209 protein-coding genes, 4 tRNA genes, 1 pseudogene and 1 riboswitch (1 of these 215 only partly in view) are annotated in these 227205 nt (G+C 70.4%); of the genes and pseudogenes, 96 read left to right on the top strand and 118 right to left on the bottom strand.

Annotated features, from left to right (window positions below; all coding sequences use genetic code 11):
- Window positions 1-1236: the 5' portion of a glucuronate isomerase gene (gene uxaC / locus ACSDQ9_RS13210; protein WP_435147747.1), read on the bottom strand. Its footprint begins 174 nt before the window's first position; only the first 1236 of its 1410 coding nucleotides appear in the window; the start codon lies at window positions 1234-1236; its stop codon lies beyond the left edge, outside the window.
- A 77-nt stretch (window positions 1237-1313) separates the two neighbouring features.
- Between uxaC and ACSDQ9_RS13205 the strand changes: the two genes are divergently transcribed.
- Complete coding sequence (locus ACSDQ9_RS13205) at window positions 1314-2591, top strand: lactate racemase domain-containing protein (RefSeq protein WP_435147745.1); 1278 nt, start codon at window positions 1314-1316, stop codon at window positions 2589-2591.
- 24 nt (window positions 2592-2615) lie between these two features.
- Here the strand turns inward: ACSDQ9_RS13205 and ACSDQ9_RS13200 are convergent, their stop codons facing one another.
- The 4 genes from ACSDQ9_RS13200 to ACSDQ9_RS13185 all read right to left on the bottom strand — a co-directional run bounded on the left by ACSDQ9_RS13200 (window position 2616) and on the right by ACSDQ9_RS13185 (window position 7611).
- Complete coding sequence (locus tag ACSDQ9_RS13200) at window positions 2616-3638, bottom strand: LacI family DNA-binding transcriptional regulator (RefSeq protein WP_435147743.1); 1023 nt, start codon at window positions 3636-3638, stop codon at window positions 2616-2618.
- An 88-nt stretch (window positions 3639-3726) separates the two neighbouring features.
- Window positions 3727-4887 (bottom strand): MalY/PatB family protein, encoded by a 1161-nt coding sequence (locus ACSDQ9_RS13195; RefSeq protein ID WP_435147741.1) that lies wholly within the window; start codon window positions 4885-4887, stop codon window positions 3727-3729.
- Window positions 4884-5711, bottom strand: a complete 828-nt coding sequence (locus tag ACSDQ9_RS13190) for an acyl-CoA thioesterase (protein ID WP_435147740.1) — start codon at window positions 5709-5711, stop codon at window positions 4884-4886. The genes ACSDQ9_RS13195 and ACSDQ9_RS13190 overlap by 4 nt, the downstream gene beginning before the upstream one ends.
- Before the next feature lie 16 nt (window positions 5712-5727).
- Entirely contained in the window at window positions 5728-7611 is a 1884-nt protein-coding gene (locus ACSDQ9_RS13185; protein WP_435147738.1) for an AMP-dependent synthetase/ligase, read from the bottom strand.
- A 51-nt stretch (window positions 7612-7662) separates the two neighbouring features.
- On the opposite strand from ACSDQ9_RS13185, the gene ACSDQ9_RS13180 reads away from it, so the two are divergent.
- The gene (locus ACSDQ9_RS13180; RefSeq protein WP_435147736.1) at window positions 7663-8115 is read left to right on the top strand and encodes a MarR family winged helix-turn-helix transcriptional regulator; all 453 of its coding nucleotides are present in this window, start codon (window positions 7663-7665) and stop codon (window positions 8113-8115) included.
- A gap of 4 nt (window positions 8116-8119) precedes the next feature.
- Window positions 8120-10915 (top strand): FAD-binding and (Fe-S)-binding domain-containing protein, encoded by a 2796-nt coding sequence (locus tag ACSDQ9_RS13175; protein ID WP_435147734.1) that lies wholly within the window; start codon window positions 8120-8122, stop codon window positions 10913-10915.
- A 17-nt stretch (window positions 10916-10932) separates the two neighbouring features.
- On the opposite strand, the gene ACSDQ9_RS13170 is transcribed toward ACSDQ9_RS13175, so the two are convergent.
- Window positions 10933-11217, bottom strand: coding sequence for a DUF1905 domain-containing protein (locus ACSDQ9_RS13170; RefSeq protein WP_435147733.1), 285 nt, complete (start codon window positions 11215-11217; stop codon window positions 10933-10935).
- A gap of 5 nt (window positions 11218-11222) precedes the next feature.
- Window positions 11223-11723, bottom strand: coding sequence for an NUDIX hydrolase (locus tag ACSDQ9_RS13165; RefSeq protein ID WP_435147731.1), 501 nt, complete (start codon window positions 11721-11723; stop codon window positions 11223-11225).
- Window positions 11724-11764: 41 nt separating this feature from the next.
- On the opposite strand from ACSDQ9_RS13165, the gene ACSDQ9_RS13160 reads away from it, so the two are divergent.
- Window positions 11765-12310: an NYN domain-containing protein gene (locus tag ACSDQ9_RS13160; RefSeq protein WP_435147729.1), complete on the top strand. Its 546-nt coding sequence runs from the start codon at window positions 11765-11767 to the stop codon at window positions 12308-12310.
- Here the strand turns inward: ACSDQ9_RS13160 and ACSDQ9_RS13155 are convergent.
- The 7 genes from ACSDQ9_RS13155 to ACSDQ9_RS13125 form a co-directional block, all read right to left on the bottom strand.
- The gene (locus ACSDQ9_RS13155) at window positions 12303-13466 is read right to left on the bottom strand and encodes an exo-beta-N-acetylmuramidase NamZ family protein (protein ID WP_435147727.1); all 1164 of its coding nucleotides are present in this window, start codon (window positions 13464-13466) and stop codon (window positions 12303-12305) included. The two genes, ACSDQ9_RS13160 and ACSDQ9_RS13155, sit on opposite strands and share 8 nt — an antisense overlap.
- The gene (locus ACSDQ9_RS13150) at window positions 13463-14392 is read right to left on the bottom strand and encodes a hypothetical protein (RefSeq protein ID WP_435147725.1); all 930 of its coding nucleotides are present in this window, start codon (window positions 14390-14392) and stop codon (window positions 13463-13465) included. Before ACSDQ9_RS13150 ends, ACSDQ9_RS13155 begins: the two co-directional genes overlap by 4 nt.
- A gap of 26 nt (window positions 14393-14418) precedes the next feature.
- The gene (locus tag ACSDQ9_RS13145; RefSeq protein WP_435147723.1) at window positions 14419-15360 is read right to left on the bottom strand and encodes a hypothetical protein; all 942 of its coding nucleotides are present in this window, start codon (window positions 15358-15360) and stop codon (window positions 14419-14421) included.
- A gap of 30 nt (window positions 15361-15390) precedes the next feature.
- Window positions 15391-16593, bottom strand: coding sequence for a hypothetical protein (locus ACSDQ9_RS13140; protein ID WP_435147721.1), 1203 nt, complete (start codon window positions 16591-16593; stop codon window positions 15391-15393).
- Window positions 16593-17378, bottom strand: coding sequence for a hypothetical protein (locus ACSDQ9_RS13135; RefSeq protein ID WP_435147719.1), 786 nt, complete (start codon window positions 17376-17378; stop codon window positions 16593-16595). Before ACSDQ9_RS13135 ends, ACSDQ9_RS13140 begins: the two co-directional genes overlap by 1 nt.
- Window positions 17379-17499: 121 nt before the next feature.
- Entirely contained in the window at window positions 17500-19182 is a 1683-nt protein-coding gene (gene ettA, locus ACSDQ9_RS13130; protein ID WP_435147717.1) for an energy-dependent translational throttle protein EttA, read from the bottom strand.
- 136 nt (window positions 19183-19318) lie between these two features.
- A complete protein-coding gene (locus ACSDQ9_RS13125; RefSeq protein WP_435147715.1) occupies window positions 19319-19756 on the bottom strand; it encodes a single-stranded DNA-binding protein in 438 nt (145 codons plus the stop codon).
- Between the two features lie 149 nt (window positions 19757-19905).
- On the opposite strand from ACSDQ9_RS13125, the gene ACSDQ9_RS13120 reads away from it, so the two are divergent.
- Complete coding sequence (locus tag ACSDQ9_RS13120; RefSeq protein WP_435147713.1) at window positions 19906-20754, top strand: putative RNA methyltransferase; 849 nt, start codon at window positions 19906-19908, stop codon at window positions 20752-20754.
- Here ACSDQ9_RS13120 and ACSDQ9_RS13115 read toward each other — a convergent pair.
- The 4 genes from ACSDQ9_RS13115 to ACSDQ9_RS13100 are packed head-to-tail and all read right to left on the bottom strand — an operon-like array spanning window position 20705 to window position 26191.
- Window positions 20705-21373, bottom strand: coding sequence for a ThuA domain-containing protein (locus ACSDQ9_RS13115; protein ID WP_435147711.1), 669 nt, complete (start codon window positions 21371-21373; stop codon window positions 20705-20707). The two genes, ACSDQ9_RS13120 and ACSDQ9_RS13115, sit on opposite strands and share 50 nt — an antisense overlap.
- A 1-nt stretch (window position 21374) precedes the next feature.
- Window positions 21375-23009: a YfjP family GTPase gene (locus ACSDQ9_RS13110; RefSeq protein ID WP_435147888.1), complete on the bottom strand. Its 1635-nt coding sequence runs from the start codon at window positions 23007-23009 to the stop codon at window positions 21375-21377.
- Window positions 23006-24868: an ABC transporter gene (locus ACSDQ9_RS13105; protein ID WP_435147709.1), complete on the bottom strand. Its 1863-nt coding sequence runs from the start codon at window positions 24866-24868 to the stop codon at window positions 23006-23008. The genes ACSDQ9_RS13110 and ACSDQ9_RS13105 overlap by 4 nt, the downstream gene beginning before the upstream one ends.
- A gap of 24 nt (window positions 24869-24892) precedes the next feature.
- On the bottom strand, window positions 24893-26191 hold the full coding sequence (locus tag ACSDQ9_RS13100; RefSeq protein WP_435147707.1) for a PrsW family intramembrane metalloprotease: 1299 nt from the start codon (window positions 26189-26191) through the stop codon (window positions 24893-24895).
- Window positions 26192-26250: 59 nt separating this feature from the next.
- Here ACSDQ9_RS13100 and ACSDQ9_RS13095 point away from each other — a divergent pair.
- The 6 genes from ACSDQ9_RS13095 (at window position 26251) to ACSDQ9_RS13070 (ending at window position 29416) form a co-directional block, all read left to right on the top strand.
- Window positions 26251-26323: transfer RNA gene (locus ACSDQ9_RS13095), tRNA-Arg, on the top strand.
- Window positions 26324-26405: 82 nt separating this feature from the next.
- A complete protein-coding gene (gene orn / locus ACSDQ9_RS13090) occupies window positions 26406-27065 on the top strand; it encodes an oligoribonuclease (protein ID WP_435147886.1) in 660 nt (219 codons plus the stop codon).
- 86 nt (window positions 27066-27151) lie between these two features.
- Window positions 27152-27226 (top strand) — tRNA-His (locus tag ACSDQ9_RS13085).
- 190 nt (window positions 27227-27416) lie between these two features.
- Window positions 27417-28571: a DUF1727 domain-containing protein gene (locus ACSDQ9_RS13080; RefSeq protein ID WP_435147884.1), complete on the top strand. Its 1155-nt coding sequence runs from the start codon at window positions 27417-27419 to the stop codon at window positions 28569-28571.
- Complete coding sequence (locus ACSDQ9_RS13075; RefSeq protein ID WP_435147705.1) at window positions 28568-29299, top strand: type 1 glutamine amidotransferase; 732 nt, start codon at window positions 28568-28570, stop codon at window positions 29297-29299. Before ACSDQ9_RS13080 ends, ACSDQ9_RS13075 begins: the two co-directional genes overlap by 4 nt.
- Before the next feature lie 41 nt (window positions 29300-29340).
- Window positions 29341-29416 (top strand) — tRNA-Lys (locus ACSDQ9_RS13070).
- Between the two features lie 55 nt (window positions 29417-29471).
- Here the strand turns inward: ACSDQ9_RS13070 and ACSDQ9_RS13065 are convergent.
- Window positions 29472-29777: a DUF3618 domain-containing protein gene (locus tag ACSDQ9_RS13065; RefSeq protein WP_435147703.1), complete on the bottom strand. Its 306-nt coding sequence runs from the start codon at window positions 29775-29777 to the stop codon at window positions 29472-29474.
- Window positions 29778-29851: 74 nt separating this feature from the next.
- Between ACSDQ9_RS13065 and bcp the strand changes: the two genes are divergently transcribed.
- A complete protein-coding gene (bcp, locus tag ACSDQ9_RS13060; protein WP_435147701.1) occupies window positions 29852-30331 on the top strand; it encodes a thioredoxin-dependent thiol peroxidase in 480 nt (159 codons plus the stop codon).
- On the opposite strand, the gene ACSDQ9_RS13055 is transcribed toward bcp, so the two are convergent.
- Window positions 30332-30637 carry a DivIVA domain-containing protein gene (locus ACSDQ9_RS13055; RefSeq protein ID WP_435147699.1) on the bottom strand — a complete coding sequence of 102 codons (306 nt, stop codon included), beginning with the start codon at window positions 30635-30637 and terminating at the stop codon, window positions 30332-30334. It abuts the gene before it with no gap.
- A 37-nt stretch (window positions 30638-30674) separates the two neighbouring features.
- Here ACSDQ9_RS13055 and ACSDQ9_RS13050 point away from each other — a divergent pair.
- The 8 genes from ACSDQ9_RS13050 (at window position 30675) to ACSDQ9_RS13015 (ending at window position 39627) form a co-directional block, all read left to right on the top strand.
- Window positions 30675-30756 (top strand) — tRNA-Leu (locus ACSDQ9_RS13050).
- A 145-nt stretch (window positions 30757-30901) separates the two neighbouring features.
- The gene (locus ACSDQ9_RS13045; protein WP_435147698.1) at window positions 30902-31504 is read left to right on the top strand and encodes a CDP-archaeol synthase; all 603 of its coding nucleotides are present in this window, start codon (window positions 30902-30904) and stop codon (window positions 31502-31504) included.
- Window positions 31501-33909, top strand: coding sequence for a PEP/pyruvate-binding domain-containing protein (locus tag ACSDQ9_RS13040; protein WP_435147696.1), 2409 nt, complete (start codon window positions 31501-31503; stop codon window positions 33907-33909). Before ACSDQ9_RS13045 ends, ACSDQ9_RS13040 begins: the two co-directional genes overlap by 4 nt.
- Complete coding sequence (locus tag ACSDQ9_RS13035; RefSeq protein ID WP_435147694.1) at window positions 33906-34544, top strand: CDP-alcohol phosphatidyltransferase family protein; 639 nt, start codon at window positions 33906-33908, stop codon at window positions 34542-34544. Before ACSDQ9_RS13040 ends, ACSDQ9_RS13035 begins: the two co-directional genes overlap by 4 nt.
- Complete coding sequence (locus ACSDQ9_RS13030) at window positions 34541-35410, top strand: phosphatidylserine decarboxylase (protein WP_435147692.1); 870 nt, start codon at window positions 34541-34543, stop codon at window positions 35408-35410. Before ACSDQ9_RS13035 ends, ACSDQ9_RS13030 begins: the two co-directional genes overlap by 4 nt.
- Window positions 35403-36338, top strand: coding sequence for a UbiA prenyltransferase family protein (locus ACSDQ9_RS13025; RefSeq protein ID WP_435147691.1), 936 nt, complete (start codon window positions 35403-35405; stop codon window positions 36336-36338). Before ACSDQ9_RS13030 ends, ACSDQ9_RS13025 begins: the two co-directional genes overlap by 8 nt.
- Window positions 36338-38536, top strand: a complete 2199-nt coding sequence (locus ACSDQ9_RS13020; RefSeq protein WP_435147689.1) for a PEP-utilizing enzyme — start codon at window positions 36338-36340, stop codon at window positions 38534-38536. The genes ACSDQ9_RS13025 and ACSDQ9_RS13020 overlap by 1 nt, the downstream gene beginning before the upstream one ends.
- The gene (locus tag ACSDQ9_RS13015) at window positions 38533-39627 is read left to right on the top strand and encodes a hypothetical protein (protein ID WP_435147687.1); all 1095 of its coding nucleotides are present in this window, start codon (window positions 38533-38535) and stop codon (window positions 39625-39627) included. Before ACSDQ9_RS13020 ends, ACSDQ9_RS13015 begins: the two co-directional genes overlap by 4 nt.
- Window positions 39628-39634: 7 nt before the next feature.
- Here the strand turns inward: ACSDQ9_RS13015 and ACSDQ9_RS13010 are convergent, their stop codons facing one another.
- The 11 genes and pseudogenes from ACSDQ9_RS13010 to clpS form a co-directional block, all read right to left on the bottom strand.
- Entirely contained in the window at window positions 39635-40660 is a 1026-nt protein-coding gene (locus ACSDQ9_RS13010) for a lactonase family protein (RefSeq protein ID WP_435147685.1), read from the bottom strand.
- Between the two features lie 9 nt (window positions 40661-40669).
- Entirely contained in the window at window positions 40670-41977 is a 1308-nt protein-coding gene (locus ACSDQ9_RS13005) for a hypothetical protein (protein WP_435147683.1), read from the bottom strand.
- Window positions 41978-41987: 10 nt separating this feature from the next.
- On the bottom strand, window positions 41988-43424 hold the full coding sequence (locus tag ACSDQ9_RS13000; RefSeq protein WP_435147681.1) for a DNA polymerase IV: 1437 nt from the start codon (window positions 43422-43424) through the stop codon (window positions 41988-41990).
- Window position 43425: 1 nt separating this feature from the next.
- Window positions 43426-43920 (bottom strand): GNAT family N-acetyltransferase, encoded by a 495-nt coding sequence (locus tag ACSDQ9_RS12995; protein ID WP_435147882.1) that lies wholly within the window; start codon window positions 43918-43920, stop codon window positions 43426-43428.
- A gap of 30 nt (window positions 43921-43950) precedes the next feature.
- Window positions 43951-44439 (bottom strand): annotated as a pseudogene (locus ACSDQ9_RS12990) (dihydrofolate reductase); the annotation flags it as partial.
- Between the two features lie 37 nt (window positions 44440-44476).
- The gene (locus ACSDQ9_RS12985; RefSeq protein WP_435147679.1) at window positions 44477-45271 is read right to left on the bottom strand and encodes a thymidylate synthase; all 795 of its coding nucleotides are present in this window, start codon (window positions 45269-45271) and stop codon (window positions 44477-44479) included.
- Between the two features lie 3 nt (window positions 45272-45274).
- Window positions 45275-45892 (bottom strand): RdgB/HAM1 family non-canonical purine NTP pyrophosphatase, encoded by a 618-nt coding sequence (gene rdgB / locus ACSDQ9_RS12980; RefSeq protein ID WP_435147880.1) that lies wholly within the window; start codon window positions 45890-45892, stop codon window positions 45275-45277.
- Between the two features lie 56 nt (window positions 45893-45948).
- Window positions 45949-46683, bottom strand: a complete 735-nt coding sequence (gene rph, locus ACSDQ9_RS12975; protein WP_435147677.1) for a ribonuclease PH — start codon at window positions 46681-46683, stop codon at window positions 45949-45951.
- A gap of 206 nt (window positions 46684-46889) precedes the next feature.
- Window positions 46890-47690, bottom strand: coding sequence for a glutamate racemase (gene murI / locus ACSDQ9_RS12970; protein ID WP_435147675.1), 801 nt, complete (start codon window positions 47688-47690; stop codon window positions 46890-46892).
- A gap of 10 nt (window positions 47691-47700) precedes the next feature.
- On the bottom strand, window positions 47701-48297 hold the full coding sequence (locus ACSDQ9_RS12965; RefSeq protein ID WP_435147673.1) for a DUF2017 domain-containing protein: 597 nt from the start codon (window positions 48295-48297) through the stop codon (window positions 47701-47703).
- 1 nt (window position 48298) lies between these two features.
- Window positions 48299-48598: an ATP-dependent Clp protease adapter ClpS gene (gene clpS / locus ACSDQ9_RS12960; RefSeq protein WP_435147671.1), complete on the bottom strand. Its 300-nt coding sequence runs from the start codon at window positions 48596-48598 to the stop codon at window positions 48299-48301.
- 57 nt (window positions 48599-48655) lie between these two features.
- Between clpS and ACSDQ9_RS12955 the strand changes: the two genes are divergently transcribed.
- From ACSDQ9_RS12955 to ACSDQ9_RS12945, 3 genes are read left to right on the top strand one after another with little or no spacing between them, the layout of a single operon-like run.
- Complete coding sequence (locus tag ACSDQ9_RS12955) at window positions 48656-50017, top strand: nicotinate phosphoribosyltransferase (protein ID WP_435147669.1); 1362 nt, start codon at window positions 48656-48658, stop codon at window positions 50015-50017.
- Window positions 50014-50595 (top strand): isochorismatase family protein, encoded by a 582-nt coding sequence (locus ACSDQ9_RS12950; RefSeq protein WP_435147878.1) that lies wholly within the window; start codon window positions 50014-50016, stop codon window positions 50593-50595. The genes ACSDQ9_RS12955 and ACSDQ9_RS12950 overlap by 4 nt, the downstream gene beginning before the upstream one ends.
- A complete protein-coding gene (locus ACSDQ9_RS12945) occupies window positions 50570-51403 on the top strand; it encodes a carbon-nitrogen hydrolase family protein (protein WP_435147667.1) in 834 nt (277 codons plus the stop codon). The genes ACSDQ9_RS12950 and ACSDQ9_RS12945 overlap by 26 nt, the downstream gene beginning before the upstream one ends.
- A 31-nt stretch (window positions 51404-51434) precedes the next feature.
- Here ACSDQ9_RS12945 and ACSDQ9_RS12940 read toward each other — a convergent pair whose 3' ends face one another.
- Window positions 51435-52559: a hypothetical protein gene (locus ACSDQ9_RS12940; protein WP_435147665.1), complete on the bottom strand. Its 1125-nt coding sequence runs from the start codon at window positions 52557-52559 to the stop codon at window positions 51435-51437.
- 158 nt (window positions 52560-52717) lie between these two features.
- Here ACSDQ9_RS12940 and ACSDQ9_RS12935 point away from each other — a divergent pair, with 158 nt between their 5' ends.
- Window positions 52718-54031 carry an HNH endonuclease signature motif containing protein gene (locus ACSDQ9_RS12935; RefSeq protein ID WP_435147663.1) on the top strand — a complete coding sequence of 438 codons (1314 nt, stop codon included), beginning with the start codon at window positions 52718-52720 and terminating at the stop codon, window positions 54029-54031.
- Window positions 54032-54034: 3 nt separating this feature from the next.
- On the opposite strand, the gene ACSDQ9_RS12930 is transcribed toward ACSDQ9_RS12935, so the two are convergent.
- From ACSDQ9_RS12930 to ACSDQ9_RS12915, 4 genes are read right to left on the bottom strand one after another with little or no spacing between them, the layout of a single operon-like run.
- Window positions 54035-55342 carry an MFS transporter gene (locus ACSDQ9_RS12930; protein WP_435147661.1) on the bottom strand — a complete coding sequence of 436 codons (1308 nt, stop codon included), beginning with the start codon at window positions 55340-55342 and terminating at the stop codon, window positions 54035-54037.
- Window positions 55342-56517, bottom strand: a complete 1176-nt coding sequence (locus ACSDQ9_RS12925; RefSeq protein WP_435147659.1) for an aminotransferase class I/II-fold pyridoxal phosphate-dependent enzyme — start codon at window positions 56515-56517, stop codon at window positions 55342-55344. Before ACSDQ9_RS12925 ends, ACSDQ9_RS12930 begins: the two co-directional genes overlap by 1 nt.
- 26 nt (window positions 56518-56543) lie before the next feature.
- Window positions 56544-58700 (bottom strand): 4-alpha-glucanotransferase, encoded by a 2157-nt coding sequence (gene malQ / locus ACSDQ9_RS12920; protein WP_435147657.1) that lies wholly within the window; start codon window positions 58698-58700, stop codon window positions 56544-56546.
- Window positions 58701-58710: 10 nt separating this feature from the next.
- Window positions 58711-59544, bottom strand: coding sequence for an RDD family protein (locus tag ACSDQ9_RS12915; protein ID WP_435147655.1), 834 nt, complete (start codon window positions 59542-59544; stop codon window positions 58711-58713).
- 162 nt (window positions 59545-59706) lie between these two features.
- Between ACSDQ9_RS12915 and ACSDQ9_RS12910 the strand changes: the two genes are divergently transcribed.
- The 4 genes from ACSDQ9_RS12910 (at window position 59707) to ACSDQ9_RS12895 (ending at window position 65469) form a co-directional block, all read left to right on the top strand.
- Window positions 59707-60861, top strand: coding sequence for a serine/threonine-protein kinase (locus ACSDQ9_RS12910; protein ID WP_435147653.1), 1155 nt, complete (start codon window positions 59707-59709; stop codon window positions 60859-60861).
- A 185-nt stretch (window positions 60862-61046) separates the two neighbouring features.
- Window positions 61047-63716, top strand: coding sequence for a putative bifunctional diguanylate cyclase/phosphodiesterase (locus ACSDQ9_RS12905; protein ID WP_435147651.1), 2670 nt, complete (start codon window positions 61047-61049; stop codon window positions 63714-63716).
- A gap of 26 nt (window positions 63717-63742) precedes the next feature.
- Window positions 63743-65191 (top strand): glycosyltransferase family 2 protein, encoded by a 1449-nt coding sequence (locus tag ACSDQ9_RS12900; RefSeq protein WP_435147649.1) that lies wholly within the window; start codon window positions 63743-63745, stop codon window positions 65189-65191.
- Window positions 65188-65469, top strand: coding sequence for a hypothetical protein (locus ACSDQ9_RS12895; RefSeq protein WP_435147647.1), 282 nt, complete (start codon window positions 65188-65190; stop codon window positions 65467-65469). The genes ACSDQ9_RS12900 and ACSDQ9_RS12895 overlap by 4 nt, the downstream gene beginning before the upstream one ends.
- A 26-nt stretch (window positions 65470-65495) precedes the next feature.
- On the opposite strand, the gene ACSDQ9_RS12890 is transcribed toward ACSDQ9_RS12895, so the two are convergent.
- The gene (locus tag ACSDQ9_RS12890) at window positions 65496-66875 is read right to left on the bottom strand and encodes an MFS transporter (protein ID WP_435147645.1); all 1380 of its coding nucleotides are present in this window, start codon (window positions 66873-66875) and stop codon (window positions 65496-65498) included.
- 44 nt (window positions 66876-66919) lie between these two features.
- Between ACSDQ9_RS12890 and ACSDQ9_RS12885 the strand changes: the two genes are divergently transcribed.
- Window positions 66920-67186, top strand: a complete 267-nt coding sequence (locus ACSDQ9_RS12885) for a DUF3039 domain-containing protein (protein ID WP_435147643.1) — start codon at window positions 66920-66922, stop codon at window positions 67184-67186.
- On the opposite strand, the gene ACSDQ9_RS12880 is transcribed toward ACSDQ9_RS12885, so the two are convergent.
- The 4 genes from ACSDQ9_RS12880 to ACSDQ9_RS12865 are packed head-to-tail and all read right to left on the bottom strand — an operon-like array spanning window position 67152 to window position 70360.
- Complete coding sequence (locus ACSDQ9_RS12880) at window positions 67152-67631, bottom strand: type II 3-dehydroquinate dehydratase (RefSeq protein WP_435147641.1); 480 nt, start codon at window positions 67629-67631, stop codon at window positions 67152-67154. The genes ACSDQ9_RS12885 and ACSDQ9_RS12880 overlap by 35 nt on opposite strands.
- Window positions 67632-67635: 4 nt before the next feature.
- Window positions 67636-68703 (bottom strand): SIS domain-containing protein, encoded by a 1068-nt coding sequence (locus ACSDQ9_RS12875; protein WP_435147639.1) that lies wholly within the window; start codon window positions 68701-68703, stop codon window positions 67636-67638.
- 6 nt (window positions 68704-68709) lie between these two features.
- Window positions 68710-68913 (bottom strand): Trm112 family protein, encoded by a 204-nt coding sequence (locus tag ACSDQ9_RS12870; RefSeq protein WP_435147637.1) that lies wholly within the window; start codon window positions 68911-68913, stop codon window positions 68710-68712.
- A gap of 1 nt (window position 68914) precedes the next feature.
- Complete coding sequence (locus tag ACSDQ9_RS12865) at window positions 68915-70360, bottom strand: phosphohexomutase domain-containing protein (protein WP_435147635.1); 1446 nt, start codon at window positions 70358-70360, stop codon at window positions 68915-68917.
- Between the two features lie 77 nt (window positions 70361-70437).
- Between ACSDQ9_RS12865 and ACSDQ9_RS12860 the strand changes: the two genes are divergently transcribed.
- Together ACSDQ9_RS12860 and ACSDQ9_RS12855 are read left to right on the top strand one after the other, a co-directional pair.
- Window positions 70438-70818, top strand: coding sequence for a DUF3499 family protein (locus ACSDQ9_RS12860; protein ID WP_435147633.1), 381 nt, complete (start codon window positions 70438-70440; stop codon window positions 70816-70818).
- A gap of 34 nt (window positions 70819-70852) precedes the next feature.
- Entirely contained in the window at window positions 70853-71263 is a 411-nt protein-coding gene (locus ACSDQ9_RS12855) for a metallopeptidase family protein (RefSeq protein ID WP_435147631.1), read from the top strand.
- Window positions 71264-71280: 17 nt separating this feature from the next.
- Here the strand turns inward: ACSDQ9_RS12855 and ACSDQ9_RS12850 are convergent, their stop codons facing one another.
- The 5 genes from ACSDQ9_RS12850 to ACSDQ9_RS12830 all read right to left on the bottom strand — a co-directional run bounded on the left by ACSDQ9_RS12850 (window position 71281) and on the right by ACSDQ9_RS12830 (window position 77949).
- Window positions 71281-72528, bottom strand: a complete 1248-nt coding sequence (locus tag ACSDQ9_RS12850) for a DUF5719 family protein (RefSeq protein ID WP_435147629.1) — start codon at window positions 72526-72528, stop codon at window positions 71281-71283.
- On the bottom strand, window positions 72525-75443 hold the full coding sequence (locus tag ACSDQ9_RS12845; protein ID WP_435147627.1) for a glycosyltransferase: 2919 nt from the start codon (window positions 75441-75443) through the stop codon (window positions 72525-72527). The genes ACSDQ9_RS12850 and ACSDQ9_RS12845 overlap by 4 nt, the downstream gene beginning before the upstream one ends.
- 84 nt (window positions 75444-75527) lie before the next feature.
- Window positions 75528-75782 (bottom strand): WhiB family transcriptional regulator, encoded by a 255-nt coding sequence (locus ACSDQ9_RS12840; protein ID WP_435147625.1) that lies wholly within the window; start codon window positions 75780-75782, stop codon window positions 75528-75530.
- 162 nt (window positions 75783-75944) lie between these two features.
- Window positions 75945-76796 (bottom strand): hypothetical protein, encoded by an 852-nt coding sequence (locus ACSDQ9_RS12835; RefSeq protein ID WP_435147623.1) that lies wholly within the window; start codon window positions 76794-76796, stop codon window positions 75945-75947.
- Window positions 76797-76860: 64 nt separating this feature from the next.
- Complete coding sequence (locus ACSDQ9_RS12830) at window positions 76861-77949, bottom strand: mannose-1-phosphate guanylyltransferase (RefSeq protein WP_435147622.1); 1089 nt, start codon at window positions 77947-77949, stop codon at window positions 76861-76863.
- A gap of 59 nt (window positions 77950-78008) precedes the next feature.
- On the opposite strand from ACSDQ9_RS12830, the gene ACSDQ9_RS12825 reads away from it, so the two are divergent.
- A complete protein-coding gene (locus ACSDQ9_RS12825; RefSeq protein ID WP_435147620.1) occupies window positions 78009-78686 on the top strand; it encodes a TIGR03089 family protein in 678 nt (225 codons plus the stop codon).
- Window positions 78687-78788: 102 nt separating this feature from the next.
- On the opposite strand, the gene ACSDQ9_RS12820 is transcribed toward ACSDQ9_RS12825, so the two are convergent.
- A complete protein-coding gene (locus ACSDQ9_RS12820; protein ID WP_435147618.1) occupies window positions 78789-79820 on the bottom strand; it encodes a glycosyltransferase family 2 protein in 1032 nt (343 codons plus the stop codon).
- Between the two features lie 45 nt (window positions 79821-79865).
- Complete coding sequence (locus ACSDQ9_RS12815; RefSeq protein WP_435147617.1) at window positions 79866-81317, bottom strand: LCP family protein; 1452 nt, start codon at window positions 81315-81317, stop codon at window positions 79866-79868.
- A gap of 630 nt (window positions 81318-81947) precedes the next feature.
- On the opposite strand from ACSDQ9_RS12815, the gene ACSDQ9_RS12810 reads away from it, so the two are divergent.
- Genes ACSDQ9_RS12810 through ACSDQ9_RS12800 form a run of 3 tightly spaced genes read left to right on the top strand, consistent with a single transcriptional unit; the run spans window position 81948 to window position 86832 of the window.
- Window positions 81948-82814 carry an LCP family protein gene (locus ACSDQ9_RS12810; RefSeq protein WP_435147615.1) on the top strand — a complete coding sequence of 289 codons (867 nt, stop codon included), beginning with the start codon at window positions 81948-81950 and terminating at the stop codon, window positions 82812-82814.
- Window positions 82815-82857: 43 nt separating this feature from the next.
- A complete protein-coding gene (locus ACSDQ9_RS12805) occupies window positions 82858-85872 on the top strand; it encodes a glycoside hydrolase family 2 TIM barrel-domain containing protein (protein WP_435147613.1) in 3015 nt (1004 codons plus the stop codon).
- 3 nt (window positions 85873-85875) lie between these two features.
- The gene (locus ACSDQ9_RS12800; protein ID WP_435147612.1) at window positions 85876-86832 is read left to right on the top strand and encodes a PfkB family carbohydrate kinase; all 957 of its coding nucleotides are present in this window, start codon (window positions 85876-85878) and stop codon (window positions 86830-86832) included.
- Here the strand turns inward: ACSDQ9_RS12800 and purE are convergent.
- Window positions 86823-87338: a 5-(carboxyamino)imidazole ribonucleotide mutase gene (gene purE / locus ACSDQ9_RS12795; RefSeq protein ID WP_435147610.1), complete on the bottom strand. Its 516-nt coding sequence runs from the start codon at window positions 87336-87338 to the stop codon at window positions 86823-86825. The genes ACSDQ9_RS12800 and purE overlap by 10 nt on opposite strands.
- 7 nt (window positions 87339-87345) lie before the next feature.
- A complete protein-coding gene (locus tag ACSDQ9_RS12790; RefSeq protein WP_435147608.1) occupies window positions 87346-88530 on the bottom strand; it encodes a 5-(carboxyamino)imidazole ribonucleotide synthase in 1185 nt (394 codons plus the stop codon).
- Window positions 88531-88582: 52 nt separating this feature from the next.
- Here ACSDQ9_RS12790 and ACSDQ9_RS12785 point away from each other — a divergent pair, with 52 nt between their 5' ends.
- Entirely contained in the window at window positions 88583-89095 is a 513-nt protein-coding gene (locus ACSDQ9_RS12785) for a PH domain-containing protein (RefSeq protein ID WP_435147606.1), read from the top strand.
- Between the two features lie 30 nt (window positions 89096-89125).
- On the opposite strand, the gene ACSDQ9_RS12780 is transcribed toward ACSDQ9_RS12785, so the two are convergent.
- The gene (locus ACSDQ9_RS12780; RefSeq protein WP_435147605.1) at window positions 89126-89947 is read right to left on the bottom strand and encodes a biotin--[acetyl-CoA-carboxylase] ligase; all 822 of its coding nucleotides are present in this window, start codon (window positions 89945-89947) and stop codon (window positions 89126-89128) included.
- Between the two features lie 19 nt (window positions 89948-89966).
- Here ACSDQ9_RS12780 and ACSDQ9_RS12775 point away from each other — a divergent pair, with 19 nt between their 5' ends.
- Genes ACSDQ9_RS12775 through ACSDQ9_RS12765 form a run of 3 tightly spaced genes read left to right on the top strand, consistent with a single transcriptional unit; the run spans window position 89967 to window position 92105 of the window.
- Window positions 89967-91235 carry an acyl-CoA carboxylase subunit beta gene (locus ACSDQ9_RS12775; RefSeq protein ID WP_435147604.1) on the top strand — a complete coding sequence of 423 codons (1269 nt, stop codon included), beginning with the start codon at window positions 89967-89969 and terminating at the stop codon, window positions 91233-91235.
- A complete protein-coding gene (locus ACSDQ9_RS12770; RefSeq protein WP_435147602.1) occupies window positions 91232-91462 on the top strand; it encodes an acyl-CoA carboxylase epsilon subunit in 231 nt (76 codons plus the stop codon). The genes ACSDQ9_RS12775 and ACSDQ9_RS12770 overlap by 4 nt, the downstream gene beginning before the upstream one ends.
- Before the next feature lies 1 nt (window position 91463).
- Window positions 91464-92105 carry a Maf family protein gene (locus ACSDQ9_RS12765; RefSeq protein WP_435147600.1) on the top strand — a complete coding sequence of 214 codons (642 nt, stop codon included), beginning with the start codon at window positions 91464-91466 and terminating at the stop codon, window positions 92103-92105.
- On the opposite strand, the gene murQ is transcribed toward ACSDQ9_RS12765, so the two are convergent.
- Window positions 92091-93020: an N-acetylmuramic acid 6-phosphate etherase gene (gene murQ, locus ACSDQ9_RS12760; RefSeq protein ID WP_435147599.1), complete on the bottom strand. Its 930-nt coding sequence runs from the start codon at window positions 93018-93020 to the stop codon at window positions 92091-92093. The two genes, ACSDQ9_RS12765 and murQ, sit on opposite strands and share 15 nt — an antisense overlap.
- A 215-nt stretch (window positions 93021-93235) precedes the next feature.
- Here murQ and ACSDQ9_RS12755 point away from each other — a divergent pair, with 215 nt between their 5' ends.
- Window positions 93236-94708, top strand: a complete 1473-nt coding sequence (locus tag ACSDQ9_RS12755; RefSeq protein WP_435147597.1) for an MDR family MFS transporter — start codon at window positions 93236-93238, stop codon at window positions 94706-94708.
- Here the strand turns inward: ACSDQ9_RS12755 and ACSDQ9_RS12750 are convergent.
- Window positions 94632-95843: an anhydro-N-acetylmuramic acid kinase gene (locus ACSDQ9_RS12750; protein WP_435147595.1), complete on the bottom strand. Its 1212-nt coding sequence runs from the start codon at window positions 95841-95843 to the stop codon at window positions 94632-94634. The two genes, ACSDQ9_RS12755 and ACSDQ9_RS12750, sit on opposite strands and share 77 nt — an antisense overlap.
- The gene (locus ACSDQ9_RS12745; RefSeq protein WP_435147593.1) at window positions 95840-97330 is read right to left on the bottom strand and encodes a glycoside hydrolase family 3 protein; all 1491 of its coding nucleotides are present in this window, start codon (window positions 97328-97330) and stop codon (window positions 95840-95842) included. Before ACSDQ9_RS12745 ends, ACSDQ9_RS12750 begins: the two co-directional genes overlap by 4 nt.
- 117 nt (window positions 97331-97447) lie before the next feature.
- Between ACSDQ9_RS12745 and ACSDQ9_RS12740 the strand changes: the two genes are divergently transcribed.
- Window positions 97448-98617, top strand: coding sequence for a serine hydrolase domain-containing protein (locus ACSDQ9_RS12740; protein ID WP_435147591.1), 1170 nt, complete (start codon window positions 97448-97450; stop codon window positions 98615-98617).
- Between the two features lie 7 nt (window positions 98618-98624).
- Here the strand turns inward: ACSDQ9_RS12740 and ACSDQ9_RS12735 are convergent, their stop codons facing one another.
- The 3 genes from ACSDQ9_RS12735 to ACSDQ9_RS12725 all read right to left on the bottom strand — a co-directional run bounded on the left by ACSDQ9_RS12735 (window position 98625) and on the right by ACSDQ9_RS12725 (window position 101249).
- Entirely contained in the window at window positions 98625-99641 is a 1017-nt protein-coding gene (locus ACSDQ9_RS12735; RefSeq protein ID WP_435147590.1) for a DUF808 domain-containing protein, read from the bottom strand.
- Window positions 99642-99716: 75 nt separating this feature from the next.
- The gene (locus tag ACSDQ9_RS12730; protein ID WP_435147588.1) at window positions 99717-100172 is read right to left on the bottom strand and encodes a hypothetical protein; all 456 of its coding nucleotides are present in this window, start codon (window positions 100170-100172) and stop codon (window positions 99717-99719) included.
- 207 nt (window positions 100173-100379) lie between these two features.
- The gene (locus tag ACSDQ9_RS12725; RefSeq protein WP_435147586.1) at window positions 100380-101249 is read right to left on the bottom strand and encodes a DUF559 domain-containing protein; all 870 of its coding nucleotides are present in this window, start codon (window positions 101247-101249) and stop codon (window positions 100380-100382) included.
- Between the two features lie 225 nt (window positions 101250-101474).
- On the opposite strand from ACSDQ9_RS12725, the gene ACSDQ9_RS12720 reads away from it, so the two are divergent.
- From ACSDQ9_RS12720 to ACSDQ9_RS12690, 7 genes are all read left to right on the top strand, one after another.
- On the top strand, window positions 101475-102182 hold the full coding sequence (locus ACSDQ9_RS12720) for an SDR family oxidoreductase (protein ID WP_435147584.1): 708 nt from the start codon (window positions 101475-101477) through the stop codon (window positions 102180-102182).
- 121 nt (window positions 102183-102303) lie between these two features.
- Window positions 102304-103329: an ABC transporter permease gene (locus ACSDQ9_RS12715; RefSeq protein ID WP_435147583.1), complete on the top strand. Its 1026-nt coding sequence runs from the start codon at window positions 102304-102306 to the stop codon at window positions 103327-103329.
- Window positions 103326-104333, top strand: a complete 1008-nt coding sequence (locus tag ACSDQ9_RS12710; protein ID WP_435147581.1) for an ABC transporter permease — start codon at window positions 103326-103328, stop codon at window positions 104331-104333. The genes ACSDQ9_RS12715 and ACSDQ9_RS12710 overlap by 4 nt, the downstream gene beginning before the upstream one ends.
- A 118-nt stretch (window positions 104334-104451) precedes the next feature.
- Window positions 104452-106158, top strand: a complete 1707-nt coding sequence (locus ACSDQ9_RS12705; RefSeq protein WP_435147579.1) for an ABC transporter substrate-binding protein — start codon at window positions 104452-104454, stop codon at window positions 106156-106158.
- Window positions 106159-106202: 44 nt separating this feature from the next.
- Window positions 106203-107894 carry a dipeptide ABC transporter ATP-binding protein gene (locus tag ACSDQ9_RS12700; RefSeq protein ID WP_435147577.1) on the top strand — a complete coding sequence of 564 codons (1692 nt, stop codon included), beginning with the start codon at window positions 106203-106205 and terminating at the stop codon, window positions 107892-107894.
- Window positions 107895-107925: 31 nt separating this feature from the next.
- On the top strand, window positions 107926-109704 hold the full coding sequence (locus tag ACSDQ9_RS12695; RefSeq protein WP_435147575.1) for an acetyl/propionyl/methylcrotonyl-CoA carboxylase subunit alpha: 1779 nt from the start codon (window positions 107926-107928) through the stop codon (window positions 109702-109704).
- Between the two features lie 127 nt (window positions 109705-109831).
- Window positions 109832-110512 (top strand): hypothetical protein, encoded by a 681-nt coding sequence (locus ACSDQ9_RS12690; RefSeq protein WP_435147573.1) that lies wholly within the window; start codon window positions 109832-109834, stop codon window positions 110510-110512.
- Between the two features lie 17 nt (window positions 110513-110529).
- On the opposite strand, the gene ACSDQ9_RS12685 is transcribed toward ACSDQ9_RS12690, so the two are convergent.
- Window positions 110530-111969, bottom strand: a complete 1440-nt coding sequence (locus tag ACSDQ9_RS12685; RefSeq protein ID WP_435147571.1) for an NAD(P)H-quinone dehydrogenase — start codon at window positions 111967-111969, stop codon at window positions 110530-110532.
- Window positions 111970-112057: 88 nt separating this feature from the next.
- Between ACSDQ9_RS12685 and ACSDQ9_RS12680 the strand changes: the two genes are divergently transcribed.
- From ACSDQ9_RS12680 to ACSDQ9_RS12660, 5 genes are all read left to right on the top strand, one after another.
- Complete coding sequence (locus tag ACSDQ9_RS12680; protein ID WP_435147877.1) at window positions 112058-112876, top strand: purine-nucleoside phosphorylase; 819 nt, start codon at window positions 112058-112060, stop codon at window positions 112874-112876.
- Window positions 112877-112908: 32 nt separating this feature from the next.
- The gene (locus ACSDQ9_RS12675; protein ID WP_435147569.1) at window positions 112909-114561 is read left to right on the top strand and encodes a phospho-sugar mutase; all 1653 of its coding nucleotides are present in this window, start codon (window positions 112909-112911) and stop codon (window positions 114559-114561) included.
- 73 nt (window positions 114562-114634) lie between these two features.
- Window positions 114635-116467 (top strand): DUF2207 domain-containing protein, encoded by a 1833-nt coding sequence (locus ACSDQ9_RS12670; protein WP_435147567.1) that lies wholly within the window; start codon window positions 114635-114637, stop codon window positions 116465-116467.
- Window positions 116464-117048, top strand: a complete 585-nt coding sequence (locus ACSDQ9_RS12665) for a uridine kinase family protein (protein ID WP_435147565.1) — start codon at window positions 116464-116466, stop codon at window positions 117046-117048. Before ACSDQ9_RS12670 ends, ACSDQ9_RS12665 begins: the two co-directional genes overlap by 4 nt.
- On the top strand, window positions 117045-118019 hold the full coding sequence (locus ACSDQ9_RS12660) for a CPBP family intramembrane glutamic endopeptidase (protein ID WP_435147564.1): 975 nt from the start codon (window positions 117045-117047) through the stop codon (window positions 118017-118019). The genes ACSDQ9_RS12665 and ACSDQ9_RS12660 overlap by 4 nt, the downstream gene beginning before the upstream one ends.
- On the opposite strand, the gene metG is transcribed toward ACSDQ9_RS12660, so the two are convergent.
- Both metG and ACSDQ9_RS12650 read right to left on the bottom strand, forming a co-directional pair.
- On the bottom strand, window positions 117986-119770 hold the full coding sequence (gene metG, locus ACSDQ9_RS12655; RefSeq protein WP_435147562.1) for a methionine--tRNA ligase: 1785 nt from the start codon (window positions 119768-119770) through the stop codon (window positions 117986-117988). The two genes, ACSDQ9_RS12660 and metG, sit on opposite strands and share 34 nt — an antisense overlap.
- 227 nt (window positions 119771-119997) lie before the next feature.
- A complete protein-coding gene (locus tag ACSDQ9_RS12650; RefSeq protein WP_435147560.1) occupies window positions 119998-120948 on the bottom strand; it encodes an RNase H family protein in 951 nt (316 codons plus the stop codon).
- 135 nt (window positions 120949-121083) lie between these two features.
- On the opposite strand from ACSDQ9_RS12650, the gene ACSDQ9_RS12645 reads away from it, so the two are divergent.
- Complete coding sequence (locus ACSDQ9_RS12645; protein WP_435147559.1) at window positions 121084-121662, top strand: DUF2087 domain-containing protein; 579 nt, start codon at window positions 121084-121086, stop codon at window positions 121660-121662.
- Here ACSDQ9_RS12645 and ACSDQ9_RS12640 read toward each other — a convergent pair.
- The 12 genes from ACSDQ9_RS12640 to ACSDQ9_RS12585 all read right to left on the bottom strand — a co-directional run bounded on the left by ACSDQ9_RS12640 (window position 121634) and on the right by ACSDQ9_RS12585 (window position 134760).
- Window positions 121634-122425 (bottom strand): ABC transporter permease, encoded by a 792-nt coding sequence (locus ACSDQ9_RS12640; protein ID WP_435147557.1) that lies wholly within the window; start codon window positions 122423-122425, stop codon window positions 121634-121636. The genes ACSDQ9_RS12645 and ACSDQ9_RS12640 overlap by 29 nt on opposite strands.
- 1 nt (window position 122426) lies before the next feature.
- Window positions 122427-123254 (bottom strand): ABC transporter permease, encoded by an 828-nt coding sequence (locus ACSDQ9_RS12635; protein WP_435147555.1) that lies wholly within the window; start codon window positions 123252-123254, stop codon window positions 122427-122429.
- The gene (locus ACSDQ9_RS12630; RefSeq protein WP_435147553.1) at window positions 123247-124308 is read right to left on the bottom strand and encodes an ABC transporter ATP-binding protein; all 1062 of its coding nucleotides are present in this window, start codon (window positions 124306-124308) and stop codon (window positions 123247-123249) included. Before ACSDQ9_RS12630 ends, ACSDQ9_RS12635 begins: the two co-directional genes overlap by 8 nt.
- Before the next feature lie 36 nt (window positions 124309-124344).
- Window positions 124345-125490, bottom strand: a complete 1146-nt coding sequence (locus ACSDQ9_RS12625; protein ID WP_435147551.1) for an adenosine deaminase — start codon at window positions 125488-125490, stop codon at window positions 124345-124347.
- Window positions 125483-125899, bottom strand: coding sequence for a cytidine deaminase (locus ACSDQ9_RS12620; RefSeq protein ID WP_435147549.1), 417 nt, complete (start codon window positions 125897-125899; stop codon window positions 125483-125485). Before ACSDQ9_RS12620 ends, ACSDQ9_RS12625 begins: the two co-directional genes overlap by 8 nt.
- A 2-nt stretch (window positions 125900-125901) precedes the next feature.
- Window positions 125902-127296: an ABC transporter permease gene (locus ACSDQ9_RS12615; protein ID WP_435147547.1), complete on the bottom strand. Its 1395-nt coding sequence runs from the start codon at window positions 127294-127296 to the stop codon at window positions 125902-125904.
- Window positions 127296-128504 (bottom strand): ABC transporter permease, encoded by a 1209-nt coding sequence (locus tag ACSDQ9_RS12610; protein WP_435147545.1) that lies wholly within the window; start codon window positions 128502-128504, stop codon window positions 127296-127298. The genes ACSDQ9_RS12615 and ACSDQ9_RS12610 overlap by 1 nt, the downstream gene beginning before the upstream one ends.
- Entirely contained in the window at window positions 128501-130096 is a 1596-nt protein-coding gene (locus ACSDQ9_RS12605) for an ABC transporter ATP-binding protein (RefSeq protein ID WP_435147875.1), read from the bottom strand. Before ACSDQ9_RS12605 ends, ACSDQ9_RS12610 begins: the two co-directional genes overlap by 4 nt.
- Window positions 130097-130257: 161 nt before the next feature.
- Window positions 130258-131397: a BMP family lipoprotein gene (locus tag ACSDQ9_RS12600; RefSeq protein WP_435147543.1), complete on the bottom strand. Its 1140-nt coding sequence runs from the start codon at window positions 131395-131397 to the stop codon at window positions 130258-130260.
- 120 nt (window positions 131398-131517) lie between these two features.
- Entirely contained in the window at window positions 131518-132129 is a 612-nt protein-coding gene (locus ACSDQ9_RS12595) for an FUSC family protein (RefSeq protein ID WP_435147541.1), read from the bottom strand.
- Window positions 132129-133352, bottom strand: coding sequence for a phosphotransferase (locus ACSDQ9_RS12590; protein WP_435147539.1), 1224 nt, complete (start codon window positions 133350-133352; stop codon window positions 132129-132131). The genes ACSDQ9_RS12595 and ACSDQ9_RS12590 overlap by 1 nt, the downstream gene beginning before the upstream one ends.
- A complete protein-coding gene (locus ACSDQ9_RS12585; RefSeq protein ID WP_435147537.1) occupies window positions 133339-134760 on the bottom strand; it encodes a hemolysin family protein in 1422 nt (473 codons plus the stop codon). Before ACSDQ9_RS12585 ends, ACSDQ9_RS12590 begins: the two co-directional genes overlap by 14 nt.
- A gap of 188 nt (window positions 134761-134948) precedes the next feature.
- Between ACSDQ9_RS12585 and ACSDQ9_RS12580 the strand changes: the two genes are divergently transcribed.
- On the top strand, window positions 134949-136040 hold the full coding sequence (locus tag ACSDQ9_RS12580; protein WP_435147535.1) for a peptidoglycan-binding protein: 1092 nt from the start codon (window positions 134949-134951) through the stop codon (window positions 136038-136040).
- 33 nt (window positions 136041-136073) lie between these two features.
- On the opposite strand, the gene ACSDQ9_RS12575 is transcribed toward ACSDQ9_RS12580, so the two are convergent.
- Both ACSDQ9_RS12575 and ACSDQ9_RS12570 read right to left on the bottom strand, forming a co-directional pair.
- Entirely contained in the window at window positions 136074-138275 is a 2202-nt protein-coding gene (locus tag ACSDQ9_RS12575) for an NADP-dependent isocitrate dehydrogenase (RefSeq protein WP_435147533.1), read from the bottom strand.
- 114 nt (window positions 138276-138389) lie between these two features.
- Window positions 138390-139373 carry an aldo/keto reductase gene (locus ACSDQ9_RS12570; protein ID WP_435147532.1) on the bottom strand — a complete coding sequence of 328 codons (984 nt, stop codon included), beginning with the start codon at window positions 139371-139373 and terminating at the stop codon, window positions 138390-138392.
- Window positions 139374-139485: 112 nt separating this feature from the next.
- Between ACSDQ9_RS12570 and ACSDQ9_RS12565 the strand changes: the two genes are divergently transcribed.
- Window positions 139486-140727, top strand: coding sequence for an amidohydrolase family protein (locus ACSDQ9_RS12565; RefSeq protein ID WP_435147530.1), 1242 nt, complete (start codon window positions 139486-139488; stop codon window positions 140725-140727).
- Window positions 140728-140807: 80 nt separating this feature from the next.
- Window positions 140808-141188 (top strand): PAS domain-containing protein, encoded by a 381-nt coding sequence (locus ACSDQ9_RS12560; RefSeq protein WP_435147528.1) that lies wholly within the window; start codon window positions 140808-140810, stop codon window positions 141186-141188.
- 11 nt (window positions 141189-141199) lie between these two features.
- Here ACSDQ9_RS12560 and ACSDQ9_RS12555 read toward each other — a convergent pair whose 3' ends face one another.
- Window positions 141200-141760 carry a hypothetical protein gene (locus ACSDQ9_RS12555; RefSeq protein WP_435147527.1) on the bottom strand — a complete coding sequence of 187 codons (561 nt, stop codon included), beginning with the start codon at window positions 141758-141760 and terminating at the stop codon, window positions 141200-141202.
- Between the two features lie 39 nt (window positions 141761-141799).
- On the opposite strand from ACSDQ9_RS12555, the gene purU reads away from it, so the two are divergent.
- Window positions 141800-142657, top strand: a complete 858-nt coding sequence (gene purU / locus ACSDQ9_RS12550; RefSeq protein WP_435147525.1) for a formyltetrahydrofolate deformylase — start codon at window positions 141800-141802, stop codon at window positions 142655-142657.
- Window positions 142658-142866: 209 nt separating this feature from the next.
- Here the strand turns inward: purU and ACSDQ9_RS12545 are convergent, their stop codons facing one another.
- From ACSDQ9_RS12545 to ACSDQ9_RS12520, 6 genes are all read right to left on the bottom strand, one after another.
- Entirely contained in the window at window positions 142867-144123 is a 1257-nt protein-coding gene (locus ACSDQ9_RS12545) for a histidine phosphatase family protein (protein WP_435147524.1), read from the bottom strand.
- 158 nt (window positions 144124-144281) lie between these two features.
- Window positions 144282-145271 (bottom strand): malate dehydrogenase, encoded by a 990-nt coding sequence (locus tag ACSDQ9_RS12540; RefSeq protein ID WP_435147522.1) that lies wholly within the window; start codon window positions 145269-145271, stop codon window positions 144282-144284.
- A gap of 78 nt (window positions 145272-145349) precedes the next feature.
- Window positions 145350-145688, bottom strand: coding sequence for a DUF3017 domain-containing protein (locus tag ACSDQ9_RS12535; RefSeq protein ID WP_435147520.1), 339 nt, complete (start codon window positions 145686-145688; stop codon window positions 145350-145352).
- A 7-nt stretch (window positions 145689-145695) separates the two neighbouring features.
- The gene (gene purH, locus ACSDQ9_RS12530) at window positions 145696-147255 is read right to left on the bottom strand and encodes a bifunctional phosphoribosylaminoimidazolecarboxamide formyltransferase/IMP cyclohydrolase (RefSeq protein WP_435147519.1); all 1560 of its coding nucleotides are present in this window, start codon (window positions 147253-147255) and stop codon (window positions 145696-145698) included.
- Entirely contained in the window at window positions 147255-147908 is a 654-nt protein-coding gene (purN, locus tag ACSDQ9_RS12525; protein ID WP_435147517.1) for a phosphoribosylglycinamide formyltransferase, read from the bottom strand. The genes purH and purN overlap by 1 nt, the downstream gene beginning before the upstream one ends.
- 43 nt (window positions 147909-147951) lie before the next feature.
- Entirely contained in the window at window positions 147952-149223 is a 1272-nt protein-coding gene (locus ACSDQ9_RS12520) for a cell division protein PerM (protein ID WP_435147515.1), read from the bottom strand.
- A gap of 249 nt (window positions 149224-149472) precedes the next feature.
- On the opposite strand from ACSDQ9_RS12520, the gene ACSDQ9_RS12515 reads away from it, so the two are divergent.
- Complete coding sequence (locus ACSDQ9_RS12515; RefSeq protein ID WP_435147514.1) at window positions 149473-151122, top strand: hypothetical protein; 1650 nt, start codon at window positions 149473-149475, stop codon at window positions 151120-151122.
- 27 nt (window positions 151123-151149) lie between these two features.
- Here the strand turns inward: ACSDQ9_RS12515 and sucD are convergent, their stop codons facing one another.
- Complete coding sequence (sucD, locus tag ACSDQ9_RS12510; RefSeq protein WP_435147512.1) at window positions 151150-152040, bottom strand: succinate--CoA ligase subunit alpha; 891 nt, start codon at window positions 152038-152040, stop codon at window positions 151150-151152.
- 3 nt (window positions 152041-152043) lie between these two features.
- On the bottom strand, window positions 152044-153252 hold the full coding sequence (gene sucC, locus ACSDQ9_RS12505) for an ADP-forming succinate--CoA ligase subunit beta (RefSeq protein WP_435147510.1): 1209 nt from the start codon (window positions 153250-153252) through the stop codon (window positions 152044-152046).
- 340 nt (window positions 153253-153592) lie between these two features.
- Here sucC and ACSDQ9_RS12500 point away from each other — a divergent pair, with 340 nt between their 5' ends.
- Window positions 153593-154678 (top strand): M23 family metallopeptidase, encoded by a 1086-nt coding sequence (locus ACSDQ9_RS12500; RefSeq protein WP_435147508.1) that lies wholly within the window; start codon window positions 153593-153595, stop codon window positions 154676-154678.
- 39 nt (window positions 154679-154717) lie between these two features.
- Here ACSDQ9_RS12500 and ACSDQ9_RS12495 read toward each other — a convergent pair whose 3' ends face one another.
- Window positions 154718-157276: a UvrD-helicase domain-containing protein gene (locus ACSDQ9_RS12495; protein WP_435147506.1), complete on the bottom strand. Its 2559-nt coding sequence runs from the start codon at window positions 157274-157276 to the stop codon at window positions 154718-154720.
- 41 nt (window positions 157277-157317) lie between these two features.
- Here ACSDQ9_RS12495 and ACSDQ9_RS12490 point away from each other — a divergent pair, with 41 nt between their 5' ends.
- Together ACSDQ9_RS12490 and ACSDQ9_RS12485 are read left to right on the top strand one after the other, a co-directional pair.
- The gene (locus ACSDQ9_RS12490; RefSeq protein ID WP_435147504.1) at window positions 157318-158565 is read left to right on the top strand and encodes a phospholipase D-like domain-containing protein; all 1248 of its coding nucleotides are present in this window, start codon (window positions 157318-157320) and stop codon (window positions 158563-158565) included.
- Window positions 158566-158686: 121 nt separating this feature from the next.
- Window positions 158687-158956, top strand: a complete 270-nt coding sequence (locus ACSDQ9_RS12485) for a GlsB/YeaQ/YmgE family stress response membrane protein (RefSeq protein WP_435147502.1) — start codon at window positions 158687-158689, stop codon at window positions 158954-158956.
- A gap of 96 nt (window positions 158957-159052) precedes the next feature.
- Here the strand turns inward: ACSDQ9_RS12485 and ACSDQ9_RS12480 are convergent, their stop codons facing one another.
- Together ACSDQ9_RS12480 and ACSDQ9_RS12475 are read right to left on the bottom strand one after the other, a co-directional pair.
- On the bottom strand, window positions 159053-159688 hold the full coding sequence (locus ACSDQ9_RS12480; RefSeq protein ID WP_435147873.1) for a LuxR C-terminal-related transcriptional regulator: 636 nt from the start codon (window positions 159686-159688) through the stop codon (window positions 159053-159055).
- Window positions 159689-159804: 116 nt separating this feature from the next.
- Complete coding sequence (locus tag ACSDQ9_RS12475) at window positions 159805-161148, bottom strand: ATP-binding protein (protein WP_435147500.1); 1344 nt, start codon at window positions 161146-161148, stop codon at window positions 159805-159807.
- A 116-nt stretch (window positions 161149-161264) separates the two neighbouring features.
- On the opposite strand from ACSDQ9_RS12475, the gene ACSDQ9_RS12470 reads away from it, so the two are divergent.
- The 3 genes from ACSDQ9_RS12470 to ACSDQ9_RS12460 are packed head-to-tail and all read left to right on the top strand — an operon-like array spanning window position 161265 to window position 163271.
- Entirely contained in the window at window positions 161265-162677 is a 1413-nt protein-coding gene (locus ACSDQ9_RS12470; protein WP_435147498.1) for a PspC domain-containing protein, read from the top strand.
- The gene (locus ACSDQ9_RS12465; RefSeq protein WP_435147496.1) at window positions 162674-162877 is read left to right on the top strand and encodes a hypothetical protein; all 204 of its coding nucleotides are present in this window, start codon (window positions 162674-162676) and stop codon (window positions 162875-162877) included. Before ACSDQ9_RS12470 ends, ACSDQ9_RS12465 begins: the two co-directional genes overlap by 4 nt.
- Before the next feature lie 55 nt (window positions 162878-162932).
- Complete coding sequence (locus tag ACSDQ9_RS12460; RefSeq protein ID WP_435147494.1) at window positions 162933-163271, top strand: PspC domain-containing protein; 339 nt, start codon at window positions 162933-162935, stop codon at window positions 163269-163271.
- Here ACSDQ9_RS12460 and ACSDQ9_RS12455 read toward each other — a convergent pair.
- From ACSDQ9_RS12455 to ACSDQ9_RS12445, 3 genes are read right to left on the bottom strand one after another with little or no spacing between them, the layout of a single operon-like run.
- Window positions 163250-163942: a DedA family protein gene (locus tag ACSDQ9_RS12455; protein WP_435147492.1), complete on the bottom strand. Its 693-nt coding sequence runs from the start codon at window positions 163940-163942 to the stop codon at window positions 163250-163252. The two genes, ACSDQ9_RS12460 and ACSDQ9_RS12455, sit on opposite strands and share 22 nt — an antisense overlap.
- A gap of 46 nt (window positions 163943-163988) precedes the next feature.
- Complete coding sequence (guaA, locus tag ACSDQ9_RS12450; RefSeq protein ID WP_435147490.1) at window positions 163989-165584, bottom strand: glutamine-hydrolyzing GMP synthase; 1596 nt, start codon at window positions 165582-165584, stop codon at window positions 163989-163991.
- A gap of 45 nt (window positions 165585-165629) precedes the next feature.
- Window positions 165630-165992 carry a hypothetical protein gene (locus ACSDQ9_RS12445; RefSeq protein ID WP_435147488.1) on the bottom strand — a complete coding sequence of 121 codons (363 nt, stop codon included), beginning with the start codon at window positions 165990-165992 and terminating at the stop codon, window positions 165630-165632.
- Window positions 165993-166116: 124 nt separating this feature from the next.
- Between ACSDQ9_RS12445 and cysK the strand changes: the two genes are divergently transcribed.
- Together cysK and cysE are read left to right on the top strand one after the other, a co-directional pair.
- The gene (gene cysK, locus ACSDQ9_RS12440) at window positions 166117-167049 is read left to right on the top strand and encodes a cysteine synthase A (RefSeq protein WP_435147486.1); all 933 of its coding nucleotides are present in this window, start codon (window positions 166117-166119) and stop codon (window positions 167047-167049) included.
- On the top strand, window positions 167046-167675 hold the full coding sequence (gene cysE / locus ACSDQ9_RS12435; protein WP_435147485.1) for a serine O-acetyltransferase: 630 nt from the start codon (window positions 167046-167048) through the stop codon (window positions 167673-167675). Before cysK ends, cysE begins: the two co-directional genes overlap by 4 nt.
- A 160-nt stretch (window positions 167676-167835) precedes the next feature.
- Here the strand turns inward: cysE and ACSDQ9_RS12430 are convergent, their stop codons facing one another.
- The 5 genes from ACSDQ9_RS12430 to groES form a co-directional block, all read right to left on the bottom strand.
- Window positions 167836-168147: a chorismate mutase gene (locus ACSDQ9_RS12430; protein ID WP_435147483.1), complete on the bottom strand. Its 312-nt coding sequence runs from the start codon at window positions 168145-168147 to the stop codon at window positions 167836-167838.
- Window positions 168147-169250, bottom strand: a complete 1104-nt coding sequence (locus ACSDQ9_RS12425; RefSeq protein ID WP_435147481.1) for a GuaB3 family IMP dehydrogenase-related protein — start codon at window positions 169248-169250, stop codon at window positions 168147-168149. Before ACSDQ9_RS12425 ends, ACSDQ9_RS12430 begins: the two co-directional genes overlap by 1 nt.
- An 8-nt stretch (window positions 169251-169258) precedes the next feature.
- Window positions 169259-170770: an IMP dehydrogenase gene (gene guaB, locus ACSDQ9_RS12420; protein ID WP_435147871.1), complete on the bottom strand. Its 1512-nt coding sequence runs from the start codon at window positions 170768-170770 to the stop codon at window positions 169259-169261.
- 413 nt (window positions 170771-171183) lie between these two features.
- Window positions 171184-172785, bottom strand: a complete 1602-nt coding sequence (gene groL / locus ACSDQ9_RS12415) for a chaperonin GroEL (RefSeq protein ID WP_435147479.1) — start codon at window positions 172783-172785, stop codon at window positions 171184-171186.
- An 11-nt stretch (window positions 172786-172796) separates the two neighbouring features.
- Window positions 172797-173093 (bottom strand): co-chaperone GroES, encoded by a 297-nt coding sequence (groES, locus tag ACSDQ9_RS12410; protein ID WP_435147478.1) that lies wholly within the window; start codon window positions 173091-173093, stop codon window positions 172797-172799.
- A gap of 207 nt (window positions 173094-173300) precedes the next feature.
- Between groES and ACSDQ9_RS12405 the strand changes: the two genes are divergently transcribed.
- Genes ACSDQ9_RS12405 through ACSDQ9_RS12385 form a run of 5 tightly spaced genes read left to right on the top strand, consistent with a single transcriptional unit; the run spans window position 173301 to window position 176726 of the window.
- Window positions 173301-173894, top strand: a complete 594-nt coding sequence (locus tag ACSDQ9_RS12405; protein ID WP_435147477.1) for a hypothetical protein — start codon at window positions 173301-173303, stop codon at window positions 173892-173894.
- A 36-nt stretch (window positions 173895-173930) separates the two neighbouring features.
- Window positions 173931-174887, top strand: a complete 957-nt coding sequence (locus ACSDQ9_RS12400) for a YbaB/EbfC family nucleoid-associated protein (RefSeq protein ID WP_435147476.1) — start codon at window positions 173931-173933, stop codon at window positions 174885-174887.
- 2 nt (window positions 174888-174889) lie between these two features.
- Window positions 174890-175204 (top strand): hypothetical protein, encoded by a 315-nt coding sequence (locus ACSDQ9_RS12395; protein ID WP_435147475.1) that lies wholly within the window; start codon window positions 174890-174892, stop codon window positions 175202-175204.
- A complete protein-coding gene (locus tag ACSDQ9_RS12390) occupies window positions 175201-176238 on the top strand; it encodes a WXG100 family type VII secretion target (protein WP_435147474.1) in 1038 nt (345 codons plus the stop codon). The genes ACSDQ9_RS12395 and ACSDQ9_RS12390 overlap by 4 nt, the downstream gene beginning before the upstream one ends.
- Entirely contained in the window at window positions 176235-176726 is a 492-nt protein-coding gene (locus tag ACSDQ9_RS12385; protein ID WP_435147472.1) for a globin domain-containing protein, read from the top strand. Before ACSDQ9_RS12390 ends, ACSDQ9_RS12385 begins: the two co-directional genes overlap by 4 nt.
- On the opposite strand, the gene ACSDQ9_RS12380 is transcribed toward ACSDQ9_RS12385, so the two are convergent.
- The 4 genes from ACSDQ9_RS12380 to ACSDQ9_RS12365 form a co-directional block, all read right to left on the bottom strand.
- Complete coding sequence (locus ACSDQ9_RS12380) at window positions 176708-177394, bottom strand: energy-coupling factor ABC transporter ATP-binding protein (RefSeq protein ID WP_435147470.1); 687 nt, start codon at window positions 177392-177394, stop codon at window positions 176708-176710. The genes ACSDQ9_RS12385 and ACSDQ9_RS12380 overlap by 19 nt on opposite strands.
- Before the next feature lie 7 nt (window positions 177395-177401).
- Window positions 177402-177980: a biotin transporter BioY gene (locus ACSDQ9_RS12375; protein ID WP_435147469.1), complete on the bottom strand. Its 579-nt coding sequence runs from the start codon at window positions 177978-177980 to the stop codon at window positions 177402-177404.
- A gap of 193 nt (window positions 177981-178173) precedes the next feature.
- The gene (locus ACSDQ9_RS12370) at window positions 178174-178821 is read right to left on the bottom strand and encodes an energy-coupling factor transporter transmembrane component T family protein (RefSeq protein WP_435147467.1); all 648 of its coding nucleotides are present in this window, start codon (window positions 178819-178821) and stop codon (window positions 178174-178176) included.
- The gene (locus ACSDQ9_RS12365) at window positions 178821-179387 is read right to left on the bottom strand and encodes a TetR/AcrR family transcriptional regulator (protein WP_435147465.1); all 567 of its coding nucleotides are present in this window, start codon (window positions 179385-179387) and stop codon (window positions 178821-178823) included. Before ACSDQ9_RS12365 ends, ACSDQ9_RS12370 begins: the two co-directional genes overlap by 1 nt.
- A gap of 107 nt (window positions 179388-179494) precedes the next feature.
- On the opposite strand from ACSDQ9_RS12365, the gene ACSDQ9_RS12360 reads away from it, so the two are divergent.
- Window positions 179495-181426: a hypothetical protein gene (locus tag ACSDQ9_RS12360; protein ID WP_435147463.1), complete on the top strand. Its 1932-nt coding sequence runs from the start codon at window positions 179495-179497 to the stop codon at window positions 181424-181426.
- A 68-nt stretch (window positions 181427-181494) separates the two neighbouring features.
- Here the strand turns inward: ACSDQ9_RS12360 and ACSDQ9_RS12355 are convergent, their stop codons facing one another.
- Genes ACSDQ9_RS12355 through ACSDQ9_RS12325 form a run of 7 tightly spaced genes read right to left on the bottom strand, consistent with a single transcriptional unit; the run spans window position 181495 to window position 188900 of the window.
- Window positions 181495-182796: a THUMP-like domain-containing protein gene (locus ACSDQ9_RS12355; protein ID WP_435147461.1), complete on the bottom strand. Its 1302-nt coding sequence runs from the start codon at window positions 182794-182796 to the stop codon at window positions 181495-181497.
- Entirely contained in the window at window positions 182793-183284 is a 492-nt protein-coding gene (locus ACSDQ9_RS12350; RefSeq protein ID WP_435147460.1) for an NUDIX hydrolase, read from the bottom strand. The genes ACSDQ9_RS12355 and ACSDQ9_RS12350 overlap by 4 nt, the downstream gene beginning before the upstream one ends.
- Before the next feature lie 4 nt (window positions 183285-183288).
- Window positions 183289-184362: a tRNA (adenosine(37)-N6)-threonylcarbamoyltransferase complex transferase subunit TsaD gene (gene tsaD, locus ACSDQ9_RS12345; protein WP_435147459.1), complete on the bottom strand. Its 1074-nt coding sequence runs from the start codon at window positions 184360-184362 to the stop codon at window positions 183289-183291.
- A complete protein-coding gene (locus ACSDQ9_RS12340) occupies window positions 184359-184805 on the bottom strand; it encodes a GNAT family N-acetyltransferase (protein WP_435147457.1) in 447 nt (148 codons plus the stop codon). Before ACSDQ9_RS12340 ends, tsaD begins: the two co-directional genes overlap by 4 nt.
- Window positions 184802-185560, bottom strand: coding sequence for a tRNA (adenosine(37)-N6)-threonylcarbamoyltransferase complex dimerization subunit type 1 TsaB (gene tsaB, locus ACSDQ9_RS12335; protein ID WP_435147455.1), 759 nt, complete (start codon window positions 185558-185560; stop codon window positions 184802-184804). Before tsaB ends, ACSDQ9_RS12340 begins: the two co-directional genes overlap by 4 nt.
- Window positions 185557-186576: a tRNA (adenosine(37)-N6)-threonylcarbamoyltransferase complex ATPase subunit type 1 TsaE gene (gene tsaE / locus ACSDQ9_RS12330; protein ID WP_435147453.1), complete on the bottom strand. Its 1020-nt coding sequence runs from the start codon at window positions 186574-186576 to the stop codon at window positions 185557-185559. The genes tsaB and tsaE overlap by 4 nt, the downstream gene beginning before the upstream one ends.
- Before the next feature lie 29 nt (window positions 186577-186605).
- Window positions 186606-188900: a DEAD/DEAH box helicase gene (locus ACSDQ9_RS12325; protein ID WP_435147451.1), complete on the bottom strand. Its 2295-nt coding sequence runs from the start codon at window positions 188898-188900 to the stop codon at window positions 186606-186608.
- Window positions 188901-189296: 396 nt separating this feature from the next.
- Between ACSDQ9_RS12325 and ACSDQ9_RS12320 the strand changes: the two genes are divergently transcribed.
- On the top strand, window positions 189297-190445 hold the full coding sequence (locus ACSDQ9_RS12320; RefSeq protein WP_435147450.1) for a glycosyltransferase family 4 protein: 1149 nt from the start codon (window positions 189297-189299) through the stop codon (window positions 190443-190445).
- Between the two features lie 108 nt (window positions 190446-190553).
- Here ACSDQ9_RS12320 and ACSDQ9_RS12315 read toward each other — a convergent pair whose 3' ends face one another.
- The 4 genes from ACSDQ9_RS12315 to glmS form a co-directional block, all read right to left on the bottom strand.
- Window positions 190554-191918 (bottom strand): bifunctional ADP-dependent NAD(P)H-hydrate dehydratase/NAD(P)H-hydrate epimerase, encoded by a 1365-nt coding sequence (locus ACSDQ9_RS12315; protein WP_435147448.1) that lies wholly within the window; start codon window positions 191916-191918, stop codon window positions 190554-190556.
- Between the two features lie 2 nt (window positions 191919-191920).
- Window positions 191921-192274, bottom strand: coding sequence for a holo-ACP synthase (locus ACSDQ9_RS12310; RefSeq protein WP_435147446.1), 354 nt, complete (start codon window positions 192272-192274; stop codon window positions 191921-191923).
- 142 nt (window positions 192275-192416) lie between these two features.
- A complete protein-coding gene (locus ACSDQ9_RS12305) occupies window positions 192417-192797 on the bottom strand; it encodes a VOC family protein (RefSeq protein WP_435147445.1) in 381 nt (126 codons plus the stop codon).
- A gap of 81 nt (window positions 192798-192878) precedes the next feature.
- Window positions 192879-194723: a glutamine--fructose-6-phosphate transaminase (isomerizing) gene (gene glmS, locus ACSDQ9_RS12300; RefSeq protein ID WP_435147443.1), complete on the bottom strand. Its 1845-nt coding sequence runs from the start codon at window positions 194721-194723 to the stop codon at window positions 192879-192881.
- Between the two features lie 64 nt (window positions 194724-194787).
- Between glmS and coaA the strand changes: the two genes are divergently transcribed.
- Window positions 194788-195774, top strand: coding sequence for a type I pantothenate kinase (gene coaA, locus ACSDQ9_RS12295; RefSeq protein WP_435147441.1), 987 nt, complete (start codon window positions 194788-194790; stop codon window positions 195772-195774).
- Window positions 195775-195777: 3 nt separating this feature from the next.
- Here coaA and ACSDQ9_RS12290 read toward each other — a convergent pair whose 3' ends face one another.
- Window positions 195778-197019, bottom strand: a complete 1242-nt coding sequence (locus ACSDQ9_RS12290) for a multidrug effflux MFS transporter (RefSeq protein ID WP_435147440.1) — start codon at window positions 197017-197019, stop codon at window positions 195778-195780.
- A 143-nt stretch (window positions 197020-197162) separates the two neighbouring features.
- Window positions 197163-198512: a phosphoglucosamine mutase gene (glmM, locus tag ACSDQ9_RS12285; RefSeq protein ID WP_435147438.1), complete on the bottom strand. Its 1350-nt coding sequence runs from the start codon at window positions 198510-198512 to the stop codon at window positions 197163-197165.
- A gap of 138 nt (window positions 198513-198650) precedes the next feature.
- On the opposite strand from glmM, the gene ACSDQ9_RS12280 reads away from it, so the two are divergent.
- The gene (locus tag ACSDQ9_RS12280; RefSeq protein WP_435147436.1) at window positions 198651-199106 is read left to right on the top strand and encodes an acyl-CoA thioesterase; all 456 of its coding nucleotides are present in this window, start codon (window positions 198651-198653) and stop codon (window positions 199104-199106) included.
- On the opposite strand, the gene ACSDQ9_RS12275 is transcribed toward ACSDQ9_RS12280, so the two are convergent.
- The 3 genes from ACSDQ9_RS12275 to rplM form a co-directional block, all read right to left on the bottom strand.
- Window positions 199073-199681: an endonuclease domain-containing protein gene (locus ACSDQ9_RS12275; RefSeq protein WP_435147434.1), complete on the bottom strand. Its 609-nt coding sequence runs from the start codon at window positions 199679-199681 to the stop codon at window positions 199073-199075. The genes ACSDQ9_RS12280 and ACSDQ9_RS12275 overlap by 34 nt on opposite strands.
- A 711-nt stretch (window positions 199682-200392) precedes the next feature.
- Entirely contained in the window at window positions 200393-200926 is a 534-nt protein-coding gene (gene rpsI, locus ACSDQ9_RS12270) for a 30S ribosomal protein S9 (protein ID WP_435147432.1), read from the bottom strand.
- Between the two features lie 8 nt (window positions 200927-200934).
- Window positions 200935-201387: a 50S ribosomal protein L13 gene (rplM, locus tag ACSDQ9_RS12265; RefSeq protein WP_435147430.1), complete on the bottom strand. Its 453-nt coding sequence runs from the start codon at window positions 201385-201387 to the stop codon at window positions 200935-200937.
- A 213-nt stretch (window positions 201388-201600) separates the two neighbouring features.
- On the opposite strand from rplM, the gene ACSDQ9_RS12260 reads away from it, so the two are divergent.
- Window positions 201601-203100, top strand: coding sequence for a glycoside hydrolase family 125 protein (locus ACSDQ9_RS12260; protein WP_435147428.1), 1500 nt, complete (start codon window positions 201601-201603; stop codon window positions 203098-203100).
- Here the strand turns inward: ACSDQ9_RS12260 and ACSDQ9_RS12255 are convergent.
- Window positions 203079-204542, bottom strand: coding sequence for a serine hydrolase domain-containing protein (locus tag ACSDQ9_RS12255; RefSeq protein WP_435147426.1), 1464 nt, complete (start codon window positions 204540-204542; stop codon window positions 203079-203081). The two genes, ACSDQ9_RS12260 and ACSDQ9_RS12255, sit on opposite strands and share 22 nt — an antisense overlap.
- Before the next feature lie 61 nt (window positions 204543-204603).
- Here ACSDQ9_RS12255 and trmB point away from each other — a divergent pair, with 61 nt between their 5' ends.
- From trmB to ACSDQ9_RS12215, 8 genes are all read left to right on the top strand, one after another.
- Window positions 204604-205359: a tRNA (guanosine(46)-N7)-methyltransferase TrmB gene (gene trmB, locus ACSDQ9_RS12250; protein ID WP_435147424.1), complete on the top strand. Its 756-nt coding sequence runs from the start codon at window positions 204604-204606 to the stop codon at window positions 205357-205359.
- On the top strand, window positions 205356-206207 hold the full coding sequence (gene truA / locus ACSDQ9_RS12245; protein ID WP_435147422.1) for a tRNA pseudouridine(38-40) synthase TruA: 852 nt from the start codon (window positions 205356-205358) through the stop codon (window positions 206205-206207). The genes trmB and truA overlap by 4 nt, the downstream gene beginning before the upstream one ends.
- A gap of 13 nt (window positions 206208-206220) precedes the next feature.
- On the top strand, window positions 206221-206838 hold the full coding sequence (locus ACSDQ9_RS12240) for a class I SAM-dependent methyltransferase (RefSeq protein ID WP_435147420.1): 618 nt from the start codon (window positions 206221-206223) through the stop codon (window positions 206836-206838).
- Between the two features lie 54 nt (window positions 206839-206892).
- Window positions 206893-207038, top strand: a riboswitch (cobalamin riboswitch).
- 120 nt (window positions 207039-207158) lie between these two features.
- Window positions 207159-208379: an LPXTG cell wall anchor domain-containing protein gene (locus ACSDQ9_RS12235; protein ID WP_435147419.1), complete on the top strand. Its 1221-nt coding sequence runs from the start codon at window positions 207159-207161 to the stop codon at window positions 208377-208379.
- Window positions 208376-209389 carry a hypothetical protein gene (locus ACSDQ9_RS12230; RefSeq protein WP_435147417.1) on the top strand — a complete coding sequence of 338 codons (1014 nt, stop codon included), beginning with the start codon at window positions 208376-208378 and terminating at the stop codon, window positions 209387-209389. The genes ACSDQ9_RS12235 and ACSDQ9_RS12230 overlap by 4 nt, the downstream gene beginning before the upstream one ends.
- 13 nt (window positions 209390-209402) lie before the next feature.
- Entirely contained in the window at window positions 209403-210500 is a 1098-nt protein-coding gene (locus tag ACSDQ9_RS12225; protein ID WP_435147415.1) for a CbiQ family ECF transporter T component, read from the top strand.
- Window positions 210497-212119: an ABC transporter ATP-binding protein gene (locus ACSDQ9_RS12220; protein WP_435147413.1), complete on the top strand. Its 1623-nt coding sequence runs from the start codon at window positions 210497-210499 to the stop codon at window positions 212117-212119. The genes ACSDQ9_RS12225 and ACSDQ9_RS12220 overlap by 4 nt, the downstream gene beginning before the upstream one ends.
- Window positions 212112-212912 (top strand): ECF transporter S component family protein, encoded by an 801-nt coding sequence (locus tag ACSDQ9_RS12215; RefSeq protein WP_435147412.1) that lies wholly within the window; start codon window positions 212112-212114, stop codon window positions 212910-212912. Before ACSDQ9_RS12220 ends, ACSDQ9_RS12215 begins: the two co-directional genes overlap by 8 nt.
- 89 nt (window positions 212913-213001) lie before the next feature.
- Here the strand turns inward: ACSDQ9_RS12215 and ACSDQ9_RS12210 are convergent, their stop codons facing one another.
- On the bottom strand, window positions 213002-214453 hold the full coding sequence (locus tag ACSDQ9_RS12210) for a vWA domain-containing protein (protein WP_435147410.1): 1452 nt from the start codon (window positions 214451-214453) through the stop codon (window positions 213002-213004).
- A gap of 259 nt (window positions 214454-214712) precedes the next feature.
- Here ACSDQ9_RS12210 and ACSDQ9_RS12205 point away from each other — a divergent pair, with 259 nt between their 5' ends.
- The 9 genes from ACSDQ9_RS12205 (at window position 214713) to ACSDQ9_RS12165 (ending at window position 222502) form a co-directional block, all read left to right on the top strand.
- Window positions 214713-214898, top strand: coding sequence for a Flp family type IVb pilin (locus ACSDQ9_RS12205; RefSeq protein ID WP_435147408.1), 186 nt, complete (start codon window positions 214713-214715; stop codon window positions 214896-214898).
- Window positions 214899-215055: 157 nt separating this feature from the next.
- On the top strand, window positions 215056-215445 hold the full coding sequence (locus tag ACSDQ9_RS12200) for a TadE family protein (RefSeq protein ID WP_435147406.1): 390 nt from the start codon (window positions 215056-215058) through the stop codon (window positions 215443-215445).
- The gene (locus tag ACSDQ9_RS12195; RefSeq protein ID WP_435147404.1) at window positions 215433-216425 is read left to right on the top strand and encodes a TadE/TadG family type IV pilus assembly protein; all 993 of its coding nucleotides are present in this window, start codon (window positions 215433-215435) and stop codon (window positions 216423-216425) included. The genes ACSDQ9_RS12200 and ACSDQ9_RS12195 overlap by 13 nt, the downstream gene beginning before the upstream one ends.
- 19 nt (window positions 216426-216444) lie before the next feature.
- Entirely contained in the window at window positions 216445-217209 is a 765-nt protein-coding gene (gene cpaB, locus ACSDQ9_RS12190) for a Flp pilus assembly protein CpaB (RefSeq protein ID WP_435147402.1), read from the top strand.
- Window positions 217206-218357, top strand: coding sequence for an AAA family ATPase (locus ACSDQ9_RS12185; protein ID WP_435147400.1), 1152 nt, complete (start codon window positions 217206-217208; stop codon window positions 218355-218357). Before cpaB ends, ACSDQ9_RS12185 begins: the two co-directional genes overlap by 4 nt.
- Complete coding sequence (locus tag ACSDQ9_RS12180) at window positions 218354-220054, top strand: CpaF family protein (RefSeq protein WP_435147398.1); 1701 nt, start codon at window positions 218354-218356, stop codon at window positions 220052-220054. Before ACSDQ9_RS12185 ends, ACSDQ9_RS12180 begins: the two co-directional genes overlap by 4 nt.
- Window positions 220055-220078: 24 nt before the next feature.
- Window positions 220079-221023 carry a type II secretion system F family protein gene (locus ACSDQ9_RS12175; protein WP_435147396.1) on the top strand — a complete coding sequence of 315 codons (945 nt, stop codon included), beginning with the start codon at window positions 220079-220081 and terminating at the stop codon, window positions 221021-221023.
- A 7-nt stretch (window positions 221024-221030) separates the two neighbouring features.
- Window positions 221031-221909 (top strand): type II secretion system F family protein, encoded by an 879-nt coding sequence (locus ACSDQ9_RS12170; protein ID WP_435147394.1) that lies wholly within the window; start codon window positions 221031-221033, stop codon window positions 221907-221909.
- Window positions 221906-222502 (top strand): prepilin peptidase, encoded by a 597-nt coding sequence (locus ACSDQ9_RS12165; protein WP_435147392.1) that lies wholly within the window; start codon window positions 221906-221908, stop codon window positions 222500-222502. Before ACSDQ9_RS12170 ends, ACSDQ9_RS12165 begins: the two co-directional genes overlap by 4 nt.
- Before the next feature lie 183 nt (window positions 222503-222685).
- Here the strand turns inward: ACSDQ9_RS12165 and ACSDQ9_RS12160 are convergent, their stop codons facing one another.
- A complete protein-coding gene (locus ACSDQ9_RS12160) occupies window positions 222686-223297 on the bottom strand; it encodes a superoxide dismutase (protein WP_435147391.1) in 612 nt (203 codons plus the stop codon).
- 172 nt (window positions 223298-223469) lie between these two features.
- Between ACSDQ9_RS12160 and ACSDQ9_RS12155 the strand changes: the two genes are divergently transcribed.
- Window positions 223470-224267 (top strand): ABC transporter ATP-binding protein, encoded by a 798-nt coding sequence (locus tag ACSDQ9_RS12155; protein WP_435147869.1) that lies wholly within the window; start codon window positions 223470-223472, stop codon window positions 224265-224267.
- Window positions 224237-225838, top strand: a complete 1602-nt coding sequence (locus ACSDQ9_RS12150) for a hypothetical protein (protein WP_435147389.1) — start codon at window positions 224237-224239, stop codon at window positions 225836-225838. The genes ACSDQ9_RS12155 and ACSDQ9_RS12150 overlap by 31 nt, the downstream gene beginning before the upstream one ends.
- A 95-nt stretch (window positions 225839-225933) precedes the next feature.
- Here the strand turns inward: ACSDQ9_RS12150 and ACSDQ9_RS12145 are convergent, their stop codons facing one another.
- The gene (locus tag ACSDQ9_RS12145; RefSeq protein WP_435143774.1) at window positions 225934-227013 is read right to left on the bottom strand and encodes an IS30 family transposase; all 1080 of its coding nucleotides are present in this window, start codon (window positions 227011-227013) and stop codon (window positions 225934-225936) included.
- Window positions 227014-227205: the final 192 nt, after the last annotated feature.

Here is a 227205-nt window from a genome sequence, read left to right as displayed (position 1 = left end):
GAAGCCCGAGGTGCGCGAGAAGCCGGCCGTCTCGGTGGCCGCCTTCCGGAACCGGCGAATGGCGTCGGGGGCGTCGATGAACCACCACGGCACGCCCACGTACACCGACGGGTAGAACCCGGCCAGCGGAGCGAACTCGCGACTGAACACGGTCTCGTCGAGGGTGAACAGCACCAGGTTGAGGTTCTTCGAGGTGCCGTAGGCGTTGAGCAGCGGCTGCAGCGCGCGGGTGGCCTCGACGGCGATCGGGATGTCGCAGCCGACGTCGGCACCGTAGGTCTCGAAGGTCGGCTGGTGGTGGTTGCGGGCCACCCCCGGGTGCAGGGTCATGGTCAACCCGTCCTCGGACGCCATCCGGGCCTGCTCGGTGAGCATGTGGCGGCGCAGCACGGTGGCCTCGTCCTCGCCGATGCGCCCGGCACGGGCCAGCTGGAAGAGACGCTCGGCCTCGTCCGACGGCAAGATGATCGTGCCCAGGTCGGCGTGGCTGTGGTCGGTGGAGACGGCACCGTTGGCCTTGAAGAAGGCGCGGCGGTTCTCCATCGCCTCGACCCAGCCGGCGTAGCTCGAGATGTCGACGCCCGAGACGCGGGCCAGGTTGTCCGTGAGCTCGTTCCAGTCGGGCCGGAACGGCTCGAGGTACTTGTCGGGGCGGAAGGTGGGCACGACCCGGCGGGTGAACGACGCGTCGGCGGCAATCTTCTGGTGATGCACCAGGTCGTCGCAGGGGTCGTCGGTGGTGGCCATGAACTGGATGTCGAAGCTGTCCATCAGGGCGCGGGGCTTCGAGGAGTCACGGGCGATCCAGGCCGCGATGGTGTCGTAGATCTGGTCGGCGGTCTCGGCCGAGGGCACGACGTCGACGCCGAAGATGCTCACCAGCTCGTCCTCGAGCCAGTACTTCACGGGGGTGCCGCGGTAGTCGGTCCAGTGCTCGCACAGCGCCCGGAAGGCGGCTCGCGAGGCCGCCTCGTCGAGCTCGCCCTGGTTGACGCCCAGCGTCGACAGTTCGACACCGTTGGCGTGCATCATGCGATTCACGTAGTGGTCGGGGGTGATCAGCAGCGAGGTCGGGTCGCTGAACGGCACGTCGTCGGCGATCCAGACCGGGGGCACGTGGCCGTGCGGGCTGATGATCGGCAGGCCCTTCACCTGGTCGTAGAGCCGGCGCGCCACGTCGCGCGTCGTCGGCTCGGCAGGGAAGAGTCGATCGGGGTGGAGTTCGAGGGAGGCCATGACGTCCACTCTCGTCAACGAAGGCAACGCCTGCCAAGGGTTGCCAGAGTTTGCCGGTCGGGCGTTGACTTGCCCTCATGAGCACACAGCATCTCGACGTCGCCTGCGAGCTGATCGGCGGCCCGCACCAGCACGTGTCGGCCGAGCAGTTGGACGAGTTCGTCGCCCGCAAGCTGGCCGAGGTCGACCTCGACGGCAAGAACGTGGTGCTGGTGGTGCCCGACGGCACCCGCTCCATGCCCCTGCCCCAGGTGACCGCGACGCTGCACCGCCACCTGATCGACCGGGTCGCGTCGTTGACGGCCGTGATCGCGCTGGGCACCCACAGCTACATGGAACCGGACGAGATCGAGCGCATGTTCGGCGCCGACCCCGGTGGTCTCGACGAGCTCTACCCCGGCCTGCGCATCGTCAACCACGAATGGGCCGACCCCGACATGCTGGTGAACGTCGGCCGCATCGAGGGCGACCGGATCGCCGAGCTCTCGGAGGGCCGCCTCAACGTCGGCGCCGACATCCTCGTGAACCGTCACGTCGTCGAGGCCGACGTCAACCTCGTCGTCGGGCCCGTCTTCCCCCACGAGGTGGTCGGCATCTCGGGCGGCAACAAGTACTTCATCCCCGGCGTGGCCAGCCAGGAGTTCATCGACATGACCCACTGGGTGGGTGCGCTGATCAGCTCGGCCGAGATCATCGGGACGAGGGGCATCACCCCGGTGCGGGCCATGATCAACGAGGGGGCCCAGCTGATTCCCGGCGCCCGGCTCGCGCTGAAGTTGGTCGTCGAATCGGGCACCGGCGAGATCGAGGCGGCCGCCTTCGGCACCACCGAGGAGGCGTGGGCCGCGGCCGCCGACGTCGCCGCCCAGACGCACGTCACCTACGTGGACGAGCCCTTCCAACGGGTGGTCTCGTGCATGATGCCGCGCTACGAGGACATCTGGACGGCTGCCAAGGGCTTCTACAAGCTCGAGCCCGCGGTGGCCGACGGCGGCGAGGTGATCATCTACGCCCCGCACGTCACCGAGGTCTCCGAGACCCACCACGAGATCTACGAGATCGGCTACCACTGCCGCGACTTCTTCGTGAAGCAGTGGGACAAGTACTCCGACGTGCACTGGGGCGTGCTCGCCCACTCCACCCACCTGCGCGGAGCCGGCACCTACGACGCCGAGACCGGAGTCGAGACCTGCCGACTGAAGGTGACCCTGGCCACCCAGATTCCCCGCGAGGTGTGCGAGTCGATCAATCTGGGCTACCTCGACCCGAACGAGCTCGACCTCGAGGCCATGGCCGCCGAACCGGGCACCGTGGTCATCCAGAACGCCGGCGAGGTGCTGTACCGCCTCGCCTGATCGCGGCTCACGCCGCCGCCGGGCTCAGCCCGGTTCTGCGGTCGACTCGCGGACGATCAACTGGATCGGCAGCGTCTGGGGTTCCGGCCCCGGATTGGTGTTGCGCTGGATCATCGTGATCAGCAACGAGGTGGCCCGCTGCGCCAACTGGTTCAGCGGCGCGGCCACCGTCGTCAGGCTGGGGCTGACGAGGTCGCTGGCGAAGGTGTTGTCAAACCCGATCACCGACAGGTCACCGGGAACGCTCCAGCCGAGATCCTTCGCGCGTCGGATCACCCCGATGGCGGTGAGGTCGTTGTAGCAGACGGCGGCGGTCGCGCCGCTGTCGCGCAGCGTGTCGGTGATGCCGTAGCCGCCCTTCACCGTGGGCGACACCGGGCCGACCCGCTGGTCGATCAGGTCGAGCTCGAAACAGCCCTCGCGGAAGGCCCGGTAGCGCGAGCCGTTGGCCCACGACGCCTCGGGGCCGCTGACGTAGACCACCCGCCGGTGACCGAGTGAAGCCAGGTGCTCCAGGGCGCGCCTCATGGCGCGGGCGTTGTCGGCGACCACGCTCGGCAGACCGGTGACCACCCGGTTCATCACCACCGTGGGCACCTTGCGCGCCGCCGCCCGCAACCCGGTGTCGGAGATGCGCGACGAGGCCACCAGCAGGCCGTCGACCTGGGTCAGCGAGCGGTCGAACAAGGCCTGCTCGCGGCTCTGTGACTCCTGGGTGTCGGCCAACAGCAACTGGTAGCCCCGCGCCGTCGCCTCGGCCTCGGCCCCCCGAATGATCGAGAAGAAGAACGGGTTGGTGACGTCGGCCACCGCCAGCGCCAGCAGTTGCGTGCTGCGGTTCGAGGGAGCGCGGAAGACGGCCTCGGTGCGGTAGCCCATCGCCTGGGCGACGGCATGGATGTGGGCGGCGGTCTTGTCGGAGACTCGTCCGGGTCTCGAGAACGCACGCGACACCGTCGAGGGGTTCACGCCCGCGGCTGCGGCCACGTCGTAGATCGTCGGACGACGGCTCATCCGCCCCATCGGATCGAGAGCTTCGTCGCTCATCTCACTCACCCCCGCAGCCTTGCAGAGAACTCCTACCGAGGCAAGAGTTGGCAACTCCCCGGCCAGCCAGACCTCACTGCGCCGAAACTCACCGGTCAGCCAGTGCCGCGCCCATGCGTTCGATGATCTCGAGGACGATGGGTCGGCTGGTGCCGAAGTTCAGCCGCACCCGGCCTCGTCCGGCCTGACCGCAGGCGCCACCATCGGTGAGGGCGACCCGCGCATGCTCCAGGAAGAACTGCTGGGGGTTCTCGAGTCCCAACTCCTGGGTCTCGAGCCAGGCGAGGTAGGTGCCCTCGGAGGGCACGTGCGCGATCCCCGGCAACGTCGCGGCCACCGCGTCGGCCAGAGCTGTCCGGGTGCCGTCGAGGTAGTCGACCACCTCGTCCAACCAGGGCTGGCCCTGGTCGTAGGCGGCAATGCTCGCCACCACTCCGGGAGTGGCGGTGGCGTGGCTGCGTCCGAAGGCCAGCGGCTCCCACAGCCGGCGCAGATCGGGGTCGGTGACCACGAACTGGGCGCCCTTGAGACCGGGCAGATTCCAGGCCTTCGAGGCGGCCATCGAGGTGACGGTGTGCGCGGCGGTGACCGGCGACAGCGCGTGGTAGGGCACGTGGGTGGCGCCGGGCAGTACCAGCGGCGCATGGATCTCGTCGTTGTAGACCAACCCTTGGTGCGCCGCCACGATCTCGCTCAACCGGGTCAGTTCCTCGGCCGTGGCCACCTTGCCGACGGGGTTGTGCGGGTTGCACAGAATCAGCAGGTCACCGGTCTCGAAGACCGCCTCGAGGGCGTCGAAGTCGTACTCCCAGCCGGTCTCGGTGCGCAGCATCGGCACCTCGGCGAGTTCGCGATGGGCGGCACCGGGCATCGTCAGGAACGGCATGTAGGCCGGCGTCGGCAGGATCACCTTCGCGCCGTCGGCCAACAGCAGGTCCATGGCGATCTCGAGGCCCGAGAGCACGTCGGGCAGCGGGGTGACGTGGGCCGGGTCGAGCTGCCACCCGTAGCGCTGCACGTACTCCGCAGTGGCCCGGCGCAGGTCGTCGGCGAGCCCGTTGGGCAGGTAGCCGAAGTTGAAGCCGTCGACCATGCGGTGCAGGGCCTCGGCGATCGGCTCGGCCAGCCCGAAGTCGTGTTCCGCGACGAAGGCACCCAGCGTGCCGGGGAACCTCGTCCACTTGCCCGATCCCCGCGCCACCAGCGTCTCGGGGGTGAGGGCGTCGATGCGGTCGGCGAAGGTGCTCATGCCGACACCTTCTCACGGCCCAACCGGTCGGCCACGTGCGGGGGCAACGTTCTGGGACGACCCGCCCCGTCGGCGCAGACCAGTACCGTACGCGCCCGGGCCAGCACGCGATCGCCGGCCAACGGGTCGACCACCTCGGCGGCGAAGGTGCACGAGGTGGTACCCACCGCCACCGGCGCGACGTCGACCCGGTAGGGCTCCACCCGGTAGGGGATCTGACCCACGTAGTCCACGTCCTGGCGGGCCACCAGCCACAGCTGCGGGTCGTCGTCGGGCGCCGCATCGATGGGGTACGCCGCGATCCGCGCCTCCTGCACGTAGTCGAACAGGCGCACATTGTTGACGTGACCGAACCGGTCGACATCCGACCACCTCGGACGAAGCGTGTGCCCCACTCCCCTGCCCCCCAGGGGTGGCGCGGTCAGGTCGCGGAACGCATCCACCTCGATGCGGTGCTGGTCGAACCAGTGGCGCTCCTCGGCGGTGAGGCGGCGGGGACGCTGCTCCTCGAGATCGAACGGGCACAACACCGAGCGGGCACGCGCGCACACCCGATCGTCGTGACTGATGCGGTAGGCGACCTCGAAACGGGCGGCCCCGATCGCCGTGATGCCCAGGTCGACGACCACGGGCGAAGGCGACCACGCGATGGGTGACAGGTACTCGAGCTGGTGGCCGATCACCACCACCCCGGTCTCGAGCATCTGGGTGACCCCCGCCGCGTGCAGGAAGTCGACGCGGGCCTCCTGCAGGTACTCGGCGAACATGCCGTTGTTCACATGCGCCTGCGCGTCCATGTCGCCCCAGCGCAGCGGTACCTCCACCCTCACAGATTCGGCCTCACAGGTCCTCGGGCTCCTCGTCGTACAGTCCGTCGATCAGCGTGCGGTACTGCTCCGAGACGACATTGCGCCGCACCTTCATGTTGGGGGTCACGCCACCGTCGGTGACGGTGAACTCGGCGGGCAGCACAGCGAACTTCTTGACGGTCTCCCATCGTTCAAGGGTGGCGTTGGCCTGCTGCACCTGCTCGTCGAGGGCGGCGCGCAGGCCGTCCGAGGTCAGGAGCGCGGCCGGGTCGTCGCCGGCGTGACCGTTGCGCTCGGCCCAGGTGGCGGCAGCGGCCGGGTCGACGGTCAGCAGCGCCACCACGTACTTGCGGTTCTCGCCCAGGGCCACGGCCTGCGAGATCAGCGGGCTGGCGGCCGTCAGGGCCCCCTCGACCTTCTGCGGGGCGACGTACTTGCCGCCGGAGGTCTTGATCAGGTCCTTCTTGCGATCGGTGATCGACAGATACCCGTCGGCATCCACCTGCCCGATGTCGCCGGTGTGGTACCAGCCGTCGGCGTCGATGGCCTGGGCGGTCTCGTCGGCCTGGTCGTGGTACCCACGCATGATGATCGGCCCGCGCAGCAGCAGTTCACCGTCGTCGGCGATCCGCACCTCCATGCCGGGGGTGGCCGTGCCGACGGTGCCGAACCGCGGCGTGGCGGGGTCGTTCACGAAGGCGATGGCCGAGGTCTCGGTGGCGCCGTAGCCCTCGACCACGGTGATGCCGGCCGAGTAGAACCAGGCCTGCACCTTGGCCGACAGCTTCGCCGAACCCGACATGAAGAAGCGGATGCGGCCGCCCATCGTCTTCTTCAGCTTCGAGAAGACGAGTCGGTCGGCGATGGCGTACTTCAGCTTCAGGGCGGGCGGCAGCGGCTTGCCCGCCAACCGCAGGTCGCGGGTGTCACGGCCCACGGCGAACGCCCACTTCGAGATCTTGTCGACCGCCGAGCCGGGAGCGGCCTTGGTGAGCACGGCCGCGCGCACCTTCTCGAAGATGCGCGGCGCCCCGCACATGAACGTCGGCTGCACCTCGCCCAGACCCGCGACGATCCGGTCGAGCCGGCCGTCCACGGCCGAGGCGAAACCGCAGGTCAGCTGCACCGCCAGCAGGCACTTGCCGAAGACGTGGCTGAGCGGCAGCCACAGGTACTGCAGGTCGTCCTCACCGACGATGCCGGTGGCCTGCATCGAGACGCCCTCGTAGGCCCACGAGCGGTGGGTCAACTCGACCCCCTTGGGAGTGCCGGTGGTGCCCGAGGTGTAGATCAGCGTCGACAGAGCCTCGGGGGCGATGCCCGCGATGGTGCGTTCCACCAACCGTGAGTCGGCGGCCAAGGCATCGCGACCGCGGGCCCGCAGGTCGTCCAGCGTCAGCACGCGATCGTCACCGTCCTCGAGTGAGCGGTCGTCGTCGACGATGACGATGGTGCGCACGAGCGACGCGAGGTTGGTCTCGCCCTGGGCCGGGGCCTTGCGCAGCTTGTCGAGTTGGGCGGCGTTCTCGACGACCACGATGCTCGACTGGGAATGGGTGACGATGTGGGCGACGTCATCGACCTGCGTGTTCGGGTAGATGGTGGTGGTGGCTCCCCCGGCGCAGGCGATGGCGAGGTCGACGATGATCCACTCGATGCGGGTCGTCATCGCGATCGCGACCCGCCCCTCGGGCACCAGACCCACCGCCAGCAGCCCGGCGGCCAGTTCGTGGGCCCACGCCTGGGTCTGCGTCCAGGTCAGCGGACGCCACTCGTTGGGCCCCACGGCGCTGCGGTCAGGCACCAGGAAGGCCGTCTTCTGCGGCGTCTGGCGCGTGCGGTCGGCCAGCATGGTGCCCAGGTTCTGGGAGGCCTGCTCGAGCAGTCGCTCGCGGGTGTCCAGGGAGGTGGTCATGGGTGCAGCCTAATGGCGGGATGGCATCCGTGGCGGGTTAGCATCAGGGGCATGGTGGGAGAGGTTCGTTGGCTCGATGACGAGCAACAACGCGTCTGGCGACTCTGGTTGCACGGTTCCGCGCGGGTGAACGACCGGCTCGATGCGCAGTTGCGCAGCGTGGGCCTCGACCTGGGCGACTACGAGATCCTGGTCTCGCTGGTCGAGGGCGACGACCGGGAGCGACGCATGTCTGACCTGGCCGAGATGGTGCACCAGTCCCGGTCTCGCCTGACGCACGCCATCAAGCGCATGGAGGCGAACGGGTGGGTGGCGCGCAGGCCGGCCCCGGACGATCGCCGCGGGGTGATTGCCACCCTCACCGACGAGGGGTTCGCCCTGCTGGAGCGCGCCGCCCCCGGGCACGTGCAGGCCGTGCGCGAGATCCTGGTCGACCCGGTCGAGCCCGACGACTACGCCGCTCTGGGACGTGCGATGGCCGCCGTGCTGGCGGTGCCAGACTGAGCCAATGAGCCTCACCGAGACCGCTGGCGTCACCGAGCTCGCGTGTGTCGACACCTCCACCCTGACGCGGGCAATCTACACCACCGATGCCTCGCTCTACCGGGTGGAACCCGTGGGGGTGGCCTTCCCCCGCAGTCGCGACGAACTGGTCGAGGTCGTGCGCGCGGCGCTGGCGCAGGGTGTGCCCGTGACGGTGCGGGGGGCGGGCACCTCGTGCGCCGGCAACGCGGTCGGCCCCGGGCTGGTGGTCGACGTGGCGCGCCACCTCAACCGGATCGTGTCGATCGACGCCGAGGCGGCCCTCGCCGTGGTCGAGCCCGGAGTGGTGCAGGCCACCCTGCAGGCGGCGGCTCGTCCGCACGGTCTGCGGTTCGGGCCCGACCCATCGACCCACACCCGCTGCACCATCGGCGGCATGATCGGCAACAATGCCTGCGGCCCACGGGCGCTCGGTTACGGCCGCACCGCCGACAACGTCGTCGAGCTCGAGGTGCTCACCGGTACCGGTGAGATCGTCAGGGTGCGCTCCGGCGACCAGGCCCCGGAATCGGCCGTGCTCACCGAACTGCGGTCGACGGTCGCGGCCCATCTGGGCGTGATTCGCACCGAGTTCGGACGATTCGGACGCCAGGTCTCGGGATATTCGCTGGAACACCTGCTGCCCGAGAAGAAGTTCGACGTGGCGCGCTTCCTGGCCGGCACCGAGGGCACGCTGGCGGTGATCCTGTCGGCCACGGTCCGGTTGGTGCGCGATGCCCCACACTCGGCCGTCGTTGCCCTGGGGTACCCGTCGATGCCCGAGGCCGCCGACGCCGTGCCCGCGCTGCTGCCGCATCGTCCGGTGGCCGCCGAGGGCATGGACCGGCGCATCGTCGACGTCGTCGCCCGGACGAAGGGCCCCGGCGCGGTGCCGCACCTGCCGGCCGGCGACGGCTGGATCTTCGTGGAGCTGGTCGGCGAGGACGCCGCCGAGGTGCGTGGCCGGGCCGAGGCTCTGGTCGCCGACTCGGGTTGCCTGGACGGTTGGGTGGTCGACGACCCGGCGGCCGCCGATCGGTTGTGGAAGATTCGCGAGGACGGCGCCGGTCTGGCCGGGGTGAGCCTCGACAATCCCGCCTACCCCGGCTGGGAGGACGCCGCCGTGCTGCCGGAACGGTTGGGCGCCTACCTGCGCGAGTTCGACCAGTTGCTCGCGGAGTTCGACCTGCACGGCCTGCCCTACGGGCACTTCGGCGACGGCTGCGTGCACGTGCGCATCGACTTCCCGCTGGACCGCGACGGCGGTGCCGCCCACTACCGGGGGTTCGTCGAGCGGGCGGCGGCCCTGGTGGCCGCCCACGGCGGATCGATGTCGGGCGAGCACGGCGACGGCCGGGCCCGGTCGGCGCTGCTGCCCGCGATGTACTCCCCCGAGGCGATCGCCCTGTTCGGCCGGGTGAAGCGGGTCTTCGACCCCGATGGTCTGCTCAACCCGGGGGTGCTGGTCGACCCGGCACCCGTCGACGCCGACGTGCGCGTCGCCGCCACCGTGCGCTCACCGCTGCGGCTGGCCGACCCCGACTTCGTCCGCGAGGTGCACCAGTGCTCCGGGGTCGGCAAGTGTGTCACCGCCACCCTGGGCGCCGGCGCGGTGATGTGCCCGAGCTACCAGGCCACCCGGAACGAGAAGGACTCCACCCGGGGCCGGGCCCGGGTGCTGCAGGAGATGGTCAACGGCTCCCTGATCGCCGGTGGTTGGCGTTCACCCGAGGTGCACGAGGCGCTCGACCTGTGCCTGTCGTGCAAGGGCTGCGGCCGCGACTGCCCCACCGGCATCGACATGGCCGCCTACAAGTCGCTGGTGCTGCACGAGTCGTACCGCGGACGACTGCGCCCGCTCTCGCACTACACGCTGGGGCAGCTGCCCAGGTGGCTGTCGCTGGTGCACCTGGTGCCCGGGGTGGCCTCGATCGCCAACGCCGCGCTGGGGCTGCCGGGCGTCGGCGCCCTCGCCAAGCGGGTGGCCGGGGTCGACGGTCGTCGTCCGCTGCCGAGGTTCGGGCCGCGGTCGCAGCGTCGCGCGGCGGTGCGGGCGCGGCGTGGCGGCACTCCGGGCCGGCACGGGCGGATCGCGGTGTGGGTGGACTCGTTCACCGACGCCTTCGAGGGCACGCAGGTGGCGGCGCTGATGGCGGTGCTGGAGCGGGCCGGCTACTCCCCCGAGGTGATCGGCGACCGCGCCTGCTGCGGGCTGACCTGGATCACGACCGGCCAATTGGACGGTGCCCGCGCCCAGCTGCGGACCGCTCTCGACGTGCTCGCCCCCATCGCCGAGTCGGGCGTGCCGATCGTCGGCGCGGAACCATCGTGCCTGGCGGTGTGGCGCTCCGATGCCCCCGAGTTGCTCCCGGACGATGCTCGCGTGGGCGTGGTCGCCGGCGCCGTGAAGACCTTGGCCGAGGTGCTCACCGCGACCGACGACTGGCAGGCCCCCGACCTGTCGGGCCACGAGGTGGTCGCCCAACCGCACTGCCACCACGCGTCGGTGCTGGGCTGGGACGCGGACGCCGCGGTGCTGTCGCGCACCGGGGCGACCGTCACCACGCTGGGCGGTTGTTGTGGGCTGGCGGGCAACTTCGGTGTCGAGCGGGGCCACTACGAGACGTCGGTGGCGGTCGCCGAGACGGCGCTGCTGCCGGCCCTGCGGGCCAACCCCACGGCGATCGTGCTCGCGGACGGTTTCAGCTGCCGCAAGCAGGTGGACGACCTGACCTCACGTCGGGCGATGACGCTGGCGGAGTTGCTGCTCACCCACGCCTGAGCCGGTTCGGCGGAGTGTCAGACGTCGAGGAACAGCTCGACCTCGATGACGTCGCCGGCCTCGATGCCCAGGTCGTCGCGCACCTGCTTGCGGATGGGCACCCGGTAGGTGCCCTCCTTGGGGAACATGGCCGTCCTGTAGGTGTGCGGGCCGATGGTCGCCACCGCCGGCACGCAGCCCCAGTAGATGATCGACTGGGCCACCTCGGCGATCAGGTCGGCCTCGTCGGTGGGAACGACGGCGTAGTAGTACGGCGCGGGTCCGCGCCACTCGATCACGTCGGCGGTGAACTGCAGGTCCATGGCGATCAGATCCCCCGATCGAAGCCGACGGAGAGAAACGGGGGCAGGTCGCCGGAGCGCAGCCCTTCGAGGACGATCCGTTCGTGCGGCACGGTCTCGGCGGGCAGGTCGTGCAGCCCGAACCAGCGCAGGCCGGCACTCTTGTGCGGCTCGGTGATGGTGGGTTCCCCCGCCCAGGAGCGGGCGGTGAAGAAGAAGTCGACCCGCTCGTTGATGGGCAGCCCGGCCCCGGCACCCTCCCGCTGGGTGCGCTGCATGGTGGTGACGAAGGTCAACTCGAGGTCGGTGATGCCGAGTTCCTCCAGGGCCTCGCGGTGGGCGGCGGCGGTCACCGTCTCGCCACGCTCGACGTGTCCCGCGGCGGCCGCGGCCCAGTGGTCGTCCATGTAGCCGGTGTTGCGCCGCAGTTGCAGCAGCACCTGGGCCTCGTCCACGCTCTCGCGCAGCAGGAAGACGTAGGCGGCAGGCACGACGCTGAACCGTTCGGGCAGGGCACGTTCGGGCATGCCATGACCGTACTGCAGCCCCGGCCAGTAGAGTCTCGGCCATGACCGAGCGCACCACGTACCTGCTCGTCGACGGCGAGAACATCGACGCCACCCTCGGGTCGGTGCTCGGGCGCCGCCCCGAACCGCAGGAACGACCCCGCTGGAACACGCTGCTCGACCACCTGCGGGAGACCTGGGATCAGCCCGTCACGGGACTGTTCTTCCTCGCGGTGCCCGGCGACCTGCCGATGTCGTTCGTGCAGGCTCTGCTCGCCATGGGCTACCGCCCCGTGCCGCTGCGCGGCGAGGGCAAGATCGTCGACATCGCCATACAGCGCACGGCCGAGGCCCTCGTGGGCCGGGCCGCCGACGTCGTGCTGGCCAGTCACGACGCCGACTTCGTGCCGCAGATGGAGGCGCTGGCGGCCGACGCCGATCGCCGTGTCGGGGTGGTCGGGTTCGGTGAGTTCTTCTCCGGCGGTCTGCGTCAGGTCGAGGGCATCGAGCTGTTCGACCTCGAGTACGACGTGGCCGCCTTCAAGGCGCGGTTGCCGCGGGTGCACGTCATCGACATCGACGACTTCAACCCGCTCGACTTCATCTGAGGTCAGGCGGCGCGGGCCAGCCGACCAGGTCGTCCCATTCGCGCCGGTCGGCCTCCCAGCCCGCGAGCAGGTCGTGGGTGGTCGCGCCGGCCAGCAGTCCGTCCCGCAGCCCGTTCGATCCGCTCATCAGCCCCAGCCAGCGCCAGTCGTCGCCCCGGTGGGTGAAGGACGCGGGGTACAGGTCGCGGGCAGTGGTCAGCAGGTCGAGGCCGAAGCGCACCGCGTCGAAGGTCTCCGGATCGGTGACGTGCACCTCGATGCCCCGGCAGAGCTGCCCGGCGTGGGTGTCGAAGTGGGGCACGACCAACGGTTCGAAGGCCGCCTCGCGCAGCACGGCTCCGGCCGGGGTGGGCAGGTGGCCGACGAGGCGTTCGTCCACCCACGGGGCGCCCACCAGCGTGAACGGACGGGTGGTGCCCCGGCCCTCCGACAGCGTGACCGCCTCCAGCAGCCCCGTGCCGGGATAGCAGAACGCGGCCTGCGGGGTGGGCAGGTTGGGGCTGGGCGGCACCCAGATGCCGTGCCCGGGTGACCACGGACGACCGTCCCACCCGCTGACCTCCACCACGTCGAGCTCGACCCCCGACTCGGCCGGGTTGAACAGTAGAGCGAGTTCGCCCATCGTCAATCCGTGCTGCAGCAGGACGCCCGCCTCGCCGATCGCCGACTCGAAGCCGGGCCGCAGCATCCCCCCGCGGCGGGCTCGTCCCAACGGGTTCGGACGATCCAGCACCACGACCCGCACGCCGGGCACCAGGGCGGCGGCCAGGAGCAGCCGGCGCATCGTCCACAGGTAGGTGTAAAACCGCACCCCGACATCGGCGAGGTCGACGACCACCACGTCGGCAGCGACGGCGCGCAGCAGGTCGGCCAGTCCCTCGACGGGCACGTCGTAGCCGTCGAGCAGGGGAACGCCGGTGCGAGGATCGACGGTGTCGGCCTCCGACTCCCCCGCCGTGGCGGTGCCGCGGAAGCCGTGCTCCGGCCCCAGCACGCCCACCACGCGCACCCCGGCCGCCACCATCGCGTCGACCCCGTGCACGACGCGACCCTCGCGCACCAGCACCCCGGTCGGATTCGACAGCACAACGACGCGACGCCCCCGCAGGTCCGCGAAGTCGCGGTCCGCGAGGGCGTCGAGCCCGGTCGAGATCACGTGACGGGTTTGCCCTGCAGGTCGACCCTGGCCAGGCCACCCTGCTTGTCACTGAGCACGTCGATCACCGGCTGGCCGTTGCTGCCCGCATGGATCGTGGCGGCCTTGAACCCGCCGGCGAGCTTCACACCCGCGGCGATGGCGGTCGCCAGGCTCTCGCCGCTGGCACCGTCCAACGAGTACGCGGTTCCCTTGGCCGTTTCACAGCCCGGACGACCGACGCCGCCCTCGCTGACGCCCTTGACGGTGAAGCGGCGCGTCATGGACAGGTTGCACTCGCCCCCGGCGTGCTTGCCGGGGCCGGCGAAGGTGGCCGTGGGGCCCAACTCGGTGTCGGCGACGCTGATCACGATCTCGGTGAACTGGGTCAGACCGGTGGTCGCCTTCTGCTCCTCGAGCAGGGTGGTGAGGGTGGCGGCCGACGTCGGGTCGGAGAGCTCCGGAACGGCCTTGCCGTCGAGCAACTGTGTCTGAGTCTCCTGGTCGCACTCACTCTGGAACCAGGGCTTCCCGGCCGGGGTCACCTGGAAGGTGACGGTCACGCCGCCCTGGGTCTGACAGGTGACACCCTCGCGGGCCTTGGCCACCTGGTCATAGGGAACGGCGTCGGCGGCCATCGATCCGGCAGCCCAGCCCTCATCGGAGCTGGACGTGTCCGAACCGTCGAGCATGCGGCGCTCGGCCGCGCTGCCCTTGAGCACGCTGACCCACCCGCCGCCGCTCGTCCCGTTGCCGTAGAACGAGCCGAACAGCACGGGTGCACCGTCGGCGGCCTTCACGACCCGTTCCTTCAGGGTGGCGGCGTCGGGAGCGGCCCCCGAATCGCCGCCACCACCGACGCCGAGCTGCGCACACGACGACACCGACACGGCGGTGGCGACCGCCAGGGCGGCCGCCACCGTCTTCCAGACTGGATTGTTCATCACGTCTCCGAGTCAACCAGATCAGACGATCAGGCGTTGAGCTCCATGTTGCCGTCGTCGTAGTTGTAGTCGTAGTTCCCACTGACGTTGGTGTTGTTCCAGCCCAGGCCGGCGGTGTTGGCGGGATCCCCCTCGACACGCATCTTGATGCCCGGCCACTCGCCCGACGGCTGCAGGTTCAACGGCGCCGAGGTGACCTTCGTCAGGTCAGACTTCAGCGAGTTGGCCGAGCCCGCCCAGTCGGAGTCGTACGGGTCGGTCTGCTTGGTCAGCCACGCCTGCAGGCTCTCGAGGTTGTCGGCCAGCGGAATGCCGTTCCTGGCGAAGGCCCACTGGTCATACATCGTTCCGTTGACCTTGGTGGAGTAGCCCTTGTCGGTGATCGAGGCCCGCGAGTAGCTCTTCGGCAGACGGTTGCGAACGGTGTCGATCGAGAGCTTGGTGTTCTGCCAGATGTAGGCGTTCATCAGGCTCGTCTGGTCACAGGTCTCACCCTGCGACTGGGCCAGCCCCTTCAGCTCGACGAGGGCCTTCATCTGGGTGGGCAGCACGTTCTTGTACTCTTGGCCGCCCTCGCCTCCCCAGTCGTCGAGCTTGAGGTGGTTGTGGACGGTGTCGTGGGTGTCCTGCACCTTGGTGCCGACCTTCTCCCACTTGTCCTTCATCTCGCCGAGCTTCTTGGCCACACCGTCGTTGGGCTCGAACTTGGTGGAGAGTTCCTGCTCAATGAAGGTCACCGCGTCGGTGATCCGCTTGTCGAGCTTGTTGATGTCGTCGTTGAACTTCTCCACCTCGTCACACCAAGCGGTGTCGGCCACCGTCTTGGCCGTGGTCTGGGCCTCCCACTTCTCACCGTTGGTCCAGACCGTGGTGATGCGGGACTTGAGGTCTTCCCACGCCTTGTTGAGGGTGTACATGTCGATCAGCTCGGGGAAGCTGCCGCCGCCACCGTCGTCCATTGTCATGACCATGTCGTGTCGCCTTTCGTCTCGTCGGGAGGGTCAGTCGTTGATGCCGGCAGCGCTGGTGCTCTGCTCCGAGGCCAGATCGCGGTAGCCCTGGGCGTCGCGCGCCAGGCCGGTCTGGATCTCGGTGAACACCGTGGAACCGCTGGTGGCCCACTGGCCGGTGGTGGTCTGCAGCGTGGTGTAGTTCTCGGTCGGCGGGCTGATGAACCCCATGTTGGGGGGTGCGGTCAGGGCCGCGATGTCGGTGTTCACGCTGGTCATGTCCTGGGCCAGCTTGCCCCAGCCCGACCCGGCCTGATCCATCGCGTCGGGGCTGTGAGCCGTGCCCGCACCACCCGACCCGGTCGGCATGCTCCCCGACCCGCTCGGCGAGCTCGGCATGCTGCCGGGGCCGCTCGGGCTGGTGGGAGGAGTGAACCCAGGGCTCGTCGAGTCCGAGGGGTCGGGCGCCGGCGGCGGGGTGTAGCCGGGAGGGTTCGAGCCGGGATCGGTCGAGTCGAAGCCGCCGGGCGGGGTGTAACCGGGAGGGTTCGAACCGGGATCGGTCGGGTCATAACCGCCGGGCGGGGTGTACCCGGGAGGGTTCGAACCGGGATCGGTCGGGTCATAACCGCCGGGCGGGGTGTACCCGGGAGGATTCGAACCGGGATCGGTCGGGTCATAACCACCGGGCGGGTTGTAACCGGGGTCGCCCGGGTGCGGGATCGGGTTGCCGTTCTCGTCGATGTCGGCGATGCCGTCACCATCGACATCGATGCCACCGGCCACCTTCGTGCCCGCGGCAGAGGTGCCGAAGCCACCGGGGGTGTAGCCAGCACCGGCGCCCGCGAGGCCGCCAGCGCCCAGGCCACCGCCGGCACCCAGACCGCCGCCGGCACCCACGCCACCGGAGCCGAGACCGGCTCCGCCGCCCACACCGGCACCGCCGGGTCCGTAACCGCCGGGCATGACGCCGCCGGGGCCCATGCCGGTACCGCCGGCGCCCACGCCGGTCGAACCCGCGCCTGCTCCAGCGCCACCGCGGGCGCCACCCATGCCCTGGGGAGGCATCATCATGGGCGAACCGCCACCCTTGCCGCCACCCTTGCCGCTGGCGCCATTGGGGTCGATCAAGGCCTCGTAGACGTCGAGCTCACTGAGCTCGTCATCGCTGTCGGCGCGGTATCCGTCGACGCCGCTCTCCTGCGCGCGCTGCTTGCGCTCCTGCTCGGACAGTTCCCAACGCTTGTCGCTCATCAGTGGAATCCTCGCTTCATCAGGGACTTCATTTCGGTACGGATTGAACTCAATTCCTCGAACAGCTCGTCGCGCTCACCGGGTTCGTACGTGCCGGGTCGCACGCGCGCCTTGGCCTCGGCCGCCGCGGCCGTGACCGCCGTGGTGACCTCACGCACGCGGGCACCCTCGAGCCAGGCACCGTCGAAGGTGATGCCGAGGTAGCGGCCCGTGTGGTCCATGGTCACCACCACCTTGTCGCCGCCGGCACGGCCGACGGCCTGCTCCGCATGCCAGACGCCGTGACCCTCGCTGTCGTCCAGCTGGTCGAAGCGCTGCATCACCTGGTCGGACCGGCGCTGGAGGCGGGCCAGGTCGTCCCAGGCGATCGGACGAGTCGCCGGCTCGGCCTCGGCGCCATCGAGATTGACGCGGCCGTCGGTGTGGGTCTCGGTGCGGTCGACGTTGTTGATGGACACGAAGGCCGCCGAGAAGGCTCGGGTGAGCGCTTCCGCGCCGGTACCGGCCGAGGAGGGCAGTCGATCGCGCCAGTTCGGCGACATCCGCACCTTGGTGATGGCGCGGTCGGCATCGATCCAGACGCGCACCATGCCCAGGGGGTCGGCGAAGGGCTTGTCGTAGTTGATCGAGCCGTCCTCGAGCATGCGACGCGAACTCGCGAACTCGTCGCCGTCCTCGGCGTCGGAGTCAGCCTCGAGGCTTCCCATGGACATCGGGGCCAGCGGGTCGTACTCGTCCCACTCCTCGGTCATGCTCACGTCCTCCAGGTCGCTCCAATTGGTCACGACGTTCCCCTTCCCGGTTCTGCGCCTCTCTCAGGTTGCCACGAGAGGGGGTCGCTTCAGGGTTGACGGAGGTGACTTCGAGGAGGTTCCCGGATTCAGTCGCCGAAATCGGTGGCCGTGGTCAGTCGCGGCGCAGACGACGGTGCTTCGAGGCGTGCGGACGGGCCGCCTCGGCCCCGAGCCGCTCGACCTTGTTGGCCTCGTAGTCGGCGAAGTTGCCCTCGAACCAGAACCAGTCGGCCTCGTCCTCCGAGGTGCCCTCCCACGCCAGGATGTGGGTGGCGACGCGGTCGAGGAACCAGCGGTCGTGGCTGATCACCACGGCGCAGCCCGGGAACTCGAGCAGGGCGTCCTCCAGCGACGACAGGGTCTCGACGTCGAGGTCGTTGGTGGGCTCGTCGAGCAGCAGCAGGTTGCCACCCATCTTCAGCGTCAGCGCCAGGTTCAGCCGGTTGCGCTCACCGCCCGACAGCACGCCCGAGAGCTTCTGCTGGTCGGGGCCCTTGAAGCCGAAGCTGGCCACGTAGGCGCGGCTGGCCATCTCGAAATTGCCGACCTTGATGAAGTCGAGACCGTCGGAGACCACCTCCCAGACGTTCTTGGCCGGGTCGAGGCCGGAGCGGCTCTGGTCGACGTAGCTGATCTTCACGGTCTGGCCCAGCTTGAGGTCACCGGAGTCGGGCTGCTCCTCACCGACGATCATGCGGAACAGGGTCGACTTGCCGACACCGTTCGGGCCGATGATGCCGACGATGCCGGCGCGCGGCAGCGTGAAGTCCAGGTCGTTGATCAGGATGCGGTCGCCGAAACCCTTGGTGAGGTCGACGGCCTGCAGCACGTCGTTGCCCAGCCGGGGGCCGGCGGGAATGTTGATGTCGGCCGTGTCGATCTTGCGGCTGCGCTCCGCCTCGGCCGCCAGTTCCTCGTAGCGGGCCAGACGGGCCTTGTTCTTGGCCTGGCGAGCCTTCGGGGACGAGCGCACCCACTCGAGCTCGCGCTCGAGCACCTTGGCCCGCTTGGCGTCCTTCTGGCCCTCGATCTGCAGGCGCTTGCGCTTGGTCTCGAGGTAGGTCGAGTAGTTGCCCTCGTAGGGGTGCAGGCGACCGCGGTCGATCTCGCAGATCCAGCTGGCGACATTGTCGAGGAAGTAGCGGTCGTGGGTGACGGCCAGCACGGCGCCCGGGTAGTTCTTGAGGTGACCCTCGAGCCAGTTCACGCTCTCGGCGTCGAGGTGGTTGGTGGGCTCGTCGAGCAGCAGCAGGTCGGGCTGCTGCAACAGCAGCTTGCACAGCGCCACGCGGCGGCGCTCACCACCGGAGAGCACGTCGACCGGCGAGTCGCCGGGCGGGCAGCCCAGTGCCTCCATCGCCTGGGCCAGCTGGGCGTCGATGTCCCACGCCTGACGGTGGTCGAGCTCGGTCTGCAGCTTGCCCATCTCGTCCATCAGGGCGTCGAAGTCGGCGTCGGGATCGCCGAAGGAGTCGGAGATCTCGTTGAACCGGGTGAGCATGGCCTTGGTCTCGGCCACGGCCTCCTCGACGTTCTCCCAGACCGTCTTGTCCTCGGTGAGGGGCGGCTCCTGCAGCAGGATGCCGACGGTGGCACCCTTGGCCAGCTGCGCCTCGCCGTTGTTCGGACGATCCAGGCCCGCCATCAGCTTGAGCATGGTCGACTTGCCGGCACCGTTGGGGCCGACGACACCGATCTTCGCTCCGGGGTAGAAGCTGAGGGTGACGTCGTCGAGAATCACCTTCTCGCCGACGGCCTTGCGGACGTTGTGCATGGTGTAGATGAACTCAGCCATGGGGAGCGCGTTTCCTTCGCATCGACATCAGACGGCCGCGCCGATGCACCGAAGGGTCGGGGCGGCGCGGGCCGTCGTCCAGTATGCCAGTGAACCGCGTCGCCAGCCCCCTCCCCCCGGCGGACAGGTGGTGCACTCAGGCGGGGTCGGGCACCACCTCGTCGACGGTGTCGTCGACCACCAGGTCGATCGGCTCCCCGGGCGAGGCCGGCGACTGCGCCGAGCGTTCGTTGCGGCGGAAGGTGCTGACCCCGCGGTTGAGGTCGTGGCCCACCGCCGAGGCCTCGACGATCAGGCGGTCCTGCTTGACTCCCTCGGGGTCTTGCCAGACGTGGGTGCGCAGTCGTCCGGTGACGACCACGGGGTCGCCCTTGCGCAGACTCTCGGCGACGTTGCGGGCCAGTCGGTTCGAGGCGCGCACCGAGATCCAGGTCGTCTCGCCGTCGGACCACTCTCCCCCGCGGCGGACGCGGGGCGTGCAGGCGAGCCGGAATCGGGCGAGCACCCAGTCGTCGCCGGTGAAGGTCTCGATGTCGGTGCCGATATTGCCCGACAGGCTGATGGTTGCGTCCATGACATCTCCTCTGATGATGGGCCCCGCGGTGGGGCCTCACACCTGAGTTGTGGTCGGCGAGGCCCGATTCGTCCCAAGAAGTTCTGCGGCCTGTGGACAACTCTTCGACCGACCCGCGGGCTGTGGACAACCCACTAGCCTGTGTCTCCATGAGCACACGCGACGGCATCCTCGCCTGCCCGGTGTGTGGCGATCGGCTGCGGCTGCACGACCGGGTGGCCCGGTGTGAGGCCAACCACAGCTTCGACCAGGCTCGCGACGGGCACCTGCACCTGCTGACGCCGGGCAAGTCGCGCCAGCGCGCCCAAGGCGACGACCAGCAGATGGTGGCAGCCCGGCGGGCCTTCCTCGATCGCGGCCACTACGCGGTGCTGAGCGAGGGGTTGCACCAGTGGGTGGGTGAGCTCGCCCCCGAGACCCTGCTCGACGTGGGCTGCGGTGAGGGCACGTTCACCGAGGCCATGCTGGCGGCGCTGCCCGCAGCGGCCGACGCGCCGCCCCACGACGACCACCTGGTCGCCTTCGACATCTCGCGCCCCGCCATGAAGCTCACCGCGCGGCGGGTGCCCCGGGCGGTGGCGGCCGTGGCCTCGGTGAACCAGTTGCCCGCCGTGGATGCGTCCGTCGACCTGCTCACCAGCGTGATGTCACCGGTCTTCGCGCCCGAGTTCGAGCGGGCTCTGGCGCCGGGTGGCCGCGTGCTGCTGGTCACCCCGGGCGACACCCACCTGGCCGAGCTGCGCGCCCAGTTGTACCGCGACTACCGTCCCCACGACGAGCAGGTGCTGCTCGCCGAGTCCTGGCCGGTGCTCGAGCAGCGACGCTTCGTCGGACGAGCCACGCTCACCTCGAACGAGGAGGTCATGCAGGTCTGGGGCATGACCCCCTACCGGTGGAACGCCCCGGCCGACGGTGTGGAGCGCATCCAGGCGCTGCCGGGCCTCGAGATCACCGTGCACTTCGTGGGGACGCTGCTGGCGGCGCCAGCACCGAACTGATCCCACCCCACACGTGGGCGAGGTAGGCCGGGTCGGACCACGCCGAACCCCGGTGCCCCAGCGCCGTGTACCAGGTGGAACCGGCGCCCACTCGTCCGCGCCAACACAGCGCACGGCCGGGCTCGTCGGCGAGTTCCAACAACGGTTCCACCCCGACGGGTGGGGCCTCGAACTCGTACCATTCGTCCGACCAGGACCACGGCTTCGGCAGCGGCGCGACCGAGGGATGGTCGGGCTCAACCGGAACCAGGTCACGGCGGACGTCATTGATGGCCGGATGACCGGCGAACCTGGCCCCGATCAGCTCGAGGTAGGCGGGCCAGGTGCGCTCTGCACCCGTGGAGTTGTGCACCCCGGCGAACCCGCAACCGGCCTCGACGGCGGCCTGCAGGGCCGCCCGCTGGGACTCGCGCAGGATCTCGCCGTTGCACTGGTGGAAGACGACCGCCCGCACCCCGGCGAGCCCGGCGGGGTTGAGTACCGACGTGTCCTCGGTGTGCTCCATGGTCAGCTCGTGCGAGGCTGCCAGTCGACGCAGGGCGGGCACACCCGCCTCGATGGCCTCGTGGTGGCGGAACGCGTTCGGGTGGGTGGCGGTGAGCACCAGGAGATCGGCCATGTCAGCGCACCTTCGCCAGACCGGCGCGGGCGGTGCGCAGGCGCGCGAGCTCGGCATTCACCGGCGCGATCACCTGCTTCTCGGCCACGGCGGCGATCTGCTTGGTGAGCACGCTCTGCGCGCGCCGCGCCTTGGCCCGGGCGGTGACCTCGACGAAGACCCGGCTGATCAGCGCCAGCACCAGCCCGGCACCCACCCCGCCGATCACCAGCCATGTCGGCAGCGGCAGTCGGTGCCACACGTAGCTGGGCAACGGCGGGAACTGGAAGTAGGCCAGCACCACGTCGGCCGCCAACCACAGCAGCCCGGCGGCCAGCACCGCCACCAGAATCCACTGGATCACCTGCACTGCCCGCCAGTACCCGAAGCCGCGGTCCATCGCCAGATCGGTGGTGGTCACGGCTCGATCGAGTTCGTCTGGCAGCGCGGCCTCGTGCTGGCGCGAGGCCCGGCGCACGGCGTCCTGCCAGCCGCGGGGCAGACCGGCGGCCGCATCGTCCGAGAGCGCCCTGACGGCCGAATCGACCCGCGCCTTCGACGCCCCGTGACCGCTGTCGAGCGCCGATCGTTGGACGCGGACCGGTTCGAGCGCCTTGCGACCACGGCCCACCGGCAGCCGGTCGAGGTGCAACCGCCTCAGCGGGTCGGGACGAAACGACCCCAGCCAGGCCAGCACGGGCCACCCGGTGACCAGCCCACCGCGGCGGCGGGTGGAGGCCAGCACTGCCTCGGTGACCACGTCGACGCCGGCGGCCTCGGCGAGGGCACGGTTCAACTGGCGGCGCTTCCCGGCGGAGACTTCCAGATCGCCGCCGGAGCCCAGCTCGGGCGCCAACCGGTCGGCCACCCGGGTGAGGTCGGCCCCGATGCGACGCGCGACCGCCTGCTTCTGCTTGACCAGGTCGAGCAGCAGCGAGCGCAACTCGTCGACTCCTTGGCCGGTGGTGGCCGAGACGGCGGCGATCCGTGCCTTGCCCAGCCCCTCGGAGTCCAGCAGCCGGCGCAGGTCGGCGACGCAGGCCCGCACTTGCTCGGGGGTGAGCCGGTCGATCTGGTTGAGCACCACCACCATCACCTCGGAGTGCCCGGCGAGCGGCTTGAGATAGGCGTCGTGCAGCGCGGCGTCGGCGTACTTCTGCGGGTCGACGACCCAGATCATCAGGTCGACCAACTCGACCAGCCGGTCGACCTCGGCGCGATGGGCCAGCTCGGTCGAGTCGTGGTCGGGCAGGTCGAGCAACACCAAGCCATCGCGTTCGCCCTGCCTGCCACCGCGGCCGGCGGGAACGGACTCGACCTGGTGGCGCCGGGGCACCTGCAGCCAGTCGAGCAGTTCGGCGGGGGCCGTCGGACCCCAGGTCGCTGACATCGCCTTCGAGGTGGTCGGGCGGCGCATGCCCGGTTCGGCCAGGCTGGTGCCCGACAGCGCGTTGAACAGGCTGGACTTGCCCGACCCGGTGGCACCCGCCAGCGCCACCACCGTGTGGTCACCCGAGAGGGCCAGTCGTCCGCCCGCCCGGTCGACCAGGTCGGCGGCCTCGCGGGCCAGGTCGGGGTCGATGCGTCCTCCCGCCTGGTCGACGACCTCACGCAGGGCTCGGAGCCGGTCGGCGACCGGTGACTGCTTGGCCATCAGCGCTCCTCCCCCCGCTCGACGAGTTCGGCGTCGACCACGTCGGGAGCCTCGCCCGTCACCTGCTGCACGGTCACCACGGGTTCGTGTAAACCGGCCGTCAGCTCGCCGGCGGTGTCGATGCCGCTGGTCAGCGCCCGTTCGTCGGCGTAGCCCGACGCCCGTTCCTGTTCGACCCGATCGACCGCCTCGCGCAGGGCGTCGGCCTGGTGCTCGTCGGTCTGCAGTTCGCCCAACAGGGCCTCGTAGCGTGCCAGTTCGGTGGCCATCAGCGCCTCGATGCGCTGGTCGAGATCGGCCTTGGCGCGCTCGGCCAGCGACCGCACCGCGTCGTCACCGATGATCCCTTCGAGCAGCCGCTGGGCGAGCACCGAGGTGCCGCCGGCGACGCCGATCTCGGCGCCGGTCAGTCCGCCGGTGTGCGCGAAGATCGCCACCATCAGCGCCACTCCGGCGCCGTTCACGCCGAAGGCGAGCAGCCGGGCCTTCGACCGCTTGTCCATGCCCTCGTCGGCCACCAGTTCGATGACGTCGCCCTGCCAGTCGCGAATGGCCCTGGCCACCTTCGTGGGGAAGTCGGACGAGGCCCGCGCCAGGTCTTCTCGTCCGTGGGAGGTGGCGTGGCGGGCGAGCAGCGACCGACCGGCCGGGGTGGAGCGCCAGGCGGCCTCGGCGCGCTCGGCGGCCGCCTCGCCCTCTTCGCGCACGAGGGCCTCGAGCCCGTTCTCGACGGCCACCTTCATCTTGTCGACCTCCGGCGGCTTGCCGACGATCGTGCCCCAGACCCGGTCGCGCAGCCACGACAGCTTCTGGTCGAGGGCCCGCAGGAACTCCCCCGTGCCGACCAGCTCGTGCCAGCGGGCGAGCACCTCGCCGCGCAGCAGCGTGCCGTCGGCCGACTGCACCGCCACCTGGCGGGCCGCCTCGGCGTAGGCGGAGCGGGCATCGTCGCGCAGGCTGGCGAGCGCCTCGGCCTGCTCGTCGACGGCCGTGGCCAGCGCTGGCACCCGGCCGGCCATCGAGGTGATCGCGCCGTCGAGGGTCTGCAGGACCACCTGCTGACGGGTGCGGGAGTCGGCGGCCAGACCCGCGAGCCAGCCGCGGATCGGTGACACGGCCGAGTCGGGCAGAAGTCCGTCGGCGTCGGTGGTCGTCTCGGGCACCGCGAACAGCGGGGAGTCGGCCAGCCCGCGTTCGGTCATCATCTGCCCCAGATGGGTCGGCACCTCGGTCATGGCGGCCGGCGGCACCCGGTCGAGCACCACGGCCACGGCGGCGCGGCGCTCGACGGCCTGCTTGAGGAAGTCCCACGGCACGGCATCGGCGTAGCGGGCGGCCGAGGTGACGAACAACCACAGGTCGGCGGCCTGCAGCAGTTGGGCGGCCAGCACCCGGTTGCGCTCCTCGACGGAGTCGATGTCGGGGGCATCGAGAATGGCCAGCCCCGGCGGCAGGCTCGGCTCGGCCACCAGTTTCAGCGAGTTCTGGTCGTGCGACGACACCCGGGAACGAATCAACCCGGGCAGGATGCGCTCGTCGTCGAACCAGTGCTCGTCGTCGGGGTGGTGGATCAGCACGGGCGACTTCGTGGTCGGACGAATCACCCCCGGCGTGGTGACGGTGCGCCCGACGAGGGAGTTCACCAGGGTCGACTTGCCCGCGCCGGTCGACCCGCCGACCACGGCGAGCAGCGGCGCATCGATGGTCGCCAGCCGGGGCAGCACGTAGTCGTCGAGCTGGTGCACGAGGTCACGGGCCGCGCGGCGATGGTCGGCCACACCGGGCAGTTCGATGGGCAGCGTGACCGGGACCAGCGCCGATCGCAGCCCCGTCAGTGCCGCCGCAAGTTGTTGTGAACCCATGGGCACAGGGTGTCAGAGATCAGGTCACGCCGTCATCGATCGACGCGCGCGCAGCCATGCCAGCGGGTTCGGCACGCGCACGCGTTCACCGGCCGTCGAGGTCACGGCCACCTGGCGGTCACTGCGGATGGACTCGAGCAGTTCACGGGCGCGTTCGTAGCCGATCTGGTCGACGAGCCCCAGCACCATCGAGTCGCGCAGGTAGGCCAACTCGGTCATGTGGCGCATCACCCGAATGGTGGCGGGCAGGCGGGTCGGCTGGCTGACCGCGATCACCAGCATCCACAGCCGCCGCCGCAGGCTGGAATACACGGCCGGGTCGCCGGGCAACAACCAGCCGAAGCGCACCAGGTCGTCCAATCGGGCGCGCACGCGACCACCCTCGCGGATCATCCAGAGGATCAGGGTGCCGGCGAGCACCGCGACCACGGCCAGGGCCATGAACCAGTACTTCTTGGCCTCGTCGGTCGACATCACCGAGGCGACGCCGTTGAAGAGCATGTGGCCGAGCGCGCCCGCGAGGAAGCCGGTGATCGGGGCCAGGATGCGCACTAACTTGCTGCGGTGGCGCAGCCCGAACAGGATGCCGATCGCGATCAGGGTGGTGAAGAAGGGATGCCCGAACGAGGTGTAGATGCCGCGCAGCTTCACCAGGCTCATCAGGGCCTGCTCGGCGTCGCCGGCCTCGATGGTGCGCGATGCGTACTCGTAACCGCGGGCGTAGTAGAGGATGTTCTCGGTGAAGGCGAAGCCCACGGCCGACAGCCCCGCCAGGCAGACGCTCTGCATCACCGACACGATGCGGTAGCGCACCAGCACGGCGAGCGCGAACACGATGGTGGCCTTCGAGAACTCCTCGACGAACGGGGCCACGAACACGGCCGGACGAGCACCCGTCGACGGGTCACCGTTGCCCTGCACGCTGAGCAGTTCCCCGGCCCAGGAGTTGACGTGGATCGAGATCCAGGTGGAGAAACAGGCACCCCAGACCAGGGCGATCAGCCACATGGCGATCCGGTTCTTGCGGAACCGGTCGAACCACAGGAACAGCAGCGTCCAGGCGACGGCGGTGGGCCAGGCGTACTTGGCGCCGATCTGGATCGACTGGTTGGTGATGCCGGGCACCGTGCCGCCCTCGACCTCACGGTCGGCGTGGATCATCCAGTACATGTCGAACAGACCGAGGAATCCGAGGATGGCGGTCACCAGCAGGGCCCACGTCCAGGGGCTGCGCAGCAGGCGCAGGTACCAGGGGCGAGGCGGCTGGGCGCGGGGCACTCCGGAAAGGATGCGGGCGCGGCGCTCCAGACGTGCTGACGACATGTGGGCAAGACTAGCGAGTGGGCGGAGCAGGGACCGGTGCGCCTAGACTGACGTCTCTGGCCCCAGTAGCTCAGCGGATAGAGCAACAGCCTTCTAATCTGTCGTGCGCAGGTTCGATTCCTGCCTGGGGCGCACGTGCACCACGGCTGACAGGCCACGACGAACAGGCCACGACGAACAGAAGGGGGCGCCCCCGGTGCCGCAGACCAACGAGATGCTCGTCTGGATCGATTGCGAGATGACGGGGCTCGACCTCACCACCGATGCGCTGGTCGAGGTGGCCGCCCTGGTCACCGACGGCGACCTGAACGTGCTCGGCGAGGGCGTCGACGTGCTGATCAAGCCGCCCGCCGAGGCGCTGCAGCAGATGGGCGACTTCGTGCGCACCATGCACACCACCTCGGGGTTGTTGGACGAGCTCGAGGCCGGCCTGACCATGGCCGAGGCCGAGCGACTCGTCCTCGATTACGTGCAGGAGCACGTGCCCACCGCGCGGAAGGCCCCGCTGGCGGGCAACACCATCGGCACCGATCGCATGTTCCTCGCCCGCGACATGCCCGCCCTCGAGGGCCACGTGCACTACCGCAACGTCGACGTCAGCTCCATCAAGGAACTCGCCCGCCGCTGGTACCCCAAGGCGTACTACAACTCCCCCGCCAAGTCGGGCAACCACCGCGCGCTGGCCGACATCCAGGAGTCGATCGAGGAACTGCGCTACTACCGCGACGCCATCTTCGTGCCGGTCGCACCGACGACGCAGATGGCCCGCGAGGCGGCGCTGCGCCACCAGGGGGCGCTCACGGGGGCGGTGGCGGACGGTGCCTCCGACCCGGCAGCAGACGCAGATAGCGACGACCCCAGCTCCCTGATCTGAGTCGCGCAGGCCTCCGATTGGCGCCGACCGGTGCGGGCCGGTATATTCTCCTGAGCCGGTTTCGACCGGCGTGACGTGTGGCCGTGGTGGGTATAGCTCAGTGGTAGAGCGCCGCGTTGTGGTCGCGGATGTCGCGGGTTCAAATCCCGTTACTCACCCCACACGGACCACCCCCGAGCCCGTGCCACAATGTTCCGCATGGCTGCTCCTCGACTTCCCTTTCGCCCGCCGAAGCCGGGAACCCTGAGCCGCATCCGGCTGGGTGCCGCGACCGCCGCCGGCAAGGCCGCAGCCCTCGCCTCCCGTGTGACCGGACGAGGCACCGGCGCGTCCATCCAGGGCACCGTGTTGCTGCGCATCGACCCCAAGGCGCTGGGCAAACTGCTCGCCGACCGCCGCGTCGCCAGCGTGTCGGGCACCAACGGCAAGACCACCACCACCCACCTGCTCACGGCGGCCGTGCGCGCCAGCGTCGCCAACCCCGACGAGGTGGTCACCAATGCCGACGGCGCCAACCTGCACCACGGCATCGCGTCGGCCCTGTCGAACCACCCCGAGGCGGGCATCGCGGTGCTCGAGACCGACGAGCGCGTGGTCGCGACCGTCATTGAGTTGGGCAAGCCCGAGGTGCTGGTGCTGCTCAACTTCTCCCGCGACCAGTTGGACCGCCACCACGAGATCAAGGCGCTCGGACGATCGTGGCGGCTCGCGCTGCAGGCCGCCGGCGACTCGGGCCCCGTCGTGGTGGCCAATGCCTGCGACCCGCTCGTGGTCTGGTCGTCCGCGCCGGCCCGGCGCACCATCTGGATCGACACCGGCGACGTCTGGAACGAGGACGCCGCGCTCTGCCCCGAGTGCGGCACGGTGCTCGTCCGCACCCAGGAGGCCGACCGACCCCGCTGGGACTGCCCCGGCTGCGAGTTGACCCAACCCACGGCCGACTACACCGTCGCCGGCGACGAGGTCTCCGACCCCAACGGGCGCGTGTTCACCCTCGACCTGCAGGTGCCCGGGCGCTTCAACCGCGCCAACGCCGCCTGCGCCCTGGCCGCTGCCCGTGCGATGGGCGTGCCCGCCGCGACCGCGCTGGCCGGCATGGCGACCGTCACCTCGCCCGCCGGACGCTACGCGGTGGCCATGATCGGTGGCGCCCAGGCGAAGCTGCTGCTGGCGAAGAATCCGGCCGGCTGGGCCGAGTCGCTGCCCCTGGCCACCACCGACACGGTCGTGCTCGCGATCGACTCCGCGGCCGCCGACGGGCGCGACGTCTCGTGGCTGTGGGACGTGCGCTACGAGCAGTTGGCCGGACGAACCGTGGTCGCGACCGGCCCGCGGGCCCAGGATCTCGCGGTGCGGTTGAAGCACGCCGGGGTCGAGCACGTCGTCGAGCCCGACCTGGCGGCGGCGTTCGCCCGCCCCGAGGTGCGGGCCGACGAGGGGGCCGTCGACGTGATCGCCACCTACACCCCGTTCCAGCGGCTGCGGAAGCTTGGAGGTCTCGCATGAGCCGGATCGTTGACGGACCCGTCAAGCTGGTGCTCGTGTACCAGTCCCTGCTGGGCATCTACGGTGACCGCGGCAACGCGACCGTGCTCACCAAGCGCCTCGAGTGGCGCGGCATCGACCACGAACTGATCGTCGTCGAGCCCGGGGACGAGGTGCCGGCCGACGGCCACGTCTACCTGCTCGGCGGCGGTGAGGACATGGCGCAGATCTCGGCCGTGAAGGCGCTGCGCGCCGACGGCAACCTGTTCCGGGCCGTCGAGGGCGGCGCCGCCCTGTTCGCGGTGTGCGCCGGCTACCAGATCTGCGGCACCAGCTTCACCGTGGGCGACCACGACGAGGTGATCGAGGGGCTCGGGCTGCTCGACGTGACCACCCGCCGCGGACCGGCGCGTGCGGTCGGCGAGATCCTCACCCGCTGGCAACGCCCCGACGGCACCAGCTACGAGCTGACGGGATTCGAGAACCACGGCGGCCACACCACCCTGGGCCCGGACGCCACTCCCCTGGCCATGGTCGAGGTGGGCGTCGGCAACAACGGCGACGGCACCGAGGGCGCCCAGCAGGGCACGGTGCTGGGCACCTACCCCCACGGGCCGGTGCTCGCCCGCAACCCCGAACTGGCCGACCACGTGCTGCGCTTGGGCACCGGGCTCGAGCTGGAACCGCTGGTCGTCCCCGAGGTCGACGAGCTGCGTCGCCAGCGGATCGCAGCCGTCCGCAAGCGCTGATTTCACAAACGGCGCCCCGATGCTCTAAAGTTTCTTCTCGCGCACCGCTAGCTCAACTGGCAGAGCAGCTGACTCTTAATCAGCGGGTTCAGGGTTCAAGTCCCTGGCGGTGTACCACGAAGAAGGCCTTGTGAGATCTCTCTCACAAGGCCTTTTCGTTGTCAGCTTCGGATCAGGCCTTGCGGCCGGCTTGGACGATCGCCCGCACCCCGACCAGCAGAGCCACGGTGCCGACGACGGCGGCGCCCAGCATCAACAGCCGGTCGACGCGCCAGCCGCGATCGTCCTTGACGGTCGACTTCGCGGCGTCGAACTCGGTCTGCGCGAACGACTTGGCGTCGTTGATCGTCCGCTCCTTGACGGCGGTCGGGTGCACCTCGGTGACCAAGTTCGACAGGTTCGCCGACACCCGGGCACGGCGGGCGGCGATGTCGGCGCGAATCTGGGCGGTGGTGCGGGTGTCGGTGGTGTCGGCCACGGGGGTCTCCCTTGGGTGAGTGCCAGTCGTCGAGCTTGCCAGCCCACCCTAGCGCCACCGGTATCGTGTGGGGCATGAACCATCGCCTCGACCTCGGCTCCCCCGCCCCCGATTTCACCCTTCCGGATGCCACCGGCACCCAGGTTTCGCTCGGTGACTTCGCGGGACGGCGCGTGATCGTCTACTTCTACCCCGCGGCGATGACCCCCGGTTGCACGATCCAGGCGGTCGACTTCACGGCGGCCCAGGCCGACTTCCGCAACGCCGGCTACGAGATCGTGGGCATCAGCCCCGACTCGGTCGACAAGCTCGCCAAGTTCCGCGACAAGGAGGCCCTCGGCGTCACGCTGCTGGCCGACCCCGAGAAGACCTCGCTGAACGCCTACGGCGCCTGGGGCACCAAGATGCTCTACGGCAAGGAGATCACCGGTGTGCTGCGCTCGACCTTCGTGGTCGACGTGGACGACGACGGCCACGGCACCATCGCGCTCGCTCAGTACAACGTGAAAGCCACCGGCCACGTCGACAAGCTGAAGCGCGACCTCGGCATCTGATCAGCCGAACAGACGACTCCAGAACCCCTGCCGCCGGCCGTCGGCGGTCTCGACATGCTGCCCCCGCGCGAGCGGGTACTGCTCGATCAGCCGGTCGATGAAGTCATCGACCTCCTGCGCCCGGTACCCGTCGCGGCGCGCCATCGGGAAGCGCGCCCCGGCCAGCAGCCCCGCCGGGCTCTCGCCGCGCTCCATCCGTTGGGCGACCAGTTCCACGAACTCATCCACGGCCTGCTCGGAGTAACCCTCGTGGGCACGCCGGGAGGTGGGGAAGGTGACGGAGCGGACGTCGTCGGGGCTCAACATGCGCCCCAGCGTAGGACCGCTAGCATGGCGGGCGCTGGCCGGAGTGGTGGAATTGGCAGACACGCAGGATTTAGGTTCCTGTGCCGCAAGGCGTGAGGGTTCAAGTCCCTTCTCCGGCACCGTTTCACATCCCCACCGATCGGTTTTGGTCGTCCATTGCGAGAAGTTGCCACCAGCTGGCCACATCTCGCAGGGCGGCGCCGAAACGGATCGGTGCGCCCGGCTGACCTGCCCGCGACACGAGCACCCGGCAGACTGGCACCCATGCTCACCGCGCTGGCCCAGATCTACGCCTCCCTGACCCCCGCGATCCTCGCGGCCGTGGTCAACATGGTCTGGGTGCGCAATCCGTGGCTGCGCCGGCTGGGCCCCATCGACGGTGGCGCCACCCTGCCCGACGGCCGCCGCCTGTTCGGTGACAACAAGACCTGGAACGGTCTGATCGGGGTCACCGTGCTCGGCATCCTCGCCGGCCTGTTGTGGGGCTGGATCGGCCACCTCGGCCCCGGACCCGCCAACGCCATCGGCCGACACAACCTGTTCCTGCTCGACCACGCTCCCACGGCCGGCTGGACGGCCCTCACCGGTGGACTCCTGGGCCTGGCCTACGGCCTGTTCGAGTTGCCGAACTCGTTCCTCAAGCGGCGGCTCGACATTCGTCCCGGCCACACTGCCGACACACGGCACTCGTGGCTGTTCGTGGTGCTCGACCAGATCGACTCCGTGGTGGGCTGCGCGATCGTGCTCGCCCTGCTCGCGCCGGTCTCGGTGGCCCTCTTTGTCGGCATCATCGTGGTGGGCGGGGTGACGCACCTGCTGCTCAACCTCGTCCTGTATGCCGTCAAGCTCCGGAAGCACCCGCTGTGACCTCCTCCGTCGTCTGGTTGGACGATCCCCACCCCGATCCCGCCGTGCTCGGCCGCAAGGCCGCCACCCTCGCCGACCTCCGCACCGCCGGATTCTCGGTGCCCGACGGGTTCGTGGTTCCCGTCGATGCCCACCCCGATCCCGACGAGTTGCGCCGCCTGGGCCGCCGCCTCGGCGACCGGCTGGCGGTGCGCTCGTCCGCCGTGAACGAAGATCTCGAGGGGTTGTCGTTCGCCGGGCAGTACGAGACCGAGCTGGGCGTCACCCCGGACGACCTGCCGGCCGCCCTCGCGCGGGTGCGGGCCTCGTCCACCTCGCCGGCCGCCCTGGCCTACCTCGACGACCACGGCCTGCCGGCCGATGGCGGCTTCGCCGTGCTGGTGCAGAGCCTGGTCGACGCCGATGTCGCGGGTGTCGCGTTCACCATCGACCCGCTCAACGGCCACGACACCCGCATCGTCGCCGAACTGGTGGCGGGTCTGGGCGACAAGCTGGTGGACGGGCAGGTGCGCGCCGAACGGTTCGTCCACGACTGGTGGTGGAGCCAGACCCACGAGCGCTCGTCGCTGCTCAGCCCCGCCGAGGAACGCGCGCTCGTCCGGTTGGCCCTCGACGTGCAGACCCACCACGGGCACCCCTGCGACCTCGAGTTCGCCTTCGCCGACGGCCAGCTGCACCTGCTGCAGGCACGTCCGATCACGACGCTGCACCATGCCGAGATCGTCGACCAGTGGACGAACGCCGACTTCAAGGACGGCGGGGTCTCCTCGGGGCCGTGCTCCCCCATGATGTGGAGCCTCTACCGCATGATCTGGGAGGACTGGCTGAGCACGTTCCTGCTTGACTCCGCGCTGATCAGCCCGCGCGAACTCGCTCCACCGCGGCGCTTGGGGCGCATGTTCCTGGGCCGCCCGTACTGGAACCTCTCGGTGGTCAAGAAGGCCATGGAAACCGCCCCCGGCTACACCGAACGCCAGTTCGACACCGAGCTCGGGGTGCGCATCACCTACGACGGAGACGGCACCACCACCGGCTACACCCCGGCCGCCCTGGCCCGGGTCGCCCGCGCCGCCTGGCGCCAGCGGCGCATCGTCGCCGAGCATCGCGCCAGCGTGCAGGCCAACCACGACGACCTGCTGCGCAGCGCCGAGGCCCACGCGCGCCGCCTCGACGGGCCGCTCACCCGCGACGAGCTCGCCGACCTGTGGCTCGAGCTGGTCTTCACCGACTACCACCGCAGCGAGGGCACCTACTTCTGGCAGATCTTCATCAACACCATCCACCAGCAACTCGCCAAGGACGCCCTCACCAAGGTCGTCGGCGAGGAGGGCTTCTACCGCCTCATCTCGGGCCTGCCGGTGGTCTCGCACCTGCGCCCGTTCCTCGACGCGTGGCAGGTCAGCCGCGAGATCAGGGCGGACGACGCCAGACTCGCCTGGTGGCGGTCGCTGGCGCGCGAACCCGGCGGCCGGGCCCGCATCGCCGCCGAGCTGCCGCCCGAGGTGGCCCGGCTGCAGGGCGACCACGCCCACCACGCCGTGCGAGAACTCGACATCACCCACCCCGACTTCGACGAGGACACCGAGTCGGTGGTGCAGCTCGTGCTCGACCTGCTCGAGCTCGACGACGAGCACGCCCCCCAGCACGGCCGGGAGCGCCTGCGCCAGACCTACCGCGCCACCCTGGCCGAGGGCGAGCGGCGGCTGGCGGCTCGTCCGGGGTCGGGGCGTCGGGTCGCCGCATTCCGCGAGCGGGTGAGCAGCACCCGCGACATGCTGTGGTGGCGCGAGGAGGCCCGCGACCGGTCGACCCGCTACTACCACCTGATCAGGCGCGCGACCATGGCGCTGGCTCCCCACCTGGTCACCGAAGGTTGGCTGAGGCGCGCCGACGACATCTGGTTCCTCGAGATCGGCTGGCTGCGCGAACTGCTGGCCGGGCGGCTGACCCGCGCCGAGGTGGCCGCCGAGGTGGTCCGGCAGCGCACCTACTTCGACTCGTTCGCGCACTTCACCCCGCCCAACGAGATCGGGCGATCCTTCGACTCCACCGCCACCACCGAGACCGACCCCGAGGGTGCGCTCGTCGGGCTCGGCGCCTCCCCCGGACGGGTCACGGGCACGGCCCGCGTCGTCGGCGGTCTCGACGAGATCGACCGCATTCGCCCCGGCGACATTCTCGTCACCCGGTTCACCGACACCGGCTGGACGTCGAAGTTCGCCCTCGTGCAGGCGGTCGTCACCGAGTACGGCGGGCTGCTCTGCCACGCCTCGATCGTCAGCCGGGAGTACGGCATTCCCTGCGTGGTCGCGCTGCACGACGCCACCGCGTTGATCAGCGACGGTGACACCATCACCGTCGACGGCACCTCGGGCCGGGTCAGCCTGATCGAGGAGGCATCGTGAGCGGCATCGGCTTCGTGGGCAGCCTGCACTGCTCCACCTGGCTCACCCTGGCCGGCGGTGCCGTCGCCGTGGTGGGCATGGTGCTGGCCGTGGGCGGGCACCTGTCGGGAGCGGTGATCGCGCTGGTCATCGCCGGGTTGTGCGATCTCGCGGACGGCCCGATCGCTCGCTCGACGACCCGTTCGCCCGCCCAGCGTGCGCACGGGGTGCAGTTGGACTCGCTGGTCGACGTGGTGTCGTTCCTGGCGCTGCCGGTGGCCATCGCGGCCACCGTCACCGGCCCGTGGGTGGCCGCCGTCGTGGGGGCGCTCTACGTGGCCGCCGGCGTGACCAGGTTGGCGGCGTTCACGGTCTCCCAGGATGCGGACGGCGACGAACCCCCCACGATCTCGACGCCCGTCAGTCACTACCGCGGTCTGCCGGTGACCTACGCCGCCCTCGTGCTGCCCGTGCTGGCGTGGCCGCTGGCCCGGTTCGCGCCCGCGGCTCTCGGCTGGGGGTGGGCGGGGCTGCTGGCGGTGCTCGGGCTGTTGTTCGTGATCGACGTGCCCGTCACCAAACCGCGCGGGGCCGCCTACGCGGTCTTCGGGGTGCTGGCGGTGGCCGTGATCGTGGCCTGGGCCGTGGCCTCGTGACCGACGAGGCGACCCCCACGCTGGTGCGCGATCGCCGCACCGGCCGTCTGCTGCCCGAGCGGCAGTTCGCCGACGCCGGGCTGCGCCTGCTGCACGGCCGCCTGCGGGGGCTGCTGCCGCTGGTCACCCACCCCTGGTTCTCGGAACTGGCCGCGATCCCCCGCCGCCTGCCCGGTTCGCGCCGGGGCATCGACGGTTTCGTCCGGTCGTTCGGCATTGACCTCACAGACTTCGAGCCCCCCGCGGACGGCTGGCGCAGCTTCGCCGAGTTCTTCGTGCGCCGGTTCGCCCCCGGCGCCCGCCCCGTGCCTGCGGACGAGCGCCTGCTGCTCAGCCCCGCCGACGGGAAACTGCGGGTGGCGGCCCTCGACGGGCACCGGCTGCGCGTGAAGAGCCACGAGCTCACCGTCACCGAACTGCTCGGCGACGCCGAGGTGGCGGCCCAGTTCGAGGACGGCACCGCGGTCGTGGTGCGGTTGACGGTGGACGACGCCCACCGCTTCTCGCACCCGGTCTCGGGGCGCGTCGTGCGCGCCGCGACCACGCGCCGGCTGCTGCACACGGTCGGCCCGCTGGGCACGGCTCCCTTCCTGGTCACCAACTCGCGCCGCTGGGTGCTGGTCGACTCTCCGGTCTTCGGGCGGGTCTGCCTCGTGGCGGTCGGCGCCCTGCTGGTCGGGCGCATCGACCTGGCCACGGGCCCACGGGCCGTCCGTGGTGAGGAGGCCGGGCGGTTCGAACTCGGCGGGTCGACCCTGGTGCTGCTGCTGGAGCCCGGGCGGATCAGCCTTGATGCCGACCTGGTCGACAGCCCGGTCGAGACCCGTGTGCTCGCCCACGAACCGATCGGACGTGCCCATGCCTGACCTGCCCGACGTCGCGGCCCGACCCACGTGGTTCGGCCGGATCGCCGACTACCTGGCCGAGATGTACCCACCGGCGTCGCGGCTGTTGATCTCGGCGATTGTGTTCTTCGAGATCTATTTCGTGCTGCTGCTCAACTACGACGTGCGCAACTTCGAGCTGGGCTGGCAGGAGGTCGTCGGCACCGTCACGGTCTTCGGGTTCCTGCTGATGTTGCGCATCGCCGACGACTTGAAGGACACCGAGGTCGACCGCCGGCTGTTCCCCCACCGGGCGGTGCCGTCGGGTCGGGTGCGCCTGTCCGACCTGCGCATTCTGCAAGTGATCAACGTCGTCGTGGTGGTGGCCGCCAACGTCGCCGTGATGAACAATCTCGCCTTCTTCGCCGTGCTCTACGCCTACGGGGCGGCCATGTCGCTGTGGTTCTTCGCGCGGGCCAGGATCCAACCCAATCTGTTCCTGGCCCTGGTCACCCACAACCCGGTGATGATGATCATGAACATCTACGTGATCTCGTTCGGCGTCATCAAGTACGGACTGCAGCCGTTCACCCTGACCACGGTGCTGCTGGCGTGGACGATGTACTTCCCCAGCCTGATCTGGGAGATCGCTCGCAAGATTCGCGCCCCGCAGGAGGAGACCGCTTACGTCACCTACTCGTCGCTGTGGGGTCACCGGAAGGCCGCCTGGTTCGTGCTGGCCATCATCTGGGTCGACGTGCTCACCAACCTGACGCTGGTCTTCGCCGTCTCGCGGTTGGCGATGATCCCGCTGGTACTGAACCTGGCGTGGATCACGTGGACGATCATCCGCTGGCTGCGCGACCCCGGCCGGTTCGCATTCGGCCCCAAGGTCGACCGCTACACCTACGGGGTCGAGGGACTGATGGTGCTGGCTGTCGCGGTCAACCTCTTCCTCGGTCGTTTCTGATGGGGCCGCTTCTGATGGGCGGGAAGGCCGCGGGACTGCGGTTGCTGCGGGCCGCCGGCGAACCGGTGCCCGACTGGGTCGAGATCGCCCCCGGTGAGCCGGTGCCCGAGCTTCCCGCGGTGGGCGAGGGCGGACGATGGGCCGTGCGCTCGTCCGCCGACGACGAGGACGGGCTGGCGACGAAGGCCGGGCACTACCTCACCGAACTCGACGTGCCCACCGACCGGGTGGCCGACGCCGTCGAGCGCGTCCGGGCGAGCGGGGCGACGGCGTCGATGACGGTCGTGGTGCAGCGGATGGTCGACGCCGACCTGTCGGGGGTGGTGTTCTCCGCCGATCCCGCCGGCGTGCTCGACCTGGTGGTGGTCAGCGCCGGTGAGGGGCCCGGGGCGGTCGTGGCCGGGGACCGTCCGACCACGACGGTGACCACGTCGACCGCCGACGGACGCGCCTGGCGACACAGGGAAGTGGGAGGGCCCGACGTGCCGGACGACCTCGTCCGGCAACTGGTGGCGGCCGCCGGACGAGTCGAACGGGCCGCCGGGCACCCCGTCGACCTCGAATGGGCGTGGGCCGACGGCCAGCTGTGGCTGCTGCAGTGCCGACGCATCACCACGCTGCCCGCCGGCCAGACGATCACCCTCGACACCTCGAACATCGTCGAGAACTACCCGGGGCTGGTCCTTCCGCTCACGGCCAGCTTCGTGCCGCTCACCTACCGGTTGGTCTTCACCCGGCTGGCCGAACGACTGGCCGACGACCCGGCCCTCGTCGAGGAGTTCGCTCCCGTGCTGGCGGGCATGGCCGTCGCCAACACGGGGCGCCTGTGGTACCGGCTCGAGAACTGGTACAGCGTGATGGCGCTGATGCCGTTCGCCGACCGCTACACCGCCATCTGGCGACGCTCGCTGGGAGTGCCCGAGGGTGGCAATCGTCCGGCAGTACGGGTGACCGCCCGCCAACGTGCGCGGGTGGTGGTCAACCTCGTGCGCTCCCTGCACCGGACGCCTCGGGAGCTCACCGACCTCTCCCGTCGGGTGCGGGAGACGAGCGCGTGGGCTCGTCCGCTGATCGCCCGGGCCACCAACCTCGCCGACCTGCGGTCGATCTTCGACCGACTCGTCGACGACCTGGTCTCGCACTGGGACCTGACGTTGTTGAACGACGTGCGCGCGTTCGTGCTGCCTTCCGGCGCGGGCACGAACGGCGGCGGCGCGGTCGCCGAGGTCGAGAGCCTACGGCCGGCGCTGGCCTGGTCGGACCTGGCCCGGTCGGCGCCCGACCTGTCGTGGATCACCACGCGGGAGCAGGCGGCCGAGTGGCTGGCCGGGAGCGATGACTTCCGCGACCGGGTGCGGGCCGTGGTCGACGAGTTCGGCGACCGCGGACTGGCCGAACTCAAGCTCGAGTCGCGCACCCCTCGCACCGATTCGTGGTTGGTGGTGCAGGCCCTGACGGCGTTCGGGCAGGGGCGGGTGAGGCCGCCTCGCCCCCGCGGGAGCGGGGGTTGGCTGCAGGCCAAGGCGGACGAGGCCATCCGGTTGCGGGAGTCGTCACGGCTCGACCGGGCCCGGGTGCACGGCCTGGTGCGCGACATCGCCCTGAGGGCGGGGGTGCTGCTGGCCGAGTCGGGAGCGGTGGAGGCACCTGACGACGTGTTCTGGCTGACGATCGACGAGTTGTTCGATCCTCCCGCCGACGCAGCCGCTCGGGTCGCCTCGCGCAAACACGACCAGCACGACTTCGCGGGCCTGCCCGACCTGCGCAGGCTGACCTTCGTCGGCGAACCGTTCGACCTGCACCGGCCGGTGGACCTGCACCGACTGGTGGATCAGGGCGCTCCGCGGCCGTCCGGGGAGGCCACCCTCGCCGGCGAACTGCGCGGCAGCGGTGTCTCGTCGGGCTCCGGTCGCGGTGTCGTCCGGGTGGTGCACGACCCGGCCGACCTGCTCGACGCCGACGTCGACGGTGCGGTGCTGGTCACCGCCACCACCGACCCGGGCTGGATCTACGTGCTGCCTCGGTGCGCGGCCGTCGTGGCCGAGCGGGGGTCGGCGCTGTCGCACACCGCCATCGTCGCCCGCGAGCTCGGGGTGCCGGTCGTGGTCGGGGTCACCGACGCCACCCGCCTGCTGGCCGAAGGCAGCCCGGTCGAGGTCGACGGCAGCCGCGGAATCGTCCGTAGGGTGGAGTCATGATCAGCCTGCACGCGGTCACCTTCGCGAACGTGGACGAGTTCTGCGCGCTGGTGCCGGCGCTGAATCGTCCGGGCACGTGGAGCAACGACCTCGACGTCGAACGGGGGCTGCTGCTGGGGCGCCACGCGCTCAGCGAGGGCGCCACCACGGTGGGGGTGATCGCCCGCCACGGCGACCGTCCGGTGGGCCGGATCGCGGTCACCCTGACCCACCCCACGACGTCGCCGGAGCACGCCGACGAGGCGCACGTCGGCTTCCTGCAGGCCACGGACGAGTCGGTCGCCCTGCGGCTGTTCGACTGGGCGGCCACGGTGGCGGCCGACAGCGGCCGCAGCCGGCTGGTCGGCCCCATCGACGGGTCGTTCTGGAATCGCTACCGCCTCAAGGTCTCGGGCTTCGAGCGCGACCCCTACTTCCTGGAACCGCTCAACCCGCCCGATCACGCCGCCTGGTTCGAGGCGGCCGGAATGTCGGAGTGCGGGCGCTGGACCAGCACCTTCCACGACCCTGTGCCGGCGGCCGATCTCGACCGGCTGTTGCCCCGCCTGCGGGCCCGCCGGGAGCGGTTCGCCGACTGGCAGTTCGTGCACCCCAGGCCCGGCGAGTGGGAGCTCACGCTCGATCGGCTGCACGATCTCTTCCACCGGCTCTACGCCGACATGCCCGGGTATCGTCCGTTGTCACGGCGCGGATTTGGGGTGGCCTTCGATGGGTTGAGGCTGGTGGCCGACCCGAGCATGGTGTGGTTCGCGGTACGCGACGGGGTCACCGAGGGTTTCGAGGTGGCGCTGCCCGACCATGGGCTGGGGCTGCACCCCTCGTCGGGGCCGACGGCGCTGCGGCTGGGGCGCGCGCTGCGCGGACGATTCGCCCCCCGACGGCTGCGGGCCGAGCGGTATGTGTCGGCCTGGACCGGCGTCACCGTTCCCGGGCTCGGGGCGGCGCTGATCATGGAGCTCGCCCAGGAGACCCTGGCCCGTGGGGCGGGGCTGGTGGGGTCGTTGAGCGCGGAACACAACCCGACGGCGATCTACGCCAAGTCGCTGATCACGGCCTGCAACCACTACGCCCTGTTCGCCCGCGACCTGTGAGGCCGCGTCAGACCGCGCGCACCCAGTTGGCGCCGGCGCCGGTCTCGAACCGGCCGAGCTCGACCAGCGAGCCGTCGTCCGCGATCTCAACGAGCGCCACCTCGGTGGCACGTTCGCCGGCGACCACGGCGTGACGGGCATCGTCCAGCACCCAGAACCCACGCGGCTGCGTCGGGGTCGACAGCCTGGCGACGGGTTCACCGAGCGACCCGTCGTCGGCGAGCGGCAGGCTGGCCAGCGTCGAGGTGGTTCGCTCGGTGGCCAGCACGTGACCACCGGCCTGGTGCACGTCGGCTCCCCAGATGAGGTGTTCTTCGAGCGGCGGTGCCCCGAGTCGGCTGTGCGAGAGCCCGGCGTCGGGCGGGAAGAACGCCCGCGCCGAGCTCGGGGTGAGCGCACCCGTGGACTCGTCCACGTCGAAGGTCAGCACCTCGCCCGAGAACTCGGTGACCACGAAGGCGTGGCGTCCATCGGCGGCGAACACCAGGTGCCGCGGGCCCGAGCCGGCCGGGGCCGCCGCCGTCGGCGGATCGAGCGGGGTGAGCTCCCCCGCAGGTGAGAGCTCGTACTGGGCCACGAGATCGGCACCCAGCGAGACCACGTACAGCCGGTCGCCCCGGACGACGACACAGTGGGCCCGGTGCCACTCCACCTGGGCGACGGGGCCGGTGAGCACCCCGGACTCGTCGACGGTCCAGGTCTGCGCGACGTCACCGCCGTACGAGGCGGCGACCAGCACGGAGCCGTCGTGGGCGAGGTCGACGTAGGCCATGGACGCCTCGACGGGGGTCGAGACCGCCTCGTCTCCGACCGTCTGCCGGGTCAGAGTGCCGGTGCCACGATCGAGCCGGAAGGTGTCGATCGAGGGAGACTTGCTGGCGGCGTAGACCAGGTCTCGCGCCTCGTCCACCACGAAGGTGCCGCAGCCCTGCCCGACGGGGCTGGCGGTCAGCGGTTCGAGGGTTCCCCCGGTGAAGCGGAAGCTGGAGACGGTGCCGTCGCCGGCATTGGCCACGAGGACGAGATCACGCATGACGCCAGCCTAGGGCAGCAGGTTCGACCGCAACCGGGTGCTCAGTGCGGCGGCCTGGTTCGGATCGTTGGTGAGGGCCACGAACCCCGCCTGCTCGACCACCGTGACCTGCGGATCGCCGTGGGCCTCATCGAGCAGCGGGCCCACCCAGGAGCGCTGATACGCGTAGGTCACGACCTGCACTCCCCGCTTGGCCAGCGCGAGGCAGACCCCCGCCAACCCCGCATGGGCGGGCCTCGGTTCGATGTCGTCGATCACCCCGCGGGAGTCGTCCGGCACCGACCCGCCCGAGATGACGATCCGGGTCAGCCGCGGTAGGTCGAGCAGGAACGTGCCGTCGTGGCCGTCGAGATCGATGCGCAGCCGCTCGACGGGCAACCCGGCGAGCACGCTCAGGTCGGCCTGACGGGTCACCCCCGTGAGCTCGAGGCTCACCAGGTTCGACAGCGACAGCAGCGGCTCGACCGACGTGAATCCCGGCAGGTCGACGGCCCGCACGCGCAGGTCGGTCAGCGACGTGCAGGCAGCGACCTCGGCGAGGCTGGCCTCCCTGGTCAGGCCGACGTCGAGCGAACCCAACCCCTCGACGGCCTCGATCCCGGCGACGGTGGCGCAGATTCCCAGACCAAGGGTGTGGGGGTTCGGACGAAACACGGCCGCCGCGAACTGGCGGCGGTCGAACGACGACCAGGCCCGGTGGAGTTCGGCCAGCATGGCGTCGGAGTGCCGGTCGCTGGCGTAGCCACGCAGCACCTCGAGGGCGCCGGCTCCGCCGATCTCACCGAGGGCACGGACGGCGGCCAGACGCTCGGCGGCCTTCTGACGGGGGCGCGCCGCGAACTGTTCGGCGCGGGCATCGGGGTGCGCCACGAGCCACCGCTTCACCTCGGAGACCTTGGCGGGCAGGTCCCCCGCGTCTGACTCGACGGGCTGCGGTGCGGCCAGCTCGCGGTGGTGCTTGGTGGTCGCCCGGCGGATGCTCGCCAGCTTGGTGAGGTCGGACTCGCGGGGCTCCACCAGCGCACGGTCGAGCACGGTGTCGTCGGCCCGGGCCGCCACGCTGAGCAGGCCCCACAGATCCTGACCGGGCCACTCCATCATGGACTCGTGCTGGCGCAGCTCGTCGATCACCGCCAGGGCGACTCGTTCGAGGGCGGGGTCGCTCGGCCACTTCGCCACGCCGCGAATGGTGTTGGGCAGGTTCGAGAAGGTGTCCAGCCTGTCCCGCAGCCGGGTGGCCTCGCGGTCACCCAGGTGAGCGGTCAGGGCATCGAGCACGGGGTCGAGGGAGTCGGGGGGGTCGAGGGAGCCGGCCATGGCGTTCACCCTACTCAGCCGGGGGTGCTGGGGACTCGTCCGCAGGTTCGGGCGGCTCCCAGGCCATCGGCAGCAGGTCAACGGCGCGGGTCAGCTGCGGGTCGTCGTCGAGGAAACTGCGCACCGGGCCGTGGGGGGTCAGGCGGGTCTCGAACCTGACGGTCACCCGCCCCAGACCTGTCCCCCAGACCCAGCCTCGTCCGAGTTCGTCGTGCTCGACCTCGACCCCGGGCATGAAACCGCGGTCGCGCCGTCGTCCGAACGGCCCACCCCTGTGCTGGTCGACAGAGCGCTCGTCGGCCTGCCCGTCGCCACCAGACCCATCAGCTGCAGACCCCGTGACCGAGCTCGTCACCACCCCGGAATCGTCCGACTCGACCTCGAACAACTCTTCCTGGGCGGCGCCCACGAAGCCCGAGACCCCGATGCCGAGCAGCCGCACCCCCTCGCGCAGATCGAGCCCTGCGAGCAGGTCGCGGCCGGCGCGCGCCACCCGCTCGACGGAATCGGTGCCTCCGATGAACGAGCGAGACCGGGTGTGGGTGGTGAAGTCGGCGAAGCGCACCTTGATGGTCACGGTGCGCGCGAAGAAGCCGTGCCGGCGCAGCCTGGCGACGACCACCTCGGCGTCCCGGTCGAGGATGGTCTCGAGCTCGCCGCGGTCGACCAGATCGGTCTCGAAGGTGTCCTCGACCGAGATCGACTTGGTTTCCCGTTCACTCTCGACGGGCCGGTCGTCGCGGGCGAACGCGAACCCGTGCAGGCCGGCCGCCCACGAGGCCCCCAGTTCCCGCGTCAGTTCGGTCAGCGACGCCCGCTGCACGTCGGCGACGGTGTGGATGCCCAGCCGGTGCAGTTTCTCCTCACTGACGGGCCCGACCCCGGGAATGGCGCGCACCGGCAGCGGCGCGATCGTCGCCACCTCGGTTCCCGGACGAACCACGTGCAGGCCGTCGGGCTTGCCCAACTCGCTGGCCACCTTGGCCATGAACTTGCTCGAACCGATGCCCACCGACGCGGTCAGCCCCTCGGTGCGTTCGACCACCTGGGCGCGCAGCCGTTCCGCCAGCACCTGCAGCCCCTCGACCGACGAGCAGTCGACGTCGCCGGCCGCGAGATCGACGAAGGCCTCGTCGAGACTGAGCGCCTCGACCCGCGGCGAGTACTCCCGCAGCAGTGCCATCACGATGCGGCTCGACTGCTGATAGGCGGCGAACCTGGAGCTGAGGAAGGCCGCGTACGGCGCCCGCCGTCTGGCCTCGCCGCCGGCCATCGCCGAGCGCACCCCGAACGCGCGCGCCTCGTACGAGGCCGTGGCCACCACCCCGCGCGCCCCGACCCCACCCACCACCACGGGCTTGCCCCGCAGCGACGGCTTGTCGCGCTGCTCGACCGAGGCGAAGAACGCGTCCAGGTCGAGATGCAGCACCGAGGCGGTGGCGCGCACCTCAGACCAGGTCGCCGACGACGCCCTGGTAGACGGTCTGCTCCTGGCCGGCCTCGTTCTGGGTCGACCCGTGGGGGGTCAGGCCCAGGCTCTCGACCACCCGGATCGCCTCGGCGTTCTCGTTGCGCATCACCGCACGCACCCGCGCCTGGGCGTCGATACGCGCCAGCTGGGCGACGGCCGCCTGCACCAGTTCGGGGGTGAAACCGTTCCCGGTCTTCGCCGGCACCAGCCGGTAGTAGAGCTTCCAGACCGAGTCGCCGTTGGGCAGCCGAATGGCGCGCATGCCACCGGCACCGACCAGGTCACCGGTCTCCCGTTCGCGGGCCAACCAGTAGCCGAGCCCGTGGTTCAGCCAGCTCACCAGGTACTCGCCCAGTTCGTCCTCGGCCTCCTCGATCGTCGAGATCGGCCCGTCGGGGGCGAACGGGAACGCCTCCGGGTCGGAGTGCAGGGCCAGCCAGTCGTCCACGTCGGCCATCGTGGCCGGGCGCAGGTCGAGGCGGTCGGTGTGGGTGACGGGGGCGTAGCGGACGAAGTCGAAGCCCTCTTGCGGGTCGCGGCTCAGTTCGGCCCAGTCGGCCTCGGTCACCTCGGGGAACAGCGCGTCACCCTCGGGCGACTGGTGCACCTCGGTGATGTCCAGGCCGGTCACCAGGTTCATCGACTGGGCGTAGATCTGCGCGCCACCGGCGACGAAGATGGTGTTGTCGCGGGCGTGCATGCGGTCGGTTCGAGCCGTCTCGATGGCCTCCTCGATCGAGTTGGCCACCATCACGCGGGTGGCACCCTGCCCCTTCGGCGGCCGCCAGTCGGGGTTGCGGGTGACCACGATGGTGGTGCGATTGGGCAGCGGACGCCCGATCTGCTCGAAGGTCTCGCGGCCCATCACCAGGAAGTTCCCGATGGTGCGCTCCTTGAACCGGGCCCAGTCCTCGGGCAGGTGCCACGGAATCTTGGGTCCGTTCCCGATCACCTGGTTCTCGGCAACGGCGGCAATGCTGATGATCTGCATCGGTCTCCTCGGGGACGGTCTCGGACGGCGATCGGACTCAGACGGCGATCGGGGCGGGTATCGCGGGATGCGGGTCGTACCCGACCACCTCGATGTCGGCCAGCGTGAAGGCGTCGATCTCGGTGACCTCGGGGTTCAGCCGCAGCGTCGGCAGGGGGCGGAACTCCCTGGTCAGTTGCAGCTTGGCCTGGTCGAGGTGGTTCACGTACAGGTGCGCATCACCAAGAGTGTGGACGAAGTCGCCGACCTCGAGCCCCGCCACCTGAGCAATGAGATGGGTCAACAGGGCGTAGGAGGCGATGTTGAACGGCACCCCGAGAAAGACGTCGGCCGACCGCTGGTACAGCTGGCAGCTGAGCCGGCCGTCGACCACGTAGAACTGCATGAAGGCGTGGCACGGGGGCAGCGCCATCTCGTCCAACTGACCCACGTTCCACGCGCTGACGATGTGCCGGCGCGAGTCGGGATTCGTCCGCAACCCCTCGATCAGGGCCGCGATCTGGTCGATGTGGCCACCGTCGGGGTCGGGCCACGACCGCCACTGGTAGCCGTACACCGGCCCCAGTTCGCCCGAGGCGTCGGCCCACTCGTCCCAGATGGAGATCTTGTTCTCGTGCAGCCAGGCGATGTTGGTGTCACCGCGCAGGAACCACAGCAACTCACCGAACACCGAGCGGGTGTGCACCTTCTTGGTGGTCAGCAGCGGAAAGCCGGCGCGCAGGTCGAAGCGCATCTGGTGGCCGAAGACGCTGAGCGTTCCGGTGCCGGTGCGGTCGGACTTCGCCACCCCCTGGTCGAGGATGAGCCGCACCAGGTCGTGGTACTGCTGCACCGGTCAGGCCCCCGTCGTGGCGGTGACGGTCTCGACCACCTTCGGCAGGATCAGGCGCAGCGCCTGCCCGCGGTGGGAGCGTTCGTCCTTGTCAGCGGGGTCGAGCTGGGCCGCGGTGCCCTTGGCGTCGGCCGGCGCGAAGATCGGGTCGTAGCCGAATCCCTCCGAGCCGGTCGGCTCGGCGGTGATCCGCCCCGGCCACTCCCCGCGCACCACGTGCTCGGTCAGCTCACCATCGGACGAGGGCACCACCAGCGCCATCGCCGACACGAACCTGGCGCCCCGATCGGCCTCGTCGACGTCGTCGATCTGGCGCAGCAGCAGTTCGAGGTTCTCCTCGTCGGTGGCCTCGGGGCCGGCCCAGCGAGCGGAGCGGATGCCGGGCATCCCGTTGAGTGCGTCGACCTCGAGACCCGAGTCGTCGGCCAGGGCCGGCAACCCGTGCTCGGCCGCCGCGGCGCGCGCCTTGATCAGGGCGTTCTCCTCGAAGGTCTTGCCCGTCTCCCGCGGCACCCGGCTGTTCGGCAGGTCGGCGAGGCCGAGCACCGTCGCCTCGACCTGCAGTTCCTCGAGCAGTCGCTGCATCTCGACGAGCTTCTTCGGATTGTGCGTGGCCAACACCAGGGCGGGACCAGCGGGTCGCACCACGTCGGCCAACCAGCCGTGCTGTTCGTCGTTCACTGGTCAGTCCTTCCGAGTGCAGTCTCCTGCAGGTGTTTGAGTTCGGCGCAGCCCTTCAACCCGAGGTCGAGCAGGGCGTTGAGTTCGTCGCGGTCGAACGGGTCACCCTCGGCGGTGCCCTGCACCTCGATGAAGCGACCGCTGCCCGAGACGACCAGGTTCAGGTCGGTGTCGGCCCGGGAGTCCTCGGTGTAGGCGAGGTCGAGCATCGGGGTGCCGTCGACGATGCCGACGCTGACCGCCTGCACGGAATCCTTGAGCGGCTCGCCCTTGAGGGCACCGCGGGCACGCAGCCACTCGACGGCGTCGGCCAAGGCCACGTAGGCGCCGGTGATCGAGGCGGTGCGGGTGCCGCCATCGGCCTGCAGCACGTCGCAGTCCAGCTGAATGGTGTTCTCGCCCAGGGCGCGCGTGTCGACGATGGCGCGCAGGGATCGTCCGATCAGGCGGCTGATCTCGTGGGTGCGCCCACCGATCTTGCCGCGCACCGACTCGCGATCGGAGCGGTCGTGGGTGGCACGGGGCAGCATCGCGTACTCGGCGGTGACCCAGCCCTCCCCGGTCCCCTTGCGCCAGCGGGGCACGCCCTCGGTGACCGAGGCGGCGACCAGCACGCGGGTCTTGCCGAACTCCACGAGCACCGAACCCTCGGCATGGTCGAGCCACCGCCGGGTGATGGTCACGGGTCGAAGGTGGTCTGCGCTGCGTCCATCGACGCGGGTGTCGGCCATGCCGAACACCCTACTGACTCAGCGCGGGCACTGGCACCGATCGGCCTCGGGCACTCCGACCAGGGCCTGCTCGATGTGTTCGCCGCAGCCCTGCCAGGTCGGCTTGCCGCAGGTGGCGCAGGTGACGCGTGAGCACATGGTTCCTCCAGAAGTAGTTTTGGGTGTCGTTCGTGAATCGGCGCCCAGCCTACTGCGGGTTGTTCGGCTCAGCCGATGTGCACCCGGATGACCTCGTCGACGAAGCCGCCGGTGAGCCGCGAGGCGATCCCCGAGAACCGCTCCTCGTCGCCCGTGGTGAGGAACAACCGCTGCGCCGGACGACCGGCCTCGCTGAGCAGGTCGGCCGCCGCCAGCGCCGCATAGGCCTGCTCGGCGGTCTCGGTGGCGCTGGAGACCAGGCTCACCGACCCGCGCAGCACGTAGTTGATGACGCCCGACAGCAGCGGATAGTGGGTGCAGCCCAGGATCAGCGTGTCGACTCCGGCGGCCTGCACGGGGGCGAGGTAATCGCGAGCGACCGACAGCAGCTCGTCACCGCCGGTGATGCCGGCCTCGACGAACTCCACGAAACGCGGGCAGACCTGGGTGGTGAGCGAGATCTGCGGGGCCACGGCCAGGGCGTCGTCGTAGGCGCGCGAGGTGGCAGTGGCGCGCGTGCAGATCACCCCGACCCGCTGGTTGCGGGTGGTGGCCGCGGCGCGGCGGGCGGCCGGCAGCACCACCTCGACGATGGGCACGTCGTAGCGCTCGCGGGCATCGCGCAGCACCGCCGCCGACGCCGTGTTGCACGCGATCACCAGCAGTTTCACGCCGTGCGCGACCAGCCGGTCGAGACACTGCAGCGCGTACTCGCGCACCTCGGCGATCGGACGAGGCCCGTACGGCGCGCGGGCGGTGTCACCGAGGTAAACCATGTCTTCGTGCGGCAGCAGGTCGACGATGCTGCGGGCGACGGTCAGCCCGCCGAAGCCGGAATCGAAGACGCCGATGGGGGCGCGCGCGCTCATTGAGACATCCTCACGGGGCCATCGTCTCGAGCAGCGATTCCAGCATCCAGCCGAGCCACGCGTAGTAGTGGTGCACGACGGCGCGCGGGTCGTCGTCCGGCAGTTGGGCGGCCTCGTCGGCGCTGATCTCGTCGGTGATCCCGAGCAGCACCGACAGCACCAGCCGCAGGTTGTTGAGGGTGCGCAGCCAGTCCTGCTGGTGGTCGGCGGGAATGCGCACCCGACCCGACGACGACAGGTGCTCCAGGTCGTCGAGCACCCGCCGGCACTCAGCGATCTTGCGGCGGCGCTCGTCGGCCTGGGTGAACCTGCGGAAGTCGTAGGCGGCCTCGGGATCATCGGTGTAGGCGGCCGGGAACAGCCGCGCGGTGATCGGGTCGGGGTCGGTGAAGTCCTCGTCCTCGATCGACTCGGCCTCCGAGAACGATGCCTCCCAGGCACCGAACGGGTCGTCCTCGGTGTGCGAGCCGGGGTCGGCGGGGGTCGGGTGGGGTTGGTCGTGCTCGAGCACGTCGAGCAACTGCTGCACCAGATTGGGCAGCAGTTCGTCCTCGGCGCCTTCGAGCACGAGCACGGTCTGCACCCCCTTGCGCGTGAACCGGCCCACCTCAGTTCCTGTCCACGGTGGCCCACAGGCCGAATCCGTGCATGGCGGCGACGTCGCGCTCCATCTCTTCGCGGGTGCCGTGGCTGACCGCGGCCTTGCCCTCGTTGTGCACCTGCAACATCAGTTCCTCGGACTTCTCGCGGGTGTAGCTGAAGTAGGTGGCGAACACGTGGGCAACGTAGCTCATCAGGTTGACCGGGTCGTCCCAGACGAGCGTCACCCACCCCGGTTCGAGCTGGCCAGTCGGACTGGTCTGCTCGACGGTCGCGGTGCCACCGGCCGGCGTGACGGGAACAGACATGCCCCCAGTATGGCCGACCGCCCGGGCAGCGGGCCGCAGCCCCATAAGCTGGCGGGCATGACCACAGCGTTGCTCACCGACCACTACGAGCTGACGATGGTGCGGGCGGCCCTGGCGCACGGCACGGCCTCGCGGCACGGGGTGTTCGAGCTGTTCGGCCGGCGACTGCCCGAGGGGCGTCGCTACGGCGTGGTGGCCGGCGTCGGTCGGGCCCTGCGTGCCCTGGAGGAGTTCCGCTTCGACGACGAGTCGGTCGACTGGCTGGTGCGCACCGGGGTGGCCAACGACGAGCTGGCCGAGTGGCTGTCGGCCTACCGGTTCGCGGGCAACATCTGGGGCTACCCCGAGGGCGAGATCTACTTCCCCGGCTCGCCCCTGCTGGTGGTCGAGGGCAGCTTCGCCGAGGCCTGCATTCTCGAGACCCTGTTCCTGTCGATCTACAACCACGACTCTGCGATCGCCTCGGCGGCCAGCCGGATGACGTCGATGGCCGAGCAGCGCCCCGTGATCGAGATGGGATCGCGGCGCACCCACGAGTGGAGCGCCGTCGCCGCCGCCCGCGCGGCCCACATCGCCGGCTTCGCCTCGACCTCGAACCTGGAGGCCGGGCGTCTGTGGGGGGTGCCGACGGCCGGCACCGCGGCGCACAGCTTCACCCTGCTGCACGACTCCGAGGACGACGCCTTCCGCGCCCAGCTCGCCGCGCTCGGCGAGCAGACGACGCTGCTGGTCGACACCTACGACGTGGAACGGGCCGTCCGGTCTGGGGTGGAGTTGACCGGCGGACGACTCGGCGCCGTGCGGCTCGACTCGGGCGACCTCGCCATCGCGGCCCGCGAGGTCCGTGACCTGCTGGACGACCTGGGCGCCGAGAAGACCCGCATCATCGTCACCTCCGATCTCGACGAATGGCAGATCGCCGCCCTGCGGGGTGCGCCGGTCGACGGTTACGGCGTCGGCACCTCCGTGGTGACCGGCTCGGGACACCCGACCTGTGGCTTCGTCTACAAGCTGGTGGCGAGAGCGGATTCGTCCGACCCCTCGGCCCCCCTGCAACCGGTGGCGAAGAAGTCGACCAACAAGGGCAGCGTCGGCGGTCGCAAGTTCGCGCTGCGCCGACTCGGCGCCGACGGCCACGCGGAGGCCGAGGTGGTGGGCATCGATGCCACCCCGGCCGACGACGGCAACGACCGCCCGCTGCTGGTCGAGCTCGTGCGCGGTGGCGAGGTGGTCGGCCACGAGGACATCTCGGTCGCCCGGGAGCGGCACGCGCGGGCGCGCGCGGAACTGCCGCGCTCGGCCCTGCGCATCTCGAAGGGCGAACCGGCCATTCCCACGATCATGCTCGACGCCGACGGCGATGCCGCCCCCAATCCGTACGACCGCACCCCACCCGAGACGCACCACCAGAAGGACTGACCATGACCAAGCGAGCCCTCATCGTCGTCGACGTGCAGCCCGACTTCTGCGAGGCGGGAGCCCTGCCGGTCACCGGCGGCGATGCCGTCGCCGACCGGATCGCCGACCTGCTCGATTCCGAGCACGGCTACGACCTGGTGGTGGCCACGCGCGACCAGCACATCGACCCGGGGCCGCACTTCTCGGACGAGCCCGACTTCGTCGACTCCTGGCCGCCCCACTGCGTGGTGGGCACGCCCGGTGCCGAGTTCCACCCCGACCTCGACCCGCGCGGGTTTGCCGCCGTCTTCGACAAGGGGGCCCACGCGGCCGCCTACTCGGGCTTCGAGGGCACGGTGGGCGGAGAGGAGCACGGCGAGTCGCTGGAGGCCTTCCTGCGGCGGCACGACGTCACCGAGGTGGATGTCTGCGGGCTTGCCTACGACTACTGCGTGAAGGCGACGGCGATCGACGCTGCCGCCGTGGGCTTCCGCACCCGCGTGCTGGTCGACCTGACCGCCTCGGTGCATCCCGAGAACGACGACGCGCTGGGCGAGGAACTGGTGAGCCTCGGTGTCGACACCCACACCGCCCACTGACGCGCTCGGTCTGGGGGTCGCACAGTTCTCCCCCACCGACGACGAGGCCACGAACCGGTCGGAGATCGAGCGGTTGGCCAGGCTGGCCGTGGGCCGCGGCGCCTCGCTCGTGGTCTTCCCCGAGTACTCGAACTGGTTCACCCGCGACCTCGGGCCCAAGTGGCGCGACCATGCCGAGGGCGAGGACGGCACGTTCGTCCGATTCCTGGGTCGACTCGCGGACGACCTGGGCGCCCACCTGGTTGCCGGCCTGATCGGCGAACCGACCGAACCCGGCTCTGACAAGGTCGGCAATCTGGTCGTCGCCGTGGCGCCTGGGGCGGGTGTGGTGGCCCGCTACCGCAAGGTGCACCTCTACGACGCCTTCGGCGGTCGCGAATCGGAATGGATCGAGCCGGGGCCGATCGGCGACCCGGTCGTGTTCACCGTGGCGGGGTTCCGGGTGGGACTGCAGACCTGCTACGACCTGCGCTTCCCCGAGGTCACACGCTGGTTGGTCGACGCCGGCGCCGAGGTGGTGGCGATGCCGGCGGAGTGGGTGCGAGGCCCGCTGAAGGAGGCGCATTGGCGCACCCTGGTGACGGCCCGGGCGCTCGAGAACACGGTGTGGGTGGCGGCCGCCGACCATGCTCCGACCGTCGGCGTCGGGCAGTCGATGATCGTCGACCCGATGGGAGTTGCGGTGGCGACGGTGGGTGAGGAAGCGTCCGGGGTGGCGCTGGCGTGGCTGACCCGCGACCGCCTCGAGGGGGTGCGTCGGATGAACCCGTCTCTGCAGTTGCGACGGTTCCGGGTGGTGCCGCGCTGAGGGGTGCGCCCTCGACGCAGCTGCCATTGGCTCAGGTCATGACGTCGTCGTCGGCAGCGTCGTCCACCTGACTTTCGCCCTCAGGGGCATCGTCGTCCCGTGCCTTCTTGCCCTTGCGCCGCAGGACTGAACCGACGGCACCGACCCCCTTGCCGGCCACACCCTTCACGGCCGAACCGGTCTTCTTGGCCGCGGTGACGGCGCGGGCCTCGTCCGGAACACCGTCTGCGTCCAGGTCGACCGATCGGAACACGTTGACGGCCTCGACCGCCTTGCTGCGAACCTTGCCGCCGAACTCGCTGGCGCCCTGAGCGGCCATCGACATCGCCTGGCTGGCCCGCGACGGTTCGCTGGTATCCGGATCTGGCTTTTCGAAGTTCGCGAGAGACGGCGGGAACTGCTCAGGAGTCTCAGGGAAGGCAATCCGGGAGGCCTTGACGACATCGCGTCCGAACGTGAAGCTGCCCACGCCCCCGATCACGGCACCCACACCGAACGGCAATGCCTTCCCCAAGGTGCCCGCTCCCAGCTTGCCGCCCTCCTTCAGACCCTGCTTCGCAATCACGATGCCGAGTGGGCCCAAGGCGGTGTCTGGCACCTGAGTGGTGAGAGCCTCTCCCCAGCCCTTGGGCAGTGTCGCTTCGAGCATGGCTGTGGCGGTGTCGCGCGCAGCCGCAACGTTGCCTGCTCCGGCCGCGCCCATCACCACCTTCTGGATGGCGCTCTGGGACTTCTCCCCGAGGAGCATGCCGATCACCAGCGGTCGAGATCGTGCCGCGTCGGTGACCTCGATCCCATGCAGTTCGGTCACGGCCAGCACGAACAGTGCACTCGTTTCGTAGAAGAACAGGAGGTCGGCGGCTCCGAGCCCGAGCGCCAGCGGGATTCCGACACCAGGGATGGCCGCGGAGGCCCCCACGCCGGTGCTGGCAACGGTGACTGCGGTCACGTACCGCTTCTCGAGCTCAGTGAGAATCTCGCTCGGAGTGGCCTCAGGCTTGTCCCTCCGCAGGGACATCAAGTACTGCAGCACAGCGGGTCGTTGCACCGAGATCGCCTGGTAGATCATGGCTTGGACGCCACTCGCCTCCGTCTCGTGGAGTGAATCCGCCCTGGCCACGGTGAGGTCTTTCCCCTGACCCTCTTCCTCTGTCATGGCCGACACACTAGACGGACGATCTGACATTTCGGGGCATGCACTGCCCACGTTCAGCAATCACCCCTGGTTGCCTGAACAATCCGGCTGCCGCCATCGCGCCTGGTTGCCAGGGTGCGGACATGAAAATTGTCAGAGTCGGTTCGTAGCGTGGGGTCATGGACGAACTCGAGCGCGCGGCTGGTCTGGACTTGACCGGTCTTGACCACGGTGAGCGCTGGGCTGCGCGCACGAGTCGGGCGTCGGAGTTGGCGGCGGAGCTGTGCCAGGTGCAGGCCGATCTGGTGGCGTTCACTCAGGAGTTGATCGCCTCGTCCGGTTGGGCGGGCGACGGCGTCCGGTCGCCGGAGCATTGGCTGCAGGTGTACACCAACCTGGGCCACGCCCAGGCCCGGCAGTTGGTGCGGGTCGCGGAACGCGCCGCCGACCTCGCGCCCGTGACGGATCGGATGAGGGTGGGCACGATCAGCCTGGACCAGGCCGCCGTGATCTCCCGACACCTGCCCGCCGATTCTCCGGTGGAGACGATGGAGCAGGTGGCCCACCTCGCCGAAGCGGTCACCTGCACCCAATTGGCCCGCGTCGTCGCCAGCTACCACTTCGACCGCACCCGAGCCCCGCACGAGGAAACCCGCGACAAGCCCGAACACCGCCCCGCGACCCTGACCGTTCACCGCGGTGCGGACCGGTACCGACTCGTCTACGACTGTGACCTCGCCGACGGCGCCCTCGTCGACCAGGCCCTGCGCGAGGGCAAGGACGCCCTGTTCACGGCCGGCAACCCAGACGCCACCCTCGCCGATGGCCTGCTCGAAGCCTGCCGCCGATCCCTCGAGAGCGTGAGCAGCGAGGGCCGTCGTGACCAGTACCGCATCCTCGTCCACCTCGACACCGCGGGCCACGGCTGGCTCGGACGAACCGGCGCCCTGCCCGACACCATCACCCGACTTTTGAGCTGCGACGGACGGGTGTCCCCGGTGTGGGAGACCGAAGGCACTCCCGTCAGGATGGGACGCAGCCGCCGCATCGTGCCGCGTCGCGTCCGTGGACTCGTCGAGGACCGCGACCGTGGCTGCCGTTACCCCGGCTGTGCCGCGACCGGGTTCCTCGAGAACCATCACCTGGTGCATTGGCGAGACGGTGGTCCCACCGATCCCGACAACCTGATCAGCCTGTGCCCCCACCACCACCGTGAGCACCACCGGGGGCGGTTCGTGATCACGGGCACCCCCACCCGACCCGACGGTCTGGTCTTCATCACCACCTGGGGGCGGCCCATCTCCCGACCAGCCGTCGCTCGCCCGGCGACCACTCGCCCCGACATCAACCGGAATGGCGCTCAGCGCGCCCGGGCTGTGCATCCTCACCGGTTGGCGCCCCGCCGCACCGCACTCCGCGGCGAACGGCTCGATCTGGGCTCCATCAACCTCAACCCCGAGAACCACCAACCCCGTCTGCACCGACGGGAGTGATAGTCAGGCTGCCGCGACCGCCGGCTCGGACTCGTCCTCGTGGGTGGTCACCCACCACCGCGCCGCCACCACGAGGCCGATCGCCAACAGCGCCGAGGTCAGCACGAACGGCAGAATCCGGTCCAGACTCGACAGCCAGCCGCTGATCCAGCCGAACGGAGCCGTGACCAGCATCACGGCCGTGCGCTGGATCGCCATCACGCGCGAGCGCTCCGTGCGGTCGACGTGCAGGGCCACCAGCGACTCGGCGAGCATGAACAGCATCCCGGCGCCGAAGGCGTCCAGCACCAGGCAGACGGCCAACCACAGATAGGTGGCGAGGGTGGCCCCGCCCTGGGCTGCGGTGGCAGGGAGGGCGACGGTCGCCACCACCAGCGTGACCTGCCCGGCCAGATAGACCGCGAACCCCAGCACGGTGGGCAGCCGCAGGTGCTTGGCGTGGGTCAGCAGCGGAATCAGCGTGAACGAGAACAGCACCGACAACAACGAGCGCGCCATCGGGAAGAACGGCAACAGCGCGTCCCGCACGCCGAAGCGCTGGTTGATGACCACCTGCCAGAACGTGCCGGTGATCAACGTCACCGCCGACACCAGGGCGGCGATGGTCAGCGAGAACAGCGTCCCCTTCGACCGCACGATGAGCCCCAGCACGCTGCGGTAACCCCACAGCGACCGCCAGATGCTCGTGCCCCGGGTCTCGGCCATCCGCAGTCGTCCGACGGCGGTCTCGGTCGTGAATCGGTAGAGCAGCCAGATCTTGATCGCCATGATCACGAAGGCATTCAGGTACAGGATGCGCACCGCCGTCTCGAGCCCGCGGTCGGCCACCAGCCAGGCGGCGATCGGGGCGAACAGTGACGAGAACTCCGCCGCGACCTTGACCAACGTGTACAGGCGCGGAATCTGGTCGCGATTCACGTCCTCGACCAGCAGGCAGTCCCACGAGTTCTGCGTCACCTGCCAGACACCGTTGACCAACGACGCCACCAGGAACCACCAGAAGTTCTGCGCCAGCGCCCAGATCAGGCACGGGATCGCCCACGCGATGACGTCGAACACGGCGGTGGTGACGCGTCGTCCGAGCTTGTCGGTGATCACCCCGCTGAGCAGCCCGAACACCATCTGCGACAGCATCGAGACGGTCGCCAACAACCCGATCTGGGTGTCGTGCACGCCCAGCGCCAGCATGTAGACCGACGCGTACGGCAACACCAACTGCACCGACAGCCCCCACATGGGCTCGGTGTAGATCGCGGCCCGGCCGTTCCCGCGCAGGTGCAGCAGGGTGGCGACCATGGGGTTGCGGGCCATCACCACCCCGCCCGCAGCGTCGCCAACCGACGCGCCCCTTCGGCCAGGGCGGCGTCGGTCTTGCAGAAGGCGAATCGGACGAGCCCCCGCACTCGCGGCCGCTCGTCCGGTTGGACGAAGGCCGTCACCGGCACCGCCACCACGCCGGCCCGGTGCGGCAGGTCTCGGCAGAAGGCGTCGCCGTCGCCGCCCGCGCGCGCACCGATGTCGGCAACCGCGAAGTAGCCGGCGGCAGGCACCGCCACGTCGAAACCGGCCTCGGTGAGCGCCCGACAGAGCAGGTCCCGACGTGCCGTCAGCTCGCGCACCGACTGTGCGAAGCGCTCCCGGGGCAGACCAAGTCCCAGCGCCACGGCCGGCTGGAACGGCGCGCCACCGGAGAAACTCAGGTACTGCTTCACCGCGACGACGGCCGTCACCAGCTGCGCCGGGCCGGACACCCAGCCCACCTTCCAGCCGGTCACCGAGAAGGTCTTGCCGCCACTGGAGATGGTGATCGTCCGCTCGAAGGCCCCCGGCAGACACGCCACCGGCACATGCTCGCCGACCATCACGAGATGCTCATAGACCTCGTCGGTGACGATCAGGGCGTCGTGGCGGTGCGCGAGTTCGACCACCAGCGAGAGCAGGTCGCGGTCGAACACCGTGCCGGTGGGATTGTGCGGGGTGTTCACGAGAATGATGCGCGTGCGATCGGTGACGGCGGACCGCAGCTCGTCCGGGTCGGGTTGCCAGGTCGGAAACCGCAACGGCACCGGCACCAGCACTCCCCCGGCGTGCGCCACGACGGCGGCGTAGGCGTCGTAGGTCGGTGAGAAGCAGACGACCTCGTCACCCTCACGCACGTGGGCGAGCAGGGCCGCGGCCAGGGCCTCCGTGGCCCCCGCGGTGACAGCGATCTGGGTCTCGGGGTCGAGCTCGAGGCCGTACCAGGTGCGCTGGTGCTCGGCGATCGCGACCCTCAAGGTGGCCGAGCCGATGCCCGGCGGGTACTGGTTGAGCCCGGCGGCGATGGCCTCGCGGGCCGCCTCCAACACCTCGTCGGGGCCCTGGTAGTCCGGGGCGCCCTGCCCCAGGTTCACCGCGCCGGTGCGTGCCGCCAGCGCCGACATCTCGGCGAAGATCGTCTGCCGCACACTGCCGTCGGACGACAACAGACCCGCTCCGGCGAGCATGCGCTGCCACGGGGCAGGTGAGGAGGTCAGCGCGGCCCCCAGGGTGCGGGCACGGCGTGGAAACCGTTCAGCACGGCCGCCACGCGCATGGCGCGCTCGGAGCAGTACACGTCCTCGAGCAGCATCGGCTCGCCGTCGGGCCCCGACAGCGGCACCCGCCAGTTGGGGTACTCGTCGATGGTGCCCGGCTGGTTCTGCGTGAGCCGATCGCCGACCGCATCGGTGAGCGCTACGTTGAGCACCCGCGCCGGGGTGTCCAGCAGGAAGCGGTGCATGCCCAGCACGGTGGCCTCGACGTCGTCGATGCCCTCCTCGGGCCGGATCAACCCCAGATCATGCAGGTAGCTCAGCAGGCGCCGCTGCTCGTCCTCGTTGTGGGCGAGTTCGTCGTCCAGCGACTCGGTGAGTAGACCCAACTCGTGGCGCAGGCGCACGTGGTCGCCGGCCAGGTAGCCGGTGGTGGGCGGCAGGTCGTGGGTGGTCACCGAGGCGAGGCAGTACTCACGCCACTCCTGGGGCGACAGGGGGCTGCCGTCGTCGTGGTTCTCGAACCACAGCACGGACGTGCCCAGCAGACCGCGCCGGGACAGGTAGTCGCGCACCCAGGGTTCCACGGTGCCGAGGTCCTCCCCGATCACCAGCGCACCGGCCCGGTAGGCCTCGAGCGCCAGAATGCCGATCAGCGCCTCGTGGTCGTAGCGCACGTAGGCGCCGTCCTTCGGCGACCCACCCTGCGGAACCCACCACAACCGGAACAGGCCGATGATGTGGTCGATGCGCACCCCGCCGGCGTGCCGCAGGATGCCGGCCACCAGTTCGCGGAAGGGCGCGTAGGCGAGGTCGGCGAGGCGATCGGGTCGCCACGGCGGCTGCCCCCAGTCCTGACCCGACTGGTTGAACTGATCGGGCGGGGCCCCCACCGTGACCCCCTGCGCGAACACGTCGGCGAGCCGCCAGGTGTCGGCACCGGCGGCGCTGACACCGACCGCGAGGTCCTGGATGAGCCCGAGCGCCATGCCGGCGTCCTTGGCGGACTGGTGGGCCAGCGAGACCTGGTGCTCACAGTTCCACTGCAGCCACTCGAAGAACCGCACCCGGTCGGCGTGCTCGCGGGCGAACGCGGCCACCTCCGGCGACGTCGGACGACGCAACTCCTCGGGCCACTGCCGCCAGTCGGGGCCGTGCACCTCGTAGAGCGCCGACCACACGGCGAAGTCGCGCAGGGATCGGCCCTCGCGGCGCAGGAACCCCTCGAAGGCCATCTGACGGGCGGGCGGCAGACCCACCTCGTAGAGGATCTCGAGGGCGCGCAGCTTGGCCGACATCGCCTCGTTGCGCATGATCTGGTCGGCACCACCGACCTCGGCGACCAGGTCGGCCCGCAGGGACTCGATCTGGTCGCGAGTGGCGTCGTCCACGCCGGCGAACTCGGGAATCGCCTCGGGGCGCAGGTAGATCGGGTTGATGTAGGTGCGGCTCGACGGCAGGTACGGCGAGGGCTCCATGGGGGCAACCGGCTGGGCCGCGTGCAGCGGATTCACCAGCACGTAGTCGGCGTAGGTCTGCGTGCGCGCCCAGGTGCCCAGATCGGCCAGGTCAACCAGATCGCCGACCCCCCACGAGCGCGACGAGCGCACGCTGTACAACTGCGTGGCATAACCCCACACCCGCTTGTCACCGAGGCTGCGGGGGAAGCCGACGAAGGTCGGGGTGACGATCAGCGCCGACTCGTGCTCGCGGCCCTCGTTGAACAGCACCAGCCGGTGGTAGCCCAGCGGCAGGTCGGCGGGCAGCATGAAACTGGCCTCGCCGGTCCACACCCCGTCGACCTCGCGGTCGGGCTGGTCGTTGGTGACCTGCCCGAGCGGGATCAGCCGACCGTCTTCCGTGCGGACGCTGACGCCGGCCCCGCTGCCCCCGGGAACGTGCACGTCGACGACGCGGGTCTGGCCCTGCTCGACGACGACGCACGGCGGCAGGGCCCGTCGCCACGGACGTTGCCTGACCTCGTCCGCGGCCGCGGCGGCCTGCTCGGGAGTGGAGGCGTCCACCCCGAGGGCACCGAGAATGGTGACGACGGCGGAATCGCTGATCTGGGTGTGTCGTCCCTTCCAGTCCCAGAACTCGGTGGCGATACCGAAGTGGGCGGCCAGATCGTCGAGGGCAGCATTGTCCAGTGGCACGCCGACCAGCCTAGGACGTGCTGACGACCTGCGTGCGCGCAAACCGATCCTGCAGCGCCTGGCATCGGGGTTTCTGCAGCGACCACAGGCAGGCGATCAGCGTCGCGACACCGATCGAGATGTCCACCAAGGCGGTGCCGCCGACCGTGAGGGCCCGCAGCAGCGCCGACCCCCAACCGATGCGCTGGTGCCCGCGTCCGACCGGGACGATGCGCAACCCCAACGCCAGCTTGCCCAGCGTGCGCGACGTGAGCCCGACCATCAGCAACTGGTAGGCGAACATCACCGCCACCCAGATCAGGGCGATGGCGGCCACCGGCCCCTGGATCTTCTCGGCCAGTTCGAGCTGGTTGGGAATGACTCCCTTGGAAGCCTCCGCGGACACGATGTCGACGTAGCGGCGCACCCACGGCCACGCCAACGGGATCGCGATCGCCGACACCGCGATGCCGTCGAGCAGTCGGGCCAGCAGCCGCTGGCCGAAGCTCGCCAGCGGCACACCGTCATCGGTGACAGGCCTGATCAGGGCCAGCGAGTTCTGGCCCCGGGTCGGGTGCCCCGGTCCCTGCGCCCGCCCGACAGCGTGGGGCGACTGGCCTGCCGCCGACTGCTGCGGGGTCTGCGCCTGGGCGTCGCCCACGGGAGCGGCCGGTCGTCCCAACCCCGCCGACCACCGCTCGTCCGGCTGGGGATCGCGCACGTTGTGGGTCCAGCGGGTGCCCTCCCAGTAGCGCTCCTGGGCGGGATCGGTCGGGTCGGGGTACCAGCCCATGGGGGGAAGCGACGCCCCGGGGCCCGTCGAGGGACGCTGAGCGTCGGGGTTGGCGCCTGCAGTCTCGTTCACCCCACCAGTCTAGGGAACCGTCCCACCCCACCCGCTCGTCCCAAGCCCGGTCTTCCGGCGCGGGGCCGCAGACGATACCGTCTCGACAGACAGGCTCCTCTCACGGTCTTCTCAGATCAGCCGGGCAGACTGCACACTGCAAGCACTTTCCCGGGAAGGCGTATGGACAGGATCGGTCGCTACCGTCTGACGCAGCGCATTGGCGCTGGGTCTTTCGCGACCGTCTACAAGGGTCACGACGACGATCTCGACGTTCCCGTCGCCATCAAGGTGTTGTCGGCGAACTGGGCCCAGAACGCCGATGTGCGCCGCCGATTCGTCGCCGAGGCCCGCTTGCTGCGCCGCATTCGTGACGAACGCATCGTGCGCGTCTACGACATCGGCGACACCCCCGACGGCCTGCCGTACTTCGTCATGGACTATGCCGACGGCGGCACCATGGACAACCTTCGCAAGCACCTGACCACCCCCGGACGAGCCCTGCGCCTGTGCGCGGAGGCCTCGCGGGCGCTCGAGGTGCTGCACCGCCACAACCAGATCCACCGCGACGTCACCCCGGGCAACGTGCTGCTCACGCATTCCGCGGCCGGCGTGCGCGTGATGCTGGCCGACCTGGGGGTCTCGGAATCGCTGGTCGACAAGTTCGGGGCGTCCACCACCGCGGGCACCCCGGCGTTCATGGCGATCGAGCAGGCCACCGGCGCTCCGCTCGACCACCGCAGTGACATCTATTCGATGGCCGCCGTCACCTATTCCCTGCTGACCGGCCACGCACCTTTCCCCATCCGCACCCTGGAAGACCTGCTCGGCCGCAACCCCGCCATCGGTCCGCCGCCGGTCTCCGACCGGATCGGTGCGCCGCTGGAACTCGACGCGCTGCTCGCCGATGCGCTCTCCCCCGACCCCAGCCGTCGTCCGCAGTCTGCGGAGCAGTTCGCCACCGCCCTCGACGCCATCGCCGACCTGATGCCCGGCGGCGACACCTACGTGCCGCTGCCCCTGGAGGGTGGCGGACGAGGCGCGACCCTGCCCCCCACCACGGCCGGCCACGCGGTGCCGAACGCGCCGCTGCCGTCGAGCGACGGCGACTGGGCGTCGAGTTCCCACCGCAGTTTCCGCTCGGTCGACGACCTCAACACGGTGGCCCCGCGCAATGAGACCCCGGCCTCGATGCTCGAGCAGTACCTGGGTCGCGGCCGATACCAACCGGCGCCCGTCAAGGAACGCCATTCCTGGGGTTATTACGCCACCATTGCCGGCATCCTCGTGGTCGTTTTCGTGATCGTCCTCTTCCTGACGATCACCTACCTCACCTGACACCTCGTTCGACCGACCGGGCGTTTTCGGTTTGACGCCCCGGGCCGCTACGCTCGTGCCCGGGGGGAACGTTTGCATTGTCAGCGTTGCCAGATCCAGCAGGTACCCCGGGGGTGGGGACATGCCGACGACACGGGAAGGTCAGCATGTCGGTGTTCCGCCGTTGCGTGGTCATGCTGTGTGCCGTGGCCGCTGCCTTCCTGGTGTCGTGGTTCCTGCTGGGCACGAAGACCCATGTTCCCGAGGCTCCGCTGCTGGCCGCGACGATGTTGTGGACGCTGGTGGCGCGCTCGGTCGGGGAACGGGTGGCGGCCCCACTGGTGGGCGGTCTGACCACCCTGCTCGGCACCCACGCGCTCGGTGACTCCCTCGCCACCGCCACCCTCTCGGGGTTGGCCGTGGCCTGCGGGGCCGTCGTCGCCCGACTCGTCGTCGACGTCGTGGCCCGCCTGCAGAACCGGCGCACCCGACTCGCGAGTGGCCGCCTGATCGACGAGCCGACCGCCACCTCGGTCGGTCCCGATCCGGCGCGGCTGTTGAACCTGCGGGACTGCGCCCGACTGGCCCTGGGCGTCTTCCCAGGTGCGCTGGTGAGCGCCGCGGTGCACACGCTCGCCTTCCTGGCCGACCCCGACCACGGGTTTCGTCCGGGCGACGTGGTCGTCTGGGTGGTCGACGCCCTGACCACCTGCGTCGGGCTGATCGGGCCCACCCTGGCCGTGCGCTGGGCCGTGCTGGGGCGCCGTGGCCACCGGGCGGTCGTCGGCACCAGCCCGTGGCCCTCGCCTGCGGAGACCATCACCGTGCTGGTGTTGTCGGCCTTGGCCCAGTGGGCCGTGTTCGGCTCGGGCAGCACGTTGCCCATCGGCTACGCCACCCTCGTGCTCGTGGTCTGGTCGGGCCTGCGCCTGCCGCAGGCCGCCGCCGCCCTGCACGGCGTGGGCATGGGTCTGAGCGTCTACTTCTTCGCCCGCCGCAACGTGCCCGGCCCGTTCACCATGGTGCTCGACCCGTCGGTGCGCACCATCGCGATCGACGGCTACATCCTGATGGCGACCTCGCTGGCCACCCTGGTCTCGATCGCCACCGGCGAGCGCCGCGCCCTGGTGACCTCCTTGAACGAATCGATGGCCGTCGCCAGCGCCAAGGCCGAGGCGGCCGAGCGGTTGTTCGTCGACGCCCCCCACAGCAACGTGTTGCTCTCCCCCGACGGCACCGTGCTGCGCACCAATGCCGCCTTCGCGTCGATGTTCCGCTCGAACCCGCAGGACCTGATCGGCAGCCACGTCAGCGACCTGCCCGACGACCAGGCCGAGCACCTGCAGTGGCAGTTGGCTTCGGCGATGGCCAACCCGGGGCAACTCGTCCGGGGTGAATGGACGATTCGCGACGAGGGTGCCGAGCCGATCTACACCTCGTTCAGCGCCCGCATGCTGCCGGAGTACGACGACGGACGAGACGTCGCCCTGGTCAACCTCGTCGACATCTCCGACCGCCACCGCTACGAGGAGCGGCTCGCGCACATGGCCGAGCACGACGCCCTCACGGGCCTCGCGAACCGGCGGCGTTTCGATCGGGCGCTGGCCGAGCACCTCGACCAGTGCGAGCGCTACGGGCCGTCCGGGGCGTTGGTGCTGCTCGACCTCGACAACTTCAAGGACGTCAACGACACCCTCGGCCACAACGCCGGCGACGAGGTGATCGTCACGGCCGCCCAGTTGCTGCGCCGGAGCATGCGCACCACCGACCTGGTGGCCCGCATCGGGGGCGACGAGTTCGCCGTGCTGCTGCCGCGCGCCGACGACGCGGAGGCGGCCGAGGTCGCCAACCGGATCGTCGGCAGCATCGGCGAGTGGTCGTCGACCCTCGACGGGGTGCACCGCCGGGTCAGCGCCAGCGCCGGGGTCGTCACCTTCGCGGCCGCCGAGAAACTCTCCTCGGAGCCCTTCGCGCTCGCCGACATGATGATGTACGACGCCAAGGAGGCCGGCCGCAACCAGATCGCCGTGCTCGACGACAGCCATACCCGTCAACCCCGCACGGGTGCCCGGATGGCGTGGCGTTCCCGCATCGAGCGGGCCCTCGAGAACGACGACTTCGACCTGCACCTGCAGCCGATCCTGCACCTGGCCACCAATCGGGTGACCACCGCCGAGGCGCTGCTGCGCCTGACCGACGCCATCGAACCCGTGCTGCCCGGCCGGTTCATGTACATCGTCGAGAAGGCCGGCATGTCGGCCGACGTCGACGCCTGGGTGATCCGGCGGGCCACCGAGATGCTGGCTCGACTGCGGGCCGTCGACCCCACCTTCGTGCTCGAGGTCAACGTGAGCGCCCAGTCGTTGGGTGCCCCCCGCCTCGAGGCCGCCCTCGACGAGGCGCTGGATCGCACCGGCGTCGACCCGTGCGCGCTCATCCTCGAGGTGACCGAGACCGCGGCCGTCGCCGACGTCGAGGTCGCCCGCGACTTCGCCCGCCGGATCGCCGGGCGCGGGGTGCGCTTCGCCCTGGACGACTTCGGCGCCGGCTTCGGCTCGTACTACTACCTCAAGCACTTGGACCTCGACCTGATCAAGATCGACGGCGAGTTCGTGTCCAACGTGCACTCCTCGCGCATCGACCAGTCGGTGGTGCGCTCGATCGTCGGGGTGGCCAAAGACCTCGGCAAGCAGACCGTCGCCGAGTTCGTCGACCAGCAGGCAACGCTCGAGACCGTGCGCCAGCTCGGGGTCGACCACGCCCAGGGCTACCTGATCGGACGACCCGTCCCCGAGTCCGACTTCATGGAGCAGTGGCTGACCCGGCCGGCCTCCCCCTCGTCACCCGTCACCGTTCCCGCCCAGGAAGCCCCATGAACCGAAGCCGCCCCCCACACCATCGGATGACCCGCAACCTGATGAACCGCGGCGTCGGTCTCGTCGTGATCGGCATCGCCCTGGCGGTCGGCGCCCTGGTGTGGATCGGTCTCGCCCTGTCGAGCCCCACGCTGCGGGAGGCACCCGACAGCCGCCTGCTGTTCGGCATCTGGCGCATCTTCTACGCCAACCAGGCCCCCGCGGTGGGGGTGATCCTCGCCGCGATCGCGATCGCGCTGCTGGCCGGCGCCATCGTCGCCATCGTCGAGGGCGTCATCGCCACCCGGTACCGCCGGTCACTGCAGCCCGAGACGCTGCCGCTGGCGCCTCGTCCGGTGATGGACGACACCCGCGGCGTCTTCCACGGCGAGGTGACGGTGACCGTGCTGATCCCGGCGCACAACGAGCAGGAGCGGATCGCCGACACCCTCGCCTCGCTGCGGGCCCAACAGAGTCCGCCGGAGCGGATCATCGTGGTCGCCGACAACTGCACCGACCGCACGGTCGAGCTGGCGCGCGCGGCGGGCGTCGAGGTCATCGAGACCGTCGCGAACCAGCACAAGAAGGCCGGCGGGCTCAACCAGGCGCTGGCCCGGGTGCTGCCCGACCAGGGCGAGAACGACGCGGTGATGATCATGGACGCCGACACCGTGCTGGTGCCCGGCTACCTCGCCGAGGCCAAGCGACGCATGACCGCCGACCGGGCCCTGATGGCCGTCGGTGGGCTGTTCTTCGGTGAGCCCGGCTCGGGGTGGATCGGGCAGTACCAGCGCAACGAGTTCACCCGCTACAGCCGCGAGATCCAACGGCGGCGCGGCCGCGTGTACGTGCTCACCGGCACGGCTTCGGTCTTCCGACCCCGCGCGCTGCGCACCGTCGCCGCCAGCCGCGGTTCGCTGCTGCCGGGGCGGTCCGGCGACGTCTACGACACCGCTGCCCTCACCGAGGACAACGAGCTGACCATCGCCCTGAAGTCGCTGGGCGCCCTGATGATCTCGCCGGCGGAGTGCGGAGTGGTCACCGAGGTGATGCCGACCTACCGCGCGCTGTGGGCGCAGCGGCTGCGCTGGCAGCGGGGCGCCCTGGAGAACATCGGCGCCTACGGTCTCACCCCGCAGACCTTCCGGTACTGGGCCCAGCAGTTCGGCCTCGGGTACGGCGTCGTGGCCCTGTTCAGCTACTTCGCGCTGATGGCGCTGATGCTGGTGTCGATGGACACCTTCGTCTGGTTCCCGTTCTGGGTGTTGGTGGGGCTGCTGTTCTCGGTCGAACGCACCGTCACCGCCTGGCGCGGCGGCTGGCGCGCCCGGCTGGTGGCCGTGCTCGTGTTCCCGGAGCTGTGGTACTCGGCGTTCCTGAACACGGTCTTCCTCAAGGGCATCTGCGACATCGCCCTCGGGCGCAAGGCCACCTGGCAACACGTGCACCGCACGGACGACGGACGCGTCAGCGTCGTGGGAGGAGACCACTCATGATTCCCCCGTTCCTGATCCACCCGCTCTTGATTCCCCCGCTCTTGATTCCCCTGGGCATTCTGCTGCCCCAGGAGATTCTCGACTCGGTCTGGTTCGGGGTGTTGTCGACCTTCGTGTCGATCAACACCGTGATGTTCCTGTCGATGGCGATCGTCAAGATGCTCCCCCGACTGCACCCGGACGAGCTGCTGCCGCGGCGCCACACCCGATCCGAGACGAGGTCGATCCATCCCGACCACCAGGAGTCGGGCAGGCCGGTGGGCGCCAGCTCGCGCTGAGCCTGTCGTCTGGCGTCCGAGAGGGCTCAGCCGACACCCGAGGTGGCATTGCGCACCGGGCCGATCCGCAGGCTGGTTCCCAGCGACGCGAGCGCACCGATCGCCATCACCCCGAACACGGCGGCGAACACGGTGACCGGCAGGTGGCTCGTCCGCAAGCCCGCGAACAGCGTGCCGGCCAGGCCGACGAGCAGGGCGTTGCCGATCGACTCACTGACCTGCAGCGACGACGTGTTGCGCCCCAGCCGGGCCGGCGGCGACAGCTGCATCACGGCGAGCGTGCCCGACGAGGTCGCCAATCCCATGCCCAACCCGGCGATCGTCCAGCCGGTGGCGATCAGGGCCAGGGGCCAGTGGAGCCCCACGGCCAGGCTGACCAGGGCCAGTCCCACCACGTGGCAGGCCGTGCCCACCTGGATGAACTGGTCGCGGCGCAGCTTGATCCAGGCGCGCGACTGCAGCCAGGAACCCAGAGTCCAGCCGATCGAGCCGATGGTGAGCGCCAGGCCGGCCTGGAACAGGCTGAGGCCGCGCAGTTGCACCAGGGCGAGCGGCAGGAACGACTCGGCGGCGAAGAAGGTGCCGGCCTGCAGCAGGCGCGTCCACGAGACCGCGGCGATGCCGGGCGCCAGTCTGAGAAAGCCCGGCGCCATCAGGGGGCGGATGCAGGCCGCGATGGCGATGCCGGCCGCCACGGCCACCACGAGGCCGAGCCAGTCGAGTCGTTGACCGCCGACCTGAAGGCCGGCCAGCCCCACCGAGACCAGCACGGCCGCCCAGATGGGCACGACCGCCGACTGCTCGGGGTGTGGCTCCAACTGCGACCGCATGCGGGCCAGCGGACCCACGCACAGCAGGCCCGCGACCACCAGCACGGGCAGGACGCTCCAGAAGACGGCGTGCCAGCTCCAGCGGTGGGTCAGCCAGGCGGCGATCGGCGGCCCGACGAAGGCCGGCAGCACCCAACAGAAGCTGAAGGCGGTCATCAGCACCGCGCGCCGGTGCTCGTCCCACAACCGGGCGACGATCACCATCAGCGAGACGTTCAGCAGCCCGCCACCCAGACCTTGGACGAAGCGGGCACCGACCAGCACGAGCATGGTGGGGGCCAACGCGGCGAGCACCAGCCCGAGCCCGAAACCGACGACGCCGAGCGCCGCCGGACGAATCGGCCCGAATCGGTCGCTGGCTCGTCCGCCGAGCACCGTCGACAGGCTCATGCCGATCACGAACAGGGAGAACGCCCACGCGAACAGGCTCAGCTGCCCGAGGTCCTCGGCGGCGGCGGGCATGGCCGTGGCGACCGCAATCGCCTGGAAGGCGACGCTGAACACGATGGTCAGCACCCCGACGGTGAGCGCTCGTTGGCTCTGCGGTTCCTCGATCGTGGGGGTCTGGTCAGTCACTCGCACCATCCTGCCAGTGTCGGGGGCTGGGTATGCTCTCAGGCATGAGTCAACAGCTGGCCCCCGGATCCCAGACGGTCGTCGACGAACGCACCCAGGAGTCGTTCGACCCGGGCGACCACGAGCGGTTCTCGCACTACGTGCCGAAGGCCAAGCTCACCGAAGCGATGGTGATGGGCACCCCCGTGGTGGCGCTGTGCGGCAAGGTGTGGGTGCCGCACCGCAACCCCGAGAAGTACCCGGTCTGCCCCGAGTGCAAGGAGATCTGGGAGTCGTTCAGCGACCCCGGTCCGAAGGACCCTGACCGCTGAGCCCCGAAGGATCCTGACCGCTGAGCGAGGCCAGGTGCGCCAGCGCCAGGTCGTACCCGCCGAGCCCGCAGCCGACGATGATGCCGGCGGCCTTCTCGGACAGCACCGAGTGGTGTCGCCACGGCTCGCGCGCGTGCACGTTCGAGATGTGCACCTCGACATAGGCGCTCACCAGGGCGGCGGCGTCGGCGACCGCCCGTGAGTAGTGGGTCCAGGCACCCGCATTGAGCACGACGGTGGCACCCGAGTCGGCGGCCTCGTGCAACCAGCCGATCAGCTCGTGCTCGGCATCGGTCTGGCGCACCTCCACCCGCAGGCCCAGCCCTCGGCCGGTCTCGACCAGGTGCTCGGCGAGGTCGTCATGGGTGGTCGCGCCGTAGATCTCGGGCTGGCGACGACCCAGTCGTCCGAGATTGGGACCGTTCAACACCAGAACTTCGCGCATGGGCTCAGCCTACGGTGCCGAGCCCGATGCCCAGCCAGGCCGCCCCGTACAGGCCCTTCTGCAGCAGGGTGACGTAGGTCTCCATGGCGCTGGTCTCCATCGCATTGGGTTGCTGCAGGTCCCCGGCCTGCTCGCCCACGGCCGACACCAGGCACACCCGCACGTCATGGGCCTGCGCCGACGCCAGCAGCGTGCTGCGGTCCTGCCGCACCTGGGCATCGCCGGCGGGGTCGTCCAGCACCACCAGTACCGGGCGTGGCTGGGCACCGTCCTCGAACGGGTCGGCGAACATGTCGCGCTCCCGCACCCCCTCGATCACCGGCAGCAGTTCGCTGGCGTCCGCGGCCAGGGCCGCGCGACCCGTCGCCCGCCGGATGGCCTCCGCCACCCGCCGCGAGGCGCGGGCGGCGAGCACCGTGCCGCCCCAGACCAGCGGCTGGGCGTCGGCCAGGGCGACGGCGAGTTCCTTGGCGGGGTTGGTGGTCAGGTCACGGTGGGGGGACGATTCCTCGGCCACCAGATCGGCGGCGTCGGCCACCTGCTCGGGCACCACCAACGGCCCCAGCCCCAGCTGGTGCAGCACGCTGAGAACCTGCACCACGCATGCGAGGGCATCACCTGTCGACAGGGGCAGCGTCAGCGTCGTCCGCGACCCCGCCCGCTCGGCCACCGTCGACCCCTGCTGGGCTGCCACCACCACGGCCGCCCCGCGCCGCACCGCCTCGGCCGTCGACGAGACCAGCGCCGGATCGGACCCGCCGGGCGCCATCACCACCACCAGGTCGAGGGCGCCGACCCAGGCGGGCAGGCCGGGGTGGGGCCACGCCATGAACGGCACCGGGCAGACCGGCTCGAGCACCGCCCGCACCAGCCGGGCCTCGGGGCCGACCACGATCACGCCGCGGGGGCGCAGCCCCGCCTCGAAACCGGCGGCCGGGTGCTCGTCCGTCGACCCCGCCGCTTCCCGGCGCACCCGCGACCCCGCCGAGGCCAGCGACCGCAACAGGTCGTCGGCGCGGGGGGACAGGTCGCGCGATTCCAGCAGCGCGTCGTCGAAGTCACCGGACGACATGGCCGCTCAGTTCTCGAGGGTGGAACGGGCCTCGTCGATCAGCAGCACCGGGATGCCGTCACGCACGGGGTAGGCCAGTCCGCAGACGCTGGAGGTGCACACCAGTTCGTGGGCGTCGTAGTCGACGGCGAACTTGGCATGGCAGGCAGGGCACGCGGCGATCTCGAGGAACTCGGCTGAGAGTTCCAGTTCGGGGGTCGGGTTCGACATGTCAGGCTCCGTCGGGATCGGGGATGTGGCTGGCTGGGGTTGGCTTGGCTTGGGTTGTCTCGGGTGGGCGGATCAGGTCGAGCACGTCATCGCGGATCGCGACCATCACCTCGTCGCTGGCCGCCTCGACGTTGAGCCGCAACAGGGGCTCGGTGTTGCTGGCGCGCACGTTGAACCACCACGGACGCTCGTCGGCATCGACGCCGCGCACGGTGAGTCCGTCGACCCGGTCGATGGACCCGTGGTCGGCGAAGGCCCGGGCGACCCGATCGACGACGGCGGCCTGGTCGGCCACGGTCGAGTTCAGTTCACCCGAGTTCGACACCCGCTGGTAGTCGCGCACGAGCGCCGACATGGGCTGGTCGGATCGTCCGAGCATGGCGAGCACGTGCAGGGCCGCGAGCATGCCGGTGTCGGCACCCCAGAAGTCGCGGAAGTAGTAATGGGCCGAGTGTTCGCCGCCGAAGATGGCGTGCTCGGCGGCCATCAGGGCCTTCACGTGGGTGTGACCGACCAGCGAGGTGACCACGCGTCCGCCGAGGTCGGTGACGACCTGCTCGACGGTGCCCGAGGTGACCGTGTTCACGACGATGGTGGCGCCCGGTTCGCGTGCCAGCTCATTGGCGGCGATCAGCGCCGTCACCACCGAGGGCGTGATCACCTCGCCGCGCTCGTCGATCAGGAAGCACCGGTCGGCGTCGCCGTCGAAGACCAGACCGAGGTCGGCCGAGTGCTCCCGGACGGCCCGTTGGGCATCGACCAGGTTCTCGGGCTCCAACGGGTTGGGCTGGTGGTGGGGAAAGCTGCCGTCGAGCTCGAGGTAGAGGCCGATCAGCTCAAGGTCGAGCCCCGCGAGCGCCGGGCCGACGGTGTGGCCGGCCATGCCGTTGCCGGCGTCGACCACGACCTTCAGGTGGCGCAGCCCCGTCGTGCCGACCAGGGAATGCAGCGTCTCGACGTACCCGGGAAGGGTGTCGATGGTCTCGAGCGTCGCCCCGTCGACCGGCTCACCGACGGGGGGGACGGCGGCGTCGAGCTCGAGGGCACGCTCGGCGACGCGGGTGAGGAAGTCACCGTCGACGGGTGCCGCCCCGGGGCGGCAGAACTTGATGCCGTTGTAGCTGGCGGGGTTGTGACTCGCGGTGAACTGCACCCCGTGCAGGTCCAGCGAACCCGAGGCGTACCAGAGCTGGTCGGTGCTGCTGAGCCCCGAGTCGAGCACCGAGACCCCGCGCGAGCGCGCGCCGGCGATGAAGGCGGCACTCATGGCCTCGCCCGAGACGCGCATGTCTCGTCCGACGACGATCCGCTGACCGGCGAGCCCGGCCACCTCGGCGAAGGCCTGACCCACGTGGGCGGCGCCGGCCTCGTCCCACTCCCCCGGAACTCCCTTGGCCGCGACCACGCCCCGCAGGTCATTGGCCTTGAACACGACACGGTTGATCACGCTGTCGAGACTATCGCCGTGGCCCGACCCAGCGCGCCTGCCACACCCGCGGGCCGGGCGGTCGTAACCTCACCCCCATGGCTTCGCGAATGTGCACCCGCACCACCTGCCGGGCGAAGGCGACCACGACGCTCACGTATGTGTACGCCGACCAGACCGCCGTGATCGGGCCGCTCAGCCCCGAGTCGCACCCGGGCAGTTACGACCTGTGCGACCAGCACGCGACCACCACCACCGCACCGCGAGGGTGGGACACGATTCGCCTGCCCGACGACGACGGCCCCACCGTCGCACCGCTCGACGACCTGTTGGCGCTGGCCGACGCCATCCGCGAGGTGGGCATGCGCGTGGACGACCCGATCGCCCCGGCCGACCTCGGCGGAGAGGTCGTGGTGCTGGCCGAGAAGCGACACCTGCGCGTGATCGCCTCGCCGGCACCCGTGCCCGTGCAGCCGTGACCCGTGCAGTGGGTGCGGCAGTGAGGCGGCGACGATGAAGCGCCGCGACCGCCACGACCGGGGCCTGCGTGGCCCCGTGACGCCCATGGGGGCGCCCCGCCGCAACCCGACCCCGGCGGGCTGGTTCGAGGAGTGCCTGACGGCCTCCCTGGCCCGGATCGGCAGCCTTCAGCCGGGCCTGCTCGAGCACATCGACGTCGGCGTCGAGGAGGTTCCCCCGGTGCGCGACCACGACACCCGGGTGGCGCTGGCCGCGGCCATCGAGGCGTCGGCCACCGAACCGGCGCGGGTCGTCGTCTACCGTCGCCCGCTGGAGCACCGTTCGTCCGGTCGTCGCCACCTGCGTCGACTCGTGCACCGCACCGTGGTCGAACAACTGGCCGCGCTCACCGGGCGCACCCCCGACGACCTCGACCCCCTGGTGGGCGACGAGGACGACGACTGAGTCTATCCAGCCGGGGGTCAGCCCAGCCGGGGATCCTGGTCGATCTGCACCTGCGTCGACTGCATCACGGCGGGACGAAGGGGCTGCACCGCCACCCCCGAGGTCGAGGCGATCGCCACGGCCGCGATCGGCTGGGGGCTCACCAGTGTGATCCGCTGCTCGGCCTGCACCTGCGTGCCGGCCGCTCCCAGCGCCGGCACCCTCAGCTGGGTGGTCTTGCCGCCGGAGACCACCTTCACCGTGATCGGCTGGGCCTGAGGGTTGATCACCTGCACCACGCTCGAGGCCGGGATGTCGCTGATCACCTTCGCCACCGGCGCCGACCCGACCATGGCGGTGTCGCTGCCGACCCTGATCTCTGCCGTCGCGACGATGGGTGCCTTGTCGGAGGTCACCCGCAGGGCGGTCGCCTCGCCGGCGAGGGCGGTGGTCAGGTCGAGCATCACGCTGGACTGACCGTCGACGGAGACGTTCTCGGTGCCGACTGGCACGTACTCCCCGCGCCCGTTCATGGCCTTGACGGTCACCTCGGCGCGGTCGTCGCCGGGGTTGCCGATCACCAGCCGCGTGCGGCTCGACCCCGAGGCGATTCCCGGCAGGAAGACCTCCGGGGCGGGCTGCGTGGCCGCGAGCTGGTCGACGGAGCCGTCGACGGTGCGCCCGACCATCACGACCCGACCCTGGGTGGAGGTCTGCACGACGGTCACCGGGTCCGACCCGGGAGCGAGCACCGAGATCGGCACCACCCTCACCTGGCCAGGCCCGACCGTCAGGCCGCGGGAACCCGCGCTGGTGAGGTTGCCGGTCACCGAGCTCAGCGACAGGTTCACGACGGCGGGGGTCTTGTCGGGGTTGAGCAGCAACAGGTCAGAGACGGCCGGGTCGGGCACCTGCACCGCCGACGTCGACGTGGGTTCGGTGCAGGCCGCGAAACTGCGCCCCGTCGACGAGGTCAGGTTGACCCCGGGCGGCAGCACCCCGCCGGTGGTGCTCTGGGTGACCACGACGGGCGCGTTGACGGCCGCCTTGGGGTCGATCGTGGCGGCCTGGTCGGAGAGCAGTCGCACGCTGGCGCCGGGGGTGGTGCCGCCCACCAGGTCTCCCGAGGCTCCCTGCACCGGGCAGACCCCCATCTGCAGGGTGGCCACGTCGGGCAGTCGGGTGGGTTCGCGGTACTCGACCGGACGAGTCAGCCCCGTCACCAGCAGCGCCGAGGCGACGACGACGGCGGAGCCCGCCACCAGCAGGCGTCGACGAACGGTCATGCGGCACTCCCCTCACGCGCACCCGCCGAGCGGCGGGCGGCCGCCCCGCCCTGCTGCCCCAGCACCGGGGCGGCGAGGGCGGCCAGCACGACGGCCACCAGCGACTCCAGCACCACGGCGGTCACGCCCCACCGGCGCGCCGGCGGTTGGTAGGTGGCTCCCTCGGAGACGGTCCAGACGCGGGTGTTCTCATCGACGAATCCGGGCACCAGCCCGGGGGCATTGTTCAGCCCACTGGTCTGCACGCTCGACGGGCTGCGCAGCCACAGGTGACCGACACCGCGGGCGCGCAGGCTCTGGGCCAGTTCGTCCGACGGGGCGCCCTCGGCGATCTGCTTCACCAGCGCCCCGAACGCCAGCGAGGCCGCCTCGTCACCGGCGGGGTTCTGCTCCGCCGACCCCCAGCGGGGCTGGGTGCTGCTGACCACGTTCCACCGGACGACGCCCTGACTCGACGTGTCGATCATCAGGGTGCGGGAGCGGCGGGGCGAGTCCTGCACCGCCACCACGTAGGAGGGCAACGACGACTCGACGACCGAGAGCTGGCTGATCCGGTCGCCCGGGATCCAGGCGACAGCGCTGGCGATCAGCAGCGCGACCGACGACACCGCCAGCGCCCGGGCGACGCCGCGGAATCGTCCGCCGGGATCGCGGGAGAGGGCGTCATAGCTGAGGGAGACCGAGACGACCAGCGCCCCGAAACCCATCAGCAGCCAGGTGTCGACGGCCGGCCGGGCGACGGCCCCGTCGAGCATGAAGGCCTGCTTGCCGAGCGTGGTCGCCAGCCCGAAACCGGCCACCCCCACCGCCAGCCAGCCCAGTGGTCCCGATCGTCCGCGGGTGGCCGCGAGCACGGCACCACCGACGGCGGTCAGCGCGAGCACGGCCACCACGATGCCGCTCACCCATGCGGTCCAGCCGCCGGCCGAGCCGCCCACCAGCAGCCAGGCGCCCCGGGGAGGATCGAGGTGGGCGACACTCAGCGGGTCGGCGGCCGTCAGCAGCCTGCCCGGGTGGTGCAGCAACCGCGGCACCCAGACACCGATCATCGCCAGCGGTCCGAGGGCGACCAGGGCGGTCCGCAGGCTCCAGCGGCGCCGGACGAAGGCGTGAACGACTGCGGTGACCGCCGCGACCACGGCGAACAGCGGGGTCGCGGTGGCCAGCACCCCCAGCCACAGTGCCAGCGAGGCGGGGGCCCGCCACAGTTCGGCGCCGGTGGGCAGGTCATCGGACGACTCCCCCGCACTCGGCCGGTCGGTGCGGTCGAGGGCGAACCAGCGCACCGTGGCGAGGGCGACCAGCGGCATCACCACGGCCGTCATCGACGTGGCCAGCAGGCCTCGTCCGGTCGAACCCAGCAGCACGACACCGAGCCCCCACAGGGCGGCGAGGCTCGCCTGCACCCAGGCGCCGTGGCCGCGCAGCACCCAGCGGGTGAGGCGAAGGCAGGTGGCGGTGGCGAGCAGCGGCGCCCCGAAGATCAGCAGGCGGGCGAACAGTTCGGGCGAGCCGAGGGTGAGGGTGGAGCCGAGCGCGGCCCAGCCGAGCCAGGGGGCATTGCCGCCCGGCAGCGCCACGGGCTCGGCCGACCACAACCGGAAGGCCTGACCGAGCGTGTCGGGAGCCGGCAACAACCGCACCCCCACCAGATGGCCCGGCCCCAGGTAGTGGCGGGCCACCACCAGCGAGGCCACCAGCATCGAGGCCAGCACGACCGTCACCGGCGACACCAGGCGACCGCCCGATCGTCCGCCGGAGAAGTCGTCACCGGTGAGGTCGTCGATCGAGGTGTCGGAGCGGTCGTCGCGCAGGTCGCGGTAGCGATCCGAGAAGCCGCCGGCGAGGCGATCGAGACTGGCGCGCAGTGACTGCAGGTTCGTCGGCCGCAGCGACCGCACCGCCGGCACCGCGAGGGCGGCACCGGGGTTGCGCTGGTGCATGCGGCGGACGACCTCGCCGTCGCCCAGCAGGGCGGCGGCGGCGCGCCACCAGGCCAGCCCGGCCCGGGGCGACTTGCCGATCAGCAGTCCGAGCCCCTTGAGCAGGGCGGTGAGGGCGAGCCAGACGATGGTGCGCCGCGGGTGGCGCGCGTGCGCGGCGACCACGCGCATGCCCAGCAGTCGGTCGAGGGAGGGGTCGGGGCTGTCGGGGCGTTCCCCGAACCGGCTCGCCTGCCGGTGGTGCAGCCCGGCGGCAGGGGCGGTGCGCACGCGCAGCCCGGCCTCGTGGGCCCGCCAGCCCAGGTCGACGCCGTCGCGGTGCAGCGGCAGGTCGGGGTCGAAGCCGTCGAGGGCGTCGTAGGCGGCGCGGGTGAGCAGCAGCCCACAGCTCGACCCGCCCAGGGTGTCGGCCTCGTCGAGCTGCCGCTGGTCGACGTCGCCCGGTTCGACCGAGAGCAGCCGGTCGCCCGTGGCGGTCACCGACTGGCCCACCTCGCTCACCCGGGTTGCGTGGTTGCGCCGTTGGGGCTGGAGCAGGGCGGGAAACAGCAGGTCGGGGGTGGGGGTGGACGACGCGGCCAGCAGGAGTTCGTGCAGGGCGGTGCGGCGCGGCTCGGCGTCGTCGTGCAGCAGCCACAACCACACGTGGTCGGGCGGGAGCATCGGGACGACGGCCTGCAGGGCTCGTCCGAAACCGCCGGCGGGAGCGTCGACGACCTCGTCGAGGAGACCCTCGTCAACGGCCCGCTCCAGCAGTTCACGGGAGCCGTCGGTGGAGCCGGCATCGACCGCAATCATCAGGCCCGGGCGATCATCCAGGCGCCCGAGGGAGACGAGGGTGCGGGCGAGCCACTCGGCCCCGTCGTGCACGACCATCACGGCGGCCACCTCGGCCGGGGAGATCGTGGGTTGGGGTGCGGGGGTGGTCTCGTGTGCCCACGACCAGTCGACGTCCGAGGTCTGGTCGGTCACGGGGCCTCCTCCCGGTGGACGATGGTCACCATCCGCGGATCCGGACGGCGATCAGGTGCCGAGTCTAGGCGGACTCGGCCAACCTCACGCGCGCTTCTTCAGCCGACGGCGCTCCCTCTCCGACAGTCCGCCCCAGATTCCGAAGCGTTCGTCCATCGCGAGCGCGTACTCCAGGCACTCCCGCTTGACCTCACAGGTCTCGCACACCTTCTTGGCCTCTCGCGTCGAGCCGCCCTTCTCGGGGAAGAACGCCTCGGGGTCCGTCTGCGCGCAGAGGGCCCGCTCCTGCCACTCGAGTGGTCCGTCGGCGCTCGACAGCACTGTCACCAGATCGCGCATTCCGTATTCCTCTCGACCCACACGCCCGCCCGGTGACGGATGCGTTGACTCAAATTACAAGCGTGTGGTTCCACTTCGTCAAGCTGAAGGCGAGAAAAAGTCGGGCTTCCTCGGCGTGGCGCATCGATTTTGTCGGAGTCATCCCTCTCGATGGCGCGTGGATCAGTCGCGGGGCTGCTGGGGCCACTGCGGCGCCGGACGAAGCACCGTGCCCTCCTCCTCGTCGGCCGGGTGCGGCTGGGGCCAGGGGTCGGGCTGCCCCGTCGCGGGCCACTGCTGCTGGGGCTGCTGGTTCTGGGGCTGCTGGTTCTGCGTCTGCTGGGTTTGGGGGTTCCACTGCTGCTGCGGCTGCTGGGGCTGCCAGCTGGCGCTGCCCTGCGAACTCGCCCCGGGGGTTCCCCACGTGGACGCCGACGCGCCACTGGCGGCATCGCCCGCGCGCAGCCAGGCGCCACCGGAGGCCTGGTCGGGCTGCCAGGTGGGGGGCTGGCCCTGCTGGTAGGGCTGCACGGCCTGGTTCCGCTGGCCTGAAGGGGTCTGGTTCGCTGGCGGCAGGGCGACTCGTCCGCCGGTGGTCTGGGTGGCCAGCAGGTAGGCCACCACCGCCGCGCCGGCCTTGGCCAGCAGCTCGAGCAGGTCGTAGGCGGCCGTGCCGAAACGCCAGTCACGGTTGCTGAGGGCGACCACGCCGAAGCCGAGCCCGGTCACCACGTCGAACGCGAGCGTGGCCGCCAGCACCAACGACGGCACCTTCACGTCGAGACGCGGCGAGCCGGCGGCACTCCAGATGAGGGCCGCCAGCGCGGGCAGGGCGTAGGTGAGCGTGGTCAGCCCGCCACCGGAATAGAGGGACATGCTCCGCAGTCCGCCCCCGCCGTTCTGGGTCAATCCGGAGATCCACGCCACCAGGTAGCTGGCGACCGTCAGGCCCACCAGCCCCCAGGCGAGCGCTGGCCGCAGGCGGTTCACCCCCGGCACGGCGGACGACGACTGGGGCTGGGGTTGCTGCGACATCGGAGGTTCCTCCAAGAGATGGGATCGCCTCACTCTAGGACAGGGCGGCCCAGCAGCCGTGCGGCTAGGCGAACGCGGGCCCGGCCTCCTCGGCCACCCGGGCCACGAGATCCTTGACACGCTCGGAGTCGGCCAGCGGCACCACCATCGTCGCCCGGTCGGTGACCACGACCGCCATGCCGCGCAGGCCCGACACCGCGACCACCCGGTCGTCCGTGCGGTTGATGATCAGGTTGTCCCAGCTGTCGAGCACGACCGTCTCGCCCTGGCGGGCGTTGCGGTGCGGGTCGGCCGGGAGCTGACCGGCCAGGGCCAGGAACGAGCCGACGTCGTACCAACTGATGGGCAGTTCGACGGCCACCACGCGACCCGGCGCCCGACCGCGTGAGACGGGCTCCATGATCGCGTAGTCGACCGACACCTTGTGCAGGCTCGGATAGATGGTCGCGAGCAACGACGGGTCCGCGGCCAACGCGCTCACCTGCCGGTGCGTCTCGGGCAGCACCTCGGCCAGAGCGATCAGCAGGGTGGCGGCCCGCCAGACGAACATGCCGGAGTTCCACCAGTACTCGCCCGACGCGAGGTACTGCTCGGCCACCCGGCGCTCGGGCTTCTCGGTGAACTCGGTGACCTCGCAGGCGTGGCCGCCGACCTCGGCACCCCGGCGCAGGTAACCGAAACCCGTCTGCGGACTGGTCGGCACGACGCCGAAGGTGACCAGCGCATCGGGCTGCGACTCGGCGATCGAGAAGGCCTCCTCGAGCCGCTGGCGGAACAACGACTCGGGGCGCATCACATGGTCGGCGGTGAGCACCGCCATCACGGCGTCGGGGTCCTGGGCCGCCAGCACCGCCGCGGGCCAGGCGACCGCATTGAGGGAGTCGCGGCCCTCCGGCTCGCCGAGAATGTTGGCGGCCGGAATCTCCGGCACCTGCTCGGCCACCCGGTCGGCGTAGTCGGCGCCGGTGCAGATCAGGATGCGCTCGTCGGGCACGAGCCCGCACACCCGCTCGTAGCTGATCCGCAGCAGCGACGCATCCAGGGCACCCGAGGCGTCCGGGATCAACGGCAACAACTGCTTGGGCTCCCCCTGGCGCGACAGCGGCCACAGCCGCTTGCCCGAACCACCGGCGACGATGACGATGTAGCGCATGCCCTGAAGCGTAGCGGCCGCCCCTCCCAAGGCTCGCGGCCCCTCCCTAGACTGGCGCCGTGCTTACCGCCCTCGAGAACCGTGTTCAGCGCGACGGCGCTCGTCCCCTGCTCACCTGGTACGAGCCCGCGACGGGAGCCCGCGTGGAGTTGTCGGCCACCACGTTCGCCAACTGGGTCGACAAGACCCGCAACCTGTGCGACACCCTGGGTGTGGACGACGAGGCGGTGGTGGCGCTGCCCGTCGTGCACGACCACCCGGGGCATTGGCTGGCGTGGGTGTGGGTGGTCGCGACCTGGCAGGCTGGCGGGCGCGCCGTGGTGGGCCCCAGGGAGGGCGTCGAGGGTGCCGACCTCGTGGTCGTCGGCCCCGAGGACGTCTCACCGGTGCCCGGCGTCGAGACGGTCGCCTGCTCGCTCCATCCCCTCGGCCTGGGGCTGTCCGTGCCGGCGCCGGGAGTGACCGACGCGCACGAGATCCTCTCCGAACCCGATGTGCACGTGCCCGGCTCCCCCACCGACCTGTGGTGGAGTGACGCGGCCGGCGACCTGGACGGGGCGGCGCTCGCGGGCATGGCACCCATCAGCACCCGGCTGCTGGTGCGCGGCGACGACCCCCGGCAGGTGCTGACCGCCCTGGTCGGTGTGGTGCTCGGCGGCGGTTCGCTGGTGTTGGTCGACGGACCCGCCAGCGACGAGCAGGTCGCGGCAATCGCGGCCGCCGAGCTCACCGCCTGACACGTCGGCCGGCCCAGCCGGGACGATGGCGTGCCGCAGTGCCGCCATCGGGGCCCGATCGGGCCTCCACGCGCCACTGCGTGACGTGATTGTTCGGGAGCCTCAGGCCGTGGGCCTCGGCGCGGGGTCGGGATTGGTCCGCTCGTCGGCGGTCAGGCCGCGAACGAACCCCGCGCCCCACCCCAGATGCATGACGGCGAGCACCGCAGGCAGGCGCAGACGCGCGCGCCACGGCAGGTCGCCCTTCACCCCGGCGGCACCGATGCAGACGCCGGCGGCGTAGGCGGCCGGCACCACCAGGGCCGCGGTCAGGGCGCGGTGGCCGGTGGCGACGCCGACGAGCCCGACCACCAGGCCCACGGCCGAACCCAACACCACCAGCGGGGGCGCCAGGTAGCGGGCGCTCGCGGTCTGCGGGTGCCGGCGGATCACCTCGCGGCGCCACTTGCCCGTCGTGAAGAACTGCTTGGCCAGGGCCCGAGCCGTCGAACGCGGCCGGTAGGTCACCCGCAGGCGGGGCGTGAACCAGACCAGTTCGCCCGATTCGCGCAGGCGCAGGTTCAGTTCCCAGTCCTGCGCACGGCGCAGGTCGGGGTCGTAGCCGCCCACCCGCAGTAGGGCCTCGCGCCGGAAACACCCCAAGAAGACCGACTCCGCCGGCCCCTCCTCGGAATCGGCCAGGTGAAAGGCTCCCCCGCCCAGACCGATGCGGGAGTTGTAGGCGGCGGCGACGGCACGCTCGAAGTCGGTGGTGCCGCGCGCGTCCATCAGCCCGCCGACATTGGCGGCGCCGGTGCGCTGCAGGGTGGCCACGGCGGTGGTCAGGTAGTCAGGGCCCAGTTCGCCATGGGCGTCCACCCGCACCACCACGTCGTGACTGCTGGCCGCGATCGCCCGATTGAGCCCGTCGGGGGTGGTTCCCGACGGATTCTCGACCACGACGAGGCGGGGGTCGTCCGCGGCCAGTTGGGCGGCGATCTCGGCGGTGCGGTCGGTCGACGGGCCCAGGGCGAGAACGATCTCGAGGTCACCGGGATAGTCCTGGTCGAGCACGCCCCTCAGTGACGTGCGCAGGTGCCGTTCCTCGTTCAGCACCGGCATCACGACGCTCAGCGTCGGCCAGGGTTCACTCACGCTGCCCATCCTTGCAGGTCATCCAACAACCGGCTCGACACCCGCTCAGGAGACCGAGCAGACCTCGGAGAGGTCGTCGTTCTGGGGCTGGGGGGTGCCGTTGTCGTCGGCGGTGGTGGACGACGCCGAGCCGGGGGCGGACGCGCTGGTCGCCGGCCGCTCGGCGGTGGTCGGCGCGCTCGAGGCGGCCGGCGCGCTCGACGCCGTGGACGAGCGCCGCGACGGGTCGTCCAAGGCCTCCGAGGCGGCGATCCGCTGCTTCACGGTGGTGCGGATCACGTCGAGCTTGGGATTGCCCGGGTAGATCAGCGGCGGGGTGAACGAGACCGAGCTGATCGGCTTCGACTTGGCCTTGGAGGCGAGCGTCATCAGTCGGTTCACCTCGGTCGAGGGCACGTCGGTGGCGGCGATCTCTTCACCCGCTCCGGCGATGTCGTTGAACTTGACCACCACCGTCGCGGGGTTGAGCTGGTTGAGCATGGCGTTCATCACGCACTTCTGGCGGATGATGCGCTCGTAGTCGGTCGACCCGTGCCGCGACCGGGCGAACCAGAGGGCGTGGTAGCCGTCGAGGTGCTTGTTCTTGCCGGGCTCGATGTAGCCGAACACCTTGGAGGTGCCGCCACCGATCGGCACCCGCTTGTTGACGTCGAGGGTGATGCCGCCCACGGCGTCGATCAGGCTGATGAAGCCGGCGAGATCGATCATGGCGTAGTAGTTGATCGAGAGGCCGAGGGTCTGTTCGACCGCCTCCTTGGTGGCCTGCACCCCGGGATCCTTCACGCCCGGGTACAGGTCGGCGTGTTCCTGCCCCAGTGTGTAGATGGCGTTCAGCAGGCACGAGTGGTCGTCGCAGGAGTACCCGTCGGGGTAGAGGGCGTGCAGCGGCGACGAGGTCGGGAACTCCACGTCCTCGAGGTTGCGCGGCAGGCTGAACAGCACGGTGCGTCCGGTGGCCTCACTCACCGAGGCGACCGTGACCGAGTCGGGACGGAGCCCCTGCCGGTCGGCGCCCGCGTCACCGCCCAGCAGCAGCACGTTGATGCGGCCAGCGTTGGCCTTCTTGCTGCCGCCGCCGGCGAAGACGCTCGAGAACAGGTCCCCCTGAGCGCGAGCCATCGACCCGAGCCCCAGCGAGGCGAAGAACACGGCCATGGCCAGCACCAACGAGGCGACGCCGAAGCCCAGCCGGCCGCGCGGCGCCATCGTCAACGGACGAGCGACCCGCCACGCGTCGAGGATCAGTGCCGCCCAACAGACCCCGAGGGCGATCACCACCCACTGCATCGCCCGCCAGAACGTGCCGTTCGCGGCCACGGCCACCACCGGACCGCGCCACACCAGGGCCAGCAGTCCGACCAGCAGCACCACGCAGAGCAGGGCGCCGATCACCCGCAGCGCGATCACACCGACCCGCCGGTTGCCCGCCACCAACTGCGCACACCCGGGCAGCACGATGCTGCCCACGAGGTAGCCGATGCCGCGGCGCAGCGCCACGCGTTCGCTCCTCTGGGCCACCGTGGGGGCATCCGCGGGCTCGCCCGAGATGGGCGCGGGTTGCACGGGCTCTGGTGGCACGGGCTCTCCGATCTGGGGGGGAAGCAGGGCGCTGTCCAGTATGCGGCGACCGGCCGAGGCGGCCCACCTGCCACGCCGCGCCCCCCACCAGGTGGGATGCGGGGAGGTGCGACCTCTGCCGCTGGGGGACGAAAGAGGCGCGATCGCGTGCGACCGGGGTCGTGGTGCGCCGTCGCACCCGGGCCCGGTGGTTACCGTGGAGAGGTGAATGCTTCCCGCGACCCCCGCGACCCCCGCGACCCCGGCAACCCCAGCAACCGGGGCGACCACGCGCAGGACCGCTCCGGAGACCTGGAGTGGCTGTACGGCACCGACGAGGCCAGGCCCCCGCGCTCGCGCCCGCAGGGGCCGGTGCCCTCGTCCTACGGCCCCCAGTCATCATCACGAGGGTCATCGTCACGAGGGCCGTCCACGCGACCCCCGTCGCAGCAGCAACCCGCGCCCCAGCACCCAAATCCCCAGCACCCACCTGCACAGCACCCAACCCCGCAGCAACCCCCGCACCAGCGACGCCCGCGGCGGCGTCGATTCGGCGCCGGGTCGCTGCTGGTGACCGTGCTGGTCGCCTACCTGGTCTTCCTGATCGCCACTCCGATGTGGTTCCTCGGCAAGGGCGGCACCGTGCAGGCCTTCGCCGCCGATCGTCCGGCCGACACCCCCGGGCAGGTGGTGCTGCTGGCGGGCACGGACGCCTCGGGCCAGCGCACCGACTCGATCATGCTGTTGTTCATTCCCACCTCGGGCAAGCCGGTGCTGATCTCGCTGCCGCGCGATTCCTACGTGCCCATCCCCGGCCACAACAAGAACAAGATCAACGCCGCCTACGCCTTCGGTGGCCCGCAGCTGCTGGTGCGCACCGTCGAGCTGAACACCGGCCTGCACGTCGACCACTACCTCGAGATCAAGATGCTGGCCTTCCCCAAACTGGTGGACGCCGTGGGCGGGGTCGACGTCTGCCTCGACAAGCCCATGGTCGACCAGCAGTCGCACGCCAACCTTCCGGCCGGCTGCCAGACGCTCAACGGCAAGGACGCGCTGGCCTACTCGCGCATGCGCAAGAGCGACCCGATGGGTGACCTGGGGCGCGCCAAGCGGCAGCGCGAGGTGATCTCGAAGGTGGTGCAGAAGGCGATGTCACCCACCATGCTGCTGCCCTGGAAGTACTGGACCTTCTGGGACGCCTCGACCCAGCTGGTGAGCCGCGACCCCGGCACCAACACCCTGGAGCTGGCCCGGATCGCGTTGGCCCTGCGCCGCACCAACGGTTCGGGCGGGGTGGCGATGGTGGTGCCCGTCGGGAACACCAACGCCCAGACGGCCGCCGGTTCGTCCGTGCTGTGGGACGAGGCGAAGGCCCAGGCCCTGTTCGCGCAACTGAAGAAGGGGTCCACGGCCGGGGTCGAGCAGTACGCCTGAGCAAGGCGCCCCGGCCCCGTGCCGTCTGGCTAGGGTGGTTGCCATGACCACCCGCATCCCGGACTTCACGCCGTGGGAGGGCGCGTTGGCGCCCCGTGCACACCTGACCACCGACGCCCCGACCGCCTCGCTCGACGGCGAGTGGGCCTTCCAGCTGGTGGGTTCGCTCGACCAGGTGCCGGACGACTTCGGCGCCGCCGACTTCGACGCCTCGTCGTTCGGCACGCTGGCCGTGCCCTCGTGCTGGCAGCTGACCGACCCCACCGGCGAGGCTCCCCACGGGCGCCCGGCCTACACCAACGTCAACTACCCGATCCCCACCTATGTGGCCGGCGGCGCACCGGTGGTGCCCGACGAGAACCCGGTGGGCCTCTACCTGCGCACCTTCACCGTGCCGTGGGCCTCGTCCGCCGATCAGGCATCGGACGACCTGCGGACCGTGCTGCGCTTCGAGGGCGTCGACTCGGCCTTCGTGGTCTGGGTCAACGGCCACGAGCTCGGCTTCTCGAAAGGGTCGCGCCTGACGACGGAGTTCGACATCACCGACCACCTGATCGACGGTGAGAACGTGCTGGCCGTGCGCGTGCAGCAGTGGTCGGACGCGACCTTCCTCGAAGACCAGGACATGTGGTGGCTGTCGGGCATCTTCCGCCCCGTCACCCTGCTGGCTCGCCCGGGGTTCGGCGTCGACGACGTGTTCGTGCACGCCGACTTCGACCACGCCGACGGCACGGGCACGCTGCGGGTCGAGGTGACGCGCGCCGGTGAGCCGGTGCTGGCCCGGGTGAGCATTCCCGAACTGGCCGTGCACGACGTCGCCGCCAACGAGGCCCACCACGTCGGCGTGGTGCAGCCGTGGACCGCCGAGACCCCCCGGCTGTACGAGGCCACCGTCGCCACCGACACCGAGCAGGTCAGCCTGCGCATCGGCTTCCGCACGGTGAGGATCGACGGCGACCGCATTCTGGTGAACGGGCAGCAGATCACCTTCCGCGGCGTGAACCGCCACGAATGGCACCCCGAGACCGGGCGCACCCTGGACGACGAGACCATGCTGCGCGACGTGCTGCTGATGAAGAGCCACAACCTCAACGCCGTGCGCACGTCGCACTACCCGCCCAACGCGCGCTTCCTCGACCTGTGCGACGAGTACGGCCTGTGGGTGATGCTCGAGGCCGACCACGAGACCCACGGCTTCGGCAACGAGGGCTGGTCGGCCAACCCGCCCGGCGACGAGCGCTTCTTCGACGCCCTGCTCAACCGCCTGGAGCGCACCGTCGAGCGCGACAAGAACCACGCCAGCGTGATCAGTTGGTCGCTGGGCAACGAGGCCGGCTTCGGCGAGGGGCATCGCCTGATGGCCGCCTGGACCAAGCAGCGCGACCCGGGCCGATTCGTCCACTACGAGGGTGACTACGAGGTCGAGGTCTCCGACGTGTGGAGCCAGATGTACACCTCGATCCCCGAACTCGACGCGATCGGCGCCAAGGTCGACCTGCCCGACCCCAGCTTGCAGGGCGCCCGCCCGCAGAACGCCGACCAGCTGGCCAAGCCGCACCTGCTGTGCGAGTACGGCCACGCCATGGGCAACGGCCCGGGCGAGCTGCTCGACTACTCCGACCTGTTCGACACCCACACCAAGCTGCACGGCGGCTTCATCTGGGAATGGATCGACCACGGTGTGCTCGCCCACGACGGCTCCTACCTCTACGGCGGCGACTTCGGCGAGGAGTTGCACGACTCGAACTTCGTCATCGACGGGCTGGTGTTCCCCGACCGCACCCCCAGCCCCGGGCTGGTGGAGTTCAAGCAGGTGATCGCGCCGATCCGCATCACCGTCGGCGACCAGATCACCCTCACCAGCGTGCTGTCGTTCGCCGACGATGCCGCCCACGACTACCTGTGGTCGCTGACGGACGAGGGCGTCGAGATCGCCTCCGGTGAGCTCGAGGTGCCCACCATCGCCCCCGGAGCGACGGTGACCGTGCCGCTTCCCGAGCTGCCCGCCGCCGGCGCCGACACCGGCGAGCGCTGGCTGACGGTGTCGGCGGTGCTGGCCGCCGATGCCGCCTGGGCGAAGGCCGGTCACGAGGTCTCCTTCGGCCAGGGGCTGGTGCCGGGCACCGAGGCCGCCGCGCCGCGCGAGGTCACCGGCGCCCCGGCGGCGGTGGCGTCGTCCGAGGGTGGTTGGACCGTCGGACCGGCCGCCTTCGACGCCCGCGGACGACTGGTGCGGCTGGGCGACGTGGACCTCGACGGGGTCACGTTCGACCTGTTCCGCGCGTGGATCGACAACGAGCGCATGGGTGGCGGCCGGGTGATCAAGCAGGCCGGCGAGGGCATGGGACTGCACCGCCTGCACTCCCGGGTGCTGTCGGTCGAGCAGACCGACGACGCGCTGGTCGTGACCACGCGCACGGCGGCCGCGGCCGCCAGCCGCGACTACGTGGCGCGCTTCGAGTGGCGCGCCATCGGCGACTCGCTGGTGCTCGACCTGACCGCCGAACCGCACGGCCCCTGGGGCGATGCCATGCTGCCCCGGCTCGGCCTGACCCTGCCGGTGCCGACCTCGCTCGACCAGCTGACCTGGTTCGGACGGGGCCCCGGCGAGAGCTACGTCGACTCGCAGGCCTCGCAGCGCATCGGTCGCTGGAGCGCGGGCATTGCTCAGTTGCAGACGCCCTACGTGGCGCCGCAGGGCAACGGCCACCGCGGGGAGGTGCGCTGGGCCGAGGTCGGTTCGGCCGCGTCCGGTTTCCGGGTCACCGCACTCGGCGACGCGACCGTGTCGGTGAGCCTGGCCCCGTGGAGCCAGCACGCGATCCGCGACGCCCGGCACACGACCGATCTGGTTCCCGACCGGGTGAACTGGCTCTCGATCGACGCCCGGGTGGCGCCGGTCGGATCGGGTGCCTGTGGGCCGCTGCCGCTGGAGAAGTACCGGCTGCACGCCGAGCCGGTGTCGCTGCGGCTGGCGTTCACGCCGCTCGCTTCGGAGGTTTCGACTTCTGGGGTTTCAGCTTCTGGGGTTTCAGCTTCTGGGGTGAAGGGCCCCTGAGCCGTGCCCCGGCTGATCCACACGGCCCAGGCCCTGGTCGACCTCGTCTGCGAGGTGCCGGGGTTGCCCCCGCGTGGCGGGAACGTGATGGCAGCCGGGGCCACCCGGCAACCCGGCGGTGCGGCGATCATCCTGGTCGCCTGCGCCCGCTCGGGTGGTGAGGCCGTGCATGCCGGTTCGGTGGGCACGGGCCCGAACGCCGACCTGGTGCGCTCGGCGCTCGCCGACGAGGGGGTGCGGGTGAGCTCGCCGCCGGTGCCCGAGGAGGACACCGGCGTCTGCATCGTGCTGCTCGAACCGTCGGCCGAGCGCACGTTCGTGACCACCTGGGGTGCAGAACGCCGGGTGACCCGCGAGTCGTTGGCGAGCAGCGAGCCGCGATCGGGCGACCTGGTGTGCGTGTCGGGCTACTCCCTGGTCGAGCCGACCCTGACCCCCCTGCTGGCGTTCCTCGAGGCGCTGCCCGCGGGCGTCGACGTGGTGCTTGACCCCGGGGCGATCTTCGCCGACCTGCCCGCCGAGGTGGTGAGCCGGGTACTTGAGCTGACGACGGTGTGGACTTCGAATCTGGACGAGGCCTCCGCCCAGGTCGGCGTCGACGAGATGCAGGCCGCCTGCGCCCGGCTGGCCGAGCAGCACCCCCGGCTGCGGGCCGTGGTGGTGCGAGACGGCCAGAACGGGTGCGCCGTGCTCGAGCCGGGCTCGACCACGACGGGCGCCGCGGTGGTGCCCGGATTCCCGCAGCGGGCCGTGGACACCAACGGGGCCGGCGACACCCACACCGGCGCTCTGCTGGCGGCGGTCTCGCTCGGCAGCGGCTGGGCCGACGCGGCCCGCTGGGCGAATGCGGCGGCGGCGCTGAAGGTCACCGGACGAGGCCCGACCTCGATTCCGTCACGGGCCGCGGTCGAGCAGCTGTTGACGGCCGCCGCCGATCGGGTCAGCGCAGATCAGCGCTGACGCAGCTTCTGGCCCTTGGCGCGGGCCAGGTCGCGCAGGTCTTCCTGGAACGACAGCATCGCCTCGGTGAGCACCGGGTCACCGGCCGCCAGCATGCGCACCGCCAGCAGCCCGGCGTTGCGGGCGTTGCCGACCCCGACGGTGGCGACCGGCACTCCGGACGGCATCTGCACGATCGACAGCAGCGAGTCCATGCCGTCGAGATGCTTGAGCGGCACCGGAACCCCGATCACCGGCAGCGGCGTCAGGGCGGCCACCATGCCCGGCAGGTGGGCGGCACCGCCGGCACCGGCGATGATCACCTCGAGCCCGCGGGTGTGGGCGCTTCGTCCGTAGTCGACCATGTCTTCGGGCATGCGGTGCGCCGAGACCACGTCGACCTCGACGGCGACGCCGAACTCCTCGCAGGCCAGGGCGGCGGCTTCCATGGTGGGCCAGTCGGAGTCCGACCCCATCACGATGCCCACGCGCGGGTGCGCGTCTTCAGGCACGCGTTCATCAGGCACGCGTTCATCAAGCATTGGGGTCTCCCATCAGGTAGCCGGCGGCGTGCCGGGCTCGCTTCAGCGTGTCGTCCAGCTCGTTCCCGAGGCAGGTCACGTGACCGACCTTGCGTCCGGCCCGCACCTGCTTGCCGTACAGGTGCACCCGGAGCTTCCGGTCGCGCGCGAAGCAGTGCTGCAGGGCGCCGGTCAGGTCGGGCTCCGAGCCGCCGAGCACATTGGCCATCACCACGTGGGGGGCGCGCAGGCCGGGGTCGCCCAGCGGCAGGTCGAGCACCGCCCGCAGGTGGTTCTCGAACTGGCTGGTCTGGGCACCGTCGATCGTCCAGTGGCCGGTGTTGTGCGGCCGCATGGCCAGCTCGTTGACCACCACGGAACCGTCGGCACGCTGCATCAGTTCGACCGCCAGCATGCCCACCACCCCCAGCTCGTGGGCGATGCCGAGGGCCAGCTGCTGGCAGGCGATCGACTGCTCGTCGGTCAGCCCGGGAGCGGGAGTGGTGGTCTCGACGCAGATGCCGTCGCGCTGCACCGACTCCGAGATCGGGTAGGCGACCGCCTGCCCGGCGGGGCTGCGCACCACCAGCGCCGACAGTTCGCGGACGAAGGGCACGTACTCCTCGGCGAGCACCACCACCGGCTCCCCCGCCGAGGTGGGCGGCAGCGCGGCGAAGGGCTCGTCGGCCTGCTCGGGCGCCTCGACCTTCCACACCCCCTTGCCGTCGTAGCCGCCGCGGCTGGTCTTGGCGATGATCGGCCAGCCATGGGCGTCACCGAAGGCGCGCAGGTCGTCCGCGGTGTCGCAGACGGCGTAGTCGGGCACAGGGGCACCGAACGCGGCCAACCGGTCACGCATCACGGCCTTGTCTTGGGCGTGAACGAGCGCGGCCGGGCCGGGGCGCACGGCGCACACCCCCTCGTCCTCCAACCGGTGCAGGAAGGCGGTGGGCACGTGCTCGTGGTCGAAGGTGATCACATCGCAGCCCTCGGCGAACGCGCGCAGGGTGGCCTCGTCGTTGTGGTCGCCGACCACCACGTCGTTGATCACTTGGGCGGCGGACGAGCCCTCGGCCTCCGACAGCAGGCGCACATGCACCCCGAGCCCGATGGCGGCCTGATGCATCATGCGGGCCAGCTGGCCGCCGCCGATGATGCCGATGACGTAGGGGCTGCTCGCGGAGGAACTCACGGACACTCACCCTAGCGCTGGGCGTGGGGGCTCCCGACGTTCTGCCAGACTGGACGCCATGCCCGATCTGTCCAAGGCGCGCCTGTTCAAGGGCCGCGGCGACTCCGACGAGCGCACCCTGGTGAAGGTGCGCACCCACGGCAAGGCGGTCTTCGTGCCGATCCTGCTGGCGCTGCTGACCGCCGCGGCGGCGTCGGCGCTGATCGCGGTGCTGCCGCCCGGCTGGAAGCCGATCGGCACGTGGGTCGTGATCGGCGTCGCCGTGGCGATGGTGCTGTGGTTCTCGGTGCGGCCCTTCATCGACTGGTTCACCACCAGCTACACCATCACCACCCGGCGGATCATCACCAAGCACGGGATCCTCAACCGCTACGGGCACGAGCTGCCCTTGTCACGCATCGATTCGGTGGGGTCGGAGCGGGGCATCGTCGACCGCATGTTCGGCTGCGGCACGCTGGTCTTCTCCACCGCCTCGGAGCGGCCCGTGGTGCTGCACGACGTGCCTCAGGTCACCGAGATCGAGGGCCTGCTGGCCGATCTGATCTACCGAGCGCACCGCGACGACGACTGAGCCCGAGCCGCTGACGGCGTGGCCCGCTCGTCAGGGGCGGCGCAGGTGCACCACGTCGCCCGCCGAGAAGGCCCGCGGCCCGGTGGCGGTGCGCACGACCAACCGCCCGGAGGGGTCGATGGACTCCCCCACCCCGACGACCTGCTCGGTCTCGGACACCATCACCCGCACCTCGGCGCCCAACGAACCGCACACCTCGGAATAGTCCTGGCGCAGGTGCCCGCGTTCGTCCCAGACCGCGAGCAGGTCGGCCAGTTCGGTGAGCACACCCGTCAGCAGCTCTGCGGGATCGACGTCGATGCCCGCCAGCGCCAGCGAGGTGGCGGTGGGCACCGGCAGCTGGTCGGCGGTGAGCGTGGTGTTGATGCCGAAGCCGATGACAGCGGCGGCTCCATCGGGGGTGACGTGGCGTTCGCAGAGAATGCCGCACAGCTTGCCCGCCCCCGTGACCTGGACGTCCCCCCTGACCAGCACGTCGTTCGGCCACTTCAGTTCCAGCCGGTCCAGGACCTCGGACGACACCCCTGCCCGCGTCGCGGCCGCGCGAATGCCGCGCAGCACGGCCACCCCCGTCAGCAGCGGCAGCCACGTCCAGTCGCCCATCGGACGATTCGTGCGCACCAGCACACTGGTCGCCAGGGCCGCGCCCGGCGGCGCCTCCCAGCGGCGGTCGAACCGGCCTCGTCCGGCGCTCTGGTGCAGGGCGACGATCACGGTGCCGTCGGGCTCACCGGCGGCCGCGCGGGCCGCCAGGTCGGCATTGGTCGAGCCGGTGGTGTCGACCACCTCGACGCGCCGCCAGCGGGTGGGGAGCAGGGAGGCGGTCAGGGTTTCGCGCAGCGAGGTGGACACGCGCCGATAGTGTCATGCCATGCCTGCCACCGCCTGCCTCGAGCACCTCGCGGACCTGCTCGACGAGGGCTCGTTCTCGCGGCTGGCGGCCGGCCGCCCCTCTGCCGAGATCGTCGGGCTGGGCACGATCGACGGACGACCCGTGGGCGTGTTCGTGCTCGACCTCTCCGCGCTGGAAGAATCCGACGGTGAGCTCGCGGCCGACGCCGTCGTCCGGGTGATCGATCTCGCCCTGGCGGGCGGTTTCCCGCTGATCGGGGTCTACGTCGGCGCCGAACCCGGCCCGCCCGCGGAGCACGCGCGCTGGGGCGTCGTCCTGCGCCGGATCACTCTGGCCTCGGGGGTCGTCCCTCAGATCTCGGTCGTGCTCGGTTCGCTCACCGGACCGCTCGCCCTTGCCCCGGCGCTCACCGATCTCGTCGTGATGGTCGAGGGCTGCTCGCACCTGATGCTCACCAGTCCCGATCAGACCGCGGCCGTGACCGGCGAGCGCGTCACCCCGGACGCTCTGGGCGGCGGGCGCACCCACGCCGCCATCGCGGGTACCGCCCACCTGCTGGCCGCCGACCCGCAGGAGGCGCTGGCATGGGTCGGCGACCTGCTTGCGTACCTGCCGCAGAACAACCTCGACGAGCCACCCCTGGGGCCGGCGACCGAGGGTGTCGACGGCTCGCTCGACCCGAACCCGAACCTCCCGCAGGATCTGCGCGCGGTCGTCGAGGCGGTGGTGGACGACGGCGACTTCCTCGAGCTGCAGCCCCTGCATGCGAGCAGCATCGTCTGCGGGTTCGCACGCATCGACCGACGCCCCGTCGGGGTGGTCGCCAACCAGCCGCTCGTGCTCGGCGGCTGCCTCGACGTCGCCGCCTGCGAGAAGGCCGCCCGGTTCATCCGCACGTGCGACGCCTTCAACCTGCCCATCGTGACCCTGGTCGACACCCCCGGTTTCCGGCCCGGGGTCGAGCAGGAGCACGGCGGCCTCGCGCGTCGGGCCGCCGCCCTGGCGCACGCCTACGCCGCGGCCACCGTGCCGCTGGTGACCGTGATCACCGGGCGGGCCTCGGGCGCCGCCGGCGAGGTGATGGGTTCCCAGCAGCTCGGGGCCGACCTCACCCTGGCCTGGTCGACCGCCTCGTGTTCGTCGTCGGTGTGTTCCTCGCACGGGCAGCCGGTCGACCGGGTGATCGCCCCGCACGAGACCCGAGCCGAGGTCGCCATGGCGCTGCGGCTGCTGCACACCAAGCGGGTCGCGTCGCCGCCCAAGAAGCATGGGAACCTGCCGCTGTGACCGACCTGCCCGCCGACGAGGTGCTGATCACCCATGGCCACCCGGACGACGCCGAGCTCGCCGCGGTGCTGGCGGTGCTGGCGGCCGCAGGCTCGTCCGCCACCCCGCGGATCAGCGTCGGGGTGGACGCTCCCCCGCCCACCGGCTGGCGGTCGTACCGTCGGATGCTGCATCGACCACCCGTGCCCGGGGCCGACGCCTGGCGCACCTACGACCGAAAGGGCTGACATGCGCGTCGTGCTCGCCTCCGCCTCCCCCGCCCGACTGGCCGCCCTGCGCTCGGCCGGGCTCGACCCCGAGGTGATGGTCTCCCACGCCGACGAGGACTCCCTGCAGGCGCCGACCACCGAACGACTCACACAACGGTTGGCCGAACTGAAGGCCTCGCTGGTGGTGCCGCAGTTGCCGGCCGACGAGGACTGGGTGCTGATCGCCTGCGACTCGCTGCTCGAGATCGCCGGGCAGCGCCACGGCAAGCCCGGCGACGAGGCCACCGCCATCACCCGGTGGTACCGCATGCGAGGCGCCACCGGGGTGCTGTTCACCGGCCACCACGTGGTCGTCAACCGGGCGCCAAGGCCGGGGGTGCCGGACGAGGCGCCGCGACGCCTCACGCAGAGCCGGGTGGGCCAGGCCCGCGTGACCTTCGCCGACCTCTCCGACGCCGAGATCGCCGCCTACGCCGCAACCGGGGAGCCGGCCCGGGTCGCGGGAGCCTTCACCCTCGATGGGCTGGGCGCCGCCTTCGTCACCCGCGTCGAGGGCGACCCCTACAACGTGGTCGGCATCTCGCTGTCGTTGGTGCGCCAGATGCTGCTCGACCTGGGCGTCGAGTGGCACCGGCTGTGGGGGCCGTCAGCGGGTCAGTGACGCCACCGCGGTGCGGACGCCGGCGGGATCGTCGGTGCGGCTCGGATCGGGATCCAGCCCCGTCAGGGCGGCCCGGGCCTCGTCCGCCGCGACCCCGGCGAGTCCGGCGACCAGCGCCACCCGCAGGTCACCGCCCGCGTCGGCCAGCAGCGCGGCGGCCGCGTCGGGGTCGAACCCCGTGGCCTGCTCGACGATGCGGACGAGCCGGCGCTCGAGCTTGAGGTTGGTGGCCTGCACGTTGATCATCAGGTTCGACCAGGTCTTGCCCAGCCGCACCATGGTAGCCGTCGAGAACGTGTTCAGCACCAGCTTCTGGGCGGTCGCGGCCTTCATGCGCGTCGACCCGGTGACCACCTCGGGGCCGGTGTCGGGCAGGATCGCGACGTCGGCCAGCTCGGCCAGTGGTGCCTGCACATTGGACGAGACCAGCACTGTCGGCAGGCCACGCTCGCGGGCGGCGGCCAGGGCACCGCGCACGTAGGGGGTGCGGCCCGAGGCGGCGATGCCGACCACCAGATCATGGGGGCCCGCGTCGGCCACCGCCGCGGCGCCCGCCTGCGGATCGTCCTCGGCGCCCTCGACGGCGCGCATCATCGCGGCCTCACCGCCCGCCAGGTGGGCGGTGACCACGTCGGAGCCCACGTGGTAGGTGGGGAAGAGTTCGACGGCGTCGAGCACGCCCAGTCGTCCGGAGGTGCCGGCGCCCACGTAGTGCACTCGTCCGCCCTGGGCGATCGCCGCGACGGCCAGCTCGACGGCGGCCGCGATCTGACCGGCCACGGCCTCGACGGCGGGCACCACCACCCGGTCGGCGCCGACGATGCTCGCAACCAGGTCGACGGTGGGCAGCGTGTCGAGGTCGACGGTGTCGGGGTTGCGCTGTTCGGTCGACCAGGTGAGGGCGATGTCGCTCATGGAAGTTCATCCAAGCACGAGTGCCCCCTGCTCGGCCCTCGGCGAAAAGCACGTGCGAGCGAACGGGGTGCGTCCCGTAGAGTTGGCCCTCGGCAACGGCGCCGCGATCCCCGCCCACAGCTGTCACCAGCGACCCGACCGCACGACCCGCCCACACGGGCCCCAGACGCCAGACGCACGAACCCAGACGCATGCACCCAGACAGGGAAACCCTCATGGCCGCCGACCTGATCGCCCCCGATTCCACTCCCTCCGCCGCCGACCACGCCGATCCGGTGGACACCCCCATCAACTGGGGCGTCATCTGGGTGCTGCTGATCGCCGCGTTCGTGGTGATCCTCAACGAGACCGTGCTCGGTGTCGCGATCGCGCACCTGATGACCGACTTCTCCATCGACGCCCGCACCGCCCAGTGGTTGACCACCGGATTCATGCTGACGCTGGCCGTGGTGATCCCCGTCACGGGCTTCCTGATGGACCGGCTCACCACGCGGCAGGTCTTCCTGACCGCGATGGGGCTGTTCATGGCCGGCACCCTGCTGGCCGCCCTCGCCCCCTCGTTCGCGGTGCTGCTGGGTGCCCGCGTGATCCAGGCGAGCGGCACCGCGGTGATGATGCCGCTGTTGATGACCACCATCCTCAACCTGGTGCCGGTGCACCGCCGCGGCCAGACCATGGGGCTGGTCTCGATCGTGATGTCGATGGCTCCGGCCATGGGGCCCACCATCTCGGGCTTCGTGCTGCAGTTCGCCAGCTGGCGGTGGCTGTTCTGGCTGGTGCTGCCGATCGCCGTGGCCGCCACCACCTACGGCGCCCTGCGCCTGCGCAACGTCTCGGAACTGCGCAAGACCCCGCTCGACGCGCTCTCGGTGGTGCTGTCAGCGCTCGGCTTCGGTGGCCTCGTCTACACGCTGTCACTGGTGGGCGCCACCGGCAAGCAGACCAATCTGCTGGTCGCCGGTGGCGTGGCCGTCGCCGCCCTGCTGGTCTTCGTGTGGCGCCAGTTGTCTCTGCAGAAGAGCGACGCCGCGCTGCTCGACCTGCGCACCTTCACCCACCGCAACTTCTCGGCTGCTCTCGGCGTGATGATGCTGGCCTTCCTCGCGCTGATGGGCGTGGCGCTGATCTGGCCGATCTACCTGCAGGACGTGCGGCTGTTGTCGCCCTCCGTCACCGGCATGGCCATGCTTCCCGGTGGCCTGGCGATGGGTCTGCTCGGCCCCGTCGTCGGTCGCCTGTTCGACCGGTACGGGCCTCGTCCGCTGGTGCTGCCGGCGGCCGTCGTGCTGGGCGCGACCGTGCTGATGATGAGCCGGGTGACGCCGAGCACCCCGCTGTGGCTGCTGATCACCCTGCACGCGGTGATGAGCCTCGCACTGTCGTTCATGTTCACGCCCAGCTTCACCACTGCGCTGAATGCGCTTCCGCCCCGCCTGTACTCCCACGGGTCGGCCGGTCTGGGCACGCTGCAGCAGGTGGCCGGCGCCGCCGGCGCCGCGCTGCTGGTCACCCTGTTCGAGGCCACCGCCAATCGGCGGATGGCCGCGGGCGTGGCCGAGGTGCCCGCCCAACTCGACGGACTCCGCCTGGCCTTCACGGTGGCAGCCGCGCTCACCCTGGGAGTGCTGGCCCTCGCCTCCCTGATGACCCGTCAGGAGAACTCGGCCCCCCACCACGGCGGGCACTGAGGGTCACGGTTCCGAGCACCCGCGCCTCCCGGGCCCCCGTGAGCGGACGGCCCGTCGCGTCCGTGGCGACGCCCGGGCGGCCCGTCACCGACAGCCAGCCCAGCAGGGCGATCAGCACGGCCTCCTTGGCGTCGGCGGGCACGCCTCGTTCGTCGGGGCTGACCACCTGCCAGTCGGCGTGGTCGCGCAGCCGGGCCATGATGCCCGGGTGGTGCGCCCCACCACCCGAGACGACCAGCCGTTCGAGGTCGTCGGGAAGCTGGTCGAGCAGGGTGCGACAGGTGAACGCCACCCCCGTCGCCAAGAGATCCGGCAGGCCGGGTCGGGTGCGCTCGTCGGGGTGCACCTCGGCGACCACCTGATCGAACCAGGCCAGCGAGAACACCTCTCGTCCGGTCGATTTGGGCATCGGGAGCCCCAGATAGGGGTGGTCGAGCAGGCGGGCGAGCAGGGCCTCGTCGACACGACCGGCCGCCGCCAGCGCACCGTCGGCGTCGAAGGGCTGCCCGGTGGCCCGCTGCACGAGCGCGTCGATCAGGCAGTTCGCCGGCCCGGTGTCCCCGGCCACCACGGCGCGGCCGTCGCGGACGACGGTGACGTTGGCGATGCCGCCGAGGTTGATCACCGCGGTCGGACGATCGCCGCACAGCATCACGTCGAGCACCGGCACCAGCGGGGCGCCCTGCCCACCGGCGGCGATGTCGGCGGCCCGCAGGTTCGAGACGACCGGCAGCCCGGTGGCCTCGGCGATCCAGGCCGGCTCCCCCCACTGCAGGGTGCCCAGGGCTCGTCCGCGATCGGGGCCGGAATCGGCCACCCAGTGGAAGACGGTCTGGCCGTGGCAGGCCACCAGCTCGATGCCGTCGACCTCGGCCTGCACCTCGCGGGCCACGGCGGCGAAGGCCTGCCCGATCGCCTGCTCGAGGGCGCACACCTCCCCCACGTCGATGCGTGCGGGCGGCAGGCAGGCCAGGATGCGGCGGCGCAGGGCGTCGTCCCACGGCACCTCGCGGTGATCGACCACGGTGAGGGTGCCGGTCTCGAGGCCTGCCGGGCCGATGTCGATGACGGCGGCGTCGATGGCGTCGACCGAGGTGCCCGACATCAGCCCCAGCACGCGGGTGTTCGCGCTCACCAGGCCACCTCCTGACCCAGCAGGCGCTCGACGGCGGCGCGGGCATTCGACCGGCCGCCACCGTGACACAGCACCCGCCGGGCGGCCGCGGGAGCCGACTGGGCCATGCCGACATGCACGACGACGGCGTCGGGGCGGGCGGCCAGCAGGTCGTCCCACGGTTCGGTGAGCGGGTCACGGGTGATGGCCACGATCGCCCGCCCGGGAGGCAGCGCGGTGACCTCGGCGGTCTCGACCTCACCCAGACCATCCCGCGCACGGGCGTGGGTGAGCGCGTCGACGACACCGGACGAGAATCGCGCCACCGCCTGGTTGACCGTGCGGCGCAGGTCGACCACCACCGGGTCGGGGCCGGTGACGACGTCGCCGGTGACGGTGACGGCGTGGCGGGCCACCTCGAGTCCGAGGGCAGGCAGGTCGTGCTCGACGGTCGCGGGTTGCGGGTCGGGGGTGGCCAGCCATCGCCGGTGGATGTCGCCGACCATGGCCCTCACCCGCGAGGCCGAGGCCTGCAGTCGGTGCAGGCTCAGTCGTCCGTCGGCGACGGCCGCCTCGACCGCGCGCACCGACTCGGAGAGCGCGGCGGCCTGGTCGGAGTTCATGGGCGAACCCAGGCAGCACAGGTCGGCGCCGGCCACCAGCGCGCGCACCACCGCCTCGCCGATGCCGTGCTGACCGTGGATGGCACCCATCTCGAGCGCGTCGGTGATGGTGGGCCCGGCGAACCCGAGACCGCGCAGGCGATCGTGGGCCCACCGCGACAGGGAGGCCGGGTCGGGGCCGAGCCGCGGCACCACGATGTGGCCGGGCATGATCGCCTCGACGCCCGCCGCGACCAGCGCCGCGAACGGGAGCAGCTCGCGGCCCGTCAGGGTGGCCTCGTCGATCTCGATCGCGGGCAGACCGACGTGGGAGTCGACGGCGGTGTCGCCGTGGCCGGGGAAGTGTTTGGCGCAGCCGCCGACGCCGGCGGAGTGCAGGCCCTCGAGCCAGGCCACGGCATGCCGGGCGACGAGGTCGGCGTCGGGGCCGAACGAGCGGGTGCCGATCACGGCATTGTGCGGGTTCGAGGCGATGTCGACGCAGGGCGCGAGCGTCACGTCGATGCCGGCCGCGCGGACGAGTCGTCCGGTGGCGGCGCCGACGCGGGCGGTGAGTTCCACGTCGTCGATCGCCCCTAGGGCCGCGTTGCCGGGCAGGTCCGAGCCGCGGACCCGCTGCAGGCGGGTGACGTCACCACCCTCCTCGTCCACCGTGATGCAGGCCTGCGGGCCGAGCTCCCTCAACCGATCGGTGAGTCGGCGGGTCGTGACCGGGTCGGGGGTGTTGACGGCGAACAGGCAGACTCCGCCGAGCCCGTCGCGCAGGGGCGCGTGCAACCAGTCGGGCACCTCGGTTCCGTCGAAGCCGGGCATGATCACCCCGAGGGCGGCGCGGCGGACGACCTCGCCGGTGGGGTCGGTGGGCGGCGTGTCGGGGCTGGACATGCGGGAGTTCCTCGGGACGGAGCGACGGGCACCTGCCAGAATGGCACTCCCCGCCCCCCAACGCGGCCAACCCTGCCGATGAGAACCCTGCCGATGAGAACCCTGCCGAGGAGAAGCATGCCGAGAATCAGTCAGGCCCTCGAGACGACGTTGTCGAAGGCCGTCGCCGACCGGATCTGTTCGGGTGCGACGTGCGTGGTCGTCCGCGACCAGGAGGTGCTGGGCACCGCCGCCGTCGGCACCCTGGTGAGCGTGAACGCCGATGGTTCGCGCGTCCGCTCCGACCAGCTGGAACCGGTCACCGACTCGAGTTGGTTCGACCTGGCCTCGATCACCAAGGTGGTCTCGGCCATCACCCTGCACACCCTGGTCGAGCGCGGCCAGCTCGGCTACGACGAGCCGGTGGCGACCCACCTGCCGGGCTACCGGGGTGACGCCGACCGCGAGCGGGTCACTCTGCGCCACCTGCTGACCCACACCTCGGGGCTGCCCGACATCTACACCGACTGGGAGCGCCGCATCAACGGCTGGATCGCCGGGAACCCCGGTCGCTGGGTGAGTGAGTGGCCGTTGGACGACCGCCGCGAGATCGTCGCCCAGATCGAGTCGATGCCGCTGGTCGCCGCCCCGCAGACGGTCTGGCGCTACTCCTGCGTGGGCTACAACACCGCCATGCTGGTGGCCGAACGCGAGACCGGCCAGCGCTGGGCCGACCTGGTGCAGCACTTGGTGCTCGACCCGATGGGGCTGACGGAGATCTCGTTCACCCCCGGAGCCGAGGTGGCCGCCACCGAGATCGATGCCGCCCACGCCCGCGGCGTGATCCGAGGCATCGTGCACGACGAGTTCAGCTGGGCTCTGGGGGGTCGCAGCGCCAATGCGGGTCTGTTCGGCACCGCCCGCGCCGTGGCCCGGTTGGGCGAGGCGATCCGCCTCGACCAGTTGCCCTGCAGCCGCGACGGCCTGTGGCTCAACGAGATGCCCCACCTGCTTGGACGGCCCGTCTGCGACCCGGACGAGGCCCCTTGGGGCCACTCGATGGGGCTGCGGATCGGGCAGGCGTCGTGGATGTCGCACCCCGACGTCGGCGAGCGGGGGGACCTGCCCGAGGGCACGGCGGCCGAATCGCGCGGACACACCGGCTTCACGGGCACGAGCGTGTTCACCGACGAGGGCGCCCGCCTGACGGTGGCCCTGATGACCAACCGGGTGCACCCGACCCGCGAGGGGGTCGACGGCACGATGGCGCTGCGCTCCGAAGTGGCGCGGCTGGCGTTCGCCGGCTGACCAGCCGTCAGCGGGTCTCGGGGGTCGCTGCTTCGGGGGTCTCGGCCTCGGTGGTCTCTGCTTCGGGGGTCTCGTCCTCGGGGGTCTCGTCCGCGTGCTTCTTGCCGAACGGCAGCAGGTGCATCACCACGACGACGACGGCACCGACGATCAGCCCGGCCACAAAGCTGAAGAACGTGTTCACCAGCCAGCCGAGCACGCCACCCAGGGGGCCGGCCGCGTGGTGCACGGCCTCCTCGAGGTGGTGGACGAGGGCGTAGGGCGCGTGCCAGCCGAGCTCGTCCGCGCCGACCAGCAGGATGTGCCCGCCGACCCACAGCATGGCGATCATGCCGACCAGCGACAGCACCGCCAGCACCTTGGGCATGCCCTCGACCAGGGTGCGGCCGAGCTTGCGCGATCCGGGGTTGTCCCGCTGGGTGAGGCGGACGCCGATGTCGTCCATCTTGACGATCACCGCCACCACGCCGTAGACGCCCAGGGTGATGGCGATGGCCACCACGACCAGAATGACCGCGCGCTGCAGCAGCGGCTCGTGGGCCACCTCGTTCAGCGAGATCACCATGATCTCGGCCGACAGAATCAGGTCGGTGCGGATCGCTCCGCTGACCATCTTCTTCTCGTCCTCGGGTTCACGGGTGGCGGTGGGGGCCTTCTCGTCGTGGTGCCCCGAGACCTTCTCCCAGAGCTTCTCGACGCCCTCGAAGCTGAGGTAGGTGCCGCCGATCATCAGGATCGGGGTCAACAGCCACGGCGCCCACTGCGACAGCACCAGCGCGATCGGCAGGATGATCGCCAGCTTGTTGATGATCGAGCCCCGCGCGATCTTGAAGATCATCGGCAGCTCGCGATTGGCCAGCACCCCGGTCACGTAGCGCGGGGTGACGGCGGTGTCGTCGATCACCACGCCGGCGGCCTTGGTGGTCGCCCGGCCGGCGGCAGCGCTCACGTCATCGACGGAGGCGGCCGCAACTTTGGCCAGGGCGGCGATGTCATCGAGCAGTGCAGCTAGTCCGCCACTCATGGCAATCCTTCTCGTCGGGGGTCCCGTTGCCGGGCGCGGGTCGCCGGGTTGGGCGAGAACCAGCGTAATGGGCGGTCAGGTTCGGCGGCGGAAGGTCAGCCCCGCCAGTTCGTCGGACGAGGTCCAGGCCCCGTCCCAGACGGAGTCGTGGAACAGCAGCGAGTCCTGGCTGCTGGCATCGACGGTGAAGCCCGCCGCCGGCAGGGTGGCCTCGAGGTGGGTCTGCACCCGGGAGGCGTCGGCGGCGCGCACGATCAGGGTGACCACGTTGGGCTGGTCGATCACCCGCACCGGAGTGAGGTCGGTGGGCAGGGTGACGTCGGCGGGCCCGTTGACCAGCCCCATGGCCCGCAGGGTGGTGCCCGCCGGCGCGGAGGCGGTCGCCGCCGCCGTCGTGCCGGTGGAGGTGGTCGTGGTGGTGGTGGGCGACGGTTCCGGGTTGAGCGCGGGCGCCCCGCACGCCGACAGGGCGCCGAGGCCCGCCAGCGTTACGGTGGCGCCGAGACCCGAGATGACCCGCCGCCTGTTCACGCCCTGAATGGTAGCGGCCGCGTAAGGGGGCTCCGCGGCTCAGGCGTTCCTGACCGGCCCGCGGGCGAGAGGACGAGGGCGCGCGCCGGGCTCTCAGTGATCCGAAACTGCCGCTCACGCGCCCTCAGAGCCCCCAGCCCCCACCAAAGCGCCATGAGTGACAGTCGCCGATCACCGCCGCGGGCACATCGCGGCGGTCCGACCCGATCACAGGGGCCGACCCAGCCGGCGCGCGTGGGCCCGGATCGCCGGCACCATTTCCGGCAACCGGCCCATGGAGAAGCGCAGCACCGTCCAGCCGGCCAGCACCAGGTCGTTCTGTCGGCTGCAGTCGCGCTCCCAGGCCAGGCGCCCTCCGTGAGTGGCCCAACCGTCGAGTTCGACCACCAGGCGAAGACTCGGGAAGGCGATGTCGGCGTAGTACCAACGATCACCCACCGTGATCCGGTGGTTGGCCCGCCAGCCGGTCAGGTGGTGCACCCTCAGGTCTCGGTGCGCCAGCCGCTCGAGGTGGGACCACGGTTCGTCCCTCGAGTCGGCCAGCAGTTGGCGGATCGCCGGCAGGCCCGGAGACTTGGCAGGGATGGCCTCGGCCGCCCGCTCCAGCTCGCCCAAGGTGACGGCACGTACCCGCAGCGCTCGATCGATGACGTCCCCGCCCATGCTGCCGGTGAGCTGGAGCACCGACATGGCCGGACACGCGAACCGCACCCCCCGCCGCGCATCCACCCAGAACTCGGCCAGCAGTCCACGATCGGTGACCACCCCCGGCAGGGTCACCCGAGGCCCCCGCACGCGAATGATTCCCACCTCGATCTCGGGCCACCAACTCAGAGCCGCGGCCGCGTGATGGGTGAACACCGCTTGCGGATGCCTGGCCACCACCATCCCCAGTCGCTGCGCGAGCGTCGGTGCCTCGCCGGGCGGCCGGTACACACCGGGTGCCATGCGCACCAGTTCGCCGCGCCTGGCGGCGCGCGTGATCCGCTGCCGGTGTCCCGGGTGCTGACGAGTCACCACCAGCCCCCACGTGTTGGTCCATGCCGCCACCGTCGAGTCGTCCTCAATGTTTCGCATGCCTGAGTTGTGTCCGGCCAGGCCCGGTCTGTCCCACTTGTCCACAGGTCTTTTTGCGTGACTTCGCGGGGCCTGCCGTGAATGGCGATCGAAACTGCCGCTCAAGGCGCTGCCAGTGCCGCGGTGACCAGGTTCGGCCCATGGGCGGTAGTTTCGGATCGCAGAGACTCGAGGTGGCTCCCAGCCGCCACTGTCCAACCCGCCACCCCACCCCAGGAGTATCCCGTGCCCGACCGCCCCGTCGCCCTCGTCACCGGCGGCACCCGCGGCATCGGCCGCGCCATCGTCGCCGACCTCGCCCGTGACCACGACGTACTCGTCGGCGGCCGCGATCCGGGGGCCGTGCGGGCGGTGGTCGCCCAGACCCCCGGCGCCTCCGGCTTCGTCTGCGACGTGGCCGACGCCGATGCGGTGGCCGCCGCCGTCGCCGACCTCGAGCGGCTCGACCTGCTGGTGCACTCGGCCGGCATCGCCGAGGGCGGCACCCTCGCCGAGACCCCGCGGGAGACCTGGCAGAGGCTGTTCGAGGTCAACGTGGTGGCCGTCGCCGACCTGACTCGACAGCTGCTCCCGCAGCTGCGCGCCAGCCGTGAGCGCACCGGGCGGCAGGGTCAGGTGGTGATGCTCAACTCGGGCGCCGGCTTCACCGCGGGCCCGGGTGGCGGGCCGTACGCCGCCTCGAAGTTCGCGCTGCGGGCCCTCACCGACGCCCTCCGGGAAGAGGAGCGAGGGCTCGTCCGAGTGACCTCGATCCACCCCGGCCGCACCGATTCCGACATGCAGCGGCAGCTGCAGTCGGCCATGGGGCGCGCCTACGATGCCGAGGAGCACCTCACCCCGGCCGCCGTCGCCGAGACCGTCAGGCTGGCCGTCGACCTTCCCGAGAACGCGATGCTGGAGTCGCTCTCGATCCGACCGGTCTTCAAGGGCTGAGCGCCGCTTCCGCTCTCGGCGGAACGTGAAATTATCGTCACCATAACGCCACGTTTTGCCAAAGCGTGGCGAAGGGGTCCATGCTCGATGGGCAACCAACGCCTGGATCTTTGGAGGGGTCGTGTCACTCGAACGCTCGGACGAGGTGGTGGAGATCCCCTCCGCCACCCGCGCCAGCGACGGCGTGTGGCGACGACTGCGTCGCGACCGGTTCGCGATGATCGGCGGCATCCTCGTGGTCGCCTACCTGCTGGTGGCCCTGGCCGCCCCGCTGATCACTCGCCTCGCCGGGGTCGACCCTTACACCTATGACCTGTCGGCGCTCGACGGTCGCGGCGCCCCGGCCGGCGGCTGGGGCGGCATCTCGTCCGAGCACTGGTTCGGCGTGCAACCCCTCACCGGCCGAGACATGTTCGCCATCGTCGTGGTCGGCTCGCGCGCCTCGCTGGTGGTGGGCATCGGCGCCACCGCACTGTCGGTCGCGATCGGCACGGTGCTCGGGCTGCTGGCTGGCTACTTCGGCGGCGTCGTCGACTGGATCATCGCCCGCGGCGTCGACGTGCTGATCGGCCTGCCCGCCCTCATCTTCATGATCGCCGTGGGCGCCGTCGCCCCGAGCTGGCTGCCCCGGCTGCTGCTGCTGGTCGTGATCATCGGCTTCTTCGGGTGGACGAGCATCGCCCGCGTCGTCCGCGGGCAGGTGATGACACTGCGCTCGTCCGGGTTCGTGCGGGCCTCGCGCGCGCTGGGCGCGAGCCACACCCAGATCATCTTCCGGCACCTGCTGCCGAACCTGGCGGCCACCATCGTGGTCTTCGCGACCATCGCCATCCCCGGAGCCATCGGCGCCGAGGCGGCCCTGAGCTTCCTCGGGGTCGGCGTGCCCCCGCCCACCCCCAGCTGGGGCCGCTCGATCGGCGACGCGGTCACCTGGTTCTCGGTCGACCCGATGTATCTCGTCTTCCCCGGCCTGGCCCTGTTCGTGCTGACGCTGGCCTTCAACGCCTTCGGTGACGGACTGCGCGACGCGCTCGACCCGCGCACCGCCCAGCTGCGCACCTCCCGCCGCCGCCGCGTGACCGGCGGGCGTCGCACCCCCACCACCCCCACCAGCACCGGCACCGCACCCAGGGAGGTGACCCCGTGAAGCTCGCCCGGTTCCTGCTGCTGCGCGTGGCCACGCTGGTGTTCGTGCTGCTGGTCGTCTCGCTGCTCACCTATGCGATCTTCGTGCTGCTGCCCGCCGACCCGGCCCAACTGGCCTGCGGCAAGCCCTGCACCCCCGAGCGGCTGCAGACGGCCCGCGAGTTCATGCAGCTCGACAAGCCGTGGTTCCAGCAGTGGTTCGACTTCGTGCGCGGCATCTTCACCGGCCGCACCTTCGGCACCGGCGCCGCCCAGTTCACCTGCCCGGCCCCCTGCCTGGGCTACTCGTTCCGGCTGAACACCCCGGTCACCGAACTGATTCTCGGACGATTCCCGGTGACGGCCTCGATCGCGCTGGGAGCCGCCGTGCTCTGGCTGCTCGCGGGCGTCGCCAGCGGTGTGGTCGCCGCCATCCGCCGCGGTACCTGGCTCGACCGCACCCTGATGGTGGGCGCCATCACCGGCGTCTCGGCCCCCAGCTACCTGGTGGGACTGCTGGCGATCCTGCTGTTCGGGTTCACCCTCGACATGGTGCCCGTCAACGGCTACGTGCCGTTCCGCGAGTCACCCGTCGACTGGGCCTGGCACCTGGTGCTCCCGTGGGTGGTGCTCGCCCTGCTCAACGCGGCCATCTACACCCGGCTGACCCGCGCCCAGATGCTCGAGGCACTCTCGTCCGACTACGTGCGCACCGCCCGGGCGAAGGGCATCACCGAACGTCAGGTGGTCACCCGGCACGCGCTGCGCAATGTCGCCATTCCGATCACGACCCTGTTCGCCCTCGATCTGGGCGGTCTGCTGGGTGGCGCGGTGATCACCGAGCGGGTCTTCTCGATCGCCGGTCTCGGCGCCCTGTTGATGGATGCCGTCGGGTCGACCGACGTGCCGCTGCTCGTCGGGGTGACGGTCTTCACCGCGGCCATCATCGTGGTCGCCAACCTGCTGGTCGACATCGTCTACACGGTGCTCGACCCGCGCGTGCGGGTCGCGAGGTCACGCGCATGACCACCGACCCTCGTCATCCCCCGCGCACCTGCCTGCCCTGTCGATGTCGGTGACCCTCTCCCCCCTCCCCCTCGACACCCCACTCCTGTTTCACACTCATCACCCCAAGGAAACGCTCATGACTCTGCAGACCACCCGCATCAGCCGCCGCTCGCTCGCCCTCGGCATCCCGCTCGCCGGGCTCGCCACCGCGCTGGTCGGCTGCAATGCCAACAACCCCAAGCCGGGTGAGACCGCCGCCGCCACCTCGTCCGCGAGCGCCGCCAAGGGCGGCACCCTGCGCATCCTCACCGGCGCGACGTCGGTCAACTGGGATCCCGCCATCAGCCAGGGCCTGGCCATCACCTCGTTGGGGCTCGTCCAGCGCCGCCTGACCGCGTGGAAGATCGGCGCCGAGGGCACCTCGGTGGTCGTCCCCGACCTCGCCACCGACACCGGCACCGCCTCGGACGACGGCCTGACCTGGACGTTCACCCTCAAGGACGGCGTCAAGTTCGAGGACGGAACCGCCATCACCTCGGCCGACGTGAAGTACTCGGTGGAGCGCTCGTTCGCCCCGCAGTTGTCGGGCGGTCTCGGCTACCACAAGGGCCTGCTGGTCGGCGGCTCCGAGTACTCCGGCCCCTACGAGGGCAAGGAGCTGGCCTCCATCGCGACCCCCGACGAGAAGACCATCGTGTTCACGCTCACCAGCGCCTACGGTGACTGGCCGTGGATCGTCTCGATGCCCGCGTTCAGCGCCGTGCCGAAGGCGAAGGACAACGTCAAGACCTACACCACCACCCCGGTGGCGTCGGGCCCCTACCGCGTCGAGAAGACCGTCGAGGGCACCTCGATCACCCTGGCCCGCAACGAGCACTGGGACCCCGCCACCGATGAGGCCCGCACCGGCGGACCCGACCAGGTGATCTTCGAGCTGGGTCAGGATGCCACCGTCGCCGCCCAGCGGCTGATCGCCGACTCCGGCAACGACCAGTTCGCCTTCGGCGCCAGCTTCGTGCCGGCCGCCCAGTTGGCGCAGGTGCAGTCGACCTCCGCCAAGGACCGCCTGGTCACCTCGGGGCCGGGAGCACTCGCCTACCTGGCCATCAACACCCAGGCCCCCGGGCTGGACGACGTCAACGTGCGCAAGGCGATCAGCCTGGCCGTCGACCGCAACGCCTACCGCGTGGCCGTCGGTGGCGAGATCGCCGGTGACTTCGCCGACACCCTGATCACCCCCGGCATCCCCGGGCGCGTGGAGTACGCCTCGCTGCTCAAGGACGTCGATCCCGCCGGTGACGTGGAGCAGGCCAAGAAGCTGCTCACCGACGCCTCGTGGGTTGGCCGCGCGCTCAAGCTCGCCGTCGGCGATGACGCGGTCAGCTCCACCCAGGCGCAGGCCATTCAGCAGGGCCTGCAGCGCGCCGGGCTGAAGGTGACCATCGTTCCGTTGGCCAGCGACGTGCTCACCGAGGCCACCACCCAGGGCGACGGCAGCAAGTACGACCTCACCCTGAGCTCGTGGCAGCCCGACTTCCCGAGCGCGAACGGCAACATCCAGCCGCTGTTCGCCTCCGACCAGATCGGCAAGGGCGGGTACAACCTTGCCCGCTACTCCAACCCCAAGGCCGACGAGCTGATCAAGAAGGCGACCGCGACCACCGACCCGACCGAGGCCGGCAAGCTGTGGGCCCAGGCCGACGAGCTGATCAACGCCGACGCCCCCGTCGTGCCGCTGATCTACACGAAGAACTCGTTCCTGCACGGGTCGAAGGTGCTGGGCTTCGCGATTCCGGCGTTCCCCGCCTACCCGAACTACCTGACGGTCTCGCTGGCCCAGTGATTCCAACCAATCAGTGATCCCGACCAAGCAGTGACGAGCAACCCGTGACGACACCCACGCCACCCCCGACCCCGGACCGCCTCCTGGCCGTCCGGGGGCTCGAGGTCGCCTTCGACGACCACCCCGCCGTGCGTGGGGTGGACTGGGACCTGCGCCCGGGCCGGATCACGGCCCTGGTCGGGGAGTCGGGGTCGGGCAAGTCCGTCAGTGCGATGGCGGTGCTCGGGCTGTTGCCCGGCACCGCCGTCGTCGACGGGTCGATCGTGCTCACCGACCGCGACGGCCACGAGACCGAACTGGTGGGTGCCCACCCCGACACGGTGCGCCGGGTGCGTGGGGCGGTCTTCTCGCTGGTCTCGCAGGAGCCGATGAGCGCCTGGAACCCGGTGCTGACCATCGGTGCCCAGGTGGCCGAGGCGGTGCAGGCGCACCGGGGCAACCACGTTCGGCCCGCCCGCCAGCTGCGCAGCGCCGTGGCCGACCTGCTCACGGAGGCAGGGCTCAGTGATCCTCACCGGATCGCCGCCTCGTACCCCCATCAACTCTCCGGCGGCCAGTTGCAGCGCGCGCTGATCGCCATGGCCCTCGCGCAGGATCCGGTGGCGATCATCGCGGACGAGCCCACCACCGCCCTCGACGTGACGGTGCAGGCCGGCATCCTCGACCTGCTGCGCCGCCTGCGATCCGACCGGGGCACCGCCGTGCTGCTGATCACCCACGACATGGGCGTGGTCGCCGACCTGGCCGACGACGTCGTCGTGATGCAGCAGGGACGCGTGGTCGAGCGCGCCGAAGTCGGCGACCTGTTCGACCACCCCCAGCACTCCTACACCCGCGAGCTGCTCGCCGCCGTGCCCAGGCTCGACCCCGAGGCCGCGCACCACAGCGGCCAAGCGTCGGCGCACGGTTCGTCCGCGCCGACCCCCACGGTGAGACTGGAGTCGGTGGGTGTCGTGCACCCCGGTCGCCGCGGTGCGCCCGCGGTGGTCGCCGCCGACGACGTCTCGCTGACCATCGCCCCCGGCGAGGTGCTGGGGCTGGTGGGCGAGTCCGGGTCGGGCAAGTCCACCCTGGCCCAGGTCGTCGGGGGTCTGCTGACCCCGACCAGCGGCCGGGTGCTGGTCGACGACGTCGACCTCGCCCGCGCCGACCGCGGCCAGCGCGCCGAGCGGCGCCGCACCACCGGGATCGTCTTCCAGGACCCTGCCTCCACCCTCAACCCTCGCTGGTCGGTCGGACGATCGGTGGCCGAGCCGCTGCGCCTGCACAGCGACCTCGACGACCGGGCCCAGCGCCGCCGCGTGGGCGAGCTGCTCGAGCGGGTACGGCTGTCGTCCGATCTCGCCCGCCGCTACCCCCACGAACTGTCGGGCGGTCAGCGCCAGCGGGTCGCCATCGCCCGCGCCGTCGCGCTCTCCCCCCGCCTGTTGATCGCGGACGAACCCACCTCGGCGCTCGACGTCTCGGTGCAGGCCAGCGTGCTCGACCTGCTCGAGGAGTTGCAGGCCGACCTCGGCTTCGCCTGCCTGTTCGTCTCGCACAACTTGGCCGTCGTCGAGCGGGTCGCCGACACGGTTGCCGTCATGAAGGCCGGGGTCATCGTCGAGCACGACACGGCCGAGAACGTGCTGCGCCGACCGCAGCACCCCTACACCCGCGATCTGGTGGCCGCGGCCCCGGTGCCCGACCCGGAACTGCAGCGCCAACGGCGGTTGGCCCGCACGGGTGGGCGCTAGAGTCCGAGACGCGTCGACGAGGGAGGCTGCCGTGCCCACGATCACCAAGGTGTTGGTCGCCAACCGCGGTGAGATCGCGGTGCGCATTCTGCAGGCTGCCGCCGACGCCGGCATCGCCTCGGTGGCGGTCCACTCCGCCGAGGACGCCGATGCCCTGTTCGTGCAGCGGGCCGACGAGGCCTTCTTCCTCGGCGCCACCACCGCCGAGGGACCAGCGGAAGGGGCCGGGGCCTATCTGAACATCCCCGCCCTGCTCGAGGTGGCCCGCCGGTCGGGGGCCGACGCGGTGCACCCCGGCTACGGCTTCCTCGCCGAGAACGCCGACTTCGCCCGCGCCGTGATCGACGCCGGATTGATCTGGATCGGCCCGCCTCCCGAGGCGATCGAGCTGCTGGGCGACAAGGTCAGCGCCCGCCACCTCGCCCGCAGCGTGGGCGCACCGCTCGTGCCCGGCACCGACGGTCCGGTCGGCGAGGTCGCCGAGGTGGTCGCGTTCGCCGAGCGGCACGGCCTGCCGATCGCCATCAAGGCCGCCTTCGGCGGTGGCGGACGAGGGCTGAAGGTGGCCCGCACCCTCGACGAGGTGCCCGAGCTGTTCGCCTCGGCCACCCGCGAGGCGATCGCCGCCTTCGGTCGCGGCGAGTGCTTCGTCGAGCGCTACCTCGACCGCCCCCGCCACGTCGAGACCCAGTGCCTGGCCGACGCCCACGGCACCGTGGTGGTCGTCTCGACCCGCGACTGTTCTCTGCAGCGGCGCCACCAGAAGGTGGTCGAGGAGGCCCCCGCACCCTTCCTGACCGAGGCGCAGGTCGAGACGCTGTACGCGTCGTCCAAGGCCATCCTGCGGGCGGCGGGCTACGTCGGCGCCGGCACCTGCGAGTTCCTGGTGGGCCGCGACGGCACGCTCAGCTTTCTCGAGGTGAACACCCGCCTGCAGGTCGAGCACCCCGTCTCGGAGGAGGTGACGGGCCTCGACCTCGTGCGCGAGATGTTCCGCCTCGCCGAGGGCGAACCGCTGGGATACGGCGACCCCGACGTGCGCGGCCACGCCCTCGAGTTCCGCATCAACGCCGAGGACGCCGCCCGTCGTTTCGTGCCCACGCCCGGCACATTGACGGCGTGGCGGGTGCCCACCGGCCCGGGGGTGCGCGTGGACGAGGGCTACCACGCCGGCATGACCGTGCCCGACGCCTTCGACTCGCTGATCGCCAAGCTGATCGTGCGCGGCGCCGACCGGGCCCAGGCCCTCGCCCGGGCCCGCCGGGCGCTGGCCGAGCTGGTCGTCGAGGGGCTGCCGACGGTGGTCAACTTCCACCGCCTCGTGGTCGACGACCCCGCCTTCACCGCCGCCGACGGCACCTTCGGCGTGCACACCGGCTGGATCGAGAACGAGTTCGCCACGCCCGTGCCACCCTTCGCCGGCACCCCGGGTGCGCCGCCGACCCCGGAGCCTCGCCGCGAGGTGGTCGTCGAGGTGAACGGACGACGCCTGCGGGTCTCGCTGCCGGCGTCCTTCGGCGGGGCCGGGGTCGGGGGCGGCACGACTCGTCCCGACGGCGCCCGGTCACGACGGGATCGGCGCCGACCGGGGCCGGAGGCCGTGGTGGCGCCCATGCCGGGAACGGTCGTGACGGTGGTCGCGGCTGACGGTGACCGGGTCGCAGAGGGCGACCGGGTGGCCGTGCTCGAGGCCATGAAGATGGAGAACGTCGTCACCGCCCACCGTGCGGGGGTGGTGCGGTCGGTGACGGTCGTGCCCGGCCAGATGGTGGCCGCGGGCGAGGCGCTGTGCGCGATCGTGGACGCCTGAGGGCCCTCCGCAGCAGATCCTTCAATTCTCAAGTTTCCGCTCAGCAACATGAGAATTCCCGCAAATGGTTCTCAGGAACCTGCCGTGGGATTGAGGCTCACCCCTCGGGGTGATCAGACTGGCAGGCGTGCTGTATTGGCTGATGGGTCTCGGAGTGGTCGCGTTGTGCGCCCTTCTGCTCGTCACCCACCTGCACGACCGCGCCGAAACCAAGGCTCTGGCCTCGTCCCATCATGAGGTGGACGAACTGCGCCGCGCCTGCGAGGACGATGTCGCCCTGCTCGGCGCCGACGTGCGCCGCCACGCCCCGCTCGACGATCTGGGTGAGCTGACCGACGATGCCTGGCGGCAGGCACGCGACCTGCAGGGCCGGGCCCGCGACCTGCTGCGGCAGGCCACCAGCCCGCACCAGTTCGAGCAGGTGACGGCCCACCTCGCCCAGGCCCGCCAATGCCTCGCCGACGTGCAGGCCCTGGTGCTCGACGACGAGGCCCCCGAGGCTCGTCCGTGCTGTTTCTTCAACCCGAACCACGGCCCGGCCGACACCACCACCGAGTGGCCCACCGCCACCGGCACCGTGACGCTGCCCTGCTGTGAGGCCGACGCCCGCCGCGTCGCCAGCGGCGCCGACCCCTATGCGCGCACGTGGCCGGTCGGTGACGACCGGGTGGTGTGGTGGCTGGCCGGCGAGGCGGCGCAGCCCTGGGCCCGCGGCTGGTTCGGCGCCTGGCGCGGGACTCCCCCGTGGCAGGCGATGAGCAGGGTCGCCCCGGTGCTGGAGCCCGCCCTGCAGACCGACGCCGCCTGAGGCCAGCCTCGGCTGACTCAGTGCTTGCGCTGGCCTGTCTGCTGACCGCGAATGTGCAGCTGACGCGCCGCCTCGGCGATCGACCCCGACAGTGACGGGTAGACGGTGAAGTCGTTGGCGAACTCGTCGACGGTGATCTTCTCAGAGACCGCCAGCGCGATCGAGTGGATCAGCTCCGACGCCTTGGGCGCCACCACCACTCCCCCGACGATGATGCCGGTGACGGGCAGGCAGAAGATCTTCACGAATCCGTCGTGGAAGCCCTGCATCTTGGCGCGTGGGTTCGAGGCCAGGGGCAGCAGCAGCGGCTGCGCCAGCGACTCACCGGAGTCGACGAGGCGCTGGGTCACGCCCACCGTGGCGATCTCGGGAGCGGTGAAGACATTGGACGACACCTGCTCCAGCTGCAGCGGACCGACCGCATCGCCCAGCGCGTGCCACATGGCGATCCGGCCCTGCATGGCCGCCACCGAGGCGAGCGCGAAGACGCCGGTGCAGTCACCGGCCGCGTAGACGCCGCGGGCGGTGGTGCGGGACACCTTGTCGACCACGACGTGACCCGAGGGCGCGAGTTCGACCCCCGCCTCGGCCAGACCGATGCCCTCGGTGTTGGGGATCGCACCGACCGCCATCAGGCAGTGCGACCCGCGCACCTCGCGTCCGTCCTCAAGGGTGACGACGACCTTCTCCTCCTCGGGGGCGTCGTCGTCGACGCGGGCGCCCGTGGCACGCGACCGCGACAGCACCTGCATGCCCCGCCGCTCGAACACGTTCTGCAGCACCTCGGCCGCATCGGAGTCCTCGCCCGGCAGCACGCGATCGCGCGAACTGACCAGCACCACGTCGACGCCGAGGGCGTCGTAGGCGTTGGCGAACTCGGCGCCGGTGACACCCGAGCCCACCACGATCAGGCGGGCCGGCAGCGCGGTCAGGTTGTAGACCTGCTTCCAGTTGAGGATGCGTTCGCCGTCGCAGACAGCCGTCGGCAGTTCACGGGGTGTGGTGCCGGTGGCCACCAGGGTGATGTCGGCGTGCAGGCGCTCCTCGGTGCCGTCGGAGTGGGTGACCAGCACCGCCGAGGTGCCGTCGAGTCGTCCGCTGCCGGTGATCACGCGCACCCCGGCGGAGTTGAGCTTGACGCCGATGTCGTGCGACTGGGCGTGGGCCAGGTCGAGCACACGCCGGTTGACCTTGGCCAGGTCGACGTGCACCGAGCTGGCGACCGACGAGTCGTCGCCGGTCTCCCAGATCTTGAGGCCGAGTTCGGCGGAGTTCTCGATGGTCGACATCACCTCAGAGGTGGCGATCAGCGTCTTTGAGGGCACGCAGTCGGTCAGCACCGCGGCGCCACCGGGGCCCTCCCGTTCGACGAGCGTGACCTGCCCGCCCAGTTGGGCGCCCACCAGGGCCGCCTCGTAGCCGCCGGGCCCGCCACCGAGAATCACCACATCCGTCACGGCTTCATCTTGTCAGACTTCCGCGCGGGCGCCTTCGCCCTAGAGTGGCCCCGTGACTGAGACCGCAGCCCCGACCGAGACCGCAGCCCTGACCGAGACCGCGGTCGACTTCTCCGACCCGACTGCTCTCGCCGCACGCGCCGCCACGCACGTGCGCCAGGCCGCCGGCATCGAGCGCATCGACCTGGCCCTCGTGCTGGGTTCCGGCTGGAACCAGGGTGCCGACCAGCTGGGCGAGACCATCGCCGACCTGCCGCTGGACGAGGTGCCCGGCTTCGCCAAGCCGGTGGTCGCCGGCCACGGCGGGGCGCTGAAGATCGTGCGGGCCGCCACCGGCAAGGTCGCGATGGTGCTCACCGGCCGCACCCATCTCTACGAGGGACGAGGCGTCGAGCCCGTCGTCCACGGGGTGCGCACCGCCGCCGCGCTGGGCGCCGAGACGATCGTGCTCACCAATGGCTGCGGCGGCCTCAACCCCGACTGGGCGCCCGGCACGCCGGTGCTGATCGCCGACCACATCAACCTCACCGGCGAGACCCCGCTGCGGGGCGCCACCTTCATCGACATGTCCACCACCTACACCCCCGCCCTGCTCGACCGGGTGGCCGAGGTGGCCCCCGACCTCGACCGCGGCGTCTACGTGCAGTTCCGCGGTCCCCAGTACGAGACCCCGGCCGAGGTGCGCATGGCCGCGGCCATCGGCGGCACGCTGGTGGGCATGTCGACGGCACTCGAGGCGATCGCCGCCCGCGAGGCGGGCCTGCAGGTGCTGGGCATCTCGCTGGTCACCAACGCCGCCGCCGGGGTCACCTCGGCTCCGCTCGACCACCACGAGGTGATCGAGGCCGGACGAGCCGCCGGCCCCCGTCTGGCCCAGCTGCTGCACGACGTGCTGGGGGTGCTGTGATGCCCGATCACGGAAGTCTCGACGCCGACCCCATGACCGCTGAACTCAGGGCCGCCGCCGAGGCCTGGGCCTCGCAGGACCCCGACGCCGCCACCAGTCAGGCGCTGGCCGATCTGGTCGAGCGGGCCGAGGGCGGCGACGAGGCCGCGCTGGCCGAACTCACCGACGCCTTCGCCGGCCCGCTCACGTTCGGCACCGCGGGCCTGCGGGCGGCGCTGGGCCCCGGCCCCGGCCGCATGAACCGGGTGGTGGTCTCGCAGGCCGCCGCCGGTTTCGCCGCCTGGCTGAGCGCGAACGGGCACGCCGGTGGCCGGGTGCTGATCGGCTACGACGCCCGCTACAACTCCGACGTCTTCGCCCGCGACACCGCCGAGATCATGGCGGCCGCCGGCTTCGAGGCCTGGCTGACCGACCAGTCGACGCCCACCCCGGTGGTCGCGTTCGGCATCGGCGAGTTCGACTGCGTCGCCGCCGTCGTGGTCACGGCCAGCCACAACCCGCCCGCCGACAACGGCTACAAGGTCTACCTCGGCGACGGCTCGCAGATCGTGCCGCCGACCGACGCCGAGATCGCCGCCCTCATCGCCGAGGTGGCGGCTCGTCCGCTGGCCGAGATTCCCCGCTCGGAGCACTACACCGTGGTGGGCGACGAGCTGGTCACCGCCTACGTGCGCCGGGCGGCCGAGCTGGTGGGTGCCGACGCCCCCCGCGACCTGCGCTGGGTCTACACCGCCATGCATGGGGTCGGTGCCCGGGTGGTCGACCGCGTCGTCGAGGCCGCCGGCCTGCCTGCGGGCATCGCCGTCGCCCAGCAGATCGACCCCGACCCCGCGTTCCCGACGGTCGCCTTCCCCAACCCCGAGGAACCGGGAGCCATCGACCTGGCGATCGCGTTGGCGCAGGAGCAGGGTGCCGACCTGGTGGTCGCCAACGATCCCGACGCCGATCGCTGCGCCGTCGCCGCCGTCATCGACGGCCGCTGGCGCATGCTCACCGGCGACGAGCTGGGCTCGCTGCTCGGCGACGATGCCCTGCGTCGGGGTGTGCCCGGTGTGTACGCCTGCTCGGTGGTCTCCTCGACCCTGCTGGGCCGCATGGCCGCCGCCCACGGGCAGCCCCACCAGTCGACCCTGACCGGTTTCAAGTGGATCGGACGAGTGCCTGGTCTCGCGTTCGGCTACGAAGAGGCGATCGGCTACTGCACCGACCCCGGGCGGGTGCCCGACAAGGACGGCATCACCGCCCTGGTCAACGTGCTCCGGCTGGCCGCCGCCCTGAAGGCCGAGGGGCGAACCGTGGCCGACCGATTGGACGAGATCGCGGTCACCCACGGTCTGCACCTGACGGGCCAGCTGTCGGTGCGGGTCGCCGATCTGGGCATCATCGCCGAGGCCATGGCCCGACTGCGCGGGAATCCTCCGGCCACCCTGTTGGGCGAGCCGGTCGTCGTCCGCGACCTGCTCGAGGCCACGGACAACCTGCCCGCCACCGACGCCATCGAGCTCACCGGCGAGCGCCTGCACGTGGTGGCTCGTCCGTCGGGCACCGAGCCCAAGTTGAAGTGCTACCTCGAGGTGCGGGCGACGGCCGACGAGACCGCCGGCGACCTGGCCGGCACCCGGGAGCGACTGGTGGCCGACCTGGCCGGCCTGCGCGACGAGATGGCGTCGGCTCTGGGTGTGTGAGTTTCTGGGTGTGTGAGTTTCTGGGTGTCTGAGGTGTTGGGGGTCTGAGACGTCGGCTCACTAGTCTGGGGGCATGAAGAGGCTGCTCTCCCTGCTCGGCGCGCTGCTCCTGTCCGTCGCGATGGTCATGCTGGCCGCGCCACGGGCGATGGCCGATGACGACGAGACGCCGTCGTCCTGGAATGTCAGTCGCTATGACGTGACCGCCGACGTGCAGGCCGACGGCACCACCAAGGTGACGGTCGACCTCGACTTCGACTTCTCCGACGACGAGGGCCACGGCCCCTTCGTCACCCTGGTGACGAAGATGCGCGTGCCCGACGACCCCGACAAGTGGCGGGTGATCGACGTCGATCTTGACTCCGTCACCTCGTCCACCGGGGCCAACACCGCCGTCAAGATCACGTCCCGGTCGCAGGGCAAGGTGATTCGCATCGGCTCGGAGGGCCGCACCTTCACCGGCAAGCAGAACTACCGCATCACCTACACCGCCCGGGGCATCGTCAACCCGAAGGCCCCCGGGTCGGGCCTCGACGAGTTCAACTGGAACGTCGTCTTCGCCGACCAGGTGCCGATCAACAACCTGACCGTGAAGGTCACCGGTCCCGCGGCGACCAGCAAGACCGCCTGCTTCGAGGGACGCTCGATGACGGTGGCTTGTGAGGCGTCGTCGGCCGGGTCGCGCAGCACCACCTTCCACGCCGACCGGCTCACGAAGGGTCAGGGCATGCAGGTGGTCTCCGGCTTCCCCGCCGGCACCTTCCCCGGCGTGCAGCCGATCTACACCAAGCGCGTGCACCCCGGGAACATGTTCCCCACCGAGCCGGCCCCGCTGATCGGCGGCGGACTCGCCGCGGCGCTGGGCATCGGCCTCGTGGGCACCATGGTGGCCCGCCGGGGCCGCGACCAGAGCTACATCGGGCTGGCCCCGGGCATGGTGCCCGTGGCCGGCGGCGACGAGCGGGTGGGCTACGCCGGACGACGCGAGATCCCCGTGCAGTTCACTCCCCCGCGCGGCATCGCCCCCGGTGAGATCGGCGTGCTGATCGACGAGCGGGCCGACAGCCGTGACGTGACCGCCGGCATTCTCGACCTGGCCGTGCGCGGACACCTGCAGATTCGTCCCGACCCCGAACGACCGAAGAACTTCACGCTGGCCCGGGCCGTCAACCCCCCGGACGACGACCTGCGCGGCTACGAGAAGCAACTGCTGGCCCGGGTGTTCGGCAACCAGCTGGAGGTCACCAACCATGACCTGGCCGACAAGGACAACTCGTCGATCCTGCGGCTGGGCAAGCCCGAACTCGAGCAGCGCGTGGTCTCGTTGGGCTGGTTCAAGCGCAAGCCCAGCGTGACCCGCTCCGCGGCGCTCATGCTCGGTGCCGTCGTGACCCTGGCGGGGCTCGGCGGGGCGTTCGTGCTCGGCCAGTTCGGGTGGGGTTGGATCGGCATCGGGGTGGCGCTCGCCGGCCTCGTGCTGCTCGCGCTCCACGGCCGGATGCCCGCCCGCACCGCCGTCGGTTCCGCGGCCCTGGCCCAGGCCATCGGCTTCCGCACCTACCTGGCGACCGCCGAGGCCGACCAGATCAAGTTCGAGGAGGGCATCGACGTCTTCTCGCGCTACCTGCCCTATGCCACCGTCTTCGGGGTCGCCGACCGGTGGGTCAAGGTCTTCCAGCAGCTCGAGGCCAGCGGGCGCTACCACCCCGACACCACCTGGTACGGGGGCGGGTACTACTGGGGCACCCAGTACGCCTTCGCCCAGTCCGTCGACGCCATGACCGGGGCGATGACCTCGTCGCTGCAGTCGGCGGTGTCGGCGGCCAGCGCGTCGTCCGGTTCCGGCGGCGGTTCGGGCTTCTCCGGTGGTGGCGGTGTCGGCGGTGGCTCGGTCGGTGGCTGGTGAGCCGATCCGTCATCCTGGTCGCGGGGCCGTCGGGTTCGGGCAAGTCGCGGTTGGCCGGTCGACTCGGTCTGCCGCAGCTCAGGCTCGATGACTTCTACCGTGACGACACCCACCCCGGCATGCCCCGCACCCTGGGCATCATCGACTGGGACCACCCCGACTCCTGGGACTGTGACGCGGCCGTCGCGGCGTTGCGCGAGATTCTCGAGGTCGGACGAGCCGTCATTCCCCACTACGAGATCAGCCAGAACCGCGCCGTCGGCACCCAGGTGTTCGACCTGGGCGATGCGCCGGCGGTGATCTGCGAGGGCATCTTCGCCCCCCTGCTGCTGGCACCGCTGCGGGCGGCCGAGGTCAACGTCGACGCCATCTGGCTCGACCGGCCCAGGCTGTTCAACTTCTCCCGCCGACTGCGCCGTGACCTGGCCGAGCACCGCAAACCACCGGGGGTGCTGGTGCGGCGCGGGTTGGCCCTGATGCGGCAGGAGCCCCACCTGCGGCGGGAGGCGCTGCAGCGGGGCTTTCGTCCGTTGGGCATGCGACGGGCGCTGACCCGCATCGCGAGCATGATGACGAGGTGACCACCGACACCCTGCGGGGCGCCCTCGACGGCCGACCCCTGCGCGCCGACGGGCTGACCCACGACCAACCGGGCACGTTGTCGACGCTGAGCACGCACCTGCGCTGGGTCTCGTTCGTGGTGGCGCTGGTGATCGGGCTGGCGCTGGGCGGCGGGCTGTCGATGCTCGCACCCGAGGGCGACGCCCGGACGACGGTGGCCGCGCTCGGCCAACTGGTCGGCTCGATCGGTGGATACGTGGCCATGCTGGCCTTCGAGCGCCGGCTGGCCCACCCGTTCGAGCTGCGCGGTCGACGCGGTCTGCACGGTGCCTGGGTGGGGCTGGCCGTCGGAGCCGTGCTCATGCTGGTGTGCACCGGCGTGCTCACCGTCGCCGGCCTGCGGGTCTTCGAGGGCACCAATCCCGACGTGCACGGGCTCGGCTGGCAACTGCTCCAGGTGGGCCTGATCGCGGGGGTCTCCGAGGAGATCATCTTCCGCGGGGTCATCTACCGGCTCATCGAGCGCGGGCTGGGCACCTGGTGGGCGATGGCCATCTCGGGTGTCATCTTCGGCGCCGCCCACCTCGCCAACCCCGAGGGCACGTGGTGGGGTGCGCTCGCGATCGCCATCGAGGCCGGGCTGATGTTCGCCGTGCTGTACGCCATCACCCGCAACCTGGTGCTGATGATGGGCATTCACGCCGCCTGGAACGTCGTGCAGGGGCCGCTGCTCGGCTCGGTCGTCTCGGGCACCGCCACCGAGGGCAACGGACTGCTCCGCAGCCATCCGCACGGCCCCACCCTGCTCTCGGGGGGCACGTTCGGCATCGAGGCGAGCCTGATCACCGTCGTGCTGCTCAGCGTGGTCACCGTGGTGGGTGCCCGCTGGCTGCACCGCCACGGACGAGTCGTCGCCCCCGCCCGGGTGCGGAACGCTCGGGCGGAGGAGGCCGAGGCTCAGCCGATCGGCGCCCAGTCCGGGCCGGTCTGACCCAGGGCCTCGTCCAGCTTCGCGAACAGCGGGCTCGGCTTGGCCAGCGGTCGTCCGACCTCGATGGGGCGGGACTCCCACACGGCCTGCTGGGCGGTGTAGTCGCCCGTCAGCACCGGGTAGGTGATCTCGCCCTCGGTGACCTCGACGAGGTCGGGCTGGGCGGCCCAGACGCCGGTGCCGCCGAGCGCCTCGTGGATCTTCTGGGCGGCGTGCGGCAGGAACGGGGTGAGCAGGGTGTTGGCGTCCTGCACCACCTGCAGCGCCACGTGCAGCACGGTGTCGCGGCGGGTCGGGTCGTCCTTCAGCTTCCACGGCTCCTGGTCGGAGAGGTAGCGGTTGGCGAGCGAGACGATGCGCATGGCCTCGGTGATGGCCGCCTTGAACTTGGCGCCGGCCAGCAGGTCGCCGACCGTCGTGAAGGCATCCTTCGAGGCCGCCAGCAGGGCGAGGTCGTCGTCCGTGGGGTCGGTGAGGGCGGGAATGGCGCCGACGTTCTTGTGGGCCATCGAGATGGAGCGGTTCACCAGGTTGCCCCACTCGTTGGCGAGCTCGAAGTTGGTGCGGCGCACGAACTCCTCCCAGGTGAAGTCGGTGTCCTGGTTCTCGGGGCCGGCGACCGCGATGAAGTAGCGCAGGGCGTCGGGGCCGAAGTCGCGCAGGAACTCACGCACGTAGATCGCGCCACCGCGGCTCGAGGCCACCTTGGAGCCCTTCATGGTGAGGAACTCGCTCGACACGATCTCGGTGGGCAGGTCGAGGGTGCCCAGCGCGGACGACGGTTCGCCGCCCTTGGCCCCCTCACCGTTGACGCCGAGGAGGATGCCGGGCCAAATGACGGAGTGGAAGACGATGTTGTCCTTGCCCATGAAGTAGTAGCTCTTGGCCTGCTCGTCGTGCCAGAACGTCTTCCAGGCGTCGGGGTCACCGGAACGCTTGGCCCACTCCACCGAGGCGGACAGGTAGCCGATGACGGCGTCGAACCAGACGTAGATGCGCTTCATCTGGTTGGTCTCCCAACCCTCGACGGGGATGGGCACCCCCCAGTCGAGGTCGCGGGTGATGGCGCGCGGACGCAGGTCCTTGAGCAGGTTGTGGCTGAACCGCAGCACGTTGGGGCGCCAATCAGTGCGGGTCTCGAGCCAGCGGCCGAGTTCCTCGGCCAGAGCGGGCAGGTCGAGGAAGAAGTGCTCGGTCTCGACGAACTCGGGGGTCTCGCCGTTGATGCGGCTCTTCGGGTGCAGCAGGTCGATCGGGTCGAGCTGGTTGCCGCAGTTGTCGCACTGGTCACCGCGGGCACCGTCGAAGCCACAGATCGGGCAGGTGCCCTCGATGAAGCGGTCGGGCAGGGTGCGCCCGGTCGACGGCGAGAGGGCCCCCATCTGGGTCTGCTTCACCACATAGCCGTTGGCGTACAGCGTGCGGAAGACCTCCTGCACCACCTCGTAGTGGTTGGCGGTGGTGGTGCGGGTGTAGAGGTCGTAGGTGAGGCCCAGACCCTGCAGATCTTCGGCGATGATGCGGTGGTACTTGTCGGCCGTCTCGCGGGCGGTGGCGCCCTCTTGGTCGGCCTTCACCTGGATCGCGGTGCCGTGCTCGTCGGTGCCCGAGACCATCAGCACGTTGTGGCCCGCCATGCGCATGTACCTGCTGAACACGTCGGAGGGCACGCCAAAACCGGAGACGTGACCGATGTGACGGGGGCCATTGGCATAGGGCCAGGCCACGGCAGCAAGGATGTTGGCACACATGCGGGCCAGCCTATCGCCCGGCAGACGGTGCCCTCGCCGCGGTCAACCCGACCGAACCAGCGCCCCAGCCCCGCTGATCGAGTAGGAGCGAGCAACGAGCTCCCCGGCCCCGCTGATCGAGTAGGAGCGAGGAACGAGCGACGTGTCGAGATCACCGACCGCCGCCGACCCGTGGCCTCGACACGGTCGCAGGCGACCTACTCGACCAACGGAACTCCCCAGCTACCTCAGTCGGGGATCGTCGTGCCCTGGTGAAACCGCAGTTGCCACCCCGCCGGGGTGCGCTGCCACAGCGAGAACCGCAGGCTCGAGCGTCGTCCCAGCGACAGCCGCCAGCGCAGGGCCGCGAGGTCGTCCGCCAGACGAGTGATGCCGAGCACGTCGATGCGCGGGGTGAGATCGCCGAGGCCCTGCCCGACCGGCTCGAGGCCGGCGAGCGCGCGATTGCGGGTGATCACCCGGCCCGACTGCCCGTGCTCGACGAAGTCGGGGTGGAGCAGCCGATCCAGCGCGGCGGGGTCGCGCCGCACCGACGAGTCGAGCAGCTTCCGCTCCAGAGCCACCAGTTCGACCTCGAGCGGGCCGGCGGACGAGTCCCCGGGATCGCGCCGAGGCTCGGGCTCGGACTCAGAACTGAACAGGTCGGCGCTGAAAAGGTCGGGCTCGGGAGCGACCACGGTCGGGGCGAACGCCTTCGTCCGGGCGCCCGCCAGCACCGAGGCGCCGAAGCCGGGTCCGTGGTCGACGACTCCCCCATCGCGGTGGGCGGTGGCGGCGGCGCGCGCGCGTTCGTCCGCTGCCTCGTTGAGCTCGTGGCCAGCGTGGCCCTTCACCCATTCGAACGTCACTCGGCGACCCGCCAGGGCGGCGTCCAGTTCCTTGAGCAGGTCGACGTTGAGCACCGGCTTCCCGTCGGCCTTGCGCCAGCCGCGACGCTTCCAGCCGGGAATCCACTTGGTGGCGCAGTTGATCACGTACTGGGAGTCGCAGAGGATCGTCAGGGGCTCGTCCGACTCGGCGGTCTGCTGCAGCAGATCGACCACGGCCATCAGCTCACCCATGTTGTTGGTGCCGTGGTCCCAGCCGCCGGCCGCCCAGCGCGAGTCGTCGATGTACCAGGCCCAGCCGGCGGGCCCGGGGTTCGACAGGGACGAGCCATCGGCCGCGGCGGTGATCATGCTGCGGAACCTACCGGATGCCGACCGGAACCGTCCCGCCGCACTCAGGCGAACCCGGGCTTGATCACCTCGTCGATCAGCCGTGCCGCCGAAACCCGCTCGATCACCCGACGGGACCCCTGCCAGACTCACTCCATGCACGCACGCGATCGTCACCGAGCCGCCATCGTCATCCACGAACTGACGCGGCCCACCGGCGCAGCGGTGATCGCGGCGCTGCCCGCACGCCCCGGAGGCACCGCACCGGCGGACGAGGTTCGCGCCCGCACCGGAATGGCGACCGCGACGTTCTGGACGACGGTAGGCCGGCTGGTCGATGTCGGCGTGGTGGCACGCACGGGCGACCAGCTGGCGCTCGACCGCGACTCCCTCGCAACGCTCACCTCCGGGCTGGTCGAGCAGGGACGATGGCGCGCCATCGGGGTCGATCACCCGCGACTGGCGGCCTTCGTCCGCTTCGGACGAGTGACGCGCATGCCCACCGACCCCGCCCTCGCCGCCGAGCTGTACGCAGCCCTGGCGGGACTCTTCGACCCCGGCGAGACGCTCACCGAGGACGAGGTCAATGCACGCATCGACGAGGTGCACGACGACCCGGCGGCCATTCGCCGCGAACTCGTCGACCGCGGGTGGCTCGAGCGAGCGCCCGGATCGTCGACCTACCGCTCGGCGAGCGCGGGCCGCTTCAGTGACCGGCGCCCTGGTACTTGGTGAGCCCGACCCGCCAGACCGCCGCCGCGACGGCCGCCGTCGCGCCCGCCGCCAGCACCGGGGTGAGGGCCCACCACCCGTGGGCACCGGCCTTGCCCAGCACCACCGAGGTCGGCAGGAACGTGATGGCCGCATACGGCAAGACGAACGTGACCACCACTCTCAACACCTGCGGGTAGATGTCCAGCGGGAACTTCGCGAAGTCGCGCACCAGCGCCACCATCGTCGGGAAGGCCGACTGGGTGGCCGGCTCCCAGAAGGCCGTCATGTTGCTGAGGAAGTTGAGGGCGGTGTTGTTCACGAAACCGCACACACACGCCAGAGCCAGCACCGGGATCGTCCACCACTGCCACTCGATCTGGCTGTGGGTCAGTCCCCACGCCATCACCGCGATCCCCAGCCCGGCATTGCCGGTGCCGTGAATGGACGACAGCTCGCCCATCTGCTGCACTGCCGGCGAGACCGGGCGCACCAGCAGCCGGTCGAAGCTGCCGTCGCTGACGTTCGCCCGCAGCCGCCAGACGCCGTCGCCGATCAGCTCGCCCAGACCGGCGGCGACCATCACGATGCCGTGCAGGATCGCCACCTCACCGATCGTCCACCCACCCAACTGGTCGACGTGCCCGAAGAAGGTCACCAGGAAGGTGATGCTCACCACCTGCTGCAGCACGGCTCCCACGACCCCGATCCAGAAGTCGGCCCGGTAGGCCATCGCCGATCGGAGTTGCACCAGTTGCAGGCGCAGCAGCGCGCGCGCGGCACGCATCTCAGCCTCCCTGGATCTCGACGGCGTCGAACGCCCGCCGCCACGCCAGATTGGCCAGCACGACCAGCACCGCCAGCCAGCCCGCCTGCAACCCGAGCAGGCGCAGGGCGTCCGCGCCGGATGCCTGCCCCAGGTAGATCAGCGCAGGCGTCGACGCGATCCCACGCATCGGCATCACCTCGGCCACGACCCGCAGCCAGCCCGGCATCAGGGCCAGCGGAACGATGGTGCCGCTCAGAATCTGGATCACCGCCTGCTGTGACCACATCAGTCCGATGCCCGACTGCGTCCAGAACACCAGCAGGGAGACCAGGAAGACGATCATCAGCTTGGTCAGGAATCCCAGCACCACCGCGACGACGAACAGCAGCGCCGCCGGCACACTCGCCGGCGGTGAGATGCGCAGCCAGACCAACCCGATGACCAGCGTGATCGCCAGACTCGCGATGCCCTCGATCACCGCGCCGCCCACCCCCTTGGCCACCTGGGTGGCGGCGTAGTTCAGCGGCCTGACGAAGTCGAGCAGCACGTCGCCGCTGCGAATCGTGGCCATCATGCCCGAACCGACCCGCCACCCCACCAGGGCGTTGAGCGCGAAGGCCAGCACGATGTAGGTGCGCATGTCGTCCCAGCCGAGCCCCGCGATCGAGGCCTGACCGGCGTAGGCCGACCGCCACATGTAGTACAGGATCACCACCCAGAAGAAGGTGAGGACCACCGACATCGCCGTGCTCGCGCGATAGGCGACCGACTGTTGGACAACCACCTCGGCGATCGAGCGGTACTTCCAGCGAGGGCGGAGGCGCCCCGGCACGACGACCTCACTCATCGGCGGTCTTCCCGCCGGGCGCGCTGTGTCCGTCGTCGAAGCTGAGCCCACCCTCGTACAACTGCCGGACGATGGCCTCGGTGCTCGTCGGTTCGACCGACAGATCGGCGATGGTCACCACCTGCGCCACGGCGGACACCACCTCACCGGCCGTGGCCAGCCGACTGTCGAAGCTGATCGCGAGTTGCCGCTCATCACCTCCGACGACCCCCGTGGCCCGCTCCCCCAACGCGCGCCGCACCGCCTCGGCGGCGCTCTCGTCCGGGTCGTCGTCGGCCAGCGTGACGACGACGCGCTGTTCCCACGCGAACCGGCGGGCGATCTCGGCCAGCGGCCCGTCGTGCACCACTCGCCCGCGGTCGATCATCACCATGCGCGGGCACAGGTGCTCGATGTCGCCCAGGTCGTGCGAGGTCAACATCAGGGTCAACCCCCGCTCGGTGACCATGCGTCCCACGAACTCGCGCAGCTTGGCCTTGACCGACACGTCCAGCCCGATGGTGGGTTCGTCGAGGAAGAGCACCTTGGGGTCATGGACGAGCGAGGCCGCCAGATCGCAGCGCATGCGCTGGCCGAGCGAGAGTTGCCGGGCCGGAACCGTCAGCAGGGGCGCCAGGTCGAGCACGTCGATCAACTCGTCCATGGTGGCGCGGTAGCGCTCGGCGGGAACCTCGAAGATGTCGGCCAGCAGGCGCAGCGACTCGATGACGGGAATGTCCCACCACAACTGGGTCCGTTGGCCGAACAGCACACTGATGTTGCGCGCGTTCGCCACCCGATCGCGGTGCGGGGTGAGTCCGCAGACGTCGACCGACCCCGCGGTCGGCACGAGGATTCCCGTGAGCAGCTTGATCGTGGTCGACTTGCCGGCACCGTTGGGGCCGACGTAGGCCACCGACTCCCCCGCGTCGATGCTCAGTGAGACGTCGGTCAACGCCTCGACCGTCGTGAACTGCCCCCTGACGAGGTGGCGCAGGGCTCCCGCGAGACCCGGTGACTTCACCGGCCGGCGGAACGTCTTGCTGAGGCCCTCGGCCCGAACGATCGTGCCCATGTCAGAAGAACCTATCGGCCCCCCAGCCCATCAAGGTCAGGGGCGATCGGCTGAGGCGAACCCGGGCTTGATCACCTCGTCGATCAGCCGTGCCCGCTGCTCGAACGGCAGGAAGGCCGACTTCATGGCGTTCAGCGTGCACCAGCGCACGTCGTCCATCGTCCAGCCGAAGGTCTCGCCCAGCAGCTCGAACTCGCGGCTGAGGGTCGTCCGAGACTGCAGCCGGTTGTCGCAGTTGACGGTCAGCCGAAAGCGCAGCCGGCGGAACAGGTCGACCGGGTGGTCGGCCAGCGTGGTCGCGATACCGGTCTGCAGATTGGACGACGGGCACACCTCCAGCGGGATGCGCTGGTCGCGCACGTAGCTCGCGAGCCGCCCCAGCCGCCACTGATCGGGCCCCACCTGGTGCACGTCGTCGGCCAGTCGCACGCCGTGACCCAGCCGGTGCGCGCCGCACAGCTGCACCGCCTCCCAGATCGACGGCAACCCGAACGCCTCGCCGGCGTGGATCGTGAACAGCGCGTTCGCGCGCTTGAGCTCGTCGAAGGCGGCCTGCAACCGGGTGGGCGGGAAACCGTCCTCGGCGCCGGCGATGTCGAATCCGCACACCCCCTGGTCGCGGTAGGCGATGGCCAGGTCGGCCACGTCGAGGGTGGGCGCGGTGTGCCGCATCGAGCAGACGATCTGCTGGGCGACGATCTCGCCGCCGGACGATCGCACCTCGGCCATGCCCTCGATCAGTCCGTCGCGCACGGCCTCGAGGGCCTGCGGCATCGACAGCCCCGCCCGCAGGTGCTGCTCGGGTGCCCACCGGGCCTCGGCGTAGACGACCCCGTCGGCATGCTGGTCGAGCACGAACTCGCGGGCGACCCTCACCAACTGCTCACGGGTCTGCATGGCGGCGATGGTGTGCTCGAAGGTCGCGATGTAGTTGACCAGCGAGCCCGAGTCGGCGTGGGCGAAGAACCAGTCGCCCAACTGTTCGGCAGTGAGCTCGCGGCCGTCATCGCCGGTCGGCAACGAATGCCCGTTCTCGCGGCAGTGGTCGATCACCGTCTGCGGGCGCACCCCGCCGTCGAGGTGGTCGTGCAGGGTGACCTTGGGCACCGCCCTGAGTGCCTGGACACTGAGCGTCCCCGTCGCCAGCACACCTGTCGCCAGCTCGTCCACACCCTCAGCCACGCGCGTCGGCCACCCGCCGCAGGTCGTCCGGGCCGAAGGCCAACGGCAGCACCTGCTTCATGGTCCAGATCCCGTCGGGGGTGTCCATCAGCAGGTCGGGCCCGCCGAACTCGTACAGCACCTGCCGGCAGCGGCCGCAGGGCATCAGCGCCTCCCCCAGCGCGTTGACGCACGCGAACGCCACCAACCGCCCGCCCCCGCCGGCGATCAGGTCACTGACCAGCCCGCACTCGGCGCACAGCACCACCCCCAGCGAGGCGTTCTCGACGTTGCAGCCGGCGACCACGCGGCCGTCGTCCACCAGCGCGGCGCAGCCCACCTGATAGTTGGAGTAGGGGGCGTAGGCGCGGGCGGCGAGCTCGCGGGCCTTCGTCCGCAACACCTCCCAGTCGATCTCGGACGAGTCCATCGTCACGCCTTCACGTACGGGGTGCCGTCGGCCGCGGGCGCTCGCACTCGACCCACCAGTCCGGCGACGGCCACGATGGTCGCCGCGTAGGGCAGAAGGATCAGCCACTGCGAGTTGATCGGGGTGCCGAGGGTCTGCACCTGCGAGCCCAACTGCTGCAGGAAGCCGAAGAACAGGGCCATGCAGCCGGCGAGAATCGGCTTCCACCGACCCATGATCACCGCGGCCAGGGCGATGAAGCCGTTGCCGACGGTGATGTCGTCGTTGAACAGCCCCGTCGAGGCAGGGAAGAACGCGCCGCCCAGGCCCGCGAACACACCGCCCACCAGCACGGCCGCCCAGCGGGTGCCGTTGACGGAGATACCGACGGTGTCGGCGGCCTTCGGGTGCTCACCGACCGCGCGCACCCGCAGCCCCCACTTGGTGCGGTAGAGCAGCAGCGAGACCAGCGCCACGCTGATGAAGGCGAGGTAGACCAGCCAGGTCTGCCGGAACAGTACGTCCCCGAAGAACGGGATCTTGCTGAGCCCCGGGATCGCGATCCGCTGCATCAGCGGTGCATCGTTGAGCGCTGGCTTGGGCGTCATGATCGCCTTGAACAGGAACGCCGTCAGTCCGCTGGCGAACAGGTTGATGACGACGCCGATGACCACCTGGTCGACGATGTACTTGATGGTGAACAGCGCCAGCACGGCGGCCATCAGCACGCCGGCAAGGATCGCGCCGATGACCATGGCGGTCACCGACTTGGTGGCCGCACCGACCAGGGTCGCCGTGAACGCCGCGGTCAGCATCTGACCCTCGATGGCCACGTTCACCACGCCCGATCGCTCACAGAGCACGCCCGCGAGGGCGCCGAAGACGAGCGGGGTCGCGAACACGAGCGTGCCGGCGAGTTGGTTCGACAGCTGGAAGGGCAGCGGACGACCGGCGGCCGCCCAGGTGATGAACCCGAGCACGAGCGCCACCGCGGCGCCACCACCGGCGAGGCCACGCACCCATCCGGGCAGTCGGCGGCCCAGCACGAAGGCCGCGGCGGCCAGCAGCATGACGATGGCCGCCAGGGTCACCACGGGCACACCCGGCAGCACGATGTCGGGCAGCCGCTCCCCCTTCGGGACCAGCGCGTCCGAGAGGGCGAAGGTCGCCTTGCCCTCGGTGGCGAAGATCAGCCGGAACAGCACGAACCCCATCAGCGCGACCAGAATGCCCGTCGACATCCGGGCGGTGCGTGACTCCCGCGACTCCGTGGTTGCCAGGTGCACCTCCTGGGTGGCGGCGATCTGCTCGTTGGGGGCGTCGGCGGAGGGCTCGTGGAGCAACGCGGTGGTGGTCATGTCGGGTGCCGGTACCTCGGGAGCGGGTTGGTCGGGGCGGGGCAGTCGCTGGTCGCTCATCAGGCCAGCCCTCCCTGGGAAGCGGCGGCGGGAACGGCGCGTCGCGCGCGTCGCTGTTTCAGGAACGGCAACAGCGTGCGCACCAGCATCGGGGTGGCCACGAACATGACCACGAGGGCCTGCAGCACGGTGGTGAGTTCCTTCGGGGTGCCGGTGCCCTGCATCACCAGGCCGCCGGCGTGCAGCGCGCCGAACAGCAGGCCAGCGAACACGGTGCCGAGCGGACGAGACCGCCCCAGCAGCGCCACGGTGATGGCGTCGAAGCCGATGCTGCCGACCAGACCGGCGGTGAGCGGGGTCGGGGTCGCACCCGACATCGGGCCGAGGGCCACCTGCACCCCGGCGAGCCCGGCGAGGGCGCCCGACAGGGCCATGGTCACCATGGTGGTGTTGGCCACGCTCATGCCCGCGGTCGCCGAGGCGCTGGGGTTCGACCCGACCGCCCGAATGCGGAAACCGAGGGTGGTGCGCTCGATGATCACCCAGACCACGAAGGCGGCCACCAGGGCCAGCAGGAAGCCCAGGTGCAACTGGGTGCCGGCCACCCGGGGGAAGGTGGCGTTCCACTCGACGATCGGCGAGATCGGGTCGGCTCGTCCGGGGCGCTTGAACAACGTCTGCGTCAACGCGTAGGCCAGCAGGCCGCTGGCGATGTAGTTCATCATGATGGTCACGATCACCTCGTGGGCGCCGAGCCGGGCCTTCAGGAAGCCCACGAAGCCACCCCAGACGCCACCCGCGACGACGCCGGCGAGAATCGCCAGCGGCAGGTGCACGACCAGCGGCAGCCCGTGCAGCTTGAACCCGACCAGGGCCGCGAACATGGCCCCCATGATCGCCTGCCCCTGACCGCCGATGTTGAACAGGCCGGCGCGGAAGGCCAGGCCGATGCCCAGGCCCGCGCAGATCAGCGGCGCCGCCTGCGCGGTGGTGTTGGTCAGCGGGCCGATGCCGCCGAAGGCGCCGCGGAACAGGGCCCCGTAGGAGTCGGCGATCTTCTCGGCACTGGCCGACAGCGCATCGCTGGGGCGCGAGAAGAAGTAGGTGAACTTGGTCTGGATCGCCGGATCGGCGAGCACCATCAGCACGGCGCCGATCACGAACGCCAGCGCGATCGCGCAGGCGGTGACGGCGGCCTCCGACCAGTCGAAGCCCGGCTTGCGCACCGGACGAGGCCGGGGGGCGGGCGGCGTGGATTCCTGACTCATGCGTTCACGTCCTCGGTCTCGCGGGGGGTGCCGGTGGCGGCCACGGCCTCCTCGTGCGGAATGCCGGCCATCATCAGGCCGAGCACGTCGCGGGGGGTGCCCGCCGGCACGATGCCGACCACCTGCCCCTTGTTCATCACGGCGATCCGGTCGGCCAACGACTCGACCTCCTCGAGTTCGGTCGACACGATCACCACGGCGGTGCCCGCATCGCGCTCCTGCACGATGCGCTTGTGCAGGAACTCGATGGCGCCGACGTCGACACCCCGGGTCGGTTGGCTGGCGACCAGCAGGCTCAGCGGCCGCGACAACTCGCGCGCCAGCACCACCTTCTGCTGGTTTCCACCCGACAGCGAGCTCACCGGCAGGTCGATCCCCTGGGTGCGAATGTCGAACTCCTCCACCTTCTGGTGGGCGTTCTGCGCCATCTTCGGCAGGTTCAGCAAGCCCGCGGACGAGAAGGCCTCGATCTGGTTGAGCACCAGGTTCTCGGCGACGGTGAAGGTGCCGACGAACCCGTCGTCCTGGCGGTCCTCGGGCACGAAGCCCACGCCGGCGCGAATGGTGTCTCGCGGCTTCAGCTTCGTCAGGGGGCGACCGTCGAGGGTCACTCGTCCCTTCAACACCGGCAACAGGCCGAGCAGCACCTCGGCCAGTTCAGTCTGCCCGTTGCCCTGCACGCCGGCGATGCAGAGGATCTCGCCGCCGGCGACGTCGAAGCTGGCGTCGTTGACGACCACGGTGCCGGCCTCGTCCGCCACCGAGACGTGCTCGACGACCAGACGCTTCTCGCCCAGCTGGGGGGCCTGCTTGTCGACCTTCAGGCTGACGGAGCGGCCGACCATCATCTCGGCGAGTTCCTGCTCCGACGCCGACGGCTCGGCCTGGCCGACCACCTTGCCGCGGCGGATGACGGTGATGTCGTCGGCGATCGCGCGCACCTCGCGCAGCTTGTGGGTGATGAACACGATCGCGCGACCCTCGTCGCGCAGCGAGGTCATCACGGCCATCAGCTCGTCGATCTCCTGCGGGGTGAGCACGGCGGTGGGCTCGTCGAAGATCAGGTACTTCGCGTCGTTGGCCAGAGCTTTCAGGATCTCGACGCGCTGCTGCACGCCGACGGGCAGGTTCTCGACGACCGAGTCGGGCGAGACGGCCAACTTGTAGCGCTCGGACAGCTCCGTGACGGTGCGCCGGGCGCTGGCCATGTCGAGCGCCCCGAGCACACCGGGCTCACGGCCCAGCACCAGGTTCTCGGCGACGGTGAACACGTCGACCAGCATGAAGTGCTGGTGCACCATGCCGATGCCCGCGGCCATCGACTGGCGCGGGTTGGCGAAGCGGCGGGGATGCCCGTCGATGAAGAACTGCCCCTCGTCGGGGTCGAGCAGCCCGTAGAGCTGGTTCATCAGCGTCGACTTGCCCGCGCCGTTCTCGCCGAGCAGGCAGTGGATGCGACCGGGAATGATGTCGAGGTCGATGTGGTCATTGGCCGTCAACGCCCCGAAGCGCTTGGTGATGCCACGCAGGCTGAGCCCCTCGGGTGCGGGTGGGAACTCCTCGACGGCATCGCCGGTGACCGACGGGGACAACGGTGTCTGGTTCACGCTCGCATCCTTCCACAGCGTGGCGGGGGTGGTGATGCGAACGGGAGGGGTCCGACTCGGGACCCCTCCCGTTCACCTTGGTTGGCCGTTCACCTTGTTGGCCGTACTGAAGCTGCTTGGGCCAGGCTCGCGCCGGGCCCGTCAGGTCACTTGGGCTGAGCGGCCGAGGTGATCTTGATGGCGCCCGACTCGATGTCGGTCTTGATCTTCTCCAGCTCCGACTTGGTCTCGGCGGAGACCTGCGAGTCGAACTCGTGGAACGGGGCCAGCGAGGTGCCACCGTTCTTCAGGGTGCCGACGTAGGGGTCGGCACTGAAGCTGCCGTCCTTGGCGGCCTTGATGGCCTCGAACACCGACACGTCCATGCCCTTGGCGACCGAGCTGACGATCGACTTGCAGAAGTTGGCGGCCGAGACGCAGCCGTCGGTGTCGACCCAGATCGCGTTGACCTGACCGTTGCTCGACTGGGCCACCTGCAGCGCGCCCTGGCCGGCGGGGCCGGCGACGGGGAACAGGATGTCGGCGCCCTGCGAGACCAGGTTGGTCGCGGTGGTCTTGCCACCGGCGATGTTCTCGAACGGCTTGGGCTCGGGCACGAACTGGCCGTCCTGCTTGGCGGCGTCCCAGCCGAGCACCTGGACGTCCTTGCCCTTCTGCTTGTTGTAGTACTCCACGCCCTGGGCGAAGCCGTCCATGAAGATGGTCACGGTGGGGATCTTCATGCCACCGAAGGTGCCGACCTTGCCCGACTTGGTCTGGGCGGCGGCGAGGTAGCCGGCCATGAACGACGACTCGGCGGTGTTGAAGACCAGCGGCTTGAGGTTGGTCAGGCCCGCGGCGCCTGCCGGGTTGTCGTCCACGATCGCGAACTTGATGTCGGGGTTCGCCTTGGCGGCGGCGACGGTCGCGTCGGAGAGCAGGAAGCCGACGGTGACGATGACGTTGCACTTCTGGTCGATCATCGTCTGGATGTTGGTGGCGAAGTCCTTGGCGTCGGCCGACTCGACCTCACCGGTCTCGATGCCCAGCTCCTTGCCGGCCTTCACCAGGCCGTCGTGCGAGGTCTGGTTGAACGACTTGTCGTCGAAGCCACCCGAGTCAGAGACCATGCAGGCCTTGAAGTCGCCACCGGCGGCGGTGGTCTCGCCGGTCGAGGCGGAGGTGCTGGTCGAGGCACCGGTGGTGGCGCCTGCGGACGGGGTGGTGGTGGGCGCCTCGGCACAGGCCGAGAGCGACAGGGCGGCCGCGGCGAGAACCGCCGAAACCGTGAGCAGGGGCTTCTTCACTGGTGTCCTCCGGAAGGAATGATCGGGTGCTGACTCGACTCTGAGCGTGGCAACTGTAACCCGCCGTTCATCTTCTGGCGAACTCCGCTCCCGGCTACTCGGACAACCGTTATGAGGGTGTTACGGCCGCAGCATTTCCTGCCCGGGCTCCCCCGCGGTCACCGTCGGCTCACGGACGATCACGAGCACCACCATCGCCACCACGGCACCCAGCACCACCACCATCACCACCAGCGCGAGCGGGCCGGGGCTCCACCACAACAACGCCGCCGCCACCAGCAACCCGACGCACGTTCCGACGATGCGGTGCACGCCACGGACGAGCCGCGCCGCCAGGTCGGGCCCGCCCAGGGCGGCACGGGCGGCCACCATCGCCCAATACGGATGGGTGCCGCCGATCAGGGTGGCCACGGTGCCCGCGACACCCGAGGCCAGCACGAACCGCACCAGGTGCCGGCCGGCGTCGACCGGGGTCAGCGCCCGGGTGAAGTGGGGCCGCACGAGGCGTGGCCAGCCGGCCCGTCGTCCCCACACGGCACCGACCTGCCCGACCGCCAGCGCCACCGGCAACTGGCCGACGCCCACGCCGGTCGAGGCGCACACGGCCAGCAGGGGCCCGACCACCGAGACGGCGGCCCGCGTCGCGACCAGATGGTCGGCCCGGGCGGGGTTCACCCGCAGGGCCTGCCGGCCCAGCTCGGTCAGGCGACCCCCTCTTCGGGTCGGCGCCATCAGGCCACCTGCCGCACCAGCGCCTCGGCCGCGTCGAGGATCCACGCCGTCTCGCCCCGCCAGTTCGGCTCCTGCCCGCGGTAGGGGCCGGTGGCCAGCGAGATGATCACGGCGGCGGCGCGCAGCCGCAGCTCGACGGGGTCGACACGCTCGTCGAACACCGGCACCCAGGTGCGAATCAGGTGGTGCACGGCCGCGGCCTGCTGGGCGTTCATCCGCTGCACCGTCGACAGGTGGGCCACCAGGCAGGCCAGATCGTCCCCCCGCCGGCCGGGGCCGATGGTGTCGATGTCGAGCATGCCCGAGGGTCGTCCGCCGTCGACGAAGACCTGACCCTCGTGGAAGTCGCCGTGGGTGGGTTCGTGACCGACCTCGATGCGGTCGAGCCCGGCGTGGATCAGCCCGCACATCCAGCCCAGCCGGGCGGCCTGATCGGGCAGGGCGGCGGTGATCACGCCGGCGTAGTGGTCGACGGCGTCCGACCACGGGGGTCGGCGTTCCAACTGCGCGACCTCACCGGGCATGGAGTCGAGCAGGCCGATCAGCGACTCGGCCGTGCAGGGGGGTTCGGGGTCGAAGATCGCCTTCGCCAACGGACGACCGGGCAGCTCGTCCAACACCAGGATGTGGTCGGCGGTGGCGCAGCGCACCACCGGGGAGGGCACACCCGCCTCGCCCAGGAGGCGGTGCCGCCGCAGGGTCTCGGCGAACGTGCGCTCCTTCTGCACCTTCACGAAGAAGGTCACGCGCGGGTCGGAGACGGCGCACTTGAGCACGGCCCGACGGCGCGGGCGGTAGCCGATCATGCCGAGACTGAGCTGGCCCGAGCTCACCGGACGATCCAGCAGCCGCTCGTCGTTGATCAGCGCGGCCATCTTCTCGGGATAGGCGGCGCGCTCGAGGCCGGGCAGGTCGGGGTCGGCCGGGTACACCCAGGCCGCCACCTCGCGGCCCTCGACTGTGAACAACTGGGCGCGGTCGTCCGAGGAGGCGCGCCCCGACGTGCGAGCCGAGACGCCGATGAGTTCCTCGCGGTCACCGTAGGGCCAGTGCACCTGGGCCGCGTACGTGGCCGTGGTCGAGAATCCGGGGTTCGAGTCGACGTGGTCCATCGACCAGGAGCGCAGCACTCCCCCGGCCCGCTCGACCACGACCTCCAACAGGGGTTCGACCCGACGCGAGGTCAGCAACGCTGAGCCGTCGGGGTCGTCAGGCCTCGCCACCGGCGCCCTCACCGTTCGCCGAGCGCTGCGCCCGGTGCCGGGCGGCCAGCGGACCCTCGGAGGCCGACGGGCCGTCCGTCCCCGTGGGCTGCGCCGGGCGACGCACCCGCAACCACGACGCCCGACGGCCGTCGAGGTCGGCCACCTCGAGGTCGACGGTCAGGGTCTCGGGACGATCCTGGTCGGCATCCGGCGACCGCTCGAGTTCCACCCGGGTGACGTCGCCGATCTCGGGCACCTTGCCGAGCTGGCTCATCAGGTAACCGGCCACGGTGTCGTAGGGCCCCTCGGGCAGCACGTAGCCGACCCGCTCCTCGAACTCCTCCAAGGTGGTGAGCCCGTCGAGGTCGCGCAGTTCGGTGTGCAACCGCTGGTCGTCGTCGACGACGTCGTATTCGTCGGTGATGTCGCCGATCAGTTCCTCGACCAGGTCTTCGAGCGTGACGATGCCGGCGGTGCCGCCGTACTCGTCGAGCACGATCGCCAGGTGCGAACCCTCCCGCCGCATCTCGGTGAGCGCCTTCAGCACCTTGACGGTGTCGGGCAGGCTCATCACCGGCCGCACCAGCTGGCGCACCGGCACCGTGCGGGTGGTGGGATCGAGATCCATCAGGTCGCGCACGTGCAGGAAGCCGGCGATCCGGTCGGTCGAGCCGTCGCTGACCGGGTAACGCGAGTGCGGCGCACCCTGCACCTCGCGAATGGCCTTGTAGGCGGGCATGTCGCCGGGCAGGAAGTCGACCTCGGTGCGGGGCACCATCACCTCACGCAGACTGCGCTCGCCGGCGTCGAAGACCTCGTCGACGATGTGACGCTCCTCGTCACCCAGCGTCGCCGAACTCGACACCATGGCACGCAGTTCCTCGTCGGAGACCTCTTCCTTGCCGGCCTTGGGGTCGCCACCCAGCACCCGCACGACCACGTCGGTCGACTTGCCCAGGAACCAGATCAGGGGGCGGGAGACCTTGGCGATGCCGTCGACCATCGGCGCCAGCGCCATCGCGAACCCCTCGGCGCGCTGCATGGCGAGCCGCTTGGCGGTCAGCTCCGACAACACGATCGAGAAGTAGCTGATCGCCACGGTGATCACCACCAGCGCCACCGTGTCGGAGACGCCGTTGGGAATGCCGATCCGCTCCAGGTGTGGCGACAGGGCACCGGCCAGGGTCGCACCACCGAACGACGCGGACAGGAAGCCCGCGAGGGTGACGCCTATCTGCACCGCCGACAGGAAGCGGTTGGGGTTCTCGGTGAGGCGCTGAATGGCCGCGCCACGCTTGCCGCGGGTGGCCATCTGCTTGATCTGGCTCTCGCGAAGGCTCACCAGAGCCATCTCTGCGGCGGCGAAAACACCGCCGATCAGAATGAACACGAAGATGAGGGCGATGTTGCTGAGGGTCTGCGTCACGAAGTCTCCCGGAAGCTGGTGCGCCCCAGCCTATTGGTTCGGCAGTCGGGGGTGGGCGCCAGCTGACACCGGCCGCGGTCACCGTCATCGCGGTGGCCGGCCCCGCCCGCCACGCGTTCGACCAGTTGCACCTCGTTTTCCTCCTTCAGGGCTTTTCCCTCCCTCAGGCTGATCCAGAGACAGGACCAATGGTGAACATTCCCCCCACCCGTACCCCCTCCCCGACGAGCCACCCCTCCCCGGCCAGCACGGTCGCCCGGACGACGCGAGTCCTCGCCGTGCTCGCGATGGCCATGGCCGTCACCTTCGGCGTCGCCGGTCAGGCCCAGGCCACCTGGTACCCGCGCAGCGCCTACCCCGCCCCGGCGCGCGCCTACGTGACCCATCCGGCCGGCTTCAGTGACTCCACCATGGTGGTGCGCACGTCGTCCGGGCTGCGCTGCAACGTTCCACTGGCGGCGGCCGCGATTCCCGGCACCAGCGTCAACGTGCGCAAGGAACTGGCGCCGCTGGTGAAGGAGCTGATGCGCCGCACCGAGGCGATGGGCTACAACATCGGCGCCAACACGTGGGGCTACAACTGCCGCTACGTGCGCGGTTCCACGACCTCGATCTCGAACCATGCCTACGGCCGGGCCATCGACATCAACTCCGAGTCGAACCCGATGAGCACGACCTTCCAGTCGAACATTCCGCCGGCCGTGGTGAAGATGTGGATCAACCACGGCTTCTACTGGGGCGGTCACTACTCGACCCGCTACGACACCATGCACTTCGAGTACGTCGGCACGCTGTCGCAGATCGGCACCTTCTACCGCAATCTCACGGGGCAGCCGATGCCGACCCCGCCGGCGCCCTGCCCGTCGCTGACACTGGGCAGCTACCCGACGATCAAGCAGGGACACACCGGCACGGCCGTGAAGGTGATCCAGTGCCAGGTGGGGGCCACCCCCGACGGCGTCTTCGGCGCGGTCACCACCAGCAAGGTGAAGACGTTCCAGTCCTCACGCGGGCTGGTCGCCGACGGTGTCGTCGGGCCCAAGACCTGGACCGCCGCCCTCTCGAAGGGCACCACCCCGGTGCTGCAGCAGGGGTCGTCCGGTGCCTCGGTCAGCCGGTTGCAGCGATCGCTGCGAGCACGCGGCTACACCATCGCCGTCGACGGGTCGTTCGGGACGAGCACCCGCTCGACCGTGATCGCCTATCAGAAGCGAGTCGGCCTGGTCGGTGACGGCGTGGTCGGGGCGAAGACCTGGTCGGCGCTGCAGCACGGCAGGTGATCGGCCCCTCTTGCCGCTTGGGATCGGACGACCTCAGCCGATGATGGCGTTCAGCGTCGACGACGGACGCATCGCGGCCGCCACCTTCGCCTCATCCGGGTGGTAGTAGCCGCCCAACTCGACGGGGCTGCCCTGCACGCCCACCAGCTCGTCGTTGATCGCCTGCTCGTTCGAGGCGAGGGCCTCGGCGACGCCGGTGAAGCGCTCCTTCAGCTCGGCGTCGGCATCCTGGGCAGCCAGCGCCTGCGCCCAGTACAGGGCCAGGTAGTAGTGCGAGCCGCGGTTGTCGATCTGGCCGACCTTGCGGGCGGGTGACTTGTTCTCGTCGAGGAACCGGCCGATGGCCACGTCGAGCGCGTCGGCGAGCACCTGCGCGCGGGGGTTCTGCGCGGCCAGGTGCTCGAGCGCTGCACCCAGGGCCGAGAACTCGCCCAGCGAATCCCAGCGCAAGTAGTTCTCCTTGACGAACTGCTGCACGTGCTTGGGCGCCGAACCACCGGCACCGGTCTCGAACAGCCCGCCCCCGGCCAGCAGCGGCACGATCGAGAGCATCTTGGCCGAGGTACCCAGCTCGAGAATCGGGAACAGGTCGGTGAGGTAGTCGCGCAGCACGTTGCCGGTGACCGAGATCGCGTCCTTGCCCTGGCGAATCTGGGCGAGGCAGTAGGTGATCGCCTCGACCGGCGCGAGAATCCGGATCTCGAGGCCCTCGGTGTCGTGGTCGGCGAGGTAGGTCTTCACCTTGGCGATCAGGTTGGCGTCGTGGGCGCGCTGGGCGTCGAGGTAGAACACGGCGGGGGCGCCGGTGGCCCGGGCACGGCTGACGGCGAGCTTCACCCAGTCCTGCACCGGAATGTCGCGCACCCGGCTCATGCGCCAGATGTCACCGGCCTCGACCTCGTGCTCGGTGAGCACCTGCTCCCCGTCGAGGACGAGGACTCGTCCGGCCTCGGGAATCACGAAGGTGGTCGGGTGGGAGCCGTACTCCTCGGCCTTCTGGGCCATCAGGCCGACGTTCGGCACCGAACCGATGGTGGCGGGGTCGAGGGCACCGTTGCGCTTGTGCTCCTCGATCACGGCGGCATACATGGGCCCGTACGACCGGTCGGGCACGAGCGCGAGGGTCTGCTGCTGCTCCCCGGCCGCGTTCCACATCTGACCGGAATCACGGACGACCACCGGCAGCGAGGCGTCGATGATCACGTCGGAGGGCACGTGCAGATTGGTGATGCCGCGGTCGGAGTCGACCATCGCCAGGGCCGGACGATCGGCGTAGAGCGCGTCGATGTCGGCGCGAATCTGGTCGGCGGTGGCCTCGTCCAGCGAGCCGATCTTGGCGTACAGGTCGCCGATGCCCTGGTTGGGGTTGAAGCCCACCTCGGCGAGAGCGGCGGCGTGCTTGGTGAGCACCGGCTCGTAGAACACGCTGACGGCGTGACCGAACAGCACCGGGTCGGAGACTTTCATCATGGTCGCCTTCAGGTGCAGGCTGAGCAGCAGCCCCTCGGCCTGGGCGGCCTCGACCTGGGCGGCGTAGAACGCGCGCAGCGCGGCGGCCGACATGAAGGTGGCGTCGACGATCTCGCCGTCGAGGGTGGTGATGCCCTCCTTGAGCACGGTGGTGCCCGCGGCGGTCTCGAGCACGATCCGCAGGGTGGTGCCCTGCTCGGTGACCACCGACTGCTCGTGGCCGTAGAAGTCGCCCTCGCTCATCGAGACCACGCGGGCGCGGTTGTCGGCGGTCCAGGGGCCGAGGCGGTGGGGGTGCTTCTTCGCGAAGTTCTTCACCGACTGGGGTGCGCGTCGGTCGGAGTTGCCCTCACGCAGCACCGGGTTCACGGCCGAGCCGAGCACCTTGGCATAGCGGGCGGCGATGTCGCGCTCCTCGTCCGTGCCGGGGTTCTCGGGGTAGTCGGGCAGGTCGTAGCCCTGCGACTGCAGTTCGGCGATGGCGGCCTTCAACTGCGGCACCGAGGCCGAAATGTTGGGCAGCTTGATGATGGTGGCCTCGGGGGTGAGGGTGAGCTCCCCCAGCGCTGTCAGGTTGTCGGCGACCTGCTGGTCGGCGGGCAGTCGGTCACCGAACTGGGCCAAGATGCGACCGGCCAGCGAGATGTCAGAGGTGACCACCTCGACACCGCTGCCGGCCAGATAGCTCTGCACGATCGGCAGGAACGAATGCGTGGCCAGCGCCGGGGCCTCGTCGATCTTGGTCCAGTGGATGGTCTGCGTCATCGCTGCTCCTGTTGGTCGCACGGCTTCTTGGTAGCACGGGTTTCGTCGCGCGGATGGTGGTCGCACGGGAATGGCCCCACGCTATCGGATGACGCCGCGCAGCCGACCACCGGCTCAGCTGTGCCCCACCACCGCGTGCGGGCCGTAGGGCTGCTCGAGTTCGGCGAGGTCGGCGTCGTCCAACGTGAGGTCGAGGGCGGGCAGTGCCTGGTCGAGGTGGCTGGCCTTGGTGGCCCCGATGATCGGCGCCACCACGGGCTGCTTGGCGAGCAGCCAGGCCAGGGCGACCTGCACGCGCGGCACCCCGTGGCGCTCGGCCACCCGGGCGACGGCCTCGACGATGGCGCGGTCGTCCGCCTCGGTCGAGTCGTACTTGCCGCGGGCGATCTCGTCGGTCTGTGCCCGCGCGGTGGTCGCGTCCCAGTCGCGGGTGAGGCGTCCGGCAGCCAGCGGGCTGTACGGGGTCGAGGCGACGCCCTTGGCCCGCAGCAGCGGCATCATCTCCCGCTCCTCCTCGCGGTAGAGCAGGTTGTAGTGGTTCTGCATCGAGATGAACCGCTCCCAGCCGTTCGTCTCGGCCACGTGCATGGCCTCGTGGAACTGCCAGGCCCACATCGCCGAGGCGCCGAGGTAGCGGGCCCGACCCGAACGGACGACATCGTTCAGCGCCGACATCGTCTCCTCGATCGGGGTGGTCGGGTCGAAGCGGTGAATGATGTAGAGATCGACGTAGTCGGTGCCCAGCCGCTTGAGCGAGGCGTCGATCTGACTGAGGATCATCTTGCGGCTCAGCCCGCCACCGTTGGGGCCGTCGAACATGCGCCCGTGCACCTTGGTGGCCAGCACGATCTCGTCGCGGGGGGCGAAGTCGACCAGCGCCTTGCCGAGGATCTCCTCGCTGCGGCCCCGCCCGTAGACGTTGGCGGTGTCGAAGAAGGTGACGCCCAGGTCGAGGGCATGGCGGACGACCTCGCGGCTGGCGGCCTCGTCGATCACCCAGCCGCCGTGCATCTGCTGGCCGGGGTCACCGAACCCCATGGCCCCCAGGCACAGTCGCGAGACCTCGAGGCCGGATCGGCCGAGCTTCACATGATCCATGACGTCCTCCTGCGTGGATGAGTGGAATGGGCGTGGGTGGTGAACCCCACCCTAGGTACGGCGCCCGCTGGCTGGCAGGTACTGCCAGGACCCCTCCCCTAGGGTTGACGCCATGAGCTCAGCCACGACCGGAACCGTCCTGCAGAACTGCCGCCCCTGGGGTGAGGCAGCCACCTCTCTGGTGACCGAGAACGGGGTGATCGTCGACCGGGCACCTTTGCCCACCGACGAGGTCGTCGACTGCCGCGGACGGATCGCCCTGCCCTCGTTCGCCGACGTGCACGTGCACCTGTGCTCGACCCGGTGGGGGCTGCCCTTTCGTCCGCACACCGCTGCCGGCAGCCTGCAGGCGCACATCGAGGCCGACCGGGCTGGCTGGCGCGACGACGCCCCGATCGCCGAGAAGGCGACGGCCATGCTGGGTCGGATGATCTCGCGCGGCACCACCAAGGTGCGCTCCTACGCGCAGATCGACACCGACGCCGGGCTGGAGCGACTGGGTGGGGTGCTGGCCGCGCGCGAGCACCATGCCGACCACGCCGACGTGACCGTGATGGCCTTCCCGCAGTCCGGAATCATGGTCGACCCCGGCACCGAGCAGCTGCTGGACGACGCCCTGCGCCAGGGGCTGGTCGACGTCGTCGGCGGCATCGACCCGTGCGCCGTCGACCGCGACCCCAAGGGCCACCTCGACGTGGTCTTCGGGCTGGCCGAGAAGTACGCCAAGCCGGTCGACCTGCATGTGCACGAGACCGGGACGATGGGCGCCTTCTCGTGGGAGCTGATCTTCGAGCGGGTGCGCAGCCTCGACATGGTGGGCCAGGTGACCATCTCGCACGCGATGGCCCTGGGATCCAACGCGCCGGCCGTCGAGGACCGGTTGATCGAGCAGTTGGTCGAGCTCGACGTGGCCATCGCCACCGTGGCGCCGCGCGGGGCGGAACGGCTGCCCTACCGCCGCCTGCTCGAGGCGGGCGTGCGCGTCGGCCTGGGCGAGGACGGCATGCGCGACTACTGGAGCCCCTACGGTGACGGCGACCACTGGAACCGCCTGTTCCAGCTGTGCTGGCAGCACAACCTCAAGACCGACGATGAATTGCGCCGCGCCGCCTTCACCGCGACGGTGGGCGGTCGTCAGGTGATCGACCCCACCAGTGCGTCAACGGGCCTGGAGCGGGTCGACCCGCTGGCGGGGCGCCCCGGGATCGAGATCGGGGACGAGGCCGATCTGGTGCTCGTCGAGGGCGAGACGCTGAGTTCGGCCGTGGTCGACCATCGTCCGGCCCGGATGGTGGTGCGGCGGGGACGGGTGATCGTCGACACCGAGACCGACGACCACTCCTTCACGGTCTGAGGCTTCGTCACCGGGTGGGCCAGACTCCCCACTGGGCCAGTTCTCCCCGGGGGGCAGGGGACATGGGGCACGATGGGCCCATGACTGATCCCGTGGCCGACCTCGAGGCCCGCATCATCGATCAGGCCGGCGATGCCGTCATCGCCATCGACCGGTCGGGCGACATCACCCACTGGAACCAGCACGCGTCACGGCTGTTCGGCTGGACCATCGACGAGGTGCGTGGCTCCTCGATCGAGCTGATGATTCCCGAGAAGCTGCGTGGGCCGCACTGGCACGGTTTCGACGCAGCCATGGCCGCCGGACACCTCTCCTCCGACGGTGCCGCCCGACGCACCAAGGCGCTCACGAAGGGCGGCGACCCCGTCTACGTCGAGATGACCTTCGCGGTGCTGACGGACGAGGCCGGGCAGGCGGTCGGGGCGATCGCGGTGGCCAGGCAGGCCCCGCCCCGAAGCTGAGGGACGGTGTCTCAGCCGGCGTTGACCCAGACGGCGTCGGCCTTCGTCCAGGGCGACGTGCGGACGAACCACTCGTCCTCGATCGGCGCCCACGTTCCCGACCAGCAGGCGTGCCGGTCCGGATCGCGCCGGCGGGCCCGATCGTTGCGCACGGGCGCGGGCGCGGCCAGCCACAACAACCTGTCCCAGGTCACCCCGGCCGGTGGTTCGGAGGCGCCGATCCCCTCGACCAGTAACCGTCGTCCGGCCGCGAGCTCGACCCACTCGGTCGGCACCGGGCTCGTCCAGTGATGACGCTGGTAGCGCACCGGCTCACCGGCTCGCACGGGTGCGTACACCTGCCGGACGAAGCGGTCGCGTTCCCAGCCGACGGCGCCGGGGCGGGTGAAGTCGTCGAGGGTGACGACGTCGATGTCGGCCACGTCCGAGGCAGCCAGTTCGGCAGCGACCAGGGCGGCGAGGGTCGAGGTGCCGCTGGCCCCGAGTCCGTCGATCGCGACCACCCGGGCACCGTCGTCGAACCAACCGCGGACGAGGTCGACGGCACCGGCGAGAGCGCGGGGGGCGGGCATGGCTCGCACCCTACAGTGGGCGGCCCTACAGTGGTCGGCATGCCTGACGCCACGCTCCACCACTGGGTGCTCACCTTCTCGTGCGTCGACCGCCCGGGCATCGTGCACGCGGTCTCGGGAGCCTGCGTGGCCGCGGGAGGCAACATCACCGAACTGCAGCAGTTCTCGTCGACCGACACGGGCCACTTCTTCCTGCGGCTCGAGGTCGAGACGGCGCTCGACCACGAGGCGTTCGCCGCTCGGGTGGCGCCGGTGTCGAGCCAGTTCGACGCCGAGGTCGAGATCGTCGAACGCGGACGAAAGCTCCGCACCCTGGTGCTGGCCACGAAGGCCGGTCACTGCCTCAACGACCTGCTCTTCCGGGAGCGATCGGGGCAACTGCCGATCGAGGTGCCGCTGGTGCTGGCCAACCACGACGACCTGCGTGAGCTGGCGGGTTTCTTCCGCGTGCCGTTCGAGTCGCACACGGTGACCGCTGACACCAAGGCTGCCTTCGAGCAGCGGGTGCGCGACGTGGTCGAGGCCGAGGGCATCGAGCTGGTGGTGCTCGCGCGCTACATGCAGATCCTGTCGCCCGAGCTGTGCGCCTTCCTCGAGGGGCGGGCCATCAACATCCACCACTCCTTCCTGCCCGGGTTCAAGGGCGCCAACCCGTACCGCCAGGCCCATGCCCGCGGCGTGAAGCTGATCGGAGCGACGGCCCACTTCGTCACCTCGGACCTCGACGAAGGGCCGATCATCGAGCAGAACGTGGTGCGCGTCGACCACACCCGATCGGTGCCGCAGTTGGTGGCCATCGGCCAGGACGAGGAGTCGCGCACCCTGACGAGTGCGGTGGGCCTGTTCGCTGAGCGGCGGGTCTTCCTCGACGGGAAGCGCACGGTCATCTTCCGCTGAGCGGGTCCTCGCCGCTCTCGCCAGTTCGCTCGGGCTTCTCCCACTCGAGCCTCCCCCACTCTGTCCTTCCCCCACTCTGTCCTTCCCCCACTCGGGCCTTCCTCCACTCGGGCCTGCCCCCACTCGGGCCTTCCCGCGCGTCATCGCCGCCACAACCCGCACGCGGGCGTCGGGAGAACTCATCAGCGGCAACCAAGCAGCGGGAACCCTCAGTCGCGGCCCATCTCGGTGCAGACGCAGACCTCGTTGCCGTCGGCATCGGCCAGGATCGTGAAGGCCGGCGGACGTCCGCCGACCACCGTTCCCCCCGCCGCCACGACGGCCGCGATCCGCGACTCGGCCTCGTCGGCGGCGACGGTCAGGTCGAGGTGAATCCGATTCCTCACCGGACGAGGCTCGTCCAGTTCTTGGAACCAGATGCTCGGCCCCAGCCGCAGTGGGTCGACGAGGGCCTCGCGGAACTCCTCGTACCCCGTGGCGGCCTGCCAGAACGGCTTGATCGCGGCCTCGTCCATGGTGTCGATGGCGATCTCCATCTCGCCGACCCGAGCTGGCTGGCGGGTGCCGCCGAGTTCTGCGGCCAGCACCTGCAGCCGAGCCGCCATCGCCGTGTCGCGGTGGGTGATGCCACCGGAGTCGTGACTGCCGACGGCCACGTGCACCCGGTCATAGCGCAGGCTGAGTTCGGGATGGTGGTCGACCTCGCCCGCGAACGCGGCCGCCCGGGCGACGAACTCGGTGGCGACACCGAAGCTGGCGAAGCGGAAGACCTGCTGCAGCCGACCCAACACCTGCGACCAGTCTGGGGCCAGCACCGACGCCTCGGCCTGGCTGAGCACAAGCGTGCCCGGCCGGTAGTCGTCGGGCGTCACGTGCGGTTCGCCGGAGTCCCAGGAAACGATCGCCCAGCCCGACTCGGGGTCGCCCTCGAGGGTGACGACCGCGGTGTTCCCGAGCCGGCGCCCGTCACCGTCCCCGCTGGTGGGGCCCTGGGCACGCGCCGCCAGCCAGGTGCCGAGGGCGGCGGCATGGCTGACCGCCACCGCCTCCGCGTGGCCGGCCGCGGCGATGCGGGCGATGGCCTCGTCAAAGCGTCCGATGAAGGTGGTGCCGTCCTCGCCACCCGGACGAGCCGCCGCCAGGTCACCCTTGCCCCACGTGGCGATCACCTGCATGTAGGTGCCGTAGCCGGGCCACATCTCCAGGTCGCCGGCCTTGATCTCGGCCAACCCGTCGAGCACCACCGGCTCGAGGCCCAGACGCTCGGCCAGGGGTGCGGCGGTCTGCTGCGTGCGCACGATCGGCGACACGTAGATGGCCTCGATGGCCGCGTCCCCCAGCTTGTCAGCGAGCGCGCTGGCCTGCTCCCGCCCCCGGTCATCGAGGTCGTGACCGGGCACGGTGGTGTCGAGCAGATGGTGCACGTTGGCGGCCGTGCGGCCATGCCTGATCAGGTGGAGGCGCATGCCGCCAATCTATCCGGGCCAGTCTCGCCGGGGCGAACATGCGTTTGCCTCCCGAACGAGCATTTGCCCATGTTGCAACGTGGGCAGATGCCTGTTCGAGAGGCAAACGCGTATGAGCGGCAGATGCGGGACGAGGCCCGAGCCGCGCCAGGCAGGACTCAGATCAGGCCGAGACCCTTGACCGCGTCGCGCTCCTCGACCAGCTCGGCCACCGAGGCGTCGATCTTGCCGCGGCTGAACTCGTTGATCTCGAGACCCTGGACGATCTGGTACTCACCACCGACCACGGTGCAGGGGAACGAGCTGATCAGACCCTCGGGCACCCCGTAGGAACCGTCGGACGGCACCGACATCGACACCCAGTCACCGTCGGGGGTGCCCAGCACCCAGTCGCGCATGTGCTCGACGGTGGCGTTGGCGGCCGAGGCTGCCGACGACAGCCCGCGGGCCTCGATGATCGCGGCCCCACGCTTCGACACGGTGGGAATGAAGTCCTTCTCGATCCAGGCCTGGTCGTTGATCTCGTCGGCGGCGATCTTGCCGTTGACGAGCGTGTTGAACAGGTCGGGGTACTGCGTCGACGAGTGGTTGCCCCAGATGGTCATGTGGCGAATGTCGTCGGGGCTGACCTCGAGCTTGGTGGCCAGCTGCGCCTTGGCCCGGTTGTGGTCGAGGCGGGTGAGGGCGTTGAAACGCTCACGGGGAATGTCGGGGGCGTTGGTCATGGCGATCAGCGCATTGGTGTTCGCCGGGTTGCCGGTCACCAGCACCTTGATGTCGGCGGCGGCCGCCTCGTTCAGGGCCTTGCCCTGAGCGGTGAAGATGGCACCGTTGGCGCTCAGCAGGTCGGAGCGCTCCATGCCTGCCTTGCGGGGCATGGCGCCGACGAGCATCGCCAGGTTGACGCCGTCGAAGACCTTCTTGGGGTCGTCCCCGATCTCGATGTTGGTGACGTTGCCGAACGCGCAGTCGTCGAGCTCCATGACGACACCCTCGAGCGCCTTCAGCGCGGGGGTGACCTCGAGCAGACGCAACTCGATCGGAACGTCGGGGCCCAGCAGGGCTCCGCTCGCGATCCGGAACAGCAGGCTGTAGCAGATCTGGCCGGCTGCGCCGGTGACGGCTACCTTCACGGGGGTGGTGCTCACGATGTCGTCCTCTTTCCACGAATGGTCACCACCGACACTATCGGGTCGCGAACCGCCCCGCGCCAGCGGGCCACCCCCTCAGGGCACGCGTGGGGACGACGGTGGCACCAGCATGGTCAGAGCCCACATCGCGCCACCGCACAACAGCAGCAGCACGGTGTCGAGCCAGCGCGCGCGCACCGCCAGCAGCCCCACCGTCTTGGCGGGCAGGACCGCCCGCAGCAGGCCCCCCAGCACCACCGCGCAGCCGAGCGCGAAGGCGCCCTTGCGCCAGTGGCCGGTGGCGACGATGCCGAACGCCGCCGCCAGGGCCGCCAGCACCACCAGCAGCGGCCACTGGTTGATGCCGCGCGCCGAGGCGGCGGCCGCCAACCGGAACCGCCGCCGCTCCTCGGCCTTCTGCTCCGACTCGTCCACGGATCGCTCAGTGGAAGAAGTGCCGGGTGCCCGTGAAGTACATGGTCACGCCCGCGGCCTTGGCGGCCTCGATGGTCTCGGCATCACGCACCGACCCACCGGGCTGCACGATCGCCTTGACACCGGCGTCGAACAGGATCTGCGGCCCGTCCGAGAAGGGGAAGAAGGCATCGGACGCCGCGACCGAGCCGGCGGCCCGGTCACCGGCGCGCTCCACGGCGAGCCGGCAGGAGTCGACCCGGTTCACCTGGCCCATGCCGACCCCGACCGAGGCCCCGTCGGAGGCGAGCAGGATCGCGTTGGACTTGACCGCCCGGCAGGCGCGCCAGGCGAACTCCAGGTCGGCGAGGGTGGCGTCGTCCGCGGCCTCGCCCGCCACCAACTGCCAGTTCTCGGTGGAGTCGCCGGGGGCGTCGATGCGGTCGGGCTGCTGCAGCAGGGCCCCACCCGAGATCGGGTGCAACTGGCGTTCGCGGTGGGTGTAGGGCGGGGCGACCAGCAGGCGCACGTTCTTCTTGGCCTGCAGGATCTCGAGCGCACCCTCGTCGTAGCCGGGGGCGATCACCACCTCGGTGAAGATCTCGGCAACCTGGCGGGCCAGCTCGACCGAGACCGGTCGGTTGGTGGCGATCACACCGCCGAAGGCCGACACCGGATCGCACTCGTGGGCCTTGCGGTGGGCGTCGGCGACGTCGGCGCCCACGGCGATGCCGCACGGGTTGGCGTGCTTGATGATGGCGACGGCCGGCTGGTCGAAGTCGTGGGCGGCCCGGTAGGCGGCATCACCGTCGGTGTAGTTGTTGTAGCTCATCTCCTTGCCGTGCAGCTGCTCGGCCTGGGTGATCCCCGCCGGGCCCGCCGGGTAGGAGTACAGGGCGGCCGCCTGGTGGGAGTTCTCGCCGTAGCGCAGCGTGCCCAGCTTGTGCCAGGCCCCACCGATGAAAGCCGGGAACCCGTCACCCTCGCTGGAATCGGTGAGCACCGACCCCATCCACGAGGCCACGGCGAGGTCGTACTCGGCGGTGTGCCGGAAGGCCTGGGCCGCCAGACGCTTGCGCTCGTCCAACGTGAACCCACCCGACGACAGCGCCTCGGTCACCTGGGTGTAGGCCGACGGCGAGGTCACGATGGCCACGCTCGGGTGGTTCTTGGCGGCGGCGCGCACCATCGAGGGGCCGCCGATGTCGATCTGCTCGACGCACTCGTCCTGGGTGGCACCCGAGGCGACGGTCTGGGTGAACGGGTAGAGGTTGACCACCACCAGGTCGAACGGCGCCACCCCCAACTCGTCGAGTTGGGCGCGGTGCGACTCGAGGCGACGGTCGGCGAGGATGCCGGCGTGCACCTTCGGGTGCAGCGTCTTCACCCGGCCGTCGAGGCACTCGGGGAAACCGGTGAGCTGCTCCACGGGGGTGACGTCGACGCCGGCGGCCTGCAGGGTCTTGGCGGTCGAGCCGGTCGAGACGATCTCGACGCCAGCGGCGGCCAGCGCGGTGCCCAGGTCGGTGAGCCCGGTCTTGTCGTAGACCGAGATCAGGGCTCGCTTGAGGGGCAGACGGTCGTTCATCAGTTCTCCTGGGCTGGGGTGGAGGGGTTCTGGGTCGTGGTCGACTCGGGGGTGCTGGCGACCTGCGCGGCGGCCAGCTCGTCGACAACGCGGACGAGCAGGTCTCGCTCGACCACCTTGATGCGTTCGTGCAGCGTCTCGACGGTGTCGTCGGGCAGCACCGGCACGGCCCCCTGGGCGAGAATGCGGCCGGTGTCGACACCCGCGTCGACCATGAAGACCGTGGCGCCGGCGATCTTGACGCCGTGGGCCAGGGCGTCGCGTGGGCCGTGCATGCCGGGGAAGGAGGGCAGCAGCGCTGGGTGGGTGTTGATCATCCGGCCGCCGAACCGGGCCAGGAAGTGATCCCCCACCAGCTTCATGAAGCCGGCGCTGACCACCAGGTCGGGCCGGTGGGCCGCCACCAGCTCGGTCAGCTCGGCATCCCAGACGGCCCGGTCGGACCCCTTCGTCCACGGGTGCGCGAAGGTGGGAATGCCGGCCCGTTCGGCGCGGGCGAGACCCTCGATGCCCGCGCGGTCGGCGCCGACCGCCACGATGGTGGCCGAGGCGTTGCTGCCCGCGACGTTGCTGTTCGAGGTGGCCAGATGGTCGATCAGGCTCTGCAGCAGGGTGCCGCTGCCCGACACCAGCACCACCACTCGACAGGTCACCCGATCACCCTAGCGGCCCGCGCGGGGGTGCAACCGTGGCCGCTCACGCCCGCTCGACCTCGATGCCGTCGGTGAGCGAGTCGTCCGGTCGGCGCAGCAGACCCACCGCGAAACCGGTGAGCACGCCGGCCAGCCCCATCAGCGTGGGTGACATCACGAACAACTGGGTGATCCTGGGGCCCAGGCCCGCGAGCCGGTTGCTGCCCAGATCACCGCCGGCCAACCAGCCGAGCGCCACCATCACCCCACCGGCGACGACCCCGGCCAGGCCACCCACGAGGGCGGTCTCGTCGAAGCGGGCGCGCGGGCGGGCCCGCAGGATGACCAGGGCGGCCAGCGCACCGGCGAGCACACCCGACAGCAGCCACCACCACGACTGCGCCGGGCCGGGGCCGGCCGCCGGAACCGCACCCAGCACCGGAATGCCGGGCAGCATGCCAGTCTGGTTGGCGGCGGGGCTCACCACCGATCCGTCGCCCAACGTGAAACCGGCGCCCAGCGCCCACGACGCCATCCAGATCACCAGGTTCGGCAGCCACAGCAGTTGCAGCACCAGCAGCAGGATGCCGCCGACGGTGCCGGCCTCCAGCGCGCGGTGCAGGGCCTCGACCTGGTCGCGTCGGCGCAGGAGTTGGACGAACAGCGCCGCCGCCCCGCAGGCGGTCATGGTGAGCACGGCCACGCCCACCGCGCGCGGCACGGCCCGCGCCCACAGTGGCAGGTCGAGCAGGGGATGCCATTCGCAGGCGCGCGCTCCCCCGACCAGACTGGCGGCACCCATCACCAGCACCGATCCGATCAGGGCCCGCGCCGGCTGCTGGCCGCTGGAGACCAGGCCCGCGGCCACCATCACGAGCACGACATGGGCGAGGGTGAACAGAGCAGCCGAGCGCGCCACGAGTCGTCCCCGTTGGCGCTGCGACAAGGTCTCGCCGTCACCCCGGCGCGCCTGCGCGGCGGCCCAGCCGCTCAACCACGACACCACCAGCGCGCCGAGTGCCGTCAGCCCGAGCGGGGTGAGCGAGAGCTCGACGTCGCCGACGCTGGCCGGGGCGAAGTAGCCCAGCAGCCAGAACCGCGTGGCCACGGTCAGCACGCTGCCCAGACCGATGTCGGGGGCGGCCGTCCAGCCGACCAGCACGACGCCGGTGACGACGACCCACAGGCTGAGTGCCGAGAGCAGGCCCGCTCCCACCGCCGCCAGCGGCCACCAGACGGTCAGCCGGGGGCGCTCGGCGCCCTGGGGAGCATCGGCGACCTCGACGTCGAAGCCCCGCTGCTTGCGCGAACGGCGACGGTTGTCGGACGATGCCACCAGAGATTGCCTTCCTCGAATCGGATCCTGAGGAACCCTCAGGTAAAGTGCCCAGTTGATGCGCGGGACACCTTCCGCGCCCGACGCCCCCACCTATGAGGTAAGTGAGTGACCGACGACAACTCGTTCGCACCCCGTCGGGGTGCCGAAGCCGCGAGTGCAGATGGCAACCACGGCGGGCCCGACGATACCCCAGCCACCCCGGGTCGCCGCACCAGAGCGGACGAGTCCTCGCGCGATCATGACCCGATGGCCGGCGACGCCCCGGTGAGTGCCGCCCCCGAGGTGCCGCACCACCACGCTGCCTTCATGCGCCCCGGAACGGCGCCCGTCACCGCCGGTGGCGCCAGCCTGACCGCCGGCGACGTGGGCACGGCCGACGAGGCCAGCCCCACGCAGGACGACCTGAGCGCCCGCACCGAGGGCACGGCCGACGCGCTGGCCTCCGCCGACGCGCTCACCAGGGGTTCCCACCTCGCGGACGAGGCCGTCTCCTCCCGGGCCGGCTTCGTCGAGCCCGCCACCCCCGCCACCCCAGAGCCCGCCGCCCCGGAATCCGCGACCCCCGACGATGACGACCACCTGGTCTCCGGACGACGCCACGGCTTCGGCCCGGGCCTCAAGCTGGTCGCGGCCGTCGCCGCACTGGCCGTGGCCGGCGGCGTCTTCTTCGGCGTGCGGGAGTTCACCCGTCGTCCGGCCGCCTCGACGACGGTCACGGCCAGCACCTCGGCCTCGTCCGCCACCCCCACCCCGAGCGCACCCCCGGCCCTGACGAGCGAGATGCTGCTGACGGCCGCCGACGCCACCAAGGCCTTGGGCGCGCAGGGCTGGCAGGAGACGAAGACGCTCGAGACCATTCCGGCCACCGCCCCCGGCATCACCTGCATGTCGAACCGGCAGGGCCTGCCGAACGCGACCATCACCCGGCAGCGCGGTCTGGTGAGCACCGCGACGACGAAGACGGCGATCCTGCAGCGCAGTGACGCCTACGCCGACGCCAAGCAGGCCCAGCAGGCCTACGACATCACCTACGCCGCGCTGGCGGCCTGCAACGACGTGCCCGCCTTCATCTCGTCGGCCGACTCGATCATGCACGCCGCCGACGAGTCGTTCTCGGTGACGGTGGCCTTCCAGGACGATCCGCTGCAGTACCACACGGTGATCATCGCCCGCACGGGCGTGACCGTGACCATGATCGACGGCGCCAACGACACCACCAAGCTCGAGACCCAGAAGCTGCTCGACGCCGTCACCCCGACCCTGACCCGCATCAGCGCGGCCAGCAAGGGGACGGCACCGGCCAGCCCGTCGGCCCGGGTGACCGCCGTTCCCTCGACCCCGATCCTGGGCTGGCTGGTCGAGTCCGACATTCCCCGCATCACCGCCGGGCAGGGCCGCTGGAACAGCACCGAACCCGCCAAGGTGACCACGCAGGGGTCGGGGTGCGAGAACATGACCCTGGCCACCGTCGCCGGGCCGGCCGACCGCAAGCAGCGTTCATACCTGCTCAATCAGGACGACGCCGCACCCGACCAGTTCGGCATCGACGAGGTGCTGCTCGGCTTCCGCGACGCGAAGTCGGCGACCGCCTTCGCCAAGAAGTTGACCGACAACATCGACGGCTGCGCCAAGCGCGAGTCCGACACCGCCAAGGTGACGGGCGGCACGGTGCTGTTCATCACGGGCCAGGACCGGGCACCGGTCAACGGCAAGGTGTGGCTCGTCGAGCAGGCCACCGGGGCGAACACCAAGGTGCTCTACCGGGTCGGTGTGAACGTCGCCGGCACCCGGGTGAGCTACACCATCTCGAAGGTCACCCCGTCGTTCGACTTCCCGGGTGACTCGTGGCGCCAGCTGAACGCCAGAGCCGGCCAGCGATCCACCCACACGAGGTGACGCCAGCCGGCTCCGGAGGGTCGGTGCTCAGCGCTTGAGACTGGTGAGGATCTCGCGCATCAGCGCGGCGGTCTCCGACGGGGTGCGGCCCACCTGCACGCCGGCGGCCTCGAGGGCCTCCTTCTTGGCCTGCGCGGTGCCCGCGGAACCCGACACGATGGCCCCGGCGTGGCCCATGGTCTTGCCCTCGGGCGCGGTGAAGCCGGCCACGTAGCCGACCACCGGCTTGGTGACGTGCTGCTTGATGAACTCGGCAGCCCGCTCCTCGGCGTCGCCACCGATCTCGCCGATCATCACGATCGCCTCGGTCTCGGGGTCGTCCTGGAAGGCACGCAGGCAGTCGATGTGCGTCGTGCCGACGATGGGGTCGCCGCCGATGCCGACGGCGGTCGAGAACCCGAAGTCACGCAGCTCGTACATCATCTGGTAGGTCAGGGTGCCCGACTTCGACACCAGCCCGATGGGCCCACTGCCGGAGATGTTGGCGGGAATGATGCCGGCGTTCGACTTCCCGGGCGAGATCACGCCGGGGCAGTTGGGGCCGATCAGGCGGGTCTTGCCCGACTCCTCGGCCGCGGCGAAGAACTCCGCGGTGTCACCGACGGGCACACCCTCGGTGATGCAGACCACCAGTTCCATCTCGGCGTCGATGGCCTCGAGCACGGCGGCCTTGGTGTGGGCGGCGGGCACGAAGATCACGCTGACATTGGAGTCGGTGGCCTGCTTGGCCTCGTGCACCGAGTTGAAGACGTTGACACCGTCCTCCTCGAAACGGATCGACTGACCGCCCTTGCCGGGGGTCACCCCCCCGACGATGCGCGAGCCCGACATGATCATGCGCTGGGTGTGCTTGCGACCCTCCGAGCCGGTCATGCCCTGGATGATGATCTTCGACTTCGAGTTGAGCAGGATCGACATGGATCAGGCCTCCTGGGTGGCAGCGGGGGTGGCGGACGACGAGGCGCTCGAGGCGAGCTCGGCGGCCTTGCGGGCGGCGTCGTCCATGGTGTCGACGACGGTGACCAGCGGGTGGGCGAACTCCTGCAGGATCTCGCGACCCACCTCGACGGCGTTGCCGTCCAAACGGACGACCAGCGGCTTCGAGGCCACCTCACCCAGCATCTGCATGGCATGCACGATGCCGTTGGCGACCTCGTTGCAGGCCGTGATGCCGCCAAAGACGTTCACGAAGACGCTCTTCACCTGCTCGTCGGCGAGGATGATCTCGAGGCCGTTGGCCATCACCTGCGCCGAGGCGCCGCCGCCGATGTCGAGGAAGTTGGCGGGCTTGGGCGATCCCGGCAGGTCCTTGCCGGCATTGGCGACCACGTCGAGGGTGCTCATCACCAGCCCGGCGCCGTTGCCGATCACGCCGACCGAACCGTCGAGTTTGACGTAGTTCAGGCCCTTCTCCTTGGCCTTCACCTCCAGCGGATCGGTGCGCGTCTCGTCCGCCAACTCGGCGTGGTGGGCATGGCGGAAGTCGGCGTTCTCGTCCAGCGTGACCTTGCCGTCGAGGGCGACGATGCGCCCGGCGCCGGTCTTCACCAGCGGGTTCACCTCGACCAGGGTGGCGTCCTCGGCCAGGTAGACCTCCCAGAGCTGCTTCAGCACGGGGGCGATGATGACGGCGTCGCGCACGCCGAACCCGGCGGTCTCCAGGATCTCGCCGGCCACCTGGTCGTCGATGCCGATGCGCGGGTCGACGGGCACCTTGGCCAGGGCCTCGGGACGCTCCTTGGCGAGGGTCTCGATGTCCATGCCGCCCTCGGAGGAGCACATGGCGAGGTAGCGGCGGTTGGCGCGATCGAGCAGCAGCGAGAAGTAGTACTCCTCGGCGATGTCGGCACCCTCGGCGATCATCACTTGGTGCACCGTGTGGCCATTGATGTCCATGCCGAGAATGGCGCGCGCGTGCTCGGCTGCCTCCTGCGGCGAGTGGGCCAGCTTGACGCCGCCGGCCTTGCCGCGGCCGCCGGTCTTCACCTGGGCCTTGACCACCACGACCGAGGTACCGAGCTGCTCGGCAGCGTGCTGGGCCTCCTCGGGGGTGGTGGCGACGATGCCGCGCAGCACGGGTACCCCGTGCGCCTCGAACATGTCCCGTGCCTGATACTCGAAGAGATCCACTCGTGTGCTTCTTCCCTGTCGTTGAGCTGTCGTTCGATCGGTCTCGTTGATCGGTCTCGTTGAACCGTGTCGTTGAGTGTGCGGTGTCGACGTGGGGCTCTCGACGGGAGGCTCCCGCGGCATCCGGCTCGAGCCTATCCACTCCGACGATCCTCAGGCGAGCCGCGGCCTCGCCGGCAACCCGGTTGCCACCCCTTCCTGAGAGAATTTGAAAGATTCCTGAGAAGTCCTTAAGCTGTCGGAGGTGGTTCCGTGGGTGCCGTGTCAGCGGCCGGACGAACCACCGCCACCCAGGCCGACGTCAGCCATGACGGGGCCAGTCGAGTCGAGGACGTGATCCGTGTCGAACCGTGACGCCAGCAGGGCCCTGCGCAACACCCGTGTGCTGCGGGCCACCAAGGCTCCCGTCGCCGAGTTCGAGTCCGACCGTGGCTCCCGCTCGTTCGTGCGCCCGATCGTGACCGGCCTGCTCAGCGGCGCCCTGGGTCTCGGGGTGGCCGTCGGCGTGATCACGACCGCCTCGGCCTCCGCCTCGGTGCAGGACCAGAGCTCGTCCATGGTTGACACCACGACCCCCGACAAGTCGTCGGCCAAGCCGATCGACAAGTCGAAGTCGGCCGAGCAGCAGGCCGTCGAGGCCGAGGTCGACACCCCGACCGGTCAGGACGACGGGGCCCTGCAGGCCTTCCAGCAGCGCGGCACCACCGTGAACCGCAACAGCGTGCGCGCCCAGCTGAGCGCCGAGCTGAACAGCACCAGCAACTCCGACCGCTCCGTGAACCTCGGCGAGACCAACGCCACCGTCACCGCCGCCCAGGCCGCGGCCCAGCAGAAGAAGCTGCAGGCCGAGATGGACAGCGACGTCGCCAAGGTCAAGAAGGAAGCTGCGCGCATCAAGGAAGAGAAGCGCAAGGCAGCCGAACTGCTCAAGCAGCAGCAGGAGGCCGCCAAGTTGTCCGGCATCGCCCTGCCCGACGGCCCCGTCGACCTCTCCACCCTCACCACCTCGGGCGGTGGCGCCCTGCCGCTGAAGCCCGGCACCTTCCGCCTCGGCGCGGGCTGGGGAGCCACCGGCTCCTGGGCTCGCTACCACACCGGTCAGGACTTCGGCGCCGCCTGCGGCACCCCCGTCTACGCGGCCGCCGCCGGCGTCGTCGGCAGCTCGGTCGGCGGCTGGGCCGGCAACGACCTGGTGCTGCACCACGCCAACGGCGGGTCGACCCTGTACGCCCACCTCTCCCGCCACGCGGTCAGCCAGGGCAGCGTCGTCAAGGCCGGTCAGTTGATCGGTTACGTCGGCAACACCGGACGATCCTTCGGCTGCCACCTGCACTTCGAGTACTACTCCCCCGGCACCACCCCCGGAGACGTCTACTCCACCGGCAACCCGCTGAACTTCCTGCGGGCCATGGGCATCGCCATCTGAGCCAGCTGCGTCACGCCTGCTGGGTCTACACCCGCTGGGTCACAGCTTCTCCATCGGGGCGTGCTTCAGCGCGAACCGCTTGATGCCGGTCGACCCGAAGTTCACGTCGGCCTTGGCCTGGTCACCCGCGCCCGAGGTGGCCACCACGGTTCCCATGCCGAACACCGAGTGCAGCACCCGGTCGCCGGGCTTCACGTTGAGCGCCACCTTCGCCCTGGCCGAGGCCGGGAGCACCCCTCGTCCGTTGCCGAACGAGACCCCCTCGCTGCCTCGCGATCCCTGGGAATCACGACCGCCGGACGACCACGAGGCCGTCGTCGCCAGTCGCGCCTGACGATTGCGCGTCGCCGACTGGGCACTCCACGAGGTCAGGGCCGCGTCGGTGCGCCGCCAATCCATCAGGCGAGCCGGAATCTCGTCCAGGAACCGTGAGGGCGGGTTGTAGGCCGGTGCCCCCCACGCGGTGCGCACGGCGGCACGCGACAGGTACAACCGCTTGCGGGCGCGCGTGATGCCCACGTAGGCGAGGCGGCGCTCCTCGGCGAGTTCATCGGTGTCGGTGAGGGCACGCATGTGCGGGAACACCCCGTCCTCGAGCCCGGCCAGGAAGACGGTGTCGAACTCGAGCCCCTTCGCGGTGTGCAGGGTCATCAGGGTGACCACGCCCGAGCCGGAGCCGTCGTCGGGAATCGAGTCGGAATCGGCCACCAGGGCGATCCGTTCGAGGAAGGCCGCCAGTGAGTCGTCCGCCTCGGGCATGCCCGCCGCCAGACCGGTGATCGGCTCCCCCTCGTCGTCCAGCGCCCCCTCGTCCAGAGGGTCGCCGTCGGTGATGTCGAGGGCGTTCGCGTTGACCACGAACTCCTGCGCGACCGCGACCAGTTCGACCAGGTTCTCCAGTCGCGTCTCGTCCTGCGGGTCGGACGAATGCTCCAGCTCGGCCAGGTAGCCCGACTCGGTGAGGATCGAGGTGAGGATCTCGTTGGCGGGCACGCCCTGGTCAACCATGGCGCGGTGGCGGGCCATCAGGTCGGCGAAGGCCTTCAGCTGGGTGCGCGACCGTGTGGCCAGGGAGTCGATCTCGTCGACGCGGTCGAGCGCCGCCCCGAAGGGGATCCGTTCCGCGACCGCCAGCGCCTCGACGGCCTGCTCGGCCTTGTCACCGATGCCCCGCTTGGGAACGTTCAGGATGCGTCGCACCGAGACGTCGTCGGCCGGGTTGGCCAGCGCGCGCAGGTAGGCGATGGCGTCGCGAATCTCGCGGCGCTCGTAGAACCGCACGCCACCGACGATCCGGTAGGGCACGCCGGTGCGGATGAAGACCTCCTCGAAGGCGCGGGACTGCGCATTCGTCCGGTAGAACACTGCCGTGTCGCCGTACCGGGAGTCGCCGGCGTCGGCCAGGGCGTCGACCTCGCCGGCCACGAAGTTGGCCTCGTCGTGCTCGGTGTCGGCGACGTAGCCGACGATCAACGCGCCATCGCCGGACTCGGCCCACAACTGCTTGTCGGGCCGTCCGTTGTTGTTGCGGATCACCGCGTTGGCCGCCGACAGCACGTTCTGGGTCGAGCGGTAGTTCTGCTCCAGCAGGATCGTCCGCGCGCCCGGGAAGTCGGAGTCGAAGTCGAGGATGTTGCGGATCGTGGCGCCCCGGAAGGCGTAGATCGACTGGTCGGAGTCGCCGACCACCATCAGCTCGGCCGGGTCGACGGGCACCGCGTCGAAGCCGGTCAGCTCGGCGTCGGTGAGGTCTCCGCACAACTGGCGGATGAGCTGGTACTGGGCGGTGTTCGTGTCCTGGTACTCGTCGACCAGCACGTGCCGGAACCGGCGGCGGTACTGCTCGCGCACGTCGGGGAAGGCCTGGAACAGGTGCACGGTGGTCATGATCAGGTCGTCGAAGTCGAGGGCCTCGGCGGCCTTGAGGCGACGCTGGTACTCGGCGTAGACCTCGGCGTTGACCTGCTCGTTCGATCCGCCGAAGTCGCGCAGCGCCCGCTCGAAGTCGACCAGGTCGTTCTTGCGGTTCGACACCCAGTTCATCATCGAACGCACGGGGTACTTCTTGGGGTCGAGGTCGAGGTCGCGCAGCACCAGCGACATCAGCCGCTTGGCGTCGGTGTCGTCGTAGATCGAGAACGTGCGTTTGTAGCCGAACTTGTCGATGTCGGCGCGCAGGATGCGCACACAGGCGGAGTGGAAGGTCGAGACCCACATCAGCTTCGCCCGCCCGCCGACCAACTCGATCACCCGGGAGCGCATCTCGGCGGCGGCCTTGTTGGTGAACGTGATCGCCAGGATCGAGCCGGGGTGCACGTCGCGCTGGCTCACCAACCAGGCGATCCGGCGGGTCAGCACCCGCGTCTTGCCCGACCCGGCGCCGGCCACCACCAGCACGGGCGATCCCTCGTGCAGCACGGCCTCGCGCTGCGGGGTGTTGAGCCCCTCGAGCAGTTCCTCGGGCTTGGGCCCCCGGCTGCCCCTCGGCTTGGCCGGCGGCTCGACGGAGTCGTCGACGAAGGTGGGCAGCGTGCCCTCCTCGAGGGGCGTGGGCTGGGAGTCGAGGAACGAGAACAGGTCGGGCAACTGGTCAGACATGGCTGTCCCAGAATAGTTGGCCATCCCCTAGGGTGGTGCGCATGTCGTGGGTCGCCAGAACCAGGAGAGTCGTGCACTGGGTGACCGGCATCACGGTCGGCGCCCAGGTGGCCACCATGCTGGGGCTCACGATCGCCGAGAGCGTGCGCCGCCGGCATCGCAAGCCCTACCGGTTCCCGACCACGCCCGCCGTCGCGGTCGATGCCGACGGCGACCAGATCACCGTCTACACCTACGGCGAGGACGTCTACGCCGACATGCTGGCGGCCATCGACGCCGCCGAGCACACGATTCACTTCGAGACCTTCATCTGGAAGGGCGACGAGGTCGGCACCCGCTTCAAGGAGGCCCTGGTGGCCGCCCACGAACGCGGCGTCGACGTCTACGTGGTCTACGACACGTTCGCCAACCTGGTCGTCAACCCCACCTTCTTCCGCTTCCCCCCGGGCCTGCACGTCGGTCGCCACCCCCTGATCGGCGGGTTGGTGCCGAGCCTGCGCAACTCCGGACGAGACCACCGCAAGCTCCTGGTGGTCGACTCGTCCGTGGCGTTCATCGGTGGTTACAACATCGGCTCGCTGTATGCCGACCGCTGGCGCGACACACACGCCAGGGTGACCGGCCCCGGGGTGGCTGAGATCGAGAACGCCTTCGTCGACTACTGGAACTCCGCCCCCGCCGGGCTGTTCGGCATGGGGCGCCGGCGGCCACGCCTGGAATCACCCCGTGAGCGCGTCTGGTCGGGCCCCATCGAGGTGCATCGCAACACCCCACGGATGGCCGTCTACCCGATTCGCAACATGTACCTCGAGGCGATCGACCGCGCCAACGACCGGGTCTGGCTGACGCACGCGTACCTGATTCCGGACGACGACCTGATCGCCGCCCTGCACGGTGCCTGCCTGCGGGGGGCCGACGTGCGCATCATCGTGCCGGCGAAGTCGAACCACGTGGTGGCCGACTGGCTGTCGCGGGGCTACTACGACGACTTGCTGGCCAAGGGCGTGCGGCTGTTCCTCTACCAGGGGGCGATGGTGCACGCGAAGACGGCGGTGATCGACTCGGTCTGGTCGACCATCGGCACCGCCAACCTCGACCGGCTGAGCATGCTCGGCAACTACGAGATCAACATGGAGATCGTCAGCCCCGAGGTGGCCTCCCGCCTCGAGGAGGTCTTCCACACCGACCTCGCCAATTGCGTGGAACTGAGCCGGGACGACTGGCGCCGCCGCGGACTGGTCACCAAGGCGACCGAGCAGTTGCTGGCGCCCTGGCGACCGTTCTTCTGAGCGTCCCACACAGTGGACACCTGTCTCACATCCCACCCCTGAGGGTGAAATCCGGCTGAAATGTGCCTGAGGAGCGGTTTGGTTGACGCATGAACCCTCGCGCCTCTGCTTGACTGAGCGCATGGGAATTCTCGGTTGGATCATTCTGGGCCTGCTCGCAGGCGCCATTGCCAAGGCCATCATGCCCGGCCGTCAGGGCGGCGGATGGATCGTCACGCTCATCCTCGGCGTCGTCGGCGCCATCCTGGGCGGTTTCATCGGGTCGGCACTGTTCAACAAGCCGATCAGCTCGTTCTGGAGCCTTTACACCTGGCTGATGGCCATCGTGGGTGCCCTCATCGTGCTCGTCATCTGGGGGTTCATCTCCCGCAAGGCCGGCCGCGCGGCCTGACGACACCCGTCACACAACACGACCTCCCGCTCATCGTGAGCGGGAGGTCGTTTCTTTGTGGGGGCCGATGCGTGGGCCAGCTCAGACAGGTCGGGCTCAGACCAGCTTGCGATCGGTGGCCCACTTGGTGAGCTGGTGGCGGTTGGACAATTGCAACTTGCGCAGCACGCTCGACACGTGGGTCTCGACGGTCTTGATCGAGATGAACAACTCGCGGGCGACCTCTTTGTAGGCGTACCCGCGGGCGATCAGCTTCATCACCTCGCGCTCGCGCTGCGAGAGCCGGTCGAGGTCCTCATCGATGCTGGCGATGTCGATGGCTCCCGAGAAGGCGTCCAGCACGAAGCCCGCCAGCCTCGGTGAGAAGACGGCGTCGCCGGTGGCCACTCGTCCGATGGCCTCGATCAATTCGGCCGACTCGATCGACTTGGTGACGTACCCGCGGGCGCCCGCGCGAATCACCCCGATCACGTCTTCGGCGGCGTCCGAGACCGACAGCGCCAGGAACTTCGGACGAGACGCCGGGTCTTCCCCCGCCTGGATCGACAACAGCTCACACTGCCGGATCACCTCGGCGCCACCGCCACCGGGCAGGTGCACGTCGAGCAGCACCACCACGGGGCGCACCCGGCGGATCACGGCCACCGACGAGTCGACGTCCTCCCCCTCGCCGATGACGCGGACGAGGTCGGGGGTGCGGGCCAACTCGTGGCGCACCCCGGCGCGGAACATCGCGTGGTCATCGACCAGCACCACCGGCACGGGTCCGCGGGGCTGGTCCGGCTGGGCGTCCTGCTGCTGATCGTCCTGCTGCTGGTGGCCCTGCTGCTGGTGGCCGGGGGTCTGGCTCATGTCTGCATCTCCAATGTGATGTCGGTTCCCTCACCGGGAGCGGACCGAATGGTCGCCCGCCCCCCGTGTCGTTCCATGCGGGCGATGATCGAGTTCCTCACACCCTGCCGGTCGTCGGCGACGTCGTCCATCGAGAAACCCCGACCACGATCGCGGACGAAGATCTCGACGGCACCCTCGCCCACCTCGGCGTAGACGTCGATCTTGGCGGCGGACGAATGCTTGGCCGCGTTCATCATGGCCTCGCGCGCGGCCTGCACCATGGCGCCCAGGTCGGTGGTGAGCTCGATGTCGCCGACGCAGATCACCTCGACCGGAACGCCGCGCTCGTCCTCGACCTCCTGGGCGGCCCGCGAGAGCGCCGCCTTCAGGTGGGTGTCGTCGGCGCCGCCGTCGCCGTAGAGCCAGCCGCGCAGCTCGCGCTCCTGGCGGCGGGCGAGGCTCGCCACGGCCTGGGCGTCGGTGGACTGGCGCTGGATCAGGGCCAGGGTCTGCAGCACCGAGTCGTGCAGGTGGGCGGCCATGTCGGCGCGGGCGTCGGCGAGCAGGCGCTGCTCGGTGGCCTCGTTCATGCGGCGCCTGGCCCGGTACAGCCAGGGCGCCGAGACCAGACCGATCCCGGCCACCACCAGCAGGTTGAGGGCGAGAATGGTCGGCAGGTTGGCGAAGCCGATCTGGTTGCCGACCACGATCGAGAAGGCGGCACTCAGCAGACTGATGCCGATGGCGATCCGGGCCCACGAGGCCCAGCCGCCGCCGGAGACCAGCGGCCGCAGCCACTTGCTGGTCTTGCGGTCGACGGTCGGTGCGGGGTCGTCCGCCTGTCGCCAGATCAGCGCCAGACCGACGGCCGCGATCGCCGTCGGCCAGAAGATCTGTTGCGGCAGCCCCAGCCCGAAGGCCTGCGTCAGCCAGGCCACCCCGACACCGCCCACCACCAGCGCGCTGATCACCCCGAAGTCGCGGGAGGTGACCTGACGTCGGGGCCGCTTGCCGGTGCGGGTGGCCGCTTCGAGCCCGGGGGCCTGCGCCTGCGCCGCGTCCTTGAGGCCGGGCAGCACCACCCAGAGCACGCCGTAGACCAGCACGCCCAGGAAGTTGAACATGGCCAGGGCGACGAAGGCACCGCGCACCAGCATGGGCGGCCAACCGAGGTGGGTCGCGATGCCGTGGGCGACGCCCGCCACCCAGGCACCGTCGCCGGCGCGCGTCACCCGCGGCGGCTCGAGCCGCGGCTCGGGTCGTGGTTCCGGGCGTGTCTCGGGCAGCTGCGCAGCAGCACCCGCTCCGGGCCCCGAGGGGTCGGCGCGCATGTCGCGGGAGGGCTGCACGGTCGTCATGATGCATCAAGACTCACACGCGCGCGCCCGGGAAGCCAGCCACCATGGTCGCAGCCATGGCCGACTCAGGGACGAACCTGATGATCGGCAGTCGACGACTTTGTCAGGATGGGGGGGTGACCGAAACGCCGACCACCGATCTGGTGCGCCACCCTCGCTCGAGCGAGGGTCAGCTCGCCGGCGTGTGCGCCGCGCTGGGTGAGCGCTGGCGGGTCGACCCCCTGCTGATCCGCACGGCGATGGTGCTCGCCACCCTGTCGGGCGGGGTCGGGGCCGTGATCTACGGCGTGTTGTGGTTGTTCATGCCCCCCGCCGATGGCGGCCGTTCCCGCATCGAGCAATGGTTGCCCGCGTGGCGCTCGTGGTCGACCGCCCGAGTCACGGTGCTGATCATCGTCGCCTCCGTCGTGATGCTGGCCCTGACCGCCGCCTTCACCCCCTTCGGCGTGGGTCCCCTGATCGTGCTCGGTCTGTTGGTGTTCATCGGACGACGCCACGTCGCCCATCAGCGCGCGGCCCAGCAGCCGACCCAGCTCCTGCCCCCGTCGGGGTACGCCACCCCGGCTCCCGGCATGCTGCCCCCCGCTCAGGGCTGGCGCCCCGCCCCGCCGCTCACCCGGGCACCGATCACCCAGACACCGATCACCCAGACACAGGGCGGTCGTCCTCAACCGATGGTCACCGGCGCTCCGGCCACCGAGTTCGGACAGGCCGTGCAGGCCTGGCAGTCGCGCCTGCAGCAGGTGCAACACGGTGGAACGCAGCGGCCCGGCGTGGCTCCGGCCGCCTTCGTGGGTCACGCCCCCCAGGGGCGCCCCCTGCCGGCGCCGGCACCCGCCCCGACCGCAACCCCGATGGCGGCGGCCGCCCCGGTGGCGACCCCCCTGCGGCGGCGTGGGCCTCGTCCGTCGTGGTGGGGCGGCTTGGTCACCGCGGGACTCGCGACCGGTGCGTTCCTGATCCTCGACCACACCGCTCCCGGACGACCGGTGCTCGCCCTGGGTGCCGCACTCGCGGTGATCGGGCTGGCCCTGGTGATTGGATCGGTGGTCGGTCGTCCGCGCCTGATGATCGCCGTGGGATTGATCGCTTCGCTGATGATGGCCCCCCTGTCGGTCTCGCCGGGCGACCGGCAGGGCCCGGGAGCGCAGTCGCTCAGCTGGTCCCAGGAGGCCGACCTGCATGACCTCTCGCTGGTCGGCCAGACCTGGAACGTCGACCTGACCGGTCTCACGCTCAGCGAGGACCGCACCGTGACCATCGACGCACGGTCGTCGGCGGTGTCGGTGAAGGTCTCCCCCGACCAGCCCGTCACCGTGATCTACACGAGCCGAGCAAGTGGCATGGTCGTCGACCACCAGGGCAGCGACCCCGGCGGAACGGGCGGATCGGGTGCCGGTTCGGGCAAGGTCGAGCGGGGAACCGTCGGCGACCACAGCGACACCGTCACCATGGGGCCGACCTCGGGCCCGCGCCTGACCCTGGTGATCCATCTGACCTGGTCGGCGGGGGCGGTGCACACCTCATGACGAACCGCCGCGATTCCACCCGCCGGCTCGACGTCTCGTCGCTGGTCTGGGGACTGCTCTTCCTGGGCATCGCCGCCACGGCGGTCTGGGTCGGTTCCGGCCACCGCCTCTCGTGGGAGGTCGTCCGCTGGGCGGCTCCCGCCTTCCTGATCTGTCTGGGGATTCTCGGAGTGGTCCTCAGTCGACGTCACCCCCGTTGACGCTCCGCCCGTCCCATCCATCCACCCACCCAGACCCACCAACAAGGGAGAAGTCATGGCATCCGCCACCTGGACCCGCAGCCGCGACAAGATGGTCGCCGGCATCTGCCAGTCGATCGCGCGACAGACCAAGCTCGACGTCAACATCGTCCGGCTGATCATGATCGTGCTCACCATCGCCACGTCGGGAGCCGTCGCGCTGATCTACGCGGTCGGCTGGCTCGTGCTGCCGCTCGAGGGTCAGCAGAAGACGCACCTCGACGAGGTGCTCGGCAAGGGCAAGCAGGCCTACGACGAGTACAAGACCAAGAAGGAGGCGCAGCCCTCGGGTCGTCCGGGCGCAGCCCCGCACCCGCGGGAGACCTTCGACCCCTACCGCGACGACGAGCGCTGAGCCTCGTCAACACGATCGCCCGCTTCGGGTTCGACCATGTGTCGGGCCTCGGAGCGGGCGATCGCCTTCTTCACACCCCAGAACACCAGACCGGCCAGCACCAGCGCACCGATGAAGGCGTAGCCGGCCCAGTGCAGCCGCTCGGAGAGTTGACGGTAGCTCTCGGCGGCCCGCCAGCCCACCGTGACGTAGGCCAGGGCCCACAGCGTGCAGGCGGCGCTCGTCCAGGCGATGAAGGTGCGGTAGCGCATCTTGCTCATGCCGACCGTCAGGGGCACCAGCGAGTGCAGCACCGGCAGGAATCGGCTCAGGAAGACCGCGATGCCCCCGCGTCGGGTGAGGTACAGCTCGGCGCGGCGCCACTGGTGCTCGCCGATGCGGCGGCCGACCCAGGAGTGCCGAATGTGGGGGCCGAACCATCGTCCGAGGTAGAAACCCAGCGACTCACCGATCAGGGCGCCGACCACGACGGTGATCACGGTGGCCGCCCACTCGGCCCAGTTCTGCACGCCGGTCGACGCGACCAGCACGACGGAGTCACCCGGCACGACCAGGCCGATCAGGATCGAGGTCTCGAGCATGATCGCCAGGCCGGCGAACAGCGTGCGCAGCACCGGGTCGAACTCGGCCACATGCTCGAGCAGGTAGTTGATCCAGTGGTTCAGGTTCATGCGTCACGCCCCCTTCGATCAGCCCCGAGGGAGAGGCTCGATGGGATCACTCCCATTCAATGGTGCCCGGCGGCTTCGAGGTGACGTCGAGGGTGACCCGGTTGATCTCGCGCACCTCGTTGGTGATGCGCGTCGAGATCGTCGCGAGGGTGTCGTAGGGCACCCGGCTCCAGTCCGCAGTCATCGCATCCTCGGACGACACCGGGCGCAGCACCACCGGGTGGCCGTAGGTGCGACCATCACCCTGCACGCCCACCGAACGCACGTCGGCGAGCAGCACCACGGGGCACTGCCAGATCTCGCGATCGAGGCCGGCCTTGGTGAGTTCCTCACGGGCAATGGCGTCGGCCTCCCGCAGGATGTCGAGGCGCTCGGCTGTCACCTCGCCGATGATGCGAATGCCCAACCCGGGCCCGGGGAACGGCTGCCGCCACACCATGTGGTCGGGCAGGCCGAGTTCGGCACCGACGGCGCGCACCTCGTCCTTGAACAGGGTGCGCAGCGGCTCGATCAGGCTGAACTGCAGGTCGTCGGGCAGGCCGCCGACGTTGTGGTGGCTCTTGATGTTGGCGGCGCCCTCTCCCCCGCCCGACTCGACGACGTCGGGGTAGAGCGTGCCCTGCACCAGGAACTCGATGTCGCGGTCGTCGTTGAGCTGCCGCGCGGTGGCCTCGAAGGTGCGGATGAACTCTCGTCCGATGATCTTGCGCTTGGTCTCGGGGTCGGTCACCCCCGCGAGGGCGCCCAGGAAGCGGTCGCGTTCGTCGGCGACCACCAGGTCGACCCCGGTGAGCTCGACGAAGTCGGTCTTGACCTGCTCGGCCTCACCCTTGCGCAGCAGCCCGTGGTCGACGAACACGCAGGTGAGCTGGTCACCGATCGCCCGCTGGACGAGCGCCGCCGCTACCGCCGAGTCGACCCCGCCCGACAGGGCACAGAGCACGCGCTTGTCCCCGACCTGTTCGCGGATGAGGGCGATCTGGTCGTCCACGATCGTCTTCGAGGTCCAGTCGGCGCGACAGCCGGCGATCTCGATCAGGAAGCGCTTCAGAATCGCCTGCCCGTGCTCGGAGTGCAGCACCTCGGGGTGCCACTGCACGCCGGCCAGCCCCTTCTCGACGCACTCGAAGGCGGCCACCGGGGCGCCGGCGGTGCGGGCGAGGGTGGTGAACCCCTCGGGGGCGCGGCTCACGGAGTCGCCGTGGCTCATCCAGGTGTTCAGGGCGTGGGGCACGTCGGCGAGCAGCGTGCCGGGCTCGTCCACCCAGGTCTGGGTGCGGCCGAACTCGCTGAGCCCGGTCTTGGCGACCTGTCCGCCCAGGGCGGCGGTCATCGCCTGGAAGCCGTAGCAGATGCCGAAGATGGGCACCTGCAGGTCGAAGACGTCCGGGTCGAGCTGCGGCGCGCCCTCGGCGTAGACCGACTGGGGCCCGCCGGAGAGCACGATCGCCTTCGGGTGCTTGGCGGCCAGCTGGGCGGCCGAGAAGGTGTGGGGCACGATCTCGGAGTAGACCCCGGCCTCGCGCACGCGGCGGGCGATCAACTGGGCGTACTGGGCACCGAAGTCGACGACCAGCACCAGGTCGTGGTCGTTGCCCACAGTGGGGTCAGCAGGGGTGGGATCAGCGGGCGACTCGCTCATGGGGCGAGTCTAGGGGGTGACGCGGGGGTCTCCCACTCGCTCCACTCAGCGCTCGTTGAGCGGCTTGTCGAGCTCGTCGTGGCTGGTGTCTCGGTCGCGGCGCGAGGTCTCGTCGTCGTCCTTGCCCAAGGCGGTCACCCGCTCGTTGACATCGCGCAGGGCCTGCTTGCGGGCCCGACTGGCCAACTGGGAGGGCAGCCCGAGGGCCAGCCCCAGCACCAGCGCACCGGCGAAGGCGAAGACCACGGCGGCGTTGTACTCGGGGCGGGGCGAGTCCATGCCGGGATCGGTCACGTGCACGGCCGTGATGATGCGGTCGAGTTGCACCCAGCCGTTGACGAACCAGTAGATCGCGAATCCCAGCCCGATCACACCCAGGGCCGCCAGCACCACCTTGATCACCTTCACGGGCGCCACTCTAGGACGATCGCGGGTCCACCGGTGCCCACCCGAGGGGGTGCCTGCGCCTCAGATGGTGAGACGCGGGAAGAAAAACTGGAACAAATCACAGCGATAAGCGATTGTTATGCACATGGGCATCTATGCAAATGTGACTGACCTCGTCGGACGGACCCCGCTCGTCCGCATCAATCGCCTCGTGGGCGACAACGCCACTGTGGCCGCCAAGCTCGAGTTCTACAACCCCGCCAGCTCGGTCAAGGACCGCATCGGCGTGGCCATGATCGACGCCGCCGAGAAGTCGGGCGAGCTACGAGAGGGTGGCACCATCGTGGAGGCCACCTCCGGCAACACCGGTATCGCGCTGGCCATGGTGGGTGCGGCCCGCGGCTACAAGGTGGTGCTGGCCATGCCCGAGACCATGTCGCTCGAGCGCCGCGCCCTGCTGCGCGCGTACGGCGCCGAGCTGGTGCTGACGCCCGGCCCCGAGGGCATGAAGGGCGCCGTCGCCAAGGCCGAGGAGCTGGGAGCCGCCGACGGTGCCGTGCTGGTGCGCCAGTTCGACAACCCCGCCAACCCCGCCATCCACTACGCCACCACCGGCCCCGAGATCTGGGACGACACCGAGGGCAAGATCGACATCTTGGTGGCCGGCATCGGCACCGGTGGCACCATCTCGGGTGCGGGCAAGTTCCTGAAGGAGAAGAACCCCGACATCAAGCTGGTCGGTGTCGAGCCCGCCGAGTCGCCGATCCTCAACGGTGGCAACCCCGGCCCGCACAAGATCCAGGGTCTCGGAGCGAACTTCATCCCCACCAACGTCAACCGCGACATCATCGACGAGGTGATCGACATCTCCACCGACACCGCCGTCGAGGTGGCCCGCAAGGCGGCCACCGAGGAGGGCCTGCTGGTCGGCATCTCGTCGGGTGCCGCTCTGGACGCCGCCCGCCAGGTCGCGGAGCGTCCCGAGAACGCCGGCAAGCTGATCGTGGTCGTGCTGCCCAGCTTCGGCGAGCGCTACCTGACCTCGGTGCTGTACAGCCACCTGCTCCAGCAGGCATGAGCCGACTTCTCTCTCTGGCCTCCCGGGTCCGGGAGCGGGTGAGTGAGGACATCGACGCAGCGATGCGCGAGGATCCCGCCGCCAGCTCCCGGGCCCTGGTCGCGGTGGCCTATTCGGGCCTGCACGCCGTGTGGCTGCACCGGGTGGCGAACTCGATGTGGACGACCTCGGACCGGCTTCGTCCGGCGGCCCGGGTGGTCTCGCAGGCGAGCCGCTTCCTGACGGGCATCGAGATTCACCCCGGCGCCACCATCGGGCGCCGGTTCTTCATCGACCACGGCATGGGTGTCGTGATCGGCGAGACCGCCGTGATCGGCGACGACTGCATGATGTACCACCAGGTCACCCTCGGCGGACGAAGCCTGCAGCCCGTGAAGCGTCACCCCACTCTGGGCGACCGGGTCGTGATCGGCGCGGGCGCGGCCATCATCGGCAACATCACCATCGGTGACGACGCCAAGATCGGCTCGGCCGCCCTGGTGATCAAGGACGTTCCCGCTGGTGAGACGGTTCTGGCGGCGCCCTCGCACATCCGCGAGAAGCAGTTCGCGACCGCCGGCCAGGGAGTCAACGGGTTCGCCTCGTTCTCCGGCGACACCGGTTTGGCGCCGGAATTCGAGATCTGAGCCCCTCGGTCGCGGGCCCTCGTCCGGACACACCGATCCGAAACGGTGTCACCGTGCGTGAAGTTGCCATCTGGTGGCACAAACTCGCAGGGTGACACCGTTTCGGATCGGTGTTGGCCTGAGCCCACCCGCCCAGATCTCGTTCGGGCGCGAGGCCCGATCAGGGCAGCTGTTCGGCCTCGCGGCGCAGCACCTCGTGGTTGCGCACGACCTCGGCCACGATGAACCCGATGATCTTCTCGGCGAACTCCGGGTCGAGATGCGACTCCTCGGCCAACTGCCGAAGCCGGGTGATCTGCGCCTGCTCGCGCGTCGGATCGGCCGGCGGCAGGCCCAGATCTGCCTTCAACTCCCCCACCCGCTGGGTCACCTTGAACCGCTCTGCCAGCAGGTGGATCAGCGCTGCATCCATGTTGTCGATGGACGACCGCAGGCGGGCCAACTCGGCGGGAACCGCCGCCTCGGCAGACATCAGTGCACCACCAGCTCGATGCGCTGGAATTCCTTCAGGTCCGTGTAGCCGGTGGTGGCCATGGCGCGGCGCAGCGCCCCGACCAGGTTCATGGTGCCGTCGGTGACCCGCGAGGGGCCGAACAGCACCTCTTCGAGGGTGCCGACCTGCTCCACGCGGGTGCGGCGGCCCCGGGGCAGGGTCTCGTGCCAGGCTTCGGCGCCCCAGTGCCAGCCCTGACCGGGGGCCTCCTGGGCGCGAGCCAGCGGGGTGCCCACCATGACGGCGTCGGCCCCGCACGCGAGGGCGCGGACGATGGCTCCGGATCGTCCCATGCCACCATCGGCGATCAGGTGCACGTAGCGCCCGCCCGACTCGGCCATGTAGTCGCGGCGCGCGTCGGCGACGTCGGCGATGGCCGAGGCCATCGGCACCTCGATGCCGAGCACGTCACGGTTCGCGCCGGTGGCTCCCCCACCGAAGCCCACCAGCACTCCGGCGGCGCCGGCGCGCATCAGGTGCAGGGCGGTCTGGTAGTTGGCGCACCCGCCGACGATCACCGGCACGTCGAGCTCGTAGATGAACTCCTTGAGGTTGAGCGGCTCCACCTCGTCGGAGACGTGCTCGGCCGACACCGCGGTGCCGCGGATCACGAAGAAGTCGGGGTTCGAGGCGACCACGTCGGCGGCGAACGCCTGGGTGTTCTGCGGCGACAACGACCCGGCGGCCGGCACCCCGGCCTCGCGGATCTCGTTCATGCGGGCGCGAATCAGCTCACCCTTGATCGGCTCGGCATAGATGCGCTGCATCGCCACCGTCGCCTCGACGGGGTCGCTGATGGCGGCCAGCTCGGCCAGCTGCGCGGTCGGGTCCTCGTAGCGGGTCCACAGCCCCTCGAGATTGAGCACGCCGAGACCGCCCAGTCGTCCCATCTCGATGGCGGTGGCGGGGCTCATCACCGAGTCCATGGGGGCGGCGATGATCGGGAACTCGAAGCCGACGGCGTCGATCTTCCACGCGAGGCTCACCTGGTCGACACCGCGGGTGCGCCGCGAGGGCACGATCGAGATCTCGTCGAGGTTGTACGCACGCTGGGCGCGCGGGCTACGGCCGATGTCGAACACTGCGGGCCTCAGTTCTTGGAGGAGGAGTAGTTGGGGGCTTCGACGGTCATCTGGATGTCGTGGGGGTGCGACTCGCGCAGGCCCGCCGACGTGATCCGGACGAACGCCCCATTCTCGTGCAACTCGTCGATCGAGCGGGCGCCCGAGTAGAACATGGACTGCCGCAGCCCCCCGACGAGCTGGTAGGCGACGGCCTCGAGCGGCCCGCGGAAGGCCACCTGACCCTCGATGCCCTCGGGCACGATCTTGTCGTCGGAGGTGACGTCGCCCTGGAAGTAACGGTCCTTGGAGTAGGACGCCTTGCGCCCGCGGGCGGCCATCGCACCCAGCGAGCCCATGCCGCGGTAGCTCTTGAACTGCTTGCCGTTGATGAACACCAGCTCACCGGGCGACTCGGAGCAGCCGGCCAGCAGCGAACCCAGCATGACGGTGTCGGCCCCGGCCACCAGCGCCTTGGCGATGTCACCGGAGTACTGCAGGCCGCCGTCGCCGATCACCGGGACACCGGCCGGACGAGCCGCCCGCGCCGCCTGGTGGATCGCGGTCACCTGCGGCACACCCACGCCCGCCACCACGCGGGTGGTGCAGATCGAGCCGGGGCCGACCCCGACCTTGATGCCGTCGACCCCGGCCTCGACGAGCGCCTTCGCGCCCTCGTAGGTGGCGACGTTGCCGCCGACCAGGTCGACATCGGCACAGGCCTTCTCGGCGCGCAGCCGCTTGATCATGTCGACCACCCCTTGCGAGTGACCGTGGGCGGTGTCGACCACCAGCAGGTCGACGCCCTCCTCGACGAGCGCCATCGCGCGCTCCCACGAGTCACCCCAGAAGCCGATGGCCGCGCCCACGCGGAGTCGTCCCTGAGGGTCCTTGCTGGCCAGCGGGTAGCGGTCGGACTTCACGTAGTCCTTGAGCGTGATCAGCCCGCGCAGGCGGTTCTGGCCGTCCACGATCGGCAGCTTCTCGATCTTGTGCTGGGCCAGCAGCTTCAGCGCGTCGTCCGCGGTGACGCCGACCGGGGCGGTGACCAGCGGCATCGGGGTCATCACGTCGCGGACGAGGCGCGAGCCGTCGTCCTCGAAACGCATGTCACGGTTGGTGACGATGCCGAGCAACTCGAGCGAGGAGTTGACCACCGGCACACCCGAGATGCGGTAGCGGGCGCACAGTTCGTCGGCCTCGCGCAGGGTGGCGTCGGGGGTGATGGTGATCGGCTCGTCGACCATGCCGGCCTCGGAGCGCTTCACCTGGTCGACCATGGCGGCCTGATCGGCGATCGACAGGTTGCGGTGCAGGATGCCCAGCCCGCCCTGACGGGCCATGGCGACGGCCATCCGGGTCTCGGTGACGGTGTCCATCGCGGAGCTGACCAGCGGAATCTTCACGCTGATCCGCCGCGAGACCTTGGCCGAGGTGTCCACTTCCGAGGGAATCACGTCGGAGGCCACCGGCTGCAGCAGCACGTCGTCGAAAGTCAGGCCCAGGGTTTCGAAGGCCAGGGGGACGCCAGCCGGGGACAGGTCTGCGGGAACGGTCACTGCGCACCTTTCAGAGGGGGATGCGCGTCAGTCTATCCGCGCGGCCCCCGCCGGGACGACGCGGCCAAGCCTGCTTCGCGACGGGCGTGATCCCCACTCGCCCCGGCACCCATCGGCGAGCGCCCCACAGCCGGCACCCTTCGGGACGCCACTGTCGTCCGCAGACTCTCTCGAAAGAGTGCGGCCCGCAGGAAGTTTCCTAAGAGTCGCACTCTTTCGTGGGAGTTTGCGGAGGGGGCGGGGCGGAGCGGGCGGGGCGGAGCGGGGCGGGGATTGCGGCGGGGCGGGGCGGGCCCAGAAGACCTCAGCCAGAACGCACCGCGGCCCCCGACCGGTCTGGTCGGGGGCCGCGGTGTCACATCACGCCCGGTTCAGGGTGCGAGGGCAGCTCCAGCTCAGTGCTGGTGGCCGTCCTCGTCCTCGTCCTCGGGCTTGTCGACGACCAGCGTCTCGGTGGTGAGCAGCAGACCGGCGATCGAGGCGGCGTTGGCGAGAGCCGAACGGGTCACCTTGACCGGGTCGATGACCCCGGCCTCGACGAGGTCCTGGTACTCACCGGTCTTGCCGTTGTAGCCGTGGTTCGGCTCCAGCTCGGCGACCTTCGAGACGATCACGTAACCCTGCTCGCCACCGTTCTCGGCGATCCAGCGCAGCGGCTCGACGACCGACTTCGCCACGATCTGGGCGCCGGTCTTCTCGTCGCCCTCGAGGCCCAGGCCGTCGGCCAGCACCTTCGAGGCGTGGACGAGGGCGGAGCCGCCACCGGCGACGATGCCCTCCTCGATGGCCGCACGGGTGGCCGAGACGGCGTCCTCGATGCGGTGCTTCTTCTCCTTCAGCTCCACCTCGGTGGCGGCGCCGACCTTGATCACGCAGACACCGCCGGCCAGCTTGGCGACGCGCTCCTGCAGCTTCTCGCGGTCCCAGTCGGAGTCGGTGCGCTCGATCTCGGCGCGCAGCTGCGCGACGCGACCGGCAACCTCGTCGGACGATCCGGCGCCGTCGACCAGGGTGGTGTTGTCCTTGGTGACGACGACGCGACGGGCGCGGCCGAGCACCTCCAGACCCACCTGGTCGAGCTTCAGGCCGACCTCGGGAGCGACCACCTGACCACCGGTCAGGATGGCGATGTCCTCGAGCATGGCCTTGCGACGATCACCGAAGGCAGGAGCCTTGACGGCGACCGAGGTGAAGGTGCCGCGGATCTTGTTCACGACCAGGGTCGACAGCGCCTCGCCGTCGACGTCCTCGGCCACGATGAACAGGGTGCCGTGGGCGGCAATGACCTTCTCCAGCAGCGGCAGCAGGTCGTTCATCGAGCTGATCTTGCCGGAGTGCACGAGGATGTAGGGATCCTCGAGCACGGCCTCCATGCGATCGGCATCGGTGACGAAGTAGGGCGACAGGTAGCCCTTGTCGAACTGCATGCCCTCGGTGAACTCGAGCTCGGTGCCGAAGGTGTTCGACTCGTCGACGGTGATGACACCGTCCTTGCCGACCTTGTCGAACGCCTCGGCGATCAGCTCGCCGATCTGCTCGTCGCGCGAGCTGATGGTGGCCACCGACGCCATGTCGCTGGTGGTCTCGACCGCACGCGACACCGAACGCAGCTCCTCGACGAGGGCCTCGACGGCCTTGTCGATACCGCGCTTGAGGCCGATCGGGTTGGCACCCGAGGCGACGGCCCGCAGGCCCTCGTGCACGAGCGCCTGGGCCAGCACTGTGGCGGTGGTGGTGCCGTCACCGGCGACGTCGTTGGTCTTGGTGGCGACCTCCTTGGCGAGCTGGGCGCCAAGGTTCTCGTAGGGGTCGGAGAGCTCGACCTCGCGGGCCACGGTCACACCATCGTTGGTGATGGTGGGGGCGCCCCACTTCTTGTCGAGCACCACGTAACGGCCCTTGGGGCCGAGGGTCACCTTGACGGTGTTGGCGAGGATGTCGACGCCACGCTCGAGCGAGCGACGCGCCTCCTCATCGAACTTCAGAGTCTTGGCCATGGAGTGTCACCTCACTTGGTGACGACGGCGAGAATGTCGCGCGCGTTGAGAAGCAGGTACTCCTGGCCGTCGTACTTGACCTCGGTGCCGCCGTACTTGGAGAAGATCACGACGTCGCCCTCGGCGACGTCGAGGGGCACGCGGTTGCCGGAGTCGTCGATGCGACCGGGGCCGGTGGCCACGACCTTGCCCTCCTGGGGCTTCTCCTTGGCGGTGTCGGGGATGTACAGACCCGAAGCGGTCTGCTGCTCGGCGTCGAGAGGCTGGACGAGGACGCGGTCCTCGAGCGGCTTGATCGTGGTTGCCACGTCAAACCCCTTTCTGTTGCTGGTGGCGATGCGCCACGTGTCAGTTCAGGTGTCCGGCCGGGGCGTCGTCGCGGTGTCGTCCCGTTCGGTTTGGCACTCACCACGGGCGAGTGCCAATGACCAACTTAGTACCGCGCTGGCACTCGTTCAACCCGAGTGCCAATCCCTTCCTCGCGAGATCAACCCGGGCGGTGCAAGACTCCCCCCATGACCACCGAGGGCCCCGACCGCCCCAACTTCGAGGCGATGACGGACGACGAGCGCGCCGCCTGGCTGAAGGCCCAGCGACGGCCGATGCCTCGCGGGGCCAGGCCGATCCTGGTGGGGGTGGTGCTCAGCTTCGTCTGGTTCATCGTGCTGTCTCCCCTGATCGCCGCCCCCTTCGGACCCCAACTGTCGCCGACGGTGATCGACCGGGGGCGGGCCGACGTGATCTCGTGCTCCCGATCGTGGACGACCCTGTGGCGCATGTATGCGTGCGAGGCCACCGTGGCCTGGGAGCGACAGGAACTGGCGCGAACGACGGTGTCCAGCAGTCACGAGCTCTCGGGTCAGGTGGCCGTCGTGGCCCGCAACCGGCTCACCAACGGTCGGGCCAGCAATGTCACCACCTTCGGCAAGCGCACCGTGGTCGTCCCGGCCGACATGCCGGCCAACACCGGCGCCTCGGTGGCCTTGCTGACGGTGCTCAACGTGGCCGCGATGGTCGTGGTCTGGGGCACGGTCATCGCCGTGGTCACCCGGGGCGGAGCCGGGGCATCCCGCCGCCGACAGCCGCCGTCGACACTGGCTGGCCGCTGACCGGCCGCTGACCCCGGGGCGACTTACGGTGGATCAATGACGATCTCCCCCGGCGACCCCTCGGACGACGGCACCTCCGACTCCCTGGCCCAACAGTTGTTCCAGCAGGAGGTCGACCTGCCCGACGGCGGCAGTTTCAGCATCCAGGGCCTGCTCGACAGCCTCGAGGCGCACACCGCGACGATGCTGCAGGAGGCCGCGAACGCCCAGGCCGCCCTGGCGGCGGCTGGCGGCGAGGGCCAGCACGGCATCGTCAGGGTGCGGGTCGACGCCGGCGGACGACTCACCGGCCTCAGCTTCGACGAGGCCCTGTCCGAGACCTCGACGGCAAGCCTCAACCGGCAGCTGATGCTGGCCCACCGACTGGCGGTTCGGGCCGCGAACCGGCAGGTGGCCGCGTGGACCCCGGCCTTCTCCGACCTGATCACCGGAGCGGCGCCCAGCGTCGACGACGAGTCGGCCGCCCGCGACGAGCGGCCGTCCGACCCCGAGCCGGCCCCCGCGGCCCCGCCGCTTCCGCTTCCCGCCGACCCGCAGTTCGACGCCTGGCTGAGTGCCCTCGACGACCTGGCCGACGGCGAGGACTTCGGAGCGGCGGTGCAACGCATGAAGCAGACCGCGCCCTTCGAGGTGCCCGACCTGACCGGACTCACCGGCCCGCAGGTCGACGAGATGTTCCGGCTCGACAACGAGCGCACGGCGGCCCGCATCAACGCTCTGCAGACCGAGCTCCAGGCCATCACCGGCACGGCCTCGCTCCCCGAACTCGACCTCACCGTCAACGCCGGCGGCGCCCCGGTCGCCATCGAGTTCCGCGCCGCGGCCGTCCGCCTCACCCCGGACGAGCTGGCCGCCCTCGTGCTGACCGCCCAGTCAACGGCGGCCACCGACGCCGATGCCCGCACGCGGGAGCTGCTGCGATCGTCCGGTCTCGACGACGAGGCCAACCTGCTGCACGCAGGCACCCACCCGACCACCACCGAACAGGAGTGACCATGACCGCCACATTTCGGGTGAACCCGACCGCGATCTCGAGCGGCGCCACCCAGATCACCGGCATCGGGGACGACCTCTCGTCGCGCGCCGGCACCATCCAGTCGCCCAGCCCCATGATGATGGGGCTGTTCATGGCGCCCATCCTGTCGTTCGTGCTGCCGACCCTGACCTCGGCCCTGCAGGGGTCGGTCGCCGGCTCCGGCAAGGGCTACCAGGTGCTCGGCGGGCGGCTCGAGAACTCCGCCAAGGGCTACCGCGACATGGAGGACGAGGGCGCCAAGCTGGCCTCGACGATCACGAAGGATCTGGCATGAGTGCCTATGCGACCGAGATTCCCATCGTCAAGGACGTGCGCGAGGTCGGTGAGGGGTTCTCGGAGGGTGTGAGCCTGTCGACGTTCACGGCCGCCGCCAACATCGGTGTCTCGGCCCTGGGCGCCTTCCTCGACCCCCTGGCATGGGTGATCGGCCAGCTGATGGAGCCCATCTACAACTGGATCATCAACAACGTCACGTTCGTCAAGGAGACCCTGAACGCCCTGCTCGGCAACCCGGACGCGGTCTCGGCGGTGGGCACCTGCACCTCTCAGCACGGCGACACCATCTCGACCCAGGCGAAGGCCTCCAGTGAGGCCGCCCAGCGCATTCGTGAGCAGTGGGAAGGTGTCGCCTCCGACGCCATGGCCGCCGTCATGCAGATGTGGGCCGTGGCCCAGGAGAGCCTCAGCATGGTGCTGAAGGCCTGCGGCGTCGCCATCGAGGCCGTCGCCACCGTGGTCGACACGGTCAAGCAGTTCATCATCGGGCTCGGCAAGGAGCTGATCAACGACCTGATCAGCAAGGCCGTGATGTCGGCCCTGGCGAGCTTCGTCACCTTCGGCGCGGCCTACGCCGCCTACACCGCGTGGGCGGCGGGCAAGGTGGCCTCGGTGGCCGCGAAGTTCACCGGCCTGTTGAAGAAGTTGGCCGACTGGGGCGCCGGACGAGCCGCGCAGGGCAGCCAACTGCAGGCGGCCCTGCAGCGCGCGAGCCAGACCCTGGGGCGCATGCAGACCGGCTTCCTGCGGCAGGTCCACCTGGCCGACCAGGCCTCGGGCCACGCCTCGACGGCGCAGAACCATGCCTCGACCGCCAACGATCTCAACGGGCCGGCCAACGCCCCCATGTCGGACGCTCCCTACTACCAGCAGCAGCAACAGCACCACACCGAGCAGGCGCAGCACCACACCAACCAGGCGAACCAGACGAGCCCTGACCCTGTGCCCACCTCGACCACCACCGGCGTGGGTGCGGCCAACGACGCGGCCCAGAACGCCGACCAGCGTCACGATGACAGGAACCCGCGGTGACCACGGCCGATCAACGGCCGGGCGTCTATGAGGCGATGGGTGGCCGCGAGGCCTGCACCCGGCTGGCCCATGCCTGGCACGAGCGGGTGATGGCCGATGAGGTCGTCGCGCACGCCTTCAGCCACGGCTTCCACCCCGAGCACACCGAGCGCCTGGCGGCCTACCTGGCCGAGACCTTGGGCGGGCCGGCCGACTTCAGCGAACGCCTCGGCAGCCACGCAGGGGTCGTCCGCATGCACGCCGGAAACAGTGACCACCAGGAGATGGACGACCGGGCCGAGGCCTGTTTCGCCCAGGCCCTCGCCGACGCCGACATTCCGGAACCGGTGCGCCCGACGTTGCGGGCGTACTGGCACTGGGCGACCCGGCTGATGGCGGCGTACCCGCGATCGGCCGAGGACGTTCCCGAGGCGCCGATGCCCCACTGGACGTGGGACGGGCCGGTCACCGCCACCGACGGCACCGACCCTCAGACCAGCGCGCGGTAGGCCGCGATCGCCTCACCGGGGGCGCCGTCGGCGGCGACTCGTCCCTCGTCGATGACCACCACCCGGTCGAAGTCGGCGAGCACCTCCAGATCGTGGGTGACCAGCACCACCTGCTGCGGCAGGTCGGCCACCAGCGCCATCACCGCCCGCCGGTTGCGCAGGTCGAGCAGGGTGGTGGGCTCGTCCATCACCAGGATCGAGGGCTCGGTGACGAGCACGGCCGCGATCGCCAGCAACTGCTTCTGACCCCCCGAGAGCAGGTGGGCCGGGTGGTCGCGGTGGTCGGACAGGCCGTGGCGTGCGAGCTGGGCGTCGACCCGGCGGGCCACCTCATCCTTGGGCAGCCCGAGCCGACGCAGCCCGAACGCGAGGTCTTCTGCGACGGTGGGCATGATGATCTGCAGGTCGGGGTCCTGGAAGACGAAGCCGACGTCGCGACGGACCAGTTTCTGCTGGCGCACCGTGTCGTGACCGCGGACGAGCACCCGCCCCGACGTGGGCGTCAGCAGCCCGTTGAGCAGGCGGGCCAGGGTCGACTTGCCCGAGCCGTTGGCGCCGATGATGCCGATCCGCTGCTCGGCCAGCGTGAGGGTGACCTCGCGCAGCAGCAGCTGTGAGGGTGACTGGCGATGCGGGTAGCCGAAGCTGACCGCCTCCAGCTCGATCATGGTCGACTCAGGCGGCCCGCGTGGCGGGGCTCGTGGCGGGCTTCGGGTTGATGATCGGGTAGGCCTTCTTCACGGTCACGATGATGACAGCCGCCACGACCGCCTTGACTAGGTCGCCCGGCAGGTAGACCACCCAGCTCCACCAGCCCTGGGCCAGGGTGAGCTTGGCCGAGGCCACGATCAGCCAGGGCTGGCCGATCAGGTAGACCGCGAGGGCGCCGCCGATGAAGCTGGCGAGAAAGGCGGTGACCGCATTCAGCCGCGGCCACCAGCGCTCGACCAGCAGCCCCGTGACGAGGGCGCCGAGCGGGTAGCCCCAGATGAATCCCCCGGTGGGGCCGAGCAGCATGCCGAAGCCGCCGAGGCCGCCCACCAGCACCGGGGCGCCGACGGCCACCAGCAGCACGAACAGGGCCATCGAGGCGAACCCGCGCTTCCAGCCGAGAATGCCGCCGGCCAGCATCACCCCGAGCGTCTGGGTGGTGAATGGCGCCGGCAGCAGGGGCAACTGGATGCGGGGGGCCAGCCCGAGCACGCACATGAGCGCGGTGAACAGGGCGATGAGGGCGAGATCCTTGGCGCGCATGGGTGGTCCTTCGAGGGTCGGGCAGAGCAGTTTGAACACCGTTCAAAAGAACGCTAGCACCGACCTGCCACAAACTTCTACACCGTGGCTCGACCCACCCCCGCTGAGACGGGGTGGCTCGAGCCAGCGTGTGGAAGTTTGTCGGCAGGCGCGGATGGAGTGGCCGGCAGGTCGCTGGGGATCGCGTGCCGCCTCAACGCGATGCGTCGGCCGTTCCCTCCGCCGATGAGATCCGTGTCGATGAGATCCGGGCCTCGAGGGCCTCGCCGAGCCCGTCGGCCATGCGCAGGGTGCGAATCACCAGGGGCGAGATCCAGCCGAACGCCGCCCGCATTCCCCGCGGCGGCACTCCCCTGGCCGCCTGCGCCTCGCGCACCCGGGCGGCCTCGTCCGCGATCACGGGGATGAATCTGAGCACCAGGGCGATCAACAATCCGAGCTGGTCGGGGTCAACGCCCAGTCTCCGCAAGGGGCGGGCCACCCACACCACCGCGTCGATGATGGCGGTCTGGGTGGTGGTGAGCGTCACCAGATTGGCCAGCGCGACCACTCCCAGCAGGCGAAGCCCCACCTCGGCGGCGGTGCCCCAGTCGCCGAGGAACCCCTGCGCCACCACCACCAGCACCAGCATCACCAACACACCGCGCAGCAGCCGCCACGCCCGCGACCACGGCACCCGGGCCACCGCGTAACCAGCCAGCACCACCGCCACGAAGCCGGCCAGCCATCGCCAGTCGTGCACGAAGAATGACAGCGTGCCCACCACCATCACCATCGCGAGCTTGACCCCCGCGGGCCAGCGGTGCACCACCGAGGTGCCGGGACTGTACAGACTCAGCATCAGCGACCCACCAGTCGGACGAGCGCGACCCGCAGCCGCGCCGCACTCTGCCGCGCGTCACTGGGTGAGGGGTCGGAGCCGACGCCGAGGCGGGCGAACTGATCGCGCTGTTCCTCGTCGAGGGTGTGGCCGAGCACCAGGTTGACCACGCCGTGAGCCAATGCCTCGTGAGCCAGCGCCTCCCGCGTCGGGGCGTGATGGGGGTCGCCACTGGGGTCGGCCAGCAGGGCCGCCAGCTCCTTCGCGGGCGACTCCGACAGCGGACGCATCGCCAGCGCCGCGCTGACGAGTTCGGCCCCGGATCGGTGACGGCGCAGGGCCGCGTGCAGTGCCATGCCCCACTCGACCGGGTCGGTTGCGGGCTCCAGACCTGCCACGACGGGGTCGGCCAGCACCAGGTCGGCCAGCGCCACCAGCAGGGTCTGCTTGTTGGCCACGTGGTAGTAGAGGGCACCCGCCTGCACGTCCAACTGCGCGGCGAGCCGGCGCATGGTCAGGTCGGCCAGCCCGTACTCGTCGACGATGGCCAGCGCAGTGGTCAGCACCTCGTCCCTCGTCAGAGCCATGGCCCCATGCTACGCACCTTTTGAACGCCGTTCAGCCCTGGTCGAGCCTCGGCCCGGGAGCAGCCGCCGCCCCGACCGTCGGCCCTCGACATGGCACGATCGAGGGCATGGCTGACCCGTCCGACCTTGCCCGCCTGCTGACCTGGTGGTCGGGCCTCGCCGACCAGACCTTCGTCGCCCTCAGCCCGCCTCGCCCGCGGGGCCGGTACACCCAGAGCGACCTGCACGACGACGCCGTCGAGGCGATCTCGGCGGCCGACCTGCCCCGGACCACGGCCTATGCCGGCTGGCACTGGCAGTCGCACGAGCGGGCCTTCGACCGCTCCGGCGGACTCATCGACCCGCTGCTGCTGCACTGGGGCGGCGACCCGCAGGTCGTCCACGCCCACCTCACCACCGTTCCCGACGGTTTCCTGGTCTCTGCCCCGCAGCCCGGGGCGGCCTTCTCCCTCGACCGCGTCGTGCGGCTCGGGCCCGACGGGCTCGCCGACCCCGGCGACCCCGCCTCGGTTCGCCAGGAGCTCGCCCGGCTGACCTCACCCATCGATGCCCATGCCACTGCCTTCGCCGAGCTCACCACCGCCGAGGAGGCCTGGCTGCTCGACCGCTGGGAACAGTCGCCCGATCTCGACAGGGCCGCCGGTTTCGTCCGCGCCCTCGCCCTGCGCGACCGCATCGACGCCGACCGGCTGGCCGGCCTGGCGGCCGCGTGGCTCGACCTACCCCGGCCCGAGGCATGGCCGGCGTGGAAGGCGATGCTGGCCACCCTCGTCCGGCAGTCACACCCCGCCGCGAGCGTGGTGGTCGGGCGGCTGGGCGCACTGGCCGACTCGGTGCTGGCCGACGTGCCCACCCCCGCGGCGGTCGCCGTGCTGCGCGAGCACGCGCTGGCGGCTGGGGCCGGCCCTGACCTCACCCCCTGGCTGCGCGCGCACCGGGCGGTGCACGGTGGCGATCGGGTGACGGCCGCCCTCGCGCTGTGGGACGACCTCGCGGCCCTCGGCTCCGGTGAGTCTCGCGCCGCGGCCCTCGCCCAGGCCCTCACTCGGGTCACCCCCGCACCGTTCGCGGCCCTCGCCGTGGCCACCGACGATCGCCTGCCGCTGGCGGTGAGGCGGGGGGCCGCGCAGGCCGCCCGGGAGAGCCTGCCCCACGCCGAGGAGCAGGGATCTCCGCTCGCCGAGCAGTTCCGCGGCTGTTCGGACCTGCTGCTCGAGGGATCGGGGCCAGACCTGTCGGCCACCGAGTCGCGCCTGTCGCTTCACCTGGACGACTTCCGTGACCTCTCCCCCGCCCAGGAGGCCTGGCTGCACGCCCGCGTGGCCGACCCCGCCCTCGACCTGCAGGGGCTCGCGTTCTGCCTCGAGATCCTCGTCGCCCACGGACGCGGAACCGCCGCCGACATCGAGGCGCTGTCGGCCGGCTGGAAGAAGCGCATCGCCATCAACTACCGCACCACCTACTGCGCGTGGCGGCACCCGCTGGTCACCCTGACGGTGCTCGCCCGCGACCTGGGCCACCCCCTGCGCGACGAGCTGGCGGCCCACCTCGCCAGGACGACCCCGAAGTGGCTGGCCGGCCTGGCCCCGTTGACACTCGCCGGCAACTCCTCGCCCGACGATGCTCGGGCCCTGTGGGACGCCGCGGTGGCCGAGGAGAACGCGAGCCAGCTGTGGCGCACGTGGCTGCTGGCGCAACACCGGCTGACCGGACGACCCGTGGTCGAGTTGGGCGCCACCATTCTGCACGAGGCGTCCCCGCGCTACCCGGGGCAGGTCGCGAACGCGGTGATGGCGACCGTGGTGCCCTCGGCTCCCCTGTGGACCTACGCCTTCTCGGCGCGCGACGTCGCCTGGCTCGACCGAGGCCTTCTGGTGCTCGAGACCCCGCGGCTGGCCCCTCAGCTACGCGAGCTCGTCGTGCGGGAGGTGTCGCGGCACAGCTTCCTCGAGCATCCCGACCAGGTGCTCCCCCGCCCGACGGAGGCCCAGCTGGCCGACCTGCGCGGACGATGGCACCAGGTGATGCAGCCCCGGTGAGGGGCGGGCTGCCGGGTCGGCTGCTGGGGCGCTGACCCCCACACCTCCACGGGCGAGGGTTGAGCGGCTCAGGCCGGCAGTCGTCGGCAGAAGACCGCTCGGGCACCGGCCGGAGTGGGCGTGATCACGAGGGTGGCGGCGGCTCGTCCGCGTAGCTTCAGGCGGCGACGTAGTTCGGCGGGGTCGACGTCGATGCCCCGCTTCTTGATCTCGAGGGTGCCGACGTCGTGGGCGCGGCACCAGGCGCGCACGGTCTTCTCCGACCACGGAAGCACCTCGCCGACCGCGAAGCTCGCCAGCAGCGGCGACTCCAGCGGCGCATCGCTGGTGAGGTAGGCCACGTCGTGGTCGACGAACCATGCCTCGGCGCCCGCCAGCGAGGCCACCAGTTCGGCGTAGACCTGCGCGCGGATGACGGCCGGGTCGGGCTCGTGCAGGTAGGAGCCGATCGGACCGACCTGCGGCCTCGGCAGGCCCTGCGACACGAGTGTGTGTCGCCGGTCGCCTCGTAGCGCCACGACGTGGTCGACGCCGGCGCCGGACCCAGCGTCCGAAGGGGCGTCCGAATGGGTGTCGTAAGGGTCGTCGACCGAAGCCAGGCAGAGTTCCACCAGGCTGCCGTCGTGGCTCACCCAGTGCCGGTCGAGGTCATCGGGCAGGGCCGATCGGGCGATGCCCGGCCCCAGTTTGACGACCAGGCGCGCCGCCCGCGACCGCAGCCCGAGCACGAAGTCCCACCCGGGAGACAGGTCTTCCAACCGCCAGCTGCGGCCGGTCGTCGAGCGCCGGGCGGGGTCGACGAAGACCAGTGCCTCGGGCCGTCCGTCGAGCAGGGTGTCGACGGCCTGTTCGGCGTCGCCGACCCACACCCGGGCGGCCGCGGGTTCACTGGTGTGGGGGGTGGAATGGGCTAGCTGGTGCTGGGCGAGATTGTGGCGCGCGCAGGACGCGGTGAGCGGGTCGCGTTCGACCGCATCGACCTCGTGCCCGGCGGCGGCGAACGCCAGGGCGTCGAAGCCGAGCCCGCAGCCCAGATCGACCACGCGCGTGGGCGGTCCTGACTGCTCACCCGACCCGCGGTGTTGTTCGGCCCCGAAGGTCTGGGCTCGCCACGCCGACACCTGCGGACGAGTGGCCTGCTCCAGCCCCGTGGCCGTGTAGAGGTGGCGGCCCGCCTGCTCGCCGAACTTCACCCGCGCCCGCCGACGCAGCGACGCCTGCTCCAGTGCCAGGGCGGCCAGATCGGGGCTGACCCGGCGACGCAGCCGGGTCGCCGCCGACAGCGAATCGGGGTCGGGCTCGTCCATCGCCAGACCGAGGGCGAGCGGGCCGTCGCCGACATCGAGCGGGTGCGGGTCGGCGGGGATCACGCGGGCACCACGTGCACGCTGAAGCTGGTGGGGAGCCCGTTCTCATACGGCAGCACCGCATGGAACTGGGCGATCGTCCGGTCGAACATCAGGGGTAGGAAGTGCCGGTCGCCCGCCCACATGTCGAGCCGGTCGAGGGCGTCGATCCGCTCCCAGGTGAGCACACCCTCGTCGTTCTCGGCCGGCGGTTCGCCCTCGAAGGCATCGACCACGAACAGGAACCCGAAGTGGTCGGAGCCGTCGCTGCCGAACCCGGGCCACGAGATTGTTCCCCGTAGTCGCATGGCGGTCGGGGTGATGCCGGCCTCCTCGTCGAGCTCGCGCAGCATGCCCGACCAGACGTCTTCACCCGGCTCGACCTTGCCGCCCAGCCCGTTGTACTTGCCGTGCTGCTCGTCGTCGGTGCGCGCGATGCGGTGACACATCAGCACCCGTTCGCCGTCGGGATGCAGCACGAAGGCCAGCGTCGTCAGGATCGGCGTCAGCACGGGCTCACACCAGAATCGTCGAGACCGGCAGGCCCGAGTTGGCCGAGATGTCGAACGAGCTCGGACGAAGCCCGGCCCTGATCACCTGCGTGCCCAGGGCGGCCATCATGGCCCCGTTGTCGGTGCACAACGCCGGACGAGGCCGACGCAGCTCGATGCCGGCGGCCGAGGCCCGCTGCTCGAGCAGGGCCCGCAGGCGGGAGTTGGCCGCGACCCCGCCACCGATCAGCAGGTGGGTGGCGCCGTGGTGCAGGCAGGCGTCGACCGCCTTCGCCGAGAGCACGTCGCAGACGGCCTCCTGGAAGCTGGCTGCGACATCGGCGACCGGCACGGGGCGGCCGTCGCGCTGCTCGGTCTCGACCCATCGCGAGACGGCGGTCTTGAGGCCCGAGAAGCTGAAGTCGAAGCGGTGCTTGTCGAGGTCGTGGCGGGCGGTGAGCCCGCGCGGGAAGCGAATCGCCGTCGGGTCGCCGTCGGCAGCCGCCTTGTCGATCACCGGGCCGCCCGGGTAGGGCAGGCCGAGCAGGCGGGCCACCTTGTCGTAGGCCTCGCCGGCGGCGTCGTCGATGGTCGAGCCGATCTCGACGATGTCGGAGGCCATGTCGTTGACCAGCAGCAGCGAGGTGTGACCGCCCGAGACCAGCAACGCCACGCACGGTGTCGGCAGGTCACCGTGGTCGAGCAGGTCGACGGCGACGTGACCGGCGAGGTGGTTGACGCCGTACAGCGGCTTGTTCAGGTAGGCCGCCAGCGTTTTGGCCGAGGCAAGGCCGACCACCAGGGCGCCCATCAGTCCGGGGCCGGCGGTGACGGCGATGCCGTCGAGTTCCGAGAGATCGATGTCGGCGGTCGCGACGGCGCGTTGGAGGGCCGGCACCATGGCCTCGAGGTGGGCCCGGCTGGCGACCTCGGGCACGACCCCGCCGAAGCGCACGTGCAGGTCGACCGAGCTGGCGACCTCGTTCGCGAGCAGGGTGTTGCCGCGGACGATGCCGACGCCGGTCTCGTCACACGACGACTCGATGCCGAGCACCAGCGGGCCGGTGCTGCCGGGGTGGGTCTGGGTCGTGGAAGTCACTGCGCCACCTCGTGCTGCATCACCCGGGCGTCGAGCCCCGGGCCGTAGTAGTTCTTGCGGGTGTCGATCACCTCGAAGCCGAAGCCTTCGTACAGGGTGATGGCCATCTGGTTGTCGTCCCTCACCTCGAGCAGGATGCGGGTGCAACCGTGCGAGGTCGCGAACAGGATGCCTGCGCGCAGCAGGTCGCTGGCCACCCCCATGCGTCGCCAGCGGGCGTCGACCATCACCCGCAGCAGGTCGAGCACCTCGTCGACGAGTTGGAAGGTGGCGACGCCGATCAGGGCCTCGGACGAGTCGACGGCCACCATCACGAACCGGTCGTCGGCCCGCAGTTCGTCGGCCCACAACTGCTCGCTCCACCGCTCCTTGGTGGGGAAGGACTGCTCGTCGAGCCGCGCGATCGCGGGCACGTCGTCGAGGGTGGCGCTGCGCTGCATCATCGGCGGTTCCCCTTCAGTGACAGCCGTACCCCCGGCTGCAGCGCCGACTTGCGCGAGGTCGAGACCTCGGCGTCGGGTTTGCGCAGATAGAGCGGTTCGAGGCCGGCATCGGTGAACGTGTCGGGCACCTGGGCCAGCACGGCGACGTCGAGGGGCAGGTCAGGTTCCGACTTTGCGGCGAGGCCGGCGCCCGGACCCACGACAGGCAGGTCGGGCAGTTCGGAGGCGGGGCCGACGAACGGGCCGTCCAGCCGGGTGCCGTCGGCGTCGTAACGGGCCCAGTAGAGCTCCTTGCGGCGCGCGTCGATGGCGGCCACGAACTCGCTGGCGTCGGCCGGCCCGTCCGCACCCGGCGGCACCCCGCGGCCGAGCACGTACTGCCGGGCTGCGATGTCGAGGGTGCAGACTCCGCGGGCAGTGGTGCCGGCCAGGGCGGCCAGCGTCAGCGCGGTGACCACGCCGACCCGCAGGCCGGTGAACGGGCCGGGCCCCACGCCCACCGCGACGTCGGTGACGTCGGTGAGCGCGATGCCGGCCTGCTCGCACAGCTCGGTGACCAGAGGGACGAGTCGCTCGACGTGGGCGCGGGTGTCGTCCACCCGACCGCTGGCGAGCAACTGGCCGTCGCGGGCCAGGGCGGCGCACACCACGGTGGCGGTGTCGATCGCGAGCACGATGCGCGGGGCGCCAGTGCTCGGGGTGCCGGTGGTCGGGGAGCCCACGCTGCCAGGGCTGTCGGGACTGACTGCGGTCATGCCGACCTCTCGATTCGTTCGTCAGGCGCCACCGGTTCGTCAGGCGCCAGGCCGGAAGGCGGGGTCAGCGAGACCCCACGCCAACGCTCCCCCACGCCCATCAGCAGCACGTCGCGACCGTCGGCCTCCCCGTCGGCGGACTCATCGGCCAACGGGCGTCGGATCTCGATCTCGAGCCGGTCGTCGCTGAGGGTCTCGGCGACGCCGCGCCCCCACTCGACGACGGTGACGTGGTCGGCCAGCGAGTCCTCGAGGTCGAGGTCCTCGACCTCGGCCGCCGAGGCCAACCGGTAGGCGTCGACGTGCACCAGCCCGGGAGCGCCCTCGACGCGCGCCGGATGGATGCGCGAGAGCACGAAGGTCGGCGAGATGATCGGGCCGTCGACGGCCAAGCCAGCCCCCAGACCCTGCGTCAGGGTCGTCTTGCCGGCACCCAGTTCACCGTCCAGCACCAGCACGTCGCCGGCCCGCACCAGTGTGGCGAGCCAGGCACCCAGGCGCTGCATCGCGGCAGCATCGGGTACGTGCACACGGGTGGGCAGGGCCGCCCGCAGCATCCAACCGAGTTCGACCTCGGCATGGCGCACGAACCCGTGATGGATCCACCAGGCCATGGTCTGCGGGAACTCACGCCGGCTGAGCAGTTCCAGATGGGTGGCCCCCAGATCGAGAGCCACGTCGGCGGCGCCGTGCACCAGGGCCGAGGCCAGTCCGTTGTTGCGGGCCTCGGGCAGCACGCTGACGCGATGCACGCCCACCACCCGCGCGTGGCGCCCGTCGGCGGGCAGGTCGTCCTCGGGCCCGCTCAGCAGCAGGCAACCGCTGACGACGCCGTCGATCTCGGCGACCACCCCATGTCCGCTCTCGAGCTGGCGTCGGACGTCGTCGACCGTGTCCGAGAGGGCCGCCGGGGGCGGGTCGACCGCCGGACGAGCCGCGAACGCCCGCTGGATCACGTCGAGCATGGCCGGGGCGTCGTCCACCCCGGCCAGTCTCAACTGCACGTCATCTGCCACAACCCAGCAGCCTATGCCCCCCGCAGGGGTCACTCGCCGCGGTTCCAGCCGCCGAAGTCACCGACACGGTCGCGCTGGGGGCGATCGCCGCCCTTGCGGAAGCCGCCACGGTCGCCACCCTTGCGGAAGCCACCGCGGTCGCCGCCCTTGCGGAAGCCGCCACGGTCACCGAACTGCTTGCGGCCACCGGGTCGTCCCTGACGGGGAGCGCGCTTCGGCGGGGCGATCAGGTCGTTGTACTCGTTCTCGCTGATCGGCTCGTGGTCGATCGGACGAGCGCCGGTCACCTCGGTGAGCAGCTCGTCGCCGGGCTCCACCTTGGTGAGCTCACCCGAGACCCCGGCGTCGCCGGCCATGCGCTGCATGGTGCGGCGCTGGTGCGGCAGCACGATGGTGGCCACGACACCCTTCTCACCGGCGCGGGCGGTGCGTCCGGCGCGGTGCAGGTAGTCCTTCGAGTTCTGCGGCGGGTCGACCTGCAGCACGAGCGAGACGTCGTCGACGTGAATACCGCGGGCGGCCACGTCGGTGGCGACCAGCACGGGCACGGTGCCCTCCTTGAAGGCGGCCAGCACGCGGGCGCGGGCGCCCTGGGTCAGACCACCGTGCAGGGCTCCGGCCATCACGCCGGCCGCACGCAGCTGGTCGGCGATGCGCGAGGCGCCCATCTGGGTGCGGGCGAAGATGACGGTCTTGCCCTCACGGTTGGCGACCAGGGCGGTCGTCTCGTTCTTGTGGTGCGGGTGCACCAGCAGCAGGTGGTGCTCCATGGTGGTGACGCTGGCCTGACCCGAGTCGACCTCGTGGGTCGAGGGGTCGTGCAGGTACTTCTTGACCAGCTGGCCCACGGCGTTGTCGAGGGTTGCCGAGAACAGCAGACGCTGCGCGTTCTCGGGGGTGGCGTCGAGAATCGCCTGCACGTCGGGCATGAAGCCCATGTCGGCCATGTGATCGGCCTCGTCCAGCACGGTGACGAGCACCTTCGACAGGTTGGCGACGCCCTGTTCCATCAGGTCGATCAGTCGGCCGGGGGTGGCCACGACCACGTCGACACCGCTCGAGAGTGCCTTCACCTGGGGGCCGTAGCTCATGCCGCCGGCGACCAGCGCCAGCGACAGGCCGAGGGCCTTCGCCAGCGGCGAGAGCGCGTCGGCGACCTGCAGGGCCAGCTCGCGGGTGGGCACCAGCACGAGGCCGGCGGGGGCGTCCTTGAAGCCGTTGTTCTGGCTGATGCGGGTGAGCATCGGCAGACCGAACGACAGGGTCTTGCCCGAGCCGGTGCGGCCGCGGCCGAGCACGTCGCGCCCCTCGAGGGCGACCGGGATGGTGGCGGCCTGGATCGGGAAGGGCTCGGTGATGCCCTGGGCGGTCAGGCTGGCGACCAGCTTGTCGGGCAGGCCGAGCTGGTGGAAGCTGTCGGTCTCGGTGACGGTGCTGGCGTCGATGTCGACGTCGGCGGCCTCGGTCCAGCTCATGATGTCGGCGTCGAACGCGGCCTCCTCTCCCTCGGCGAAGCTGCGCTGGGGGCGGTCGTCACGCTGGAAGCGGTCGGGCCGGTCACCCCGGTCGACGTCCCGGCGGGGGCGGTCGAAGCGGTCGGCGCGGTCGCCGCGGTCGGCGCGGTCGAAGTCGCGGCGGGGGCGGTCGTCCCGGTCCCAGCTGCGCGAGCGGCGCTCGTCGCGATCCTTGCGGAAGCGATCCTTGGCGGGGTCGCCGTGGAACTGGCGGGGGCCGCGGGCACCGGCGTGAGGACGCGCCGAGTCACGGTCGAAGTCGCGCTCGCGCCAGGGGCGGTCCTCGCGGTTCTGGTGGCCGCCGCGGCGGTCGTCGCGGTCATCGCGGCGGGGACGATCGTCGCGGTCATCGCGGCGCGGACGGTCGAATCGGTCGCGGGACTCGAACCGGTTCTGGGACGACCCGTCCTGGTGCGGACGGTCGTACGAGCGGCTCGGGCGGGTGTAGGTGAAGGAACCGCCGCGCTCGGTGCGCTGGAAGCGGTCGGCGGGGCGGCGGTCGTCCCGGTTGTCGCGGCGGTCGTCACGCGAGTCGGCGCGGTTGTCGCGGCGATCATCGCGGGCATCGAACCGGTCGCCGCGGTTCTCGAAACGGTCGCGGTTCTCGAAACGGTCGGTGCGCTCGCGGTCACCGCGGTACTCGCTGCGGGGCTGGCCGCCGCGGCGACGGGGATCATGACCGGCGGCGGCGCGCTGATCGGCGCTCCAACGCTTCTTGGGGGTGCCGTCGGCCTTGTAGGCCTTCGGGGCCCGCGCCTTGCCGGGCTTGTTCTTGGGTCGATTGTCGAACTTCGACACAGGGGTGCTCACTTCCGAACCTGATGGCTCTGTCGTCCCGGCACGCAGCCGGGCGCACCCGCGCACCTCCCGCGGACACACAATGGTCGGTCGGGGGTGGATTCGGGGTGCGAATGGATGGTGCGAACGAGTCGCCCACTGGCGTCAGCTCCAGGAGTTCTCTCCTGCCGCCGCCCACGCAACCATTCGCCTTGACTGGCGCTCGTCCGATGAAGGAACCGGCGCCCTGAGGTGGCCTCACTTGAGGCTTGAGCTACTTTACCGGTTTCGGGCGCGGGCTCCAAGTCGGCCGGGTTTGCCGCCCGATCGTCCGGGTTTCACCGAACGTTCACGGGTGTCACCAAACGTTCAACTCGAGCGACGGCCCAGCGCCGCGGGCGACGCCGAGGGCCGACATAGACTGGGACCGTGCGAGTGGCCATTGTCGCGGAGAGCTTTCTTCCCCAGGTGAACGGCGTCACCAACTCGGTGCTGCGCATGCTCGAGCATCTGCGGGCCACCGGGCACGAGGCCTTCGTGGTCGCGCCGGCCGACGGCACCAAGACCCCGCGCCACTACCTCGGCACCCCCGTGCTGACCGTCCCCTCGGTGGGGCTGCCCGGCTACGCCGACGTGCGGGTCTGCGGTGTCACCACCTATCAGATGACCAAACTGCTGGGGGACGAGGCGCCCGACGTCGTGCACCTGGCCGCCCCGTTCGCGCTCGGCTACAAGTCGGCGCTGGCCGCGGCCCACCTGGGCATTCCCGCGGTCGGCATCTACCAGACCGAGATCCCCAGCTACGCCGCCCGCTACGGCTTCCCCACCATCGAGCCGATCCTGTGGTCGCGCATTCGCCACGCCCATTCGCTGGCGACGCTGAACTTCGCGCCGTCGACCTTCGCCAAGCAGCAGCTCGAGGCCCAGGGCATTCCGCGCGTCGGCATCTGGTCGCGCGGGGTCGACTCGGTGCGCTTCGATCCCCGCAAGCGCTCGGACGACCTGCGCCGCCAGTGGGCACCCAACGGTGAACGGATCATCGGCTACATGGGGCGGCTGGCCAGTGAGAAGCGGGTCGAAGACCTGCGGGTGCTGGGCGACCTGCCCGGCACGAAGCTGGTGATCATCGGCGGTGGACCGCTGGCTGACCAGCTGCGCACCCAGCTTCCCGAGGCCGTCTTCACCGGTCCGATGGGCGGTGAGGACCTGCCGGTGGCGCTGGCCAGCTTCGACCTGTTCGTGCACACCGGCGAGCTCGAGACCTTCGGCCAGGCCATCCAGGAGGCGCTGGCCTCAGGGCTGCCCGTGGTGGCTCCCCGTCGCGGTGGACCCATCGATCTCGTGAACCCCTCCCGCACCGGCTGGTTGTACGAGCCCGGTGATCTGGCGGGGCTGCGCTCCTACGTGGTCGACCTGATCGGGGACGACGCCAAGCGCGCCGCCTTCTCGACCGCCGCCCGCATGTCGGTGGAGCACCGCACCTGGGACTTCATCTGCGCCCAATTGGTGGGGCACTACCAGGAGGCGATCGACGCCGGTTCGCGGGTGCTGAAGGAAACCCCGCACCTGCTGCCCTGACGCGCTCGGCCCATCTGCCGCCTCTTGTCGCATGTGCCCCATGTTGCAACGGCGGCAGATGCGAGCAACGTGGGCAGATGCCAGGGTGTGGTGGCCAGAGCGGGCGCCTCAGTGGAGCAGGGCCGCGAGGGTCTCGGGGAAGCGGGCGGCCAGCTGATCCGGCGGCCATGGCCCCGGATGTTCGGCCGCGGTGAGCGCCTGCAGCGAGGCGGCCAGTGCACCGGCCCACACCGCGGGAACTCCTGCCGCCAGCAGAGTTCCGCAGACTCCGGCGAGCACATCGCCCGACCCGGCCTGCGCCGTCCACGCCGGCCCCGGAACGGCCACCAGCACCTGGTCACCCTCGGACGACACGCACAGCTGGCTCGCGCCCTTCAGCAGCACCGCGGCACCGAACCGACCGGCGGCCTCCCGCGCCCGCTCGAGCGGATCGGCCTCCACCCGGTCGCGGGAGAGGCCCAGCAGCCGCGCCAACTCCCCCGCGTGCGGGGTGAGCAGTGAATTCGCGGGCAGCGGCAGCTCGTCCAACACCTCGGGGACGAGCGCGCTCGCGTCGATCACCATCGGCACCCCGTCGCGGGCGCGACCCTCGAGTCTGGCCGTCAGGCGGGCGGGGTCATCGTCCGACCACCCCGAACCGACCACCCACGCCTGCACGCGGCCCTCGCCGACGGTGATGCTGGGGTGGCGGCGCACCGCCTCGGTGGTGACCCAGTCGGGGCCGACGTGGCGCACCATGCCGGCGCCGGCGAGCAGGGCGCCGTCGGCGCCGAGCAGCCCGGCGCCGGGGTAACGCTCCGAACCGATGTCGAGGCCGACGACCCCGCGGGAGTACTTGTCGCTGCGCACCCCGGGGGTCGGCCAGCGCTCGGCCAGGTCGGTGGGCTCCAGCGCCAGCGCGAGCCGCTCCGGCACCCGCACGCCGATGTCGGCGACGACCACTCGTCCGCACTTCGAGGCGGCGGGCTGCAGCACGTGGCAGGCCTTCTCGGCGATGAAGGTGACGGTGGTGTCGGCGCGAAAGCTCGGGTGATCGGCCCCGGAGTCGGCGACCAGACCCGAGGGCAGGTCGATCGACAGCACCGCCACCCGGCGGCGGGTGCAGTGCACGGCCAGCGCGCGCACCTCATCGGGCAGCCCGCCCCGGCCACCGATGCCGGTGAAACCGTCGATCACGAGCACCAGGTGCGACCAGTCCTGGGAGTTGGGGGCGAAGGAGTCGCTGACGTCGCTCCACCGGCGCACCTCGACACCCTCGGAGGCGAGCAGATCACCGGCGCGGCGGGCGTCCTCACCGTTGTTGCCCGACCCGTCGACGACGAGGACGAACCCGTGCGGGAGCGACTGCAGCATCGCGCGGGCGACCTCGGCGACGGCGGTGACGGCCGGCCGGAACAGGTCTCCCCCGGGATGGGTGTCGAACCAGGCCCGCTCGGCGGCGCGGATCTCGTCGGAGGCGCAGATGGATCTCATGGTCAGACGGCCTCGCAGACCACGTAGGCGCACGCCAGGCCGGCGTCGTGGCTGATGGACAGGTGCACCCGGGTGATGCCGAGTTCCGCCGCCCGCGCGGCCACCGTGCCACGCAGTTCGAACTGCGGCTGGCCCCCGTCGAGGCGCACCACTTCGGAGTCGAGCCAGACCAGACCGCTGGGCGCACCGAGGGCCTTGGCCAGGGCCTCCTTCGAGGCGAACCGGGCCGCCTGCGAGGCGATGGGCACGCGTCGCTCGCCCTCGGTCAGCAGGCGCGCCACGACCCCGGGGTGGCGGTCGACCATGTTCTGGAAGCGCTCGACGCTGCACACGTCCATGCCGATGCCCACGATCATGGGTTCAACCTAGCCGCCCGGTTCGTCCCGGACGAGCAACCGCCCTCCCACCACCGCTGATCGACGGGACTCAAGCCCCGCCGGTCGAGCAGGAGCGAGGAACGAGTGACGTGTCGAGACCATCAACCGGCGGAGCCGGCACTCACTCTTGGGCGGCGTCCTCTCCCCCGGTCTGGCCTTCGAAGAGGCCGATCTGGTTGCCGTCGGGGTCGGTGAACGCGGCGAACCAGCTGGTGGCGTCGATCTCGGTCTTGGGCAGCACCACGCTGCCGCCGAGCTCCGTGGCCTTCGCCAGGGTCTCGTCGATGGAGTCCACCTCGACGTAGCTGCGCGGCTGGGTGAGCGAGCCATCGCGCAGCATCATGCCGCCGCCGGAGACCTTGTTGGGCGCCTGCCACATCGGGTACCCCTCGAAACCGGGGTACTCCGCGATGTTCCAGCCGAACAGGGTGCCGTAGAACGTCTTGCCCGCCTCGAGGTCGGAGACGGGGATGTCGGTGTGGGTGATGTCGCCGTGAGCCATGCTTCCTCCTGTGATGTGCGGGCCCGTCAGGACCCACCACTCACGCTAGGTCGCCGCCACGACAAAACCGCCGGAAACCCCTCATTCCACCGTGACCGACTTCGCCAGGTTCCTCGGCTGGTCGACGTCGTGACCCTTCTGGGTCGCCAGTTCACAGGCGAACACCTGCAGCGGGATCGTCGCCACCAGCGGCTGCAGCAGCGTCGAGACCTTGGGCAGCCTCACCAGCGTGTCCGCATACGGGGTGACGGTGTCGTCCTCCTCCTCGACGAGCACGATGGTGCGCGCGCCGCGGGCCCTGATCTCCTGGATGTTCGAGACCACCTTGTCGTGCAGTTGGTCGCGACCCCGCGGTGGGACGACCACGAACACCGGCAGGTCCTGGTCGATCAGGGCGATCGGGCCGTGCTTGAGCTCTCCGGCGGCGAACCCCTCCGCGTGGATGTAGGCCAGTTCCTTCAGCTTCAGCGCACCCTCGAGGGCGACGGGGTAGCCGACGTGTCGTCCGAGGAAGAGCACCGACGGCACGTCCTTGAACTGGGCGGCCAGGTCGAGCACCTGTTGCGAGGCGTCGAGCACCTGCTGCATCTTGGCCGGCATCGAGTCGAGCTCGGTCATCACGGCCCTGATCTCGTCGCCGTACTTCATACCGCGAACCTGCGCGAGGTAGAGCCCCAGCAAGTAGCAGGCCACTACCTGGGTGGTGAAGCCCTTGGTCGAGGCCACCCCGATCTCGGGCCCGGCGTGGGTGTAGATCACCGCATCGGACTCGCGCGGAATCGTCGCCCCGTTGGTGTTGCAGATGGCGATCACCTTGGCGTGCTGTTCGCGGGCGTGCCGGATGGCCATCAGGGTGTCGGCCGTCTCCCCCGACTGCGAGATGGTCACCACCAGGGTCATCGGGTCGATGATCGGGTCGCGGTAGCGGAACTCGGAGGCGATCTCGACCTCGCAGGGAATGCGCGTCCAGTGCTCGATGGCGTACTTGGCGACCAGCCCGGCGTAGAAGGCGGTGCCGCAGGCGACGATCACGATCTTGTTGATGCGCCGCAGCTCCTCGGGGCTGATCCGGATCTCGTCGAGGGTCAGCTCACCCCGGTTGTTCCAGCGACCCAGCAGCGTGTCGGCGACGGCCTGCGGCTGCTCGTGGATCTCCTTGCGCATGAACCAGTCGTAGCCCTGCTTCTCGGCCGCCGACAGGTCCCAGTCGACGTGGTACGGCTTGCCCTCGGAGGCGCCGCCGTCGAAGTCGGTGATCACGATCTCGTCGGGAGTGATCTCGACGACCTGGTCCTGCCCCAGCTCGATCGCCTCGCGGGTGTGCTCGATGAAGGCCGCCACGTCGCTGGCGAGGAAGTTCTCGCCCTCGCCTCGTCCGACCACCAACGGCGAGTTGCGCCGGGCCGCGACCACGCGGTCGGGGTCGGCGGTGTCGATCGCCACCAGGGTGAAGGCACCCTCGAGCCGGCTGGCGACCGCGCGCATCGCGTCGCCCAGCGAGTCGGCCTTCTCGACCTCGACGCCCAGCAACTGCGCGGCCACCTCGGTGTCGGTCTCGGAGGCGAAGGTGATGCCCTGTTCCTCGAGCTCGGAGCGCAGATCCGCGAAGTTCTCGATGATGCCGTTGTGCACCAGCGCCACCCGGCCGTTCTGGCTCAGGTGGGGGTGGGCGTTCTCGTCCGTGGGCCCGCCGTGTGTCGCCCAGCGGGTGTGCCCCACCGCGTGCCGGCTCTGCGGGATCGGACGAGCCTCCAGCTCGGCCTCGAGGTTGGCGAGCTTGCCCGACTTCTTGCGGGCGCTCAGTTCACCCCCGGCCTCGACGGCGATGCCCGCCGAGTCATAGCCTCGGTACTCGAGGCGACGGAGTCCTTCGATGACGACCTGCTGGGCACTTTGGCTGCCCACATATCCGACGATTCCACACACGGCAACAAACGTACAGAGACTCTGAGCGATTGACCAATCCGCCGCACCGTGTGACTCTTGCCGCGTGACTTCCGCGGCGCCGCAGCCCCTTCTCGCCACCCCCGCTGGCAACCCCGAAGACGACAGCCCCTACCTCGAGATAGCGCGCACCGAGTGGGCCGATCTGGCCGATCACACCGACATCGATGTCGACGAGACCACTCTGGCACGACTGCGCGGCCTCGGTGACCCGACCAGCCAGCGCGACGTGCGTGAGGTCTACATTCCCCTCACGCAGCTGCTGCACCTGCACATCAAGCACACCGGCCACCTCTACCGCGCCAGCAACGCCTTCCTCGATCGTCAGGTCGGACGAACGCCGTTCGTCATCGCCGTCGCCGGCTCGGTGGCCGTCGGCAAGTCGACCACGGCGAGGTTGCTCAAGGAACTTCTGGGGCAGGCACCGGGCCGTCCGCGGGTGGAACTGGTGACCACCGACGGATTCCTCTACCCCAACGCCGAGCTCGAGGCGCGCGGCATTCTCGACAAGAAGGGCTTCCCCGAGTCGTACGACCGGCGGGCCCTGCAGCAGTTCGTCATGGACGTCAAGTCGGGCCGTCCCGAGGTGAGCGCCCCGGTCTACTCGCACCAGATCTACGACATCGTGCCCGACGAGCAGATCGTCGTGCGCCACCCCGACATCTTGATCATCGAGGGCCTGAACGTGCTGCAGCCGGCGCGGCGGCACTCCGATGGCCGGGTGGGGTTGGCGCTGAGCGACTTCTTCGACTTCTCGGTCTACGTCGACGCCGACGACGACCACATCAGGGCGTGGTTCGTCGATCGCTTCCTGGCGCTGCGCGAGACCGCCTTCCAGCAGCCCGACTCGTTCTTCGCCCGGTTCGCCTCGATGGCGGTGCCCGAGGCGACGCAGTTCGCGCACCAGGTGTGGGACGAGATCAACGGCCCCAACCTCGAGGCGAACGTGCGCCCGACCCGGGAACGCGCGACGGTGATTCTGCGCAAGGGCGCCGACCACGCGATGGAGTCGGTGCGCATCCGCAAGATCTGAGCCTCAGGCGGCCTCGCGGCGCGGACGAGCCACCACCAGCATGCAGAACATCGACACCAGCGAACCGCCGAGGAACATGATGCCGGGGCCGAACGCGCTGCCCTCACCGAACAGCGCCACGATGGGCGGCGAGACGGCGAACGACAGGCTCATGGTGAGTCCGAGCACGGCCGACGCGGTGCCGGCGTATTCGGGCACCTCGGCGCTGGCGAGCGCTCCACCGTTGGGCCCGATCAGGCCCTGGCCGGCCATCAGCAGGAAGAAGCTGGGCATCACCAGCGACCAGTGCGCGTCGAACCAGATCGCGCTGACCAGCAGCAGGATCGCGCCGACGAAGGCCAGGCTCTGACCGGTGAACATCACCTTGCGGGTGGCGACCTTGCCGGCCAACCGGGCGGCGATCAGGGTGGCGACCATCATGCCGCCGGCGTTGAACGCGAAGTCGACCGAGTAGGTCATCGGCGACAGCCCATTGCGCACCTGGATCAGGATCGGCGAGCTGGCGACATAGGCGAACAGTGCGAACCCGGTGGCCGCGTTGGTGAGCATGTAGCCCACGAACCGCCGGTTCGACAGCACCACCCGTGAGTTGCGGACGAACGCCTGCAGCCCTCCCCCATGACGCTTCTCGCTGGGCAGCGACTCGGGGATGACCAGCAGCGATGCCACCAGCATGACCACGGCCATGGCGGCGATCACCCAGAACGCCGTGCGCCACACCGACCACCGCAGGATCACGGCGCCGATCAGCGGGGCGATCATCGGCGCCAGCGCACCCACGCCCATCAGCACGTTCATGACGCGGACGAGCTGCCCGCCGTGCGCGAGGTCGACGATCACGGCGCGGCCGATCACCATCGCCCAGCCGGCCCCCAGACCCTGGAAGAAACGGGCCACCAGCATCACACCGATGGAGGGCGCGATCGCGCAGATGATCGATGCCGCGAGGGTCACCAGGGTGCCGACCAGGAGCGGACGCTTTCGTCCGATCTGGTCAGAGACCGGGCCACCCACCAACTGGCCCAGGCCCATGCCCAGGAAGAAGGTGGTGAGGGTCAGCTGCACCGAGCCGGTGCTGGTGACGAGGTCGGCGGCGACGTGCGGGAAGGCTGGCACGTACATGTCGGTGGCCAGGGGTCCGACGGCGCCGAGCAGCACCACCGCGGCGATCAGCAACGGGGTCACCGTCTTGGCCGCCGCGTCGTCGTGGCGAAGTCTGGCTCCGCTGATCACTGCTGCACCCATGTGGTCGTCCCCTCGTCGTCGGCCACTCAAGTGAACAGCCATTCAGTTCCACAACGGAAGCGCTCAAGGGGGCATTCCTATTCCCCCTTCGCATGTGATCTGGCGACCGGCACGTTTGGGCTGGTGGGAACGCGATTCCGGAGTCAGAGGCTGACGCGCGCCTTCACCAGTTCGGCGAGGCGGCTGGCGATCTGCTCGGCACGCTCGGTGGTGTCGGCCTCGACCATCACCCGCACCAGCGGCTCGGTGCCCGAGGGGCGCAGGACCACTCGCCCGTTGCCGCCCAGCTCGTGGTTGGCGGAGGCGACGGCCGACTGGATCTCGGTGTCGATGCCGGCCCGCAGCTTGTCGACCCCCTTGACGTTGACCAGCGCCTGCGGGAGTCGGGTCATCACGGCGGCCAACTCGGCCATGGACTTGCCGGTGGTGGCCATGCGGGCGGCCAGGTGCAGGCCCGTGAGCACGCCGTCGCCGGTGGTGGCGAACTCGCTCATGATGACGTGCCCGGACTGCTCGCCGCCCAGCGTGAACCCGTTGGCGTTCATCGACTCGAGCACGTAGCGGTCGCCGACCTTGGTCTGGTCGACGCGAATGCCGTGCTCGCGCATCGCGTTCACGAAACCGAGGTTCGACATGATCGTGGCCACCACGGTGTCGGACGAGAGCTTGTGCTCCTCCTTCAGGCCGAGCGCCAGGATCGCCAGGATCTGGTCGCCGTCGACGAGGTTGCCCTCGGCGTCGACGGCCAGGCAGCGGTCGGCGTCACCGTCGAAGGCAAGCCCGAGATCGGCGTGGTGCTCGATGACGGCGGCCTGCAGATCGCCCATGTGGGTCGAGCCGCAGTTCTCGTTGATGTTGAGGCCGTCGGGAGCGTTGTGGATCGCGATGACGGTGGCGCCCTGGGTCTCGAAGGCGTCCTTGGCGGTGGCGGACGAGGCCCCGTTGGCGGTGTCGATGACGATGGTCAGTCCCTCGAGGCTGGTGCCGTCGATGGAACTGACCAGGTGGGCCACGTACTCCTCGATGGCGCCCAGGTCGGCGCTCACGCGCCCCACCTGGTCGCCGACCGGACGCTGCCAGTCCTCGCCCATGCGCTGCTCGATGGCGTCCTCGAGGGAGTCGTCGAGCTTCACGCCGCCGCGGCTGAAGAACTTGATGCCGTTGTCGGGCATGGGGTTGTGCGAGGCCGAGAGCATCACCCCCAGGTCGGCGTTGTGGGAGTTGACGAGGAAGGCCACGCCCGGGGTGGGCACGACGCCCACGCGGACGACGTCGACCCCCGCCGAGGCGAGCCCGGCGATGACGGCCGCCTCGAGGAACTCACCGCTGGCGCGGGGGTCGCGCCCGACCAATGCCTTGGGACGACGCTCGCCGAAGAACCCCACCTCCCCGAGCACGTGGGCCGCTGCGACCGCGAGGTCGAGGGCCAGTTCGGCGGTCAGGTCTTGATTGGCCTTGCCGCGCACACCGTCGGTTCCGAAGAGTCGTGCCACGGGTGACACCCTAGCCGGATTCGCTCACCCCGGTTGCGCGCGGCCGGTCGCGTGCTGGCCTTTGATCGGGTGTGTCGCGGGGCGGGTGGTTCGGTCCGGGAACCCTCGCGGACGGTGGTGCTCGTAGACTTGCCGCTCGTGAGCGACCTGGACGATCTCGGCCCCGACGACATGCGGTTCCACTCTCGCCGATGGGTGCGGCCGGAGGACCTCAATGCCAACGGCACGCTCTTCGGGGGCAGCCTGTTGAAGTGGATCGACGAGGAGGCCGCGATCTACGTGATCGTGCAGCTCGGCAACGAGCGCGTTGTCACCAAGTACATGTCGGAGATCAACTTCGTCGCCTCGGCCTGGCAAGGTGACCTCGTCGAGATCGGGCTCATCCCCACGCACTTCGGGCGCACCAGCATCACGCTGCGGGCCGAGGCGCGCAACATGATCACCCGCCAGACCCTCATCACCATCGACAAGATCGTGTTCGTGAACTTGGACGAGCACGGGGCCGCGAAGCCCCACGGTTACACCGAGATCACCTTCGACCGCGACCGGATCCCGGTGCGCTACGGGCCCATTCCCGACGCCCACCGCGCCTGAGGTGCGAGTGGTGTGCTGACGGCTGGTGCCTCCCGGGCGTGGACCACCCCCAGCAGTTGACGCACCACGGCATCCGGGCGGTCTCGCAGGTCGGCGGGCGTGTAGTGCAGCACCGTGTAGCCGGCGCACGTGAGCACGTTGTGACGGGCCCAGTCGCTGGTTCGATCCTCGTCCGGCGCGTGGTACTGCCGCGACTGAAGTTCGAAGATCGTGCGGGAGCCCTCGAACAGCACGTCGGGGCGGATGCGCCTCCCCGCTACTTCGAGCAGGGGGTTGGCCTTCCATCGCCTGAACCCTGTCCTGTGCAGGAACTGGTGTGCGTCGAGCTCGGCCGGTGACCAGGGATTCGTCGCCACAGTGGCGGCGAGTTCTCGCCACCGACCACGCGGCCCGTACGGGGCGAGGTCGGCGACCTCACGAAGGTCGGCGGGTGAGAACGCCTTCTGCCGCAGCCCGTTGAACAGGGGTTGGAGGTCACCCATGGCACCTCCCACCAGGGCACCCGGTGCGTATCGCAGGAACGGCACGTCCCCGCGCCAGACGAGCAGGTGGCTCGGCAGCGGCATGGTGGTCACGCGTAGCCATCCAGGAGTCCTGCCGCGATGACGAGGGAGGACGACGTCAAGTTCGCGAACCTCTGCTTCCTCCCAGAAGGTCAGTCGTGCCGCCAGCCGGCCGGCGAGAGCTGCCTCGGGACGCCAGAGACGAGTGGCCCGAAGCCTGACCCGCCAGTCGTGCTCATGCGGCACTGACATCGCAATGCCGGGCAACGGGACGCAGACGAGGCCCTGCTCGTGCTGTCTGCGCACAGCGGAGCCCACGTTCGGATGATCGGCGATCCTCAGGGCCCAGCCGTTCAGCCGCAGTTGCTCGAGCAGTTCTCGATCGGGGCGCATGGAGGGATTGGGCCATGCGACCGGGGTCATGGAGGGCGACTCGGAGCAGCTGGGGACAACTTCCTGCGACACGCCCACCGGACATGCCGATCTGTGGACAACTGCGCCGCTCCGAGGCCGGAGCCAGTCACGGGTGGCCCGGTCACCGGTGCCGCTCCGCCGAACCACGCCATGGCCTGGGCTGGCCGATCACGCAACTATTGGCGCACAACCCGGCCATCGGGAACGTGGCGTGACGGAGGGCCCAGTTGGGCGCCACTTTTGGAGCGGTGGCCAGGCAGAGCTCCCACCACTCCCCCGCGACACCGCTCATCGACCCCCGAACAGCACTCGACCCCGGCTCCACGAGGGAACCGGGGTCGAGTGAAACTCAGCGCTTCGAGTACTGAATCAACGCTTCGAGTACTGGGGAGCCTTGCGGGCCTTCTTCAGACCAGCCTTCTTGCGCTCCTTGATGCGGGCGTCGCGGGTCAGCAGGCCGGCCTTCTTCAGCACCGGACGGCTCGCCTCGACGTCGACACCGTTCAGCGCACGGGCGATGCCCAGGCTCAGCGCACCGGCCTGGCCGGTGATGCCGCCGCCGTGGATGCGAGCGATGATGTCGTAGGAGCCCTCGACACCGGCGACGACCAGCGGCTGGCTGGCGATCTGCTGGTGCACCTTGTTCGGGAAGTACTCCTCCAGGCTGCGGCCGTTCACGGTCCACGAACCCGAGCCGGGAACGAGGCGCACGCGGGCCACGGCCTCCTTGCGACGACCGGTGCCACCGCCGGCGGCGATCACGGCCGGACGCGACGAGGCGCCGGTGGCGGCGGCAGCGTTCGAGTCGGAGCGGTAGGCGATCTCGCGATCGTTCTCGTCGACGAAGGAGTTCTCCTCGACGTCGATGGTCTCGTCAAGCTCAACGGTTTCAGACACGGTCATTCCTTGGCTCAGTTGGCGGTCTGGGAGATCTGGGTGATCTCGTACGGCTGCGGCTGCTGGGCAGCGTGGGGGTGCTCCGGGCCGGCGTAGACCTTGAGCTTCGACATCTGCTGACGGGCCAGCTTGTTCTTGGGCAGCATGCCCCAGACAGCGAGCTCGACCGCCTTGCGGGGGTCCTTGGCGAGCAGCTCACCGATCGGGGTGGCGGTCAGGCCACCGGGGCGACCCGAGTGGCGGTAGCGCAGCGAGTCGGTGCGCTTGTTGCCGGTCACCGCGATCTTGGAAGCGTTGACGATGACGACGAAGTCGCCGGTGTCGACGTGCGACGCGAAGGTGGGCTTGTGCTTGCCACGCAGCAGAGTGGCGGCAGTCACAGCCAGACGACCGAGAACAACGTCCTCGGCATCGATCACATGCCAGTTCCGGGTGATTTCGCCCGGCTTGGGAGTGTAGGTAGACACGGTCGCGGACCATCTTCCATAGAGTTGCTTGTACAGGTTCTGCAGCGCGGGCCGCGAGCTCAGCCAGAGCGAGCAGGCATGCCGATGCGCAACAGCGTCTTAGGCTACCCCGCCTGCGCACCGGCGACCAAATCGCCCTCTGGCAGGCGTTCCGACCGTCGGCGGCCCCGTCGGCAGCCCGTCACCAGCCATCCTCACCCACGGACACCCCGCATGCCAACACCCCTCCCCCACCACCCCGGACGACGCGCCGCCCAGGCCCCCACCCGGGCGCGCTGGCGTCGTCCGTCACAGTGGCCGGGACTGGCCCGCGGATTCTCGCGGCTGGCTCGCCGATTCGCGCGCGGAACCGTGATCGATGCGGCCGCGCGACTTGGCATCGACCCCCTGACTCGATGGAGTGAACGCATGACCGAACCCACGATCGTCAACCCGGCCAGCGACGCCCTGGTGTCACTCATCGAGCGGCATGCCGCCGAGATCGCCACCCACCTCGACCGCGCCGACGCCGGCACGTTCTTCCGCGACGCGATGCTGAACACCTGGCAGACGACCCTCAACCCCCAGCCCGACGGCTCGGTGTTCGTGATCACCGGCGACATCCCGGCGATGTGGCTGCGCGACTCGTCCGCGCAACTGCGCCCCTACCTGCTGCTGGCCACCGAGTCCGACGAGGTGCGCGCCACCATCGCCGGGCTGATCCGCAAGCAGTGGGAGCAGATCGCCATCGACCCCTACGCCAATGCGTTCAACGCCGAGCCGAACAGCGCCTCCTGGCACGCGGCCGACCTGTGCGACAACCCGTGGGTGTGGGAGCAGAAGTACGAGATCGACTCGCTGGCGTTCCCGATCCAGCTGGCCTGGCAGTACTGGAAGGTCACCGGCGACACCGCCGCGCTGGCGCCCGTGCACGCCGGCGCCCGCACCGTGATCGACCTGTGGCGGCTCGAGCAGCACCACGAGGAGAGGTCCGACTACCGCTTCGTCCGTGAGGGCACCGACGACACCCTGGGGCCCGACGGTCGCGGCACCCCCGTCGGGGTCACCGGCCTGACGTGGTCGGGCTTTCGTCCCAGCGACGACGCCTGCACCTACCACTACAACGTGCCCGCGCAGTACTTCGCGGCCCACGCGCTCGGGCTGCTCGCCGACCTCGCTCGCACCATCTGGGACGACGAACCGTTGGCCGCCGACGCCACCTCACTCGCGGACGAACTCCGCGCCGGCATCGAGGCCCACGCGCTCACCGACGAGCAGACCCTGGCCTACGAGGTGAACGGGCTGGGCGACCAACTGCTGATGGACGACGCCAACATGCCGAGCCTGCTCAGCCTGCCGCTGTGCAGTGACCTCGCCGCCGCCGACGAGCGCTACCTCACCACCCGCGGCTGGATCCTCTCCGACGCCAACCCCTACTACCACTCGGGCGCGCACGCGCGCGGCACCGGCAGCCCGCACACCCCCGACGGCTACATCTGGCCGATCGCGCTGGCCGTGCAGGGCATCACTGCCACCGACCCGGACGAGGCGCGCGGCCTGGCCGCCTGCCTGCTCGACACCACCGGCGGCACCGGGCTGATGCACGAGGGCTTCGACCCGGACGACCCCACCCGGTTCACGCGTCCGTGGTTCAGCTGGGCCAACTCGATGGCGTGCGAGCTGCTGCTGTCGCTGACCGGGCACACGATGGATCAGGCGACGTCGGTGCGCTGAGCCTTCCCGGCCAGCAGGTCGGCGCGCAAGGCCTGGAACACCTCGGGACGCCAACTGGTGATGCCGGTGGTCGTCACCGAGGTGATCTCGCCGGCCTCGTCGCGCTCGACCCGCATGGTTTCGCCGTAGCTCGAGAACCCGTCCTTGGCCTCGGCCTGCAGGGCGCCCTCGTCGACCACGGTGAGCCGCACCGCGCCCGCGACCGGGTCGGCGGCCTCGGTCGACAGCGACAGCACCGCCCCGGGCACAGGAATCAGGTGCAGGCTGCCCCACAAGGAGCTGAACCGGCCGGCGAAGCGGTCGTCCGGAGTGTCGGTGCCCGAGCCAACAGCACCGACAGCGCCGACGACGTGGTCGAGCAGCTTCACGATGGTGGTCGCCCAGTCGCTGGCGGACGAGCCGTTGCGGTTCGTGAGCACGCTCACCGACAGGCCGGTGGCCGGGTCGCCCCAGGTCTGGGTGATGTGGCCGGGGAACCCGCCCGAATGCCCGATCACGAACCGGCTGCCGATCTCGCGCATGATCCACCCCAGCCCGTACCACCGGGTCTGCCCCGCCTCGACGACGGTCGATTCCTTGCGCTGCATCAACCGCTTCGAGGAGTCCGACAGCAGTCGGTCGGTGCCCCAAGCATGGGACGACAACCACGCCGTGGTCGCCTCGGCATTGGCCCAGCAGCCGGTGGCGGCCGCCTCGGCGAAGGTGTCGACGTGGGCGATGGTCGCGGGCTCGCCCAACTCGGCCGGCAGCCCGACCTCGGCCGGGGTGAGCGTCGGCAGGGCGTGACCGGCGGCGAGGGTGACGTCGGGTCCGTGACCCAGCTCGGGCCCGAACACCAGGTCGCCCTCGACGAGGTCGACCAGCGGTGTGACCAGGTCGAGCACCACCTCGTGCCAGCCTCGTCCGGTGACCGACTCGATCACCAGGCCCAGCGCCGAGTAGCCGATGTTCGTGTAGTGGAAGTGCGTGTTGGGAGCGAACACGAGGTCGCGGGAGAGCTCGGCGATCAGCTGGTCGCGGTCGTTGAAGGGCTTGGCCAACTGCCAGAAGTTCGCGTCGTCGCCGTCGCGCAGCACCCCGGCCTGATGGCTCAGTAGCTCGCGAACCGTGACCTGACCAGCGGGAACGTCGACCAGCTCGGGCACCCAGTGGCCCAGCTGGTCGTCCAGACGCAGGCTCCCCTGCTCCGCCAGGGCCATGATCGCGGTCGCCGTGAACGTCTTGGAGTGCGAGGCGATCCGGAAGGCGTGGGCCGTCGTCAGGGGTTCGCGGGCGGGCTGATCGGCCCAGCCCACGGCGAACGAGCTCAACAGGTCGTCGCCCAGGCGGATGGCGACCTGCACCCCCGGCACTCCCGTGCGCAGGCGCTGGGTGTCGATCCAGTCGATCAGGAAGGGCTCGAGCCAGCGCACGGCCTCGGGAATGCGGGTGTCGGCGGTCATGACCCGATCCAACCACCGCCGTGGCCGCTGCGCACCCCTGCGCACCTCTAGGCTTTCCGACGTGACCGAGCAGCCCGACGACCGACCCCGCGTGCACCGCGAGGTGGTCAGCTTCGTGCGCCGGTCCGACCGCATGAACCCCTCGCAGCAGAAGGCCTGGGCCCGCCACGCCGACGACTGGTTGGTGCCGGTCGCCACCCTCGAGACCGAGACCTCGGTGGCCCCCGACCAGCCGCTCGACCTGCCCGCCCTGTTCGGCCGCACCGCTCCCCTGGCCGTCGAGATCGGCACCGGCACCGGCGAATCGCTGGCGGCGATGGCCTCCGCCCACCCCGACTGGAACATCCTCGCGTTCGAGGTCTTCCAGCCGGCCGTCGCCAGCGCCATGAACCTGCTCGGACGCGAGGGCATCACCAATGTCCGCTTCGTGATGAACGATGCCGCCGCCGGTCTGCGCCACCTGCTCGGCCCCGACTCGATCACCGAGTTGTGGACCTTCTTCCCCGACCCCTGGCACAAGACCCGCCACCACAAGCGGCGCCTCGTCCAGGCCGAGTTCGCCTCGCTGGTGGCCTCGCGGCTGGTCCCCGCCACCGGTGACACCCTCGGCGGTCTGTGGCGGTTGGCCACCGACTGGGACGACTACGCGGAATGGCTCCGCGAGGTGCTCGACGCCGAGCCGGGCCTGGTGAACGTGCACGCCGCCGACACCGGCTGGGCGCCGCGGCTGGGGCTTCGTCCGATCACGAAGTTCGAGGCCAAGGGACTGCGCGCGGGGCGCATCGTCCGCGACCTGACCTACGCCCGCCGCCCATGAGCACGCACACCACCCGCTGGCGCCTCGACCTCGCCTACGACGGCACGAATTTCCACGGCTGGGCCCACCAGCCGGGGCTGCGCACCGTGCAGGGCGAGCTCGAGCGCTGGCTGCCGCAGGTGCTGCGCCTCGATGCCCCCGTAGCGCTCACCGTCGCCGGACGCACCGATGCCGGGGTGCACGCCGACGCCCAGGTCTGCCATCTCGACCTGCCCTCCGACACCAACACCTCGACCCTGCTGCACCGCCTGCGCCGTGTGCTCGACGGCGACATCGCCGTGCACCGGCTCACCCCGGCCGCCCCCGGTTTCGATGCCCGCTTCTCGGCGATCTGGCGCCGCTACCGCTACCGCCTGTGGGACGACGAGGCCGTCCGCACCCCCACCCTGCGCCACCGGGTCGCCACCACTCGCGGACGACTCGACCCCGGCGCCATGCAGGCCGCTGCCGAGCTCACGTTGGGGCTGCGCGACTTCGCGGCCTTCTGCAAACCCCGCCCCGACGCGGAGCAGACCGGTGCCACCACGATCCGCACGCTGCAGCACTGCGAGGTCGTCCGCCACCGCGACGGGCAGATCGACACCGTGCTGCGCGCCGACGCCTTCTGCCATTCGATGGTGCGCTCGGTGATGGGCGCGCTGGTCGCCGTGGGGCTCGGACGACGCACCCTCAGCTGGCTCGAGCACACGCTCACCCTCGACCACCGCGCCACCGACGTCACAGTGATGCCCGCCTCGGGGCTCACGCTGGAGGCCGTGGGCTACCCCGACGACGCGCGCCTGGGCGACCGGGCCGTGGAGTCCCGCCGCCGACGCGAGGTCGACGAGATTCGCCTGGAGGACCTGTGAGCCTGGAGGACGTGTGAGCCACTACTTCGACTCCCCCGCCGAACCGCTCGACGAGTCGCGGTTGCGCGAGGTCGACTGCCAGATCTGGGACGAAATCCTGCGCTTCCGCACCGCCGCTGGCGTGTTCTCGGGTACGCGGCTCGACCCAGGCACCACCGTGCTGTTCCAGGAATCCGCGCCGCCGACCACCGCCCGCCGGATCGCCGACGTGGGCTGCGGGTTTGGTCCGATCGCCGTCGCCCTCGCCCGCCGCTGCCCCGAGGCCCGGGTCGACGCCATCGACGTGAACGATCGCGCCCTGCAGCTCACGCGCCTCAACGCCGACACCCTCGGCGTGGGCGAGCGGGTCGCCACCCTTCGTCCGGACGACGCCGACCCCGCGACCCGCTACGACCAGCTCTGGTCGAACCCGCCCATCCGCATCGGCAAACCCGCCCTGCACGCCCTGCTGCTGACCTGGCTTCCACGCTTGTCGGACGACGGTGAGGCGCGGCTGGTGGTGGGCAAGAACCTGGGCGCCGACTCGCTTCAGCGCTGGATCGCCGAGCAGTCCGTCGACGGGCGAGGGTTCACGTGCGAGCGCGCAGCCTCGGCGAAGGGATTCCGAATCCTGAGCGTTCGTCCACGCTGAGGCGCGACCACCCCAGCACACCTCGGGCCCCCATTCCCGGACCCCATTTCTGGGCTGGGTCGGCGACCTGTACTGTGATCGCCAGATCCACCCGTGGGGGAATCCGGTGAGAATCCGGAGCTGACCCGCAGCCGTGAGGGCCCACCAGCTGACGCTGGCGACGCCCGAGTCGGAATGCCCGCGTGCGGACCGACCTGCGTTCTTGATGAACACCCGCCGAGGCTGCGGGACCGGGGTCGCGAACCGGGGCACTCGCAGATGCCCCAGGTCGCAGGACGAATGTCCCGGTGCCACGCATGCCTCTCCCGAGAGGACTCCCCATGGCCACCACCCCTGACACCGCGGCCGCCACCCGCACCGAACGCCGTCTGAGCACCCGCCTGCTGGCCGCCGGGTTTGCCGCCAGCATCGCCCTGTCGGGCGGCATCGCCACCCTGACCCTGAGCTCCGCCGACGCGGCGCCGATCAGCGCGGCCGCCGTCAGCAACCCGGCCGAGACCCAGAAGGCCGCCGACTGGATCGCGGCGCAGTGGTCGTCCGACCCCTCGAAGCTGAGCGGTGGCCTGCTGGCCGACGCGATCCTCGCCCTGGTGGCCAGCGAGTCGCACCAGACCGAGGTGGCCGCGATGGTGGCCAAGCTCAAGTCGACGGCCGCCGATGACGCCTACAACGCCGGCAGCGCGGGCAAGATCGCTCTGGTGGCCGCGGCCGTCGGCGCCGACCCGAAGGACTTCGGGGGCGTCAACCTGATCGACGTGATCACCACCGATCTGACCGCCGATCCGTCGGCCGGGTACTCGTTCTCGCTGGCGCTGGCCGTGCTCGGGCTGGCCCGCAACGGTGTCGCCGTGCCCGATTCCGCGCTCGCCCAGGTGTTCTCGCAGCAGGGCACCACCGGTGCCTACGGCTACGTCGAGACCTGGAACAACAACACCTTCGTCGAAGACCCCGACGCCACGGCCATCATGATCGCCGCGCTGCGCTCGCTGGGTGACACCCCCGGCGCCGCCGACGCGCTCGCGAAGGCCGAGGCCTGGGCGGTCGCCAACACCACCCCCGAGGGCTACTGGACGAACTACTCGCCCCTCAACACCACCGGTCTGATGGCCGCGGCGCTCGCCGACGGCAGCACCGACGTGACCAAGGCCACCGCCTGGCTGAAGGGCTACCAGCTGGCCGACGGCGGCTTCGGCGCCTCGCTCGACGCGACCTCGAGCGACCTGATGGCCACCACCCAGGCCATCCTGGGGCTGGCGGGCGTCAGCTACGCCACGGTCGAGCTCGTCGAGGGGTCGTCCAGCGCTCCCGTGTCGAGCGCCCCCGTCTCGAGCGCGCCGGTCTCCAGCGCCCCCGTCTCGAGCGCCCCCGTGTCGAGCGCTCCGGCCTCGTCCGGCACCCCGTCGGTGACGATCACCTCGGCCACCCCGAAGCGTCCGACGGGCCTGCCCGACACCGGCGCCGAGGGCACGCCCGCCGCGCTCTGGGTGACGCTGGCGTTCGGCGCCGTGGCCGCCGGTGCGCTGGTGAGCCGTCGTCGATGAGGCGGACGACCGAGCGCATCCTGCTCGCCCTGGTGGCGGGGGTTCTGGCCTGGGTGGGGGCACCCTGGCTGGGCCAGTCCCCCGCGGCCCGGGCCAACCCGCTGCCTGCCAGTCCCCTGGCCAGCAGCTCGGTGGCCGACAGTTGCCTCGGTCAGAAGAAGGTGTGGCTGCTGGTGGTCACCGATGCGGGGTCGACGATGCGCAGCACGTGCGTCGGCACCCCGTCGTCGGGTGAGCAGGCGCTGGTCAACGCTGGGTTGAACTTCACCTACTCGCGAGGGGGCTACCTCTGCACGATCGGGGGCTACCCCGCGTCGTGCCCGACCACCTTCACCGGGCAGTACTGGAGCTACTGGACGGCCACCCCCGGCGGCTCGTGGACCTACTCCAACCTGGGGGCCGGGGCGCGCACGCCTCCGCCGGGCACCCTCGACGGGTGGTGCTACACGAAGGCCGCCTCCGAGGCGACCCAGAAGGCGACCTGCTCGGCGCAGCTGACGAGCCGGGTGAACCCGGCCAACGTGACTCCGACCGTGCCGCAGCCGACCACCAAGCCGACCACGGCCCAGCCCACGACGGCTGCCACGACGGCCAAGCCGACCACGGCGAAGCCCACCACAGCCCGACCCACCACGGCGAGGCCGACGGCCTCGAAGGCGTCCACCTCAAAGGGCACCACGACCCGATCGACCACGACCAGTTCGGCGCGCACCAGTTCGGCGACGTCCAGTTCGGCCGCCAGCTCGCGCCCCAGCACGCCCGCCAGCACCTCCACCAGCAAACCGGCCACTGCCTCGTCCGCCCCCTCGACCGCCCAGCCGGGAGCGAGTTCGGCGAACAACGAGCAGACCACGACTGCCTCGCCCAGCCAGCCCGACGCGAGCGCCGAGCAGACCACGGTGCCGGCGACCGACTCCGGTTCGCCGACCGGGCTGATCGCCACGGGTGGCGTGCTGGCCGCCGGTGCGGCCGGGGTGGGCGTGTACCTGCTGCGAGCCCGGCGCCGGTGAACGAGCCGCGCTGATGGCCCGCGTCGAGCCGGCGACCCATCCGTGGGCCTGGTGGGGGTGGGCGCTGCTGGCCGCGGGTGCGGTCAGCCTGTCGACCAATCCGCTGCTGCTCGTGCTGGTGATCGGCGCGGTCGCGGCGGTGGTGCTCGCCCGGCGCAGTGACGCCCCGTGGGCCCGCTCGGTGACCGCCTACTTCGTGTTGGCGCTGGTCATCGTGGGTTTCCGCGTGCTCATGCAGGTGGTCTTCGGCGGTCAGCGCACCGGCTTCGTGCTGGTCACCCTGCCCGAACTGGAGCTGCCCACCTGGGCCGCCGGCATTCGGCTCGGGGGTCCGGTCACCCTCAACGCGGTGCTCTCGGCCTTGTACGACGGGCTGCGGTTGGCGGCCATCATCATCTGCGTGGGCGCCGCGAACGCGCTCGCCAATCCGCGCCGGGCGCTGCGCAACGTGCCCTCCGCGCTGCACGAGTTGTCGGTGGCGGTGGTGATCGCCCTGTCGGTCGCCCCCCAATTGGTCGAGTCGCTGCACCGCGTGCGCCGCGCCCGTCGACTGCGCGGCGGCGCCGTGAAGGGGCTGCGAGCCGTGCCGGCGCTGATCGTGCCGATTCTCGAAGACGCCGTGGAGCGATCCCTCACCCTGGCCACCAGCATGGAGTCGCGCGGCTACGGCCGCACGCGTGACCTGGGTCGCGTGCCCCGGTGGGTCTCGGGGGCGCTGCTGATTGCCGTGCTGGTGGTCACCTTCGGGCTCTTCCTGCTGCTGGGGGTTCCCGGGGGGCTGTGGCCGGGGGTGGCCTGCTTGGTCGTCGGCGTCGTCGCCACCGTGGTGGGGCTGCGGCTGTCGGGCAGGCGGTTGGCGGTCACCCGCTATCGTCCCGATCGGTGGCGGTGGCGCGAGACCGCGGTCGTCGCCCTCGGGCTGGCCGGGTTGCTGGCGATCGTGGCCGTCACCCTGGTCGATGGGGCGAGCCTGAACCCGGCCACTCGTCCCCTCGTCTGGCCGCCCCTGCACCCCCTGTTCGTGGTGGCCGCGGTGGCCTTCGCGGCGCCGATCGCGGTCACCGTGCCCGACGTCACCCCCGACCCCTCCCGCGAACGGAGCCCGGCATGATCACCTTCGACCACGTCAGCATTCGATGGGACGAGGCCTCGGCCCCGGTGATCGCGGACGCCTCGTTCACCATCCCCGACGGTGACCTCTGCCTGGTCGTGGGCGGCACCGGGTCGGGCAAGTCGACGCTGCTGCAGGCGATCAACGGGCTGGTGCCGCACTTCTCGGGCGGCATTCTCACCGGCAACGTGCGTATCGACGGGCGCGACACCCGCGACCACCGTCCGCGCGAACTGGCCGACCTGATCGGGTTCGTCGGGCAGAATCCGCTGGCCGGTTTCGTCACCGACACCGTCGAGGACGAGGTGGCCTACGGCATGGAGCAGCTGGGGCTGCACCCGACGGCCATGCGCAAGCGCGTCGAGGAGACCCTCGACCTGATGAACATCGCGGAGTTGCGGCGGCGTCCGCTCACGCAGTTGTCGGGCGGGCAGCAGCAGCGGGTCGCGATCGCGTCGGTACTGGCGGCGCAACCGCGGGTGATCGTGCTGGACGAGCCGACCTCGGCCCTCGACCCGACCGCCGCGCAGGATGTGCTGGGGGCGATCACGACGCTGGTGCACGACGTCGGCATGACGGCCGTGGTGGCCGAGCACCGGCTCGAGCGGGTGATGCAGGCGGCCGATCAGGTGTTGTGGCTGCCGGGCGACGGGTCGGTGACGCTGGGTCCGGCGGCGCAGGTGCTGGGGCGGGCGTCGGTGGTGCCGCCGCTGGCCGAGGTGGCGCGTGCGCTCGGGTGGCGCGAGGTGCCCCTGTCGGTGCGCGACGCCCGTCGTCGGGTCGCCCGCGAAGCCATCTCCCCCATCGCCGGTCGAGTAGGGGCGAGGAACGAGCGACGTGTCGAGACCACCCCGCACGCCGACCGACGGGCCGAGATCGTCCGCACCTCCCACCTCACCGTCACCCACGGATCCCTCCGCGCCGTCGACGATCTCACCCTGACCCTCGACGGGGGCACCATCACCGCCCTGATGGGCCGCAACGGCGCCGGGAAGTCGTCCCTGATGTGGGCGCTCCAGGGCGCCCTCCGCAGCACCGGCACCCTCGCCATCGCCGATCAGGACCCGCGCACCCTCTCCGCCGGCGCCGCCCGCACGCTCGTGGGCCTCGTCCCCCAGGACGCCGGCGACCTGCTGCACCTGCACACTGTCGGGCTCGAGTGCGCCCAGGCCGACCGCGAGTCGCACGTCGCTCCCGGCACCACCGCCGACCTGCTGCACCGCCTCGGGGCCGACTTCTCCCCCGATCATCATCCGCGTGACCTCTCCGAGGGGCAGCGGTTGGCGCTCGTGCTGGCGATCCAGCTGTCGGCCCACCCCACCGTGATGCTGCTCGACGAGCCCACCCGCGGGCTCGACTACACGATGAAGCACAACCTCGCCGAGATCCTGCGCGGGCTGGCCGCCGAGGGCACCTGTGTGGTCGTCAGCACCCACGACGTCGAGTTCGCGGCAAAGGTGTCGTCGCGCACCATCGTCATGGCCGAGGGCGAGGTGGTCGCCGACGGATCGACCCGTGAGGTGTGCACGTCGTCGCCGGCCTTCGCTCCGCAGGTGACCAAGGTCTTCCTGCCCGAGAAGGTGCTCACCGTCGACGAGTTGGTGGCTCGCCATGACTGAGCGCGTCCTGCCTCGTCAGGCGCCGGTTCGCGCGGTGCCGCTGTCGCGCCGGTCGGTGCTGCTGCTGGCCCTTGTCACTCCGCTCACGGTGGCCGCGTTCGTGTGGCCGCTGTGGTTCAACCCCTCCGCCGTCGCCCACAACGGCCAGCTCGCCCCGCTCGTGTTCGCGCTCATCCTGCCCGTGGTCACGGCGGTGGTGATCTCGCACCTCACGGGCGACGATCTCGACGTCAAGGCGCTGGCACTCCTGGGAGTGATGTCGGCGGTGGTGGCGGTGGTTCGTCCGTTGGGGGCGGGCACCGCGGGCATCGAGACGGTCTTCTTCCCGATCATCATCGCCGGACGAGCCCTGGGCCCCGGGTTCGGATTCGTGCTCGGCACCACGGGTCTGCTCACGTCGGCGCTGCTCACCGGCGGCGTCGGACCGTGGTTGCCCTACCAGATGCTGGCCGCCGCCCTCGTCGGGCTGTTCGCGGGGTTGCTGCCCCGCGTGACCGGCTGGCTCGAGATCGCGATGCTGGCCGTGTGGGCGATGGTGATCTCGTTCGTCTACGGCTGGCTCATGGACCTGTCGTTCTGGCCGTTCATGACCGGCATCGGCTCGACGATCAGCTTCGACCCCGACGCCGGTCCGGCGGCGAACCTGCACCGCTTCGTGCTCTACAACGTGGCGACGTCGATGGGGTGGAATCTCGGACGAGCCCTGACCACGGCCGCACTGATCGTGGTGTTGGGGTCGCCGCTGTTGAGGGTGCTGCGGAGGGCTGCCCGCCGAGGCCGTTTCGCCTCCTGAGACCCGCCGTTTCCGCTGGTCGAGTAGGAGCGAGGAACGAGCGACGTGTCGAGACCACCCCGCACGCCGACCGACGAAGTGGGAGCCCCCTACCCCTTCACCATGTCGAGCATCCGGGTCCGCTGCGCGGTGTAGCGCAGCACGTGGCCGTCACCCACCTCGAGCGACTCCCCATCCGCCAGCACACCGGAGAACGATGAGGGCTTCCCGCCCTCAACCCGGCGCGTGCCCTTCACGGCCACTCGTCCGTCTCTGAGAGCCGACACCTTCACCGTCACCGCACCTCGCTGCGCCGATGACCCCACGCCGTCGAGCACGAACTCGTGGGCGACCTGGCCGTCTCGCACGATGGCCATCGACCCGTCCAAGCGCGGACGACGCGCCCGCACCACCGCGAGCACGATGCCGAGGGCGGCGATCAGCACCAGCGCGCCCAGGGCCGCCGGCAGCAGCCAGGTCGGACGAGCCGTCCCTCCGTCGACGGTTCCCACCACGGCACCGTCGGTGCCCCCGGTGGGAGCGGGTGTGCTGGCACCCCCACTGGGGCGTTGGCTGACCGTGGCGACGGGCTTCGACGGCCCACCCGGCACCACCACGGTCGCGTTGACCTTCGGCAGGGTGAGCCCCGCCGCGGTGAGCTCCCTCGCCCACGGACTGCCCAGCGTGGCCTTGAGCAGCGGCTTTGTCGCCGAGTCCCCGGTCAGAGTGATCGTCGACGTGGCCGTGGCTCCCGGCGCGAGGGTGACGGTGGCCGGGTTCTGCTGAGCGGTGCCACCGTCCAGGGCAACGCCCGTGACCGTGAGCGGCAGCTGAGTGGTGTGCGAGACCCAGGTTGCGGTCGCCGTGATGGTGTCGTCGGTGCGAACGACGTCGCTCAGCGTGAGGGTGGCTGGCTTGCCGAGGTCGGTGGCGAGGGCCTGCCCGATGCGCGCCTTGGTCAGTTCGGTGGTGATGCCGGCCAGGTAGCCGGAGATGTCGGCCGGGGTGGCGACGGAGGCTTGTGGGAAGACTTTCGTCAGCAGTCCGGCATCGGTCTTGTCGCCCACCGCGACGGCGAAGGCCCCGACCTCGCGGTTCTTGCGCGTCTGGTCGGCACGGGAGCGCAGTTGCGTCCAGGAGCCGCTGGTGGCGGTCGGGTACTTCGAGGTGGACGAGGCGTCGAGTTCGCCGTCGGTGAGCAACACGATGGCGGCCACCTTGCGGGCCCCCGATCCACCCAGCGCGGTGACGCCGGCGTCGATGGCGGCCCCGATGTCGGTCTGGTCACCGGTGGGGGTCGCGGGGAGTCGTCCGACCAATTGGGATGCGCTCGGGGAGGTCGCCGTCCAGGTTTGGCGGACTCCGTCGTCGAAGGTGATCAGCGTGACCCGGTCGGAGTCCTTGAGCTGGTTGGCGAGGGCGCCGACGGCTGCCCGCACCCGGCCCCAACGACCCTGCTGCTGCATGGAGGACGAGGTGTCGACCAGCAGCACGTAGTCGGTGGGTTCGGCGGTGATCTTGAGGCGGCCGGCAAGGTCAGACAGGGGGTCGGCGTGAGCCATCGGAACGAGCCCGACCAGTAACACCACAACCGTGACAAATACGGCCAGAACCCTGCGCACGCCCCCATCCTGACGCACGACGGTTCAGTCGTGAACAAACGTTACCGATCCGTGATGTTCACCCGTTGACCACCCCAGGGGGTGAGGCATAGCTTTCTTCCGGGAGGCACACACCACTGCCGTTCCGGGGGGAACGAACCGCAGTCCACACCACCACTTCGTGCTGCCCTTTCTCACACTCTCCGGAAGGAGCAACCCCATGGTTGCGCTGCTCGTTTTCGTCCAGAACGCCCTCCTGGGCCGTTTCCACAACAAGTCCAAGGGTGCCACCGCCGTTGAATACGGCATCATGGTGGCCCTCATCGCCGTGGTGATCATCGCCGGGGTGACGTTGCTCGGCAAAGAGCTGCTCGCGCTCTTCAACAGTGTCGCTGGGTCGATCTGACCCACCCCACTGTGCCCGGCGCCCGGACACGAGCGCCGGGCACAGAGCGTTTCTGCAAGCCAGGTGATGGCCAACGATAGGTGGCTCTCACAGAGAGCAACCGCTTTCTCCTCTTGCAGAACGACAGCCCATCCCTTTTCTCTCCTAGGGGCAGGACATGCGCAGGTCACGTGACTCCCGCGGCGCGGCCGCGGTCGAGTTCGCCATCATCGCCCCCATTCTGATCACCCTGCTGCTTGGCGTCATGGAGTTCGGCTACCAGTTCGTGCTCGCCGGCGCCACGGCCTCGGCCGCCCGCGAGGGAGCCCGCGCTGCCGCTGTCAGTGACAGCCAGGCCAATGGTGCAGCGGCCGCCACCAACCGCATGTCCACCGTCCCCCTGACCGGCACCCTCGGGGTGACCGTGGTCAAGCTCGGCTCCGGTGACGCCTGCGTCTGGCGGGCCACGGTGCGGGTCAACGGCTCTGGGCTCACAGGCTTCTTCGACTCCCTTGTTCCCGGCGGGCTCAACGTGCAGTCACAAGGAGAGATGCGATGCGGAGGCTGACCATTCGCCGCGAGCGACACTTCGCCGCCAGCCGCCCCGACGAGCGCGGAGCCGTCGCGGTCACCACCGCTCTCGTCTTCGTGATCCTGATGCTGTTCGTCGCAGTCGCCATCAATCTTGGAGCACTGTTCTGGGACCGCCAACAGGGGCAGAACGGCGCCGACTCCGCGGCACTCGCACTGGCGCAGACCTGCGCCAAGGGCGGCTGTGGCGGCGGGGTCACGGCATCCATGCAAGCCATGGCCACCTCGTTCGTGAACGGCAGCAAGACCGACGCCAACGCCGAGTGGACCTCCATCACCCTCGGCGTCACCTGCTCTGGCGTCGCCAAGGCCAACACCGTCACTGTGCGAGTCTCCACAGAGCGCACACCCCTGGCCCCCGGGACCGGGGGCGGTAGCGACACCACCGGCACGTGCGCCACGGCCGCCTGGGGAGGTGTTGGCTCGGCGAACGTCATTCCTTGGGTCGTATCAATGTGTAACGTCGCAGAGAGCTTGGCTGCCGGAACGCCCCTGACCATTTATAGCAAGGGCCCCATGGTCGACTGCACCCCTAGCGGTGTTCCACACTCAGTGCCCGGCGGATTCTCTTGGCTGTCGGGAACCGACGCAGACTGCAATGTCGCCACGTCCGTTGACGGCTGGGTCACATCCCAGACCGGAGCCAAGCCCACTGGTGCCAACACGAGCGCTGCCTGCGCCGCGCTCTTCAGCTCCCTTGCAGGCAAAGTCGTGATGATTCCCCTGTTTGACGACATGCGACTCACGGGCTCGAACGCCCAGTATCACATCGTCGCGTACGCAGCGATTCAGATCACGCAGTACTGTCTCTCCAACGGATCCCCAAGCTGGTCGAATGTGTCACCATGCAACGGGTCGACGTTCTACATCAAGGGAACGTTCCAGCGGTTGGTGCCGCTCGAAGAGACCATTGGCGGGCCCGACTTCGGTGTCACCACCATCCAACTGACCGAATGAACCAGGAACCCTGCCTCTCATGAAACGACGCGTCGTCGCCGCCATCCTTGCCAGCGTCCTGGCCCTCGCCGGCGTCGCCATGATCGCCCTCTACGTGCGCAATGCCGACGCCCGGGCCATGCGCAAGCTCGATCCGGTCGAAGTCTTCGTCGTCACCCAGGAGATCCCGAAGGGACAGGCCGTCGAGCTCGGCACCAACATCGACGTGGCCCGCCTCCCCCGCGTGGCGGTCGCCCCGGGTGTCGTGACCAACCTCGCGACCCTCAACGGTTTGGTGGCCGACACGACGCTGCATCCTGGGGAGCAGTTGTTCAGCTCACGCTTCACCACGCCCGAGGCCCTCACCAATGACGAGGTGACCGTGCCGGAGGAGCTCGTCCAGATCACCATCAAGCTCGCACCGGAACGGCTGCTGGGCGGCGAGCTCAAGGCCGGCAACACCGTCGGCGTCGATCTGTCCTGGGTCGACACCAACTCGGTGCACTACACCTACCCGTTCGTCCACAAGATCCTGGTGACCCGGGTCGCCGACGCCGAGACCCAACCGTCGACCGACGAGAGCGCCCCTCCTCAGGCTCCCGGCACCAAGTACGTCACCTTGGCGGTCTCGAACACGCAGGCCGACCGCATCATCTGGGCCGCCGAACACGGCACGGTCTGGCTCACGCTCGAGCGGGAGAACTCGAAGACCGACGACGGCAAGCTGATCGTGTGGGGCGACCCCAACGGTGAACCGCCGGTCACCGTGCCCACCAGCTCGGCGAGCGCGGAGTCGGGCTCGTGAGCGGGCTGGTGCTGCTGGCGCAGACTCCGAACACGGTCGAGCGGGTCACCCAGGCCAGTGGTGGTCAGGTGACGCCGCTCACGGGCGACCAGACGAGGAACGCCCAGTTGGTCGCGCAACATCTCGGGGCCGACCCCGACCTGGTGCTCATCGAGGCCACCTCCGACCCGCAGGAGGCGTTGGCGATCACGACCTGGGCCGTGCAACGATTCGGCACTCCCGTGGTGCTGCTCAGTGACGACGTCAGCCTCGGCCTGCCGGCCATGCGCGCCGGCGCGCGCGATCTCGTGTCGCCGACCGCCGACCCCGCGGCCTTGCGGGAGGCGATCGACCGGAACCGGCGCGTGCAGGCGGCGGCCCAGCACACCCGTCGGGGGCGAGTCGTCACCGTCGCGTCGCCCAAGGGCGGCGTCGGCAAGACGACTGTCACCACCAATGTGGCCATCGGGCTGGCGCAGGCAACCGGCGAACCCACCGTGCTCGTCGACCTCGACCTGCACTTCGGCGACGTAGCCAGCGCCCTGAACCTCACCCCCGAGTACGCGCTCCCCGACACGGCCCGCGCTGCCGCGGCTGGCGACCCGCTCGCCCTCAAGCCCTACCTGACTCGCCACGAGACGGGGCTGTGGGTCGTCGCAGGATCGGACGATCCGGTTGCCGCCGACAGCATCACCGCCACCGAGATCACCAATCTGATCACCACTCTCGCGCTCGACTTCGCCCATGTGGTCATCGACACCGCCCCGGGATTGTCCGAGGCCACGCTGGCTGCTCTCGACCAGACCAGCGATCTCGTGCTGGTCACGGGTCTGGACGTGCCGGGGGTTCGCGGGCTCCGCAAGGAGATCGAGACTCTGAATGAGCTGTCGATGCTGATGGAGTCGCGCCAGATCGTGCTGAACTTTGCCGACCCCTCGCGCGGGCTGACCGTTGCTGATGTCGAGGCAACCATCGGGGCCAAGGTCGACACCGTGCTGCCCACCTCGTCGTTGATTCCCATCTCGGTGAACCAAGGCATCCCCTTGCTGCAGACCCGAGGTAAGGACAAGATCACCCGCGAGCTCGACGGCGTCGTGGGCCGGCTGGTGGGACGCCCCGAACCGCAGGCCAAGCGGTCGCTGTTCGGTCGCCGCAAGGAGGGGGCGTGAACCTCGCCGAACGTCTCGCCGCGGCCCGCGGCCAGAGCGGCGCCTCGCCCGCTGAACACTCGCCGGAGCCCGGGGAGAACGGAGCCGACCAGCACGTGCCGGACCCGAGCAAGGCCGATCAGGCCGTGCCAGATCAGGCTGAGTCCAACCTGGCCGCGTCCGACTTGGCCCTGTCCGAGCACGATGGGGCCGTCCCCCAGAACCCCAGCGACGGCGCGGACCTGGGCCCCCAGCCAACGGGCCAGTCGCCCACTCCACCCCAGAACAGCCCTTCGCTCGCCCAACCGCCCTCGCCCCCCGAGCCGCGGTCGCCGTGGGCCGCCCCCATGCGCGGTCTCTCCCCCACCCCCAACGACGAGTCCGACCAGCGACCCGGCGGCCTGGCCGCACGTGGGGTGGCCACCGTCGGCCGCAACGACGCCATGCAGCGACTGCAGGACCGCACCGTCGAGAGTCTCTACGAACGTCTCGGAGCTCACCTGTCCGACGGGGAGCTCAGCGACGACCAACTGCGTCAGTTGGTGCAGGGCGAGTTGGCGCAGGTCATCGAGGGCGAGGGCTTGGCCATGAGCAGCCAGGAGCGTCGGCGGTTCGTCGATGACATCCTCGCCGACATTCTCGGACTGGGCCCCATTCAAGGCTTCCTGAACGACCCGGCGATCACAGAGGTGATGGTCAACGGTCCCAACAACGTCTACATCGAGCACGCCGGCCGCATCTATCGAACCGAGGCCCGGTTCCGCGACGAGACCCACCTGCGCCAGATCATCGACCGCATCGTCGGCCGGATCGGTCGTCGCGTCGACGAGGCCTCTCCTCTGGTCGACGCACGCCTCGAGGACGGCTCCCGCGTCAACGCCATCATCGCTCCCCTCGCCGTGAGTGGTTCGACGCTGACCATCCGCAAGTTCAGCCACGACGCCCTCAGCGTCCACGACCTGATTCGCCTCGACACCCTGTCGCCACAGATCGCCGAACTGCTGTCAGCCTGTGTGCGGGCCCGGCTCAACATCTTGATCTCGGGCGGCACCGGCACGGGCAAGACGACCCTGCTCAACGTCATCTCGTCGTTCATCCCGCCGGGTGAGCGCATCATCTCGATCGAAGACGCCGTCGAGCTGCAGCTGCAGCAACCGCACGTCGTGCGCTTGGAGTCGCGCCCGCCCAACATCGAGGGCAAGGGCGAGGTGAGCATCCGTGACCTGGTGCGCAATGCCCTGCGCATGCGCCCCGACCGCATCGTCGTCGGCGAGGTGCGTGGGGCCGAGGCCCTCGACATGCTGCAGGCCATGAACACCGGTCACGACGGCTCGCTGTCGACGGTTCACGCCAGCACCCCCCGCGATGCTCTCTCACGCCTCGAGACCCTGGTGCTGATGGCCGGGCTCGAGCTGCCCCTGCGGGCCATCCGCGAGCAGGTCGCCAGCTCGATCGACCTGATCGTGCAGCTGGGCCGTCTGCGCGACGGCACCCGCCGCGTGGTGGCGGTCACCGAGGTGCACGGCATGGAAGGGCAGACGGTCACCCTGCAGGACGTCTTCCTCTTCGACTACTCGGCCGGGGTCGATCCCAACGGACGATTCCTCGGCCACGTGCTGCCCACGGGCGTCCGTCCGGCCTTCGCGGACCGCTTCGCCGAACTGGGCATCCAGCTCCCCCCGCAGACCTTCGGGGAGGTCACCACATGGCTGCGCTGACGCGCCCGAGCAGGCAGGCCCACCGTGTCCTGGCTTCCTGACTGGCAACTCTCGCTGGCGGCCACCGCCGGTCTGGTGGCCTTCATCATCCTGCTGCTGCTGATCGTCGCCCCTCGTCCGAAGGTGGTCTCACGTAGCCGTCGGCGACCTGGAGTGGTGCAGCAGGCGGGGCCCCTGAGCGGGGTGGCCGAGCGCGTCACCGGCGGGGTCGACCGCGTGCTGACCAGCCGGAACAGCGCCCTGGCCGAGCGCCTGGAACTGGCAGGCATCAAGACCCCTGCGAGCCACTATGTGGTGCTCACCGGATCGGCGACCCTGGCGGCGGTCGCTCTGGGACTGCTGTTGAGGCTGCCCCTGCTGGCTCTGGTGATGCTGGTGGCCGTGCCCTTGGTCTCGGTACTGATCGTGTCGCTACGCACCGACCATCGGCGCACATCGTTCTCGAACCAGCTCGACGAAACTGCCCAGATGCTCGCCGGCGGCCTGCGCTCGGGCTACTCGTTCCCGCAGGCGATGGCCGCCGTCGGACGAGAGGCCCAGGCCCCCACGAATGAGGAGTTCGTGCGCATCACCAACGAGCTGCGCCTCGGGCGCTCGCTCGCCGAGACGATGGAGAACACCGCCAGGCGCATGCGCAGCGAGGACTTCTCGTGGATCGGGCAGGCGGTGACCATCAACCGCGAGGTCGGCGGCAACCTCGCCGATGTGCTCGACAACGTCTCCCAGACCATCCGTCAACGCGCCCAACTGCGCCGCCAGGTGCAGTCGCTCAGCGCGGAGGGTCGGCTGTCGGCGATCGTGCTGGTGTTGCTGCCCTTCGTGATTCTGGGGTTGCTGCTGCTGGTCAACCCCGGCTACGTCGGGGTGCTGTTCACCAACGTGCTCGGCTGGGTGATCATCGGGCTCGCGGTGGTTCTGCTCGTCGTCGGCAGTCTGTGGCTGCGCTCCGTCGTCCGGATCAAGTACTGAGGTCGCCATGATCTACGTCGCTGTTGCAGCCTTCGCCCTCGGCACCACGATCGTGCTGACGCTGCTGTTCGCCGGCCCCGACCCGGTGCGGGCCCGGGCGGTCTCGAACTTGGGCCGTGGTTCCGAGACGCCGATCGCCAGCACGCGTCGCACCCAAGGAAACCTCGGGTTCGCTCGCTTCATCGACACCCCGAAGCGGCGCAATGCTCTGGAGTTGGCGCTCGCCAGAGCCGGATTCCCGGGTGGCTGGACGGTCGACCAGTTGCTCTCCATCAAGGTGCTGGCCTCACTGTTCTTCGGCGTGCTCACGGTGGTGTCGTGGGTGGCCGGCGGCAAACCACTGCTGGTGATCATGCTGCTCGTGCTCACCGTGCTCGGTTACTTTCTGCCCGACCTGCTGCTCTACAACACCTTCCTCAAGCGGCGAGAGGCGATCGACCTCGCCCTGCCCGACACGCTGGACCAGATGACGATTGCCGTGCAGGCTGGCCTCGGATTCGACGCCGCCATGGTGCGCGTCGCCAGGAGCGGACGCAGTGTGTTGGCCCGCGAACTCGTGCGGACCCTGCAGGACATCCAGGTCGGGCAGTCACGGCGCAACGCCTACGAAGATCTGGCCCGCCGCACCGGTTCGGCCCCCCTGCGCCGCTTCACCCGCACCGTCATCCAGGCCGAGGCCTACGGCATTCCGCTCGCCGCCGTGCTCACCTCACAGGCAGACGAGATGCGCGTCATGCGCCGCCAGCTCGCCGAGAAGAAGGCCATGGAGATCCCGGTCAAGGTGGTGTTCCCCCTGATCATCTGTATCTTGCCGGTGATCTTCCTGGTCATCCTTGGCCCGGCGGTGATCAACATCATCGGCACGCTGTCCAAGGTCATCGGGTGACCGAAGGCACGCCCGTCGCCGCCGTTCCCCGCTGGGTTTACCTGGTCACGGCCTTGGTGGTGCTGGTCTGGGCCGCCCTGGTGCTGAACGACATGTGGGCTCTCCCCGCCTTCGCCGTCCTCGCCTGGGCGTGGGGCGCCGGAGTGGCCACCGACCTCGTCCGTCACGACCTGCCCGACCGGTTCACGCTGCTCCCCTACCCGCTCGTGCTCGTGGCGCTGCTGCTGCCGGCCGCGGCTCACGGCGAGTGGCGACGATGGCTGGCGGCCCTGGTGACCGGTCTGGTGACCGCGGTGGTGCTGTTCGTGATCGCCTTCATCAACCCGAGCGGGTTCGGGCTGGGAGACGTGAAACTCGGGCTCACCACCGGGACGGCACTCGGGTGGGTCGGGGGTCTGACCGCCGGCGCAGTGGTGCATGGCCTGCGCATGGGGCTGGTCGGCATCTTCGTGGCGTTCGCCCTGTTCGCGGTCGTCGGGGTGGTGCTGCTGGTGGCGCGGCGAGCGGGGCGGACCACTGACGTCGCGTTCGGTCCGTTCATGGTGGCGGGAGTGCTGCTGGCGCCGGCGGCGGCAGCGCTGCTGGGCTGGTGACCACCACCCGTCTTCCCACCGCAAACCGGCACCAAAAGGTGCGACCCCCAGGAAAGTTCCTGGGGGTCGCACCGTTTCCTGAGAGTCTGCGCGTAGCGCCCTCAGATCACAGCGGGTCTGCGCGTAGCGCCCTCAGATCACAGCGGGTCTGCGCGTAGCGCCCTCAGATCACGCGTCGGTGACTCAGATCAGGTCGGCAGCCTTGGCCTTGGTGAAGCGCTCGTTCACGTCGGCCCAGTTGATGACGTTCCACCAGGCGGTGACGTAGTCGGCCTTCACGTTCTTGTACTGCAGGTAGTAGGCGTGCTCCCACATGTCGAGCTGCAGCACCGGCACCTGACCGGCCGGCAGGTTGCCCTGCTGGTCGAACAGCTGCGCCACGTTCAGACGCTTGCCCAGCAGGTCCCACACGAGCATCGACCAACCGGACCCCTGCAGGGCCTTGGCGTTCTCGTTGAAGTGGTTCTGGAAGCCCTCGAACGATCCGAAGTACTCGTCGATCGCCGCGGCCAGCTCGCCGTCGGGACGCTCGCCACCCTCGGGCGACATGTTCTTCCAGAAGACCGAGTGGTTCACGTGACCACCGAGGTGGAAGGCCAGGTCCTTCTCGAGCTTGTTGACGGCCCCGAAGTCGTTCTTCTCCCGCGCCTCGGCCAGCTTCTCCAGGGCGGTGTTGGCCCCCGCGACGTAGGCGGCATGGTGCTTGCTGTGGTGCAGCTCCATGATCTCGGGCGCGATGTGGGGCGCCAGCGCCGAGTAGTCGTAGTCGAGGTCGGGCAGGGTGTAGACAGCCATGTTTCGCCTTTCGTTGCGGTTCACGCTTCGTACGGGGACGAGGTCCATTCAATCCCTCATCCGTCCTTGGTTCAACGGAATCGACGATGGTCGCATTCCGGGTGACCGGCATGTGGGATTGGATGAGGGGGTGAGTGAACCCCAGCCCCCCACCCAGCAGACCACGACCACTCTGGCGCCACCACCCCCGCCGGGAGGTGTGCCGGCACTCGAGATCAGGGGTCTCACCAAGCGGTTCGGCGCGAAGGTCGCCGTGGACGACCTGTCGCTGCTGGTTCCCGCCGGCTGTCTGTTCGGGCTCGTCGGGCCCAACGGGGCCGGCAAGACCACCACCTTGTCGATGGCGACGGGGCTGCTTCGTCCCGATGCCGGCGGCGTACGCATCTGGGGCGACGACGTCTGGCACGACCCCATCCGCGCCAAGGCCCACATGGGGGTGCTGCCCGACGGCATGCGTCTGTTCGACCGTTTGAGCGGACGAGAGCTTCTCCGGTTCGTGGGCCAGATGCGGCGAGTGCCCTCGTCCGAGATCACCGATCGCAGCGAGGCACTGCTGGCGGCGCTGGGGCTGACGGCCGACGCGGACACCCTCGTGGTCGACTACTCCGCGGGCATGACGAAGAAGATCGGGCTGGCGTGCGCGCTGATCCACAACCCTCGGCTGCTGCTGCTCGACGAGCCGCTCGAGGCGGTCGACCCGGTGTCGAGCCAAGGAATCCGGGCGATGCTCAAGCAGTTCGTCGGCGCCGGCGGCACCGTGGTGATCTCGTCGCACGTGATGGAGCTGGTGGAGTCGCTGTGTGACGCCGTCGGGGTGATCGCCGGGGGCCGCGTGCTCGCCGTCGGACCCACCGACGAGGTCAAGCAGGGCAAGCCGCTGCAGGATCGCTTCGTCGAGCTCGTCGGCGGTGCCCAGTACGTCGGAGGGGAGGCCATGTCGTGGTTGGGACGCTCGTCCGACTCCAACTGAAGCTCGGCTGGCGGTCGGCCCGACGCAATGTCGGGGTGATGATCGCCATCATCATCGGCTACCTCTACGGCCTCGGGTTCGTCGCGGCCGCGCTGGCCGGTCTGACGGCGCTGCGCGCGCAGCCGGTGGTGCTGGCCGGCATTGTCACGACCCTCGGGTTCGGGCTGGTCACCCTGGTGTGGCCGCTGGTCACGCTGCTGGTGGCCGGCATGGACCAGACCCTCGACCCCGGACGATTCGCCCTCTTCCCCGTGCGGGCCCGGCAACTGATGCCGGGGCTGCTGGCGGCCAGCCTCACCGGAGTCGGCGCGCTGGTGACCATTGCGCTCGGCATCGGGCAGGTGATCACCTGGTCGCACAGTGCCGGCGAGTTGGTGGCGGCGATCGTGGCGATGGTGATCGGCGTGCCCACCTGCGTGCTGCTGGCGCGCACCCTGGCCAGCTACTTCTCGTCGGCGTTCACCCAGCGCAAGTGGCGCGACGTGGCCGCCGTGATCCTCGGACTGTTCGGCCTGACGATCGGGCTGGCGATCCAGGTGCTGCAGCGCACCGTGATGGAGCACGTGCATGACCTCACGGCGACGCTCACCCCGATCGCTCGCGTGGTCGGCTGGACGCCCGTCGCGTGGGCATGGTCGATGCCGTGGGAGGCCTCGCAGGGGGCCTGGTTGTCGGTGCTGGTGAAGCTCGTGCTGTCGTCCGGTTTCCTGGTCGTGTTGTGGAGGTTGTGGGAACGGCAGTTGGACGAGGCGCTCATCTCGCCGCTCACCACGGGCGGATATGGCAGCAAGGTGAAGGCCAACTCGTGGCTCGATCGGCTGTTCCCGCACACACCGGCCGGGGCGGTGGCCGCCCGCTCGCTGCGGTACTGGCGGCGCGATCCCCGGCACCTGATGGTGGTCGTCTCGGTGGTGCTGATGCCGATCCTGATGGCGACGCCGATCCTGCTCAACCCCGAACTCGGGGGCGCCGCCCGTGCCACCACCACGCTCTACCCCATCGGCGGCATGGTGATGATGGCCGGTCTGACCGTCGCCGCCGAGATCGTCTACGACGGGTCGGCCCTGTGGGGGCACATCGTCTCGGGGCTCACGGGCAGGGACGACCGCTGGGGTCGCGTGCTGGCGGTGTCGTGCATCCTGGCCCCGATCGCTCTGGTGCTGTCGGTGGTCTTCCTGCTGCTCTCGCGGCAGTGGGCGCTGGCTCCGGGGCTGGTCGGAGGCACCTTCGGCGCTGCGGCTGCGGGAGTTGGCGTCGGGTCGGTGGTGGGCGCGGTCTGGCAGTACTCGGCTCCCCCGCCGGGGCAGAACGCCTTCGGGAAGTCGTCGGGTGGCGGCCTGGTGGGACTGCTGTCGACGGTGGTGTGCATGGTCGCCAGCTTCGTGGTGTCGCTGCCGATCACGGTGCTGACGGTGATCAGCCTCGACCGCCCCGGTTTCAGCTGGCTGGTGCTGCTGGCGTCGGTGATTCTGGGGCCGCTCTACGTCTGGGCGGGCGTCCGCTGGGGAGGAAGCATCCTCGACAAGACCTGGCCCGAGGTCCTCAAGCGAGTCACCTACGAAAAGACCTGATCCCGGCCGTCGGGACCATCGTCCGCCCTCCTCCCCCCTCCTCCCCCCAAACCCGCACCAAAACGTGCGACTCCCAGGAATCCTCCTGGGTGGTCTCAATCGGTCAGTGCAACGGTGAGTAGTTGTTGCAGTTTCTCACGTGGGGTGAGGGCGTTGAGAGTTTCGCGGGGTCGGTCGTTGAGGAGGTTCTGGACGTGGAGGATCTCGGCGTCGGTGATCTGGGCGAAGTCGGTGGGTTTTGGCCAGAAGTCGCGGATCAGGCCGTTGGTGTTCTCGTTGCTGCCTCGTTGCCACGGGCTGTGGGGGTCGCAGAAGTAGACCTGGGTGTGGGTGGCGAGGCTGAACGTGGGGTGCTCGGCCATCTCGGATCCTTGGTCCCAGGTGAGTGACTTCATCTGCATCTGCGCTGGCAGGGTGGCGGCCATGGCGATCAACGCGTCGACAACGGTGGTGCTGTCGTGTTGGTCGGGCAGCCGATGGAGCAGGACGAACCGTGAGGCGCGTTCGACCAAGGTGATGATGGCGGTCTGGTTGCGTGCTCCGAGGACCAAGTCACCCTCCCAGTGGCCCGGGATCGCTCGATCGGCTGCCTCGGCCGGTCGTGTGGAGATGTGATGACCCTGCAGCCATGGTCGTCCCGTCCGGGGCGGTAGCTTCGAGTGGGGGATGCGGTGGGTCCGTCCGGATCGCAGTGCCTTGTCGATCCTCAGTTCCTCGCGCAGGGAACCCCTGCCCTGGACGTAGAGGGCCTGGTAGATCGTCTCGTGGCTCACGGAACCATCTTTGCCATGCTGCGCCGCCAGACGGATCGACACCTGCCGGGGCGACCAGTGAGAGTTCAACCCCTCGACGACCCGTTGCCGCAGCACGGGATCGTCCAACCTTGACCGTTTCGGACGTCCCCGACGGCCCGCGGCCGCGGTCTCGGCAGCCTCAGCCCGATACCCGGTCGGTGTCGAGTTGCGGGCGATCTCTCGGCTGACCGTCGACGCCGACACCCCCAGCTGGCCGGCGATGCGCCGTAACGACCACCGCTGGACCAACCCGACATGGATCAACGTCCGATCCGCCAACGACAACCGGGCCCCGTGTGACGGCGCCGGGTGCGGCAGCACCGGCCGTACAACCTCGACCTCAACAACCAGACCGCCATGACGACCACGCTTCAGATCCATGCCAGCAGCATGCAACCAACCAGCAGCCGTCCCCGCGCTCACACCCACCTGATCCGCGGCCCTCTGCGCCGAGTACCCCGACGCCGCCAACCACAGCACCCACTCCCGCATCCACCCCGGGTAACCCGGATTCCCACGACGCATGCAACACCTCCGAACAACGTGTTGCACTGACACCCTGACTCCACCCTG

Source organism: Aestuariimicrobium soli (genome assembly GCF_051192575.1).
In the GTDB taxonomy this organism is placed as follows: Bacteria; Actinomycetota; Actinomycetes; order Propionibacteriales; family Propionibacteriaceae; genus Aestuariimicrobium; species Aestuariimicrobium soli.
The sequence above is the reverse complement of the archived record's forward strand: the minus strand, read 5'-3'. Positions and strand labels throughout refer to the sequence as shown.

Excerpts from the sequence above, each read along its gene's own strand:
- ACSDQ9_RS13205 (WP_435147745.1), top strand. The coding sequence starts at position 1,314 with ATGAGCACACAGCATCTCGACGTCGCCTGCGAGCTGATCGGCGGCCCG.
- ACSDQ9_RS13200 (WP_435147743.1), bottom strand. The coding sequence starts at position 3,638 with ATGAGCGACGAAGCTCTCGATCCGATGGGGCGGATGAGCCGTCGTCCG.
- ACSDQ9_RS13195 (WP_435147741.1), bottom strand. The coding sequence starts at position 4,887 with ATGAGCACCTTCGCCGACCGCATCGACGCCCTCACCCCCGAGACGCTG.
- ACSDQ9_RS13185 (WP_435147738.1), bottom strand. The coding sequence starts at position 7,611 with ATGACCACCTCCCTGGACACCCGCGAGCGACTGCTCGAGCAGGCCTCC.
- ACSDQ9_RS13180 (WP_435147736.1), top strand. The coding sequence starts at position 7,663 with ATGGTGGGAGAGGTTCGTTGGCTCGATGACGAGCAACAACGCGTCTGG.
- ACSDQ9_RS13175 (WP_435147734.1), top strand. The coding sequence starts at position 8,120 with ATGAGCCTCACCGAGACCGCTGGCGTCACCGAGCTCGCGTGTGTCGAC.
- ACSDQ9_RS13170 (WP_435147733.1), bottom strand. The coding sequence starts at position 11,217 with ATGGACCTGCAGTTCACCGCCGACGTGATCGAGTGGCGCGGACCCGCG.
- ACSDQ9_RS13165 (WP_435147731.1), bottom strand. The coding sequence starts at position 11,723 with ATGCCCGAACGTGCCCTGCCCGAACGGTTCAGCGTCGTGCCTGCCGCC.
- ACSDQ9_RS13160 (WP_435147729.1), top strand. The coding sequence starts at position 11,765 with ATGACCGAGCGCACCACGTACCTGCTCGTCGACGGCGAGAACATCGAC.
- ACSDQ9_RS13145 (WP_435147723.1), bottom strand. The coding sequence starts at position 15,360 with ATGGTCATGACAATGGACGACGGTGGCGGCGGCAGCTTCCCCGAGCTG.
- ACSDQ9_RS13140 (WP_435147721.1), bottom strand. The coding sequence starts at position 16,593 with ATGAGCGACAAGCGTTGGGAACTGTCCGAGCAGGAGCGCAAGCAGCGC.
- ettA (WP_435147717.1), bottom strand. The coding sequence starts at position 19,182 with ATGGCTGAGTTCATCTACACCATGCACAACGTCCGCAAGGCCGTCGGC.
- ACSDQ9_RS13125 (WP_435147715.1), bottom strand. The coding sequence starts at position 19,756 with ATGGACGCAACCATCAGCCTGTCGGGCAATATCGGCACCGACATCGAG.
- ACSDQ9_RS13120 (WP_435147713.1), top strand. The coding sequence starts at position 19,906 with ATGAGCACACGCGACGGCATCCTCGCCTGCCCGGTGTGTGGCGATCGG.
- ACSDQ9_RS13115 (WP_435147711.1), bottom strand. The coding sequence starts at position 21,373 with ATGGCCGATCTCCTGGTGCTCACCGCCACCCACCCGAACGCGTTCCGC.
- ACSDQ9_RS13105 (WP_435147709.1), bottom strand. The coding sequence starts at position 24,868 with ATGGGTTCACAACAACTTGCGGCGGCACTGACGGGGCTGCGATCGGCG.
- ACSDQ9_RS13100 (WP_435147707.1), bottom strand. The coding sequence starts at position 26,191 with ATGTCGTCAGCACGTCTGGAGCGCCGCGCCCGCATCCTTTCCGGAGTG.
- orn (WP_435147886.1), top strand. The coding sequence starts at position 26,406 with ATGCTCGTCTGGATCGATTGCGAGATGACGGGGCTCGACCTCACCACC.
- ACSDQ9_RS13075 (WP_435147705.1), top strand. The coding sequence starts at position 28,568 with ATGAGCCGGATCGTTGACGGACCCGTCAAGCTGGTGCTCGTGTACCAG.
- bcp (WP_435147701.1), top strand. The coding sequence starts at position 29,852 with ATGAACCATCGCCTCGACCTCGGCTCCCCCGCCCCCGATTTCACCCTT.
- ACSDQ9_RS13055 (WP_435147699.1), bottom strand. The coding sequence starts at position 30,637 with ATGTTGAGCCCCGACGACGTCCGCTCCGTCACCTTCCCCACCTCCCGG.
- ACSDQ9_RS13045 (WP_435147698.1), top strand. The coding sequence starts at position 30,902 with ATGCTCACCGCGCTGGCCCAGATCTACGCCTCCCTGACCCCCGCGATC.
- ACSDQ9_RS13025 (WP_435147691.1), top strand. The coding sequence starts at position 35,403 with ATGCCTGACCTGCCCGACGTCGCGGCCCGACCCACGTGGTTCGGCCGG.
- ACSDQ9_RS13020 (WP_435147689.1), top strand. The coding sequence starts at position 36,338 with ATGGGGCCGCTTCTGATGGGCGGGAAGGCCGCGGGACTGCGGTTGCTG.
- ACSDQ9_RS13015 (WP_435147687.1), top strand. The coding sequence starts at position 38,533 with ATGATCAGCCTGCACGCGGTCACCTTCGCGAACGTGGACGAGTTCTGC.
- ACSDQ9_RS13010 (WP_435147685.1), bottom strand. The coding sequence starts at position 40,660 with ATGCGTGATCTCGTCCTCGTGGCCAATGCCGGCGACGGCACCGTCTCC.
- ACSDQ9_RS13005 (WP_435147683.1), bottom strand. The coding sequence starts at position 41,977 with ATGGCCGGCTCCCTCGACCCCCCCGACTCCCTCGACCCCGTGCTCGAT.
- rph (WP_435147677.1), bottom strand. The coding sequence starts at position 46,683 with ATGGCCGACACCCGCGTCGATGGACGCAGCGCAGACCACCTTCGACCC.
- murI (WP_435147675.1), bottom strand. The coding sequence starts at position 47,690 with ATGAGCGCGCGCGCCCCCATCGGCGTCTTCGATTCCGGCTTCGGCGGG.
- clpS (WP_435147671.1), bottom strand. The coding sequence starts at position 48,598 with ATGTCTGTTCCCGTCACGCCGGCCGGTGGCACCGCGACCGTCGAGCAG.
- ACSDQ9_RS12955 (WP_435147669.1), top strand. The coding sequence starts at position 48,656 with ATGACCACAGCGTTGCTCACCGACCACTACGAGCTGACGATGGTGCGG.
- ACSDQ9_RS12940 (WP_435147665.1), bottom strand. The coding sequence starts at position 52,559 with ATGACAGAGGAAGAGGGTCAGGGGAAAGACCTCACCGTGGCCAGGGCG.
- ACSDQ9_RS12935 (WP_435147663.1), top strand. The coding sequence starts at position 52,718 with ATGGACGAACTCGAGCGCGCGGCTGGTCTGGACTTGACCGGTCTTGAC.
- ACSDQ9_RS12930 (WP_435147661.1), bottom strand. The coding sequence starts at position 55,342 with ATGGCCCGCAACCCCATGGTCGCCACCCTGCTGCACCTGCGCGGGAAC.
- ACSDQ9_RS12925 (WP_435147659.1), bottom strand. The coding sequence starts at position 56,517 with ATGCTCGCCGGAGCGGGTCTGTTGTCGTCCGACGGCAGTGTGCGGCAG.
- ACSDQ9_RS12910 (WP_435147653.1), top strand. The coding sequence starts at position 59,707 with ATGGACAGGATCGGTCGCTACCGTCTGACGCAGCGCATTGGCGCTGGG.
- ACSDQ9_RS12900 (WP_435147649.1), top strand. The coding sequence starts at position 63,743 with ATGACCCGCAACCTGATGAACCGCGGCGTCGGTCTCGTCGTGATCGGC.
- ACSDQ9_RS12895 (WP_435147647.1), top strand. The coding sequence starts at position 65,188 with ATGATTCCCCCGTTCCTGATCCACCCGCTCTTGATTCCCCCGCTCTTG.
- ACSDQ9_RS12885 (WP_435147643.1), top strand. The coding sequence starts at position 66,920 with ATGAGTCAACAGCTGGCCCCCGGATCCCAGACGGTCGTCGACGAACGC.
- ACSDQ9_RS12880 (WP_435147641.1), bottom strand. The coding sequence starts at position 67,631 with ATGCGCGAAGTTCTGGTGTTGAACGGTCCCAATCTCGGACGACTGGGT.
- ACSDQ9_RS12875 (WP_435147639.1), bottom strand. The coding sequence starts at position 68,703 with ATGTCGTCCGGTGACTTCGACGACGCGCTGCTGGAATCGCGCGACCTG.
- ACSDQ9_RS12870 (WP_435147637.1), bottom strand. The coding sequence starts at position 68,913 with ATGTCGAACCCGACCCCCGAACTGGAACTCTCAGCCGAGTTCCTCGAG.
- ACSDQ9_RS12860 (WP_435147633.1), top strand. The coding sequence starts at position 70,438 with ATGGCTTCGCGAATGTGCACCCGCACCACCTGCCGGGCGAAGGCGACC.
- ACSDQ9_RS12855 (WP_435147631.1), top strand. The coding sequence starts at position 70,853 with ATGAAGCGCCGCGACCGCCACGACCGGGGCCTGCGTGGCCCCGTGACG.
- ACSDQ9_RS12850 (WP_435147629.1), bottom strand. The coding sequence starts at position 72,528 with ATGACCGTTCGTCGACGCCTGCTGGTGGCGGGCTCCGCCGTCGTCGTC.
- ACSDQ9_RS12840 (WP_435147625.1), bottom strand. The coding sequence starts at position 75,782 with ATGCGCGATCTGGTGACAGTGCTGTCGAGCGCCGACGGACCACTCGAG.
- ACSDQ9_RS12835 (WP_435147623.1), bottom strand. The coding sequence starts at position 76,796 with ATGTCGCAGCAACCCCAGCCCCAGTCGTCGTCCGCCGTGCCGGGGGTG.
- ACSDQ9_RS12830 (WP_435147622.1), bottom strand. The coding sequence starts at position 77,949 with ATGCGCTACATCGTCATCGTCGCCGGTGGTTCGGGCAAGCGGCTGTGG.
- ACSDQ9_RS12805 (WP_435147613.1), top strand. The coding sequence starts at position 82,858 with ATGACCACCCGCATCCCGGACTTCACGCCGTGGGAGGGCGCGTTGGCG.
- ACSDQ9_RS12785 (WP_435147606.1), top strand. The coding sequence starts at position 88,583 with ATGCCCGATCTGTCCAAGGCGCGCCTGTTCAAGGGCCGCGGCGACTCC.
- ACSDQ9_RS12775 (WP_435147604.1), top strand. The coding sequence starts at position 89,967 with ATGCCTGCCACCGCCTGCCTCGAGCACCTCGCGGACCTGCTCGACGAG.
- ACSDQ9_RS12765 (WP_435147600.1), top strand. The coding sequence starts at position 91,464 with ATGCGCGTCGTGCTCGCCTCCGCCTCCCCCGCCCGACTGGCCGCCCTG.
- murQ (WP_435147599.1), bottom strand. The coding sequence starts at position 93,020 with ATGAGCGACATCGCCCTCACCTGGTCGACCGAACAGCGCAACCCCGAC.
- ACSDQ9_RS12755 (WP_435147597.1), top strand. The coding sequence starts at position 93,236 with ATGGCCGCCGACCTGATCGCCCCCGATTCCACTCCCTCCGCCGCCGAC.
- ACSDQ9_RS12745 (WP_435147593.1), bottom strand. The coding sequence starts at position 97,330 with ATGTCCAGCCCCGACACGCCGCCCACCGACCCCACCGGCGAGGTCGTC.
- ACSDQ9_RS12740 (WP_435147591.1), top strand. The coding sequence starts at position 97,448 with ATGCCGAGAATCAGTCAGGCCCTCGAGACGACGTTGTCGAAGGCCGTC.
- ACSDQ9_RS12735 (WP_435147590.1), bottom strand. The coding sequence starts at position 99,641 with ATGAGTGGCGGACTAGCTGCACTGCTCGATGACATCGCCGCCCTGGCC.
- ACSDQ9_RS12725 (WP_435147586.1), bottom strand. The coding sequence starts at position 101,249 with ATGCGAAACATTGAGGACGACTCGACGGTGGCGGCATGGACCAACACG.
- ACSDQ9_RS12705 (WP_435147579.1), top strand. The coding sequence starts at position 104,452 with ATGACTCTGCAGACCACCCGCATCAGCCGCCGCTCGCTCGCCCTCGGC.
- ACSDQ9_RS12675 (WP_435147569.1), top strand. The coding sequence starts at position 112,909 with ATGACCGCTGAACTCAGGGCCGCCGCCGAGGCCTGGGCCTCGCAGGAC.
- ACSDQ9_RS12670 (WP_435147567.1), top strand. The coding sequence starts at position 114,635 with ATGAAGAGGCTGCTCTCCCTGCTCGGCGCGCTGCTCCTGTCCGTCGCG.
- metG (WP_435147562.1), bottom strand. The coding sequence starts at position 119,770 with ATGTGTGCCAACATCCTTGCTGCCGTGGCCTGGCCCTATGCCAATGGC.
- ACSDQ9_RS12650 (WP_435147560.1), bottom strand. The coding sequence starts at position 120,948 with ATGATCACCGCCGCGGCCGATGGCTCGTCCCTGTCGAACCCCGGGCCC.
- ACSDQ9_RS12645 (WP_435147559.1), top strand. The coding sequence starts at position 121,084 with ATGCACGCACGCGATCGTCACCGAGCCGCCATCGTCATCCACGAACTG.
- ACSDQ9_RS12640 (WP_435147557.1), bottom strand. The coding sequence starts at position 122,425 with ATGCGTGCCGCGCGCGCGCTGCTGCGCCTGCAACTGGTGCAACTCCGA.
- ACSDQ9_RS12635 (WP_435147555.1), bottom strand. The coding sequence starts at position 123,254 with ATGAGTGAGGTCGTCGTGCCGGGGCGCCTCCGCCCTCGCTGGAAGTAC.
- ACSDQ9_RS12630 (WP_435147553.1), bottom strand. The coding sequence starts at position 124,308 with ATGGGCACGATCGTTCGGGCCGAGGGCCTCAGCAAGACGTTCCGCCGG.
- ACSDQ9_RS12620 (WP_435147549.1), bottom strand. The coding sequence starts at position 125,899 with ATGGACTCGTCCGAGATCGACTGGGAGGTGTTGCGGACGAAGGCCCGC.
- ACSDQ9_RS12615 (WP_435147547.1), bottom strand. The coding sequence starts at position 127,296 with ATGAGCGACCAGCGACTGCCCCGCCCCGACCAACCCGCTCCCGAGGTA.
- ACSDQ9_RS12610 (WP_435147545.1), bottom strand. The coding sequence starts at position 128,504 with ATGAGTCAGGAATCCACGCCGCCCGCCCCCCGGCCTCGTCCGGTGCGC.
- ACSDQ9_RS12595 (WP_435147541.1), bottom strand. The coding sequence starts at position 132,129 with ATGGCGCCGACCCGAAGAGGGGGTCGCCTGACCGAGCTGGGCCGGCAG.
- ACSDQ9_RS12580 (WP_435147535.1), top strand. The coding sequence starts at position 134,949 with ATGGTGAACATTCCCCCCACCCGTACCCCCTCCCCGACGAGCCACCCC.
- ACSDQ9_RS12575 (WP_435147533.1), bottom strand. The coding sequence starts at position 138,275 with ATGACGCAGACCATCCACTGGACCAAGATCGACGAGGCCCCGGCGCTG.
- ACSDQ9_RS12570 (WP_435147532.1), bottom strand. The coding sequence starts at position 139,373 with ATGGATCATGTGAAGCTCGGCCGATCCGGCCTCGAGGTCTCGCGACTG.
- ACSDQ9_RS12565 (WP_435147530.1), top strand. The coding sequence starts at position 139,486 with ATGAGCTCAGCCACGACCGGAACCGTCCTGCAGAACTGCCGCCCCTGG.
- ACSDQ9_RS12560 (WP_435147528.1), top strand. The coding sequence starts at position 140,808 with ATGACTGATCCCGTGGCCGACCTCGAGGCCCGCATCATCGATCAGGCC.
- ACSDQ9_RS12555 (WP_435147527.1), bottom strand. The coding sequence starts at position 141,760 with ATGCCCGCCCCCCGCGCTCTCGCCGGTGCCGTCGACCTCGTCCGCGGT.
- purU (WP_435147525.1), top strand. The coding sequence starts at position 141,800 with ATGCCTGACGCCACGCTCCACCACTGGGTGCTCACCTTCTCGTGCGTC.
- ACSDQ9_RS12545 (WP_435147524.1), bottom strand. The coding sequence starts at position 144,123 with ATGCGCCTCCACCTGATCAGGCATGGCCGCACGGCCGCCAACGTGCAC.
- purH (WP_435147519.1), bottom strand. The coding sequence starts at position 147,255 with ATGAACGACCGTCTGCCCCTCAAGCGAGCCCTGATCTCGGTCTACGAC.
- ACSDQ9_RS12515 (WP_435147514.1), top strand. The coding sequence starts at position 149,473 with ATGGCCGGCGACGCCCCGGTGAGTGCCGCCCCCGAGGTGCCGCACCAC.
- sucD (WP_435147512.1), bottom strand. The coding sequence starts at position 152,040 with ATGTCGATCCTGCTCAACTCGAAGTCGAAGATCATCATCCAGGGCATG.
- ACSDQ9_RS12495 (WP_435147506.1), bottom strand. The coding sequence starts at position 157,276 with ATGTCTGACCAGTTGCCCGACCTGTTCTCGTTCCTCGACTCCCAGCCC.
- ACSDQ9_RS12490 (WP_435147504.1), top strand. The coding sequence starts at position 157,318 with ATGTCGTGGGTCGCCAGAACCAGGAGAGTCGTGCACTGGGTGACCGGC.
- ACSDQ9_RS12485 (WP_435147502.1), top strand. The coding sequence starts at position 158,687 with ATGGGAATTCTCGGTTGGATCATTCTGGGCCTGCTCGCAGGCGCCATT.
- ACSDQ9_RS12480 (WP_435147873.1), bottom strand. The coding sequence starts at position 159,688 with ATGTTCCGCGCCGGGGTGCGCCACGAGTTGGCCCGCACCCCCGACCTC.
- ACSDQ9_RS12475 (WP_435147500.1), bottom strand. The coding sequence starts at position 161,148 with ATGACGACCGTGCAGCCCTCCCGCGACATGCGCGCCGACCCCTCGGGG.
- ACSDQ9_RS12465 (WP_435147496.1), top strand. The coding sequence starts at position 162,674 with ATGACGAACCGCCGCGATTCCACCCGCCGGCTCGACGTCTCGTCGCTG.
- ACSDQ9_RS12460 (WP_435147494.1), top strand. The coding sequence starts at position 162,933 with ATGGCATCCGCCACCTGGACCCGCAGCCGCGACAAGATGGTCGCCGGC.
- ACSDQ9_RS12455 (WP_435147492.1), bottom strand. The coding sequence starts at position 163,942 with ATGAACCTGAACCACTGGATCAACTACCTGCTCGAGCATGTGGCCGAG.
- guaA (WP_435147490.1), bottom strand. The coding sequence starts at position 165,584 with ATGAGCGAGTCGCCCGCTGATCCCACCCCTGCTGACCCCACTGTGGGC.
- cysK (WP_435147486.1), top strand. The coding sequence starts at position 166,117 with ATGGGCATCTATGCAAATGTGACTGACCTCGTCGGACGGACCCCGCTC.
- cysE (WP_435147485.1), top strand. The coding sequence starts at position 167,046 with ATGAGCCGACTTCTCTCTCTGGCCTCCCGGGTCCGGGAGCGGGTGAGT.
- ACSDQ9_RS12430 (WP_435147483.1), bottom strand. The coding sequence starts at position 168,147 with ATGTCTGCCGAGGCGGCGGTTCCCGCCGAGTTGGCCCGCCTGCGGTCG.
- groL (WP_435147479.1), bottom strand. The coding sequence starts at position 172,785 with ATGGCCAAGACTCTGAAGTTCGATGAGGAGGCGCGTCGCTCGCTCGAG.
- ACSDQ9_RS12405 (WP_435147477.1), top strand. The coding sequence starts at position 173,301 with ATGACCACCGAGGGCCCCGACCGCCCCAACTTCGAGGCGATGACGGAC.
- ACSDQ9_RS12400 (WP_435147476.1), top strand. The coding sequence starts at position 173,931 with ATGACGATCTCCCCCGGCGACCCCTCGGACGACGGCACCTCCGACTCC.
- ACSDQ9_RS12395 (WP_435147475.1), top strand. The coding sequence starts at position 174,890 with ATGACCGCCACATTTCGGGTGAACCCGACCGCGATCTCGAGCGGCGCC.
- ACSDQ9_RS12390 (WP_435147474.1), top strand. The coding sequence starts at position 175,201 with ATGAGTGCCTATGCGACCGAGATTCCCATCGTCAAGGACGTGCGCGAG.
- ACSDQ9_RS12380 (WP_435147470.1), bottom strand. The coding sequence starts at position 177,394 with ATGATCGAGCTGGAGGCGGTCAGCTTCGGCTACCCGCATCGCCAGTCA.
- ACSDQ9_RS12375 (WP_435147469.1), bottom strand. The coding sequence starts at position 177,980 with ATGCGCGCCAAGGATCTCGCCCTCATCGCCCTGTTCACCGCGCTCATG.
- ACSDQ9_RS12370 (WP_435147467.1), bottom strand. The coding sequence starts at position 178,821 with ATGCTGAGTCTGTACAGTCCCGGCACCTCGGTGGTGCACCGCTGGCCC.
- ACSDQ9_RS12365 (WP_435147465.1), bottom strand. The coding sequence starts at position 179,387 with ATGGCTCTGACGAGGGACGAGGTGCTGACCACTGCGCTGGCCATCGTC.
- ACSDQ9_RS12360 (WP_435147463.1), top strand. The coding sequence starts at position 179,495 with ATGGCTGACCCGTCCGACCTTGCCCGCCTGCTGACCTGGTGGTCGGGC.
- ACSDQ9_RS12340 (WP_435147457.1), bottom strand. The coding sequence starts at position 184,805 with ATGATGCAGCGCAGCGCCACCCTCGACGACGTGCCCGCGATCGCGCGG.
- tsaB (WP_435147455.1), bottom strand. The coding sequence starts at position 185,560 with ATGACCGCAGTCAGTCCCGACAGCCCTGGCAGCGTGGGCTCCCCGACC.
- ACSDQ9_RS12315 (WP_435147448.1), bottom strand. The coding sequence starts at position 191,918 with ATGAGATCCATCTGCGCCTCCGACGAGATCCGCGCCGCCGAGCGGGCC.
- ACSDQ9_RS12310 (WP_435147446.1), bottom strand. The coding sequence starts at position 192,274 with ATGATCGTGGGCATCGGCATGGACGTGTGCAGCGTCGAGCGCTTCCAG.
- ACSDQ9_RS12305 (WP_435147445.1), bottom strand. The coding sequence starts at position 192,797 with ATGGCTCACGGCGACATCACCCACACCGACATCCCCGTCTCCGACCTC.
- ACSDQ9_RS12290 (WP_435147440.1), bottom strand. The coding sequence starts at position 197,019 with ATGGGTGCAGCAGTGATCAGCGGAGCCAGACTTCGCCACGACGACGCG.
- rpsI (WP_435147432.1), bottom strand. The coding sequence starts at position 200,926 with ATGACCGTGTCTGAAACCGTTGAGCTTGACGAGACCATCGACGTCGAG.
- ACSDQ9_RS12260 (WP_435147428.1), top strand. The coding sequence starts at position 201,601 with ATGCCAACACCCCTCCCCCACCACCCCGGACGACGCGCCGCCCAGGCC.
- ACSDQ9_RS12255 (WP_435147426.1), bottom strand. The coding sequence starts at position 204,542 with ATGACCGCCGACACCCGCATTCCCGAGGCCGTGCGCTGGCTCGAGCCC.
- truA (WP_435147422.1), top strand. The coding sequence starts at position 205,356 with ATGAGCACGCACACCACCCGCTGGCGCCTCGACCTCGCCTACGACGGC.
- ACSDQ9_RS12235 (WP_435147419.1), top strand. The coding sequence starts at position 207,159 with ATGGCCACCACCCCTGACACCGCGGCCGCCACCCGCACCGAACGCCGT.
- ACSDQ9_RS12230 (WP_435147417.1), top strand. The coding sequence starts at position 208,376 with ATGAGGCGGACGACCGAGCGCATCCTGCTCGCCCTGGTGGCGGGGGTT.
- ACSDQ9_RS12225 (WP_435147415.1), top strand. The coding sequence starts at position 209,403 with ATGGCCCGCGTCGAGCCGGCGACCCATCCGTGGGCCTGGTGGGGGTGG.
- ACSDQ9_RS12220 (WP_435147413.1), top strand. The coding sequence starts at position 210,497 with ATGATCACCTTCGACCACGTCAGCATTCGATGGGACGAGGCCTCGGCC.
- ACSDQ9_RS12215 (WP_435147412.1), top strand. The coding sequence starts at position 212,112 with ATGACTGAGCGCGTCCTGCCTCGTCAGGCGCCGGTTCGCGCGGTGCCG.
- ACSDQ9_RS12210 (WP_435147410.1), bottom strand. The coding sequence starts at position 214,453 with ATGGCTCACGCCGACCCCCTGTCTGACCTTGCCGGCCGCCTCAAGATC.
- ACSDQ9_RS12205 (WP_435147408.1), top strand. The coding sequence starts at position 214,713 with ATGGTTGCGCTGCTCGTTTTCGTCCAGAACGCCCTCCTGGGCCGTTTC.
- ACSDQ9_RS12200 (WP_435147406.1), top strand. The coding sequence starts at position 215,056 with ATGCGCAGGTCACGTGACTCCCGCGGCGCGGCCGCGGTCGAGTTCGCC.
- ACSDQ9_RS12195 (WP_435147404.1), top strand. The coding sequence starts at position 215,433 with ATGCGGAGGCTGACCATTCGCCGCGAGCGACACTTCGCCGCCAGCCGC.
- cpaB (WP_435147402.1), top strand. The coding sequence starts at position 216,445 with ATGAAACGACGCGTCGTCGCCGCCATCCTTGCCAGCGTCCTGGCCCTC.
- ACSDQ9_RS12170 (WP_435147394.1), top strand. The coding sequence starts at position 221,031 with ATGATCTACGTCGCTGTTGCAGCCTTCGCCCTCGGCACCACGATCGTG.
- ACSDQ9_RS12160 (WP_435147391.1), bottom strand. The coding sequence starts at position 223,297 with ATGGCTGTCTACACCCTGCCCGACCTCGACTACGACTACTCGGCGCTG.
- ACSDQ9_RS12145 (WP_435143774.1), bottom strand. The coding sequence starts at position 227,013 with ATGGATCTGAAGCGTGGTCGTCATGGCGGTCTGGTTGTTGAGGTCGAG.